Source organism: Paenibacillus sp. FSL R5-0701, from assembly GCF_037973995.1.
Classification (GTDB): Bacteria; Bacillota; Bacilli; order Paenibacillales; family Paenibacillaceae; genus Paenibacillus.
The window spans coordinates 115,344-346,029 of sequence record NZ_CP150230.1; the positions used below are offsets into that span (position 1 = coordinate 115,344).

183 protein-coding genes, 28 tRNA genes, 6 rRNA genes, 2 other RNA genes and 1 pseudogene (2 of these 220 only partly in view) are annotated in these 230,686 nt (G+C 47.3%); 181 read left to right on the top strand and 39 right to left on the bottom strand.

Going from position 1 to position 230,686, the window contains the following annotated elements; all coding sequences use genetic code 11:
* Positions 1 to 822 carry the beginning of a PBP1A family penicillin-binding protein gene (locus tag MKZ13_RS00550; RefSeq protein ID WP_339181067.1) on the bottom strand. The gene continues 1,257 nt to the left of window position 1, outside the view, so only the first 822 of its 2,079 coding nucleotides appear in the window; it begins with the start codon at positions 820 to 822; its stop codon lies beyond the left edge, outside the window.
* 412 nt (positions 823 to 1,234) lie between these two features.
* Between MKZ13_RS00550 and speE the strand changes: the two genes are divergently transcribed.
* Together speE and speB are read left to right on the top strand one after the other, a co-directional pair.
* The gene (speE, locus tag MKZ13_RS00555; protein ID WP_017691306.1) at positions 1,235 to 2,062 is read left to right on the top strand and encodes a polyamine aminopropyltransferase; all 828 of its coding nucleotides are present in this window, start codon (positions 1,235 to 1,237) and stop codon (positions 2,060 to 2,062) included.
* 16 nt (positions 2,063 to 2,078) lie between these two features.
* Entirely contained in the window at positions 2,079 to 2,948 is an 870-nt protein-coding gene (speB, locus tag MKZ13_RS00560; protein ID WP_237178613.1) for an agmatinase, read from the top strand.
* 308 nt (positions 2,949 to 3,256) lie between these two features.
* On the opposite strand, the gene MKZ13_RS00565 is transcribed toward speB, so the two are convergent.
* Positions 3,257 to 3,388 (bottom strand): hypothetical protein, encoded by a 132-nt coding sequence (locus tag MKZ13_RS00565; RefSeq protein ID WP_017691304.1) that lies wholly within the window; start codon positions 3,386 to 3,388, stop codon positions 3,257 to 3,259.
* 392 nt (positions 3,389 to 3,780) lie between these two features.
* Between MKZ13_RS00565 and MKZ13_RS00570 the strand changes: the two genes are divergently transcribed.
* The 5 genes from MKZ13_RS00570 (at position 3,781) to argS (ending at position 9,304) form a co-directional block, all read left to right on the top strand.
* Complete coding sequence (locus tag MKZ13_RS00570) at positions 3,781 to 4,968, top strand: hypothetical protein (RefSeq protein ID WP_339181071.1); 1,188 nt, start codon at positions 3,781 to 3,783, stop codon at positions 4,966 to 4,968.
* Positions 4,969 to 5,186: 218 nt separating this feature from the next.
* Positions 5,187 to 6,668 (top strand): alpha-N-arabinofuranosidase, encoded by a 1,482-nt coding sequence (locus MKZ13_RS00575; protein WP_339181074.1) that lies wholly within the window; start codon positions 5,187 to 5,189, stop codon positions 6,666 to 6,668.
* Positions 6,668 to 6,937, top strand: a complete 270-nt coding sequence (locus MKZ13_RS00580) for a DUF6171 family protein (protein ID WP_237178610.1) — start codon at positions 6,668 to 6,670, stop codon at positions 6,935 to 6,937. The genes MKZ13_RS00575 and MKZ13_RS00580 overlap by 1 nt, the downstream gene beginning before the upstream one ends.
* 265 nt (positions 6,938 to 7,202) lie before the next feature.
* Positions 7,203 to 7,628 carry a DUF1934 domain-containing protein gene (locus tag MKZ13_RS00585; RefSeq protein WP_017691299.1) on the top strand — a complete coding sequence of 142 codons (426 nt, stop codon included), beginning with the start codon at positions 7,203 to 7,205 and terminating at the stop codon, positions 7,626 to 7,628.
* Positions 7,625 to 9,304, top strand: coding sequence for an arginine--tRNA ligase (gene argS / locus MKZ13_RS00590; protein ID WP_221824822.1), 1,680 nt, complete (start codon positions 7,625 to 7,627; stop codon positions 9,302 to 9,304). Before MKZ13_RS00585 ends, argS begins: the two co-directional genes overlap by 4 nt.
* 288 nt (positions 9,305 to 9,592) lie before the next feature.
* Here argS and MKZ13_RS00595 read toward each other — a convergent pair whose 3' ends face one another.
* Complete coding sequence (locus MKZ13_RS00595; RefSeq protein ID WP_221824824.1) at positions 9,593 to 10,747, bottom strand: S8 family peptidase; 1,155 nt, start codon at positions 10,745 to 10,747, stop codon at positions 9,593 to 9,595.
* A 462-nt stretch (positions 10,748 to 11,209) separates the two neighbouring features.
* On the opposite strand from MKZ13_RS00595, the gene rpoE reads away from it, so the two are divergent.
* The 59 genes from rpoE (at position 11,210) to MKZ13_RS00890 (ending at position 67,520) form a co-directional block, all read left to right on the top strand.
* Positions 11,210 to 11,779, top strand: a complete 570-nt coding sequence (gene rpoE / locus MKZ13_RS00600; RefSeq protein ID WP_221824826.1) for a DNA-directed RNA polymerase subunit delta — start codon at positions 11,210 to 11,212, stop codon at positions 11,777 to 11,779.
* Between the two features lie 453 nt (positions 11,780 to 12,232).
* Positions 12,233 to 13,837, top strand: a complete 1,605-nt coding sequence (locus tag MKZ13_RS00605) for a CTP synthase (protein ID WP_076217010.1) — start codon at positions 12,233 to 12,235, stop codon at positions 13,835 to 13,837.
* Between the two features lie 230 nt (positions 13,838 to 14,067).
* Positions 14,068 to 14,454, top strand: a complete 387-nt coding sequence (locus MKZ13_RS00610) for a response regulator (RefSeq protein ID WP_017691292.1) — start codon at positions 14,068 to 14,070, stop codon at positions 14,452 to 14,454.
* Positions 14,455 to 14,714: 260 nt separating this feature from the next.
* Complete coding sequence (fba, locus tag MKZ13_RS00615) at positions 14,715 to 15,569, top strand: class II fructose-1,6-bisphosphate aldolase (protein WP_036607263.1); 855 nt, start codon at positions 14,715 to 14,717, stop codon at positions 15,567 to 15,569.
* A 147-nt stretch (positions 15,570 to 15,716) separates the two neighbouring features.
* Complete coding sequence (locus tag MKZ13_RS00620) at positions 15,717 to 16,970, top strand: UDP-N-acetylglucosamine 1-carboxyvinyltransferase (RefSeq protein WP_017691290.1); 1,254 nt, start codon at positions 15,717 to 15,719, stop codon at positions 16,968 to 16,970.
* A 464-nt stretch (positions 16,971 to 17,434) separates the two neighbouring features.
* Positions 17,435 to 18,760: a transcription termination factor Rho gene (gene rho / locus MKZ13_RS00625; protein WP_036607258.1), complete on the top strand. Its 1,326-nt coding sequence runs from the start codon at positions 17,435 to 17,437 to the stop codon at positions 18,758 to 18,760.
* A gap of 97 nt (positions 18,761 to 18,857) precedes the next feature.
* Positions 18,858 to 20,132, top strand: a complete 1,275-nt coding sequence (locus MKZ13_RS00630) for a radical SAM protein (protein ID WP_091039190.1) — start codon at positions 18,858 to 18,860, stop codon at positions 20,130 to 20,132.
* A gap of 102 nt (positions 20,133 to 20,234) precedes the next feature.
* Positions 20,235 to 20,432, top strand: a complete 198-nt coding sequence (gene rpmE / locus MKZ13_RS00635; protein WP_036607255.1) for a 50S ribosomal protein L31 — start codon at positions 20,235 to 20,237, stop codon at positions 20,430 to 20,432.
* A gap of 148 nt (positions 20,433 to 20,580) precedes the next feature.
* Positions 20,581 to 20,848: signal recognition particle sRNA large type (gene ffs / locus MKZ13_RS00640), an RNA gene on the top strand.
* Between the two features lie 172 nt (positions 20,849 to 21,020).
* A complete protein-coding gene (dnaX, locus tag MKZ13_RS00645; RefSeq protein ID WP_339181083.1) occupies positions 21,021 to 22,766 on the top strand; it encodes a DNA polymerase III subunit gamma/tau in 1,746 nt (581 codons plus the stop codon).
* Positions 22,767 to 22,807: 41 nt separating this feature from the next.
* Positions 22,808 to 23,119 (top strand): YbaB/EbfC family nucleoid-associated protein, encoded by a 312-nt coding sequence (locus MKZ13_RS00650; protein WP_036607248.1) that lies wholly within the window; start codon positions 22,808 to 22,810, stop codon positions 23,117 to 23,119.
* Positions 23,120 to 23,154: 35 nt separating this feature from the next.
* A complete protein-coding gene (gene recR / locus MKZ13_RS00655; protein WP_036607246.1) occupies positions 23,155 to 23,754 on the top strand; it encodes a recombination mediator RecR in 600 nt (199 codons plus the stop codon).
* Positions 23,755 to 23,934: 180 nt separating this feature from the next.
* Positions 23,935 to 24,210, top strand: a complete 276-nt coding sequence (locus MKZ13_RS00660) for a DUF2508 family protein (RefSeq protein ID WP_074092951.1) — start codon at positions 23,935 to 23,937, stop codon at positions 24,208 to 24,210.
* 32 nt (positions 24,211 to 24,242) lie between these two features.
* On the top strand, positions 24,243 to 24,512 hold the full coding sequence (locus tag MKZ13_RS00665) for a pro-sigmaK processing inhibitor BofA family protein (RefSeq protein WP_036607241.1): 270 nt from the start codon (positions 24,243 to 24,245) through the stop codon (positions 24,510 to 24,512).
* 348 nt (positions 24,513 to 24,860) lie between these two features.
* Positions 24,861 to 26,413: ribosomal RNA gene (locus MKZ13_RS00670) — 16S ribosomal RNA — on the top strand.
* Positions 26,414 to 26,569: 156 nt separating this feature from the next.
* Positions 26,570 to 26,686 (top strand): 5S ribosomal RNA (gene rrf / locus MKZ13_RS00675).
* A gap of 36 nt (positions 26,687 to 26,722) precedes the next feature.
* A tRNA-Ile gene (locus tag MKZ13_RS00680) sits at positions 26,723 to 26,799 on the top strand.
* Between the two features lie 22 nt (positions 26,800 to 26,821).
* A tRNA-Ala gene (locus MKZ13_RS00685) sits at positions 26,822 to 26,897 on the top strand.
* Positions 26,898 to 27,103: 206 nt separating this feature from the next.
* Positions 27,104 to 30,031 (top strand): 23S ribosomal RNA (locus MKZ13_RS00690).
* Together the 16S, 23S and 5S rRNA genes with 10 tRNA genes alongside form the textbook arrangement of a ribosomal RNA operon.
* Positions 30,032 to 30,112: 81 nt before the next feature.
* Positions 30,113 to 30,204: transfer RNA gene (locus MKZ13_RS00695), tRNA-Ser, on the top strand.
* Positions 30,205 to 30,247: 43 nt separating this feature from the next.
* Positions 30,248 to 30,324, top strand: a tRNA-Met gene (locus MKZ13_RS00700).
* Between the two features lie 9 nt (positions 30,325 to 30,333).
* Positions 30,334 to 30,409 (top strand) — tRNA-Val (locus tag MKZ13_RS00705).
* A gap of 5 nt (positions 30,410 to 30,414) precedes the next feature.
* Positions 30,415 to 30,490 (top strand) — tRNA-Thr (locus tag MKZ13_RS00710).
* 9 nt (positions 30,491 to 30,499) lie between these two features.
* Positions 30,500 to 30,577, top strand: a tRNA-Asp gene (locus MKZ13_RS00715).
* 21 nt (positions 30,578 to 30,598) lie between these two features.
* Positions 30,599 to 30,671 (top strand) — tRNA-Phe (locus tag MKZ13_RS00720).
* 12 nt (positions 30,672 to 30,683) lie between these two features.
* A tRNA-Tyr gene (locus tag MKZ13_RS00725) sits at positions 30,684 to 30,769 on the top strand.
* Positions 30,770 to 30,776: 7 nt separating this feature from the next.
* Positions 30,777 to 30,849, top strand: a tRNA-Lys gene (locus tag MKZ13_RS00730).
* A 119-nt stretch (positions 30,850 to 30,968) separates the two neighbouring features.
* A complete protein-coding gene (locus tag MKZ13_RS00735) occupies positions 30,969 to 32,186 on the top strand; it encodes a helix-turn-helix domain-containing protein (protein WP_339181087.1) in 1,218 nt (405 codons plus the stop codon).
* 103 nt (positions 32,187 to 32,289) lie between these two features.
* Positions 32,290 to 33,417: a sn-glycerol-3-phosphate ABC transporter ATP-binding protein UgpC gene (gene ugpC, locus MKZ13_RS00740; RefSeq protein ID WP_017691279.1), complete on the top strand. Its 1,128-nt coding sequence runs from the start codon at positions 32,290 to 32,292 to the stop codon at positions 33,415 to 33,417.
* A 418-nt stretch (positions 33,418 to 33,835) separates the two neighbouring features.
* Entirely contained in the window at positions 33,836 to 34,774 is a 939-nt protein-coding gene (gene hprK, locus MKZ13_RS00745) for an HPr(Ser) kinase/phosphatase (RefSeq protein WP_017691278.1), read from the top strand.
* Positions 34,775 to 34,895: 121 nt separating this feature from the next.
* On the top strand, positions 34,896 to 35,921 hold the full coding sequence (gene lgt / locus MKZ13_RS00750; protein WP_339181090.1) for a prolipoprotein diacylglyceryl transferase: 1,026 nt from the start codon (positions 34,896 to 34,898) through the stop codon (positions 35,919 to 35,921).
* A 6-nt stretch (positions 35,922 to 35,927) separates the two neighbouring features.
* Positions 35,928 to 36,584 carry a pyrophosphatase PpaX gene (ppaX, locus tag MKZ13_RS00755; RefSeq protein ID WP_017691276.1) on the top strand — a complete coding sequence of 219 codons (657 nt, stop codon included), beginning with the start codon at positions 35,928 to 35,930 and terminating at the stop codon, positions 36,582 to 36,584.
* Complete coding sequence (locus MKZ13_RS00760; protein ID WP_339181093.1) at positions 36,581 to 37,123, top strand: DapH/DapD/GlmU-related protein; 543 nt, start codon at positions 36,581 to 36,583, stop codon at positions 37,121 to 37,123. Before ppaX ends, MKZ13_RS00760 begins: the two co-directional genes overlap by 4 nt.
* A gap of 408 nt (positions 37,124 to 37,531) precedes the next feature.
* Positions 37,532 to 38,731, top strand: a complete 1,200-nt coding sequence (locus MKZ13_RS00765; RefSeq protein WP_339181096.1) for an ATP phosphoribosyltransferase regulatory subunit — start codon at positions 37,532 to 37,534, stop codon at positions 38,729 to 38,731.
* A gap of 1 nt (position 38,732) precedes the next feature.
* Positions 38,733 to 39,392: an ATP phosphoribosyltransferase gene (gene hisG, locus MKZ13_RS00770; protein ID WP_036674770.1), complete on the top strand. Its 660-nt coding sequence runs from the start codon at positions 38,733 to 38,735 to the stop codon at positions 39,390 to 39,392.
* Between the two features lie 133 nt (positions 39,393 to 39,525).
* Entirely contained in the window at positions 39,526 to 40,830 is a 1,305-nt protein-coding gene (gene hisD / locus MKZ13_RS00775) for a histidinol dehydrogenase (RefSeq protein ID WP_339181099.1), read from the top strand.
* Positions 40,823 to 41,452 (top strand): imidazoleglycerol-phosphate dehydratase HisB, encoded by a 630-nt coding sequence (hisB, locus tag MKZ13_RS00780; protein ID WP_260632859.1) that lies wholly within the window; start codon positions 40,823 to 40,825, stop codon positions 41,450 to 41,452. The genes hisD and hisB overlap by 8 nt, the downstream gene beginning before the upstream one ends.
* 3 nt (positions 41,453 to 41,455) lie before the next feature.
* Complete coding sequence (gene hisH, locus MKZ13_RS00785; protein WP_237178351.1) at positions 41,456 to 42,082, top strand: imidazole glycerol phosphate synthase subunit HisH; 627 nt, start codon at positions 41,456 to 41,458, stop codon at positions 42,080 to 42,082.
* Between the two features lie 62 nt (positions 42,083 to 42,144).
* The gene (hisA, locus tag MKZ13_RS00790; protein WP_339181104.1) at positions 42,145 to 42,879 is read left to right on the top strand and encodes a 1-(5-phosphoribosyl)-5-[(5-phosphoribosylamino)methylideneamino]imidazole-4-carboxamide isomerase; all 735 of its coding nucleotides are present in this window, start codon (positions 42,145 to 42,147) and stop codon (positions 42,877 to 42,879) included.
* Positions 42,880 to 42,909: 30 nt separating this feature from the next.
* Positions 42,910 to 43,671: an imidazole glycerol phosphate synthase subunit HisF gene (hisF, locus tag MKZ13_RS00795; RefSeq protein WP_221822472.1), complete on the top strand. Its 762-nt coding sequence runs from the start codon at positions 42,910 to 42,912 to the stop codon at positions 43,669 to 43,671.
* A gap of 1 nt (position 43,672) precedes the next feature.
* On the top strand, positions 43,673 to 44,398 hold the full coding sequence (hisIE, locus tag MKZ13_RS00800; protein ID WP_221822504.1) for a bifunctional phosphoribosyl-AMP cyclohydrolase/phosphoribosyl-ATP diphosphatase HisIE: 726 nt from the start codon (positions 43,673 to 43,675) through the stop codon (positions 44,396 to 44,398).
* A 12-nt stretch (positions 44,399 to 44,410) separates the two neighbouring features.
* Positions 44,411 to 45,235, top strand: a complete 825-nt coding sequence (hisJ, locus tag MKZ13_RS00805) for a histidinol-phosphatase HisJ (RefSeq protein WP_074092958.1) — start codon at positions 44,411 to 44,413, stop codon at positions 45,233 to 45,235.
* Between the two features lie 264 nt (positions 45,236 to 45,499).
* A complete protein-coding gene (locus tag MKZ13_RS00810) occupies positions 45,500 to 46,447 on the top strand; it encodes a ribose-phosphate pyrophosphokinase (protein WP_036616184.1) in 948 nt (315 codons plus the stop codon).
* A 255-nt stretch (positions 46,448 to 46,702) separates the two neighbouring features.
* The gene (locus MKZ13_RS00815; RefSeq protein ID WP_221822470.1) at positions 46,703 to 48,964 is read left to right on the top strand and encodes a helix-turn-helix domain-containing protein; all 2,262 of its coding nucleotides are present in this window, start codon (positions 46,703 to 46,705) and stop codon (positions 48,962 to 48,964) included.
* A 447-nt stretch (positions 48,965 to 49,411) separates the two neighbouring features.
* On the top strand, positions 49,412 to 51,001 hold the full coding sequence (locus MKZ13_RS00820; protein WP_221822465.1) for an extracellular solute-binding protein: 1,590 nt from the start codon (positions 49,412 to 49,414) through the stop codon (positions 50,999 to 51,001).
* Between the two features lie 123 nt (positions 51,002 to 51,124).
* Positions 51,125 to 52,024, top strand: coding sequence for an ABC transporter permease subunit (locus tag MKZ13_RS00825; protein WP_221822461.1), 900 nt, complete (start codon positions 51,125 to 51,127; stop codon positions 52,022 to 52,024).
* A 70-nt stretch (positions 52,025 to 52,094) separates the two neighbouring features.
* Entirely contained in the window at positions 52,095 to 52,967 is an 873-nt protein-coding gene (locus MKZ13_RS00830) for a carbohydrate ABC transporter permease (RefSeq protein WP_076216878.1), read from the top strand.
* 58 nt (positions 52,968 to 53,025) lie between these two features.
* Positions 53,026 to 53,976: a TIM barrel protein gene (locus tag MKZ13_RS00835; protein ID WP_339181113.1), complete on the top strand. Its 951-nt coding sequence runs from the start codon at positions 53,026 to 53,028 to the stop codon at positions 53,974 to 53,976.
* A 265-nt stretch (positions 53,977 to 54,241) separates the two neighbouring features.
* Complete coding sequence (locus MKZ13_RS00840) at positions 54,242 to 55,993, top strand: hypothetical protein (protein ID WP_339181116.1); 1,752 nt, start codon at positions 54,242 to 54,244, stop codon at positions 55,991 to 55,993.
* Positions 55,994 to 56,251: 258 nt separating this feature from the next.
* Positions 56,252 to 57,985 (top strand): tetratricopeptide repeat protein, encoded by a 1,734-nt coding sequence (locus MKZ13_RS00845; RefSeq protein WP_339181118.1) that lies wholly within the window; start codon positions 56,252 to 56,254, stop codon positions 57,983 to 57,985.
* Between the two features lie 173 nt (positions 57,986 to 58,158).
* Entirely contained in the window at positions 58,159 to 59,118 is a 960-nt protein-coding gene (gene trxB / locus MKZ13_RS00850; RefSeq protein ID WP_091012024.1) for a thioredoxin-disulfide reductase, read from the top strand.
* A 161-nt stretch (positions 59,119 to 59,279) separates the two neighbouring features.
* The gene (locus tag MKZ13_RS00855; protein WP_036616412.1) at positions 59,280 to 60,311 is read left to right on the top strand and encodes an AI-2E family transporter; all 1,032 of its coding nucleotides are present in this window, start codon (positions 59,280 to 59,282) and stop codon (positions 60,309 to 60,311) included.
* A gap of 444 nt (positions 60,312 to 60,755) precedes the next feature.
* Positions 60,756 to 61,706, top strand: coding sequence for an ROK family glucokinase (locus MKZ13_RS00860; protein WP_062837749.1), 951 nt, complete (start codon positions 60,756 to 60,758; stop codon positions 61,704 to 61,706).
* A gap of 51 nt (positions 61,707 to 61,757) precedes the next feature.
* Positions 61,758 to 62,657 (top strand): RNase adapter RapZ, encoded by a 900-nt coding sequence (gene rapZ, locus MKZ13_RS00865; RefSeq protein WP_017691251.1) that lies wholly within the window; start codon positions 61,758 to 61,760, stop codon positions 62,655 to 62,657.
* Between the two features lie 13 nt (positions 62,658 to 62,670).
* Positions 62,671 to 63,657 carry a YvcK family protein gene (locus tag MKZ13_RS00870; protein ID WP_017691250.1) on the top strand — a complete coding sequence of 329 codons (987 nt, stop codon included), beginning with the start codon at positions 62,671 to 62,673 and terminating at the stop codon, positions 63,655 to 63,657.
* Positions 63,658 to 63,663: 6 nt separating this feature from the next.
* Complete coding sequence (whiA, locus tag MKZ13_RS00875; protein WP_091038642.1) at positions 63,664 to 64,602, top strand: DNA-binding protein WhiA; 939 nt, start codon at positions 63,664 to 63,666, stop codon at positions 64,600 to 64,602.
* Positions 64,603 to 64,856: 254 nt separating this feature from the next.
* Positions 64,857 to 65,126, top strand: coding sequence for an HPr family phosphocarrier protein (locus MKZ13_RS00880; RefSeq protein WP_017691248.1), 270 nt, complete (start codon positions 64,857 to 64,859; stop codon positions 65,124 to 65,126).
* 156 nt (positions 65,127 to 65,282) lie between these two features.
* Positions 65,283 to 66,035 carry an SIMPL domain-containing protein gene (locus MKZ13_RS00885; protein WP_074092967.1) on the top strand — a complete coding sequence of 251 codons (753 nt, stop codon included), beginning with the start codon at positions 65,283 to 65,285 and terminating at the stop codon, positions 66,033 to 66,035.
* Between the two features lie 387 nt (positions 66,036 to 66,422).
* Complete coding sequence (locus MKZ13_RS00890) at positions 66,423 to 67,520, top strand: DUF4163 domain-containing protein (RefSeq protein WP_339181122.1); 1,098 nt, start codon at positions 66,423 to 66,425, stop codon at positions 67,518 to 67,520.
* Positions 67,521 to 67,696: 176 nt separating this feature from the next.
* On the opposite strand, the gene clpP is transcribed toward MKZ13_RS00890, so the two are convergent.
* Both clpP and MKZ13_RS00900 read right to left on the bottom strand, forming a co-directional pair.
* Positions 67,697 to 68,293, bottom strand: coding sequence for an ATP-dependent Clp endopeptidase proteolytic subunit ClpP (clpP, locus tag MKZ13_RS00895; protein ID WP_017691245.1), 597 nt, complete (start codon positions 68,291 to 68,293; stop codon positions 67,697 to 67,699).
* Positions 68,294 to 68,469: 176 nt separating this feature from the next.
* A tRNA-Arg gene (locus tag MKZ13_RS00900) sits at positions 68,470 to 68,544 on the bottom strand.
* 426 nt (positions 68,545 to 68,970) lie between these two features.
* On the opposite strand from MKZ13_RS00900, the gene MKZ13_RS00905 reads away from it, so the two are divergent.
* The 9 genes from MKZ13_RS00905 (at position 68,971) to smpB (ending at position 80,850) form a co-directional block, all read left to right on the top strand.
* Entirely contained in the window at positions 68,971 to 69,996 is a 1,026-nt protein-coding gene (locus MKZ13_RS00905) for a sugar-binding domain-containing protein (protein WP_339181125.1), read from the top strand.
* Between the two features lie 108 nt (positions 69,997 to 70,104).
* On the top strand, positions 70,105 to 71,112 hold the full coding sequence (gap, locus tag MKZ13_RS00910) for a type I glyceraldehyde-3-phosphate dehydrogenase (RefSeq protein ID WP_017691243.1): 1,008 nt from the start codon (positions 70,105 to 70,107) through the stop codon (positions 71,110 to 71,112).
* Positions 71,113 to 71,263: 151 nt separating this feature from the next.
* Positions 71,264 to 72,445, top strand: a complete 1,182-nt coding sequence (locus MKZ13_RS00915; RefSeq protein ID WP_036616219.1) for a phosphoglycerate kinase — start codon at positions 71,264 to 71,266, stop codon at positions 72,443 to 72,445.
* Between the two features lie 36 nt (positions 72,446 to 72,481).
* The gene (gene tpiA / locus MKZ13_RS00920) at positions 72,482 to 73,234 is read left to right on the top strand and encodes a triose-phosphate isomerase (protein ID WP_036616221.1); all 753 of its coding nucleotides are present in this window, start codon (positions 72,482 to 72,484) and stop codon (positions 73,232 to 73,234) included.
* Position 73,235: 1 nt separating this feature from the next.
* On the top strand, positions 73,236 to 74,780 hold the full coding sequence (gpmI, locus tag MKZ13_RS00925; RefSeq protein ID WP_047841461.1) for a 2,3-bisphosphoglycerate-independent phosphoglycerate mutase: 1,545 nt from the start codon (positions 73,236 to 73,238) through the stop codon (positions 74,778 to 74,780).
* A gap of 239 nt (positions 74,781 to 75,019) precedes the next feature.
* Entirely contained in the window at positions 75,020 to 76,306 is a 1,287-nt protein-coding gene (eno, locus tag MKZ13_RS00930) for a phosphopyruvate hydratase (RefSeq protein WP_062837741.1), read from the top strand.
* A 212-nt stretch (positions 76,307 to 76,518) separates the two neighbouring features.
* The gene (secG, locus tag MKZ13_RS00935; protein WP_062837740.1) at positions 76,519 to 76,752 is read left to right on the top strand and encodes a preprotein translocase subunit SecG; all 234 of its coding nucleotides are present in this window, start codon (positions 76,519 to 76,521) and stop codon (positions 76,750 to 76,752) included.
* 562 nt (positions 76,753 to 77,314) lie between these two features.
* Entirely contained in the window at positions 77,315 to 80,107 is a 2,793-nt protein-coding gene (rnr, locus tag MKZ13_RS00940; protein WP_339181129.1) for a ribonuclease R, read from the top strand.
* Positions 80,108 to 80,367: 260 nt separating this feature from the next.
* Positions 80,368 to 80,850, top strand: a complete 483-nt coding sequence (smpB, locus tag MKZ13_RS00945) for an SsrA-binding protein SmpB (protein WP_036674736.1) — start codon at positions 80,368 to 80,370, stop codon at positions 80,848 to 80,850.
* 338 nt (positions 80,851 to 81,188) lie between these two features.
* Here the strand turns inward: smpB and MKZ13_RS00950 are convergent, their stop codons facing one another.
* Positions 81,189 to 81,332, bottom strand: a complete 144-nt coding sequence (locus tag MKZ13_RS00950) for a hypothetical protein (protein WP_339181132.1) — start codon at positions 81,330 to 81,332, stop codon at positions 81,189 to 81,191.
* 115 nt (positions 81,333 to 81,447) lie between these two features.
* Here MKZ13_RS00950 and ssrA point away from each other — a divergent pair.
* From ssrA to MKZ13_RS00975, 5 genes are all read left to right on the top strand, one after another.
* Positions 81,448 to 81,812, top strand: a transfer-messenger RNA (tmRNA) gene (gene ssrA, locus MKZ13_RS00955).
* 86 nt (positions 81,813 to 81,898) lie between these two features.
* On the top strand, positions 81,899 to 82,096 hold the full coding sequence (locus MKZ13_RS00960) for a hypothetical protein (protein WP_339181135.1): 198 nt from the start codon (positions 81,899 to 81,901) through the stop codon (positions 82,094 to 82,096).
* Positions 82,089 to 82,661, top strand: a complete 573-nt coding sequence (locus MKZ13_RS00965) for a zeta toxin family protein (protein ID WP_339181138.1) — start codon at positions 82,089 to 82,091, stop codon at positions 82,659 to 82,661. Before MKZ13_RS00960 ends, MKZ13_RS00965 begins: the two co-directional genes overlap by 8 nt.
* A gap of 212 nt (positions 82,662 to 82,873) precedes the next feature.
* Positions 82,874 to 83,581 carry a uracil-DNA glycosylase gene (locus MKZ13_RS00970; protein WP_221822338.1) on the top strand — a complete coding sequence of 236 codons (708 nt, stop codon included), beginning with the start codon at positions 82,874 to 82,876 and terminating at the stop codon, positions 83,579 to 83,581.
* A gap of 106 nt (positions 83,582 to 83,687) precedes the next feature.
* Complete coding sequence (locus MKZ13_RS00975) at positions 83,688 to 84,050, top strand: hypothetical protein (protein WP_221822337.1); 363 nt, start codon at positions 83,688 to 83,690, stop codon at positions 84,048 to 84,050.
* Here MKZ13_RS00975 and MKZ13_RS00980 read toward each other — a convergent pair.
* Complete coding sequence (locus MKZ13_RS00980; protein ID WP_221822335.1) at positions 84,031 to 84,240, bottom strand: hypothetical protein; 210 nt, start codon at positions 84,238 to 84,240, stop codon at positions 84,031 to 84,033. The genes MKZ13_RS00975 and MKZ13_RS00980 overlap by 20 nt on opposite strands.
* 441 nt (positions 84,241 to 84,681) lie before the next feature.
* On the opposite strand from MKZ13_RS00980, the gene MKZ13_RS00985 reads away from it, so the two are divergent.
* From MKZ13_RS00985 to MKZ13_RS01030, 10 genes are all read left to right on the top strand, one after another.
* Positions 84,682 to 86,844, top strand: coding sequence for a sensor histidine kinase (locus tag MKZ13_RS00985; RefSeq protein WP_339181143.1), 2,163 nt, complete (start codon positions 84,682 to 84,684; stop codon positions 86,842 to 86,844).
* Positions 86,820 to 88,568 (top strand): response regulator, encoded by a 1,749-nt coding sequence (locus MKZ13_RS00990; protein ID WP_221822332.1) that lies wholly within the window; start codon positions 86,820 to 86,822, stop codon positions 88,566 to 88,568. The genes MKZ13_RS00985 and MKZ13_RS00990 overlap by 25 nt, the downstream gene beginning before the upstream one ends.
* A gap of 173 nt (positions 88,569 to 88,741) precedes the next feature.
* Complete coding sequence (locus MKZ13_RS00995; protein WP_221822329.1) at positions 88,742 to 90,055, top strand: extracellular solute-binding protein; 1,314 nt, start codon at positions 88,742 to 88,744, stop codon at positions 90,053 to 90,055.
* 146 nt (positions 90,056 to 90,201) lie between these two features.
* Complete coding sequence (locus tag MKZ13_RS01000) at positions 90,202 to 91,071, top strand: sugar ABC transporter permease (protein ID WP_076210184.1); 870 nt, start codon at positions 90,202 to 90,204, stop codon at positions 91,069 to 91,071.
* A gap of 15 nt (positions 91,072 to 91,086) precedes the next feature.
* Positions 91,087 to 91,962 (top strand): carbohydrate ABC transporter permease, encoded by an 876-nt coding sequence (locus MKZ13_RS01005; RefSeq protein WP_339181147.1) that lies wholly within the window; start codon positions 91,087 to 91,089, stop codon positions 91,960 to 91,962.
* A gap of 185 nt (positions 91,963 to 92,147) precedes the next feature.
* Positions 92,148 to 92,789, top strand: a complete 642-nt coding sequence (locus MKZ13_RS01010; RefSeq protein WP_339181150.1) for a polysaccharide deacetylase family protein — start codon at positions 92,148 to 92,150, stop codon at positions 92,787 to 92,789.
* A 148-nt stretch (positions 92,790 to 92,937) separates the two neighbouring features.
* On the top strand, positions 92,938 to 94,191 hold the full coding sequence (locus MKZ13_RS01015; protein WP_221822323.1) for a mechanosensitive ion channel domain-containing protein: 1,254 nt from the start codon (positions 92,938 to 92,940) through the stop codon (positions 94,189 to 94,191).
* Between the two features lie 309 nt (positions 94,192 to 94,500).
* Entirely contained in the window at positions 94,501 to 94,950 is a 450-nt protein-coding gene (locus MKZ13_RS01020) for a hypothetical protein (RefSeq protein WP_339181153.1), read from the top strand.
* A 182-nt stretch (positions 94,951 to 95,132) separates the two neighbouring features.
* Positions 95,133 to 96,377, top strand: a complete 1,245-nt coding sequence (locus tag MKZ13_RS01025) for a macrolide family glycosyltransferase (protein WP_339181155.1) — start codon at positions 95,133 to 95,135, stop codon at positions 96,375 to 96,377.
* A 165-nt stretch (positions 96,378 to 96,542) separates the two neighbouring features.
* Positions 96,543 to 97,397 (top strand): aldo/keto reductase, encoded by an 855-nt coding sequence (locus MKZ13_RS01030; RefSeq protein WP_339181158.1) that lies wholly within the window; start codon positions 96,543 to 96,545, stop codon positions 97,395 to 97,397.
* 192 nt (positions 97,398 to 97,589) lie between these two features.
* On the opposite strand, the gene MKZ13_RS01035 is transcribed toward MKZ13_RS01030, so the two are convergent.
* The gene (locus MKZ13_RS01035) at positions 97,590 to 100,760 is read right to left on the bottom strand and encodes an alpha-mannosidase (protein ID WP_339181160.1); all 3,171 of its coding nucleotides are present in this window, start codon (positions 100,758 to 100,760) and stop codon (positions 97,590 to 97,592) included.
* A gap of 199 nt (positions 100,761 to 100,959) precedes the next feature.
* Here MKZ13_RS01035 and MKZ13_RS01040 point away from each other — a divergent pair, with 199 nt between their 5' ends.
* Entirely contained in the window at positions 100,960 to 101,901 is a 942-nt protein-coding gene (locus MKZ13_RS01040; protein WP_221822314.1) for an AraC family transcriptional regulator, read from the top strand.
* A 123-nt stretch (positions 101,902 to 102,024) separates the two neighbouring features.
* On the opposite strand, the gene MKZ13_RS01045 is transcribed toward MKZ13_RS01040, so the two are convergent.
* From MKZ13_RS01045 to MKZ13_RS01075, 7 genes are all read right to left on the bottom strand, one after another.
* The gene (locus MKZ13_RS01045; protein ID WP_339181163.1) at positions 102,025 to 102,708 is read right to left on the bottom strand and encodes an ABC transporter ATP-binding protein; all 684 of its coding nucleotides are present in this window, start codon (positions 102,706 to 102,708) and stop codon (positions 102,025 to 102,027) included.
* Positions 102,708 to 103,829 (bottom strand): ABC transporter permease, encoded by a 1,122-nt coding sequence (locus MKZ13_RS01050; RefSeq protein WP_339181166.1) that lies wholly within the window; start codon positions 103,827 to 103,829, stop codon positions 102,708 to 102,710. The genes MKZ13_RS01045 and MKZ13_RS01050 overlap by 1 nt, the downstream gene beginning before the upstream one ends.
* Before the next feature lie 123 nt (positions 103,830 to 103,952).
* Positions 103,953 to 104,519, bottom strand: coding sequence for a TetR/AcrR family transcriptional regulator (locus MKZ13_RS01055; protein WP_221822311.1), 567 nt, complete (start codon positions 104,517 to 104,519; stop codon positions 103,953 to 103,955).
* Between the two features lie 333 nt (positions 104,520 to 104,852).
* The gene (gene pdxA / locus MKZ13_RS01060; protein ID WP_339181168.1) at positions 104,853 to 105,854 is read right to left on the bottom strand and encodes a 4-hydroxythreonine-4-phosphate dehydrogenase PdxA; all 1,002 of its coding nucleotides are present in this window, start codon (positions 105,852 to 105,854) and stop codon (positions 104,853 to 104,855) included.
* Entirely contained in the window at positions 105,851 to 107,146 is a 1,296-nt protein-coding gene (locus tag MKZ13_RS01065; RefSeq protein ID WP_339181171.1) for a four-carbon acid sugar kinase family protein, read from the bottom strand. The genes pdxA and MKZ13_RS01065 overlap by 4 nt, the downstream gene beginning before the upstream one ends.
* Before the next feature lie 95 nt (positions 107,147 to 107,241).
* Positions 107,242 to 108,228, bottom strand: coding sequence for a 2-keto-3-deoxygluconate permease (locus MKZ13_RS01070; protein ID WP_169482134.1), 987 nt, complete (start codon positions 108,226 to 108,228; stop codon positions 107,242 to 107,244).
* 166 nt (positions 108,229 to 108,394) lie between these two features.
* A complete protein-coding gene (locus MKZ13_RS01075) occupies positions 108,395 to 110,077 on the bottom strand; it encodes a PrpR N-terminal domain-containing protein (protein ID WP_339181175.1) in 1,683 nt (560 codons plus the stop codon).
* 227 nt (positions 110,078 to 110,304) lie between these two features.
* On the opposite strand from MKZ13_RS01075, the gene MKZ13_RS01080 reads away from it, so the two are divergent.
* The 25 genes from MKZ13_RS01080 (at position 110,305) to MKZ13_RS01200 (ending at position 143,040) form a co-directional block, all read left to right on the top strand.
* Positions 110,305 to 110,523, top strand: coding sequence for a hypothetical protein (locus MKZ13_RS01080; RefSeq protein ID WP_339181176.1), 219 nt, complete (start codon positions 110,305 to 110,307; stop codon positions 110,521 to 110,523).
* A gap of 294 nt (positions 110,524 to 110,817) precedes the next feature.
* On the top strand, positions 110,818 to 111,522 hold the full coding sequence (locus tag MKZ13_RS01085) for a PspA/IM30 family protein (protein WP_339181179.1): 705 nt from the start codon (positions 110,818 to 110,820) through the stop codon (positions 111,520 to 111,522).
* A 36-nt stretch (positions 111,523 to 111,558) separates the two neighbouring features.
* Positions 111,559 to 112,590: a hypothetical protein gene (locus MKZ13_RS01090; protein WP_047841485.1), complete on the top strand. Its 1,032-nt coding sequence runs from the start codon at positions 111,559 to 111,561 to the stop codon at positions 112,588 to 112,590.
* Positions 112,587 to 113,387, top strand: a complete 801-nt coding sequence (locus MKZ13_RS01095; RefSeq protein WP_339181181.1) for a TPM domain-containing protein — start codon at positions 112,587 to 112,589, stop codon at positions 113,385 to 113,387. The genes MKZ13_RS01090 and MKZ13_RS01095 overlap by 4 nt, the downstream gene beginning before the upstream one ends.
* A 77-nt stretch (positions 113,388 to 113,464) precedes the next feature.
* A complete protein-coding gene (locus tag MKZ13_RS01100; protein ID WP_339181184.1) occupies positions 113,465 to 114,508 on the top strand; it encodes an SPFH domain-containing protein in 1,044 nt (347 codons plus the stop codon).
* Positions 114,509 to 114,757: 249 nt separating this feature from the next.
* Positions 114,758 to 114,985, top strand: coding sequence for a DUF896 domain-containing protein (locus tag MKZ13_RS01105; RefSeq protein WP_221822498.1), 228 nt, complete (start codon positions 114,758 to 114,760; stop codon positions 114,983 to 114,985).
* A gap of 145 nt (positions 114,986 to 115,130) precedes the next feature.
* Positions 115,131 to 116,084, top strand: a complete 954-nt coding sequence (locus tag MKZ13_RS01110) for a ring-cleaving dioxygenase (RefSeq protein ID WP_339181187.1) — start codon at positions 115,131 to 115,133, stop codon at positions 116,082 to 116,084.
* 116 nt (positions 116,085 to 116,200) lie between these two features.
* The gene (locus MKZ13_RS01115) at positions 116,201 to 117,289 is read left to right on the top strand and encodes a low temperature requirement protein A (protein WP_076210224.1); all 1,089 of its coding nucleotides are present in this window, start codon (positions 116,201 to 116,203) and stop codon (positions 117,287 to 117,289) included.
* 266 nt (positions 117,290 to 117,555) lie between these two features.
* On the top strand, positions 117,556 to 120,339 hold the full coding sequence (locus MKZ13_RS01120; RefSeq protein ID WP_339181190.1) for a glycoside hydrolase family 3 C-terminal domain-containing protein: 2,784 nt from the start codon (positions 117,556 to 117,558) through the stop codon (positions 120,337 to 120,339).
* Between the two features lie 189 nt (positions 120,340 to 120,528).
* Positions 120,529 to 120,720, top strand: coding sequence for a hypothetical protein (locus tag MKZ13_RS01125; RefSeq protein ID WP_017691199.1), 192 nt, complete (start codon positions 120,529 to 120,531; stop codon positions 120,718 to 120,720).
* 330 nt (positions 120,721 to 121,050) lie between these two features.
* The gene (locus tag MKZ13_RS01130; protein ID WP_221822300.1) at positions 121,051 to 121,188 is read left to right on the top strand and encodes a hypothetical protein; all 138 of its coding nucleotides are present in this window, start codon (positions 121,051 to 121,053) and stop codon (positions 121,186 to 121,188) included.
* Positions 121,189 to 121,252: 64 nt separating this feature from the next.
* Complete coding sequence (locus tag MKZ13_RS01135) at positions 121,253 to 122,017, top strand: copper homeostasis protein CutC (RefSeq protein ID WP_339181193.1); 765 nt, start codon at positions 121,253 to 121,255, stop codon at positions 122,015 to 122,017.
* 30 nt (positions 122,018 to 122,047) lie between these two features.
* Complete coding sequence (locus MKZ13_RS01140) at positions 122,048 to 123,508, top strand: alpha-L-fucosidase (protein ID WP_339181195.1); 1,461 nt, start codon at positions 122,048 to 122,050, stop codon at positions 123,506 to 123,508.
* Between the two features lies 1 nt (position 123,509).
* A complete protein-coding gene (locus MKZ13_RS01145; RefSeq protein ID WP_339181199.1) occupies positions 123,510 to 125,291 on the top strand; it encodes a beta-galactosidase in 1,782 nt (593 codons plus the stop codon).
* Positions 125,292 to 125,395: 104 nt separating this feature from the next.
* Complete coding sequence (locus MKZ13_RS01150) at positions 125,396 to 126,262, top strand: sugar phosphate isomerase/epimerase (RefSeq protein WP_339181200.1); 867 nt, start codon at positions 125,396 to 125,398, stop codon at positions 126,260 to 126,262.
* Between the two features lie 253 nt (positions 126,263 to 126,515).
* Positions 126,516 to 127,574 (top strand): Gfo/Idh/MocA family oxidoreductase, encoded by a 1,059-nt coding sequence (locus MKZ13_RS01155; RefSeq protein ID WP_339181202.1) that lies wholly within the window; start codon positions 126,516 to 126,518, stop codon positions 127,572 to 127,574.
* Between the two features lie 370 nt (positions 127,575 to 127,944).
* Positions 127,945 to 129,357 carry an alpha-L-fucosidase gene (locus tag MKZ13_RS01160; RefSeq protein WP_339181203.1) on the top strand — a complete coding sequence of 471 codons (1,413 nt, stop codon included), beginning with the start codon at positions 127,945 to 127,947 and terminating at the stop codon, positions 129,355 to 129,357.
* 347 nt (positions 129,358 to 129,704) lie between these two features.
* A complete protein-coding gene (locus MKZ13_RS01165) occupies positions 129,705 to 130,649 on the top strand; it encodes an ABC transporter permease subunit (RefSeq protein ID WP_223868815.1) in 945 nt (314 codons plus the stop codon).
* Between the two features lie 15 nt (positions 130,650 to 130,664).
* Positions 130,665 to 131,573 (top strand): carbohydrate ABC transporter permease, encoded by a 909-nt coding sequence (locus tag MKZ13_RS01170; RefSeq protein ID WP_017691189.1) that lies wholly within the window; start codon positions 130,665 to 130,667, stop codon positions 131,571 to 131,573.
* Positions 131,574 to 131,702: 129 nt separating this feature from the next.
* Positions 131,703 to 133,340: an extracellular solute-binding protein gene (locus MKZ13_RS01175; protein WP_221822293.1), complete on the top strand. Its 1,638-nt coding sequence runs from the start codon at positions 131,703 to 131,705 to the stop codon at positions 133,338 to 133,340.
* A gap of 175 nt (positions 133,341 to 133,515) precedes the next feature.
* Entirely contained in the window at positions 133,516 to 135,735 is a 2,220-nt protein-coding gene (locus MKZ13_RS01180) for a helix-turn-helix domain-containing protein (protein ID WP_221822292.1), read from the top strand.
* Between the two features lie 50 nt (positions 135,736 to 135,785).
* On the top strand, positions 135,786 to 138,098 hold the full coding sequence (locus tag MKZ13_RS01185; protein ID WP_221822291.1) for a glycoside hydrolase family 3 N-terminal domain-containing protein: 2,313 nt from the start codon (positions 135,786 to 135,788) through the stop codon (positions 138,096 to 138,098).
* A complete protein-coding gene (locus tag MKZ13_RS01190) occupies positions 138,095 to 141,241 on the top strand; it encodes an alpha-mannosidase (protein ID WP_339181207.1) in 3,147 nt (1,048 codons plus the stop codon). The genes MKZ13_RS01185 and MKZ13_RS01190 overlap by 4 nt, the downstream gene beginning before the upstream one ends.
* A gap of 38 nt (positions 141,242 to 141,279) precedes the next feature.
* Positions 141,280 to 142,155, top strand: a complete 876-nt coding sequence (locus MKZ13_RS01195; protein ID WP_036674684.1) for a sugar phosphate isomerase/epimerase family protein — start codon at positions 141,280 to 141,282, stop codon at positions 142,153 to 142,155.
* A gap of 12 nt (positions 142,156 to 142,167) precedes the next feature.
* Positions 142,168 to 143,040: a sugar phosphate isomerase/epimerase gene (locus tag MKZ13_RS01200; RefSeq protein WP_221822285.1), complete on the top strand. Its 873-nt coding sequence runs from the start codon at positions 142,168 to 142,170 to the stop codon at positions 143,038 to 143,040.
* Between the two features lie 48 nt (positions 143,041 to 143,088).
* On the opposite strand, the gene MKZ13_RS01205 is transcribed toward MKZ13_RS01200, so the two are convergent.
* Together MKZ13_RS01205 and MKZ13_RS01210 are read right to left on the bottom strand one after the other, a co-directional pair.
* Entirely contained in the window at positions 143,089 to 143,850 is a 762-nt protein-coding gene (locus MKZ13_RS01205; protein WP_221822284.1) for a MerR family transcriptional regulator, read from the bottom strand.
* 16 nt (positions 143,851 to 143,866) lie between these two features.
* Positions 143,867 to 144,742 (bottom strand): CPBP family glutamic-type intramembrane protease, encoded by an 876-nt coding sequence (locus MKZ13_RS01210; protein ID WP_339181212.1) that lies wholly within the window; start codon positions 144,740 to 144,742, stop codon positions 143,867 to 143,869.
* 177 nt (positions 144,743 to 144,919) lie between these two features.
* Here MKZ13_RS01210 and MKZ13_RS01215 point away from each other — a divergent pair, with 177 nt between their 5' ends.
* The 3 genes from MKZ13_RS01215 (at position 144,920) to MKZ13_RS01225 (ending at position 146,384) form a co-directional block, all read left to right on the top strand.
* Positions 144,920 to 145,147, top strand: a complete 228-nt coding sequence (locus tag MKZ13_RS01215; RefSeq protein ID WP_017691180.1) for a hypothetical protein — start codon at positions 144,920 to 144,922, stop codon at positions 145,145 to 145,147.
* A 79-nt stretch (positions 145,148 to 145,226) separates the two neighbouring features.
* On the top strand, positions 145,227 to 145,787 hold the full coding sequence (locus MKZ13_RS01220) for a hypothetical protein (protein ID WP_339181214.1): 561 nt from the start codon (positions 145,227 to 145,229) through the stop codon (positions 145,785 to 145,787).
* Between the two features lie 168 nt (positions 145,788 to 145,955).
* Positions 145,956 to 146,384 (top strand): VOC family protein, encoded by a 429-nt coding sequence (locus MKZ13_RS01225; protein ID WP_221822277.1) that lies wholly within the window; start codon positions 145,956 to 145,958, stop codon positions 146,382 to 146,384.
* Between the two features lie 116 nt (positions 146,385 to 146,500).
* Here the strand turns inward: MKZ13_RS01225 and MKZ13_RS01230 are convergent, their stop codons facing one another.
* The gene (locus tag MKZ13_RS01230) at positions 146,501 to 147,355 is read right to left on the bottom strand and encodes a hypothetical protein (RefSeq protein ID WP_339181217.1); all 855 of its coding nucleotides are present in this window, start codon (positions 147,353 to 147,355) and stop codon (positions 146,501 to 146,503) included.
* Between the two features lie 220 nt (positions 147,356 to 147,575).
* Here MKZ13_RS01230 and ytxJ point away from each other — a divergent pair, with 220 nt between their 5' ends.
* From ytxJ to MKZ13_RS01275, 9 genes are all read left to right on the top strand, one after another.
* On the top strand, positions 147,576 to 148,115 hold the full coding sequence (gene ytxJ / locus MKZ13_RS01235) for a bacillithiol system redox-active protein YtxJ (RefSeq protein ID WP_339181218.1): 540 nt from the start codon (positions 147,576 to 147,578) through the stop codon (positions 148,113 to 148,115).
* 110 nt (positions 148,116 to 148,225) lie between these two features.
* Positions 148,226 to 148,984: a hypothetical protein gene (locus MKZ13_RS01240; protein ID WP_017691175.1), complete on the top strand. Its 759-nt coding sequence runs from the start codon at positions 148,226 to 148,228 to the stop codon at positions 148,982 to 148,984.
* A gap of 32 nt (positions 148,985 to 149,016) precedes the next feature.
* Positions 149,017 to 150,213 (top strand): XRE family transcriptional regulator, encoded by a 1,197-nt coding sequence (locus MKZ13_RS01245; protein WP_339181220.1) that lies wholly within the window; start codon positions 149,017 to 149,019, stop codon positions 150,211 to 150,213.
* A gap of 468 nt (positions 150,214 to 150,681) precedes the next feature.
* On the top strand, positions 150,682 to 152,355 hold the full coding sequence (kdpA, locus tag MKZ13_RS01250) for a potassium-transporting ATPase subunit KdpA (RefSeq protein ID WP_339185280.1): 1,674 nt from the start codon (positions 150,682 to 150,684) through the stop codon (positions 152,353 to 152,355).
* Positions 152,356 to 152,563: 208 nt separating this feature from the next.
* A complete protein-coding gene (kdpB, locus tag MKZ13_RS01255) occupies positions 152,564 to 154,564 on the top strand; it encodes a potassium-transporting ATPase subunit KdpB (protein WP_339185282.1) in 2,001 nt (666 codons plus the stop codon).
* A 61-nt stretch (positions 154,565 to 154,625) separates the two neighbouring features.
* Complete coding sequence (gene kdpC / locus MKZ13_RS01260; RefSeq protein WP_339181222.1) at positions 154,626 to 155,186, top strand: potassium-transporting ATPase subunit KdpC; 561 nt, start codon at positions 154,626 to 154,628, stop codon at positions 155,184 to 155,186.
* Between the two features lie 93 nt (positions 155,187 to 155,279).
* Positions 155,280 to 157,619: a histidine kinase gene (locus MKZ13_RS01265; RefSeq protein WP_339181224.1), complete on the top strand. Its 2,340-nt coding sequence runs from the start codon at positions 155,280 to 155,282 to the stop codon at positions 157,617 to 157,619.
* Positions 157,620 to 159,218 (top strand): ATP-binding protein, encoded by a 1,599-nt coding sequence (locus MKZ13_RS01270; protein WP_339181226.1) that lies wholly within the window; start codon positions 157,620 to 157,622, stop codon positions 159,216 to 159,218.
* Between the two features lies 1 nt (position 159,219).
* On the top strand, positions 159,220 to 159,921 hold the full coding sequence (locus tag MKZ13_RS01275; protein WP_339181228.1) for a response regulator: 702 nt from the start codon (positions 159,220 to 159,222) through the stop codon (positions 159,919 to 159,921).
* Positions 159,922 to 160,038: 117 nt separating this feature from the next.
* On the opposite strand, the gene MKZ13_RS01280 is transcribed toward MKZ13_RS01275, so the two are convergent.
* A complete protein-coding gene (locus MKZ13_RS01280) occupies positions 160,039 to 161,340 on the bottom strand; it encodes an alpha-glucosidase/alpha-galactosidase (RefSeq protein WP_036616368.1) in 1,302 nt (433 codons plus the stop codon).
* A 202-nt stretch (positions 161,341 to 161,542) separates the two neighbouring features.
* On the opposite strand from MKZ13_RS01280, the gene MKZ13_RS01285 reads away from it, so the two are divergent.
* Positions 161,543 to 162,370, top strand: a complete 828-nt coding sequence (locus tag MKZ13_RS01285; protein ID WP_339181232.1) for an AraC family transcriptional regulator — start codon at positions 161,543 to 161,545, stop codon at positions 162,368 to 162,370.
* A 610-nt stretch (positions 162,371 to 162,980) separates the two neighbouring features.
* Here MKZ13_RS01285 and MKZ13_RS01290 read toward each other — a convergent pair.
* The 7 genes from MKZ13_RS01290 to MKZ13_RS01320 form a co-directional block, all read right to left on the bottom strand.
* Positions 162,981 to 165,920, bottom strand: a complete 2,940-nt coding sequence (locus tag MKZ13_RS01290) for a DUF5704 domain-containing protein (RefSeq protein WP_339181235.1) — start codon at positions 165,918 to 165,920, stop codon at positions 162,981 to 162,983.
* 437 nt (positions 165,921 to 166,357) lie between these two features.
* Positions 166,358 to 167,635, bottom strand: a complete 1,278-nt coding sequence (locus tag MKZ13_RS01295; protein WP_339181237.1) for an S-layer homology domain-containing protein — start codon at positions 167,633 to 167,635, stop codon at positions 166,358 to 166,360.
* A 332-nt stretch (positions 167,636 to 167,967) separates the two neighbouring features.
* On the bottom strand, positions 167,968 to 168,297 hold the full coding sequence (csaA, locus tag MKZ13_RS01300; protein ID WP_339181240.1) for a chaperone CsaA: 330 nt from the start codon (positions 168,295 to 168,297) through the stop codon (positions 167,968 to 167,970).
* Between the two features lie 111 nt (positions 168,298 to 168,408).
* Positions 168,409 to 169,041: a uridine kinase gene (gene udk / locus MKZ13_RS01305; protein WP_036616377.1), complete on the bottom strand. Its 633-nt coding sequence runs from the start codon at positions 169,039 to 169,041 to the stop codon at positions 168,409 to 168,411.
* A 201-nt stretch (positions 169,042 to 169,242) separates the two neighbouring features.
* On the bottom strand, positions 169,243 to 169,824 hold the full coding sequence (locus MKZ13_RS01310; RefSeq protein ID WP_339181242.1) for a VanZ family protein: 582 nt from the start codon (positions 169,822 to 169,824) through the stop codon (positions 169,243 to 169,245).
* Between the two features lie 34 nt (positions 169,825 to 169,858).
* A complete protein-coding gene (locus MKZ13_RS01315) occupies positions 169,859 to 170,983 on the bottom strand; it encodes a DUF4179 domain-containing protein (protein ID WP_339181244.1) in 1,125 nt (374 codons plus the stop codon).
* Positions 170,967 to 171,503 (bottom strand): sigma-70 family RNA polymerase sigma factor, encoded by a 537-nt coding sequence (locus MKZ13_RS01320; protein ID WP_339181246.1) that lies wholly within the window; start codon positions 171,501 to 171,503, stop codon positions 170,967 to 170,969. Before MKZ13_RS01320 ends, MKZ13_RS01315 begins: the two co-directional genes overlap by 17 nt.
* Positions 171,504 to 171,831: 328 nt before the next feature.
* Here MKZ13_RS01320 and MKZ13_RS01325 point away from each other — a divergent pair, with 328 nt between their 5' ends.
* From MKZ13_RS01325 to MKZ13_RS01340, 4 genes are all read left to right on the top strand, one after another.
* The gene (locus MKZ13_RS01325; RefSeq protein WP_339181249.1) at positions 171,832 to 172,677 is read left to right on the top strand and encodes a PRD domain-containing protein; all 846 of its coding nucleotides are present in this window, start codon (positions 171,832 to 171,834) and stop codon (positions 172,675 to 172,677) included.
* Positions 172,678 to 172,816: 139 nt separating this feature from the next.
* Positions 172,817 to 174,745 carry a beta-glucoside-specific PTS transporter subunit IIABC gene (locus tag MKZ13_RS01330; protein ID WP_339181251.1) on the top strand — a complete coding sequence of 643 codons (1,929 nt, stop codon included), beginning with the start codon at positions 172,817 to 172,819 and terminating at the stop codon, positions 174,743 to 174,745.
* Between the two features lie 48 nt (positions 174,746 to 174,793).
* Entirely contained in the window at positions 174,794 to 176,251 is a 1,458-nt protein-coding gene (locus MKZ13_RS01335) for a family 1 glycosylhydrolase (protein WP_076210289.1), read from the top strand.
* Between the two features lie 15 nt (positions 176,252 to 176,266).
* Positions 176,267 to 177,217: a 2-keto-3-deoxygluconate permease gene (locus tag MKZ13_RS01340; RefSeq protein ID WP_339181254.1), complete on the top strand. Its 951-nt coding sequence runs from the start codon at positions 176,267 to 176,269 to the stop codon at positions 177,215 to 177,217.
* A gap of 104 nt (positions 177,218 to 177,321) precedes the next feature.
* Here the strand turns inward: MKZ13_RS01340 and MKZ13_RS01345 are convergent, their stop codons facing one another.
* Positions 177,322 to 178,005: a type 1 glutamine amidotransferase domain-containing protein gene (locus MKZ13_RS01345; RefSeq protein ID WP_339181256.1), complete on the bottom strand. Its 684-nt coding sequence runs from the start codon at positions 178,003 to 178,005 to the stop codon at positions 177,322 to 177,324.
* A 382-nt stretch (positions 178,006 to 178,387) separates the two neighbouring features.
* On the opposite strand from MKZ13_RS01345, the gene MKZ13_RS01350 reads away from it, so the two are divergent.
* Entirely contained in the window at positions 178,388 to 178,852 is a 465-nt protein-coding gene (locus MKZ13_RS01350) for a hypothetical protein (RefSeq protein WP_339181258.1), read from the top strand.
* A gap of 112 nt (positions 178,853 to 178,964) precedes the next feature.
* On the opposite strand, the gene MKZ13_RS01355 is transcribed toward MKZ13_RS01350, so the two are convergent.
* Entirely contained in the window at positions 178,965 to 181,985 is a 3,021-nt protein-coding gene (locus MKZ13_RS01355) for a DEAD/DEAH box helicase (RefSeq protein WP_339185284.1), read from the bottom strand.
* 5 nt (positions 181,986 to 181,990) lie between these two features.
* A complete protein-coding gene (locus MKZ13_RS01360; RefSeq protein WP_339181260.1) occupies positions 181,991 to 183,766 on the bottom strand; it encodes a hypothetical protein in 1,776 nt (591 codons plus the stop codon).
* Positions 183,767 to 184,049: 283 nt separating this feature from the next.
* Here MKZ13_RS01360 and MKZ13_RS01365 point away from each other — a divergent pair, with 283 nt between their 5' ends.
* Positions 184,050 to 184,868, top strand: a complete 819-nt coding sequence (locus tag MKZ13_RS01365; RefSeq protein ID WP_339181262.1) for an endonuclease/exonuclease/phosphatase family protein — start codon at positions 184,050 to 184,052, stop codon at positions 184,866 to 184,868.
* A gap of 166 nt (positions 184,869 to 185,034) precedes the next feature.
* Here MKZ13_RS01365 and MKZ13_RS01370 read toward each other — a convergent pair whose 3' ends face one another.
* On the bottom strand, positions 185,035 to 185,862 hold the full coding sequence (locus tag MKZ13_RS01370) for a methyl-accepting chemotaxis protein (protein ID WP_339181264.1): 828 nt from the start codon (positions 185,860 to 185,862) through the stop codon (positions 185,035 to 185,037).
* Between the two features lie 370 nt (positions 185,863 to 186,232).
* On the opposite strand from MKZ13_RS01370, the gene MKZ13_RS01375 reads away from it, so the two are divergent.
* The 34 genes from MKZ13_RS01375 (at position 186,233) to MKZ13_RS01540 (ending at position 212,422) form a co-directional block, all read left to right on the top strand.
* Positions 186,233 to 188,479, top strand: coding sequence for a glycoside hydrolase family 88 protein (locus MKZ13_RS01375; protein ID WP_339181267.1), 2,247 nt, complete (start codon positions 186,233 to 186,235; stop codon positions 188,477 to 188,479).
* Positions 188,480 to 188,811: 332 nt separating this feature from the next.
* Complete coding sequence (locus MKZ13_RS01380) at positions 188,812 to 190,152, top strand: ABC transporter substrate-binding protein (RefSeq protein ID WP_339181269.1); 1,341 nt, start codon at positions 188,812 to 188,814, stop codon at positions 190,150 to 190,152.
* A 47-nt stretch (positions 190,153 to 190,199) separates the two neighbouring features.
* Complete coding sequence (locus MKZ13_RS01385; protein ID WP_036616398.1) at positions 190,200 to 191,150, top strand: sugar ABC transporter permease; 951 nt, start codon at positions 190,200 to 190,202, stop codon at positions 191,148 to 191,150.
* Positions 191,147 to 191,995 carry a carbohydrate ABC transporter permease gene (locus tag MKZ13_RS01390; RefSeq protein ID WP_339181273.1) on the top strand — a complete coding sequence of 283 codons (849 nt, stop codon included), beginning with the start codon at positions 191,147 to 191,149 and terminating at the stop codon, positions 191,993 to 191,995. Before MKZ13_RS01385 ends, MKZ13_RS01390 begins: the two co-directional genes overlap by 4 nt.
* Positions 191,996 to 192,023: 28 nt before the next feature.
* Positions 192,024 to 193,907, top strand: a complete 1,884-nt coding sequence (locus MKZ13_RS01395; protein WP_339181276.1) for a sensor histidine kinase — start codon at positions 192,024 to 192,026, stop codon at positions 193,905 to 193,907.
* Positions 193,904 to 195,508, top strand: a complete 1,605-nt coding sequence (locus tag MKZ13_RS01400) for a response regulator (protein WP_339181279.1) — start codon at positions 193,904 to 193,906, stop codon at positions 195,506 to 195,508. The genes MKZ13_RS01395 and MKZ13_RS01400 overlap by 4 nt, the downstream gene beginning before the upstream one ends.
* 51 nt (positions 195,509 to 195,559) lie before the next feature.
* Positions 195,560 to 196,105, top strand: a complete 546-nt coding sequence (locus tag MKZ13_RS01405; RefSeq protein WP_339181281.1) for a GNAT family N-acetyltransferase — start codon at positions 195,560 to 195,562, stop codon at positions 196,103 to 196,105.
* A 627-nt stretch (positions 196,106 to 196,732) separates the two neighbouring features.
* Positions 196,733 to 198,285 (top strand): 16S ribosomal RNA (locus MKZ13_RS01410).
* Between the two features lie 310 nt (positions 198,286 to 198,595).
* Positions 198,596 to 201,523: ribosomal RNA gene (locus tag MKZ13_RS01415) — 23S ribosomal RNA — on the top strand.
* 74 nt (positions 201,524 to 201,597) lie between these two features.
* Positions 201,598 to 201,714, top strand: a 5S ribosomal RNA gene (gene rrf, locus MKZ13_RS01420).
* Between the two features lie 38 nt (positions 201,715 to 201,752).
* Positions 201,753 to 201,826, top strand: a tRNA-Ile gene (locus MKZ13_RS01425).
* Between the two features lie 34 nt (positions 201,827 to 201,860).
* Positions 201,861 to 201,936 (top strand) — tRNA-Ala (locus tag MKZ13_RS01430).
* A gap of 1 nt (position 201,937) precedes the next feature.
* Positions 201,938 to 202,013: transfer RNA gene (locus tag MKZ13_RS01435), tRNA-Asn, on the top strand.
* Positions 202,014 to 202,017: 4 nt separating this feature from the next.
* Positions 202,018 to 202,089, top strand: a tRNA-Glu gene (locus MKZ13_RS01440).
* 6 nt (positions 202,090 to 202,095) lie between these two features.
* Positions 202,096 to 202,171: transfer RNA gene (locus MKZ13_RS01445), tRNA-Val, on the top strand.
* Positions 202,172 to 202,188: 17 nt separating this feature from the next.
* A tRNA-Met gene (locus tag MKZ13_RS01450) sits at positions 202,189 to 202,262 on the top strand.
* 27 nt (positions 202,263 to 202,289) lie between these two features.
* A tRNA-Asp gene (locus MKZ13_RS01455) sits at positions 202,290 to 202,367 on the top strand.
* 16 nt (positions 202,368 to 202,383) lie between these two features.
* Positions 202,384 to 202,459: transfer RNA gene (locus MKZ13_RS01460), tRNA-Phe, on the top strand.
* Between the two features lie 20 nt (positions 202,460 to 202,479).
* Positions 202,480 to 202,555, top strand: a tRNA-Thr gene (locus MKZ13_RS01465).
* A gap of 9 nt (positions 202,556 to 202,564) precedes the next feature.
* Positions 202,565 to 202,650 (top strand) — tRNA-Tyr (locus MKZ13_RS01470).
* 10 nt (positions 202,651 to 202,660) lie between these two features.
* A tRNA-Lys gene (locus MKZ13_RS01475) sits at positions 202,661 to 202,736 on the top strand.
* Positions 202,737 to 202,742: 6 nt separating this feature from the next.
* A tRNA-Leu gene (locus tag MKZ13_RS01480) sits at positions 202,743 to 202,823 on the top strand.
* Between the two features lie 10 nt (positions 202,824 to 202,833).
* Positions 202,834 to 202,908 (top strand) — tRNA-Gly (locus tag MKZ13_RS01485).
* Positions 202,909 to 202,915: 7 nt separating this feature from the next.
* A tRNA-Arg gene (locus MKZ13_RS01490) sits at positions 202,916 to 202,992 on the top strand.
* A 17-nt stretch (positions 202,993 to 203,009) separates the two neighbouring features.
* A tRNA-Leu gene (locus MKZ13_RS01495) sits at positions 203,010 to 203,088 on the top strand.
* Between the two features lie 7 nt (positions 203,089 to 203,095).
* Positions 203,096 to 203,169 (top strand) — tRNA-Pro (locus MKZ13_RS01500).
* Between the two features lie 10 nt (positions 203,170 to 203,179).
* Positions 203,180 to 203,250, top strand: a tRNA-Gly gene (locus tag MKZ13_RS01505).
* Between the two features lie 392 nt (positions 203,251 to 203,642).
* The gene (gene iolD, locus MKZ13_RS01510) at positions 203,643 to 205,508 is read left to right on the top strand and encodes a 3D-(3,5/4)-trihydroxycyclohexane-1,2-dione acylhydrolase (decyclizing) (protein WP_339181283.1); all 1,866 of its coding nucleotides are present in this window, start codon (positions 203,643 to 203,645) and stop codon (positions 205,506 to 205,508) included.
* A gap of 53 nt (positions 205,509 to 205,561) precedes the next feature.
* Positions 205,562 to 206,464, top strand: a complete 903-nt coding sequence (gene iolE, locus MKZ13_RS01515) for a myo-inosose-2 dehydratase (protein ID WP_339181284.1) — start codon at positions 205,562 to 205,564, stop codon at positions 206,462 to 206,464.
* 199 nt (positions 206,465 to 206,663) lie between these two features.
* Positions 206,664 to 207,674: a 5-dehydro-2-deoxygluconokinase gene (gene iolC / locus MKZ13_RS01520; RefSeq protein WP_047841171.1), complete on the top strand. Its 1,011-nt coding sequence runs from the start codon at positions 206,664 to 206,666 to the stop codon at positions 207,672 to 207,674.
* A gap of 99 nt (positions 207,675 to 207,773) precedes the next feature.
* Positions 207,774 to 209,249, top strand: a complete 1,476-nt coding sequence (locus MKZ13_RS01525; protein ID WP_339181287.1) for a CoA-acylating methylmalonate-semialdehyde dehydrogenase — start codon at positions 207,774 to 207,776, stop codon at positions 209,247 to 209,249.
* A gap of 69 nt (positions 209,250 to 209,318) precedes the next feature.
* Positions 209,319 to 210,371, top strand: a complete 1,053-nt coding sequence (gene iolG, locus MKZ13_RS01530) for an inositol 2-dehydrogenase (RefSeq protein WP_339181288.1) — start codon at positions 209,319 to 209,321, stop codon at positions 210,369 to 210,371.
* 109 nt (positions 210,372 to 210,480) lie between these two features.
* Positions 210,481 to 211,287 carry a 5-deoxy-glucuronate isomerase gene (iolB, locus tag MKZ13_RS01535; RefSeq protein ID WP_221824325.1) on the top strand — a complete coding sequence of 269 codons (807 nt, stop codon included), beginning with the start codon at positions 210,481 to 210,483 and terminating at the stop codon, positions 211,285 to 211,287.
* Between the two features lie 127 nt (positions 211,288 to 211,414).
* Complete coding sequence (locus tag MKZ13_RS01540; RefSeq protein WP_339181291.1) at positions 211,415 to 212,422, top strand: LacI family DNA-binding transcriptional regulator; 1,008 nt, start codon at positions 211,415 to 211,417, stop codon at positions 212,420 to 212,422.
* A 175-nt stretch (positions 212,423 to 212,597) separates the two neighbouring features.
* Here the strand turns inward: MKZ13_RS01540 and MKZ13_RS01545 are convergent, their stop codons facing one another.
* Positions 212,598 to 214,574 carry a methyl-accepting chemotaxis protein gene (locus tag MKZ13_RS01545; RefSeq protein ID WP_339181293.1) on the bottom strand — a complete coding sequence of 659 codons (1,977 nt, stop codon included), beginning with the start codon at positions 214,572 to 214,574 and terminating at the stop codon, positions 212,598 to 212,600.
* Between the two features lie 181 nt (positions 214,575 to 214,755).
* Between MKZ13_RS01545 and MKZ13_RS01550 the strand changes: the two genes are divergently transcribed.
* Both MKZ13_RS01550 and MKZ13_RS01555 read left to right on the top strand, forming a co-directional pair.
* Entirely contained in the window at positions 214,756 to 215,283 is a 528-nt protein-coding gene (locus tag MKZ13_RS01550; RefSeq protein ID WP_339181295.1) for a hypothetical protein, read from the top strand.
* The gene (locus MKZ13_RS01555) at positions 215,280 to 215,786 is read left to right on the top strand and encodes a GNAT family N-acetyltransferase (RefSeq protein ID WP_339181298.1); all 507 of its coding nucleotides are present in this window, start codon (positions 215,280 to 215,282) and stop codon (positions 215,784 to 215,786) included. The genes MKZ13_RS01550 and MKZ13_RS01555 overlap by 4 nt, the downstream gene beginning before the upstream one ends.
* A gap of 149 nt (positions 215,787 to 215,935) precedes the next feature.
* Here MKZ13_RS01555 and MKZ13_RS01560 read toward each other — a convergent pair whose 3' ends face one another.
* From MKZ13_RS01560 to MKZ13_RS01570, 3 genes are all read right to left on the bottom strand, one after another.
* Complete coding sequence (locus tag MKZ13_RS01560; RefSeq protein WP_339181299.1) at positions 215,936 to 216,295, bottom strand: hypothetical protein; 360 nt, start codon at positions 216,293 to 216,295, stop codon at positions 215,936 to 215,938.
* Between the two features lie 260 nt (positions 216,296 to 216,555).
* The gene (locus MKZ13_RS01565; RefSeq protein WP_339181301.1) at positions 216,556 to 217,395 is read right to left on the bottom strand and encodes a DUF4261 domain-containing protein; all 840 of its coding nucleotides are present in this window, start codon (positions 217,393 to 217,395) and stop codon (positions 216,556 to 216,558) included.
* A 78-nt stretch (positions 217,396 to 217,473) separates the two neighbouring features.
* Positions 217,474 to 217,830 (bottom strand): DUF1304 domain-containing protein, encoded by a 357-nt coding sequence (locus tag MKZ13_RS01570; protein ID WP_036608019.1) that lies wholly within the window; start codon positions 217,828 to 217,830, stop codon positions 217,474 to 217,476.
* 229 nt (positions 217,831 to 218,059) lie between these two features.
* Here MKZ13_RS01570 and MKZ13_RS01575 point away from each other — a divergent pair, with 229 nt between their 5' ends.
* A complete protein-coding gene (locus MKZ13_RS01575) occupies positions 218,060 to 218,593 on the top strand; it encodes an MOSC domain-containing protein (protein ID WP_339181304.1) in 534 nt (177 codons plus the stop codon).
* 13 nt (positions 218,594 to 218,606) lie between these two features.
* On the opposite strand, the gene MKZ13_RS01580 is transcribed toward MKZ13_RS01575, so the two are convergent.
* Positions 218,607 to 219,446, bottom strand: a complete 840-nt coding sequence (locus tag MKZ13_RS01580) for a helix-turn-helix transcriptional regulator (RefSeq protein ID WP_221824309.1) — start codon at positions 219,444 to 219,446, stop codon at positions 218,607 to 218,609.
* A 26-nt stretch (positions 219,447 to 219,472) separates the two neighbouring features.
* On the bottom strand, positions 219,473 to 220,210 hold the full coding sequence (locus MKZ13_RS01585) for a WecB/TagA/CpsF family glycosyltransferase (RefSeq protein ID WP_339181306.1): 738 nt from the start codon (positions 220,208 to 220,210) through the stop codon (positions 219,473 to 219,475).
* Positions 220,211 to 220,467: 257 nt separating this feature from the next.
* On the opposite strand from MKZ13_RS01585, the gene MKZ13_RS01590 reads away from it, so the two are divergent.
* The 3 genes and pseudogenes from MKZ13_RS01590 (at position 220,468) to MKZ13_RS01600 (ending at position 223,975) form a co-directional block, all read left to right on the top strand.
* Positions 220,468 to 220,917, top strand: a complete 450-nt coding sequence (locus MKZ13_RS01590) for an SRPBCC family protein (RefSeq protein WP_017691129.1) — start codon at positions 220,468 to 220,470, stop codon at positions 220,915 to 220,917.
* A 177-nt stretch (positions 220,918 to 221,094) separates the two neighbouring features.
* A complete protein-coding gene (locus tag MKZ13_RS01595; RefSeq protein WP_339181308.1) occupies positions 221,095 to 222,624 on the top strand; it encodes a PAS domain-containing protein in 1,530 nt (509 codons plus the stop codon).
* Positions 222,625 to 222,794: 170 nt separating this feature from the next.
* A pseudogene (locus MKZ13_RS01600) lies at positions 222,795 to 223,975 on the top strand (IS3 family transposase).
* 100 nt (positions 223,976 to 224,075) lie between these two features.
* Here MKZ13_RS01600 and pyk read toward each other — a convergent pair.
* Positions 224,076 to 225,491, bottom strand: a complete 1,416-nt coding sequence (pyk, locus tag MKZ13_RS01605) for a pyruvate kinase (RefSeq protein WP_145326629.1) — start codon at positions 225,489 to 225,491, stop codon at positions 224,076 to 224,078.
* Positions 225,492 to 225,603: 112 nt separating this feature from the next.
* Between pyk and MKZ13_RS01610 the strand changes: the two genes are divergently transcribed.
* Positions 225,604 to 226,383, top strand: coding sequence for an AraC family transcriptional regulator (locus tag MKZ13_RS01610; protein ID WP_221824303.1), 780 nt, complete (start codon positions 225,604 to 225,606; stop codon positions 226,381 to 226,383).
* A 133-nt stretch (positions 226,384 to 226,516) separates the two neighbouring features.
* Here MKZ13_RS01610 and MKZ13_RS01615 read toward each other — a convergent pair whose 3' ends face one another.
* Positions 226,517 to 227,188 carry a phosphatase PAP2 family protein gene (locus MKZ13_RS01615; RefSeq protein WP_076329982.1) on the bottom strand — a complete coding sequence of 224 codons (672 nt, stop codon included), beginning with the start codon at positions 227,186 to 227,188 and terminating at the stop codon, positions 226,517 to 226,519.
* 305 nt (positions 227,189 to 227,493) lie between these two features.
* Between MKZ13_RS01615 and MKZ13_RS01620 the strand changes: the two genes are divergently transcribed.
* The 4 genes from MKZ13_RS01620 (at position 227,494) to MKZ13_RS01635 (ending at position 229,681) form a co-directional block, all read left to right on the top strand.
* A complete protein-coding gene (locus tag MKZ13_RS01620; RefSeq protein WP_339181311.1) occupies positions 227,494 to 228,282 on the top strand; it encodes a CPBP family intramembrane glutamic endopeptidase in 789 nt (262 codons plus the stop codon).
* Between the two features lie 150 nt (positions 228,283 to 228,432).
* Positions 228,433 to 228,669, top strand: coding sequence for a hypothetical protein (locus MKZ13_RS01625; RefSeq protein ID WP_036607962.1), 237 nt, complete (start codon positions 228,433 to 228,435; stop codon positions 228,667 to 228,669).
* 395 nt (positions 228,670 to 229,064) lie between these two features.
* Entirely contained in the window at positions 229,065 to 229,265 is a 201-nt protein-coding gene (locus MKZ13_RS01630) for a cold-shock protein (RefSeq protein WP_024633772.1), read from the top strand.
* A 188-nt stretch (positions 229,266 to 229,453) separates the two neighbouring features.
* Positions 229,454 to 229,681 carry a cold-shock protein gene (locus MKZ13_RS01635; RefSeq protein ID WP_017691121.1) on the top strand — a complete coding sequence of 76 codons (228 nt, stop codon included), beginning with the start codon at positions 229,454 to 229,456 and terminating at the stop codon, positions 229,679 to 229,681.
* A 242-nt stretch (positions 229,682 to 229,923) separates the two neighbouring features.
* On the opposite strand, the gene MKZ13_RS01640 is transcribed toward MKZ13_RS01635, so the two are convergent.
* Positions 229,924 to 230,271: a hypothetical protein gene (locus MKZ13_RS01640; protein WP_221824299.1), complete on the bottom strand. Its 348-nt coding sequence runs from the start codon at positions 230,269 to 230,271 to the stop codon at positions 229,924 to 229,926.
* Positions 230,272 to 230,435: 164 nt separating this feature from the next.
* Here MKZ13_RS01640 and MKZ13_RS01645 point away from each other — a divergent pair, with 164 nt between their 5' ends.
* A protein-coding gene (locus MKZ13_RS01645) for a class I SAM-dependent methyltransferase (RefSeq protein ID WP_339181314.1) crosses the window boundary here: on the top strand, positions 230,436 to 230,686 show its 5' end (the start). It continues 484 nt past the right edge of the window; only the first 251 of its 735 coding nucleotides appear in the window; its start codon is at positions 230,436 to 230,438; the stop codon falls past the right edge of the window.

Sequence of the window (230,686 nt, forward strand, 5' to 3'; positions counted from 1 at the left end):
ACGGAAATACGGGGCACTTTCCACCGTTTTACGCTCACTTTCCGGTTTGAACGAAAGCATTTTCTCATAGGCCTTATCGGCTTCAGCCTGGGTGATCTTGCCGATATCCGCCATGGCATTCAGCACAATCTTCTGCCGGTCTTTGGCATTCTTCATATGGTTATAGGGTGAATAGTAGGTAGGTCCTTTCGGGATTCCTGCCAGCATGGCGCTCTCTGCGAGATCCAGCTGTTTGGCTGATTTGCCAAAATACATTCGTGAAGCTGCTTCGATTCCGTACGCACCATGCCCATAATAGATTTCGTTCAAATACATCTGCAAAATTTCATCCTTGCTGTATTTCATCTCCAATTGCGCCGTGTACATGGCTTCCTTGGCTTTGCGAGTCCATGTTTTCTCATGAGACAGATACAGGTTACGCGCCAGCTGTTGAGTCAATGTACTCGCACCCTGCGACATCTGCATATGTTCGAGGTTAACGAGCACAGCCCGTCCCATCCCTTGGACGTCGAACCCGTAGTGATTATAGAATTTGCGGTCCTCTACAGCCAGAGTGGCATTGACCAGATCTGGAGCTATATCCTCCAGTTGAACGGGTACAGAGTCTTTGCCACCTGCGGAGAAGGTAGCGATGACTTCACCTTGACTGTCCAGTAATCTGGAATTCCGGTCAGAGTCTGCGAGGGGCAGGCTGGTTGCGTATAGATAGACTAATCCTGCAGCGGTAGCAAGTATAGCGAGCACGGCGAGCAGAGACAGGTTTTTAATGAATTTTCGTACAGGGAACCCGCGTTTGCGGGTCTTTTGATTTGGCTTGGTCATGGAACGGGCTCCTCTCTTTTCTTCCAGTATGGGACTTGATTGGCAGGGATATTCAATCGGGTGCATAAGCAAACAAAATGTAGCATTTTCGCCTTAAAAACCGTTTTGCAGTATAAACGTCAATCGCGTATAATGCAAAAGGGTAATGAAAAGGTAAGATTCGGCACAAGATACTAAAGCGCGTAAGGACGAACAGACGAATGGTCATTGATTCATTGATTAGTCAGACGCTCTGCACGCTCTGGTCAATTTAATCTATATAATGAAGTGAACCGCGGACCTTTCCCGCAGGCCAGCAATGATAACGCGATATGGCGCCGAACGCTGGACGTGCTTGGGCGAACCGATTATAGTGCACAGCGCTTGATCGGGTATGGCTGATCATTAACTTTACGGAAAGAAGGTAGAGATTATGGAATTGTGGTTTACGGAGAAACAGACCCCGGTATTCGGGATCACCGCGAAGATTAAGCAGACCTATGTTACAGAGAAAACGGATTTCCAAGATTTGGCCATGGTAGAGACCGAAGAATTCGGTAACATGTTGCTCCTTGATGGCATGGTGATGACGACTGTAAAAGACGAATTCGTATATCACGAAATGGCGGCACACCCTGCGCTGAACACTCACCCGAATCCGAAAAAAGTTCTGGTTGTCGGTGGCGGCGATGGCGGAGTCATTCGTGAAGTCATTAAACATGCTGCTGTAGAAAAAGCAGTTCTCGTCGAAATCGACGGTAAAGTTATTGAATACTCCAAAAAATATTTGCCTGAAATCGCCGGTAAGTTGGACGAGCCTAATGTTGAAGTGCTCGTAAACGACGGCTACATGCATATTATTGAACATAAAAATGAATACGACGTGATCATCGTAGACTCGACGGAGCCTGTAGGCCCGGCTGCGCCATTGTTTGAGCGTGGGTTCTATCAAGGCATCTACGAAGCATTGAAAGAAGACGGAATCTTCGTTGCCCAAACGGACAACCCTTGGTTCAAGGCCGATCTGATCCAGAAGGTGAACAAAGACGTCAAAGAAATCTTCCCGATCGTACATGTGTACGGCTGTAATATTCCAACCTATCCAAGTGGTTTGTGGACATTCACCATGGGTAGCAAGAAACATGACCCGCTCGAAGTGGATGAGACACAAATCCCGGAGATGGATACCAAGTATTACTCTCCGCGTCTGCACAAAGCAGCATTTGTACTTCCTAAATTCGTGGAAGATTTAACGAAATAAAAGGGGGAAATCATTAATGAAACTGGATCAAGCTTATTCAGGAAACGTATTTATTTGCAGCTCTGAGGATTATGAGAACTCCAAAGCGGTTATCTATGGTATGCCAATGGATTACACCGTCAGCTTCCGTCCGGGTTCCCGCTTCGGCCCATCTCATATCCGTCAGGCATCGGTTGGACTTGAAGAGTACAGCCCATATCTCGACAAAAGCATTGTAGACATGACATACTTTGACGCTGGAGACCTGCTCTTGCCTTTCGGTAACGCGGGACGCAGCCTTGAGGTAATTCATGAATACATCGGCAGTCTGCTCGCTGACGACAAATTCCCAGTGGGACTCGGTGGCGAGCATCTGGTAACTTGGCCAGTCATCCAACAGATGTACAAGAAATACCCGGATCTTATCCTGATTCATATTGATGCTCACGCTGACCTTCGTGAAAACTATGAAGGCGAGCCATTGTCCCACTCCACACCAGTGCGTAAAGCGGCTGAGTTGATGGGGGGCAAAAACATCTATCAGTTCGGTATCCGTTCCGGTTCCCGTGAGGAGTTCCAGTATGGTCGCGAGAACATCAACTTCTATCCATTTGAAGTGGCAGCTCCGATGAAGGAAGCTCTTCCGAAGATGGGTAATCGTCCGGTATACGTAACTATCGACATCGATGTGCTTGATCCGTCAGCAGCACCAGGAACAGGTACGGCAGAAGCGGGCGGCATTACGTCCAAGGAACTGCTGGAAGCCGTTCATATGATCGCAGGATCTGATGTGAATGTCGTTGGTTGTGACTTGGTTGAAGTTGCACCAATCTATGATCCAACACAACAGACACAGATTGTAGCTGCAAAGCTGATCCGTGAAATGCTGCTTGGATTCGTGAAATAATCACAGAATAATCGATAAGTATAACGCTCTCTGTCTGCGCGGGTTCAACTTTGCGCAGGGGAGGGCGTTTTGTATTGTTAACTTTTGTACAGAGCTGTGCTATACTGACTACATAAGTATTCAGTAGTATATTAATTGATATATTACATTCGTGAAGTATATGGTGATCGGGTTCGGTCATATACTAAAAAGAGCCTTTACCGCTGCCAACGGTAAAGACTCTTAGGACCCGAAAGGCTGTGGATTGCCACGGCGCGCATGAACTAAATAATGCTATTCAAGCAAAACCCACCGTCAGGCTTCCGACCTTATGAGGTGGGTTTTCGCTTGCTACGAAACTTTTTGCGCAACCAACGGTAAAGCTTTCGCCCACTCAGTACAATACTGAGGATCGCAGCAATCCATCGGATTACATCAAGCAACGCCACAAGTTTGACCAACGACGTCACCCCCTTTCGGGAAGCTGCGCCGTGGTCTGGAAAACATCCACCGATATTCAAAAGTCCATAACATTAATTATAGCACGTATGTTCCCTTGTCTCTACCATTTTTTGCTTGTGTTAGTATAGCTCGCATATGCAGGTTTCCTGCCTTGGCATGACTCCATCTTAATATTTATGCCTTTTCTTAAGTATCAGTTTTGTTATCCTTGGTATCAGGACATTTCCCATTTAACTTAGAGTACACAACGTTTAGTAATCAACCACCCTTGCCTACATGATCCAATCATGGGTAAAGGTGGTTTTTTTCTTGCGAAATTGTCATCGGGGTTAATCAGATTGTTACGTTAGAACCATCAAATTTGGGTAAAACCATAGAAGGAGGTGTTACGATGACAACCAAGAGTACAATGACATGGAAACGGATTGGTGCACTCGCATTATCGTTAACGCTGGCTTGGGGGATGGGTCCGGTACATACGCTATCAGGTGCTAACGCTGCATCCTCACAGGCATGTGGAAAGGGAGATCATGGACTATCTGCTACATTAAAAAAGGGTAGCGGTGTGGAAGAGCAACACCTGCAATTTACTGACATTGATTTTCTTAATGATACGACTGGACGAGCTGGGGGTGAAGGCTTCCTGATCGGTACTTCGAATGCAGGATGTACGTGGCAGTCCATATATACCGGGCAGTGGCAATTCACTCAGCTTGATTTTCCGAATAATGTGAACGGATATGCGCTGGCGCGAGTGAAGGATTCACCTGCAACCTATCTGATCCGTACCCATGATGGGGGATCGCACTGGACGCGGCTCGATACGCCGGGCATTCAATTCAAGCGAATTGATTTTCGCAATAAAGATGTAGGTTATGGTTACACCTATAATGGTGCATATCAGACGAAGGATGGCGGGGTAACCTGGAGTAAAATGAATACACCTGCCAACACGCGTGCAGCTGCCTTTGCAACAGAGAAACAAGGGTATGCCGTCGTGGTTGTACCTGGATCGGGATATCATCTGAAGCAAACGAGTGATGGCGGCAAGAACTGGACAACCTCTCTTCGAGTTGTCTCAGACACATGGAGCGGAGGGGATCTGTATGCACATGGCCAGCAAGTATGGGCCCTTTTGTATGGTGATGCAGGCATGTCCCAACAATCGTACTCCCTCTATGCGAGCGGTAATCAAGGCAAGAACTGGACCCAAGTATTTGCACAATCCACAGCAGGGGGAGGTCCTGCACCGGGTACAAACAGTACGGGCAAAGGAAACGGACCAGCCAACCCGGGTGGTCATCCCGGCAACATGGCGTTGATTGGTAATCAGACGGCGTATCTGTCTGCAGGTTCACCCGCAGCTGGCAAAGTGGGTATTGGACGTTCTTATGATACAGGTTCCACGTGGAAAAATATTGACCTGAAAGATCCGGGATACAGTTCCCGTATCTCGTTCCCATCGGCCAAGACGGGTTGGCTCGTAGTCACAAGTGATAACTCTCCTGTGATCTATCAGACTACAGATGGTGGAACGACGTGGACACAAAAAATGTTGTTGCCTTCAGAGCAGGATTAAGTAGTCTCTTATTCTGAAATAATAAACGGGCAAATCCAAATTAGAAATGTATAAAAATCAATTTGGTAAGTCTCTGTATGAATTTCTATAACAAACAAGCCTCTTCCTAATCAATTACACAGGAAGAGGCTTGTTTGTGTAGAAATAAAAACGGTTGAAACCTACTCTAAAACGAGTTATTGTAAGCGATAACAATACATTATATGGAGGTTGAAATCATGGTTGATGTTATTTTAAAGGCGGATTCTGATAAAGGATTAATAAATCGCAATATATATGGTCACTTTTCCGAACACTTGGGACGTTGTATTTATGAGGGGCTGTGGGTAGGAGAAGATTCACCTATTCCGAATACGGATGGGATTCGAAATGATGTATTAACGGCCTTGCAGAAGCTTAATATTCCAGTACTTCGCTGGCCAGGCGGTTGTTTTGCCGATGAATATCACTGGAAAGATGGTGTAGGTCCGAAGAGTGAGCGTGCTCGTATGATCAATACACACTGGGGCGGTGTGGAAGAGAACAATCACTTTGGTACACATGAATTCTTGAGATTATGTGAGTTGCTCGGCACGGAGCCATATATTAGTGGCAATCTGGGTAGCGGTACAGTGCAGGAGATGCAGGAATGGGTGGAGTACATCACATTTGACGGCGAATCCCCGATGGCGAACTGGCGTAAGAGTAATGGTAGGGAAGAACCGTGGAAAATGAAGTATTTTGGCGTGGGAAATGAGAACTGGGGATGCGGCGGCAATATGCGCCCTGAATATTATGCGGATGAATATCGCCGGTATGCTACATATGTACGTAACTATTCCGGAAACGAGATTTATAAAATCGCTTGCGGACCGAACGAAGGTAACTATGAATGGATGGAAGTCCTGATGCGGGAGGCTGCTCGCTTTATGGATGGAATCAGTCTTCATTATTACACTATCCCTACAGGAGAGTGGAATGATAAAGGCGCAGCTACAGGATTTGGTGAAGCTGAATGGTTTACCACCTTGAAAAAAACGCTCCATATGGATGAATTACTGGTGAAGCACTCCGAGATTATGGACAAATATGATCCAGAGGGCAGAGTCGGCATTATTGTGGATGAATGGGGTACGTGGTATAACGTTGAGCCGGGAACCAATCCAGGATTCCTATATCAACAGAACACGATGCGGGACGCTGTGCTTGCAGGTGTTAATCTGAATATTTTCAACCAACATAATAAACGGGTACACATGGCAAATCTTGCGCAGATCGTCAATGTGCTTCAATCGCTTGTGCTCACGGAAGGGGACAAAATGCTCCTGACCCCTACGTATCATGTATTTGATATGTATCAGGTTCATATGGATGCGCAGCGACTGGATTTGAATTATGAAAGCCCTGGGTATACCTTCGGAGAAGAAACCATTCCTCAGCTCAGCTTGTCAGCCTCCCGCAACAAGGATGGGGTCATTCACGTGACGGCTTGTAATCTTAGCCACACGGATGAGTTGGAAGTTGTATGCCAGCTGGACGCAGCTCAAGCCGCTAAAGTAACCGGGCAGATTCTGCACCATACTGATTTTGGTGCATTCAATACCTTTGAACAGCCGAACCGAGTTCAGCCTGTGGCGTGGGAAGGACTCACACTGGAGAATAACACCTTGCGTTTTGTCCTTCCACCAGCATCGGTTGGGGTCATCGCTGTCGAGGGTTAATGATGAAAAGGCAGGAACCTTGCAAGGGCTGTAATGATCAGTACGATGTGAAGATTAGCGATGCCAAAATGGCCAGACTTGTGGAGATTGCCTCGCGTTCGCGTCCGACGGTACAGGATGAGGAATATGAACGTCGGCTCTCCATCTGCTCTGCTTGTCCGGGATTGCAATATGGCACAACTTGTCGGCATTGTGGTTGTCTCGTACAGGTACGAGCGAAGCTGAGTGAGTCAACATGTCCTTTTCCTTATGAATCGCAATGGGCCTGATCGGATGAACGAATCTTATTATAATGAAGCAAAAGGGAGTTGCACTTTACAGGTGCGGCTCTTCTTTTTTGGCTTGATGAGGAAAAAACTCTGAATTTGGATTTGAATTGAGCGAGGGAACTGGATATAGTTATACAGTAGAGTGTAGGATAGCGAGCTATCCGGGAATATGAGCGCGTATAGCGACACAACAATACGGGAAGGGCTGTTCTCACCAGCCGTGCCTGATTTTGCGTCGCCTCGAATATAATGGAGGTTAACATTCATGTCGAACATGCGACCGGTACACATCCGGCTGCACAGCCGTTATGAAGGTGAAGATGTGCTGCAGGAAATGCAGGGTGAAGCTGTGTTAAAAGGGTCCGTTCTTTATGTTCGTTATGAAGAACCGCAGGTTGGACCTGAGGGAGGTACAACCCGTACAACATTGAAGTTGGGCGGACAATCCATCAAGATTATACGTCACGGTGAGGTGGAATCGGAGCAGACTTTTGAGTTGAATCGGAAGCTTCCTGGTTTCTACCGATCACCATACATGTCGTTTGCCCTGTCCACGCATACACAGAAGCTGGAACTTTCCATTCAGGGATTGAGCGCACGCGCAGCGTGGAGCTACGACTTTTACCGCTTTGATGAAGAATCCGGACATTTCGCGATTAGTTTGCATATACAGGAGGAACCAATTTCATGACACGTAATCCACTAGATACGATTAACGAACGGGTAAGCACGGCCATCGGCAACGCCATTGTGACGGCCGGAATTGTTACGCAGGAGGAATTGCCAGCCATCACATTGGAAGTGCCGCGCGAGAAAACACATGGGGACTTGGCAACCAATGCTGCCATGCAGCTGACCAAGATTGCCAAGCGCAATCCGCGTCAGATTGCTGAAGAGATCATTGCCAATCTGAATCTGGCAGAAGCCGGAATCGAGAAGGCTGAGATTGCTGGTCCAGGATTCATCAACTTCAAATTGGACAAGAGTTACCTTTACCCAGTACTTGCGCTTGTGCAGGAGCAGGGTGAAGACTACGGAAGAATTAACATCGGAGAAGGACGCAAAGTCGAGATGGAGTTTGTCAGTGCCAATCCGACAGGCAGTTTGCATCTGGGCCATGCCCGTGGAGCAGCTGTAGGTGATGCACTATGTAACATCCTTGACTACGCAGGATATGATGTAACCCGTGAATACTACATTAATGATGCAGGTAATCAGGTGTTTAATCTGGCTCGTTCCATTGAAGCTCGTTATCTGCAAGAGCTGGGTCAGGATGCTGAGATGCCTGAAGACGGTTATCACGGTGAAGATATCAAAGGATTCGCCAAGCAACTTGTTGCTGAAAAGGGTGACGAATTGCTGTCCATGCATCCGGGTGACCGTGCGGCTTATTTCCGTGACTTTGGCCTGGAGAAGGAACTGGACAAGATCAAACGTGACTTGAATCGCTTCCGTGTTAACTTTGACATCTGGTTCAGCGAAACTTCCCTGTATGACAACGGAGAAGTGCTGCGAGTACTTGATGAATTGCGTGACCGCAATGAGATCTATGAGCAAGATGGAGCAACTTGGTTGAAAACGATGCAGTACGGTGACGACAAAGAACGTGTATTGATCAAGAACGATGGCACGTATACTTATCTGACACCAGATATTGCTTATCACCGCGACAAATATGCTCGTGGATACGACACGATGATTAACATCTGGGGTGCCGATCACCATGGATATATTCCACGGATGAAAGCCGCGATGCAAGCACTGGGCAATGACCCTGAGAAACTGGTGGTCTTGATTGCACAGATGGTGAGCTTGTTCCAGAACGGTGAAAAAGTGAAGATGTCCAAACGGACAGGTAAAGCTGTAACGATGGAAGATCTGATGGATGAAGTCGGCATTGATGCCATCCGTTACTTCTTCACAATGCGCAGTATGGACTCCCATCTGGACTTTGACATGGACCTTGCGATTTCGACATCCAATGAGAATCCGGTATTCTACGTACAATATGCGCATGCCCGTGTATGCAGCGTATATCGTCAGGCTGAAGAACAGGGTATTGAGCTGTTGCCACTGGCACAGATTGACCTGTCCAAGCTGACAACAGAGCACGAGTATGACCTTCTCCGCAAAATGGGAGAGCTGCCTGAGGAAATCTCGGCAGCAGCAACAGGATATGCGCCTCATCGTATCATCCGTTATGTATACGAGCTGGCATCCCTGTTCCACAGCTACTACCGTGCAGAACGTGTCATTACGGAAGATGCGCAGCAAACTCAAGCACGTCTGGCACTGATCGGTGCTGTACGTACCGTTATCGCAACAGCGCTTCGTCTGGTAGGCGTGACCGCTCCTGACAAAATGTAAATTCCAGGCTCGCGGCCTATCCCGCTCTGCCTAAGGCAAAAAGTCTCCATGTCCACGTTGAGTGCCTTCAACGTGGTACATGGAGACTTTTTTTGTTGTGTACCCTGAGTTGAAGAAAACGGAATGCCTGACCCATCCAAGGCACACTAGCCTGCCCTGACATCATAGCAGGCGTAATCTAGGGTCTCAGCCGCTACGTAATACTCCCTCGTGCGTACTGCCTGGGCCGGGCTACTGCGTTTCGCCACGAGCCTCAATCAAGTTCTGCTGACGGCTGACAGAGCTGGCTCACTCACCGCCCTCTTGCATTAGCTTCAGGGCATCAATCTCACCACCGCGCACCTTGCTTTTTGCGGTGGTGGTCTTGCGGGCGCGCAGCGGGATCGTAGCACGTTTGACGAGTGTCTTGATTTCACTAGGGGATAACCCCGGATGTTTGGAGAGCAGCAAGGCGATAGCGCCACTCACATGGGACGTCGCCATGGATGTGCCGCTCATCTCGTGATGTTTGCCTTGTACCCAGGAGGAGACAATTTTATCACCGGGTGCATAGACATCCACATATGCGCCACGATTGCTGAAGGATGCAATACGTCTGTTTTTGTCAGTTGCCCCAACAGATATGGTCTGGGGATACCGTGCAGGGTAATCAATACTGCGGCGTTTGCCGTCATTTCCTGACGAAGCAACAATAACGATTCCAGCATGGTACGCACGATTGACAACGTCAAGAAGCGCCTTGCTGCGTGTTTTCATGCCAAAGCTCATATTGATGATATCGACCTTGTTGCGCACACACCAGTCGATGCCAAGTACAATATCGGATACATAAGCCGATCCGTTGTGGTCAAATGCTTTTACTGGATAGATCAGGGAGCGTGGCGCTACACCAATCATGCCTGCGGTACTGTTGGCAGCAGCGATAGTCCCTGCAATGTGGGTACCGTGTCCGTTATCATCATGAGGAAGCAGGCTGCGGTTTAACAGATTGATTCCGCGTGCCAGGGAATAACGAAGATCAGGATGGTGATAATCAGCACCTGTATCAATCACACCGATTTTAATCCGGTGTCCGGTAGAAACAGACCATACTTTGGGCGCCCGAATCTGCTTCACTCCCCAGGGTATGCCCTGGGCATTGCTTGGTTTGCTGTGGAGTGCGGTAGCATGGAGGGAGATGGGTACGTCTGCTTCAATTGTAATCTCATCCCCATAGCGGTATAGGTCCTCCGGGCGTTGGACTGGAGCGATAATGGAACGAGCCAGTCGCGAGGAACGGACAACCCCAAGATCGGTGAATTCATTCCGCATTCGGGACAATTCTACGAGACAGGCCTCGTACTGCTGCGGTTTGGCAAATCGGATCAAATATCGCCCTCCTTGTTCTGGTTCAGGGCGTCGCATTCCGTCAATCAATTGATGCAATAAACCAGTATAGTCCATAATGGGCAGCCCCCTTCGGGATGAACATGCTGAGGTATTCTATGAATGCGCTCATCCCGCCGCATGGGGAACTTGCCCTTTTTTTACAAAAACACATTCTCTTCGTGTCAAAACGGGCGCAGAGACATATGATGGATGGAGAGCTAGAGGGCTCTTGCGGGGAACCTGGTGAGGAGTAATCCTCCAAGGGTATACAGTCAGAAGGCGGAGGGGACTCCGTCTTTTTTATGATGGAGTTGTCTCTTTGGCAATAGAGGATATTTCTGTGGGATCGATGCCACTTCACGTTTAATATATGGACATATTGTTGCTGCTCTCCGCATTTGCGTCACATCCGTACATAAAAACTTGCTTTTTAACGCTAAATAGGTTTTACTTAGGTTTGTTAATGGATATGTTATACGTAACAGTCCAGTTCGTAGGGGTTAAAAAGTGAATTTTGTGTGAGAGGAAGTGTCTGCAGTGAGTACCTCGCTCAATTTGAAAATTGATAAAGAAAAGGTAAAAGAGATCCCTTTGGTGGACCTTGCCTTTATGGTGCTGAAAGCGGCTAATACGCCGTATTACTATCGTGACTTGATGAATGAGGTAGCGAAGCAGCGCGGAATGACTGATGAAGAAATCAACGAGTTTATCGCCCAGCTATATACCGAGATTAATATCGATGGCCGTTTTGCTTGCGTCGGTACAAGTCTGTGGGGCTTGAAGCGCTGGTATCCGGTAGCTGGAACAGAAGATTCCATGACGGGTGCGAAGCGTCCGCGTATCATCAACGATGAAGACGATGATCTGGAAGATGAAGACTTCGGTGAAGAAGACAGCTATAACAGTGATGAAGACTTCGACAGCACGGATAAAGAAGAAGAAGAAGAAGACGAAGAAGATGAAGACGAAGATGACATCTTTGACGAAGAAGACAGCGAAGAAGAAGTGCTGGTTGAAGATGATGATCTGGAAGATGAAGACCTCGAAGAAGACGAAGAAGAGTCCGAAAACGAGGATGAATTTGACGACGATTCTGATAATCGGTAGTCATTTTTGACGTCTATAATTTACCCGTTTCCCCGGAATAGTCAGCCTTGACAGCAGACGGGGTAACGGGTAAACTATTGCATGGGCTTATGAATGAGCGACAATATATTTATGTTTTTTATAGAAGGTGCCCCGTCCTGCGGGAGTACTTTTTTTTGTATTTTTAGAGGCATAATTTTGCAAAATGTTTTCAATTCCACATGCTCCCGGCCAACATTTCGTGGCCCGTTTTTGTATATCAAAAACACGAAATGGAATGAAGGCTACCGGAATGTTTGCACCATTTTTTGCTGTAAAACAATGTTTATTTAAACCGTCTTCGCAGAAAGAGCAGTTCGCAGATGCAGGGAATTTCTGCCATTGCTCTTTTTAACGATGATTACCTGGGAAACAGGTTACGATAACACCATATATCGCCTGAATTTCTGTACTTATATTAGGAGGGTAATAACAGTGACAAAGTATATTTTCGTGACGGGCGGAGTTGTGTCCTCCCTGGGCAAAGGGATTACGGCTGCTTCTCTGGGCAGATTGCTGAAAAACAGAGGGCTTAAGGTAACGATCCAGAAATTTGATCCATATATTAACATCGACCCAGGGACAATGAGTCCTTATCAGCATGGCGAGGTTTTTGTAACGGATGATGGCGCGGAAACGGATCTGGACCTTGGCCACTATGAACGTTTTATTGATATCAATCTCTCCAAAAACAGCAACGTCACGACTGGTAAAGTATACTCTTCCGTCATCAGCAAAGAGCGGCGCGGGGAATATCTGGGCGGAACGGTACAAGTTATCCCACACATTACGAACGAGATCAAAGAGCGGGTATTCCGCGCTGGGCGTGAAGCGGGTTCGGATGTGGTTATTACGGAAATTGGCGGAACAGTGGGCGACATTGAGAGTTTGCCTTTCCTGGAAGCTATCCGTCAGATCAAAAGTGATGTAGGTCGCGACAATGTGATGTATATCCACGTAACACTTATTCCTTATATCAAAGCAGCTGGTGAAGTGAAAACAAAACCAACGCAACATAGTGTTAAGGAATTACGAAGCATCGGTATTCAACCAAATGTGATTGTATGCCGTACAGAGTATGAATTGTCTAAAGACATGAAAGCCAAGATCGCTCTCTTCTGCGACATTGATGAGAATGCCGTGGTTGAATGTCGTGATGCAGACACGTTGTATCAAGTACCTCTGAACCTGCGTGAAGAAGGTTTGGATGAGATCGTGGTAAATCACCTGAAACTGACTACTCCTGCACCGGATATGAGCGAGTGGGAAGGACTGGTTGACCGGATCAACAAGTTGGAGCATACAGTTGAGATCGCTATTGTTGGTAAATATGTAGCGCTTCATGATGCATACCTGAGTGTTGTTGAGTCGTTGTCTCATGCAGGATTTGCATCCAATGCCGATGTGAAAATCCGCTGGGTTCCTTCTGAAGATATTACGGATGAGAATGTAGGCGACCTGTTGCATGGTATTGGCGGTATCCTTGTTCCTGGCGGATTCGGAGATCGTGGTATTGAAGGTAAAGTATCGGCAATCCGTTATGCTCGTGAGAAACAAATCCCGTTCTTCGGTATTTGCCTGGGTATGCAGGTTTCCGTTATTGAATATGCACGTTCCATCGTTGGTTTGAATGGCGCGAACAGTTCCGAGATTAATCCGGCCACGGAATTCCCGGTGATCGATCTGTTGCCTGAGCAAAAAGATATCGAGAATCTGGGTGGAACGATGCGTCTGGGTCTGTATCCTTGTAAGCTTCAAGAAGGTTCTTTGGCGATGGCTTGTTATGATGACGAACTGGTATATGAGAGACACCGTCACCGGTATGAGTTCAACAATGAATACCGTGAAACGATCGAAAAAGCAGGACTGGTTATCTCGGGTACATCTCCGGATGGACGTCTGGTTGAGATCGTTGAACTTCCAGGACACCCATGGTTCCTGGCGGTACAATTCCATCCGGAATTCACTTCCCGTCCAAACCGTCCGCAACCATTGTTCCGTGAGTTTGTAAAAGCTTCTCTGGAGAATGCGCAGAAGTAATACATGTTTTTAGTGTTAATGTAATAGATTATTGGGGATGTTCCTGGCAACCATAGCGGCTGCCGGAACATCCCTTTTTTTTGTATAAAGAGCAGGTGGAAATGCTTTTTGTCATTTTGTGAAGGTAGCAGGATTTTAATGGAAGAGGTAGAATACTTATCATGACGACTATGGGATAGTTATCCAGATTCGATGATGTGCATGCTTTCCTAATTCTAGGAGGTTACAGAGTGGAAGATAAAAAAGTTTTGATTGTTGATGACCAGAATGGTATTCGAATCCTGTTAATGGAAGTGTTCAGCAGTGAGGGGTATAATACGTTTCAAGCACCCAACGGCAAGGTTGCTCTGGAGATTGTGAATAATGACAAGCCTGACTTGGTATTGCTCGATATGAAGATTCCTGGGATGGACGGTCTTGAAATCCTGAAGCATATTAAAGAGATTGATCCGGGTATCAAGGTGATCATGATGACCGCTTATGGTGAACTGGACATGATTAAGGAAGCAACAGATCTCGGAGCGCTCATGCACTTTACGAAACCGTTTGATATCGATGAGATGCGAGTGGCTGTGAATATGCAACTTCGCAATGGTACTGCCAATAAATGCAGCTGAATCCTGTTGATACAGGATTTTTTTGCGTGTGGAGAACATAGAAGGTGCTTGGTGGGAGAATTGGGTATTTCACTCCTACATCCGGGGAATATTGGAAATGTGGAAGTTATAAAGCGGTGTCTATGAAAACTGTGCTGCAAAGCACAGCATTTTTGCAAATGCTTGTTTAGTATTTGACATGGGATGTGGTATAATAAGCCCGTATGTGATTTCGGCTAAAAACCATAGACACAACCCAAACCCCTAGGAGGATTGAAACCATGCCATTAGTATCTATGACAGACATGTTGAACAAAGCACTTGAAGGAAAATATGCAGTTGGTCAATACAACATCAATAACCTTGAGTGGACTCAAGCGATTCTTGGTGCTGCTGAAGAAGAGAAATCCCCAGTAATCTTGGGTGTATCCGAAGGCGCAGCACGTCACATTGGTGGCTTCTACACTGTAGTTAAAATGGTAGAAGGACTCATTCACGACATGAAAATCACCGTTCCAGTTGCAATTCACCTGGACCACGGTTCAAGCTTCGACAAGTGTAAAGAAGCGATCGATGCTGGATTCACATCCGTTATGATCGACGGTTCCCACCACTCTATCGATGAGAACATCGAAATGACTAAAAAAGTTGTTGAATATGCACACGCTAAAGGCGTTTCTGTAGAAGCTGAAGTAGGTACTGTAGGCGGACAAGAAGACGACGTTATCGGCGGCATTATGTATGCTGACCTGAACGAGTGTATCCGTATCGTTAAAGAAACAGGTATTGATACATTGGCACCAGCTCTTGGTTCCGTACACGGTCCTTACCATGGCGAGCCTAACCTGGGCTTCAAAGAAATGGAAGAAGTTCGTGACGCGGTACAAGTTCCACTCGTATTGCACGGTGGTACAGGTATTCCTAAACACGACATCGACAAAGCCATTTCCCTGGGTACATCCAAAATCAACGTAAACACAGAGAACCAAATTGCTTTTGCAAGAGTGGTTCGTGAAGTGCTTGCTGCTAAACCAGATGCTTACGATCCACGTACATTCATCGTACCAGGCCGTGAAGCAATCAAAGAAACCGTTAAAGGTAAAATCCGCGAGTTTGGTTCTAACAACAAAGCGTAATTTATCTTTACCAGTTCCATACTGTGAAATGGAAAAACACCGCCTAGCCGGTGTCTTTCCATTTTCACACCTTATTTCTACATCGGAAGCCAACAGCACGTATTGCCGTTCATCGGCTGCAAAACACGTAGGGGGACATTAAGCTTTATGGAAAAATTGATGATTAGTGGCGGACGTCCGTTACAGGGAACTGTAACTATAAGCGGCGCCAAGAACAGCGCCATTGCGCTTATTCCTGCAGCATTGCTTGCCGAGTCAGAAGTCGTGTTGGACAACCTGCCGCTTTTGAGTGACGTGGCGGTTTATGCAGAAATTTTGGAGGAACTCGGAGCACGTGTGACTTGGGAAGGCAGTCAGATGAAGATTGACCCTTCTGACATCAAATCCATTCCTATGCCGAATGGTCCCGTGAAGAAGCTTCGCGCTTCGTATTATATGATGGGTGCATTGCTAGGGCGTTTCAAAGAAGCGACCATAGGTTTACCAGGGGGCTGTAATTTTGAGCCTCGGCCAATTGATCAACATATCAAAGGTTTTGAAGCGCTTGGCGCAACAGTAACAAACGAACATGGCTCCATTCATTTGCATGCCAAAGAGCTGCGCGGAGCAAAAATCTATCTTGATGTAAGCAGTGTCGGCGCAACCATTAATATCATGCTGGCGGCTACTCGTGCCAAAGGCTCTACAATTATCGAAAACGCGGCTAAAGAGCCTGAGATTATAGATGTAGCAACACTTCTGAATTCCATGGGTGCCAGCATCAAGGGTGCAGGTACCGAAACGATCCGTATTGAAGGGGTCTCGGAGCTTAAAGGCTGCCGTCATTCCATCATTCCGGACCGTATCCAAGCAGGTACGTATATGATCGCTGCAGCGGCGACGCGCGGAGATGTTCTGATTGACAATGTGATTCCCAAACATCTGGAAGCTTTAACGGCAAAGCTGCTGGAAATGGGTGTTGGTATTGAGGAATTGGATGAAAGTATACGTGTCATTGGTAAACCAAGCTATAACCACGTTGACGTGAAGGCACTTGTATATCCTGGTTTTCCAACGGATCTACAGTCACCCATGACCAGTGTTTTGACACAGGCAACCGGTGTGAGCGTCCTGAGCGACTTTGTATACAGTAATCGGTTCAAGCATGTGCCTGAGTTAGTGCGGATGGGTGCAAAGATTCGAGTAGAAGGACGGTCAGCGATTATTGAAGGCAGTGCATTAAACGCAGCCAAAGTAAAAGCATCCGATCTTCGCGCTGGGGCAGCGCTGGTAATTGCAGGTCTCACTGTCAGTGAAGGTGTGACTGAAGTAACGGGGGTCGAATATATCGACCGCGGTTATGATCATCTGGTGACTAATCTGCGCCTGCTCGGTGCAGATGTATGGCGGGAAACTGATTAATAGGAAGCGTTATGCATAGTTCGGTCCTACACATGTTTTTTTAACTGAACTGCATATCTTTTTGTTGATTGGGTAAACCTGTTTTAATAGAGTTCTCAGTCTCTCCGGCATAAGACGAAATGTTTCTGTTTCCTTTACCGGAGGGTCTTTTTTTGAATTAAACTTCATATGGCTGTAAGAACATCATTTCTCATCCCCAACCCCCGGTTTTGTTTGAACTGCGCTCCACAGCCGGTCTATCCGGATTGATCGCCTCAATGCATCGTTCACTCAATAGCGGATCTTGCCGAATGTTGGCCAGCCCACCCGGAAACTTACACTCAAAGACAAGTATTTGCATTATAACGGTTACATTCCGTACAATGGACAGAAGAGATTGTGGCAGACGCTGCGCTCTATAGCCGGAACATCTAGCGAAACTATCCATTTCACACGGACTTATTAATTGAATAGGTGGTTATTATATGGATCTACAAATTTCCGATTTGGAAGAAATGAAACTAACGGACCTCTACAAACTGGCCAAAAAATATCAGATACCTTACTATGGTACGTTAAAAAAGAAAGAATTAATCTTTGCTATACTACGTGCACAAGCTGAACAGAGTGGCCTGATGTTCATGCAAGGCGTACTCGAGATTTTACCTGAAGGTTACGGATTCTTAAGACCTATCAACTACTTGCCAAGTACGGAAGACATCTACATCTCAGCTTCTCAGATTCGCAAGTTTGACCTCAGAACAGGTGACCTCGTATCAGGTAAGTGTAGAACGCCTAAGGAAAATGAGAGATACTTCGGTTTGTTGCAAGTCAACGCTGTAAATGGTGAGAATCCATCGGCGGCTGCAGAGCGACTTCACTTCCCGGCACTAACCCCACTGTATCCGCAGAAAAAACTGGTTCTCGAAACATCCCCCAACCATTTGTCCACACGCATTATGGATGTGCTCGCCCCGGTAGGATTGGGACAGCGCGGATTGATCGTAGCACCTCCCAAAGCGGGTAAAACGCTTCTCCTCAAAGAAATTGCCAACAGCATCTCAACTAACAATCCTGAAATTGAACTGTTTGTCCTGTTGATTGACGAACGTCCAGAGGAAGTAACGGATATGTCGCGTTCGGTAAAAGGGGAAGTTGTGGCTTCAACATTTGATGAACTGCCTGAGAATCATATTAAGGTGGCGGAATTGGTGCTTGAACGTGCGCTTCGTTTGGTTGAGGCCAAAAAGGATGTCGTTATCCTGCTGGATAGCATTACACGTCTTGCCCGTGCATATAACCTGGTTATTCCACCATCCGGTCGTACGCTTAGTGGTGGTATTGACCCAGCTGCATTCCATCGTCCGAAACGTTTCTTCGGTTCTGCCCGGAATGTGGAAGAAGGCGGAAGCTTGACCATCTTGGCAACGGCATTAATTGATACTGGATCACGTATGGATGACGTCATCTATGAAGAATTTAAGGGTACAGGTAATATGGAGCTTCATCTAGACCGTCGTCTGGCAGAGCGCCGCATATTCCCGGCAATCGACATTCGTCGTTCGGGTACACGTCGTGAAGAAGTGTTGCTTAGCAAGGAAGAGTTGGATACAATCTGGGCGATTCGTAAAAACATGAATGATTCCCATGACTTTGTTGAAGGATTCCTGAAAAAACTTCGTAACAGCAAGACAAATGCAGAGTTTTTGGCGGCATTTGATTCAGCTGGTAATAGTCCAACAAGCAATTCCGGGACAACAACAACCCGTCGTTCACCTAGACAGACAGCTACGTCAGGTACATCGACGTAATTGCCGTTTGACTAATCACTTTCTTTTTGCAGCATTGCTGTGAATGTTACAATACACTCGTCGTTAGGTTTAACCCATTAGATGTGAGGAGAACATCATGTATTTAGTATACGCAGATGAAAAAGGTAATGTATTTGATCATCCTTCCCTGTACGGGCTTGCCCGCAGTGGAGATATGATCGTTGAGATTATGGAAGACGAACTCATCCCTTTGCCAGAGGGTGCAACGTTGGTTGGACTCCCGAGCACCCGGCCCATTGGTATGGACCCGGATACCGGTGAGATGCTACCAATGCCAACGGACACACAGGCTGTAGGTGCGTTGCTTCCACAGGGATTCACTCGTTTGTGTCTCCCTGGTTATGTGAAGACGGATAAAGAGTATAAATTGCCGTTATTCGGTTATTCCGCAGTGGTTTGGAAGGATGGCGGTTTCTATGTCACGGCTGCGAAGTCGGATAGTCCTGACCAATGGAATCCTCTGAACTGTGATCGTGACGATGTGCGTTCCGGAGTTAAACGGTTGACGGAGCAATATCCTGAGAACCGTCTTTATACCCATCTATCCAACTGTGCGCTTGGATATGAATGCCTAACTTCATCAAACACGTTCCTGAATCGTTGGGAAGGTGGAGTGCCGGTATCCTATTCATGCAATGCGGGCTGTTTCGGGTGTATCTCCGAGCAACCGGATGATAGCGGATTTGTTTCTCCGCAGACACGTATGAACTTCCGACCACGTGTGGATGAGATTGTGGAGGTTATGCTGGAACACCTGAAGACGCCGGAGTCTATCATTAGTTTTGGACAAGGTTGTGAAGGGGAGCCTTCCACGCAGGCCAAGCTGATTATTGAAGCAATTCGCGAAGTGCGTTCCGTAACGGACATGGGATATATCAACATTAATACCAATGCTGGTCTGAATGATCACATTAGAGGTATTGTAGATGCTGGATTGGATCTGATGCGCGTAAGTACAATTAGTGCACTGGATGACCATTATAACGCCTACTATAAACCGCGTGGTTATACCTTAGCCAACGTTGAGAAGTCGATGAAGTACGCAGCGCAGCAGGGTGTATACACGTCCATTAACTATCTGATCTTCCCGGGCGTAACAGATCGTGAAGAAGAGATTGAGGCGATGATTGAGTTTGCGAGAAGAACCGATCTACGCTTGATTCAGATGCGTAATCTCAATATTGATCCAGAGAGCTATCTGGAATTAATTCCTCCTGCTCAAGGTGATATCTTGGGCATGAAGCAGATGATTGAGATTTTTGAAGACGAGCTGCCTGATGTTGTGATCGGATCGTATACCCATGTTCCACCCGCTGGAATGGCACGTCCAAAACGGTTGATTACCTCATAACAATAATGGATTGCAACAGGCACAAGGCCGTGTTATAATCTCAGAGTTGTGCCATTTACTCTGGGTCCGCTTGAGGCTCAGGGCGGAAAGAGGTGAAAGGTAATGAAAGAAGCAATTCATCCTAATTACACGATTGGTCAAGTATCTTGCGCTTGCGGGAATACTTTTGAGACAGGTTCGGTTAAAGACGGACTTCGTGTAGAGATTTGCTCCGCGTGCCACCCGTTCTTCACAGGTAAACAGAAGTTTATCGATGCTGGCGGCCGTGTTGATCGTTTCAAGAAGAAATACGGAATCTAATTGGACAATTCTTGGAGTTGTCTGCTAATTGCATCCAACACACCCCTGCTGATCTGGCAGGGGTTTTTATATATTTTATAGGTAAGCATGTTTGCTTACGAGTTCCTCTGGTTGCAATTTGGATAACCTTACGTTATACTATTTCTTACCGTGCTAGATGGGGAGGTAGCGGTGCCCTGTAACTCGCAATCCGCTATAGCGAGGTTGAATTCCTGCTAGAGGTTTTGCCGATGTGAGGTTTGGTCCCTAAACGTGGTGTTGACGGTTGGGTCCTCCGCAATGAGTACTCATGAACCTGGTCAGGTCCGGAAGGAAGCAGCCATAAGTGAGATCACTCTTGTGCCGGAGGGTTGCCTAGCCCGAGCTATTGTTCAGGGGTGCCACTTGGATCGCAAATATCGATAGCAGGTGCACGGCTTACCTTTTAAATGTAGAGACCTTTGCAGTAGTATGTATGCAGAGGTCTTTTTGATATGTCTTAATAAACCGCATGAATGAGTCAGATAAAGTTTGGATTCACCCTAGAATATAGTATAATAGGGGAACGACAAAGGACTCGAATGCGAAGTGGAAGGAAGGTAACGCATCATGGAGCATATCGCGTTATACCGGGCTTGGCGTCCCCAGTCGTTTCAAGATATGGTGGGGCAACAGCATATTATTCAGACCTTGCAGAACGCGATTCGTGAACAGCGGACTTCCCATGCCTACTTATTTAGCGGGCCCAGAGGAACGGGAAAGACAAGTGCCGCCAAGATTTTGGCCAAAGCTGTGAACTGCGAACGTGGGCCTGCGCCTGAACCTTGTAACGAGTGTGAAGCTTGCCGCAGAATTACGACTGGCGCTGTGATGGATGTGCAGGAGATTGATGCTGCATCCAATCGGGGCGTTGAAGAAATCCGTGATCTTCGGGAAAAGGTTAAATATGCGCCAACCGAGGTCCGGCAGAAAGTCTATATTATTGATGAAGTGCACATGCTGACAACGGAGGCATTCAATGCTTTGCTCAAAACATTGGAAGAGCCGCCACCACATGTGATGTTTATTTTGGCAACAACGGAACCGCACCGCCTTCCGGCTACCATTATATCGCGCTGTCAGCGATTTGATTTTCGCCGGGTATCCCTGGAAGAGCAGACAGCAAGACTTACACTGATCTGTGAACAGGAAGGCATGGAAGCTGACCAGGATGCGCTCCAATACATTGCCCGTTTATCGGACGGTGGAATGAGGGATGCACTTAGTGTACTGGATCAGATCTCTTCATTTACGGATGGACGGGTAACGTACCAGCAGGTCATGGACATGACGGGTGGGATTGCTTCAGAGCAATTTGCCAAACTGGCTGCTTCGCTGCTCAAGGGTGATGTTGGTCATATTTTGCAGATGATTGAAGGTTTCATGCATGAAGGAAAGAGTGCAGACAAGTGTATGGAGAATTTGCTGTATTATTTCCGTGATTTGCTTATGATTAAGATGGTACCTGATGCAGATAAACTGACGGACCGGGTACTTAATCCGGAATCTTTCCGTGATATGGCGGAGTCATTCACCAGGGAACAACTGTTCCACATGATTGACACCCTTAATCGGTACCAGAGTGAAATGAAATATGCAGTACAACCACAGACATTATTTGAAGTTGCATTGCTTAAACTGTGTAGTATTCCAGCTCAAGGTGAGGCTTCTATTCAGGTGGGAGCTTCAGCTCATGCAGCACCTGCCGATGGAGGAGAGATCAACCGCTTGAAGCAGCAGCTTGCTGAGTTGGAGAAGAAGTTGGATCGTGCACTGAAAAGTGGTTTGTCTGGTGGAGAAGGTGCATCGAGTGCTCCATCTCGTCCGGCAACAAGGGCCCCTGTATCGAGAGGCAACTCGCCCGCGAAGCTTCCTGCACAGTTGGATCAGTATGTTGTGCGCAAGGGAGCCCCTGAGTTCGCGGAGATCAGCAAAAAATGGAGTCAGATCCTGCAACGAGTGAAGGAAGAGAGGGTTACCGTTCACGCCTGGTTTGTGGATGGTGAGCCGGTATCATTGCTTGAAGATAATGTGTTGGTTGCTTTTAAAAACAACATTCACCGTGAAACAACGGAGAAGCAGGCTAACCGTGAAGTCATTGAGCGGGTGTTGTCGGAACAGCTTGGGCGTCCTGCACGATTGGTGACGATGATGCTCAAAGATTGGACCGGAGCAATGGAGGGAGCTTCTGAAGCGCCAAAGGAGGACTTTAAGCTTGAACCTGAGCATGAAGACGGCGGTTCAGGCAACAAACAGCCTTGGATTGATGAAGCCATCCAGCTCTTTGGTGAGGACCTTGTAGTGATCAAAGAATAATGCGCATAGCGCGATAACCATAACAAAGGAGATGAACAATTATGAACAACATGAACCAAATGATGAAACAAGTGAAGAAAATGCAGGAGCAAATGCTGAAAGCACAAGAGGAACTGGCGGACAAAACAGTCCAAGGTACTTCTGGTGGCGGTGTAGTGACGGCTGAAGTTAACGGACACAAGAAATTGCTTGCTATCACGATCAAACCTGAAGCGGTAGATCCGGAAGATGTTGAAATGTTGCAGGATCTCGTTATGACAGCTGTTAATGATGCAATGGCCAAAGCCGATGAGATTGCCAACAAGGATATGGGCAAGTTCACAGGCGGCATGAATATTCCGGGATTATTTTAATTAAAAATTGATCCTGTCAAAGGAGACACAATCGATTGTATTATCCCGAACCAATAGCCAAGCTGATTGATGCCTTCACCCGGTTGCCGGGTGTGGGTCCCAAGACAGCAGCGCGTTTAGCTTTTCATGTGCTTAACATGAAGGAAGATGACGTTATCGATTTTGCCAAAGCGCTCGTAAGTGTGAAACGTAATCTTCATTACTGTTCTGTATGTTGTAATATCACTGATACGGACCCATGTCGCATCTGTCAGGATAAGTCCAGGGATGTATCTGTAATCTGTGTAGTTCAGGATTCGAAAGATCTGGTGGCCATGGAGCGCACCAAGGAATTCGATGGGTACTATCATGTGTTACAGGGCGCGATTTCACCTATGGAGGGAATTGGCCCAGACGATATTCGTTTGAAGGAACTCTTGGTTCGATTAAGTGATGAACGTATAAAAGAGATCATATTGGCGACAAACCCCAATATTGAGGGGGAGGCTACAGCGATGTATATCTCCCGCTTGGTGCGTCCATTTGAGATCAGTGTGACCCGGATTGCGCATGGATTGCCTGTAGGTGGCGATCTTGAGTATGCGGATGAAGTGACCCTTTCCAAAGCGTTGGAAGGGCGCAGGGAGATGCGTTAGTGTGTTCAATTTACGCAGCGGACTTCCTTGGTAACTTCGGATGCTAAATAAGTTTCGATGTGCAAAGAGAGCCTTAGGGCTCTCTTTTTTTTATGAAGAAAATGAATGTCCGAGTTCTAAGTTTGTCCTTTCCCTGATAAGTATGAGAATATGCTGTGCTGATCAGGAGGGGGAGAGTTTATGTTTTTGTGGCGAAATACACGGAACTCGGTAGAGAAACACAACAGAATGTTGAAGGAACTTGAGGCGGATCAGATCTATGCAGATATTCAGATGGCTAAGCAGGAATGGGAACGGGCTATGAGACAGTTTGAAGATGCGCAGGGGCAGGATGAGATTGATTATGCCATTTATGTATTGGAGGCAGCTGAGCGGAAGTACCAGATCCACTTGAGAAGAGCAAAGCGAGCCAGAGCTAATGATGATGTTACATCACAACGGGGGATTAGTATGTAGACGCGTTTACATTAAACATGGAGGTGTAACATATGAAGAGTATCATACTGGGAAGTGTATTGGTTATATCATTACTGGGGCTTATCGTTATTTTATTCAGAAAGCGGATAGGGTTATCGTTTTTCACGTCATTTGGAATTCATCTGGTGTTGGCTGCAGTAGGGATATATATCGTGAATTATTCTGGCTGGATTACAGGAACCTACATCCCGCTGAACCCTGCAACGATAGGGACTGTAACTGTTTTGGGATTGCCAGGTGTGGGGCTATTATTAGGGTTAAAAATTTCTTTGTTCGGATAGTTGACTCGCAGGATATTTATATGGTACATTATATCTCGTTGCTTTGCTTGCTTGGTTAGATGCTTTAGATGAAATGAAGGAGTTCATTACGAACTTCGAAAAAGAATTTCAAAAAAACACTTGACCAAAACAAACGAAGTATGATATATTATAAAAGTCGCCGCTGAGAGAAAATGGTGACGAAAAAACGAGTTTGATCTTTGAAAACTGAACAACGAGTGAGTAAACATTTTGCTTGCAGAATGAACGCAAAAGTTGGAGACAAGCCTTGGCTTGAATCGACTGGAGCACAAATGAGATTTTTAATCTCGTCAGATTCAAAATGAGCTTATCGCTCTTTTCAATACTTTATTGGAGAGTTTGATCCTGGCTCAGGACGAACGCTGGCGGCATGCCTAATACATGCAAGTCGAGCGGAGTTGATAGGAAGCTTGCTTCCTTGATACTTAGCGGCGGACGGGTGAGTAACACGTAGGCAACCTGCCCTCAAGTTTGGGACAACTACCGGAAACGGTAGCTAATACCGAATAATTGTTTTCTTCGCCTGAAGGAAACTGGAAAGACGGAGCAATCTGTCACTTGGGGATGGGCCTGCGGCGCATTAGCTAGTTGGTGGGGTAACGGCTCACCAAGGCGACGATGCGTAGCCGACCTGAGAGGGTGATCGGCCACACTGGGACTGAGACACGGCCCAGACTCCTACGGGAGGCAGCAGTAGGGAATCTTCCGCAATGGGCGAAAGCCTGACGGAGCAATGCCGCGTGAGTGATGAAGGTTTTCGGATCGTAAAGCTCTGTTGCCAGGGAAGAACGCTTGGGAGAGTAACTGCTCTCAAGGTGACGGTACCTGAGAAGAAAGCCCCGGCTAACTACGTGCCAGCAGCCGCGGTAATACGTAGGGGGCAAGCGTTGTCCGGAATTATTGGGCGTAAAGCGCGCGCAGGCGGTCATTTAAGTCTGGTGTTTAATCCCGGGGCTCAACCCCGGATCGCACTGGAAACTGGGTGACTTGAGTGCAGAAGAGGAGAGTGGAATTCCACGTGTAGCGGTGAAATGCGTAGATATGTGGAGGAACACCAGTGGCGAAGGCGACTCTCTGGGCTGTAACTGACGCTGAGGCGCGAAAGCGTGGGGAGCAAACAGGATTAGATACCCTGGTAGTCCACGCCGTAAACGATGAGTGCTAGGTGTTAGGGGTTTCGATACCCTTGGTGCCGAAGTTAACACATTAAGCACTCCGCCTGGGGAGTACGGTCGCAAGACTGAAACTCAAAGGAATTGACGGGGACCCGCACAAGCAGTGGAGTATGTGGTTTAATTCGAAGCAACGCGAAGAACCTTACCAGGTCTTGACATCCCTCTGATCGGTACAGAGATGTATCTTTCCTTCGGGACAGAGGAGACAGGTGGTGCATGGTTGTCGTCAGCTCGTGTCGTGAGATGTTGGGTTAAGTCCCGCAACGAGCGCAACCCTTATATTTAGTTGCCAGCACTTCGGGTGGGCACTCTAGATAGACTGCCGGTGACAAACCGGAGGAAGGTGGGGATGACGTCAAATCATCATGCCCCTTATGACCTGGGCTACACACGTACTACAATGGCCGGTACAACGGGCTGCGAAATCGCGAGATGGAGCCAATCCCAACAAAGCCGGTCTCAGTTCGGATTGCAGGCTGCAACTCGCCTGCATGAAGTCGGAATTGCTAGTAATCGCGGATCAGCATGCCGCGGTGAATACGTTCCCGGGTCTTGTACACACCGCCCGTCACACCACGAGAGTTTATAACACCCGAAGTCGGTGGGGTAACCGCAAGGAGCCAGCCGCCGAAGGTGGGATAGATGATTGGGGTGAAGTCGTAACAAGGTAGCCGTATCGGAAGGTGCGGCTGGATCACCTCCTTTCTATGGAGAATCGTTTCCCGAGTGGAAACATTCAAATAAGTAGGTTCTTAGAACCTACAACAGCGATTCATTTTGGTCTATCACTTCGGTGTGGATGAAATGAAGAGCAAAGCAACTCACTCGTTGCTCAGTTTTGAGAGTTCAAACTCTCAAACGTTTGGTGGCGATAGCGAAGGGGTTCCACACGTTCCCATCCCGAACACGACCGTTAAGCCCTTCAGCGTCAATGGTACTTGGACCGCAGGGTCCTGGGAGAGTAGAACGCCGCCAAGCGTAACCCATTTTGGGTTCAAATAGTATATGTAATGTGGGCCCTTAGCTCAGTTGGTTAGAGCGCACCTCTGATAAGGGTGAGGCCGGTGGTTCGAGTCCACCAGGGCCCACCATCTATACCTTTAAACTTTATATGGGGCCATAGCTCAGCTGGGAGAGCGCCTGCCTTGCAAGCAGGAGGTCAGCGGTTCGATCCCGCTTGGCTCCACCAAAAATGTTTTACAAGTTTGTTCTTTGAAAACTAGATATCGAAACGAAACAAACGCGAATTAGAACATTCCTTTAAGCTGAACTTGTGCAAACAAGTCAAGTGTATAAAGGTAGTTAAATTGCTTTTGTGATGGTATCGGGTGAGAGCGACTTTTGGCTTTGCGCAAGCAAAACAAGGGAAGCGAGCGGCCGAAACCGGAACAAAATGGTTAAGCTACTAAGAGCACACGGAGGATGCCTAGGCGCTAGGAGCCGATGAAGGACGTGGCGAACAACGAAACTGCCTCGGGGAGCTGTAAGCAAGCTTTGATCCGGGGGTGTCCGAATGGGGAAACCCAGCTGGGGTAATTTCCAGTTACTCACAACTGAATACATAGGTTGTGTAGAGGCATACCAGGGGAACTGAAACATCTAAGTACCCTGAGGAAGAGAAAACAATAGTGATTCCGTCAGTAGCGGCGAGCGAACGCGGAGAAGCCCAAACCAGAGAGCTTGCTCTTTGGGGTTGTGGGACGTCTCACATGGAGTTACAAAGGAACCGGTTAAGCGAAGAGGTCTGGAAAGGCCCGCCAAAGAAGGTAAAAGCCCTGTAGTTGAAAGTCTGTTCCCTCCGAGACGGATCCCGAGTAGTGCGGGGCACGTGAAACCCCGTATGAATCCGGCAGGACCATCTGCCAAGGCTAAATACTTCCTAGCGACCGATAGTGAAGCAGTACCGTGAGGGAAAGGTGAAAAGCACCCCGGAAGGGGAGTGAAATAGAACCTGAAACCGTGTGCTTACAAAAAGTCAGAGCCCGTTTTAGGGGTGATGGCGTGCCTTTTGTAGAATGAACCGGCGAGTTACGTTCCCGTGCAAGGTTAAGGTGAAGAGCCGGAGCCGCAGCGAAAGCGAGTCTGAATAGGGCGACTTAGTACGTGGACGTAGACCCGAAACCGGGTGATCTACCCCTGTCCAGGGTGAAGGTGCGGTAACACGCACTGGAGGCCCGAACCCACGCATGTTGAAAAATGCGGGGATGAGGTGGGGGTAGCGGAGAAATTCCAATCGAACTCGGAGATAGCTGGTTCTCCCCGAAATAGCTTTAGGGCTAGCCTCGGAAAACAGAGTCGTGGAGGTAGAGCACTGATTGGGTGCGGGGCCCGCAAGGGTTACCAAGCTCAGTCAAACTCCGAATGCCATAGACTTACTTCCGGGAGTCAGACAGTGAGTGCTAAGATCCATTGTCAAAAGGGAAACAGCCCAGACCATCAGCTAAGGTCCCCAAGTGTGTGTTAAGTGGGAAAGGATGTGGAGTTGCACAGACAACCAGGATGTTGGCTTAGAAGCAGCCATCATTGAAAGAGTGCGTAATAGCTCACTGGTCGAGTGACTCTGCGCCGAAAATGTAACGGGGCTAAACACACCACCGAAGCTATGGCTTGATGCTTTGCATCAGGGGTAGGGGAGCGTTGTATAAGGGTTGAAGGTGTACCGTAAGGAGCGCTGGACATTATACAAGTGAGAATGCCGGTATGAGTAACGAAAAGATCAGTGAGAATCTGATCCGCCGAAAGCCTAAGGGTTCCTGAGGAAGGCTCGTCCGCTCAGGGTAAGTCGGGACCTAAGGCGAGGCCGAAAGGCGTAGTCGAAGGACAACAGGTCGAAATTCCTGTACCACCGTAAGCCGTTATGAGCAATGGGGGGACGCAGTAGGGTAGTGACGCGGACTGATGGATGTCCGTCTAAGCAGTGAGGCTGATGTGTAGGCAAATCCGCACATTGTAAGGCTGAGCTGTGATGGGGAGCGAAAATTATAGTAGCGAAGGTCATGATCTCACACTGCCAAGAAAAGCCTCTAGCCAGGTGATGGTGCCCGTACCGCAAACCGACACAGGTAGGCGAGAAGAGTATTCTAAGGCGCGCGGAAGAACTCTCGTTAAGGAACTCGGCAAAATGACCCCGTAACTTCGGGAGAAGGGGTGCCCCGGTAGTGTGAATAGCACGAGGGGGCCGCAGTGAAAAGGCCCAAGCGACTGTTTAGCAAAAACACAGGTCTGTGCGAAGCCGTAAGGCGAAGTATACGGGCTGACGCCTGCCCGGTGCTGGAAGGTTAAGGGGAGTGGTTAGGGAGTAATCCCGAAGCTGTGAACCGAAGCCCCAGTAAACGGCGGCCGTAACTATAACGGTCCTAAGGTAGCGAAATTCCTTGTCAGGTAAATTCTGACCCGCACGAATGGCGTAACGACTTGGGCGCTGTCTCAACGAGAGATCCGGTGAAATTTTAATACCTGTGAAGATGCAGGTTACCCGCGACAAGACGGAAAGACCCCATGGAGCTTTACTGCAGCTTGATATTGAATTTGGGTACGATCTGTACAGGATAGGTGGGAGCCTTTGAAGTGTGAGCGCCAGCTTGCATGGAGGCAACGTTGGGATACCACCCTGATCGTATCTAGGTTCTAACCTGGTACCGTAATCCGGTGCGGGGACAGTGTCAGGTGGGCAGTTTGACTGGGGCGGTCGCCTCCTAAAGAGTAACGGAGGCGCCCAAAGGTTCCCTCAGAATGGTTGGAAATCATTCGAAGAGTGCAAAGGCATAAGGGAGCTTGACTGCGAGACCTACAAGTCGAGCAGGGACGAAAGTCGGGCTTAGTGATCCGGTGGTACCGCATGGAAGGGCCATCGCTCAACGGATAAAAGCTACCCTGGGGATAACAGGCTTATCTCCCCCAAGAGTCCACATCGACGGGGAGGTTTGGCACCTCGATGTCGGCTCATCGCATCCTGGGGCTGAAGTAGGTCCCAAGGGTTGGGCTGTTCGCCCATTAAAGCGGTACGCGAGCTGGGTTCAGAACGTCGTGAGACAGTTCGGTCCCTATCTGTCGTGGGCGTAGGAAATTTGAGAGGAGCTGTCCTTAGTACGAGAGGACCGGGATGGACGTACCGCTGGTGTACCAGTTGTTCCGCCAGGAGCACCGCTGGGTAGCTATGTACGGACGGGATAAACGCTGAAAGCATCTAAGCGTGAAGCCCCCCTCAAGATGAGATTTCCCAGTATGTAAGACCCCTTGAAGACGACGAGGTAGATAGGCTGGGGGTGGAAGTGCAGCAATGCATGGAGCTGACCAGTACTAATCGGTCGAGGGCTTATCCAATAGCAAGTTGTAATTCGCATGTTTCGTTTCGAATCTAGTTTTCAGGGAGCAATCCTTGAATGATGTTGATGATTGTTATTCGGAGAGATACCCAAGTGGCTATAAGGGGACCCTCTGCTAAGGGGTTAGACTGCGTAAGCGGTGCGAGGGTTCGAATCCCTCTCTCTCCGCCATCTTTACCTAAAGGTGGACAAGCAATCAAGACACAATTAATATGGCGGTGTAGCTCAGCTGGCTAGAGCGTACGGTTCATACCCGTAAGGTCGGGGGTTCGATCCCCTCCGCCGCTACCATATTACCCAGGAGGCTTAGCTCAGCTGGGAGAGCATCTGCCTTACAAGCAGAGGGTCGGGGGTTCGATCCCCTCAGCCTCCACCATATACGCCGGTGTAGCTCAACTGGTAGAGCAACTGACTTGTAATCAGTAGGTTGGGGGTTCAAGTCCTCTCGCCGGCACCATTAATGCCTGGAACCGTGGTGTAGTTGGCCTAACATGCCTGCCTGTCACGCAGGAGATCGCGGGTTCGAATCCCGTCGGTTCCGCCATTAATCCTAAAAATTAAATATGGCTCGGTAGCTCAGTCGGTAGAGCAGAGGACTGAAAATCCTCGTGTCGGCGGTTCGATTCCGTCCCGAGCCACCTTTAATCCCTGGAGGATTAGCGAAGTGGCCAAACGCATCAGACTGTAAATCTGCTCCCGTACGGGTTCGGTGGTTCGAATCCATCATCCTCCACCAGTTTTATGAGTCATTAGCTCAGTTGGTAGAGCACCTGACTTTTAATCAGGGTGTCGAAGGTTCGAGCCCTTCATGACTCATCTTTAAAAAAAGAGTGATTAATCATTAATTTGATTAGTCGCTCTTTTTTGTTATGTGATTTTAACTCAATATGGATTTTTATTAATACTCGGCAAGATATGATAAACTAATAGAAAACATGCAGAGTGGTGACGTTCATTATATGAAGCTCATACCTGATCTAAAACAGCAAATTGAAGTCATTATAGGCACAAATTTGGACGAATATGAAATTACAATAGAAGAATGGATGCAATCTGTTGCCAATCTAGTTGGTAATCATGAAAATTTAGAGACCTTTGGTGATGAAGGTGAGCGTCAGGAGTTATCTGATCAATCTGCATCTCCAATTTCATCCGATGTGATCAGTTTAAATACGGGAAAGCGTATATTTTTTAAGGTTCGGATGAATGAGAAAGAAGAGAACGTTGTGTGTTGGGGATGCGCTGCAAGATCTATTACCTTGGAAACACGACAATTGATCGAGCTTGTAATCCGTACTAACACGGCTCTACCCGATGAGGTACAACCTGTTATATATGAGAATGATAGGGAGCAGTATTTGACTGAATTGGGTCTCTGGCTTAAAGAGCAGATCGAAGAACCAACCAAGCAGAAATCTGAAGCGGTCCCTGATCGCTTTGTAGTGGCAGCAGAGTTGAATACGGAGAAGATTCTGTTCTTGCTGCAAGGGGATACACCGGATGCACATCGTTTACGATCCAAGGAGCTCAACAAGTTGCTTGAGAGTTACTTTGGTGAAGAGATTGTCTTGATTCCTTTGGGGGAGCAAGAGTGGATTTTCATGGGTGATAAAGAAATTGTTACAGAAGAAGCCGAGGAAGATACAACGGAGGCCAAAAAGGATTCACTGAACGCTTTTTGTCTGGGGTTGCATGAATTGGTTGCCAGTGAGTGGGCTGGGGTGTTCCATCTGTCTGCATCTCTGCCATGCATTCCTGCGCAACAACTTGTATCGGTCACAACTCTTCTTAAAGAAAGTGTTCACTTGGGGAGAGCATTCCATGTTACGCAGCATATCCATCTCCCATGGGATCTTCACCTGGAGCGGTTGGTTGCGAGCATTCCAGATGAGCAGCGTACACGTTTTATACAGGAAACAGGCAAAGACACGTTAATCTTCAATGACAGTGAGACACTTGCTACGCTGGAGACTTTTTTTAGTCTGGACTGTAATGTCAGCGAGACCGCAAAACGACTTTTCATTCATCGTAATACGTTGGTATACCGTCTGGATAAGATCAAACAGGAGATTGGCTATGATGTGAGGCACTTCGAAAGTGCTGTTCTAGTGCAGTTTTTACTACTAATGTACAAAGTGACGAAAAAGCATTGATATTTTTGTGCAGTTTGCGAATAGTCAAACCTCATGTGTATAGGGTATTATAAAAATACAAATTGTATTCGATTACAAAATGATCTCTGAGGAGGCAACAATCATGGCTGGAGTACGTTTAGAGCATATTTTCAAAAAATACCCGGGTTCTGATAAAGCAACTGTAGTTGACATTAACCTGGACATTAAAGATAAAGAATTTCTGGTACTGGTAGGTCCGTCCGGTTGTGGTAAGTCAACAACACTTCGTATGATCGCAGGCCTTGAAGAAATTTCTGAAGGTAAACTCTATATCGGTGACCGTGTCGTTAATGATGTTGCACCTAAAGACCGCGATATCGCGATGGTATTCCAATCCTATGCCTTGTATCCGCATATGAGCGTATATCAAAACATGGCGTTTGGTTTGAAATTGCGTAAGGTTAAAAAAGATGAGATCGACAAACGTGTACGTGAAGCAGCTAAAATCCTGGATATCGAGCATTTGCTTGAGCGTAAACCTAAGGCATTGTCCGGTGGTCAACGTCAACGTGTCGCTTTGGGACGTGCGATTGTCCGTGATCCACAAGTGTTCTTGATGGATGAGCCTCTCTCCAACTTGGATGCCAAACTGCGTGGTCAAATGCGTGCAGAGATCACTAAACTTGCGAAACGTTTGGAAACAACTGTTATCTACGTAACGCATGACCAGATCGAAGCTATGACGATGGGTGATCGGATCGTTGTTATGAAGGATGGTATCATCCAACAAGCAGCTTCTCCGGAAGAGTTGTATAACCTGCCGGCTAACCTGTTCGTAGCTGGTTTCATCGGTTCCCCGACAATGAACTTTATTTCGGGTAAACTCGCTGAGCAAGGTACTAGCATGCATTTCATAGCTCCTGGTGTGGATGTTGAAATCCCGCAAGGTAAAGCACAAGTGTTGAAATCTAGAGGATACATTGGCAAAGAAGTGATTCTGGGTGTTCGTCCAGAAGACATTCACGAAGAGCCAGTATTCCTGGAAGCATCCCCGAACTCCGTATTCTCTACACACGTAGATGTTACAGAGAACCTGGGTCACGAAATGCTCCTCTACTTGAGCGGTGTTGGTAATGATACAACAATCGCACGTGTAGACGGACGTTCTAACACTCGTGATGGTTCCACAGTTAAAATGGCCATCGACATGAACAAAGTTCATATCTTTGACAAAGAGACTGAAGTGAACGTACTTCTTCAAGACAAATAATACTGGGATTCCTCGGTGACGATGGAACCTGACAGTTATTGCAATTATACATTGTAATGAGAGCCCCTTCCGTTATTGCTGGAAGGGGCTTTTTTTAAGATTATTGGAATTAAAAGTTTCGGCGGAGTTGAAGGATTAATAACCGCAAGAAAAACGGCCGCTAAACTGCGAATGTAGTATCCTAGAAGGTGCTTCGATCAGAAGACTTTTCTTACTAATGGTCGTCGGAGACTGCGATTGCATTCATCCCGGAATTCATTTAAGATTATTTGAAGGTCTGTCTTCATATATTTGAGAGAATCGACTGTTGGAAGGGTATGCGTCTGTACCCCATGTTGTGAATGCGCTAATAATGGAAATAACTGATACACGATCTGATGTACATAGAGGGACAGCTAATGCTGAAAGGAAGAGACAAATGGCGAAAAAAGTGAAAGTATCTGAACTCGTGCAGCAATTTCAGTTGGAGGTTGTTTCTGGATCTCACGGATTGAAAAGAGTCATTACGGTAGATGACCTGAACCGTCCTGGTCTGGAAATGGCCGGTTATTTTGAATATCATCCACAAGAACGGGTACAGCTGCTTGGAAGAACGGAGTTAGCTTTCTTTGCAATGTTACCTGAGCAAGAGCGGCGCGATCGTATGCAACGTCTTTGTACGGAAGAGACGCCTTGTATCGTTGTCACGCGTGGGTTGGAAGTTCCGCAAGAGCTGATTGATATCAGTGAAGAACAGAATCTGGCTGTACTTCGCAGCAATATGGCAACAACGATTCTATCCAGCCGGATTACCGGTTTCCTAGAGAAGAAACTGGCGCCAACAGCAACCATCCATGGTGTACTTTGTGATGTCTATGGTGTAGGTATGCTGATTACAGGTAGTAGCGGTATTGGTAAGAGTGAAACAGCACTTGAACTGGTGAAACGTGGACACCGATTGATTGCCGATGATGCGGTAGAGATCCGCCAAACGTCAGATTTTCAGCTGCACGGTACTGCACCAGAATTGATCCGCCACTTACTCGAAATTCGAGGTGTCGGTATTATCAACGTCATGACATTGTTCGGGGCTGGTGCGGTTCGGAATAACAAACGGATTACCTTGGTTGTACGTCTGGAAGCATGGCAGCAGGATAAACAATATGATCGTCTGGGTCTGGATGAAGAAACTACACGTATCATTGATACGGATGTACCTCTCGTTACGATTCCTGTTCGTCCGGGACGGAACTTGGCAGTTATTATTGAAGTGGCAGGTATGAACTATCGCCTGAAACAGATGGGTCTTAATGCTGCACTGCAGTTTACAAACAAGCTGACAGCAACCATCTCGGAAGATATGGAAGACATGGATTAAGAAATATTTTATACAAGGAAATGAAGATAAATGGTTGACATGTACTGCTTCTCTTAAGGCGCAGGGCATGCCAACCATTCGTCATGCGTGCGATTGATTGAATAAATAGGAGTGTGAATGAATGGATACATTATTACTGTTGAACCCGATTGCGTTCTCTATTGGAGCGTTAAAGGTTCACTGGTACGGGCTTATTCTTGGTGCCGCGGCACTTATAGGACTCCTGCTCGTGATCCGGGAGGGCAAACGATACAATATTCCACAGGAAGTGTTCATGGACATGGTCCTGCTGGGTGTGCCTTCTGCCATCATTGGTGCCCGCATCTACTATGTCGCATTTAAATGGGAAGATTATAGGGATAATTTCTGGGATGTCTTTAAAATATGGAATGGCGGTATTGCCATCTATGGTGCACTTATTGGTGCTATTATCTGTGCAGTTATTTTCTTCCGTCGTAAAGGATATAACTTCTGGCGTATGGCCGATATCTGTGCGCCTGGACTGCTCGTTGGACAGTTGATCGGGCGTTGGGGGAACTTTGTGAATCAGGAAGCCTACGGCGGTCCTGTAGAAGAATCATTTTTAAGAGACAAGCTTCATCTGCCGGACTTTATTGTGAATCAAATGAACGTAGAAGGCGTATTCCACCATCCTGCATTTTTGTATGAATCGATGTGGAGTCTCGTTGGTCTGGTCTTGCTGCTGGTTCTGCGTCGTCAGAAGTTTCTGCGTTCAGGTGAACTGTTCATGTCTTATTTCATCTGGTACTCTATCGGTCGCTTCTTCATTGAAGCTTTACGTACAGACAGTTTGGGCTTTCAGGCTCCGCAGTGGGTTGCTTCATTAGTGAACGGGCTGTGGTCTCCAATGACTGCAATGGGCTTTGAACAAGGATATCTTGATCCTGCTTACGGTAACGTAAGAATCTCGCAACTGCTCGCGATTGGCATCATTATTGTTGCTGTTGTATTCATTGTGGTGAGAAGAGTGACAGGTAAAGCAGATGTTCGTTATAGTGATCCGATTGTATCGTCCAAAGTTACCTCAGATGATATGGAGCATACGGGAACAGTTGCTGGCAAAGAGAACAAGATAACACCTCCAGCCAAAGATGAATCCAAGCAAGTTGATGATAAAAAGGAGTAATGCAACATGATTGACACGGTATTGTTTGATCTGGACGGAACGATTATTGATACCAATGAGTTGATTATCAGCTCATTCCAGCATGTCATGGGGGGATGGGAGCATTCAGCTCCATGGACACGGGAACAGATCATTCCACATATGGGTGGCACACTGGAGCAGCAAATGCGCACTTTCTCTGGCCAGGAGGAAGTCTCCGAGTACGTGAAAGGTTACCGTGCTTATAATGATATCCATCATGAAGCGATGGTTAGACCTTTTCCACATGTTATTGAGGTAGTAGAGGCGCTGCATCAGGCCGGCATTGTGATGGGTGTGGTCACAACCAAAATTCGCCCATCCACATTAAAGGTGCTAGAACGTTTTGATCTACTGAAATATATGAAGACAATTGTAACAGTGACCGATGTAACGAATCCAAAGCCGCACGCTGAACCTGTACTGAAAGCGATGACGGAACTGGGTGCAGATCCTGCTAAAACGCTGATGGTAGGTGACAGTCCAGTGGATATCCAATCGGCACAAAATGCGGGCGCTCTTTCGGCGGGGGTTGCATGGTCCCTTAAAGGGGAAACAATCCTGAACGGATATGGACCCGATCATATGTTGCACGACATGAGAGATTTGTTGAAACTCATCCGTATTGAAACGGGACGTTCATGAGAAAAGTAACCCGCTATCCGGTAGAGGACCAGAATGCACTTTGGCATATCTACAAGACAGTGAGTCCGTGGAAGGGCGTTCGTAATTTTATCTGGATCCAGTTGTCACGCTATTGTCCGATCCTATCGGTGAAGAACTGGATTTACCGCCGAATGCTCGGTATGAAGGTGGGAAAACACACGGCCTTTGGCCTGATGGTGATGGTCGATGTGTTTTTTCCGGAGAAAATAACGGTCGGCGAAAACTCGGTCATCGGTTACAACACAACGATTCTCGCTCATGAGTATCTCATTAAGGAGTACAGGCTCGGTGAGGTGAATATCGGCGAAAATGTACTGATTGGTGCTAACACAACGATTCTTCCCGGGGTAACCATAGGAGATGGAGCCGTTGTGGCTGCTGGAGCAGTCGTACATAAGGATGTTGCACCAGGAGCTTTTGTTGGAGGTAATCCACTTCGTGATTTATCCCGTGCGGCAGCTTCTACGGAAGAAACGGTCTTTAACACGGATGATTCTTCTCAGGGTAGTGTGCATTGAGTCAATAAAGTAATGAGCCAATAAAGTAAGTAAGGAATGAAGATGGGTTGAAGTAAAAAGCTGCTTATGGCAGCTTTTTTCGTATATAAATACCGATTGATAGGCGTAACGGTGTGTATATAAAACGATATGTCGTTCCATGGGCAATCAAGCTTTGGTATTGTTGACGGTAGTGCGGATTTCATGTTATCATATCCCATATCCTTTAGTTTGTTAGCACTTTACCATGTGAAAGTATTTCGAGGGAATTTAACGTGATAAAGGTTGAACTAAACCAATAGTTGAAGGTTTTTGCAACAATACGGTGATTCAGGATTACAAGATAGAATGGGGATTTACACTACATAAATCCTGTTGAAATAGAACGAGCACTACTCTTAAACTACTGACTCGGGGTGAATATTACCAATGTCCAAACCAAAAGGTTTTGAAAAACCGACCGGATTCCGCGACTATACACCACATGTAGTATCCAAGCTGCGGACGATTGAACGCAATGTACTGGAATGTATGGAACGCTGGGGTTACCGTCAGATCATCACACCAACGATTGAATATTACGACACGGTAGGTGTGGCAAGCTCTACATCAGATCGAAAATTGTTTAAATTGCTAAACAGCCGGGGAACCACGCTGGTGCTCAGATCGGATCTAACGGCTCCGATTGCACGCGTCGTTTCATCCATGCTCAAAGATGAGCAGTTGCCGCTGCGTTTATCCTATCATGCGAATGTATTCCGTTCTATTGAAGAGGAAGCTGGGCGTGAGGCTGAATTTTTCCAGACGGGCGTGGAGCTGGTTGGAGACGACTCACCTGAGGCGGATGCAGAAGTTGTTGCGTTAGCAATTGCCTCTTTGCAGGCAGCGGGTGTGTCTTCTTTTAAAATAGCGATGGGCCATATGGGATTCCTGAACGGATTACTGGAGGAAGTGATTCCAGGTCAGACCGCTGAGCAGGAGCAATTGAAGGAAGGTCTGCTCGGACGCGATTATGTCGGCTACCGCCAGTCCATTGAAGCATTGAATCTGGAGCCTAAGCTGAAAGAACAGCTCGAAGCGATCCTTCGTCTGCGTGGTGGCAAGGAAGTATGCACACATGCGGTAGAGCTAAGTTCAAGTGCTGAAGCAGCACAGTCAATTGCACATCTGTGTGCCGTATTCGAAGTATTGGAAGCGTACGGTGTATCCGATCATGTGCTGATTGATCTGACGATGATCGGTGATTTCTCCTATTATACGGGCATGACATTTGAAGGGTATGCAGCCGAACTGGGATCTCCGGTATGTAGCGGTGGACGGTATGATAATCTGTTACAACAGTTTGGTCGTTCATTGCCAGCTACAGGATTTGCACTGAAAACAAACCGGATTATTGATGGTGTTCATGGCATTACGATTGAAGAGAAAAAACCGGTACTTATCCAATATACCCCGAAACGTCGGGCTGAGGCACTAACAGAAGCGGCAAGATTACGCAGTATGGGACAAAATGTAGTGACACTCCTTCTTCCTGAAGACGGGGCTGGGGCAAGTGCCGTATCGGTTGAAGCAAGAACCGCTGAGGCTGAGCAGGTTATTACTTACGGATCTGAAGAAGGAGGACGCTGAGATGTCGGATATTCTGAAGGTGGCCATGCCGAAGGGCCGGATCTATAAAAAAGCCTCCAAATTGTTTCGTGAAGCGGGGCTGGATATTCCAGAAGACGTAGACGATACACGCAGATTGGTCATCGAAGTACCGGAAGCGGGAATGGAATTCATTATGGCTAAGCCAGTAGATGTTCCAACATATGTGGAGTACGGTGTTGCCGATATCGGAATTGTTGGTAAAGACGTGCTGCTGGAGGAAGATCGGGATGTGTACGAACTGTTGAATCTGGGAATCGCTCAGTGCCGTATGTCTGTGATCGGACTTCCAGACTGGAAGCCAGGCATCCAGCAACGTGTTGCAACGAAGTATCCAAGGATTGCTTCACAGTATTTCCGGGAGCAGGGACAGCAGGTCGAGGTGATCAAGCTGAATGGTTCCATTGAGCTGGCGCCTTTGATTGGTCTGGCAGACCGGATCGTCGATCTGGTGGAGACAGGTCAGACGCTGCGCGAGAACGGACTGGTGGAGATGACAGGCATTCTGGACATCACTAGCCGTCTTATCGCCAATCGGGTAAGTTATCGGATGAAAAATGCACGAATCCAGGCTTTGTGTGATGCACTTCAACAGGTCATTCCGGCATCGAATGAGATTTCTGCGGGAAGCTTTCGGGGATGAAGTACTGCGTTGGAAACATAGATGAGAAACATACAAAGCAGAAGCAGAAGCAAAATTAAGAGTAAGAGACAAAATAAAGAAGCAAATCGGCCACAAGAAGGCAGGTATTACAGAGGATGAGGAGGTTGTACGTATGAAAATTGTACCTGCACGGGAGTTTGATCTGAAGCGGGAAGTGGAGTATGGCACGCCGGAGCAAAATGAGACGGTACGGCGCATTGTCAGCGACATTCGCCGTGAGGGTGATGCGGCCCTGCTGCGTTACACAGAGCAGCTGGACCGCACAAAGCTGACGGCCGCGGATTTGCGCGTGCCGCAGGAAGAGCTGCAGGCGGCTTATGCAGCCGTGGAGCCATCCTTTGTGACGGCGATTCGGCAAGCCGCCGCCAACATTCGTGCGTTTCACGAGAAACAGAAACGCAACTCGTGGATGGATTGGCAGCCGGACGGCAGCCTGCTGGGCCAGGTCATCCGACCGCTGAAGCGGGTCGGCGTCTATGTACCTGGCGGCAAAGCAGCGTATCCATCGTCTGTGCTGATGAATGTGATTCCGGCACAGGTGGCAGGCGTGCCGGAGATCGTTCTTGTGACGCCGCCGTCTACGAACGGTGGCGAAGGTATTAACCCGTACATCCTCGTTGCTGCTGCGGAAGCAGGCGTGAGCGAGATGTACCGGGTTGGCGGCGCTCAAGCTATCGCCGCCCTGGCTTACGGCACGGAGAGTATTGCACCGGTCGACAAGATCTGTGGACCGGGCAATATTTACGTGGCGCTCGCGAAGCGCGAGGTGTACGGTGCGGTCGATATCGACAGTATCGCCGGGCCGAGTGAGATTGTGGTGCTCGCCGATGATACGGCGAATCCGGTGTATGTCGCCGCCGACCTGTTGTCGCAGGCGGAACATGACGAGATGGCATCGGCCATTCTCGTCACGAATTCGGCCACGCTGGCGGAAGCCGTGCAGGGCGAAGTGCAGCGGCAGCTTGAAGTGCTTCCGCGGCGGGATATCGCTGCTGCATCCGTGGAGCAGTATGGCGCTATTATTGTGGTTGATTCCATCGATGAGGGAATCGACGTGGTGAACCGGCTTGCACCGGAGCATCTGGAGATCATGGTGCAGGAGCCGATGGCTTACGCTGGCCGGATCGAAAATGCCGGTGCGATCTTCCTCGGCCCGTACAGCTCGGAGCCGGTAGGGGATTATTTTGCAGGACCCAATCACATTATACCGACCAATGGCACTGCGCGATTCAGTTCGCCAGTGGACGTGGATGATTTTATCAAGAAATCGAGTCTGATTTATTATAGTAAAGAAGCGCTGCTGAAGAACGGAGCGGCTATTATAGAGTTGGCCCGCCATGAGGGTCTTGAAGGGCATGCCCGTGCAATTGCTGTACGGTTAGAACAGGAAGGAAAGGCGGAATCGGACAATGGATAAGCAAAATAATGGTGTGGAACTTGAAACCAAAGGTGCAGTGCGCCAAGCAGAGGTTGACCGCAAAACAAATGAGACCAATATTCAATTGGCCTTTAATGTAGATGGAACAGGACAATCCACGATTGAAACGGATGTACCTTTCCTGAACCATATGCTGGATCTGTTCACAAAGCACGGGCAATTCGACCTGAACGTGCAGGCCCGTGGAGATATTGATATCGACGATCATCACACGGTTGAAGACATCGGGATCTGTCTGGGACAGACGTTGCGAGAAGCGTTGGGTGACAAACGCGGCATCAAGCGTTACGCCAGTGTTTTTGTGCCGATGGACGAGGCACTCGCTCAGGTCATTATTGATGTGAGCAACCGGCCTCACTTTGAATACCGTGCAGAATACCCTTCCCAACAGGTAGGCAGTTTCTCCACGGAACTGGTACATGAATTCCTGTGGAAATTGGCGCTGGAAGCTCGGATTACGTTACATGTCATTGTGCACTATGGTCAGAACACCCACCACATGATTGAAGCGATCTTTAAAGCATTGGGACGTGCACTGGATGAAGCAACGATGATTGATCCACGTGTAACAGGTGTGCCTTCCACGAAGGGAGTGCTGTAGACGATGGCGATTGCAATTGTCGATTACGGTATGGGTAACCTGCACAGCGTCGGCAAAGCGGTCGAACGTCTTGGCTACGAAGCGCTGGTCACGGGTGACCGGGAAGAGATTCTTGGCGCAGATGGTGTCATTCTGCCAGGCGTAGGTGCTTTTGGTGATGCGATGGTTCATCTGCGGGAGAGTGGACTGGATACGGTGGTGAAGGAAGCCGCTGCCGGGTCCAAGCCACTGCTCGGTATCTGTCTGGGCATGCAATTGTTGTTCAGCTCAAGTGAAGAGCATGGCGAGCATGAAGGACTGGATATTTTGCCAGGTAAAGTGGTGCGATTCGCACCAGGAGAGCTGAAGGTTCCTCATATGGGATGGAACCGTTTGGAATTCCTGCACGCGGAAAATCCGCTATTTACAGGGCTTGAGGCAGGTCACGTCTATTTTGTCCATTCCTATCATGCGCTTACTGAAAACAGGGACGATCTGCTGGCAGTAACGGATTACGGACATCCGGTGACAGCCATTGTAGGCAGAGGATCCAACTTTGGCATGCAATTCCACCCGGAGAAAAGTGGAGAGCTTGGTATGAAGCTGCTCGGCAACTTTTTGGCTCTGACAGGATCACCTGTACAAAGGTAAAATATCATCTCTTCTTAACTATAGAAAGCGTACAAATCTAATTCATATTCAGGAGGCCTTGTATGTCATCTTTTATCCTATATCCGGCGATTGATATCCGGGACGGCAAATGTGTAAGACTGGTGCAGGGAGATTATAATCAGGAGACCGTGTATAACGATGACCCGGTTCAAGTGGCTCTATCCTGGGAGAAGCAAGGCGGTACATACGTTCATCTGGTGGATCTGGATGGTGCGAAAGCAGGGCGCCCTGTTAACGATGAGCTGATCGGGCGGATTGCCTCGGCTGTGAACGTACCTGTTCAGGTGGGCGGCGGACTTCGTACGGTAGCTGATGTAGAACGTTTGCTGGGTCTGGGTGTTAGCCGGCTGATCATTGGAACAGCAGCGATTGAGGATCGTGCATTTACAGAGGAAGTACTGGGACGTTACGGTGACAAAGTGGCAATTGGCATCGACGCTCGTAATGGTTACGTGGCAACCCGCGGATGGCTTGAAACATCGGAAGTACAAGCAGAGGTACTCGCGAAGGAATTGGCGGCATATGGGGCAGAAACGTTTATCTTTACGGATATTTCCCGTGATGGCATGATGCAGGGTCCTAATGTGGAAGCGATTGTATCTCTAGCCAAGACAAGCGGACGGACGGTTATTGCTTCCGGCGGTGTGAGTGTAATGGATGATCTGCTTCGTCTGAGTCGCCACGCGGATGATGGTGTTGGTGGAGCAATCGTGGGTAAAGCACTGTATACGGGAAGCATCGATCTGTCTGAAGCAGTACGTGCGGTAAATAAGTAAGAGATATTCGGATAGAGAGGAAGAGGTAACATGCTGGCAAAAAGAATCATCCCCTGTCTGGACGTGAAGGACGGACGGGTCGTCAAAGGCGTCAACTTCGTTAATCTCCGCGATGCGGGTGATCCGGTAGAGCTGGCGGCACTATATGACCGCGAGGGCGCGGATGAATTGGTGTTTCTCGATATCTCCGCTTCAGTGGAAGGCCGCGAAACGATGGAAGAAGTCGTGCGGCAGACAGCGGGCGAGATTGCAATTCCCTTTACAGTAGGCGGTGGCATCTCCAAGGTAGAGGACATGAAGCGGATTCTCCGTGCGGGAGCGGATAAAATTGCAGTGAATACAGCCGCGGTACTTAATCCGCAGTTGATTGCCGATGGTGCACGTCGCTTTGGCTCGCAGTGTATCGTGGTAGCGATCGATGCCAAGTATAACGAAGCTTGGGGCGAGTGGGAAGTCTATACCCATGGTGGACGGAAACCCTCCGGGATCAAGGCACTGGAATGGGTTAAAAAGGCTGAGAGCTTGGGCGCGGGGGAGATTCTTCTCACCAGTATGGACGCGGACGGAACAAAAGACGGCTTTGATCTGAAGCTGACGGCAGCGGTATCCGAATCTGTGCGTATTCCAGTCATCGCATCGGGCGGTGCGGGCAAGGAATCTCATTTCTATGATGTATTTACCACAGGCAAAGCGGACGCAGGGCTGGCCGCAACGATTTTCCATTACAAAGAAATCGCCGTACCGGCGTTAAAACAACATTTGAGAGAACAAGGGGTGGAGATCCGTGACTAAAGTGAGCGATGAAATCAAGGAACAGCTATCCTTGGAGCAGGTTGTGGAACACATTCGTTGGAGTGACGGATTGGTTCCTGCCATTGTGCAGGATATGGATACTCGGGAAGTCTTAATGATGGCTTATATGAATCGCGAATCTCTGAAGTTGTCGCTAGAATCCGGTGAGACGTGGTTCTGGTCACGCTCGCGTCAGGAGTTGTGGCATAAAGGGGCAACATCTGGCAACGTGCAGACGATTACTTCCCTAAAATATGATTGTGACGGTGATACCTTGTTGGTTGAGGTGAAACCGAACGGTCCGGCTTGCCATACAGGGGCGGTAACTTGTTTCCATAATGAAATCATTGGTTTGCCAGAGAAATCGGCAGACAAGGCTTCGGATGAAGCGGGTGCGGCATCTGCTTCTGCAAGTTCCGGTTCCGAAAGTCGCTTTGAGGTATTGGCTGAACTGGAATCCGTTATTGCAGAGCGTGAACGTGAGCGTCCTGAGGGTGCATATACAACGTATCTCTTTGATAAAGGTGTAGACAAAATACTGAAAAAAATCGGTGAAGAAGCGTCCGAGACAATCATCGCCGCCAAAAATAAAGATAATGACGAGCTTCGTCTGGAAGTCAGTGACCTGATGTATCACCTGCTCGTCCTGTTACAAGAGCGCAAGCTGCCGCTGGACGACATTATGTCAGAGCTGAGCCGCCGTCATGAACGGCCTCGCCGCGATTAGGAGGCGAGTTTCGTGCGTATAGACTATCATACACACCATGAGCGGTGTGGACATGCCGTTGGCAAACTGGAAGAGTACGTGCAGCGTGGTGTGGAGATCGGACTCTCCCAGATTGGATTGTCCGATCACATGCCATTGTTGCATGTCGATCCGGCTCAATATTATCCGGAAATGGCGATGCCTATGGATGAACTGCCGCGTTACGTGGAGGAGTGTTTCTCCCTGAAAGAACGTTACCGCGGGCAGATTGACGTACGTGTTGGTCTGGAAGGTGACTATATTGAAGGCTGGGAAACAGAGATCCGTGCAATCATTGAGCGTTATCCATGGGATTATGTGATTGGCTCTGTTCATTTCCTCGGGGAATGGGACATTACGGATTTCCGCCAGACCCATCACTGGGAGGGCAAAGACATCCTTGAGGTATATCGTCAGTACTACGATGCCGTAAGCAAAGCAGCCGCCACGGGCATGTACGATATTATGGGTCATACGGATGTCATTAAACGGTTTGGTTTTGTTCCTTCAACAGAGCAGACAGAAGAACGTATCTCACTGGAGAACGCAGCGCTGCAGGCTATTGCCAAAAGTGGCTGCGCCATGGAGCTGAATGCCTCCGGGTTATCGAAGCCTTGTGCCGAGATGTTCCCTAGTCGCAGAATGCTGACGGAAGCCATTCGCTTGGGTATTCCATTAACCATGGGCTCTGATGCACATGACCCAATGAAGCTGGGCGATTATTTGCCTGAAGCTGAAGCACTTTTACATGAGTTGGGCTGTACGGAAGTCGCTGTTTTCGAAGGCCGTCATCGCTCGTTCATTCCTTTAAATGTATAAGCCATTAGAGTATAATGAGGGTAGGAAATAACCTTTTAGAGGTAGTTCAAAAAGTCCGCCTTTGATTACGAAGGATGCCTAATGGCATCTTCAGCATCGAAGCTGGAATTCAGCCGAAATGTCCGTTGCTCACGTAGTTTTGCCTACGCTCCGCTACTCCATTTCTAGCTTTATCCCATCTTCTCGGTACTGAAATCCGGTCTTTTTGAACAATCGCTTTTAGATAAGGGATTATATAGGGATTTCAACCCTCGGGAGGGCATTATGCAGCATTCGTTACGTATTTTTTCCGGTTCATCGAACCCTAAGCTGGCAGAACAGGTATGTGACAAGCTGGGTGTACAACTGGGCAAGATCAAGCTGTCCAGGTTCAAGAGCGGAGAAATATACGTTCATTATGAAGAAACGATCCGTAATTGTGATGTGTTTCTGGTACAGTCGTTGTCTCATCCGATCAATGAGCTGTTTGTCGAGTTGCTTGTGATGATTGATGCCGCAAAGAGGGCTTCCGCACGCACTGTGAACATCATTGTTCCTTATTATGGTTATGCTCGTCAAGAGCGTAAATCCGCTCCACGGGAACCAATCTCGGCCAAGATGGTAGCAGATGTATTAACGACAGCTGGCGCCAATCGAGTAGTAACAATCGATTTGCACGCAGCGGCCATTCAGGGATTCTTCAACATTCCGGTTGACCATATGACATCACTGGATCTAATTAGTGATTATTTGTTAAGCAAAGGAATTGAGAACCCTGTTGTAGTCTCCCCTGATGCGGGACGAGCATCGATGGCAGAGAAGCTGGCGAACCGTCTGGATTCTCCATTTGCCATTATGATCAAGAAACGTCCAAGCCATAATGAATCGGTGATTACCCATGTCATTGGTGATGTAGAAGGGCGGACACCTATTATTATTGAGGATCTGATCGACACCGGAACAACCATTCTGAATGTTGTGGAAGGGTTGAAGGAACGTGGCTCCAAAAATGTATATGTATGTGCAACACACGGATTGTTCTCCGATGGGGCAGTGAGTAAATTGAATCACCCGTCAATTGAAGAGGTGGTCGTTACGGACTCGATCGCACTGCCAGATGACCACCCCGAATGCTTCAAAGTGTTACCTGTTGCACCAATGCTGGCCCGCGCCGTACGCATTATTGTGGATGGTGGCTCTATGGCCACATTGTTTAAAGATTCTGGCATTTAGAGCATCGAGGATATAACGGTGTGCTGCCAGATGAACTGTCCCGTGTCTGAGTTGTTGTCTGCTCAGCACGGTTTTTTTTGTTTTGGCTCTTTGAATACAATTCTTGCTTTGCTGCTCAGAGGCTTGTGCTATAATAACATAAAATCAGTTATGATAGCGTTATCATATAGTATTCAGCCTCTAAGGCGAGATGGATGCTGAACAGTAGAACCACGGCTGAGAACATTGGCATCGTGGAGTGAGGAGTGGGGTCTATTGTCTCGTAATTGGTACTACCGGTTATTGTTTTCGTATTTCCCAATTTTTTTTCTTACGGTGACCATACTCATTTTCATCGCGTTTGTATTCATCAATGACATCTCTAAAGAAGAAACAAAAAAAGCAGACCGGATCTCCTCCAGTTATATGATCGACACAGTGGATCGCACAATCAGGGATATTGAACTATCCATTCTGGAGACGGTACAGAGTCAGCAGGCATACAAACTCTATTTTAATAACACAAACCTAACTAGCTCGGACACGGTGTATGCAATTGCGCAGAATTTACGTGAGCTATCCAATTCGTCCTCATGGATTCAGTCCATCTATCTATATGACAAGCGAAATGAACATGTTCTGACTGTAAGTGGTTCCAAAGAAGCAGAAAGTTACTCGGATAACGCATGGATTGATCAAATGGTTAACGGGTCTATAGGTTCGGGCTGGCAGCCGGTTCGGGAATTTGATGCGGATTCTGTCCAACGTACTCCTATTCGCGTATTAACCGTGAACAAGGACATGCCTTTGCCTTTTGGCTCGCAGGGCACATTGGTCATTAATATCAAGATGAGCAGCATTGAACAGAGTGTAGATAGTATGGTTAATGGTCAGCTCTCATTCCTGACGATTACGGATCGGGACGGTAAGGTTGTGTATAATGCACACTCGGACCAAGAGGGCTCGATAGACGGTCAGGAACTGAATAGGCTATCGCTAGAAAGACTGGGCTGGACAATATCCAGTGGAATTAAGGCCGGCAACTTATTTGGCTGGGTATCTGTTATATCTTATGTATGGGTAATCATTGCTATTGTGACTGTTATCTGTGCAATTGTATATATCGTGTACATTACTCGCCGTAACTATAAACCCATTCAGATCATCATGAACCGTATTGAGTCTCATCAGATTCGGGCGTTTGAACACTCAGGTGCTCGCACGGATGAGATGAAGATGATTGACGGTGTGCTTGAGAATCTGATTAATCATATGATGGATTATGACAAAAAAAGCAGGGAAAATGTACTCATGCAGCGCAGCAAGTTGTTCAATGCCCTGTTGCATGGTGAACACATGGAAAATGCAGCAGAGCAATTAAAAGAGCTCTCACCACTGAATGAAGTGCGTGACTCGTCGCGTTTTGTCGTTGTTGTTGGAGAGATTAACCGTTATGAGAAGGGATTTCAGGAGAGATACACGAGAGGCGAACAAAATACGCTGAAGTTTGCCTTGATGAACGTTTTGCAAGAGCTGTCACGTAATACGGGAGTCCAATGCTGGACGGAATGGATTAGTGTAGATCGAATTGCAATCCTTTTTGTGTTCAAAGAACAGAATGATAACAACATGGATATGTCTGGGCAGATTCTTGTTGTAGCTGAGGAATGCAAATCTTGGGTAGAACAAAATCTACGCATTTCCTTAAGCTTTGGCATTGGACCTATCGCTCAGGGAATCGGTACAATACGAGATTCCTATGCAGCTGCAGAAGCGGTAATGCAGCGTAAACTGTTGATGAATGGAGATGTCGGCCAAGCCGACTGCGGTGAAACACAGCATCCTTTGCTGGATACCTATACCTATCTGCAGATGATTGCGGACTTTGTTAAGCGATTCCGGATGTCGAGTGGACAGTGGCGGGAACAGTTGGAGGAGATCTTTACGGCATTTGAACAGAACAAACTGCCGGATGATGAGATTCGTTCTCTGATTCAGGCCATGTTACAGATGCTTAGCCGAGAAGTGGCCATGATGTCGGAAGGACTCCAGGAAGAGCTGTCCGAAGAAAACATCAACAGATGGTTGAGTGCTGTGGAAGAGGCAGTGACGCTTACCGATGTGAAAAGTCTTTTGTTTGATGGTCTGACGGACTTGTTCAGAACGTATGTAGCGGTAACGGAAACCAAGAGTTACAAAGCCATGGTTAATGAAATGAAAAATTATATCGAAGAACAGTTTGCAAATCCTGATCTTTCATTGAAACATCTGAGCGATCGATTCCAGATTACGGGCAAACATGCGAGTTATTTGTTCAAGACAGAATTCAACATGAAGTTTGTTGATTTTGTTACAGAGCTGCGCATGAAGGAGACGGAGCAGCTTCTGCTCAATACCGATTACTCTTTGCAGGATATTGCCCTGAAGGTTGGGTATGCAAATGGAATTACGTTGGGACGTGTATTTAAGCGGGTAACGGGTATTACACCAGGAGATTATCGTCGTTTGAAACGTGAACATCGAGAACCCGAAGAGTAACGCAAAAGTGAACATATTCTGAGAATTGTACATCAGGATAACACAGGGTGAATTTCATGCAGTCACTTTCCACTTAGGAGAGAGGTTTGCAGAGGTTCGCCCTGTTTTCGTTGAACAGTTCTCTGCTGCCCGAGATCGGATGCAACTGTTTTCGCAGGATAGCAAGCTAATATTCCTGTTTTTTTCCCGTTTACGAATATAGGCAGTGTGTGAAAATGGTTTATCCGACTTGGGACAGGCATTTCCAGGTCGTGAGGCGTTGAGAGCAATTACAGCCTAGAGCGGCACAGCTTCGGGAAAATAATCAGTCTGAGAAAATGGGCTTAATGCATAAACTAAATTCCGTTTGTAAGCGCTTCCGAAATTGGTTTATTGCTAGAGTTCGGAAAGATGTGGAATACTCGGAGCAAGCCTTAACATTCACGCAAAGTAAAAGGGGATGACAAAATGATTGGAAAAGCAACCAAGGGGAGTAAGAAGAAATGGATGGGTCTGGCACTTACGATGGTAATGGGAGTGTCCTTACTTGCAGGGTGCTCGTCTGCATCAGAAAAAGAATCAGCAGAAGGCGGGGCAACAACTAATGGTGAGCGTGTTACTTTGAAAGTGGAGGTTTTCGATCGTGGTAACAGTCCTTCTCCACATACGATCACGAACAACTATTTAACTAAATTTGTTCAAGAGAAATTCGGCGATCCGAATAACATTGATGTGCAATTCGTACCTGTTCAACGTTCAGAAGAAACAACCAAGCTCAACGTGTTAATGGCCAGCCCAAGCGACGTTCCAGATATAGTGTTTGTATACGACTCCAGTGTGTTCTACCGTTATGCTCAGCAAGGTGGTCTAACTGAAGTAGGTGAATTGCTTAATGAACATGCACCTAACTTAAAAGAATATCTCGGCGAAGACCTGTTGAGATTCGGTCAGCTTGAAGGTCAGCAATTCGCTATTCCGGGTAAACGTGCCATTACTTCCCGCTACAATTCTTATATTCGTCAGGATTGGCTAGACAAAGTCGGCATGAAGGCTCCAACGACAACGGATGAGCTGTACGAAACGCTGAAAGCATTCAAAGAGAAAGATCCGGGCAATCTGGGCAGCAAAAACATCCCAATGGGTATGGCACTTGCCCCAGCGCAGTACGAAACATTGATTTACTCCTTTATCAAACCCGTACAAGATGGGCTTACGTACAGTCAGCGTTACGAACTACCATTGCATGATGGCTTCAAAGATGCGATGCAGTTCCTTAACAAACTTTACAATGAAGGTCTGATCAGCAAAGACTTCAGTCTGGATGAAGAAAAAACGCAATTGGTCAAAGACTTCCAGAACGGTAATATTGGCTACATGTCTGAGGACGTAGGTCAGATTCTGTATGCAGATGGTATGCTTGATAATTTGCAAAAGAATGTACCGGATAGCAAAGTTGTAGCAGTTGACGCTTACACCAATTCGAATGTGGACAACAAACACATCAAATCACGTTATGGCAGCAATGGTATGTACATCATGATTCCGAAAAGCAGTAAACGTTCGGTTGAAGCAGTGAAATACCTAGACTGGATGGCTTCTGGAACGAACTTGCTGGAGATGAACACTGGTGTCGAAGGTGAAAATTACGATATGGTTGATGGTGTTCCAGTTGTTAAAGATGATGCACCACAGGATGTCAAAGATCGTATCTACAACGGTGGTGACATGGCCATTATTGCCAACGGTAAAGTTGTTGGAGATCAGGCAGCCAATGAAGCCGCATGGATTGCAGGCTTCCCAGAACGTAACCAAGAGCTGATGAGACAGTCCATTGATATCGCTAATACGGATACGATTGGCCCGGTTATCTTCAGCAAACCAATTGAATCAGAATCTAAATATGGTACAGCGCTAAATGATAAGTTGAAAGTGCTTATTGTGAAAACTGCGATGGCTAAACCGGCAGACTTCGAAGCTGTATATGAAAAAGAAATGAATGATTTCATGTCACTCGGTGGAACAGAACTGAAGAAAGAACTTGAAGCAGCACTTCAGTAAGCGTTAAACAGATTCATCTTGTGATTACTAAATCAATATGTAATTTACCGCATAACTTTGGAAGGAACGTGTGCCGCCAGTATGGCGGCACAGCCGTTTCTCTGTTGATAGGAGGAAACCGACTTGACCATCACATACTTGAAAAGGTATTGGCAATTATATGCGCTCATCTCACTGCCTCTGATCTACTTCTTGATCTTTCGTTACGGCCCAATGTACGGGGTTCAGATCGCTTTTAAGGATTTCAACTTGTTTCAGGGCATCAACGGGAGTGAGTGGATCGGTTTCGATGCTTTCCGTGAAGTATTTGGAATGAGGGACTTCTACACCACATTGCGAAACACCTTCATGCTAAATTTCCTCGACCTGCTTGTTTCGTTCCCTGCTCCAATTTTATTGGCCATCATGCTCTATGAAGTTCGATTCAAATGGTTCAAAAAAATATCGCAAACGATTCTGTACATTCCTCACTTTATCTCCTGGGTTATCATCGGGGGAATTGTATACCAATTGTTCGGTAATCAATCCGGTATGGTTAACGGTGTACTGGAGAGTATGGGCTTTAATTCGATACCATTTTTGACAGAGAAAAATCCATGGCTTGTGACGTACCTATTCACAGGTGTCTGGCAAAGTGCAGGGTGGGGAACCATTCTATATCTGGCCGCATTAACCGGCGTCAACAAGGAATTGTTTGAAGCAGCTGAGATCGATGGAGCATCGCGGCTGAAGAGAATCTGGCACATAACGCTGCCAAGTATCAAACCAACCATCGTGACCTTGCTCATTCTTAATCTCGGACATATGGTCAGCATTGGCTTTGATCGACCTTATATTATCGGTAACACAGCGGTACGTGAATATTCAGATGTACTTAGTACCTTTGTATACAGGGTCGGCCTTGAATCAGGACAATACACGCTTGCAACTGTCGTAGGACTATTCCAGGCTGTTGTAGGGCTAATCTTTGTACTTGGCTCTAACTATATTTCAAAAAAGGCAACCGGCGAAGGCATTTTATAAGTTATCAAAGCATGAAAGATACGCCAATCGGCTTGTATGTATAGACCATCAGTAAAGGAGCTGTGCGCATATGAGTGAACGCACCTCAAATCGGATTTTTGATATCGTTAATATCTCCTTTATCAGTTTGTTTGTTATATTCTGTCTGGCTCCATTTTTGCACACCATTGCGATATCTCTAAGTTCTAACCGGGCTATTACTTCGGGAGAAGTGACCATTTTTCCTAAAGAATTTAACTGGGATGCGTATATTCAAGTATTCTCTGATCAATCTATGCTCTACTCATTGGGCTTTACGTCTGTGTTGACAGTGGCAACTACAGTGTTGTGTATGTTATTCACACTTGCTGCTGCATACCCGCTAACCAAGAAAAAATTAAAAGGGCGCAAGCTCTTTATGTATGTCATCATCATTACGATGTTTTTCAGCGGCGGGATGATCCCCGAGTATTTGCTCATTCGTGATCTAAACATGCTTAATTCAGTCTGGGCACTGATCTTGCCGGGACTGGTTAGTCCATTTAACCTCATTATCCTGATCTCATTTTTCAGAGGCATACCTGAAAGTCTGGAAGAATCAGCAGAAATTGACGGCAGCTCGCATGTACACACGCTATTCAAAATCATACTGCCATTATCCATGCCTGTACTTGCCACATTAGCGCTATTCTATGCGGTTGGTCGCTGGAATGGATTCCAAGATTCACTTTTGTATATTAATGATCCCAAGTTGTATCCACTACAACTGAAGCTCTTCCAAATGGTTCAAAACAATATGGTGAGTGAGCTTACATTAATGGAAGGTGCTAACCGCACACCACTGACTCCGGAAAGTCTCAAGGCAGCAACAGTGGTATTCGCAACTGTACCGATTCTGCTCGTCTATCCGTGGCTGCAAAAGTATTTTGTCAGTGGTGCGATGCTTGGCGCGGTAAAAGGTTGAGTTAAGGCTGGTGCAAGAGTTATAGCCATTTCGCCAGAGGGAAGGAGAAGGAAAACAGATGCAGCACATAGATAAGGGTATATATTCGTTCTCCACATGCTGGAATATCCGAAAACATGATGTCGGGGAAGCCATGATTCGGGAGATTGCCGAACTTGGCTTTCGCCAGGTCGAACTCAACTATAACGTAACGAAGGAAATGCTCACGACGATTGAGCCCATGATTGAACGCGGAGACATCGGTATCTCCAGTGTCCATAATACGTTTCCACATGACCCTGATCCCGATTATGGTACGGATTCAGTCCTGCTTGGATTCAAGGATGAGGTTAAACGTCAGCGCGCAATAGAGTTACTTGTTGAGTCGGCAGAATGTGCCCATCGTTATGGTGCTAAAGCTGTAGTCGTACACCCTGGGGAAGTACCTTTTCCTGAGGATATCAGCAAAGATCTTGGAAAGCTCTATCACGAGGAAGGGCCGGATTCCCCGAAGTATCAAAGCAAATGGGCAGAACTGATGGAACGGCGGGAGGCACTCAGCTCCGGTTATGTACAAAAGATTATTGTTAGCCTGGATGAGGTCTGTAATCGAGCTGCAGCCAAAGGTCTGGATGTTCGTTTCGGAATCGAGACAAGATCCAGACCACAACAGATTCCTACCCTGGACGAAGCGAAGACCATCATCACGGCCCTTAAAGGGGCTCCAGTTGGTATCTGGTACGATACCGGTCATGCCATCATGATGGATCGACTGGGCCTCTATGACAGTGTAGGGGAAATGCAGGGCCTGATGGATGATATCGTTGGTGTTCATATTCATGAGACACTGGGTCTCTCTGACCACTGGTGCCCTTATGTACACAGTAAAGACATGAATTTCTATGATGCCTATCTGCCTATGATTCGCCGGGCACAGGTGAAGGTATACGAGTTAAAGTCTGCCTGTAAGCCAGAAGAGATCCACGAGAGTCATGACTTGCTTATGAAGAAGCTTGGATTGGCAGAGTAGCAGAACAGGAGCCTTGAAGTTAGGAACATTCTGCGTGTTAAAAAACGTGTGTTGAACGGCGGTTTTCTCGGTGATGAAAATCACATGAAGTTTGGTGAAACAAGGACGGAATTCTAGCGACTTTTGTAAAAATATGATAAATACAGACGAGAAAAAATGAACTCACGTTACGGGCGGTATGGGAAGCAGCTCCCGGTCTGAATCGAAGAGCTGAAGCAACATACTTTGCACATCGGGAGAATGCATTGGTATGGAGGGACTGCACATGTACAAACAACTGGTGGACAGTAATGACAGAGCGGTAGAAAGAGGCATAACCCGGCAAATGCTTGATCCGGAAAGCCGTTACTATGGAGGGACAATTGATCCCTTCACAGGTGTTGCCTGGGTCAACCATACGACAGGAACGCCCACGGATATGTGTTACTGGGGAGCTGCGATCTCCAATCCGGACTCCGTCTATTACCGGGATGAGGCATTGTTAAATCGACTGCTGTTAGCTACGGAATATGTACTTCGCTTCCAGCATGAAGACGGCTCAATATCACCTGGCTGGACCAATTACCATTCCCCTCCGGATACTGCATTTGTCGTTGTAGGGTATTCGCAGTTGTATCAGCTTCTTCTGCAACAGGAATGGGAGCCGCTGCAACCTGTATTGGACAATATGAGGCTGTTTCTGGAACGGACAATCCCAACCATGCTAACGGGAGGCTGTCATACGCCAAATCATCGCTGGGTGCTATGCGCGGCGCTTGGTTTCCTGCATGAACTATTTGATCTGGAGGAAGCTGTGCAGCGCGCAGAGCAGTGGATGGATGAAGGCATGGATATTACACCCGATGGAGAGTGGACGGAGCGGAGCAATGGGATATACAGCGCTGTTAGCGACATCATGTTAATTCATGCAGCGCGTCTGCTCAATCGTCCTGAACTGCTTGAACCGGTGAGGCTCAATCTTCGCATGATGGTGTACCTTGTGCATCCTACAGGTGAGATTGTTACGGACTATTCAGGTCGACAGGATCTGGGCAGTGTTCATGATCTGTCACCTTACTATCTGCCGTATGCCATTCTGGCGCGGTTGGACGGTGATCCACTCTTTGCTGGCATGGCAGCCTGGGCGGGAGATACATTAACAGATCCGGGAGTTTGCTCAGTGAATACGCTCATTCGGTTGATGCTTGAGCCTGAGCTTCAGCAGACAATTGAGGCACCTGATGCATTACCTGAACAGTATGAGGTCATGCTGAATGAACATTTTCTCCGGGGAGAATATCTGGAGCAGATGGATTTGGTAGGACATCACGGACGTATCTCTCACAGTCGGATGCATACGGATTTTGGTGCTCCGGTAGCTCGAATTCGGGATGGCGCTACTAGTGTGACTGTGATGACAGAAGTTCCTTCTTTCTTCGCACTTCGTCATGGCAAGGTGCGCCTGCTGGCTGTGCAACTGGCTTCTTACTTTAATCCAGGGTATGTACCTATGCAGCAAATGACGAGGTTGTCCGAAGGGTATCGACTAACTGGTGAGCAGAAAAAAGGTTACTACGGCCCAATCCCTGCAAACCTGCTGCCAGAATCGGCTGCATCAGCCATCAGTCCATGGTACTTGTTACCTCATCAGAGTCGTCAGCTTACTCATGAGCAGACCTTCCGTGTAGGAGCAGAATTACTGCCAACGGAAAACGGATGGAGCATGCATCTATCTGGACAGGAACCGGCGGACATCATGATGCAGTTATCCTTTGTATTCGGAAGCGAAGGTGAGCTGATCTGTGAAGACTCGATTGAAACGAGTGAGGGTCATTATTTGTGGAAAGGCGGTACATTACGCTATACCTGCGGAGAAGACTGGCTGGAGATCACCGGGGGCGAACTGGGTCATCTGGCGGCAACGGTACGTGAGGCAAAACTGCCGGACAAGTGTAAGGTTGTGCTGGTCAATTTCATGACGCCTTTTTATAAGACCCTTCATATTTCACTTTCACCTTCGATGGCGTTGAAAAATTAAAGCGATTGAGACTCTATTCTTCGGATGTTAACAAAGTCTATCGTTTTAGTTGATCTAATGCAGTTTCAATTGATGTAGTTACCTGAGTATTATCTGTTTACAAAAAATAAAGATGGCATTTCATCCGTGTATGATGGAATGTCGTCTTTATTTGCATTTTTTTCATAAACGACATGAAACTACATATTGAGAAGTGGGCCTTAAGATGTGGTATACTGAAGAGTATGAATGAAATGCAAAGAGGAGGTGCCTTGGAAGATGAAGGGCAAGCTAGTGCGGGCTGAGGGACACCTTGCCAATATTATACCGATTCACTTGGATGCTTCTTTCTTCTTTGAAAGAGCTGTCCGCTCGCTGGACCGAAATCATGTCGACAAGGCATTAAAATATTTTCGCAAAGCTGTTGAATACGAACCGGAAAATCCGGTAAATCATTGCAATATGGCGGGTATATTATCGGAGAAGGGGGATTACGAAGCCTCCAATGCCATTCTGGCTAACGTGCTGGAAGTGGTAGATCCGTCAATGACGGAATGCTATTTTTATATGGCGAACAATTATGCAAATATGGATCGGTTTGAGGAAGCCGAGCAAGCACTTGTTACCTATCTGGAGGAGGACACCCAAGGCCAGTTCATGACGGAAGCCGAAGAGATGATGGAGCTTCTGTACTATGAGCTGGATCGTCCGACCAAACTGAATCGAATCAAATCACGCAAAGGTGTAGTGGAGCACGATCAGGCACGGGAACTGCTGGAAGAAGGAAAATTTGCACAGGCTGCTGAATTGCTTGAAGGCATGTCTTCTGATTATCCTGATTACTTGGCTGCCCGTAACAATCTGGCACTCGCCTACTATTATATGGGTCTGTTTCCCAAAGCAAAAGAGACCATTGCCGAAGTGCTTGAACAGGAACCAGGTAATCTGCATGCACTCTGTAATCTGGCCATTTTCCATCAAAATGAGAACCGGGCTGATCAAGTGCTGCTTCTGATCAAAAAATTGCGGGTCATCGTGCCATTCCAGCACGAACAAGTCTACAAACTGGCGACAACAATGGGAATTCTGGGCCAACACGATACGGCTTATGTTCACTTCCGGCGTTTGCTCAAGGACGAAGAGACAGCTGCTGATCCGGCACTTGCTCACTATGCAGCCGTGGCGGCTTATAATACAGAACGGTACGATGCTGCTGAGCGTTTATGGCATCATGTGTCCAAGCTTGATCCGGGTTCCGAAGTATCCCGGTATTATCTGTCAGGTCTTGAGGCTGTAAGACAAGGCGAGCAAGAGCCAGAGAAGCTGAGTTATCACTATCATCTGCCATTTGATGAGCAGTTCAGACAGTGGGAGAACTATGGTAGTGGCATACCTGAAGAAATGAAAAATGATCCACTGATTCGCTCATCTTTCTTCTGGGCATTGCGTCATGGTGATCGGGCAACCAAGCTACAGGTAATTCATGCGCTTGGGATGATCGGTGACTATGAGGTGCAACAGGCTCTGCAATCCTTTATTGAAGAGCCAGGAGAAGAACAGGATCTGCTTGAGGCAGCACAAGCTGTACTGAACGGATTGAAATCGGCTGAACAAGAGGATCGGAATTCTCAGGTGGTTCGTCCCTTTTCTCCTGTAGCCTTGAAGTCTATTGGGAAGGTTCAATCCACTTCAGAGCAATCGGACAATGGATCAACCTCCCATTGGCAGGCTGTTGTTGAACGTGCGTTACAGATGTCTGAAGCCAAGGCTGAGTTGCAGCAAGAGATGGAACGGCTCTGGACGGATTATGTATCCCGGGTACATCCGGAGGTTCCAGGTACGAAGCAGATTGAGGGTTGGGCTGCAGGACTGGAATATTTGGCAGCGAAGAATCACAGACGGCCCGTTACCTATCAAAGCATTGCTGAGCGGTATGGGATATCGGCATCAACGGTTAGCAAGTATGCTAAACAGATTCATTCGGTTTGTAACAGCAAGCCACCACTTGTATAGAAAAAGTTCGCTTTAACTCGTTTTCAGAAAGACATCATCAGGTGAAGGATACAACAACCGGGAAAACGGGTAAACTTAACGAATGGGCCTCGTAAACGCCTGTAGGATATCATCTTGGCAAGTTCATCGCTAGTACAACACATTCTCACCTTAATTAAGGAGGCTGTATCTATATGTCTAAATACAGAACGATTGTGATCGGAACGGGACCTGCGGGTCTGACAGCAGCGATATATCTGGCTCGTGCTAATCTGAAACCACTGGTTATCGAAGGTCTTCAGCCGGGTGGTCAATTGACGACGACAACGGAAGTTGAGAATTTCCCCGGTTTCCCGCAAGGTATCATGGGTCCGGAACTGATGGACAACATGCGTAAGCAAGCTGAACGTTTTGGAGCAGAATTCAAAAACGGTTGGGTAGAAGAGGTTGATTTCAGCAAACCACCCTTCAAGGTAAAAGTTGGAGGAATTGGTGAACTGGAAGCTGAATCGATCATTATCTCCACAGGTGCTTCCGCTCGTTATCTCGGTATTCCGGGTGAGCAGGAAAATGTGGGACGTGGTGTAAGTACATGCGCGACATGTGACGGCTTCTTCTTCCGAGGCAAAAAAATCGTGGTCGTGGGCGGCGGAGACTCCGCGATGGAGGAGGCGAGTTTCCTGACTCGTTTTGCAACAGACGTGACATTGGTTCACCGCCGGGATGAATTGCGTGCATCCAAGATTATGCAGGATCGGGCTCGCAGCAATGAAAAGGTGAAGTGGGCGCTGAACCGTACTCCACTCGAGGTCGTACCAGAAGCTTTGGGTGTCAAAGGACTGAAGGTGCGCAACAACGAGACGGGGCAGGAAGAGTTGCTCGAAGCAGATGGCGTATTCGTTGCCATTGGTCACACACCGAATACAGGATTCCTTGGGAATGCGATCACACTGGACGAACATGGCTATGTTGTCGTTAAACCGGGAACAACGGAGACCAATATTCCGGGTGTATTCGCCTGTGGTGATGTTCAAGATACGAAGTATCGTCAAGCTATTACAGCTGCAGGATCAGGATGTATGGCCGCGATGGATTGTGAGAAGTTCCTTGAAGGAAGCATTGTTCATGATTGGAGCGAAACGTTGGATAAATAAGCATTACATGCTTGAGGTTAGGCATATGTTAGGAATAAGAGACAACGGGAAGTCTCATGAATGAGAGAAGCCGGAGGGCTTCTCTTTTTTTGAAACTACAGTGGGCATGAGTTCGTATACATATAGGGCATATTAGCTGTGAGGTGAAGATTTTGGGGGAAATGATAAAAGATTGGTTACAGAATGCGACAGTGAGACGGTTTTTGATCTTGCTCTTGTTCTGTTTAATTTTGTTCAGTATGGGGAGTATGCTGCACATGATTCTGCTGTTGTTCCTGGTGACATATGTCATGAACAGGTTACAGCATTTCATTACAGGTGGTCTGAATCGATTGTTTCCGATCAATTATAAAGTTGTGGTCATCCTGCTCTATATGATTGTGATCGCAGTCATTGTGCTTGGCATATCCAGATATTCACCACGGATCGTGGATCAGGTCGTTCAGTTGACCAACGAGATTATGAAATTTCTGGATAGTGCAGACGGTGATAATTTTGCATCCAAAATTGCGGGTTATCTTCAATCCTTCGATATTAAAAATTACACCAATGATGCATTGAAATATATTTTCGCTTTGAGCAAATGGCTGGAGTTTATTCTGCTTGTCATCATTCTAAGTCTGTTCTTCTTGTTACAGAAGCAGGAGATATCCAAGTTCACGTCCAAGTTCAAAACAAGTAAAATTGGATGGTTCTACAATGAAGTGGCTTATCTGGGAGACAAATTCGTGTCTTCTTTTGGTAAAGTCATTGAGGCACAGCTTCTTATTGCGGTGTTTAATACGGTGCTGACGATACTTGGCTTATGGATTCTGGGCTTCCCGTATCTGTTCGCTCTGACTATTCTGGTGTTCATGCTCAGTCTGGTTCCCGTTGCGGGAGTTATCATCTCACTTGTACCGCTCTGTCTGATCGGGTATCAGATGGGTGGACTGAAATTAAGCATTATTGTAATTATCATGATTATTGTTATTCATGCTTTGGAGACGTACTTCCTGAATCCAAAACTGATGGCACACAAGACCAAATTGCCAATGTTCTACACCTTTATCGTACTAATTCTGTCGCAACACTTCCTGGGGATCTGGGGACTGATCATTGGTATTCCGATCTTTGTCTTCCTGCTCGATATTCTGGATGTGAACAAGATGGAGAAGACAGAAGAGCCGGTACGTGTGGAAACGAAGTTATAACGCAGAAAAATCAACTGAGTTTAACCCCAATTCTACAACTTCAGAATTTTCATAAAAGTAAGGGTGCCTTCTATATGTAGAAGGCACTTTTTTGTTGGCAATACCGTCATTAGATAACTTTCTGCATGAGAATGACAGGTGGCGGGTGCATAAGACGAGTCACCACTATGAGGGGACGATGTTGATCTTTTATGAATGGAACGAGTGAAGATGCAATATCATGAGTTGAGGCTTCCTCTGTTATGGAGGAAGGAATAAAGTGTGCGTTTATAAATGAAGGTAATGAGGATGTATACGTATTCAAAAATGCTATGTGATGTGGTTCACAACCCTGGTGAAGCATGATGTATACAAGCTCTTATCGTCTTGACCCAGGCGTATCCTTCAATTATAGTTGGTACGTAGGACTTAAACTATTTTAGATAGATAAAGGTGGCTTGCAGCATGTCTGAGAAAATCTACGTTGGGGTCGATCTCGGCGGAACAGCAATCAAGGTCGGTATATGCGATGAACAAGGTCAGCTAATGCATACGTATGAAGGACCGACTGAAGTGGATAAGGGCGTAGACACGGTCATCGCCAACATCGAGAAGTATGTCCGACATATCGTAGCCGAATCACCGTACAGCTGGGAACAGCTTGAGGGTGTAGGTGCTGGAGTGGCCGGTTTCACGAATGTACGCGAGGGAATTATCGTTCATGCCCCTAACATCGGATTTCGGAATGTGGCCATTCGTTCGATTCTGGAAGAACGTCTGGGCAAGCCAATCAAAATAGATAACGATGCAAACGTGGCTGCACTGGGTGAAGTATGGGCAGGTGCTGGCAAAGGCGTAGACAACTGCGTATGTTATACACTCGGTACGGGTGTTGGCGGAGGCTTGATCTTGAATGGCAACATTTATCAGGGTTTCTCGGGTATGGCGGGAGAACTGGGTCATATCAGTGTTGTACCTGATCTGGAGGCCATCAAGTGCGGTTGTGGTAAAATGGGATGTGTAGAAACCGTATCGTCTGCAACGGGTATTATCCGTATGGCAAAGGATGCAGTAGAACGTGGTGATCATACGTCACTGGCTCTCGTCGACAAGATTGCAGCCAAAGAAGTATTTGATGCTGCCAAGGCAGGCGATGAAGTGGCACAGCGCATTGTGAATCGTGCGGCCTTCTACCTGGGCAAGTCCATGGCTACTGTAGCGGCTGTCATTAACCCGGAGATGTTCATCATTGGTGGTGGCGTATCCAAAGCAGGTAATTTCTTGTTCGATGAAATCCGTACCGTATTTGCTAAGTTGACACCGGAACCACTCCAAGAAGGGGTTCAGATTCTGGAAGCTACACTTGGTAATAATGCAGGTATTGTAGGTGCAGCAGGTCTTCTCTTGCGTTCCTAGTGACCTCGTAACAATATATGAAGACAGCAATATGATAAGGAGGGGACATTTATGCTTGAAGGTGAAGGCTCACCAGGCACAGGCGCCACGCTCATTATCATTACGGGCATGTCCGGAGCAGGTAAAACCATTGCAGTACAAAGCCTGGAGGATCTGGGTTTCTTCTGTGTGGATAATCTGCCGCCGGTATTGATTCCGAAATTTGCGGAACTAATTGAACAGTCAAACGGCAAGATTGGTAAGGTTGCATTGGTTATCGATCTGCGCGGGCGTGAATTCTTTACGGCTCTGTCCGAGTCTTTGAACTATATTAAAGATCATTTTACCATTCATTGCGAAATTTTATTCCTGGATGCTACAGATTCTGTACTTGTTCAGCGTTACAAAGAAAGCAGGCGCAGACATCCACTGGCTCCTGAGGGCATGCCGCTGGACGGCATCCGACTGGAACGCAAGATGTTGGAGGAACTCAAAAACTCTGCGACTCAGGTACTGAATACAAGCACAATGAAACCTGCTCAACTGAAAGAACGCATCATATCCCGCTTTTCTCATCTGGAAAGCCAAATGCTGTCGGTGAATATTACGTCGTTTGGATTCAAATATGGCATTCCGATTGATGCTGATCTGGTGTTTGATGTACGTTTTTTACCGAATCCGCATTATATTGATCATTTGCGACCGAATACGGGACAGAATAGTGATGTGTACGAATATGTTATGAAGTGGCCAGAGACACAGGCGTTTCTGACCAAGCTGCTGGATATGCTGCATTTCCTGATTCCGCAATACCGGAAGGAAGGCAAAAGCCAGGTTATTATTGGAATCGGCTGTACCGGAGGCAAGCATCGTTCGGTAGCAATATCGGAATATTTGGGCAAGATGTTGGGAAGCAGCGAGACAGAAGCTGTTACCGTGAGCCATCGCGACGCTGACCGGGACCGTCATTGAAGAGGGTGAAGGGATGAAAGAGGCCGGACCACGAAGAGAACGTCCGAGAATCGTTGTAATGGGCGGCGGAACCGGATTATCCGTGATGTTGCGCGGTTTGAAAGAAAAGCCGCTGGATATCACGGCCATCGTCACAGTTGCAGATGACGGTGGAAGTTCAGGCATCCTGCGCAATGAGCTACAGATGCCGCCTCCGGGCGACATTCGCAACGTGCTTACGGCACTGGCTGATGTAGAACCATTGCTTTCAGATATGTTGAAGTACCGTTTCAATACAGGCGCGGGGCTTGCAGGCCACAGCTTGGGAAATTTGATTTTGGCTGCAATGACGGATATTTCGGGCGACTTTGTGACCGCAGTGCGGGAGCTTAGCCGCGTGTTTGCCGTTCGAGGTGAGGTATTGCCAGCTGCAGGCCAGGCCGTTGTGTTGCATGCGGAGATGGAAGATGGGACAATTATTACAGGTGAGTCCAAAATCCCTGAGGCGGGTGGACGCATCAAACGTGTTTTCCTTGAACCGGATCACGTGGAGCCGTTGCCAGAGGCAGTAGAGGCCATTCGTCAAGCTGACGCTATTCTGATCGGGCCAGGCAGCCTCTATACAAGCATCCTTCCCAATCTGCTCGTACCTAAGCTGGCTGAGGCTGTGGTAGAGGCTGATGCGGTGAAGATGTTTATCTGTAATGTTATGACACAGCCGGGAGAAACTGATAACTATACGGTAAGTGACCACCTTAAGGCGGTACACGAGCATATAGGTCATCAGCTCTTCGACTATGTTATCGTAAATAATGGTGATATTCCGCTGCAAGTACAGAATAAGTATGCGGAAAAAGGAGCAAAACCGGTTGTACTGGATATGAATGTACTCGAAAGTGCCGGCTATCAGGTGGTTGCAGATACTCTTGTTCTGTTCAAAACCTATCTGCGTCATGATGCCGACAAGTTAAGTCATCACATCTACCAACTGGTACAAAATTGGATGTTACGGAAGAGGTGAAGTCCCATGTCGTTTGCAGCACAGACCAAAAAAGAGTTAACCATGATCGAGAGCGAACCGTGCTGCGAAAAGGCGGAACTTTCAGCCCTCATCCGTATGCTTGGTGCAGTGCAGTTATCGAATAAAAAAGTGATCTTGGATATTTCGACGGAGAATGCCGCCATTGCAAGACGGGCATACTCTCTGCTTAAAAAGCATTTTCAAGTGCATACGGAATTACTGGTCCGCAAAAAAATGCGGCTGAAAAAGAACAATGTATATATTGTTCGTATTCCAACCATGGTACAGGAGATTCTCAACAGTCTTCATATTGTATCGGAAGGTTTTCTGTTTACGCCAGGAATTAATACGGAGTTGTTTCAGCAGAACTGTTGTAAACGGGCCTATCTTCGCGGTGCATTTTTGGCCGGTGGATCGGTTAATAATCCGGAAGGCTCCTCGTACCATCTGGAGATTGCGTCCATGTATGAAGAGCACTGTCAGGCACTCGTTGACCTGGCCAATGAATTTCATCTGAATGCCCGGTGTATAGAACGAAAAAAAGGATTCATCCTATACATTAAGGAAGGCGAGAAAATCATTGAGCTGCTCAGCATCATTGGTGCTCATCAGGCCTTGTTCAAGTTTGAAGATGTACGAATTATGCGAGACATGCGTAACTCCGTTAACCGGATTGTCAATTGTGAGACCGCCAACCTGAATAAAACCATTGGAGCGGCAGTAAGACAAATCGATAATATCCGGTTGTTACAAAAGGAAGTTGGTCTGGAGTCATTGCCTGAGAAGCTTCGTGAAGTGGCGGAGGTACGACTGGCTCATCCAGATATCAATTTGAAGGAAGTGGGCGAACTCCTTAAAGGTACAGTTAGCAAGTCAGGAGTGAACCATCGGCTTCGTAAAATTGATGAGCTGGCTGAGAAAGTGCGCACAGAACGTTATGGTTAAGACGGAGTAGGGTAAAGTAACAAGGTCGGCTGTTTCTGCTGAACAGAAAGGTCGGGAAAGTCAACCGTTAAGGATCTAGGGGACTTACTTAGGACATTGGATGCGCTGTGCAAAAGATGAAATAGGGCAAGATAATGTCCGTCAAAGCACCCTGAGTTTTTTCTTCTAGTGTCCTGCACGGGTTAATGGTATAATGTTGTTTAAATATAATTGTGTATTTAATGTCCAGATTTCATAATAGGGGGTAAGTTTCCATGACAAAGCACCCGGTAGTTGTCCGTTTGAAAACGGGTCTCCATGCCAGACCTGCGGCACTGTTCGTTCAAGAAGCGAATAAGTACTCGTCTGAAGTGTTCGTCGAGAAGGACGACAAAAAAGTTAATGCAAAAAGTATCATGGGGATCATGAGCCTTGCAATTAGCACAGGTACGGAAATCCAGATTAGTGCAGAAGGCGCGGATGCCGAACAGGCTGTAAACGCTTTAGTTAGTCTGGTAAGCAAGGAAGAGCTCGAAAACCAATAAGATATGATCAATCCAATGAAGAAGTCCCGAAAGGGGCTTTTTTGCGTTTTTCACGTTTATGCTATCGTCAAGTGCAACATTATGGAATATGTCCCGTCTGTTAAGGTATCAAATCGTTTAAAGTTTGAGATGTTAACACATAAGGAGGCTATCGTGATGGGTAAACAATGGATGAAACCGTTTGGTGCGGTGCTGGTGGCAAGTACGTTGCTTGTTGGAGGAACGGCATGGGTTGCACCAGGTAACTATGCTTACGCTGCAGAGGTTCAGGGAGTACAACAGAATGTGATTAATGTTGTGGGGAAAGGTGAGATTCAAGTGAAGCCTGATATCGCGTATCTGTCCATTGGTGTGAACAGTACTGCAGAGACAGCTGCATCTGCTCAAAAAGCGAATGCTGCCAAAGTTCAAAAGGTATCCAACTTGCTGAAGAATACGTGGAAGATCAGTGCAGACGACATTCAAACGAGTCAGTTCTCTGTACAACCCAACTATACGTATAGCGAAAAAGACGGACAACAAATTAAAGGATATACAGCGCATCATACGCTGACTGTCACATATCGTGAGATGGACAAGATCGGCGAGTTGCTCGATGCTGCTTCGGGTGCGGGTGCCAACAATATTGAAAATGTGCGCTTTACTGTAGAAAACCCGGAAAGTTATGAGTCCCAAGTGATTGAGAAGGCTGTTGCCAATGCAGATGTGAAAGCTGGCGCCATTGCAAAAGCAGTTAAACGTCAACTGGGTGCTGTTCTTTCCGTAAGCCAAGGTGATGCCAATGTGCCTGTGTTCTATGCAAGTGAGGCATTAATGTCCAAAGCACAAGATACAGCAGGTGGCACTGAGATTGAAACAGGCCAGGTTAAAGTAAGCACAATCCTGAATATCACGTATGAAATGAAATAAACAAGAGGCAACTAGGATTGTAAGCTCAAGTAACCTTTTCAAGTGTCATTTGAAGGGTACAACGAAATAATGACAAAGACTTTGTCCTGTGGACAGAGTCTTTTTTTGTTGGAAAGGCAAACTTTGATGAAGTTAGATAGGAGGGTACCTTTTTGAAGCAACATGAAATGCTGTATATTGGTATCTTTTTTGTATAGTTGTTCGTGACAAAAAGGTCATATCCCCATATATTTTCCGCCTGATATTCATCAACATTGTAACTCGAGCTGTAAACCTTTCCGAAATCGGGTTAATTATAATAGAGAGGTGAGCGTATGAGATATGCGATCAGGTCATGAGTACATACGCAATGATCCCTAATTGTGAATTCAGAGAGGAGTTTTATATATGACATCATGGAAAAAATGGACAAGTGCATTGCTTGCGGCAGGAATTATTGTAGGTAGCGGTTCGGTGTGGCAGGACAGCTCGGTTCAGGCAGCATCGGTATCCTCTAAAGTGACAACCCCAGCTGAGGTAACTCTGAAATCGGGTGGGAAAACACTGACTCAAAAAGGACTTCTTCAAGGTGGCTCAACTTGGGTATCTCTTACGGCAGTTAAAGATGTGGCAGGTGGAACGCTGAAATATGATGCCAAAACCAAAGAGTACGCTTTGACAGCAGCCAATAACACGATGACGATCAGCCTATCGGATGGCGAACCGAGTGTTCGAATTAACAACTATTATCCTCAAGTGGACGCAAAGCTGATCAACGGCAGATTGTATATTCCATTCTCAGCAATGAGAGATTATCTGGGTGTACAGGGGAACTGGGATGGCAAAACCAAAACGTTGACACTCAGCAAGGTGAAACAAAATAACGTAAAAATTAAAGCGGCAACAGTTAATGTCACTGTGAAAAATGCCGAAGTAGATGTTCAATATCCGCAGGTGAGTGGACTTGCCAGCAAAGAAGCTGAAGCGGCGATTAACAAAGTGCTGAAAGATGAAGTGGATGCTTATGTAGCTGACTTCAAGAAACAGACATCTGAATTCGGCGGTGCAACAGCCAACCGTCCATATGCATTTGAGAGCTCCTATGTAGTGACGTACAACGAAAAAGGTGTGCTGGGGCTCATTACACAACGATACGAAGATTATGCTGGCGCCCATGGTATGACATACCGTACGGGCCACACCTTTGCACTGGACACAGGTAAGGAGCTTACGTTAGATGATGTGCTGCAAAATAATAAAACCATGCGCGAGACGTTGAGTAAAAAAGTGGGTGAACAACTGAAAGCCCGCGGTGGATACCTCGATGGGTATAAAGGGTTAAATAAAGATCAAGATTTCTATGTGACACCAACGGGTGTAGTTGTGTTCTTCCAGTTGTATGAATATACGGCATACGCAGAGGGATTTCCTGAAATGCCATTTACGTACAAAGAGCTTCTCCCTAAAGGCACAGAACCTTTCAGTAATGTATCTAAAACCAAATAAAGAAATCATTATTATGCACTCTTAAGTTATCTTCCTTATTCCTTATAAAATGAAAAAAAGAAGCCCTCATCATGATCATGATGAGGGCTTCTTCTCGTATAGACAACACAATTATATGTTGCTGATTACGTTAGGTGTTGATTATGTTAACGCATAGACCGTGGTCTACGTCACACTTAGATGCCTTGTGATCCTACGTTTTCGATAACTTTATCAATGATACCGTAATCGGCGGCTTCAGCAGCACTCATGAAGTAGTCACGATCTGTATCTTTCTCAATCCGCTCCAGCGGTTGACCTGAACGCTCAGAGATGATGCGGTTCAAGGTATCACGCATTTTCAGGATGCGGCGAGCACGAATTTCGATGTCAGAAGCCTGACCTTGTGCACCACCAAGTGGTTGGTGAATCATAATCTCACTGTTTGGTAATGCAAAACGTTTACCTTTTGCACCGGCATTCAACAAGAATGCACCCATGGAAGCCGCCATACCTACACAGATGGTAGATACATCCGGTTTGATGAATTGCATTGTATCGTAAATCGCCATACCGGCTGTAATCGATCCGCCTGGGCTGTTGATGTATAAGTGAATGTCTTTCTCCGGATCTTCCGCAGCCAGGAACAACATCTGTGCCATAATGGCATTAGCCACTACGTCATTAACATCGCTACCAAGGAAAATAATACGATCCTTCAGCAATCTGGAGTAGATGTCGTAGGCGCGCTCACCCCGGTTGCTCTGTTCAACGACCATTGGAATAAAACTCACGTGAAAAACCTCCTTGGAATGTAAATGTTATTGGTGTTTATACTTAAACTGTTACCGTATTACCCACATAATAAACAATTCCAAACAAAAAGTCAAAGAAAGTCAAACTAACTTGCAAAAAAAAGAAACCTTTCCGGTTTCATTGGTTAAATGGGTTATGAGCTGTTAAATAAAAATGGCGCGCCCGCCAAGAATCGAACTTGGATCTCAGGCTTCGGAGGCCTACGTCATATCCATTGGACCACGGGCGCACATTATGTGACAGCAATAATGATTATAGCTCATGAAATATTTAATTGCAAGCAGTTCGTTGTGGTATTGGTTTGGATTAACCTAAAAATGATCATGATGAAGAAGAGTGGATAAAGAGTGCATTTAAGTAAATGCTATTAGAGGTTTTGGACATGCCGTATGAAATGTGATTCTGAGCGATATGTAGACTGGATTCATTTGTTTCTTCTATATATGGTATGCGTGAGCTAGTCCTAGATCATGGAAGTCTAAGATTGTGAAAATAGGCGCGTACAAACGCTGAATGCGTGTCGAAATAACACGTTGAAACACTTGCATGTCACGTCAGTTTTAGGTAGAATAGACGTGGGACTTAAAAAGTTAACCCGGGACGTTTTAGGGCCACAAAAGAGAGCTTAGAACGAGAACTTGCGGGAGTGGAAAGCATGCGAACGATTTTAGAAATACAAAAGCAGCTTCTGCCTGATCTCATGGATATCTTGAAAAAGAGGTATACGATTCTGCAACAGATCATGTTATCGGATGTGATTGGACGGAGAACGTTAGCTAATTCCATGCAGATGACCGAGCGGGTTCTGAGGGCTGAGACCGATCTGTTAAAGGCTCAGGGACTTATTGAAATTGACAGTGCAGGAATGAAGATCAGCGAGGCAGGGTATGATTTGCTGCAGCAGTTAGAGCCCGTAGCCAAAGAGTTGTTCGGATTATCTGAGCTGGAAGAGCGCATCAAGCAAGCCTACGGTCTGCAAAAGGTAGTTGTGGTTCCTGGTGATTCGGACGTTTCTCCATTTGCCAAAAGGGAACTGGGCAGAGCCGGAGCGAAGGCTCTCGGCAATATCATGAGTGACAACGACGTTGTCGCCGTTACTGGCGGATCAACAACGGCCGAAGTCGCAGAGCAACTGACTCCGCCAACATCGCTCAAAGGTGTTTGGTTCGTACCGGCACGCGGTGGACTTGGAGAAAGCCTTGAAATTCAGGCAAATACGATCGCATCCACAATGGCAAAACGGGTAGGAGCGCAATACAAACTCCTGCATGTACCGGATTTGCTTAGTGATCATGCCTATGAATCATTAATCCAGGACCCCAGTGTTCAGGAGATTCTGCAGCTGATTCGGAAATCGCGGATTGTTATTCATGGAATTGGTGATGCCGTAGAGATGGCGACAAGACGTAAACTTGCGACGGAGATTATAGATGAACTTCAGGAGCAAGGAGCCGTATCTGAATCTTTCGGTTATTACTTTAATGATCAGGGTAAGGTGGTACATACCATGCTTACACTGGGTATGCGACTTCAGGATATTGAACGAACCGATGTTGTGATTGGAATTGCAGGTGGCAAAAGCAAAGCTGCTGCTATACATTCCGTGTTACGATTTGGTCAGGAAGATATTCTGATTATTGATGAGGCTGCTGCCAAAGTCATCGTTGCTGAAATGGAATAAGTGTTTGCTTTGCATTACAATTATTGTTGTCTTGACGGACTTCACCGTCTGTCTTGAATATATAAGTTTCATAAAAAAAATTAATCAAAACTTGGGAGGAACTTACTCATGATTAAAGTAGGTATTAACGGTTTTGGACGTATTGGACGCTTGGCATTCCGCCGTATTCAAAATGTAGCAGGCATCGAGGTAGTAGCAATCAACGACTTGACTGACGCTAAAATGCTCGCTCATTTGCTCAAATATGATACAACTCAAGGTCGCTTCGATGGCGATGTTGAAGTACACGATGGCTTCTTCAAAGTGAACGGCAAAGAAGTTAAAGTATTGGCTAACCGTAACCCGGAAGAACTTCCTTGGGGCGACCTGGGCGTAGATATCGTTCTGGAATGTACTGGTTTCTTCACAACTAAAGAAGCAGCTGAGAAACACTTGAAAGGTGGAGCTAAGAAAGTTGTTATCTCCGCACCAGCTACTGGCGACATGAAAACCATCGTTTACAACGTAAACCATGAAATCCTCGACGGTACTGAAACTGTAATCTCCGGCGCATCTTGCACAACAAACTGCCTGGCACCTATGGCAAAAACATTGCAAGACAAATTCGGAATCGTTCAAGGTTTGATGACTACAATTCACGCTTACACTGGCGACCAAAACACGTTGGATGCTCCACACCCTAAAGGTGACTTCCGTCGTGCTCGCGCAGCAGCTGAAAACATCATCCCTAACACAACTGGTGCTGCTAAAGCAATCGGTCTGGTAATCCCAGAACTGCAAGGCATCCTTGATGGTGCAGCTCAACGTGTACCAGTAGCTACTGGTTCCCTGACTGAGCTCGTAACTGTTCTGAACAAAAAAGTAACTGCTGAAGAAGTTAACGCAGCTATGCAAGAAGCTTCCGATCCAGAAACTTTCGGATACACAGAAGACGAAATCGTATCTTCCGATATCCAAGGAATCACTTTCGGTTCCCTGTTTGATGCAACTCAAACTAAAGTTCTGACTGTTGGCGACCAACAATTGGTTAAAACTGTAGCTTGGTATGACAATGAAATGTCCTACACTGCACAATTGGTTCGCACTTTGGAGCACTTTGCAAAAATGATTAAGTAATATCTGCAATAACATAGAGCGGAAACAGATGCTATATTGTTTCCGCTCTTTATATATCTACATTTTGCAAATTTCTCAAAAACACCAGGATTGACGAGGGATTTTAGCTCTTGATTGGTCCACCAAATACATGGGTGCGGAGGAAATACAGATGAACAAAAAAAGTGTACGCGATATCGAATTGACAGGAAAACGGGCTTTTGTCCGTGTAGATTTCAATGTGCCGCTCGAAGATGGTAAAATTACAGATGACAAACGTATTCGTGCAACGCTTCCTACAATCAACTTCTTGATTGAAAAAGGCGCTAAAGTCATTTTGGCAAGCCACATGGGTCGTCCTAACGGCGAAGTGGTTGAATCTTTGCGTTTGACTCCAGCAGCTGAGCGTTTGTCTGAATTGCTTGGTAAAACAGTTGTTAAAGCTGACGGTTCTGTTGGTGACGCTGTTAAAGCTCAAATCGCTGAACTGAACAACGGCGACGTATTGTTGCTTGAAAACGTTCGTTTCCACGCAGGCGAAGAGAAAAACGATCCGGAACTGGCAAAACAATTTGCTGAACTGGCTGACGTTTTCGTTAATGATGCGTTTGGCGCGGCTCACAGAGCACACGCTTCGACTGAAGGAATCGCTCACTTGCTTCCAGCAGTGTCCGGTTTGTTGATGGAGAAAGAACTTGAAGTGTTGGGTAAAGCAATCTCCAACCCTGAGCGTCCTTTCACAGCTATCATTGGTGGATCCAAAGTTAAGGACAAAATCGATGTAATCGACAACCTGCTGAACATTGCAGACAACGTAATCATCGGTGGCGGTCTGACTTACACGTTCTTCAAAGCACAAGGACATGAAATTGGACAATCCTTGCTGGATGATTCCAAACTTGATGTTGCTCTCGGTTTTATCGAAAAAGCGAAAAAATTGGGCAAAAACTTCTACCTGCCGGTAGATATCGTAGTGTCTGACGATTTCAGTGCAAAAGCAAACACACAAATCGTTGACATCGATGGTATCCCAGCAGATTGGGAAGGTATCGACATCGGTCCTAAAACACGCGAGATCTATGCTGATGTAATCAAAAACTCCAAATTGGTTGTGTGGAACGGACCAATGGGCGTATTTGAAATCGAGCCATTCTCCCACGGTACTCGTGCAGTAGCGGAAGCTTGCGCTGAGACAGAAGCTTACACTGTAATTGGTGGCGGTGACTCCGCAGCAGCAGCTGAGAAGTTCAAATTGGCTGACAAGATGAACCACATCTCTACAGGTGGCGGTGCATCGCTCGAGTTCATGGAAGGTAAAGTACTTCCAGGCGTAGTGGCATTGAACGACAAGTAAGTTTTAGTAGTCTATAGCATGAAGGAGTTGAAACCCATGAGAACACCGATTATCGCAGGTAACTGGAAAATGTTCAAAACGGTTTCCGAGTCCAATGACTTCATTCAGGAAGTTAAAGGAAAAGCGGAAGTTGAAGGCGTAGAAACTGTAATCTGCGCACCGTTTACAAATCTGCCATCCCTGGTAGAAGCGGTTAAAGGTACAAACATCAAAATTGGTGCACAAAATCTTCACTTTGAAGATAACGGTGCATTCACAGGTGAAATCAGCGGCGTGATGCTGAAAGACCTGGGTGTGGATTATGTCATTATTGGTCACTCGGAGCGCCGTCAATATTTTGCGGAAACCGATGAGACTGTTAATAAAAAGTTGCATGCAGCATTCCGTCACGGATTGACTCCAATCTTCTGCCTTGGTGAGACGCTTGAAGAGCGTGAAGCGAACCAAACAAAAGACGTATGCAAAGTGCAAACAGTAGCTGCTTTTGCAGGTCTGTCTGCAGAGCAAGCGGCACAAGTTGTTATCGCTTATGAGCCAATCTGGGCGATTGGTACAGGCAAATCCTCCACTTCCCAAGATGCGAATGAAGTTATTGCTTACATTCGTACGCTGGTGAAGGATCTGTACAACGAGACGGTTGCGAATGCAGTTCGTATTCAATACGGCGGCAGTGTTAAACCAGAGAACGTAACAGAATACCTCGGACAAAGCGACATCGACGGCGCACTTGTTGGCGGTGCCAGCTTGCAGCCGGCTTCGTTCATCGCGCTTGTTGAGGGGGCGAAGTAAGATGACAGCTCCAAAACCTGTAGCACTGATCATCATGGATGGCTTTGGTCTGCGTAATACGGTGGAAGGCAATGCGGTAGCGCAAGCCAAGAAACCGAACTATGACCGTTTCATGAGCCAATTCCCACATACAACGCTCACTGCTTGCGGTGAAGCTGTAGGTTTGCCAGAAGGGCAAATGGGAAATTCCGAGGTAGGTCACCTGAACATTGGTGCCGGCCGGATCGTATACCAGGATTTGACCCGTATCTCCAAATCCATTCGTGACGGCGAGTTCTACGACAATGAAACACTTGTCAAAGCTGTTCGCGAAGCGAAACAAAGCGGTAAAAAGCTTCATCTCTACGGTTTGTTGTCCGATGGCGGCGTACATAGTCACATCGACCACCTGTTTGCTATGCTGGATCTGGCCAAAAAAGAAGAAATGAACGATGTATATATTCATGCCTTCATGGATGGCCGTGATGTTATGCCAGACAGTGGTAAAGACTTCATGCAGAAGCTGATCGCTAAGATTGAAGAAGTCGGAGTAGGTAAAATCGCAACGGTTCAAGGTCGCTATTACGCGATGGACCGTGACAAACGTTGGGAACGGGTTGAGAAATCATACCGCGCCATCGTTTATGGAGATGGACCAAAATACACTGACCCACTCAAAGCGGTTGAAGAATCGTATGAGAAGTCCGTATTTGATGAATTCGTTGAACCAACGGTTATCGTCAAAGCGGATGGTGAGCCGGTAGGTTTGGTAGAGAGCGGCGATTCCGTTATCTTCCTCAACTTCCGTCCTGACCGTGCGATCCAGTTGTCGCAAGTATTCACCAACCAGGATTTCCGCGGTTTCGATCGTGGTCCGAAGTTCCCTGTGGGCTTGCACTTTGTATGCTTGACTTTGTTCAGCGAGACGGTTGAAGGTTATGTGGCTTATTCGCCGAAGAACCTCGACAACACCCTGGGTGAAGTTCTGGTACAGAATAATAAAAAACAACTGCGTATTGCAGAAACTGAGAAATACCCGCACGTTACCTTCTTCTTCAGCGGCGGTCGTGATGTGGAGCTTCCGGGCGAAACTCGCGTACTGATCAACTCACCAAAAGTTGCAACGTATGATCTGCAACCAGAGATGAGCGCGTATGAAGTGGCTGACGCATGTGTTCGTGAGATCGAAGCAGACAAACATGACGCCATCATTCTGAACTTTGCTAACCCTGACATGGTTGGACACTCCGGCATGCTGGAGCCTACCATCAAAGCGGTTGAAGTAACAGATGAGTGTATGGGCCGTGTTGTGGATGCAGTACTTGCCAAAGGTGGCGTTGTACTGATCACGGCGGATCATGGTAACGCGGATATGGTCTTCGATGAGAAAGGACGTCCGTTCACAGCTCATACAACGAACCCAGTTCCATTCATCGTTACGGATGCCAATGTAACCCTGCGTGAAGGCGGAATCCTGGCTGATATCGCGCCAACGATCCTTGACCTGATGCAATTGCCTAAACCGGCTGAGATGACAGGTACATCCGTCATCGCTACCCGTAAATAAGTTACGAAACAAGATATATAATTGGGCGGTTTGGCGTTTGCACATTGAACGAAGGCAGCAGAAATAGTCTGAAGAAGCAACGCGTTCGCCTTTATCACATGATTTCAACTTATGAAAATAAGTTCAAAGAAATCAGGGGATAACAGCGATCAGAAGACGATTCTGCTGACGTAGTGAAAAAGGGCAAACACAAGTTGGTCCAAAAAATTAAATCCCAACTATAAAGGAGATTATCACAAATGACTATTATTTCTGACGTGTACGCTCGCGAAGTCCTCGACTCCCGCGGTAACCCTACAGTAGAAGTTGAAGTATACCTGGAGTCCGGCGCAATCGGACGCGCAATCGTTCCATCTGGTGCATCCACTGGTGCCCATGAAGCCGTTGAGCTTCGCGATGGCGACAAATCCCGTTACCTCGGTAAAGGTGTTCTGCAAGCTGTTAAAAACGTAAACGAAACAATCGCTCCAGAAGTTATCGGTATGGATGCATTGGATCAACTGGGTATCGACAAATTGATGATCACTTTGGATGGTACGCCAAACAAAGGTAAACTGGGTGCTAACGCAATCCTGGCTGTATCCATGGCAGTAGCTCGCGCAGCTGCTGACGCTCTGGACCTGCCATTGTACGTATACCTGGGCGGATTCAACGCTAAAGCATTGCCAGTTCCAATGATGAACATCATCAACGGTGGTGAGCATGCTGACAACAACATCGACGTTCAAGAGTTCATGGTTCTTCCAGTTGGAGCACCAAGCTTCAAAGAAGCTCTTCGCGTAGGTGCAGAGATCTTCCACAACCTGAAATCCGTATTGAGCTCCAAAGGCTTGAACACAGCTGTAGGTGACGAAGGTGGTTTCGCACCGAACCTTGGTTCAAACGAAGAAGCAATCACTACAATCATCGAAGCAATTGAAAAGGCTGGTTACAAACCAGGCGTTGACGTATTCCTGGGTATGGACGTTGCTTCCACTGAGTTCTACAAAGATGGTAAGTACACACTTGCTGGTGAAGGTAAATCTTACACTTCCGCTGAGTATGTTGACCTTCTGGCTTCATGGGTTGAGAAATACCCAATCATCACAATCGAAGACGGTATGTCTGAAGATGACTGGGATGGTTGGAAATTGCTCACTGAGAAATTGGGCGACAAAGTACAACTCGTTGGTGATGACCTGTTCGTAACAAACACTGAGCGTCTGGGCAGAGGTATCGACGAAGGTATCGGTAACTCCATCCTGATCAAAGTTAACCAAATCGGTACATTGACTGAAACATTTGATGCAATCGAAATGGCTAAACGCGCAGGATACACAGCTGTAATCTCCCACCGTTCCGGTGAGTCCGAAGACAGCACAATCGCTGATATCGCTGTTGCAACTAACGCTGGTCAAATCAAAACGGGTGCTCCTTCCCGTACAGACCGTATTGCGAAGTACAACCAATTGCTCCGCATTGAGGATCAACTGGGTGAACTGGCTCAATACAATGGTCTTAAAGGATTCTACAACCTTAAAAAATAAGCTGGATCTACAGCTTTTACGGGCAAGCCGGGTAACCGGCTTGTCTTTTTTATTAAGACGGAGTAATGATATAACGTAAGGATCACGCAGATGGTGAAATTTAGGGCATTGTATAAACTGTACTACTTGTAGTACAACCATAGCTATGTTACAATTAAAGTAACTGTTTTTATGGTGAGATGTTATGCCCACATGGGTAGGAGGTGGAAAGAATGGATATTGCTTTGAAATTGCTGCTCGTTGTTTTCTCGATCGGTCTAATCACTGTAGTATTGCTGCAGCACGGGAAAAGCGCTGGTTTGGCGGGTGCCATCTCCGGTGGTGCGGAACATCTTTTCGGTAAAACGAAAGCGCGCGGATTGGATCTCTTCCTGCAACGTGCAACGGTGGTACTGGGTGCAGGATTTATGATTTTGTCTATTATTGTTACGGTGGTTTCCAAGTAAGATTCGGAACTGCTGTTCAATGAATAGCTTAAGCTAATGGCTTAATTGAGGAACCTTCGTTTCGTGAAGAAACGGGGGTTTTTTAATAAATTCCTACGCGTCCAAACTTTTCCAACAATCTAATCTATAGACTCCATGATTTTCGGTCTTCTTCTCACTTCTGTTTCGGTTTTCCTTCCTTAATATGCAATACACCCCTATCATGTATGGTATGTCCCTCGCTTATTCGTTACGCGAACTCACTCCCTATAATGAATGTCATGTGTACAGAAAATTTTCGCATGTCGTCCTTTTCCAGATGCGCACAGCACGTGTATCGCATAAAATGTCTGTAGAGATACGTGAAAGCGCGATTTTAGTGGAGCGCTTGGCAAACTGTGGTTTTTTTGCGAGGTACGGATGGGCCGGATTGAATTCGTGTATACTAGGGTATGAGATAGTATGGTTGCACTACTACGCTCTTTACAACAGTGATATTGCATTGCATGAAAATGGTAATAATTCCGATACATAAAGAGATGAGATTGCTTACACTTTTATGTTTCCCGAGGTGAATATATTAATGATAACAGAACAACAATTGCTCGACTTCATGCGGGAAACCGCTTATAAACCCATGACTTATCAGGAGTTGGAACAGCACTTCGCTATTGAAGATGCAGCTGATTTCAAAGCCTTTTTGATTATGCTTAATACGCTGGAGGAATCCGGTAAAGTTTTGCTGACCCGTAACAATCGCTATGGCATGCCAGAGCGCATGGATTTGGTACGCGGACGTTTACAGGCTCACGCCAAAGGCTTTGCTTTCCTTATCCCCGAGGATCGGGAGCACCCGGATGTGTACATTCATGCCAATGATATGAAAAGTGCGATGAATGGTGACACGGTACTGGTTAAAGTCACGTCTCAAGGACCTTCTGGCGGTCGCCTGGAGGGTGAGATCGTTCGCATTGTTACTCGTGCTGTAACACAAGTCGTTGGTGTGTTCCAAAGCCATGAAGTGTACGGATTTGTCATTCCGGATGACAAACGGATTAATCGCGATATTTTCATCCCGCGTACCAACTTTGCTGGGGCGGTTGATGGACAGAAGGTCGTAGCAAAGATCGTCAGCTATCCGGAGGGTCGTGCGGCGGCCGAGGGTGAAGTGATCGAGATTCTCGGTCATAAGGATGAGCCGGGTATTGATATTTTGTCCGTCATTCGCAAGCATCAGTTGCCTGAAGCCTTCCCCGATGAAGTGGTAGAAGAAGCGGAGAAAGCACCAGACTCCATCACGGATGAAGAGATCGTACAACAGGGTCGCCGTGATCTGCGCGGACTTAACATTGTCACGATTGATGGCGAAGATGCCAAGGATCTGGATGATGCTGTTAACGTAGAGAAGCTGCCTAACGGTAACTATCGTCTGGGTGTTCATATTGCTGACGTTGGCTATTATGTGCAGGAGAATTCCAAGCTTGATCAGGAAGCTTACAACCGTGGATGCAGTGTGTATCTGGTGGATCGGGTTATTCCGATGTTACCACAGCGTTTGTCCAACGGGATCTGTAGTTTGAACCCGCAGGTAGACCGCCTGACACTGTCATGTGAAATGGAGTTTAACGACCAGATGAAGGTTGTGAAACATGACATTTTCACAAGTGTAATCAAAACCAAAGAGCGGATGACGTATTCCAATGTCCGTAAAATCCTTGAAGGTGAAGAGCCGGAATTGCTCGAGCGTTATAAGGATCTGGTAGATGATTTCCATCTGATGAAAGAGATTGCTTTGAAGTTGCGTGCGATGCGTATGCGCCGTGGTGCGGTTGACTTTGATTTTGAAGAATCGAAAATCATTGTGGACGCAGAGTGCAAACCGGTAGATATCGTAAAACGGGAGCGTTCGATTGCAGAGCAAATCATTGAGGAATTCATGTTGGCAGCGAACGAAACAGTGGCAGAGCATTTCCACTGGTTGAAGGTTCCGTTCATTTATCGTGTACACGAAGACCCGGATCAGGAGAAACTGCAAAATTTCCTCGCCTTTGCGGCGAATTTTGGACACCAGGTCAAAGGACGTGGCAATGCGATTCATCCACGGGCGCTTCAATCGTTGCTTGAGGATATCAAAGAAACGAAAGAACAAACCGTGATTAGTACAATGATGCTCCGTTCGATGAAACAGGCGAAGTATGATTCTGAAATGTCAGGTCACTTTGGCCTCGCGGCAGAATTCTATAGTCACTTTACGTCTCCAATTCGTCGATATCCCGACCTCGTCATTCACCGGGTGATTCGCGAAGTCATTGAAAATAATGGTGCTTTGCCGGAGAATCGTCAGGAATATTTGGCAGCACGTATGTCCGATATTGCGCAACAGTCTTCGGAACGTGAACGTGTGGCGGTAGAAGCTGAGCGGGATACGGAGAAAATGAAAAAAGCCGAGTACATGCTCGACAAAGTAGGCGAAGAGTTCGAAGGTATGATCAGCAGTGTGACCAGCTTTGGTATGTTCATTGAACTGGAGAACACGGTTGAAGGTCTGATTCGCTTGAGTGCGCTCACGGACGATTATTACCATTTTGACGATCAGCATATGGCTCTGATTGGTGAACGTACCTCGAAAGTCTTCCGCATCGGTGATGAAGTGAAGATTCGTGTGGCACGTGTAAGCATGGAAGAGTATACGATTGATTTTGAAATGGTGGATATGAAACCTCGCGGTGAACGTCTTGGCGGCTTCGGTGGCGGACGTGGCGGTAAAGGTGGACGTCCTAGTAGCGGCGGCGGACGCGGCGGTGCCAAGGGTGGACCGGGTGGTTTCAGCGGTTCACGTGACGGCAAAGGAGGCTCATCTGCTGCTGGAGCCAACCGTGGTGCCAGATCAACGGAAGAGAGCAGCAAAGGTGGACGTGGCGGTCGCGGTGGAGCAGCGAGTGCAGGTGCGGGCGCAGGCTCATCCGGTGGCTACGCAGGCAAAGGCGGCAAACCTAAAGGTGAGCGTCGTGCGGGTGATGCTGGTGGATCAACTGGCCGGGGCAAAGGCGCGTTGAGCTTTGGTTTTGGCTCAGGTAAAGGCGGATATAGCTCTACATCGGGTGGATCGGATAGTAGTTCAACCGGTGGACAAGGAAGTGGCCTGAACAGCGGCAGCGGTCGCGGTGAAGGAAGCTTTAAGTCCGGCAAGGGCGGCGGTAAAGGTGGCAAAGGCGGAAGTGGACGCAAAAACACTTCGCCGAGCGGCGTATTTATTGGAGAGAATGCAACTCCTGGTGGCGCTCAGGAAGGTGGAGCACCACGACGCAAGCGGAAGAAGAGCAAAGGTGCAGCTGGTAACGGTACGGCAGCTTTTGTACGGAAAAAGAAAAAATAAAGCTAACGTAACTTGGAGAAATGGATTACAATTCGTTCCTCCAGGTTAAGCGTTGGAGAAAATAGTCACTTCAGCCGGTGTGTTGTTTCGCACAGTCTGAAAGTGGTGTAATGAGGAGGGGCGGCAGAGGTCGCCTCTTTCTTGATTTTAACAGCCGTACTTGCTACAATTAAGGTCTGGCACGTGGTACCTTGGTGCAACATTGGGTGCGTTGCTATAGAGCATGGTACCGGCTTATTTTACGGAGAAGGAGTGAGGACATGGGCAAGAATGATGGACAGAGTAAAGTGCTTGCACAGAATAAAAAGGCTTCCCATGACTACTTCATTGAAGATACGTATGAAGCGGGCATGGTGCTTACCGGAACGGAGATCAAATCTCTTCGTAACGGCCGTGCGAATATTGGTGACGCATTTGCCACGATTCGAAACGGTGAGATTCATATTCACAATATGCATATTAGTCCTTTTGAACAAGGGAACCGAAATAATCCACTCGATCCGACACGTACACGCAAGTTGTTGATGCATAAAGTGCAGATTCACAAGCTGCTCGGGCTGTCGAAACAGGATGGGTACAGCATTGTGCCGCTGAAAATCTATATCCGCAATGGTTACGCAAAGCTCTTGCTCGGACTGGGTAAAGGTAAGAAGCAATACGACAAACGTGAAACTGCCGCGAAGCGCGATGCTCAACGTGATATCCAACGGGTACTGCGCGAGAAGCAGAAGGTTGCACGTTAAGTGGAACGATGTGCGTGAAAAGCCTTACTTTAGGTGTATAAGTTAGTTTTTGTGATGGAGCTAGGAAGATTGATGTATGAGTTAAGGAGTCCCAAGGTTTGCCCTGCAATGGGCAAAATTGAGGCTTTTTTATTATTAGTAGAAAGGGGATGTGATGTGAATAGCTGAAGTGTGCAGTGGGCTGATTTTTATTGATGTGTGACTAAGAAAACTGCTAGGAGCATGGAGCTTAGTGCGGTGATGAATCTAAATTATCAGCTGTTGCGTAAGTTGACTGAATCGTGGGTAAGATACTTAGGTGCCGTTGTTCGTGATCCGATCTGGGTAAATGGTAAACTTTACTTCCGATTGGTGACGCGGTATAATATGTAGACGATTGAGCCTGTTATATTGGATAACTTTGTATCTGTGCTCAGCCTGTTGGAACGTTTTCCAACAATCTGTACTATATCGGCTTGCTGCTCTATGTTATGATTACTCATGTAGCAGACAGGAATGCCGAGTTTGAAAGAAGCATCTTTTTACCTTGGAGGAAAAAAGATGTGCAGCACCTTTGCTCCGTATTCACGGATTAATCCTGGAGCCCTTCTTCATTGAGGGGGCGTTTATGGATTCGACGGGGATAGTTCGAGCATGGGTAGCGGGTAGTGGGGACGCGTCCGCTTTATCAACGCTAAAGCCTATTAAACGGCAAACAACAAACAAACTACGCTTTCGCAGCCTAAGAAACTGTGTGCGTGCTTCTACCCTGCATCGCCCATGTGACAGGGATAGGGGCTAACAAGTAGTGGGATACGCTGTCACATCTCCGCCTGGGGTGTGCTGAAGAAGACAATCAGGCTGACCCAACGTATAGCCGGTTACGGGGCGATACTCGGGTGACATCAAAACTGTGACTACACCCGTAGAAGCTTATGTGCCGTTATCTTCGGACAGGGGTTCGACTCCCCTCGCCTCCATTAGAGTCAAAAGCCATCAACCAGTGTTCTGGTTGGTGGTTTTTTAGTTTATGATATAATAAACAGAAATTTAGATTGGGGGACTCAAGATGTTTGAAAATCGAGAACAGCTCCAAGAAATTTTGAAAAAGGCAATTCAACATGCACGGAAACAAGCTAAAGAATCAGGTGCCTCTATTTATTATATAAAGAACAACAAACGCGTTCGTGAGGATGCTGAAGGAAATAAATTTGAAATTATATTTGATGCTACTGGGAAACGCCAGGAGTTTGAGTATCATGAGTGAAATCAGACCAGTTATGACTGTGTTTGCTGGAACCAATGGAGCAGGGAAAAGTACACTCAGTATGCAAATGAGAGAGTGGCTTGGTGAACTGGTTGATCCGGATCAAATTGCAAGAGAGTTGAAGCCAGAGAATCCGCGCAGTGCTGACCTGTCTGCTGGCAGGGAAGCTGTGAAAAAAATCCGATCTCTCATTAAAAGTGGTATGAACTTCGCTATTGAAACGACATTGTCCGGATCATTTGTTTTAAAACATATGGAAATAGCAAAACAAAATAGATACGAAATTGTCGTATACTATATCGGTCTTGAGGATGTTCAAATGCATATAGATCGTGTAGCCTCTCGTGTTGAACAAGGTGGACATTGGATTGCAGAAGAAGACATTCGTTATCGATATGGTGAGTCATTGAAGAACCTTAAACCGGCTCTAGCCATCGCAGATCGGGTTATCCTCATTGATAATACATACGAGCCTTTAATTGTTGCTGAAATCATACAGGGTGATTTGATCTACTGCGCTGAATCCATACCTGCATGGTCTAATCTTGTTCTTGTGGGTTACTGATACTCGGGTGACATCAAAACTGTGACTACACCCGTAGAAGTTTATGTGCCGTTATCTTCAGACAGGGGTTCGACTCCCCTCGCCTCCATTAGAGTCAAAAGCCATCAACCAGCGGTCTGGTTGGTGGTTTTTCTGTTTATGCTATAATATTTGTAAAATAAGCTGATGTAAGCCCGATATACTCTGTAATCTCCCAAAGGAGGCAAAAAAGCATGAGCGAAACGCAGCAACAGATCCGCGAGTTTGTTGCAGGGGTACAAGCATACGTCTCGCCAGTAAATGTGATTAATCCTTGGAAAGATTATGTGAAAGGCTATGATATCGGCCCCGAAGCGGTGAAGATTCGTTCTGAACATTTGGTCAGGTATTTGGGGCCACGAATGTCCAAGGCTCGGTACATTTTTATTGCTGAAGCTGTGGGATATCAAGGGGCGAGGTTCTCCGGCGTACCCTTGACGTCCGAGCGAATGGTTACCGGGAATCACTCGCTGGTGAATCACCAGATGATTTTTGCAGGTGAGCCGGGTGTCCGAACTAGCCTGCCCAATATCGCCAAACCTAACCGGAGTCAGGCACTGTATGGATTCGCAGAACCGACAGCATCCATCATATGGGGCGAAGTGTTATCCAGTTCAAGGTGGAAACCAACGGACTTTATATTTTGGAACATCTATCCCTTTCATCCTTATCAATCTTCTGAAAACAGGATGACGAATCGAACGCCGACTTTGGCAGAGTTGGAGGATGGTTTGCCGTTTGCCAGACAGCTTATGCAACTGAATCCTGATGCTCAGATCGTGGCTATTGGCAGGAAGTCAGCAGACACGTTAAGCTCCCATTTCATTAAACATCACCATGTTCCTCATCCTGCAAATGGAAGGGCAGTACAATTCCAAAAAGCAGTAAGGTCAATTATCTAACCCATTTGGAACTGGAGAAATAAAGGCTGACACATGCATTCTTATCGTTCAAGTGCTCACACATAACGTAATGCCTATTCTATAAAGATTGGTTGGTGAAGCCTAAATGAGTGAAAAATACTGGCTTGTGGTGCAATATCCGCTGAAGAGCGCGCAGGGTAGCAAACGAGATCATTGGTTGAAGGAAAAGGTGATGGAATATCTGGAAACCGTTCTGACCCAGGCGGAGTTGGGAGAGGTGGATGGATGTGACCTGGGCAGCCGTGTGGCTGATCCGAAGGAATATGTAATGAACATTTTCTGTGTGGTCACGGACGAGGATCGGAGCATAGCGCTAGTTAAAAAAGTGCTGAGAGAGAGTCGGTTGGATTACACCCGCATCCAAATCGCTACAATGCCATATGGCACAGAAGGAAGCTACACGCTGAAGTATGCCTCCAAAAAAGGCGTTACCGTATTCTCGCTTTGATCACGATTCGCTGATTCATATCATAACGAACTCTGTACTTGTCCTGCCCGAGGGCAGTTTGCCCCCAACATTTGCCCCACTTAAATTCATCATATGAGAAAACGATAATTGGACTTCCCAACCTTATCCACTCGATCAACACACTGCCAGTAGTAAGAATGATGCCCGTAGATATCGTAATCTTGCTCAAAAGTATGCCATATCAAGGTAGACGTTTATCATCGTCTTTTGTGTATTCAGATCCTCCGCCTCTCCCACATCACTCTCCATCTGGCACAAACCACAACTTATTATCTGTACCTCCAACATTTTATAAGGCAGTACTCCTTGCGGCTCCAATTACGGGGCCTCACCCACAGCGTTCACAGCAATCGTCTTTCCAAAGCCTCATTCTACTTCACTCAGTCAAGCCATCCGTATGCGATAAAAAGAGTTGAGCCTCCTCCATGCACAGTTCTATAATATACAATTGTATAAAATCCGAGAGAGTGGTGGATATCACAATAGGTCATCCGATCACATCGGATAAACCCATCACACATCGGAACCAAGGGAGGGTCACAGTGAAACACAGAGCAAAAGATACAACAACAGATGCAGGAGCAACAACAGAAGGAGATGAAAAATAGAAGTGAAAGCAACAGCTCAATCAGATGTTGAGACCGATGCAGAAGTAAACGCAAATACAAAAGCAAACACCAGTGCAATGAAGAAGAATTGGACTCCCCGTTTCAAAGAGTATATTCAACGCAAGCCCAAGACACTCGCTTTTAAAATCCCATTTGCCTACTTTATCATTATTCTGCTAACGGTGGCGTTCAGTGCGTTGGTACTGAGTCGTATCTCGGAAAATGATACGCAGCGAAAGATCAATGAAGCATCATTGCAGACAATTACATCTATTGAGACCAACGTTAATCTGATGATTGAGAACGTGAACAATTATTCGAAAATGATTTTCTCCGATCCCAACTTGCAGAACCTGCTGCGGCAGGGCAATGTGTACTCCAATTTACAAACACAGTCCAAGGTCAGCGCGTATTTGACTAATCTTATGCAAGCGGTTCCAATTATCGATTCAGTATATATTTACGATAATTCGGGGCACCGATTCTCGGTTGGTACACAGGAATGGCCCACGTTTATGGAAGCGAATGTGAAGGAAGCGCCTTGGTACGAACAGGCACTGAAACATAACGGAAGATATCTGCTCAGGCTGAATGGTGGCAACAACGACAGCGGAGTCTCGGCAACGGGGGAGAATGATCGGCAAGAGGTGGTCTCGTTTATTCGCCTCATTCGAGATTTGGATGATACGTCTCCACTTGGATTTCTGGTCATGAACATCAAGGGAAAATCCATTGCTCAAGCCTATGCCAACCTGTCTGCACCGGATTCATTTCAGGTGGCCATCCTGGATGAGCATCAGCGGGTGATCGCAACGAACGTAACCGATGGAAAGAAGGCCGTGCCTACTGTATCCGACTCATCCATGTCTGCCGCTTCTGGACAGGAAGGGATGCACGAGATATTAGAGGCCAATCAGGCCAAGTTAAAACAAACATTTCAAGAGCAATCTTCCGGCTTCATCACCTTGCAATCGGGTGGTCAGGAATATGCTGTGACCTATCGTTCGGCTGGTGATGATCAGTGGAAATTCATCAGCATGAGCCCATACCGGGATACGGATACCCGTAATAAATCCATGGTGCTGCTTGCGTTGATTCTACTGGCAGTGAACGGAACGGTCTTTTTCGTCAGTTCATTCATCATCTCGCGCAGCGTCATTAAGCCGATTCATAAGCTGCTTCGTTCCATGCAAAAAGCGCCAAGTGGCAACTTCCGCAAAGTGACGGTTGAGCTGAACAGTTACGAGTTCGCACAGCTATATGGAGGATACAACCAGATGATTGAGCAGATTGAGCAGATGCTGAAACGCATCATTCAGGAGCAGCAGACGATCCGCCGAGCAGAACTGAATACACTTCAGGCGCAGATCAAGCCGCATTTTCTATATAACACACTTGATTCCATTACCTCCCTGGCGATGTCCGGCATGAACGATAAGGTATGTGAGCTGTTAGAAGCGCTTGGAAGTTACTATCGGCTGAGTGTCAGCAAAGGGCGCGAACTGATTACGCTGCACGAGGAGGTTGAGATTGTACGCAATTATCTGACGATCCAGCAGGTGCGATATCCCGGTGTATTTGAGGTGCAGTACGATATCGATTCAGACTGTGAACGAGTGATGATTCCCAAGCTTGTACTCCAGCCGCTGGTGGAAAATTCTCTTTATCATGGTATTCGTCCCAAAGGCAGCCCAGGCACGATACGTATTCAAGCTCGTCGATCCAAAGAGGGAGTACTTCTAACGATCACTGACGACGGAGTCGGCATGTCCGAGGAAGAAGTACAACAGGTTCAACGCACAGAAATGAACAGGTCTAATCGCTCGAACTCATCTAACCCATCTAACCCATCTAACCCATCTAACCCATCTAACCCATCTAACCCATCTAACCCATCTAACCCATCTAACCCATCTAACCCATCTAACCCATCTAACCCATCTAACCCATCTAACTCTTCTAACTCTTCTGATACTTCTAATCCTACCTATAACGCTAAATACAATCCAAGCTTTGGCTTATGGGGGACGATGGAGCGGCTTCGGATTTTTTATGACAGAGAAGATGGACTTAAGCTGCAGAGCGAGGTTGGAAAAGGAACCACCATTATCATAACGATCCCGAAGGGAGCCGATGAATCATGGAATTCACTGTGGAACCATTAAAGGTATTGATTGTGGATGATGAGTACCTCATCCGAAATCTGCTGCGCATGCGTATCGATTGGGAGCAGCAAGGCATGAGCATCATTGGTGAGGCCTCCGATGCTGAAGAGGCTTTGAATCAGGTTGAGCTGTTGCGTCCAGACATTGTGTTCACGGACATATACATGCCCAAGATGGACGGCATTGAACTGAGCGGCATCCTCATGGAGCGTTACCCAAACATAAAAATCGTGGTAGTGACGGGACATGATGAATTTGAATATGCTCGTCAGAGTGTGAAGCTGGGCATATCCGATTTTATTTTGAAACCCATCCGTGCTTCTGAATTATTACAGGTTACGACGAAGCTACGAGTGGCAATCGAGCAGGAGATGGGGCGTGAGTACGAGCTGATGAAGCTGCGGGAGGAGATGAAGCAGAGCTTGCCTTATCTCAGGGAGAGGTTTGTAAATCAATGGTTAAGTAACGTGATACCTGAGGATGAACTACAAGAGAAGGCGCGTTTCTTCGGTATTCCTATCTCGTCTGGTGAACCAGGATCACGCATCGCAGTAATGGAGGTGGAGGTTGCTGTACCGCAAGCTAAGATAGCTGCACCAGAGGTATATCCACATCTGTCCGAATCATATCACCAAACACACCAAGCACAACGAGGGCCTCAACAACAACACGGTCAGTCCCAATTAAGCCAGCATCAGACAGAAGGTCATCCACATACTGCCGAGGAAATACATATTCTGCTGCGAATGGTAGGCATGAAGCAGGTGCAGGCATTTTATCCGCAGGATTCGCAAACCATTATCGTCATGGACCCACATAACCGGATAGTTGTACTCTCGCTTGGTGCGGATACGGAATTTGCCGTTCAGGTACAGCAGCTTCAGGAAGAACTTCAACATACACTTAAGCTCGAAGGGTGTGAAGTTGATGTGACCGTAGGGATTGGGCAATGGCAATCAGGATGGGGAAGGGCCTGTGTGGGATACCGGGAAGCTTGTCGTGCACTCGATTATCAGGCGTTTGTGGGGAAAAATCAGGTTATTTGCTTCGAGGATCTGGTCATCGAAGGCGGAAAAAGGCGGTACCACTCGGATGCTCAGCTGCTCCAACAACTGCAATTTTACGTCAGTGTTGGTGCGGGGGAAGAAGCCGTATTGTTGCTGGAGCGTATGCTGTCTGTGCCGTTCTCGGACGTTTCACAGTTTCGGATGGCTGCCATGGATGTGGTTACGGAGTGCCAGCGTGCTGCCATAGAGCAGCAACTTGAGGGAGAACACGCATTGAACAAAGAGGCCGTTGCGGCCATTTTTACAGCAGGTCATCTGCCTGAACTAAAAAGCATGCTGGAGCAGCATGTCCGCACGGTATCGGATGCCATACAAGCTAAGCGACAGGCCAAAGAAGGCAATCTGATCGACCGGGTGATGGCTTATCTTGAAGAGAACATGGGCAATGCGGAAGTGGGGCTTTCCAGCACCGCGGCTGCTTTTTACGTAAGTTCGGGCCATCTGGGGCGGCTGATGAAAAAAGAGACCGGGCAGACGTTTGTGGAATATATGACGCAGCTTCGTATGAGAAAGGCCGAAACGTTGCTGAAGCAGACCGATTTAAAGGGGTATGAGATCGGGCAACAGGTAGGCATCCCGGACCCACATTATTTCAGCGTCTTGTTTAAAAAACATATCGGTCGGTCCATGAACGAATATCGGAATGTAAAAACCTGAAAAACGAGATGTAAACCCGGGAGTGTAGAGAAGGTGTGAGCGCACCCTCACTTCCGATTTCACATATGCTCGAATATTACAAATCGATGCCTGTTTTCTAAATGGAGAACAACGCACGGTTCGCCTAAAATATGGGCTAGAACCAACTAAAACACATAGGGAGGTCCATAGAGATGAAAGCGCTATTAAAAAAATCAGCAAGTCTAATTCTGACTCTGGGAATTGTAAGCAGTCTGGCGGCATGTTCATCCGGTTCGTCCGGTGGTACACAGGGGGAGAGCGATGGCAAGATTAAGCTGACGCTATGGGATCAATCGGTCGGCAATACCGATCCTTCGGCCAAACTGCTGCCCGAGATTGTTGAGAAATGGAACAGCGAGCATCCGGACATCCAGGTTGAACGTACGGGCACGACAGGAGAACAGTACAAAACCAAAGTCAAAACATCGATTGCAGCTGGTGAAGCGCCAGACCTGTTCTACGGCATGGGTGGTGGCAGCTTTATGCAGCCATATATTAAATCCGGCAATGTACTGGAAATCTCAAGTTACCTGACGGACGATATCAAAGAACGAATGGGTCCGGGTATGGCTGAGGCGATCAATATGGACGGCAAAATCTACACATTGCCCGTGTACACACATATCGCCAACCTTTACGTGAATACGGAACTGTTCGAGCAGGCGGGTGCCAAGATTCCGACCACCTATAACGAACTGCTGGATGCAGTCTCCAAGCTGAAAGCGGCGGGGATCACCCCGGCTGTGATTGGGGAAAAGGACCGCTGGCCGGGCATGTACTGGTACGACGTTATTGCGATGCGTCAGGCAGGCAATGCTGCGGTGATGGAAGCCTTTAAAGATCCGTCGAAATGGGATTCGCCCGACTTTGTAGCCGCCGCGACCAAAATGCAGCAGCTTGCGCAAGCAGGGGCGTTCAACAGCAGTATGTTCAGCATGAGCTATGACGAGATGCTTGGGGCATTTAATGCAGGCAACGGGGCAATGATGTTCCAGGCCAACTGGGTAAATGCAGGAATTGAGGACCCGTCCTCCGCAGTCAAAGGCAAAGTGAAAGTGATTCCATTCCCGGTATTTGAAGATGGCAAAGGCACAAGTACCGAAATCTTCGGCGGAGCCGTCGATGGTTTCTACATCAACCAGAATACCAAACATTCGAAGGAAGCCGTGGAATTCCTCATGTATTTGAGCGAGCAACTTGGTACACAAGGTTTCCTGGCTGGAGCGGGTCTGCCAAGCTGGAAAACAGATGCACTCGACACGTCCAGCCTGTCCTCCCTTGATCTGTCTGCGGCAGATATTATGAAAACGGCGACCTCATTCATTGCGTGGTGGGATAACATTCTGCCAGCGGAGTCTGCCGAAGCGCACAAAAACCTGATTGCCCAGCTGCTTGCCGGCGATGTAACACCGGAGGAGTTCTGCAAACAGATGGCACAGCTCAAACCAACAGAGCTGAGCCTGTAGGTCGCGCAGGTTAATATGTGCGCAACCGTAATCCTTACATGTGTACGCTCGTGAGCTTGCCAAGCTGAAGCCTGTTAACAATGAAGATGAACCCAAACAAGGCGTGGTCCGGAATATCCGGTCACGCCTTTGAGAGGAGAACAACAATGAACTCTGTATTTTCCAATAAAGGCACGATAGCTGTCTTTGTACTGCCCACCCTGATTCTGTTCTGTGGCATTGTGCTCATTCCAATCTTTGTCTCCAGTTATTACAGTCTGCTGGACTGGAACGGCGTAGGCAGGGGTACATTTATTGGTCTGGACAACTATGTAGAGATGTTTAAGGATACCCGTGTGCTGAATTCGATCAAGAACTCCCTGTTATTCGCGGGTGCTTCGGTGTTCATTCAACTGCCGATCTCGCTGGTGCTCGCACTAATTCTGGCGTCCAATGTCAAGGGGGAAGGTTTCTACCGGACCGTGTATTTTATCCCGGTGTTGATCTCAACGGTGGTTATTGCCCAGTTGTGGTCAAAAATCTACAATGCCGATTACGGCCTGCTGAATGTGCTGCTGCAAAGTATCGGCTTATCCAGCCTGGCACAGGACTGGCTGGGGCAGAAGGACACCGCGCTGGCGGCATCGTTTATTCCGACCTTGTGGCAGTACGTAGGGTATCACATGCTGCTGATGTATGCAGGAGCGAAGTCCGTGTCTCAGGATGTGCTCGAAGCTGCTCGAATGGATGGTGCTTCCCGTATTCGCACGGCGTGGTCCATTATGATCCCGCTGATGAAACCCATTCTGAAGGTAAGCCTTGTTTTTTCGGTCATCGGCGCATTCAAGGTGTTTGACCTGATCTATGTGCTGACTGGAGGCGGGCCGTTCTACACCACTGAAGTGCCGAGCACGCTGATGTACGCTACCATTTTTGATACGTTCCGGTACGGATATGGCAGTGCGATCTCGGTCTTTATCATTGTGGAGTGTCTGGTGTGTACGATCCTCATTAATTCATTGTTCAAAACGGAGTAGAGGGAGGCAAAAGGCATGAGTACCGTAGAAGTCATGTTGCAAAAAAATCCCAAGCGGAGGTCCATCTCCGGACCGATCGGGAAAGTGTTCCTGCAAGCGTTTCTGATCCTCGTTGCGATTGTGCAGATCTACCCGCTCATCTGGCTGGCGCTGTTTTCCCTGAAGGATAACAGTGAGATCTTTAGCGGTGATGTGGCCGGGTTGCCCAAAGCGTTTCTGTGGAGCAACTACACCAAAGCAATGTCCGACGGCCATGTGCTGACCTATTTTATGAATAGTGTGCTGGTTACTGCGGCCTCCATTGTCTTGGTACTGATCCTGTCCTCCATGACGGGATACGCAATCACGAGAATGAACTGGAAGCTCAGCGGGTTGACGATGACGATCATTTTGCTGGGCATGATGGTGCCGATTCATGCGGCACTGCTGCCATTGTTTATTATTTTGAAGAATCTGAGCCTGCTCAACAGCTACTGGTCTCTGATCATTCCCTATGTGGCATTTGGCATTCCGATGGCTGTATTCATTCTGGGCAGTTTTTTCAAAGGTATCCCAAGAGAGATGGAGGAGTCGGCGGTTATTGACGGCTGCGGCATATACCGGACGTTTTTCTCTATTATTCTGCCTCTGGTAACCCCGGCTATATCAACGGTAGCCATCTTCACATTTCTGTCCTGCTGGAATGAGCTGATGTTTGCGGTCACGTTTATCAATAACACGGCTTACCAGACGTTGACGGTGGGTATGATGTCGATGGTGGGAACGTACATTACGCAATGGGGTATCATTGGTGCGGGACTGATGATTACGACGGTGCCAACGGTGGTCATCTATTTGCTGCTGAACAAACAGGTGCAGAAGAGTATGATTGCAGGTGCGATCAAAGGTTAGCTGGAGGCTGGACTGGAGAGCATGGCAGTAGAAGGATCGATGCTTGCTCGCTGTACTCTCTTTCTGGTGGATATCGGCTTGATTCAGGATTTCGCAAGGTGTGATCTCTAGACTAGACCGGAGCCTGTGGTCATGGAATAATAAGGGAGTATGTAGCAGGCAGTTGCAGAGAGGGGTCATTATTTATGGTCAATATCGCGATGGTAGAGCAGGAGTCAGTTCGGGAGAAGGTTGTGGCGTTCACGTTTGATGATGGGCCACACCCGGTGTATACACCTCAAGTGCTTGAGATATTCCGGCGTGCCGGTGGGCAGGCGACGTTTTTCATGATTGGCCAAGAGATGGAGAACCACCCGGAGATTGCGGCGGAGGTGCACCGTGAAGGGCATGAGATCGCCAACCATACGTACACGCATCCGGATCTGACCAAGTTGACGCTGGAGGAAGCCGGTGAGGAGCTGCAACGCGCAGAAAATCTTGTTCAAAAAGTTACGGGGCAACCTGCCCGCAGCTTCCGCCCGCCGTATTTTGGCGTAAACGATGATATATTGTCTCTGGCGGCGGAGCGTGGATATCGCACGATTGGTGCGGTGAACGGTGATGCCAGGGATTGGGACAATCCCGGTGTTGAGCACATTCTGGAGCACACCCGGTCTGCGGTGAAACCTGGCAGCGTGCTTATATTCCATGACGGGTACGGGGATCGTTCCCAGACGGTGGAGGCGGTTCGTGTGCTGGTGGAGGAACTGGCCACGGAAGGGTACCGTATGGTGACGGTGAGTGAGCTGTTAGACATTTCTAGTGAGCATGATGCAAAGACGACATAATCAAGTGGGCCCATCATTCTTTGAATGACAGGGTCCTTTTTTAATATATATAATGCATAGGAAGAACGGAGCGGGAGATCAAACTTTGCTTGCCCTCTCAAACTACTTTATAATAATAGGCTAAACTAGATTATGTCAGGAGGAAACAATGGACTTTATCAGAAATCAACTAGAAGAACTCGGCATGAGTGGACCCTCCATTGGTTATCTTTCAAACATCATTATGATTATTTTTATAGCAGTGATCTCGATATTGGCAAATGTGATTGCTAAGCGAGTGGTACTGAAGACGGTTCATCGTATCGTAAGTAACAACCGTTTCAAGTGGGGCCATATTGTGGTTCAAAAAAATTTATTTCAGAAACTGTCGCATCTTGTACCAGCCATTATAATCTATTATTCTGCTTATATTTTCTCGCCCTATCAGGCCATAATTGAAAAATCAGCAATGACCTACATGATTGTCATCATGATTACGGTTCTGAATGCTCTGCTGAATGTGTTCGATGATATCTATCGTACCTATGAGGTGTCGAAGATTCGCCCAATCAAGAGTTACATTCAGGTAGCCAAGATTGTCCTGTTCATTATCGGGGGCATTATCGTCATCTCCAGCCTGATCGGACAGAACCCGCTCATTATCCTCAGTGGACTGGGGGCGTTATCGGCAGTATTAATGCTGGTATTCAAAGACTCGATCTTGGGCCTCGTGGCTGGTGTACAGCTATCGTCGAACGATATGGTGCGTGTTGGTGACTGGATCGAGATGCCAAAGTATAATGCGGACGGTGACGTCATCGACATTACTTTGAATACGGTAAAGGTTATGAATTTTGATAAAACGATTACGATGATTCCAAGCTACGCCCTCATTTCGGATTCGTTCCGTAACTGGAGAGGGATGCAGGTGTCCGGTGGCAGAAGGATTAAGCGGAGTATCTATATTGATATCAGCAGTATCCGTTTTTGTACGGAAGAGATGGTGGCTGAATTTGAGAAAATCCACTACCTGACTGATTATGTCACGGCGAAATTGAAAGAAATTCAGGCTTACAACATGGAGCACCAGGTGAATACCGAAAGCAACGTGAATGGCAGACAACTGACAAACGTCGGTGTATTCCGGGAATATATCCATCAATATTTGAGGAATCATCCAAAAATCAATAAAGATATGACGATGATTGTGCGACAATTAGCACCGGAAGATCGCGGGCTGCCTCTGGAAATCTATGCATTCAGCAATGATATCAACTGGGGTGTATATGAGAACGTTCAGGCGGATATCTTTGACCATATCTTCGCGGTGGCGTCAACATTTGGACTACGGGCCTTCCAGAATCCAACCGGACATGACATTGTGCAGCTGAAAGAGGATAAGCAATATGCGCGAGAGTATTAAGAAGATTTATCAAAATAGATGTGACGGCCACCATATTGGTGGTCTTTTTTACGTTTGGATGCACCTCCAATTCGGCCATGGGTGAGAACACGTCACAGTTCTGGAATCGTGTTCAAATGCAGTTAGAAAAACAGAGATACTGTAAATATAAGTGGACAATACATATATTTTTCATTATATTATAATTAATTCCATATTTTGAAAGGGGTGATTTGGAGCTTTTTCTGATCAGGTGTGTCTATGAACTAGGGAAAAGCATGGAGTCTCTTTGGCGTGCTAACTTTTCAAAAGAAATGGAGGGAGAATGAAATGAAGAAAACATTGTATTCTGTTATTATGATGACGCTTTTATCAGGATCGATTGTGGGTACGGCCTTGGCGGATAATTACGAGTCGAATGACACTTTGAGCAGCGCGTATAAAATCCCAACGCAAACGGTGGCCACTCCCTACGGTCCGGCATACTGGGGTGGAAGTGCTTGGTCTTATCTATCTTCCCCGACAGATGTAGACTACTTTACATTCAGAGGGCATGGCAAATCAGACGTGCTTGGTTCTCCTTCCGGCTATGATTACGATTTGTACGCCTATGACAGTGCTGGAAATTTGGTTGCTTCTTCTACGAATACGTCAGGAGCGGATACCGTTCTTGTCGACTACAATAATGTATATTTTAAAGTGGTAAGCAAAGATGGACGATACAGCGATACCGATGCTTACAGCGTAACCTTTTATAAAAGGGATGTCTGGGTGCCGTGACCAGCTCGTGAGAGTAAAACAACGTTAGGTATCATAGACTTTAATGCTTCCGTCTCATGAATAGGAACTCTACCGCCTCAATGAGGTAGTAGAGTTTTATTTATTCAAGCCAATGGTCTGGAAGAATGGGTTACCATATCCCCCACTTGAGTTCATTGGAAAATTTAATGGAGGTGAGTGCCGTGGCACGTGTATTAGTTGTGATGATCCCTGCAGAAGGCCATATCAATCCGTCGCTTGGATTAATCAAGGAACTGGTAGAGAACGGTGATGAAGTGGTCTACTGTTGTACCGAAAAATACCGGACGAAGATTGAAGCGTTAGGCGCACAATTTAAGGCCTACTCCTTCAACGAGGCAACCCTGCTCAACAACCCTGGTATGAAGCCATTTGAACTCAAGCATCCTTACCAATTTTTATATATGATATTGAATAAAGTGATTCAACGCTTTATACCAGATGTTCTGAATCTGATCGAACATGAAACCTACGATTATATCATTTTTGACTCCATCATAGGCTGGGGAGGACAAATTCTAGGTGAGAAGCTAGGTATACCAACGGTATGCTCAACCAGCACCTTTGTTTTTGTGGAGCCTCTTGGATCAGACAATCAACTGAAAGATGATACGGAGGAGGTCAAGGAGTTATATAACAGCATCGTGGAAATGTCCCAGCAAATAGCTTCCCAGTTCGATGTGGCTGTACCTTCCCTGGCGGAACTTTCAGGGCATTCAGGACAACTGAAGATTGTGTATACAAGTCGTTATTTTCAACCCATGGGGGACAAGCTGGACGACAGCTTTGTGTTCACTGGCCCGTCCATTATTCCTCGTAAGGATGCGCCAGCTTTTGCAAATGAATCTCTGCATGCTCTTTATAAGCAGGTCGTTTATATTTCGATGGGAACCATTTTAAATAAAGATCTCGATTTTTATAAGCTTTGCTTTACGGCCTTTCGTAATTTGCCTGTGCAGTTTATATTATCTTCTGGGAAGGATACCGATATAGAGCCTATTGCTGATCTCATTCCTGACAATTTCATCATAAGACCCTATGTCCCTCAACTGGAAGTGTTGCAGTGTGTAGATGCTTTTCTGACACATGCAGGCATGAACAGTACCAGCGAAGCTTTGTATTACAATGTACCATTAATCATGCTCCCGTTAACATCGGATCAGCCGCGTGTAGCAGGTCGGGTAGAGGAGTTGGGAGCAGGTGTCATCGTGGACAAAAATAACCTTACACCCGATGTGCTTAGAAACGCAGTATTAGAAGTGCTCGGCAATGCCTCCTACAGGGAACAGGCAGGGGTTATTGGGAAAACGTTACGCGATGCTGGCGGGTATAAGCAGGCTGCTATGGCCATTAAGAACTTTATAGGCAATCAACCGTTATCGGCCACGCCCATCTCTTCGTTTGAATGAAAAGGAGACTGCCTTTCCTGAGAGCAAGACGAGAAAGCCGTCACCCGACTAAAACGGAGTGTTAACTTCCAATTGATTCAAGCGCGTATGGAGGGGTAGATAAACGGAGAGGGGCATTATTTTTACCATAATGTTCGTATACCTTTCACAAAGGAGAGTTCCCACATGAATCATACAATCCCTGAATACACATTGAACGATGGCTTGAAAGTACCTGCAATTGGATTTGGTACCTATAGTTTAAAAGGTGAAGAAGGTGTTAAATCAATCGCGTCCGCAATGGATGCGGGTTATCGATTAATTGATACGGCGTATAACTATGAGAATGAGGCAACGGTGGGCAGAGCAATCAAACAAAGCTCCATCGTCAGAGAAGATCTACTCATTTCCTCGAAGTTGCCGGGGCGTTATCACGCTCATGATAAAGCACTTGTGGCGATCCAGGAATCCCTGTACAGAGCGGATCTGGATTATTACGACCTGTATCTGATTCACTGGCCCAATCCGAAGAAGGACATGTATGTCGAGGCATGGCAAGCGCTGATCGAAGCCAAAAAACGTGGATATATCCGATCCATTGGAGTTAGCAACTTCCTGCCTGAACACAATGAACGGCTGATTAAGGAAACGGGGATAGCGCCGAGTCTGAATCAGATTGAGCTGCATCCATTCTTCGACCAAGCCGATCAGCGGGAACAGGATACGAAGCATGGCATCGTGAACGAATCCTGGAGTCCGATTGGACGTGGCAATGATGCCGTACAGGATATTCTGAAGGATGAGAATATTCTTCGGATCGCGGAAACGCATGGCAAAACGCCAACCCAGATCATTCTGCGCTGGCATGTTCAGCTGGGTTCCATTCCAATTCCGAAAGCCGGCTCCTTGCAGCATCAGCAGGAAAATATCGATATATTCGATTTTGAGTTGAGCACAGAAGAGATGCAGCTCATCTCTGCATTTAATCGTCCGGATGGACGGTTGTGGGATCAGGACCCAAGCGAGTACGAAGAATTTTAAAGATATCAAAAACCCCTGTGAATAAACATGGTAAAGCCTGCAGGCTCTATCGATGATATTCCGGGGGTGTTTTGGTGTGCAGAGGAATAGAGGACATGGTAAAAAAGAAAAAGAGTGCCATTGTCAGTAATGACAAGAAGCACTCATAATATGAACGGTTACGGCAACATATTTACTTGTGAAATGTGCCCGCTACGCTTTCGAAATCCGGAAAGTTAGAATCTCATACGGTTTGATATCAAAAGTAATTCGACCATTTTCCACGGCGCATTCTACTTCGTTGTTCTCGAGCAAATCACAAGCGTACGCCGTAGCACCTGCTCCTTCAGGCAATTGCAGGGAAGCACGGCTGCGACGGCCGTGTGCTTCATAGAGACGGATGATCATATCATCGTTGTTCTCGGCTTTTTTGATAACCTCCAGCACGACATTATCCTGATCGACCGATGCAAGTGACCATGTTCCCGGCAAGGTACCGGTTTGCGGACTTACTTCACGGGCAACCAGCGGACGGTTGAGATCATAAGCGGCTTGGATGACACGTCCCTCACGGAAGTCGCCCTGATGCGGATAGAGCGCGTAGGTGAATACGTGCTGCTCTTTGTCGGCATTTTCATTCGGGTACGTTGCGCTCTTGATCAGCGACAGTCGCATCACCGAGTTATGAATGTCATATCCATATTTGCAGTCGTTCAGCAGAGCAGCACCGTACCCGTTCTCCGCCAGATCGGCCCACTTCTGCCCGCATACTTCAAACCGGGCTTGATCCCAGCTCGTATTACGGTGGGTAGCACGCTCAACGTTGCCGTACTGGATTTCGTAGACTGCCTTCTCACTCCAGATATCGAGCGGGAAGGCGGCTTTCAGCAGCAAATGCTCCTGCTTCCAATTCACAAACGTACGGAAATCAATCCGGCGTGTATGCGCGTAGAAGATGATTGTTTGCTCAATGACCGAATCTAGGAACTGTCGCTTCACTTGAAGCACGGAACGTACCGGCCCGCTTTCAACCCACTCCAGCGACTGCAGGTCGTTAATCTCCCACATATGCTGTTCATAATAATCGTCAATGTTCCATGCCTCGTATTCCGCAGGTCGATCCTCGAACACTTGCAGCACGTTACCACGCTTGCCAGACTGAAGCAGCTCACGGCCCTCCAGCTTGTCCCATACGGATGTGAATTCGGCACTTTCATTCAGGTGAATATCGTACCAAGGTGTATGGATGTGGCGCCGATCTGCTTCCCACTGTGCAACCGAAACTCCCGCGACAAGCTCGTCTGTTAGATCTGGTGTGATTCGGAAAGATTTATACCCGGATGCAGGCACGTTCTCTGCAAGGAACACGAGGCCTCCCTCGGGAGTCCGCTGGCTTGGTACAGGGTGATCTCCATCGTAGACGGTTACCTTTCTCGCAAAAGCAGGCAGCTCAACCACATCCGTCCGTACAAATCCGGTCGTGTTAAATACCGCAATGGCTTCCCCATCAGATGTAATTCGGCTTGTGATGCCGTTAAGTGCACTGTCTTTTAGCTCATCTGTGACACGCAGTACTTCTTCATATTGCTCTTTGGAATCCACATATACCTGCTCAATGGAGCTGCCCGGGAGAATATCATGGAACTGGTTCAGCATCGTCAGCTTCCATGCCTGCTCCAGCGCATCGGTTGGATAGGCCGCCTGTACATTCGCCTGACGATGAATCATGGCATACAGCTCGGCATCGGCCAGTGCAAATTCGCTATGACGGTTGTACCGTTTGTTGCGCGCCATGGACGTGTAGGTACCCCGGTGATACTCCAGATACAGTTCACCCGACCAGCGGGGAACAGAAGGAACATCAGCCAGATTTTGCTCCAGCTTCTCAAAAAACTCGCGTACAAAAGTACGTTTCACCGCGGGTACACCCGGCAATCCAACATCAAGCCGTCTGCCATGCTCCAGCATCTCTTCAGTTGGTCCACCGCCGCCATCTCCAAATCCGAAACATTGCAGGACATCTGCATTGATGTTTTTGTTCTGGTATCGCTGCCACGTGCCTTTCACTTGCGAAGCATTAAATCGTCCATTATAGGTCGTTTCGAAGCGGCGCTGCCTGAAATCAGGATGTTTGTCATAGTCTGTTGCTGTGATGAAATGGGTCAGGACTTCTGATCCGTCGATTCCTCGCCAGTACATCGTGTCGTTTGGAATCTGGTTTGTATCATTCCAGGCAATTTTGGTTGTCATAAAATAATCAATGCCGCTCTTGCGCATAATCTGCGGCATCGCTGCACTATAACCAAATACATCCGGCAACCAGAGCACACGGTTCTCCACACCGAACTCTTCCTTGAAGAAACGTTTCCCATATATAATCTGACGGATCATGGATTCACCCGAGATCAGGTTACAATCGGCTTCCAGCCACATTGAACCTTCCGCTTCCCAGCGGCCTTCGGCCACCTTTTCTTTGATTTTTTCATATAGGGACGGGTAGTCTGCTTTCAGGTATGCATACAGCTGGGGCTGAGAAGACATGAACGTGTATTCTGGAAACTTGTCCATTAGATACAATACACTCGCGAAGCTGCGAATGACCTTCTCGCGAGTCTGATCCAACGTCCACAGCCATGCCACATCGATATGCGTGTGTCCGATACAGTGCACGGTAGGGATGTGATCACCGGCAGGGCGGATATCACCATAGACATGATCTTGCAGATATAGGCGGGCTTCCAGTACCGACGCATGGAATTCTGAGCTGTTTTCCTGGCGCAAATCCAGCAGATTCACGGCTTTATTCAGATGTTCGACCAACTTCAGCCGCTCCAGATCATCCTCACGCAGCAGATCCGCAGCATCCAGCGCAGCCTTGAGATCATAATACAAATCGGAGACTTGCTGATGATGCTCGGCGATATATACATTTAGAAAAACATCCGCGGCAGACGTACTGCAATACGCATATAATGCCAACTCAAACTCTTCGCCCTTCACCGCGGATGAAGTCAAGTCAATCTCCGTATGGTTAACATCCAGACCGCAGATCAATTCCCCATTGAGGAATGCTAAGAATTGCGGATTGTCATAATTCCAGATGTCGTCAGCACCGGTGACGATGGCACACACGACCTTTTTTCCTTCCATTTGATCCGGGATTCGAATGCGGGTTTTAAAGCAGCTGTGTACATCTTTGCCACCCCAGCCATCACCCTTACGGAATACGTTCCAGGAGGAAGGGTCCTCATGCACCAGTTCCCAGGAGTGGTAACCACTTTCTTTATGATAAAGCTCAGGGATATATGTCTTTGAGGTTAGTCGTGCACGTTCCAAGTGTTTCACAATGGTATGGATTCGAGTATACAAGGAATTCATTTTCATGTTGGTTTCCCACCTTGGTTTGTAGTAAGTACAGGCTGTAGTCGTTGTTGGAGTGATAATACTGCAAGCGCTAACATATCAACTCTATCATAACAAAAGAGAAATGGGCGAAACTATGTATTGTATGCTGAAAATAACGTCTTTTTATTGCATTTCATGCTAAAATAAAATCATTAGAATCAGGATAGGGGGCATGTCCATGACACCATCGGTTTTGGCATACGAGCAAGGATATGCGATCCATGTGAACCAGCCTGGAGATTCACTTTTTTATCATCTGGATTATGACGAGCGCTCCCATGAACTGAATATGGAATTTCAGCATTTCCATGATTTCTATGAAATCTGTATCCTTCTCGATCGCACGGCTGCGCACATCATTGAAGGCAGTTTATATGAGATCCAGCCTCTGGATATCGTTCTGTTGCGGCCTTCATTGCTGCATAAAACGCAATATCCGAAGGGTGCTCCGCCGAAACGATTGATGATCACCTTTGCCATGCCACGTAATACACCTGGTCTTGAGAGCGGTTACACAGAGCTGTTTTCGATTTTTAATAAACCGGTCCCGATATTCCGATTTACAGAAGAAAGACGCAAGGAAGTCCTCGCGCCGATCAATGATATTTTTGCTATATCGCAGCAGCCTTCTGTCCTTCAATCGGTTATGATTCATAGCAAGTTCGTGGAGTTTCTCTGTGCTCTTCATCGTTACTCACCAGAGAACGGGTATGTGCGTGAAGAGACTGGATCAACGATGTCCAGGCGCATGTATGCCATTGCCTCTTATATTCACAGCCATTATCAACAGGATTTATCTTTGGACGAGGTATCCAGGCGTTTTTATGTAAGTGCCCATCACTTGTCTCGCCAATTCAATAAGGTTACCGGCTTCACCTTCACGGAGTATGTGCAGATGACCCGTATTCGGAATGCCCAGCAATTGCTGCTGAATTCGAGTGAGAAAATCACAGATATTGCTGCACAGTGTGGGTTCACAAGCTTTTCCCAGTTCAATCGCATCTTCAACAAACAGAACGGAATGTCACCAAGTGCATATCGCCGAAGCAGACATTCGCAGAGAGAGCGTGAAGTTATGCTTGTGGGTGAGAGACCCGAACCACTTGGGAGCCTAGAGTGAGAGGGACGAGGAAAGTGATGGACAGACCTAAAATCTACTTAACATGTTACTCTTTTCTGAATAGAAGCTTTTTATAAAAGAAAGAATAGAGAAGAGAAATGGTATATTGTTTGGTCCATATATTCATGATTCTGCCAGGGATAATCCTCCATTACTCATCCGATATACTTTATCGCAATATTCAAGCATGCGCTCATCATGGGTAACCATAATGGCTGCTTTTTGGCGTGATTTCACCTCGTGTGCAATTAGACTGACCACTTCATGTGCTCGTTTGGTATCTAAACTTGCTGTCGGTTCATCCGCCAAAATGATGTTGGGATTATTCATTAAAGCACGAGCTATTGCTGTCCGTTGCTTCTCACCACCTGATAGCTCTTCTGGGAAACTGTTCAACTTCAAACCCAGACCCAGTTCCTCTAACAGCTTAGAGGCAAATTCCTTATCCTGCCTTCCAACCTTGCCAGACATTCTTTTTACCACGAGCAATTGATCAAGAACATTTAAATAGGGAACCAAATTCGAAGATTGCATAATAAACCCAATTTCTTGTAACCTAATATTAGACAGTTCTTTCTCAGTAAGTGCAGAGATGTTATTCCCATTTAGTTGAACCTCTCCTTCAGAGGCTTTAAGCATGGCTCCAGCAATAGATAAGAACGTACTTTTACCAGAACCGGAAGGTCCAACCACAGCAACAAATTCTCCCGGCTCTACTGATATGGATACATGATCGAGTGCAGTGATTTGATTGTTTCCTTCGGCATAATACATGGTGACTTCATTCATGTGCAATCCCTTAACCATTATTCAACCCTCCCGAGCGCCTTGAGCGGATCAATCTTTGTAATTTTACGAACAGAAACCATCGAACTTAACATAGCGATAATGAGCAGGATAACAGAATACGTGACAACAAGACTGGTTTCCAGCTTGAATGGCATACCTTTTGGCATGATCGCTGCTGTCCCATAGGTCAGCAAGATTCCAATAACAATGCTAGTCAGTGAAAGTACAAACACTTGCGAGATAATGGTTTTCCCCAAGAATCGGTTACTGGCACCGATCGCTTTCATAATGCCGAACTGATTGGTCTTTTGCATCGTGATGACATAAAAGAATACCCCAAGCACAAATGCGGAGATCGCAAGCAAAAATGCAAGCATCATTAGTATTGTACCGTTCTCTTCTTTGTACCCTGGCATACCTTGAACGGCTGCCGCTCGGGTAACCGTATCCGTACCTGATAGCATGTTATTAATTACATTTGGCTCGATATCCTTGCCTTGTAACATGATCGCATTCACGGGTCCTGTAACTCCTTTATCCGAACCTGGAGCCGCGAAGGTAATCTTCCGCCATTCATCCATTGGAGTAAATACGGATGCGACGTGGTTATAGGTCTGATTCTCCACATATCCGATAATTGTCAATGATTCAGTCGTTCCATCCAGTTGAAACGTGTCCCCAATTTGATAGCCCTCATCTTTCATGGTTGAATTCACCACGACACCCGTAGGGTTCTCGGAAGACAGGCTTTCACCTTCTACAATAGCTGGTTCCAAAAAGCTTCCTGGGTCAATTCCTATAATCGCTATATCTACCTTATCTTCATTCTTGGTGTTATTCTCTTTCAGTGCCGTTGCCATCGTACTTCCCATGGGTGCAGCAGCATCCACATTTGGCAGCTTTTCTGCCTCAGCAACCAATTGATCTGACAGCAGCGACTTGCTCATTGAAGACTGTGACCCTTCTTCAAAGATGACATAATCAGCCTTCATGGTCTTGAATGTTGAGGCAGCTAGCGTAGATAATCCATTCCCCAGACCGGATAAAATAAAGACTAACCAAGCCATTAGTACGAAAATAATAATAATCATTAGGAATTTTATTTTACTATGCATTAATTCCTTCATAGCTAAAAACATGATCTGTTCAACTCCTTCTTTCGTTTTTATTGACACATGTGTCAAATTAGAGGTGTGGCAACGTGGTTTGTATAATTAAACGATATAAATGACACATGTGTCAAATTTAATCCAAGAATAAAGTTAGCTCTTGGCTCCTCCGATCCACATTTGGAAGAGCAGCTTTCCCCAATCAGGCGTAGGGATATTTAGCATATTAGGCGTATTAATTAAGTTGAAGAAAACACCAATAAGTACAGGTAGAGGAATATCTTGTCGCAGGGCTTGATCCTGCTGAGCGCGTTCAAACAAGCGTGATAATTGAATTTTAAGAGTCATATGTGCTTTCTCAATAAATTCAATATCTCTCGCTGCTGCGGAAGAATTAGTCGTATTAATTTTACTGGCATCTCCCAAAAGTTGATGGAGCGTAGATTCTTCTGCGTAAATGAGGAGCAATTGTTCGAGAGCATCCATTGGATCTGTCTCATCAATGGCTAATGAATTCTCTAATACGGTTGATATGGAGCGCTTCATACAAGCAGCAACAATCTCTTCTTTATTAGCGTAATATTGATATATCGTGCTCCGGGCTCCAGACAGATGCTGTGAGAGTAGCTTGAGATGAAAACCGTCGTAGCCATGCTCAAGTATTAATTTTTTTGTTGTGTCCAGTAGCTCTGTCTCAGTAAAAGATTGTTTTCTTCCCATAAAATCTCTTCCTTTTTATCGTTTAAAATCTATGTGTAAATTTCAGGCGATCGATGAGTGTTGTTAATGAAGAAGTACTGCGCTTCTTTAGTTTACTATGACCAGTTTAGCATATGTTTGATAGGCATCCTACAAAACAGACCAGCTGTCTTAATAATGGGTGTTAATCCAATTGAAAAATCCGGTATACCAGCGATTGGGAAGGTCATATTGTAATCGGGTTGCTCAAGCCAATCACTTTTCGCTTAATTATAAACTTGGGGACCATATACAAAGAAGACAAACCCTCTAAGTTACAGAGGGTTTGCCTTCTCCTTCTATATAAAGCTACTCTTAAAATTGATCCTTTGGTGCCAGCTCAATAGCAGAGCGGATGGCAGCCAGCATGCTTTTATCATCGGCGATATTTTTGCCGGCGATATCAAATGCCGTACCGTGGTCAACGGATGTACGGATGATGCCACCTTTCAGGCCAACGGTGATGTTCACGCCTTCCTCGATGCCCATTACCTTGATCGGCGCATGGCCTTGGTCGTGGTAGCAGGCTACAACGATATCGAAGTCACCGCGACCAGCGCGGAAGAAGAGTGTGTCCGCCGGCAGTGGACCAACGACGTTAATGCCTTCCTGCTGCGCACGCTCAATGCCGGGCTGCAGTTTCTCTTCTTCTTCACCGTTACCGAACAAGCCGTTCTCTCCGGCATGAGGGTTGATTCCGCATACGGCAACACGCGGATTCTCAAAGCCTGCTTTTTTCAACGTATCATGAGCAAGCTTCACGACGGTGTAGGTTCTTTCCGGGTTAATACTCGCAATGGCATCGATCAGACCCATGTGTGTTGTCAGGTGAATAACGCGCAGATTTGGCGTGGTCAGCATCATCGAGAAGTCCTGCGTATCCGTCAGGTCAGCCAGAATCTCGGTGTGCCCCGGATACAGGTGCCCGCCCTGATGCAGAGCTTCTTTGTTCAAAGGCGCGGTGCAGATGGAGTGAATCTGCTGTTTTTTAGCAAGATCAATGGCTTTGGCGAGAAACTGGAATGCGGCATCCCCAGCCACGGCAGATACTTTACCATATTCCAGATCCGCAGGAACGAGGTTCAGATCAATCACATCCACAGTACCGAATTCATACTTGGCCTCGGAAGGCTCCTCAATCGCATTAACGTTCAGACTTGAGCCGATGACTGGCAACACACGCTTCAGAATCTTCGCATCACCGATAACGAGTGGATTGCACTGATCGTACATCTCTTGATGACCCAGTGCTTTCATAATAATCTCCGGTCCAATACCTGCTGCGTCGCCCATCGTAATTCCAATTGTAGGTTTCATACGAGAATACCCCCTTTTAATTTTTGAATCGCATGGATAAAGACATCCGGTTTACCGAATCCGCCTGCTTTGGTAATCACATGCAGATCATCAATCCCTATAAACTTGGAGATCGGCACGCCGATTTCAAGCTCATCCAGCAGCTCGAAGCCGCTAATATTCCATTTCAGGCAGATTTGTTTTGCCGTATCGCCGCCAGTCATGGATACCCCTTTGAACAGTCCCTCTTCCAGCAGTCTGGCACAGATCTCACCCATCCCAAGTACAATCTCGTTGCTGACTTCCGTGTGATTGAGACCACGAACTTCGCCCGTTGCCCGTGCCAGTTCGATATCCACTTGTTCAGCGGTGGAGTAGAGGACAACATCTTGTCCTTCCAGCGCTTTGTCTCGGACCTCGTTATAGACACGTTCCATCTCTTCCGCGCGGTCTGCGGTTGCGGATACCGCTTTGAAGGAATGGAAGGAGACTGACGCCACGCGGGAGTTGCGCATCAATCGATGCAGCTGCTCGCGGGAGTTTTTGTTCACGCTGCCAACCACCGTTAGGATTGGACCGGAATTCTCCGGGATATCAAGTGACGCAGCTCTGGATTCCAACTCGTAATGTGCGGGGAGGTAATTGGCAATGCCCGCCGAACCTGCCCAAGTAAAGGTATACTCCAACTCGCGAGTCATCTGCAGAATCAGTTCCAGATGTCTTTCTTCGGTGGAGTCCACCATTACATACGGGATATTATTTGTTTTCAACTGCTCTAGCTTGGTGCGAATATGATTCTGCCCGGCTTCCAGATCGGCGACGGTGATCTCGCCAACTTCGTACTTGGTCTGTTGTTTCAACAAGTCCGGAAGGTAGGAAATTGTTACAGGTGTCTTCGGATCATGGGCAATTTCAGTATCTGCCAGCGGAACGCCGTTCAGGTAATGAATTCCTTCCAATATCGTCCGGTTATTTTTTGGATAACCCGGGGCAATCATCATAAAGTCCGGCTTTACGACATCATATACAGCATCAATCTCGATGCCGATATTACCGCGCATGGTGGAGTCCATTTTTTTGAAAATCGTCTCAAATCCGTTGTTCGTCAACAATTCAGCAGCCTGATATACACGGTCATACGCTTCCTGCGAGGATATGGAACGACTATCTGTATCAAAGACGACGGCATCGTAACGTGTAAGAGGGCCTTCATCCATATTAAAAAGAACACTGGTCTTCAAGCCATGACGGGCAAGCTGCACCCCGCTGTCATTGGCACCGGTCAAATCATCTGCAATAATGGCTAATTTCATGCAGTCATCCCTCCTTGTAAGCACAATTTAATAAAAAGTCCGTTCAGATCATCCATTAAGCACAGATTAAGCACATTAAATCAGGTGATACTCATTTATGTGGTTGGTCGTTGATTGTATTTCTCGACTCCACCTGATTTCTCCAGTCGTTTGGAGAGGAACCCGATGAAGATTGGCAACAGGATGGCTGTTGTTACAACGCTCGCCGCAATTTGCACTGTAGCAATCTCGGCAATTGGGCCAAATGAAGCATTAGCAGCCACGATGGCAGCAGGTGTACCTACGGCATTCCCAGCTGTTGAACCTTCGGAAGCACCAACGATGGGATTCCAGCCAATAGCTTTGAACAATAGAAATCCAATTCCACCTGTGAGAAGAACGGTCAGAACGCCAAGCATGATTCCACCAAGTCCACCTTGGATGATCGACGAGAAGTTGATTCCCATACCCAGTGAGAAGGCGAAGAACGGAACAAGTTTGTCGCTGCCTTTGTGCAGCCACTCCGCAAGATTGCGGTCCAGATTACCAATAATGACACCAACGATGAGCGGAAGCAATACAGCAACGAATGCCATAGGAGAGAACATGCCGTTGGCAAAACCCATCGCACCGAAGATGGAGAGCGCTACCATGGTTAGGAATGGACCATCGCTGAGTGCGAGGAACGGATAGGCTGCTTTGTCATCTTCTTTGCCGTATTGACCAGCGAGTGCAATGTACAAACCACCGTTCGAGTTGGTCATTGCTGCAATAATGGCCAGTGGGGCAAGACCCAGGAATAATCCACTTGAGTCAGCAAATAGAATGGCAACGAGACCGAGTGCTGCACCGATCGCCCACTTGACGACCAGCAAAGTAACGCCCTTGCCGACGGATGAGCCCGCTGTTTTGAACGTAATCTGTGTACCCGCAATCAACAGGAACAGCGCGATCAACGTACTGGAACTGTTAACGAAGAGAGCTTCCGTGAATCCACCGATGCGCAGGGCATTCGGGAAGAATGTATTGATGGTTGCACCAAGTAACAGGGGAACGACCATCATACCGCCAGGGATGCGATCTAAAGTTGCTTTAATGTTCATAGTAGTAGCTCCTTATGAAGTAATCGTTTTTATGAAGCGCTTGCAGGGATTATATTATCCCATATCGTTTAATATAGCAACAATAAATTATTGTAAATTTTAAATACTAGGGTAAGTGTTTAAAAATGCAACACATAGAAGCGATAAAAAAGACGCAAACTTAAATTTAATCTTTAAGTTTACGCCATAATGTGGCCCGGTTAATCCCCAGACGCTCTGCTGCCTTCGATTGATTGTTATTTTCCTCCTGAAGCACGAACTGAATAACTTCTTTCTCAATCTCCTTCAGCGTACCGTTCAACTTCATTGGGCTTGAAGAAGGTTGCTGATCCAGCAAGCGGGACAAGGTAGCCGTGGTAATTACATAATCCTGTTCATTGAGTGCAGCCTGCTTGATCAGGTGTTTCAACTGGTTGACGTTCATATTCGTGATCTGATCCCGGATCAGCTGGAGTGCATCTTCTTTTATCCTCACCGCAGTAGTTCCGTATTTCTGGTAGTAATCTGTAAGGAAGTGCTGCATCAGTGGGGCCAGATCCTCTGGTCTATCCGCAAGATTTGGCATCATGATTGTATTGAGCTCAAGATCAAGTGACCACTGCGGGTTTAATATCTGTTCCCCGAGTATAAACACCCCTATCTGGTTTTGAAGGCAACTCTGGATAAAGGCGAGCAACTCCGGATCTTCCATACGTGTTTCCATGTGGTTAATCTCTACATTTCTAACCTTGGCGAGTGGTATCTTGTGCAAATGACCGGGCGGAACTTGCGTGAGATCCATCTGTAATAACAGTCCGCCACCGGAGTACATCTGATGAATATGTTTGACCAGAAAAGATTTACCGGAATCCGCTTCACCCTGCAAATAGATCGGTTCATGATTCTCGTAGAGTGCCCGAATGTTCTGTAATACCGCCTGCATAGCAGGGGATTCGGCAACGATAGGCTCCATCGATGCGTCCGTGAACGTTGTTATGCCGAATTGTGCAAAGGCATAGGGTTGTCCTTTTTCCAGCATATATACCTTGTAGCTCTTGTTGTTCAGAGTTGTTTCATAGGCGTTAACCGTGAGCTGGTAATCGTCCACCATGAACACATTTTGGATCTGGGATTGATGGAATTCCAGACTGGTGTTGGTCAGATATATGTGATTATCGGTCAGCGGATTTTTCTCAAAATCGGTCAGATTCTCGAATACAACTTCATTCCGTTCATTTAAAATAAGTAAATTGGGATGTTCCCGTGTAACCAGGTCATTCAGGATGATCGATATCGCATGATTTTTGCTCAAATAACGGTAGACCAGCTGTGCATCCTCCATCGCTCTAAGGATGGATTCCTGGCCCGATTGGATTAACAATCCCTCCAGACCATAGGTCTTCGCGGTGTTGACGGTGATCACATCTCCGACAATCTGTCGGTACCCGGATGCTTTCAACTCCAGGAGCAATCGTGCCACATCTTCCGAGCTATGTATGGTATAGACCTTGAGGGGCAGATCCATCAGATCAATAATCGATTGTGCACCAGAGGTGATGTTGGAGAAGCCAACAATGGCTGTCTGGCCGTTAAACTGGCTTGCCAGGGTAAGTGAACGAATCATATCATAGCCCGATAACTGCACATCAATGACGGGAATGGTCACTGCTTTTTTAATCAATTGGGCGGTTCCGCCGCGGCTGATGATAATCTCTGCACCGTTTTTCTCAGCTTGGGTTGCTAATTCCACACCGTTCGCCAAGTCGCCCACGTCCGTCTGAATGGTTAACTGGGGAAAGCGAGGAATGCACTCTTGTATAATAGGAATCATCGATTCGTAGGGAGCAATAAAGTGAACTCGTGTACGCATATTTTTCCTGCCTTTATAGAAAACTTTGATCCCCTTATTATAGCCAACTTGCGAAGGAATGGCACCTATGGGGGAACCAACACTGTCACATCTGTAAAATGCCTGTGTGATATGCCGCGATAACTCTCCGAGTGGAATGTGATGAAGTACACTGAATCGAATTGTTATCTATTTCAAAATTAATAGATAATTCACATGATAAGTGTGGAGAAGCGAGGAGATTTCATATGGGAGACATTCATAAAGTAGCTGAGCCGGATCACATCATTAAGGATGTTGTCGGGAAGTTCCCGTGCAGGGTGCTCTGGAGTGAGGGCCGTCCATGTCTGGAGTATCAGAGGGAAGAGGATGTGGCTCTAGTCTCAGAATACGTCCGCATTACGTACAACGTTGAACTATTGGATGTGTTTTTCACAGCGGTGGAGAGCCTTCCGGTTGAGCCATAGATTAGGTAGGGATTTGTAGAGTGCGAGAAAAGGATTAAAACCCATAATACCGATCCAGATCCAATCGCAGATGAAAGTATGCAATTCATTAACGAACTGTGATTGAGTAAGATTGATACTGATAATTATGGATCATAAGGCGACACTATAAGTGCTCGTCTTTTCTTATATTGCGTTGTTATAGTACGACTTTGAATCGTAGTAACTCCAGTTGCCCTCGTGAAATGTGAAACGTATGTGGGCGTATTCATGTATTATAGTATACATATGAACTTTTCGGAGGAGGAACAAGTAATGGGAATCTTATCGAGGTTTAGAGACGTGATGAAGGCGAATGTGAACCACGTGTTGTCGCGGGCGGAAGACCCGGAGAAGAGTGTGAATGAATATATGCGCAGCCTGAGCAGTGATCTGGGTCAGGTGAAGGCTGAAACGGCAGCGGTGCTGTCTGATGAGAGCCGGGCGAAGCGAGTATTGGATGAGTGTAACGCCGAGGTCAAGAAGTTACAGCGGTATGCGGAAAAATCGGCGGAGTCGGGAGACGAAGACAAGGCGCGTGGTTTTCTGGAGAAGAAAGTGAAGTTGGCTGACAAATTGAACGAATTACAAGCCGCCTATGAACGTGCTTCTGCCAAAGCCAAGATGATGAAGCATATGAACGATAAATTGGTTGCAGATCTGGGGCAATTGGAGGCGCGGCATGCAGAACTGAAAGGTCGCATGGCAGATGCAAAGGCACAGCAACAGGCTAATGAACGGAATGCATCTGCGGGCAGAGCTGATCCTGCATTGAAGGCCATGGAAGACAAGGCGAATCAGGCGCTGAACGAAGCAGAGGCTTTGGCAGAACTTCGTGCTGGGACACAGGAAGATGATTTGGACGAATTAATTGCCCAGTTGGAGAGGGACATGAACGCAGATGCGGGTAATAATGAGAATGCGTCGCCAAGTGCAGAGGAAGAACTCGCAGCGATTCAGGAGAAGCTGAAGAATAAATAATACGTTACACTATTTCGTTAACATTGAGGTGAGCAGATGCCGGTTATTGAATATAAATGTCCAAACTGCGGCAGTGGCATGATCTTTGACAGTGTGTCAGGTGCATTATCCTGTCCAAGCTGCGGCCGTCAAGACAACATAGAGCAGATCCCCGATCCCTTGAAGAGACAAGTATTCACCGAAAATGAGGTCAAGGAATACCACTGTAACAGCTGTGGAGCTGACATCGTGACGGAGCCGGAGACTAGTGCGACGACATGCAGTTTCTGCGGTGCAGCGGTTGTACTCAGTGATCGGCTGACGGGCAATCTGGCCCCCGCGATGGTCATTCCCTTTTCGATCAACAAGGATCAAGCCAAGCAGGCTTTCAAAAAGTGGTGCAAAAATGGCCTCTTAACGCCAAGTGGCTTCATGTCCGCTGATCGGATTCAAAGCATTACCGGCATGTACGTGCCGTTCTGGTTGTATGAGTTACATAACAAAATCGAAGTGCATGGTCGTGGCACCAAGGTCAGATCCTACACCCAGGGCGACTACCATTACACCGAAACACAGCATTTCGATATATACCGCCGAATTCGGCTGAATTACGTGAACCTGCCCATCGATGCATCGGAGAAAATGAAGGATGAACTGATGGATAAGCTCGAGCCTTTTCCATATAATCAGTTGAAATTGTTCAAGACCCCGTATCTGGCAGGGTACATTGCGGAAAAATACAGTTATACAGACGAGGAACTTTTTCCAAGAGCCAAGGATAAAACGAGATCTTACATTGATTCTTATATTGCTTCAACCGTATCTGGTTATAGCAGTGTGAGCTACACGGACAAACAGATTGATACCACGCTCAAAAATGCAGACTATGTGCTGCTCCCGGTGTGGATGGTCAACTATGACTACAATCGGGCACAGTATACCTTTGCCATGAATGGTCAGACAGGTAAAGTGGTCGGCAAACCACCGATCAGCAAAGCCAAAGTGGCAGGATGGTTCGCAGGAGTCTCTGCGGTCTCGTTGTTGTCACTGAAGCTGGTTTCCTGGATGATGGGAGGTGGATTCTTATGAGAAAAAGAACCCCTCTGGCCGTGATGGCTGCGCTCATTTTACTTATGATAACCCTTGTCGCTCCGTTGATTCCCATGTCATCGGCATCCGCAGCGGAGAGCAAAAATCTCATCTACGATGAGGCCAACCTGCTGAGTGAGCAGGAGAAAAGTGAATTGAATCTACTTGCGAATCAGTATGGCGCGGAACGGCAGACAGACTTTGTTATCTATACCTCCAATAACGAGGAGCAAAAAAGTGAAATACTGCTTACCGAAGACTTTTATGACGATCAGGGATTTGGTTACGATAAAACGCATGGCAACGCAGTTATTCTTACAATAGACATGTACAATCGGAAGATGTATCTGGCTAGTTTTTACAAAGGGGAAGAGTACATCGATAATGGCAGAGCTGATAAAATTACGGCCAAAATTGCCCCAGATGTATCGGATGGAAATTATAGATTGGCTTTTGAAAAATATTTGGAGCTCTCCTACGAATATATGGATCTTAAACCCGGGGTAAACCCGGATAATATCCTCTTCAATACGTGGTTTCAACTTGCTGTATCCGTGGCAATCGGAGGAATTGTAGTTGGTATCATGACCCATCGTTCTGGCGGGCGAGTTACTGTCAATCGTGCAACGTATGAGGATTCCAGTAATTCTAGTGTAATTGATCGTCAGGATCGGTACATTCGTACAACGGTCACCAAACGCAAGATTGAGAAGAACAATAACAATGGTGGCGGAGGCGGCGGTGGAGGAACCACCCGAGGTGGCCATTCCCATAGTGGTAGCAGCCGATCGTTCTAGCATCACGGACACTCGCAATAACTTAACGCAGGCATGATGGCACACAATGCTTACTAATAGAAGGGATGGGAATTAGTATGGGATTTTTCAGAAATCAATTTTCGAATGTGGTGGAATGGGAAGAGTTCAGAGATGACATGATATTTTGGAAGTGGAGTAACCGGGAGATCAAGAAGGGGAGTAAATTGATCATCCGTTCGGGTCAGGACGCTATTTTCCTGAATAACGGTAAAGTGGAAGGCATTTTCGAGGACGAAGGATCATTTAATATCGATTCCGAGATCATTCCGTTTCTTTCTACATTAAAAGGATTCAAATTCGGATTCAACAGCGGCATGCGGGTCGAAGTCTTGTTTGTAAATACAAAAGAGTTCACCGTGCGCTGGGGCACGCAAAGTCCGGTGTTGATTCCAACACCACAGCTCCCGGGCGGGATGCCGATTCGGGCCAACGGTACATTTAATTTTAAAGTAAGTGACTACGTGACCTTGATTGATAAGATTGCAGGCATCAAACAAAGTTATCTGGTGGAGGATGTCAAAATCCGAATCACTTCTGTGCTGGATCAGCTTCTAATGAAGTGGATTAGCCGTGAAGGGAAGGATATGTTCAACCTGCAGGCCAATGCATCGGATATTGCCAAAGGGATTCAGGAAGATCTGGATATGCAGATGATGGACATCGGAATTGGAATTACCGGTTTCCAGGTGATGAGCTTCAATTATCCAAAAGAGATTCAGGATATGATTACAAAGACCGCTTCGCATGAGATGATTGGTAATCTGCAAAAGTATCAGCAGGTCAGCATGACAGACGGCATCTCATCCGGTAAAGTACAAGGCGGCGGTGCAGCTTCCGATATGGCGGGTATGATGATGGGCATGAACATGGCCAATGAAATGATGAAGAACATGAACCAGAACCAAGGCCAGAATCAGAACAACAATGCCAATTCGTCTTCGAATCAGAATGCTGATCAGAAGCCAGCGGGAAATAGCAATGGTGATTCAGGGAACTCTTCATCTACAGAAGGCAACAAGAAACCAAACTTCTGCCCGAACTGTGGAGCCAAAAATGAAGGAGCCAACTTCTGTCCGAATTGTGGTCAAAAGCTGGGCTAATTAAATCAATACATGTAGGGCTAGGTTGTAGTAAGTGAATTACTGCGGAGCTAGCCCTTTTTTGTTTGGATTCATAGTTAAAGCAAAATGGCGTAGAGCAGAGGAACGGATTCAATTATTTTAGTTTGTATAAAAGTGTTGACAACCGATCACAAATCATTTATCTTTAACTTAAGATATTTAATTTAAATATAAATAGCAACCAGAACAAAATATCTTTAATCCATTACACGAGGAGAGATCAAGATGATGATCCCAACATTGACCAGAATAAATGAACTTTCAAGAAAAGCCAAAGAGGGCGGATTGACGGAGATGGAGAAAGAGGAACAGGTTCGTCTTCGCCAGGAATATCTGCAAACTTTTCGCGGTTCGGTCAACGACATTCTGCTGAATGCAACCATCTATGATCCAAACGGCGATGACGTGACTCCTGATAAATTGAAACAAAAACAGGCCAATCAAAATAAAAACTAGAATATAATTCGCTAGATCATATATCTTAATTTAAAGATAATACAAACTTACTATAAATCAATTAACTGACTCATTTAACTAACTCAACTATCTTTAACACCTACTCAATTCAAAACATGCTTACCAAACCAAGGAGGAATTAATCATGACTATTCAAACAGCAGGTATTCACCATATTACAGCATTCGCAGGAGATCCACAGGCCAACGTTGATTTTTATGCCGGAGTTCTGGGACTTCGTCTCGTGAAAAAAACAATCAACTTCGATGCACCTGATGTATATCATCTGTATTTTGGCGATGAACACGGAAGCCCAGGTACCATCATTACCTTCTTCCCATCGGCTGGATCACCACGGGGCAAAATTGGCGGAGGTCAGGTCGGCATCACATCCTATGTCATTCCTCCTGGGTCGATCGGCTTCTGGCAGAATCGGCTGGAACAGTATAACATTGAGGTAACCAAAACAAGTCGCTTCAATGAAGACCTGCTTCAATTCGAAGATGGCGAAGGCCTGCGGCTTGAGCTTGTTGAACGGGAAGAGGGAGCAACCAGCACTTGGGCGCACGAAGGCATTCCAACAGATAAAGCAATCAAAGGCTTCGGTGGTGCTGTCCTGTTCAGTGTTAACCCGCAAAGAACGATGGATGCTCTTGAGAAAATCATGGGATTTGTCAGAGTGAGTGAAAATGAAGAGTATGCTCGTTTCCGGTCCAGTGGGGATATCGGTAATGTCGTAGATGTTCCAGTGACCCGTATGGCTCTGGGTATGAGTGGAGCAGGAACCGTGCACCATATTGCATGGCGCGCCAAAGACGATGAGGAGCATGCACAGTGGAGCGAAGCTGTACGTGATTACGGGTACCAACCGACTCCAGTGCGGGATCGTCAGTACTTTAACGCAATCTACTTCAGAGAAGCTGGCGGCATTCTGTTTGAAATTGCTACAGATCCTCCGGGTTTTGCCAAAGATGAACCTGCTGATTCGCTTGGACAAAAATTGATGTTGCCTGAGTGGTTCGAGAAATACCGCCCTCAAATTGAGGACAATCTGCAACCGATCGAGGTAAGAACACTCGTTCCTGCTACAGTACAATGAAGTAAGGTAGATGGCGCTCAGAGTTTTTCCTCTGGGCGCGTCACCAGGTCAGCGGGAAGGTAACTGAGTTAGCAACAGGCGTTGTATTATGAGAAAAACCAAAGGAGCAACGAAGGATGATGGAGAAAAAGGTTACCTGGCTGGAGCTGTTTTACGATCTGCTCTTTGTAGCAGCGGTCGCCAAAGCGGGTCATGTCTTGTTGCATGCCGAACATGGAGTAATTACGTTTGAATATTTAATGAAGTTTGTGCTTATTTTTATCCCTGTTTGGTGGGCATGGGTCGGTCAGACCTTGTTTATTAACCGCTATGGTCAAGACATCCTGATCCATCGAATATTCCTCATCCTTCAGCTTCTGTCGGTTATGGTCATGACGGCGAGCCTCTCTACTCATTTTGACCAATACTACCTGTCCTTCTTCGTTGGATATATCGGTTCACGGGCATTTACGGCGATTCAGTATCTGACGGTTCACAAGTCGAAAAGCGAGCATCAACAGCAAGCCGCTCGTTACTTGGGTATCTGTTTCCTCATTGGGATCTTGATCTCATCAGGTTCATTGTTCTTCGATTCCTGGTTACGCTACTTGATTTTGTATGTGGGGATTGCCGTGGATATTGTACTTCCGTTGATTGGACGTAAAAACTTGGTGAAAGTGCCCGTTCAGACCCATCACTTGTTGGAACGTTTCGCACTCTTTACACTTATCCTGCTTGGTGAATCGGTGGTAAGCATTATCGCTGTGCTGCAAGCCGATCATTGGGATATGAAATCCATCCTGTTTGCCGCCTTTACGTCCATCTTTGTCATTGCGATGTGGTGGCAGTACTTCGACAACGTGGAGAAAAAGGTCAGCAAAGAGATTCAGACTGCCGGGCAAGCGATCATATACGGCCATCTGTTCATCTACATCTCCATGAGCATGATCGCTGCTTCAATTCAGCTGTTATATCAGAATCAGTTAAACTATGTGTTCATGCTAGGGTTTGTGTTTGGATCAACGCTGCTATATTTCTTGTCGACCTCACTTGTGTTCCACCGTTACAGACACGCACATCTACGACTCCGGCCACGTCATCTGGCAGTGATGGTAGGGTTGCTGGTGGCATTTGTCCTTGTTGATCTGATCTATCGGGTTCCGGGTTATGTCATCATGGGCGAAGAGATGTTATTCTTCCTGGTGTATGCGAAACTTACAACTTGATATAAGTACTATAAAATCAAGAAAAGTCACGGACAACAGGCGTCCGTGGCTTTTTATTATGCCGCTAATCCTGGACATTTTTTAATAATATAAATAAAGCACAAATCTAATTTAATTTCTTCGATAGAATCTGTTAATATGAGACTATGTACAAGTGAATCTACCAGATCATAGAATATCTTTTTATAAAATGAGCGCACGTTTTGTTAGTTCATTTTATATATAGCGATTCGCAGATATGGGGATGACAATCAGGAGGGAAATCATTGAGCACACATCAAATCGGAGTTCCATTGGAAGGGTTTGCAGAGTTTAGTCGTACGGTTGCCGCTGAAGGAGCTGTTTTACTCAGAAATGAAGGCCAAGTGCTTCCACTTCGTGAAAACGAAAACGTTTCAGTTTTTGGACGAATTCAAGTCAATTATTATCGCAGCGGCACAGGTTCAGGCGGTAGTGTTCATGTGGCCTACACAACGAATCTATTGGATGGTCTGCGCAGCAAAAAGAATATAACGGTCAATGAAGAGCTGGCAGCTGTCTATGAGAAGTGGATTGAGGAAAATCCATTTGATGATGGCGGAAAAGTATGGGCGGCTGAGCCATGGAATCAGAAAGAAATGCCTTTGACGGATGAACTGGTTGCACAGGCTAGAAGCAAATCCAGCAAAGCCATTATCGTGATTGGACGTACAGCAGGAGAAGACCAGGATAATGTGGATGCGCCAGGAAGTTACCAACTGACAGAAGATGAGAAAGCGATGCTGAAGCAAGTTACTTCGCAGTTTGAACACACAATCGTTGTGTTGAATGTCTCAAATATCATCGACATGAGCTGGTTAAACGAAACGTATCTACATCCGATCCAAGGCGTAATATACTCCTGGCATGGCGGTATGGAGGGTGGTAATGCGATTGCCGATGTGCTGGCGGGGGACGTTACACCAAGCGGTAAACTGACAGATACGATTGCATATTCCATCGAGGATTACCCTTCGACCAGCAACTACGGCAATGAGTTCAAGAACCTGTATCAGGAAGATATCTATGTAGGTTATCGTTATTTCGAAACGTTTCGACCTGAGCGCGTTCAGTTTGAATTCGGTTACGGCCTGTCTTATACGACGTTTTTGGCCCAGCACGAAGAAGCAAAATCCGTGTCCAAAGACGGCGAAACCTACATTGAAGTTCGTGTCAATTTGACCAACTCAGGTACAACATATGCGGGCAAAGAGGTTGTGCAAGTTTATTATGAGGCACCACAAGGCAAACTGGGACAACCGGTGAAGGCTTTGGTGGCTTTTGGAAAAACAGGATTGTTGCAGCCGGGCGAGTCAGAACTTCTGACGATCAGCTTCCCGATCCATGCCATGGCATCTTACGATGATGCAGGCGTTACAGGTCATGCTTCCGCGTACGTATTGGAAGAAGGCACATACCGACTGCATGTAGGAACCAGTGTGAAACAAGTGCAGCATATCAGCATTGATGGGCAGGATGGCTATGTGATCGAATCCCTTCAATTGGTGGAGCAACTGCAAGAAGCGATGGCCCCAACTGAAGATTTTACACGGATGAAACCAGGTGCGCGCAAGGAAGATGGATCTTATGAACTGACTTATGCAGAAGTACCGAAACGTAAGATATCCATGGCGAACCGGATTGAGCAGAATCTCCCGCAAACGCTGGAGCAGACGGGTAACCAGGGCCACAAGCTGAGTGACGTTAAGGCTGGCAAAGTGAGTCTTGAAACCTTCATCGCTCAACTGAGTGATCAGGATCTGGCGGCGATTGTCCGTGGTGAAGGCATGAGCAGTCCGCTCGTTACTTCGGGGACGGCATCTGCATTTGGTGGTGTCAGCGACAGCTTGTTTAACTACGGTATTCCGGTAGCATGTACGGCAGATGGCCCGTCTGGTATTCGTATGGATAGTGGAGAGAAGGCAACACAGGTATCCATCGGTACGTTGCTTGCGGCGACATGGAACAAGGATCTTGTTGAAGAGTTGTATGTGATGGAAGGACAGGAATTGCTGAGAAATCAGGTAGATACCCTACTCGGACCTGGACTCAATATCCGCCGGAGCCCGCTCAATGGCCGGAACTTTGAGTACTTCTCTGAAGATCCACTGATCTCGGGTGTATTTGCCGCAGCATGTACGAAAGGTATCATGAAGGGTGGTTCCAATGCCACACTGAAACACTTTGCCTGCAACAATCAGGAGAAACACCGCAGTAAAGTAGATGCTGTTGTCTCCGAACGTGCACTGCGTGAAATTTACCTGAAAGGGTTCGAAATCGCTGTAAAAGAAGGCGGAGCGAACTCCATCATGACTTCCTACAACCCGGTTAACGGGCACTGGGCGGCATCCAATTACGACTTGAACACCACGATTTTGCGCGGAGAATGGAATTTTGAGGGTATCGTAATGACCGACTGGTGGGCGATTATGAATGATGTGACCGAGGGTGGAGAGGCTGATCGCAAATACACCAACTGGATGATTCGTGCGCAGAATGATCTCTACATGGTTGTACCGAACTACGGCGCAGAGATTAATGGCTGGGACGATAACACGATTGAATCTTTGGAAAATGGAACACTTACGCGCGGAGAACTGCAACGTTCCGCGATTAACATCTGCAAGTTCATCATGAATGCACCGGTGTCCGGCAGAAAACACGAGATCGTGGAGAACGTCGCTTCATTCCAAGCGAATGCCTCCCTATCTGCTGCACAAGCTCAGGATCTGGTTGAGAACGCACAGGTGAAACCTGCGGTAGCTGAACCGGTCTACATGAAAGTGGACGAGGCCGGCCATTACCGGATTATCGTACAGATCATGTCCCCTGAGCCGGAACTCGCTCAAAGTGCATGTAACCTGCTCCTGAATGACCAGTTGGTAACCACCATTCAAACGAATGGTACGGAAGGCAAATGGATCAGACAGAAACTTGTCAAAGTAGATCTTGAAGCAGGACTGTATGAATTGAAACTGGACTTCACGAAACCAGGGCTCCAGATTGACTGGATCGAATTCAAGCAGGTGTAGAAGATAATCGGAAATATCAGGTGACAAGAGCGATCGAAAGGTTGTTCTGTCATTCAAAATAGAATACGTTGGCATATGACAAAGGACACTGTACTCGGGTGTCCTTTGTTGTAACACAGAATAGCTACTGTTATGATAGTGTTATGAGATTCGTAGTTCTGAACAATGGGGTCAGGGGTGTTGCGAGGAATGAGAAATTATAATTTTTTGAGTCCAATCCTGCTGGTTGTGGTTGCTCTGATTGTGAGAGGCCTGGTGACTAACCTGGGAGTTCTTTTCGGATTATCACAAGAAGTGGCGAGTAATATTGCCATGATAGCCATGATTATTGCTGCACTGATCATGTTTAATCGAATGACGAAGGCTCGGCGTAGAAAATAGAAAAAGCTCGGATAACCAGGAGGTTATCCAAAACACGAAGACACCCTCCGGGTGTCTTTTTTTTGTATTGACGTTCTGATCCTAACGTTTTAGACTATTGCTAATAAATAATAACACTATAAATAACAAAAATAACAAAATTCATTAGATAAAGTGATGAAATCCGTTGCGCTCTCTATTTGCTAGCCCATTCCGGTCCCCAAAGGAGAATCCAATCATGAAGATCATTGCCGACAAATCATATATCGTTCAGGAAGGTCAGCCTATTCGGATTGCGTTCCGGGAAGCTGACCGTCGCCCTAATGATGAAGAAGGACCGCAGGAGCGCTGATGATGCGTTCAGTCGGTCCTTATGTCATGAAGCAGGCTGTGTGCAGTTCGAGTGATGTCTATCAATACTGGTTAACGTTGCGAGGGTTGGGTGAGAATACGGGATTGCAATCTCGGAAGTATCTACTTACGACATAATGTCCTGCTGATGATCACCTTAATACGCTGTAATATTCAACGATGAAGTGAAGGGAGCTACATTATGGAAAGACAGCCTGTATTGGAAGTCATTGCTGTGAATGTGGAAGATGCCAAGGCAGCTGAGGAGGGAGGGGCTGATCGGATTGAGCTGGTGTCTGCGATGTCCGAAGGAGGGCTTACCCCCAGTTATGGTGTCATGAAGCAAGTACTGTCTCAAGTCTCCATCCCAGTGTATGTCATGATCCGTCCGCATAGCCGCTCGTTCCGCTATAGCGCAGATGACATCCACGCCATGACCAGGGATGTACGCGTGGCGAGGGAACTTGGAGCCGCTGGCATCGTGATCGGCGCTCTTACAGGAGCTGGTGAAGTCGACCTCATATCTTTGCAATTATGTATGGCCGAAACTCAGGGTTTGGGCGTTACGTTTCATCGTGCAATTGATGTGAGCACAAGCCTGACTGAGGCGCTCAAGACCATTAACACATTGGGCAATGTGGAGCGTGTGCTTACATCGGGAGGAAAACGGACAGCGCCTGAAGCGATGCTAGAACTGAAACAACTCCAGCAATTGGGGCAAACCTTGAACATCGCTGTCATGGCAGGGTCGGGGGTCACCATAGAGCGGATTCAAAAGCTAGTGAGTCAGACGGGTATCACGGAAATCCATATGGGATCAGGCGTGAGGTACAAAGGCAGCTTTAATTATCCCATTGATCCACATTTGGTTGCAGAAGCCAAGCAGAAGTTATTGCTTGCATCACAGCCGTTCATGGACAGTAGTGCACTGAGTGGCGGTACGAGCAAGGGTGGTCCAATGATATAGGGATGCGCTAAATAAAAGGAGTGATACGCCATGAATTATGAACTGCAACCAGCCGAATGGATTAAGTCCGCAGCACAGGTCAGCCCATCCGAACGCCAGCTGAGATGGCAGGAGATGGAGTTCTACGCGTTTATTCATTTTACGGTAAATACATTTACGGATCAGGAATGGGGCACTGGGGAGGAAGACCCGTCGATTTTCAATCCTTCTGAACTGAGCGCAACGCAATGGGTGCAGGCGTGCAAGGCTGCGGGGATGAAGGGGCTAATTTTGACGTGTAAGCATCATGATGGGTTTTGTTTGTGGCCGAGTCAGTTTACAGCGCATACGGTCGCGGCTAGTCCATGGAGGAACGGTACGGGGGATTTGGTTCGGGAAGTTTCCGATGCCTGCCGTGAGGGCGGATTGAAGTTTGGCGTGTACCTGTCTCCTTGGGATCGTCATGAAGCCACTTATGGAGATTCCGAGAGGTATAACGAGTTTTTTCTCCAACAGTTACGCGAGCTGCTTACGAATTATGGCGACATCTTCTGTGTATGGTTTGATGGTGCATGTGGGGAGGGTCCGAATGGCAAAAGGCAGGTCTATGACTGGGACGCCTATTATGCGCTTATTCGTGAACTTCAGCCTGAGGCTGTCATCTCAGTATGTGGCCCGGATGTTCGCTGGTGCGGCAATGAGGCGGGGCATACACGGGAATCGGAATGGAGCGTTGTGCCAGCGCATATGCAGGATAATGAGAAGATTCAGGAGCAATCACAACAGGTGGATGATGGTGAGTTTGCCACAAGGATCAATACGCAGGACAGTGATTTGGGAAGCCGAGAGGTTATTCGTTTCCAAAGTGAGCCACTGATCTGGTACCCTGCCGAGGTGAATACCTCGATTCGCCCAGGATGGTTCTATCATGCCAGTGAAGATGATCAGGTCAAAACATTGGAAGAATTGCTCACCGTCTATTACGGCACAGTGGGGGGCAACGCTACCTTTTTACTCAATCTGCCACCGGATACGCGTGGTCTCATTCACGAAACGGATGTCGAGCGACTACAGGAATTGGGAGATTCGCTGCGCACCATTTTTCAGGAAAATTTCGCCTTGCAGGCGCTGGTAAAAGCATCGGAGACGATGGATGAACAACATGCCGTATCGGAAGTGCTGACGGAACGACGGGATACGTATTGGTGTCCTCACGAAGGAACGGAACAGGCCTGGATCGAGCTGGATTTGCAGGAAGAAAGATCATTTGACCGGGTGGTGCTGATGGAATATATCCAGACAGGCCAACGGATTGAGCGTTTTACACTGGAGTCACTGAGGGCAGATGGTGGTTGGGAAGAGTTCTACAAGGGGACGGTGGTGGGGTATAAGCGAATATGTTGTTTCCCACAGGTCACATCGAGAAAGATGCGATTTTGCATTCATGAATCCAGATGGTACCCTACGTTGTCCGGGTTAGGCATATATCTGAGCGAGCGGGGAGGGTTGTAAAATGGCGGTGCTGACGTATAAAGGTTCACAATTTATGTATGATGGCGAGCCCATTCGGATTTTGTCGGGTGCCATCCATTATTTCAGAGTGGTCCTCGACTATTGGGAGGATCGGTTACTCAAGCTGAAAGTCTGCGGTTTCAATACAGTGGAAACGTATGTGCCATGGAATGTTCATGAGCCACAGCAGGGGCAGTATTGTTTTGAAGGCATGGCTGATCTGGAACGATTTATTCGCACTGCGGGAGATGTGGGTCTGCATGTGATTGTTCGCCCAAGTCCCTATATATGTGCCGAGTGGGAGTTTGGCGGATTACCTGCCTGGCTGCTTGCCGATGATGAAATTCGTCTGCGGTGTAATGATGCCAAATTTCTGGCGAATGTGGATCGTTATTATGATGTGCTTTTGCCCAAATTAAAACCCCTTCTTAGCACTAATGGCGGGCCGATCATCGCGATGCAGATTGAAAATGAGTACGGCAGCTTCGGGAATGATGCGAGTTACCTGCGATATTTACGTGATGGCATGGTGGAGCGCGGTATGGATGTGTTGTTATTTACCTCGGACGGACCGACAGACCACATGCTGCAAGCGGGATCAGTCCCGGGGCATCTGGCTACAGTCAATTTTGGATCAGGTACGGAGGGAGCGTTCGCCAAGCTGCGTGAATATCAGGCGGACGAACCTTTAATGTGCATGGAGTATTGGAACGGCTGGTTCGATCACTGGGGTGAGTCGCATCATACCCGAGAAGCCGCAGATGTGGCTGGTGTGTTTGAGGAGATGCTTCGAGCAGGAGCTTCGGTTAACTTTTATATGTTCCAGGGTGGAACGAACTTCGGATTTTACAACGGGGCGAACTGTCAGCAGAAGGACCAATACGAACCAACGATTACAAGTTACGACTACGATTCACTACTCAGTGAATCCGGGGAGCCGACAGCGAAATTCCATGCGGTGCGTGATCTAATTGCTCGGTATAGCAATGAGGATCTGGGTGAGCTTGTGCTGCCAGAACCGAAGGGAACCATCGCCTATGGGCGAGTGGGGATGACTCAGCAGGCATCATTACTGGCGCAGATGGACCAGATATCAGTCCCGGTGCAACGCACGAATCCAGAACCGATGGAGAAGCTGGGTCAGGATTATGGATTTATTTGTTATCAAACCCGGATATCCGGCCCAAGGGAGCGACAGGAACTGGTGGTCCAGGAGGTGCGTGACCGTGCGCTTGTGTTTGTTGATGGGCAATTTCAAGGTGTGTTCGAACGGGGAAATACGGAATTATCGATTTCCTTTGAAGTGCCGCCAGAGGGCGCAGATCTATTGATCCTTGTTGAAAATATGGGGCGAATCAACTATGGCCCGTACCTGAGAGATCCGAAGGGAATCACCGAGGGTGTGCGACATGGCTTTCAATTTTTATATGATTGGACGATTCATTGTCTGCCATTAACCGATCTGTCGGATTTAAAATTCAGCGATGTGATTAGCGAAGCAATTAACGAAACAATTAATGAAGCACAGGGGCCTGCTTTTTATAGGGGGAATTTTCATATCAAGGATGTAAGAGATACTTTTCTGCGTCTGGATAGCTGGACCAAGGGGGTTGTATTTGTAAACGGATTCAATCTGGGACGCTACTGGAATAAAGGACCGCAAAAAACGTTGTATGTACCTGCTCCGCTCCTTCACGAAGGTGAGAATGAAATCATGGTATTCGAGCTTCATCAGACGGCTGATCTGGCCGTAACGTTTGTGGATACACCGGATTTGGGCTAGAAAAGGAAAATAGGTGAGCCAAACGATTATTGAGAATTGTCGTGTCCGCCGGAAAAAGGTATACGTTGGGTAAGGACATCGACTACATGAGAGGATGATGAAGAATGAAAGTTGGACTCAGCACCTACAGTCTGCAACAAGCATTGGATCGCAAAGAATTGACCGTACCGGATGCCATTCGTTGGATCGCCGATCAGGGTGGTGAACATGTGGAGATTGTCCCGATGGGATTCAGTCTGATCGATAATCCGGAATTAATTGATGAGATTAAAGCTGTGGCAAAAGAGGTCGGGATCGACATTTCGAATTATGCCATCGGCGCTAACTTTGCTGTGCAGGAGGACGCTGAAGCGTTGGAGCAAGAGATCCAAAATGTGATGCGACATGTGGATGTGGCAGCAGCGCTCGGTGTGAAGCTAATGCGTCATGACGTGGCTTTCCGCCCTGCAACAGAAGGAACCGTAGCCCAGTTCGAGATCGACCTGCCGGTACTGGTGAAGGCTTGTCAGCGGATAGCCGATTATGCAGCGGATTTTGGAATCACAACAAGCGTGGAGAACCATGGGTACTATGTGCAGTCGAGTGAGCGCATTCAGCGTTTGTTACACGAGACGGCGCGAAGTAACTTCAAGACCACACTGGATGTTGGCAATTTCCTCTGTGTGGATGAAGATCCGGTGAGTGCCGTAAAAAATAACATTCCGTATGCGTCGATCGTGCACGCCAAAGACTTCTACTGGAGACCTTCCTACCGGAATCCGGGTGAAGGCTGGTTCCAAACCTCGCATGGCAATTACCTGCGCGGCGCCATTGTGGGCCATGGCGATATCGACATGCCTGAGGTATTCCGTGTGTTGAAACAATCCGGGTATGACGGATATATCTCGGTAGAATTTGAAGGCATGGAAGATTGCAAAACGGCCTCACGCATTGCCATGGATAACGTCCGCCGCCTATGGGAAGAGGCATAGGGCTGAGTAGTTGTTTTAAATGAATAAAATTGAATCAAATTCTAAAGAAGGCGTGAGTAACAGAGGGGAAGCTTGGAACTGTAGGAGCGTTAGTGACCGCCTTTGTCTGCGGATTTCAACCGCTAGAGCGGTCAATAAAAAAAATTTGCAGACAACAGCGGCCGAAAGTCCAAGCATTCACCGTCGTTACGGTAAGCCGAATATTATAATTTCCTGAGTCAATTCATATGAAAACGATGGAGGAATCAGCACTATGTCCAAATTGAAAGTCGCCGTTATCGGTGCCGGATCCATATCCGATTGCCATTTGCAAGCCTATGCCAGTAACCCGGACGTTGAAATATACGCTATCTGTGACCTGAATGCAGAACGTGCCGCAGAAGTGGCGAAGCAATATAATGCCCCTCACGTGTTTACCGATTACAAGAAATTGCTCGCCCTGCCTGAGATTCATTCCGTCAGCATCTGCACATGGAACGACTCGCATGCCGAGATTAGCATTGCTGCTCTCGACGCGGGCAAAAACGTATTATGTGAGAAACCACTCTGCCAAACGGTGGAGGATGCGCTCGAAGTAGAGAAGGCCGTTCATCGCAGCGGAAAGCTGCTGCAGGTCGGTTTTGTTCGCCGCTATAGCGACAATGCACAGATTCTGAAGAAGTTTATCGACGAGGGTGAACTGGGCGAGATCTATTATGCCAAAGCCTCCAGTCTGCGTCGTCTGGGCAATCCGGGTGGCTGGTTCTCGGATATCAACCGCTCCGGCGGCGGCCCGCTGATCGATATCGGGGTGCATGTGATCGATATCTGCTGGTATCTGATGGGCAGACCGAAGGTAAAGTCCGTCTCCGCTAACGTCTCTAACCGGTTGGGGAACCGCTCGAACATTAACAATCTGTCGTTCTACAAAGCAGCGGACTATGATGCAAATCAGAACACTGTTGAAGACATGGCGAATGCCCTGATTCGTTTTGAGAACGGCGCTAGCCTGCTCGTGGATGTCAGCTTTACACTTCATGCCAAAGCGGATGAGACCTCGGTCAAACTATATGGCGACAAAGGCGGTGCCGAGTTGGAGCCGGAGATTTCGATCATCGGTGAGAAATTCAATACTATTTTGAACATGACGCCGCAGGTAGATTTCAAATCTTTCGACTTTATGGGATCATTCCGCAATGAAATTAACCATTTTATCGACAGCACGCAGGGACGCAAAGAAACACTTAGCCCAGTCGAAGACGGCGTCGAGGTAATGAAGATGCTCTGCGCCATCTACGAATCAGCACGCCAAGGCCGCGAAATCATGCTGTAAAAGGAGCATTGCAATACGGAGATATTGACTACGTCCCCGAATAGTTACACGAACCGTTTACGCCAAAACGGAAGGTACAGAACCAATCCGAAGCAGCATAGCTAAAAGTTTCGGAAGATCCTACCACACTAAAAATGACAGGATTTAGATGTCCTTCTTAGTTGAATTAAACGTTTACACGATAACGGAGAGGGCAGAAGAAATCTGAAGAAGCGAAGCGCTCGCCTTTATCCCCGGATTTTCCCTCCAGGGAAATAATCATAAAATCTGGGGGTAACAGCGATCGGAAGATTATTCTGACCGCGCAGTGGCCGAGTGTAAACCTATGTGTTCAGCGTTTGACAATGAAATCCTAAGGAGATGAAACAGGATGAGCGAAACCAAAGAAACCGTACTGGAGCAGGAAGAACAGATCGTGGAAGCCGGCGTGCACAATTTTAGCAAAGAGGATGAATGGATCAAACCGGAAGATCCGCTGCTGAATGAGCGGCTGGAGTGGTTCAAGGATCAGAAGCTGGGGTTGATGATGCACTGGGGGCCGTATTCCCAGCTTGGTCTCGTAGAGTCTTGGGCGCTGAGCGACGAGGATGGCGATTGGTCGCGCGATGACATCGACTGGACGGATGACATGGAAGACTTCAAGCGGGAATATTTCGATCTGAACAAAACTTTCAATCCGATTCGTTTCCAGCCCGAGGAATGGGCACAGATGGCGGCAGATAGCGGGTTTAAATACTTCCTGTTCACCACCAAGCACCATGACGGTTTCTGCATGTGGGATACCAAGACGACGGATTACCGGATTACGGGCAAGGACACGCCTTTTCATACCCATAAGTATGCGGACATCTGTCGAGCGCTGTTTGACGCTTTTCGGGCCAAAGGACTGGGTATCTCAGCGTACTTCTCCAAAGCGGACTGGCATACCCCTTATTACTGGGCACCGGGCATGGAGCGTGGACGTCATATGTGGCGCGGCCCGTCGTATGATCCCCATAAGTATCCGTGGCTGTGGGAGAAATTCGTGGAGTTCACACATGAGCAGATCATGGAGCTGCTGACGAATTACGGGCGAATCGAATGTCTGTGGCTGGATGCTGGATGGGTGCGCGAAGGTCGTCATGGTCAGGATATCAGGCTGGGAGAAGTCGTGGAACGGGCGCGTCAGACCACACAACCTTGGCTTCTGTCTGCAGATCGCACCGTGGGTGGGCCGTATGAGAATATCGTTACCCCCGAGCAGACCATACCGGAACATCCGATGAACATTCCATGGGAGAGCTGTATTACCGTGGGGAACTCCTTTGCCTTCGGATTCGATGATCAGTATAAAACGGGAAGACAGCTGGCACATATTCTACTCGAAGTTGTATCCAAAGGTGGTAACCTGGCGCTGAATGTAGGACCACAACCCGATGGGCGTCTGCCAAAAGGGGCAATTCGAGGCATCAAGGGCCTCGGTGAATGGTTGGGTACTCATGGAGAAGGCGTCTATGGAACCCGGATCTGCGGGCCATATTTTACGAAAGATTGGGCTTTCACACAGAAAGAAGAGATCAACACCGTATATGCCTTCCGTATATACCGAAACGAGAATGAGACCGTACAACCACAGTTGGTCATTCCTTATCTGGAAAAGGTAGAGCGGATCGAACTTGTCGGTAGCGATGACGTACTTTCGTATCGGCAGACGGAAGACGGACTTCTCGTGGAACTGTCCCAATCCGCTGCAACCAGTGGTACACCCATCACACATACGTTCAGGCTAGTCACAAGCGCATAGAACGCCATGTCAATTCCGGGGGAGATATAACCACCTCCGGGATTTTTATATTCATACATAAGGGACACAATTCCCAATAGAAACGGCTCGCAATCGCTTGTCACACAAGGGTTTGTGGAATAAAGAGAAGTCGGAGAAAATTGCAAATTGATAAAAGTTTATCGGGCGATGTACTATCAAATCAAGAAAGCGCTACCTGATATGAATGTTTACATCATCTATGTTGAACAAGGAACTAAGAACAGAAAAAAGGATGTTTAAGGGATGTAAATGTAATGTATTATTACACTTGAGGTGTAGAAGGAGTGACGCATATGAGTCGAGCTACGGAAAGCATACCCGCCAAGATGGAACTCCAACAGAGGAAACATGTGGAGCCCAAGCGGCAGCATCCATTCATCAAAAGCCTCAAGAAACACTGGGAGCTCTACCTGCTCGTGTTGCCCCCGGTGTTGTATCTGTTGATCTTCAAGTACATCCCTATGGTGGGTGTCCAGATCGCCTTCAAGGACTTCAGTGTAGTCAAAGGAATCTGGGGAAGCCCGTGGGTCGGATTCAAACACTTTGAGGCCTTCTTCCAATCTCCAAACTTCTGGCTTTTAATCAAAAACACGATAGGTATCAGCTTTTATTCCTTAATCGCCGGTTTCCCTATTCCCATCTTGCTGGCGCTGGCGCTGAATGAGATTCGAACGGGTTACTTCAAGAAGACCGTGCAGATGGTCACCTACGCTCCGCATTTTATCTCCACGGTTGTTATGGTATCCATTATCATTCTAATGCTCTCCCCGCATGTGGGCGTAGTAGACAAGCTGTTCACACTGCTCGGCTTCCCGATGACCAACTTCATGGGCATCCCGGAATACTTCAAATCGATCTATGTCTGGTCCGGAGTATGGCAGGGCATGGGATATTCATCAATCATATACATTGCCGCCCTTGCTGGTGTTGATCCATCTCTCTATGAAGCAGCAAAGATGGACGGCGCATCAAGGCTTCGTAAAATATGGCACATCGACCTCCCATCGCTCGTTCCAGTCACCGTTATCATGCTGATTCTGAGTCTGGGCAGCATTATGGGCGTGGGCTTTGAGAAAATATACCTGATGCAGAATCCGCTCAACACAAGCGCTTCGGAGGTCATCTCCACGTATGTGTACAAGGTGGGTCTGATCGGAGCGAATTTCAGTTTCTCCTCGGCAGTAGGGTTCTTCAACTCCATTATCAACCTGATCCTGCTGGTTATCGTCAACGGCATATCGCGCAAAGTTTCCCAGAACAGCTTGTGGTAAAGGAGGAGCTTATCCATGTTCAACCTGATTAATCGTAACCGGATCAAGGACCCGCTCGGTGACCGCATTTTCATGACATTCAACTACATCTTTCTGTTCGCCATACTGCTAACGGTGTTTTACCCGCTTTTGTATATCATCAGTTCTTCGTTTAGCTCTTCACGAGCCGTGACATCCGGTCAGGTGTGGCTGTTCCCGGTAGACTTTAACATCAAGGCGTACATCTCCATTTTCAAAAGCCAACAGCTTATGCTCGGTTTCTATAACACGATCATTTACACCGTGGTGGGTACGTTCATTAACGTAGTGCTGACCGTCATGCTGGCATATCCTTTGTCACGCAAATCGTTCTATGGACGAGGGGCCATCATTATTTTCATGATGATTACGATGTTTTTTGATGGTGGTCTGATTCCCACCTACCTCTTGATGAAGGACTTGCACCTGCTCGATACACGCTGGGCGATGTGGCTGCCCGGGGCGCTCGCGGTGTTCCAAGTCATCGTGGCAAGGACTTTCTTCCAATCTTCCATCCCGGAAGAGCTTGGCGAGGCCGCGGAAATGGACGGTTGCCGGGATATTCGGTATCTGATCAGCGTGGTTCTTCCCTTATCGAAGCCTATTCTAGCGGTCATGACACTGATGTATGCCGTAGGTCACTGGAATGCGTACTTTGATGCACTGATCTACCTGCGTTCCGAGAAGTTGTTCCCTTTGCAATACGTGCTTCGCAATCTGCTTATCCTGAACGCGGCTGATCCGGCGATGCTTGCCAATACCAGCCAACAGATGCGGGACCAAGGGTTCGAGCAGGTGTTGAAATATGCACTGATTGTTGTCGCGAGCATTCCAATTCTGATCATGTATCCATTTGTACAGAAGCATTTTGTGAAAGGGGTCATGGTTGGTTCCCTCAAAGGTTAATCCTAGTGAGTTAAGCCCGGTTGCCTTTTGAAAGGAGGTGGAAGGAACACGCCGGCTTCCGGGAGCGATTTTATACACGTGCAGTACAAGTCAATAATTTGCCGTTATGAACAAAAAGGAGGAGTCAGATTGAGAAAATCTTGGATTTCGATGTTGTTTCTGGTCTTTGCTTCGATGGCTTTGTTGTCCGCATGCAGTTCATCCGAGGAATCGGGTGGAAGTAGCGACGGTAGCGGGGAGAGCGGTGGTCCTGTAACCATGACCCTCTTTGCTCCGCAAGGCAAAGCGTCCATGGAAGAGAATGAATTCACCCAATTTATCGAAGACAAGTTCGACGTTACCCTAAAATGGGATCTGGCCCCAACAGACGCTTTGCAGGATCGCAGACAATTGCTGCTGGCTAGTGGTGATTATCCGGAAGTATTTCTTCACGGCAAGTTCACCACCTCAGACCTTCAAACCTATGGAAAACAGGGCGTGTTCCTTCCGCTACAAGATCTAATTCAGAAGTATGGTCCGAATCTGACCAAGATTATGGAAGAGAAACCTTACTTCAAAGAAGCCATCACGGCACCGGACGGCAACATTTATGCGCTGCCTATCTTCAATGAATGTTACCACTGTACGTATGCACAGAAATACTGGATCAACACGGAGTGGCTTGATAATTTGGGCCTGAAAATGCCAACCACAACTGATGAACTGTATACCGTTCTGAAGGCGTTTAAGACACAAGATCCAAACGGTAACGGGAAAGCGGACGAGATTCCACTTACAGGCGCACCGAACAAGTATGTATGGAATGGCAACATTGATGCCTACCTGATGAATAGTTTTATATACAATGATAACGACAAATACCTGATCGTGAACGATGGCAAGGTGAGTTTTGCCGCCAATCAGGAAGGCTGGAAGAAAGGGCTGGAGTACATGAACAAGCTCTATGCAGATGGCCTGATTGACCCGGCTTCCTTTACACAGAACGATCAGGCGATAGGACAGCTGGGGAACAAGGAAGGCGACGAAGTGGTCGGCTCCATTACAACAGCGCTGGTCAGTTATCTCGTGAATACTTATGACAAAGACATCACCCGTCACCAACACTGGGAGATCGTTCCTCCATTGAAAGGACCAGATGGAGTGCATACGACAGGCGCTACACAGAGCGTAGGTGAGTTTGAGTTTGCCATCACCAACAAAGCGACAGAAGCACAACAAATTGCCGCCATCAAAATTGTAGACTACATGTTCAGTGAGGAAGGTGCGCTGTACGCGGAGTATGGCCCAACCGAAGGCAAGGGCTGGAAGAAGGCAGATGCCGATGAGAAAAACATCAATGGCGAGCCGGCCAAATACAGCTACTACAACCTGCCTGAGCGTGATCCAAACGTTGTTGTGAACGAGAGTTGGTCACAGATCGGAGCCCATGACTTGTCCAACACGTTCCGTAATCTGTTTGCCGAAGGACAGAACCCTTTAGAGGCAGAGGGTTATGGTACACGTCTGGCTCAAGCTACCAATGTGTATGAACCTTATGCACCCAAAGAAGTATACCCTGCGAACGTATTTATTCGTCCAGAGGATACCGAATCAGCAGCACAACTGACTACAGCCATTAAGGATTATGTGCAGACGAATATGGCACAGTTCATTATTGGCAGCAAGAGCATTGATAAGGAATGGGATTCGTATGTCAAAGGCTTTGATGGTCTCGGACTGAGTAATTACCTTGAGATCTACCAGCGTGCCATTGAGAAAAATCAATAATAGAAGGATTCAATATAGAGGCTGTCCCGTCTGTCACCCGTGACCGGGACGGTCTTCTCCTATGACAACCCCACGTCATCCGATATAATGTACTGAATATTTATGGGAAATTAGCGATCAGCACAGGTGTTTGTCGTCATTCAGCATGAACAGTAACGGTGGGGGGATCTCGGAGATGAACAACAATTGGTTTAGGCGTTTGCTGTTATCGTATCTGCCTGTTTTCTTTATTGTGACGACCATTCTATTTTTTATTTTCTTCCAGGTATTCAATGAACAGAACCGTAGGGAAGCACTCAAGGCCAATGAATTCCTAGCATCACAGGTAACGCAATATCTGGACAACTCCTTGCGTTCCATTGATTTCAAGGTACTGCGTGAGATTTTGACCAACCCTAACTTGAAGAATTATTTCTCGGTATCTGGCAGCGAAGATGTGTATGCCGGCATTCAGGCGGTCCAGGTGGTTGATGAATTGAAAATAGAGTATCCGCTGATTGATTCGATTTATCTCGTTCGATACGGGGATGGCACGGTCTTCAGTAACGGGAAGGCTGTTCCGATTGAAGAGTTCCCGGATGCAGACTTTATTGCAGATAGCCGGTCAAGGGATGAACAGAAGTGGGCAGGAGCACGAGCGTTCAAGGCTTTTCCTTCACAAGCGACGGAGCAGGTGATTACGATTGTGCGAAGTGTAGGAAACGGCAAAGGACTTGTGGTGACAAATGTGGACCTGAGTACCCTGAGAAAATCCATTATGCAGATGTATGATCCGGAATTTACGTTTGTGAACATCTTCAACCGTTCGGGCGGCAATCTGTGGGATAGCAGCATGCCAGGAGGGGTCGCAGCTTCTACTAAAACCACGTCGGGAGAAGTCTTCTCCGAATTTACGTCGAGTTATAGTGGTTGGAAGGTGCAGACAGGTCTCAACAATGGAAAAATCGTCAAGTGGACTCTGCAATTTTATAATATCTGGTTTGCCTTTGCGATAGTGGTTGTGTTGATCGGTGTGGTGTGGGTGATCTATGTGACCCGTAGAAATTACAAGCCGATTCAGCAGATTGTCACGTTAATTCAGACCGTCTCTTCACAGAAACAATCTGGACTGAACTATGGCAAGGAGAATGAGTTCCGATTCATCCATACAACACTGGAACGCATGATTGATCAGACGAGACAATATCAGGAGGAGCATGAAGAGAATCTGATTTTGCAGAAAAAAATGTTTTTTCAGGAGTTGCTGGAGGGCACACGAGACTTTACGAGCACGGAGCTGACAGCGGAGATGAAGAAGTTCAAACTGCCTGAGCTGGAGCATCGTTGGGCCGTCATGGTAATTGAAATGGATCGGTATGATACATTTGTGACGGAGTATCATCATCAGGACCAATCCCTCCTGAAATTTGTGTTATCCAGTATTCTGCAAGAGAGTGCACGCCATGAAGGGACGGAAGTATGGGCTGAATGGATCTCCGATCAGCGTCTGTACGCCATCCTCTGGATTCCGGAAATGGAACAAGCTGAGGAGACAGAACATCGATTGCTTGCTGGTTATCTGGACAGAATCGATCAGTATCTGAACTTCACCGTGACCATTGGTGTTGGTCGGGTTGCTGTCGATATTCGGGGGCTGAGAGCTTCATTGAAAGAAGCCGTGCACGCGCTGGAGTACAAGGCTGTACTGGGGATAAATCGTATCATTCCGTGTAGCGATGTGCCGAATTCGACCAATGATGTGTATGAGTTCCTGAAAACCATCTCACTGTTGGTACAGGCGATGCGTTTATCGGACGATGTCTGGGAAAAGCATTTTGAAAGACTCTTTGAACAAATCAGTGAGTCCGTTCTATCCCGGCAGGAGATTATGAATACGATCCAACTGTTATTTCAACATTACAATCGGGAATTCGCCGAACTTCCACGGGAGTATCAGGAGTCATGGGCTGCTATATTCACCCCACTTCTCCCAAGGCTTGAAGGCTGGGAGACGTTAGACGATCTGCGTAAGCTGTGTTGGGAAGGGTTCAGGGAACTGGCGCTGCAGATGCAGACGCTGCATTGTTCCCGAAAACACAGATCACATATTCTGGAGATTCGCAAATACATCGAAGAGCATTACAACAATCCTGATCTGTCACTGAACTACCTTAGTGATCTATTCGATATTAATCCGAAGTATCTGAGCAAGCTTTTCAAGGATGAGATTGGGGAGAAGTTTGTGGATCTGCTCATTAGTCATCGTATCGAAAAAGCCAAGCTGCTCATGCAGGAGACCGATAAGGCTATTCAGGAGATCAGTGAGGAAGTGGGATACACAAACTATAATTCCTTCAACCGGGCTTTCAAGAACGTGGTGGGTGTGGCACCAAGTGACTACCGCAAAGCCATGTGATGTAAGTGCACCCGCCTAACTAATTCCGAACGCATAAGGAGAATGTGCATATGGACTATAAAGATGCTTCGCTTCCCATTCAGGAGCGGGTTCAGGATCTGATCGGACGGATGACAACGGAAGAGAAGATTGGACAACTCATTCAGCCGATGGGATGGAAGACGTATGATAAAGCAGCTGATGGTACAGTACAGGTGACGGAAGAGTTCAAAGCGGACATGGAACAGGGCGGTGTTGGTTCTCTGTATGGTGTGCTTCGGGCCGATCCATGGACGGAAGTGACACTTGAAACGGGGCTTACTCCACGGCAGGGAGCCGTTGCCACGAATGTCATTCAGCAGTATGCCATGGAGCATTCCCGGCTGGGCATTCCCATTTTGTTCGGAGAAGAATGTTCCCACGGGCATATGGCGATCGGGGCAACAGTTTTTCCGGTACCGTTAATGGTGGGCAGCACATGGAATATGGAGTTATACCGCAAGATGTGTGAAGCCATAGCTGTGGAGACCCGGAGCCAGGGGGGAGCGGCAACGTATTCCCCGGTGCTTGATGTCGTACGTGACCCGAGATGGGGACGGACGGAGGAATGTTTTGCCGAAGATCCATACCTAATCGGTGAATTTGCAGTAGAAGCGATGAAGGGACTACAGGGTGATCGCCTCGATTCCAACCAGACGATTGTCGCGACACTCAAGCATTTTGCGGCTTATGGCAGCTCGGAGGGTGGGCGTAATGCAGCACCTGTGCATATGGGATTACGTGAATTACATGAAATAGATCTGTTGCCGTTCAAAAAAGCAGTGGAAGCCGGGGCTTGCTCCGTGATGACCGCCTATAACGAGATTGATGGCGTACCTTGCACATCCAGTACGTATCTGCTGAATAACCTTCTGCGTGAGCAGTGGGGTTTTGATGGGTTTGTGATTACTGATTTTGGTGCCATTCAGATGCTGGTCCATGGACATAACACCGCTGAGAACGGGGAGCAGGCTGTAGCACAGTCCCTTCAGGCAGGGGTAGACATGGAGATGTCCGGGTACATGTATCGCAAACATCTCGCTCAGGCGTTGGAGCAGGGACTGATCGAAGAGAAGGATCTGGACTTGGCTGTGTGGCGGGTGCTGGAGATGAAATTCAGACTTGGGTTATTTGAACAACCTTTCGTTGATCCAGAGTTTGCAGAGCGGGTTATCGGATGTGAAGACCACAATCAGCTGGCGAGGGAAGTTGCACAAGAGGGGATTGTTTTACTGAAAAATGAGGGGGATACCCTTCCGCTTGCCAAAACAGGTACGAAGCTAGCTGTTATTGGTCCGAACGCGAACCATATCTATAACCAGCTTGGGGACTATACCTCGCCACAGCCGAGAGAACAGATTGTCACCGTACTGGATGGTATTACGCGCAAGCTTGGCGCGGATTCGGGCCAGGTGCTGTACGCACCTGGCTGCCGGATTAAAGGCGATTCCAGAGAGGGCTTTGCACAAGCGCTCGCCTGTGCAGAACAGGCGGATGTCATCGTGATGGTGATGGGTGGTTCCAGCGCCCGCGATTTTGGTGAAGGTACGATCGATTTGCGGACAGGTGCTTCAGTGGTGACCGATGATCCATGGAACGACATGGAGTGTGGTGAGGGCATTGACCGGGCTTCCCTGAATCTCATGGGTGTTCAATTGGAGATGGTACAGGAGGTACATAAGTTGGGGAAACCCGTTATCGTCGTGTATATTAACGGCCGCCCCATTGCTGAACCTTGGATTGATGAGCATGTCCATGCGATTGTGGAAGCGTGGTACCCCGGGCAGGAAGGCGGTAACGCGATTGCAGATATTTTGTTTGGCGATGTGAATCCATCGGGTCGCCTTACGGTTTCCATTCCCAAGCATGTTGGACAACTTCCGGTCTATTATCATGCCAAACGCACTCGTGGCAAGCGGTATCTGGAGATGGATCTGGCGCCGCAGTATCCGTTTGGATATGGACTGAGCTACACCGAATTCAAATACGAGAATGTAAGAGTAATACCAGACGTAATTGGGCCAGAAGATGAAGCGCAGGTGATGGTTGAAGTCACCAATACCGGAGCGGTATCGGGAAGCGAGGTTGTACAGTTGTACATCACGGATATGTCGGCTTCGGTCACCCGGGCTGAAATGTCACTTAAGGGTTTTCGTAAAATCCATCTGGAGCCAGGACAGACTCATACCGTTACGTTCCCTGTGCAAAAAGAACATCTCGCACTGATCGACTCCCGTCTCCAGTCTGTCGTAGAACCGGGTGAATTCAGGCTCATGGTTGGCCGTAATTCCACAGATTGGACCGCTTGCAGTCTGCAGATCCAGAAGGTGGGGGTGGAGGTATGATTCGAATTCAGCGATTCATCGAAGATCTGAAACAGCGGCAATGGCTGGATACGATCGAGCTTCCAGTGTGGGAGATGCAGAGGGCCAGATACATTCGGCCAGGGGAATACGAGTACGAGCAGGCACATGAAAATAAAGATGAGCAGGCAAACAAGGCCATGCAAAACTTGAATCCGCTGAACAGCGTACACGGAACGACGTATTTTCTGCGCAAACGTGTGGAGATTCCGGCGGAATGGCAAGATCAGGCTATTGGTCTGATCTTCGATGCCGGAGGAGAAGGGCTGTTGAAGGTGAATGGCATGCCTTATCATGGACTGGATCGGAATCACTGGTTCGTACCCCTTCCGAGGAGTCGTGTTGGCAATACACCGCAGTTGGAGATTGAACTCTATGATCCGATTCCAGAGCCGCATGATCCACTCAACCGACAAGCTGTTATTCAGCCGCCTATTCAGGGCATTCGGGCAGCATTGGTTCATATTAATCAGCCACTGCAGAGCCTGATGTACAGCGTTACGGTACTCGCCGAGTCGCTCCGGGCATATAACGAGAAGGAGCCCAAGCGGATGGCACTTGTTCAGGCCATTCATCAGGTGATGGATGACATGTACAATGACCCGGAACGCTGGAGTGATGCAGCCTGGATACAGAACTTCGAATATGGGTTAGCACAGTCGGTACAGCAGGAAGACCCGGAGGAATATCGAAGTGGCTTCATGCATCTGGTTGGACAATCCCACATTGATATTGCCTGGCTGTGGCCTGTACGTGAGACGGTTCGCAAGTCCAGTCGCACGTTTTCGACCATGTGTACCTTGATGGACACGTACCCGGATTTTGTGTATTCCCAGAGCCAGCCGCAGTTGTATGCCTTCGTGAAGGATCATTACCCGGAGTTGTACGAGCGAGTTAAAGCCCGTATTGCCGAAGGCCGCTGGGAGTTGGTTGGAGGCATGTGGGTGGAGCCGGATCTGAATATTCCGAGTGGTGAGTCATTGGTTCGGCAAATTCTGTATGGGCAGAACTTCTACCAGGCGGAGTTTGGCAAACGCTCCAACATTGAGTGGCTGCCAGATACCTTTGGTTACTGTGCTTCCTTGCCGCAGATGCTGAAGCTCGCCAATATTCCTTATTTTATGACCACCAAGCTGAATTGGAATGATACCAATGCGTTTCCGTATGACCTCTTCGACTGGGTAGGCATAGATGGCACTTCCGTGCTGGCATATCTGAATCATGGGGTGAATGAACATACGCGTCCCAAAGATGTGGATGAACATTGGCAATCATTTAAACAAAAGGATGTACACCCTGAGCAAATGTTGCTTTACGGACATGGCGATGGTGGTGGCGGCGTGACGAATGAGATGGTGGAGTTTGCGGAGCGATCCCATTTGATGGTTGGACAGCCAATCAGCAAATTCAGCACAGCAGGGGCTTTTTTTGAAGATATATCGTTAAACAACCCGACGTTGCCAAAATGGCACGGGGACTTGTACCTGGAACTGCATCGCGGAACCTATACGACCCATGCAAGGAACAAACGTAGTAACCGAAAAGCAGAGGTATTGTACCGGGAAGCGGAGATCTGGGGGCAATTTGCCGGGGCTTACGCCGTACAAAAGAAGAATGATCTGGATGAAGGCTGGAAGTTGATTATGCTCAACCAATTCCATGACATTATTCCGGGAACGTCGATTCCAGAAGTTTACGTAACGTCCACTGAGGAGTACACAAAGGTATTTGCATTAGGTACATCCGCACTGCGGGAAACGCTGGATACCCTTGCGGAGAACATTGCAACAGATGAAGTGGATGGTCTGCCCTACATTATATTCAACAGCCTCGGCTGGGAACGTGGAGAAAATATCACCATTACAGGGGATGCTCACCTCGCCAGGATGGCAGCATTCGATCGTGAAGGTAACCGTCTGGCCTGTGATCTCGAACAAAAGGAAGACAAGTATACACTGCTCGTGCATGTTCCGTCGATTCCTGCTTTTGGGTATACAACGATATGGCTACGAGAGGCACCGGATGTTATCCTTCCATTAAGGGAAGAAGAACTTTTCCCTTCCACGTGGGAAACGGAATTTTACACGCTTGAGTTCAATGACTTGGGAGAGATTACCCGATGGTATGACAAAACGGTAGGACGCGACTGGCTGAAGCCCGGTGATCGGGCGAATGAGTGGCAGTTTTTCCATGACAAACCGACGTACTGGGATGCATGGGATATCGATCCACGGTTTGAATCCCAGCGCGCAGGTGAAGTGCAGTTGATCTCCAGAGAGGTTGTACAGCACGGGGCTACGCGAGATGTACTGCGTTTTGTCTGGAAGCTGAATCAATCGGAGATCAGTCAGGATATCATTTTGCATCGTTACCAGCGGCGTGTTGATTTCCATACAAAAGTGAACTGGAATGAGAGCCATAAGCTGCTCAAGGTGGCATTTCCGGTGGATCTGGTGGCAGCCAAAGCAGCCTATGAAATCCCGTTTGGAGCGCTGGAGCGTCCAACTCATAACAACACCAGCTGGGAGCAGGCGCAGTTCGAGGTCTGCGGGCATCGCTGGGCGGATATCTCGGAGAGCAACAGTGGTGTGAGTTTGCTGAATGATTGCAAGTACGGGTATGACATCAAGGATCGGATGATCCGCCTGTCCCTGCTTCGTGCCCCGAAATGGCCGGATGAATATGCCGATCAAGGCGATCATGAATTCACGTATTCGATCCTGCCCCACCAGGGAGATTGGCGACAAGCTGCCGTCGTTCGCCGGGCGATGGAGCTGAATCATCCGGTGGAGGTTGTGACAGCGAATCCGTCTTCGGGTCACTTGCCAGCTGAACACGCTTGGGTTCAGTTCCACAGTGAGCATGTCATTCTGGATGCAATTAAGGCTGCGGAAGACGGCTCGGGAACGGTGCTGCGTTTCTACGAATCATCAGGAGGTCGGGAAACGGTGCAGGTTCAGTGGGCTGAAAAGGAAATCAAAGCGTCCATCATTAATCTGCTGGAGGATGAGATCCATCCGTTGGCTTGTCCGAACGGCACATTCGAACTGACCTTTAAACCGTATGAGATCAAGTCGGTGAAACTTGTTGATATCAGTAATGAGTCGAACCTTACATTTACATGAGAATGTAGAGTTAATCATTCAATCACGGGAGGTATGACATGAAATTAACGAATAAGATTGGTGTCATCGTGGATAGCTTTGGCGTAGGTGTACGGGAAGGGTTGAACAAAGCCAAAGACGTAGGTGCAGAAGGTGTGCAGATCTATGCCGTCAAGGGAGAGATGGACCCCGAAAATTTGTCGCCTGCGGCTCGCAAAGAGTTAAAGAGTTATATCGATTCTCTGGGTCTCGACATTTCAGCATTGGTCGGTGATCTGGGAGGACATGGGTTTCAGGTCAAGGAAGATAATCCTTGGAAAGTGGAGAAGTCGAAGCGGATCGTGGATCTCGCTTTGGATCTGGGCACCAACATCGTCACAACACATATCGGCATTGTTCCACATGACCCTTCATCGGAAGTTTATGCTACGCTGCATGCTGCTTGTGAGGAACTGGGCCAATACGCCAAGAGTGTTGGTGCGTACTTTGCCATTGAGACAGGACCGGAAACGGCTGCTGACTTAAAAGGATTCCTGGATACGCTGTCGACCAACGGAGTATCGGTGAATTTTGATCCGGCGAATATGGTGATGGTGACCGGAGATGATCCGGCGCGGGGCGTTCATCTGCTCAAGGATTACATCGTACATACCCATGTGAAGGATGGTGTGCGGCTGAAGGAAGTTGACCCACGAGACGTATACGGAGCGGTCGGTTATGCCCCTATGGATCACGATAAAATTGCCGAGATGGTCTCTTCCGGAACATTCTTCCGTGAGGTGCCTCTGGGCGAGGGTGGCGTTGATTTTGACGGATACTTTGCAGCGCTTCAGGAGATTGGATACACCGGTTATCTGACGATTGAACGTGAGGTTGGTCATCAGCCGGAGCAGGACATTCGCAAGGCGGTTCAATTTATCCAACAATATCGATAGGGAGCTGAGCAGATGAAAGTGGGCCTGAGCACGTATAGTTTGTTGAACGATTTGAATTCGGGTGAGATGACGGTGCTGGATGTGATCGACTGGATTGCGGCGAACGGCGGCGAGCATATGGAGATGGTTCCTTACGGTTATACCGTGGAGGATAATCACGATCTAGCGGATGCGATTCGGGAACGGGCAGCGTCTGCGGGTATTGAACTGTCCAACTACTCGATGCCAGCGAATTTCGTGCAGGAGACGGAAGAGGCGTTTGCAGAAGAGATGGCTCGGGTCAAAAGACATGTGGATGTCGTTCACCGGATGGGTGTAAAACATATGCGTCATGACGTCACGGCGTTTACCCTGCCGAAAGAGAAGATGACCATTGCCTGGTTCGAGGAACATCTGCCGCTGATGGTGCGGGGAAGCCAGATTATTGCGGATTATGCTGCGCAGTTTGGTATCACCACTACCATTGAAAATCACGGCTTCAGTGTACAGGCGAGTGATCGGGTGCAGCGTGTTCTGCATGCTGTAGATCGTCCGAACTTCAAAACAACACTCGATATTGGCAACTTCATGTGCGTGGATGAGAATCCGATTATCGGTGTCATGAAAAATCTGCCGTACGCTTCTCTGGTCCACTTCAAAGATTTCTACTTCCGTCCTTATGATGAGCATCCGGGTGAGGGTGAATGGTTCACCACAGCCTACGGCAACTTCCTGCGTGGGGCCATCGTTGGACAAGGTGACATTCCAATTCGTAAAATTGTAAAGCTGATCAAAGACTTCGGTTATGATGGTCACATTACGGTGGAGTTCGAAGGCATGGAGGAATGTAAGTCCGCATCCAAAATCGCCATGGACAACCTGCGTCGCTTCTGGGAAGAGGCGTAACGAAGCATAAAGAAGGAATGGATCAAGGGCCACTTTTCGAAGTGGCCCTTATTGTTGATCATCAGGATTCTGGACTGCCCATCGATCCAGGATCATTTCGATGTAACGCATGGTTTCCGTTGTCATACCATATACACGAGCTGACTGATCATCCTCTGGGGCGATATAATCCCAATATTTTTCTGCCAATTCTGCATTCCCTTGAAAAGCCCTTTCAGCATAATCAGAGATTCGGATGGCCAGTAACCGTGAGGCTTCGGAATCCGGAGGTTCCATCTTGCATGTATGAATTTCTTTAAGAATATCGGCCCATTCCAGGGATATTGAATTGTTCTGATTATTCAGAGGTAACGATTCCATTTCTTCATGTGTAAAAACATCTTGACGGAACTTGCCCGGAGGCTGATCCAGTTCACGGATGAAACCCAACATTTCATCCAGACTGATTGTACCGGATGCTCTGATGGCATATAGGGTTGAAAAAAGAAGATGCTCGACCTTGCTTAATCTCTCCTGCTGTTCCTTAACGACGGCCAATTGTTGTTCCAACGTATTATTCCATAAAGTAAGGGTACTCTCTGGTTCAGAGCGAGCAGCATCCTGATCGAGGAATTCTCCAATCTCATTCAATTTAAAATGCATTTTCTTCAGAATGGTAATCTGCTGAAGCCGTAAAATATCCTTTTCACCATATAAGCGATACTGATTGTTCTCATTACGGGCCGGTCGCAGTAAACCCAGCTTCTCATAATAATGCAGTGTTCGGATGGACACTCCGGTATGTTTGGATAGTTGTCCAACGGTATACAACAGGCAGATCCCTCCCTCATGATTTCTGTATTCTCCACCAGCGCCATGCATTGAGCACCGCCAGAATGATCCCACCGACGAAGATTATCATCATATACAAAATAAATATTTCGGCCAACCCGTTATCTTGCGCGGTATAGTTTAACAATGCGGGTCTATCACCTGGCATAACAACGAATCTGGCTACTTCCAGGTAAGCGACATGAAATCCGATGGAGGCCCATAAAGATCCGGTCAAACTGCGCAGAAGCTGTAACGTAATACCATAGGTCAAGAGCAAGATCATATAATCCAAGGTTATCCGGCTTCCGGCATCCATACCGACGAGCTCTTGCAATAGGCTGACACTCATCGGAACCAGCAGAAAGAGTATGATTTGAGTTACATAAGCGAAAAACACAGGAAGTCGCAGTCTGAAGCGTAATCCATCATAGACCATGCCTCGCATGGATAGTTCCTCTGGCAAAGCCTCATACAAGAAAGCAATACAACTATTAAGTACGACAGCAAGCAAGAACTCAGCTGAGAAGTGCCACTCCGTAATCGTAATCCAGTTGTTCATACTGGCTATCGCCAACCCGATGAAGGCCAGAGAAGTGGCAAATAATGCGCCAGAGAGCAAGTGAACTATGCTTTTTCCTGTCAGAGGAAGAAGAATGGACTTCATATGGAAGTGTCTTCGAATGATGAACAGTGCGGGTAAGACGATACTAATAATGACAACAGCTTGGGTGAGATGAACCATCCAATCAGCAGCACCAATAGTGCCGACAAGCTCCCCTGCGAGTGTAGCAAAAAACAAACCCAATGTCATCGTTAACCAACTCATTCCAATAATGGCTATTCCACTGCTGCGTCGTTTCTTGGTTACATGTTCAGGTGACATACTCATGCTAATCCCCTCCTGAAGCCAGTATAAACCCTCGAGTTAACGTCAGGGTCAAGCAGGGAATATGCCTATCAGAATATGGTTCTGCGCAAGGATTAAGTTACGAGCAGCACAAGTGTGGTATACTGGATATATTCAGCCTGATAATAACTGGCTATGGATAGGAGATGTCACTGATCTATGCAGGTATTCGAGGACTGGAATCAGAAAGTAAAGAGGACGTTTAATGCTACGAACCCAGAGGTAGTGTTGACGGTATCGGAAGCTGGAAGTTTGCTTGGTTTGACCAAAGACCAGATGAAACTGTACGTGGACAAGAACAAACTAACGAAGGTCCCGATCATGAGAAGTGTTCACCGATACCTCTTATTGAAAAGTGAAATAGATAACATCGTTCAAGCTCGATAATTTCATAGGATTGAACACAACCATTTTACCGATAGGATTCGGGAGAGTGGTCTTTTTTTTATCGGAAAGGGGACAGAATGTGCTGAATAAAGTGTCAGGTTGGTTCTATCAGCGGGTGAATTGGAAATGGGTTGTAGCTGCGGTTGTTGTTTTTGCCTGTTTTATTGCATTCATTCTGCCCTGGCAGGCGGCAAAGTCGGAGGAGGCCACAGGTGGTGGGCAGTCCCCGGATTCATCGTTTCTGTACACGGCGGATGATCTTTATCAGATGGCTGAGCAGTATGGAGAAGCAGGGCGAAGCGCCTATATTCAGGCACGGTTCACATTTGACCTCATATGGCCCTTGGCCTATCTGTCCCTCTTGGTTGTTCTGTTATCGATACTCTATCGCGTGCTTCCGATAAAGAGTCGCTGGCGTTGGGTGAATCTGATTCCGGTCTTAGGTTGGGCTATGGACATGCTTGAAAATATAGGTGCGTCCCTGATCATGTATCGTTATCCTGAACGTACACCTGTGCTTGCTGAACTCACTCCGATATGTACCCTGTTGAAATGGTGTCTGATCTATGCCAGTTTTGCAGCACTGGTTCCGGGTGTCTTGATCACGGTTCTCTACTATATACGCAGGCGCAAGAAGTAGTGGAGAGAGGGATGGATTAAGAATATGTTGGTAACCCTAATCGTGTAAAGGTCCGCAGAGATGAGTGTAGAAATATACGCTTGTCAAAGGACAACCTGTTCATATATACTCATGTCGCAAGTGGCGTGAATCGTATAAATTACATGAGCCCAAGGAGATGAAGAACGCATGTCGATCAGCTTGAATGTGTATCTGGTAACAGACGGTAATGGACGTGAAGCGGTAGAATTTTATCAAAAGGCATTTGGAGCCGAAGTGCTGGCGTTACAAACATTTGGCGACGGTCCATCTGACCCGAATCACCCGATCCCGCCAGAAGCGAAAGACCGTATTATGCATGCTTCTTTGCAGATTGGCAGCTCGGTATTAATGTTGTCTGATACGTTTCCAGGCATGCCGCACACTGTAGGTAATCATATTACGGTTACAGTGAACACGGATACGGCGGAAGAAGCCAAAGCGATTTTCAACCAACTGCAAGATGGTGGCGAAGTGAAAATGCCGATACAAGAAACGTTCTGGAGTCCAGCCTACGGTTCGGTTGTCGATAAGTTTGGCGTACAGTTTCAGATCAGTGCTACGCCGGGACAAGCTTAAGAGTGTACTCTTCGCTAATATAAACTTCAAATGGCAAAAACCTCCGCGGTCTGCTTTGAGCAGTTGTGGAGGTTTTTTTTGCTTTTTTGTAATGAATCGTGATTAATCTTCCTTGATTAATCTTCCTTCTGAATCTTGGAAGGATTGTTGATTTTATAGGGAACCGGGTTACGTGTCAGCTTCTTCTTGATAATTTTTGCTTCAAACGTAATGACATCTCCCACTTCCAGTTCCTGTTTCTTAACGGTGGCACTATGGCTTGACCAGGCTTCCCCAACATCGATGACGTCTGGCTCCGTAATGGTAACTGCTTCATATATGATGACTTCATCGTCATTGTCCGAGAAGTGATTCGGTACGGTGGTAAACTCTTTGACAACGGCACTCATCTTCACTTTGCCTTCGGGCAGATCAATCTTGACGCTCTTAGCTTTGCTCGCTGTTTTGGCTTTGGGTTTGGCTTCACTGGCTGCCCCAGACTGAGGTCCAACATACTCTTCTACTAACCCATCCGGATCACCCTTCAGCCCAGAGGAGAATTCATCTGTGTCCGTATCGTCCGAATCATCCAGATCCACCGGCATTTCATCCGGGTTTACCAGGGTATCTGGAGTTGGTGTAACATCAGCAGCGACTGGTGCAACTGTATCCGAAGTTGTCGATTCTGTGCTTCGATCTGACCCGGCATTACTTATGCTTCTGGCGCTGTAACTGGAAGCTTGCATTTCCTTCAGATAAGACGGGTGAATACAATGCTTTTGCCCATTATCCAGTTGAATAACAGCTGCCATGTGATCCACATATCCAATGATAGTGCACGGCATGTTTAATCCGTTTCCTTTATAATAGAACGTTTTGAGTTTGGTTGCTTTACCGGAAAGCAAGCCCCACTCCTGACATTTCTCAATCAGCTCGTCTTCGTTATCCAGCGCAATAAAATCCTGCGGTTCAATCATAAATGCGTATGTCATATGGAATTTCCGCCCTTCCAATCCATTCTTCATGTTCATCGTTTCCAAATTACAACCAGTGTATCACAAATGAGCATTTTGCATAAATCCAATCACTGAAATCTGTACCCGGAGATGAAGATTATTAACGATTGCTCACAGAGGCCTATGCTATAATTTGATCAGAATATAGGGTGGGAAGGTTGCCTTGATATACATATTTCAGGAAGGGAAGATCTGCATGAAGAAAAAAGTAAATCATCAAGCCGTATGGCTTGCTATAGGAATGGCTATGGGAGTCAGTATTGGTACGGCTACGCAGCAGCTTGGACTCGGGATTGCTTTTGGCTTGGCGCTTGGCATTGTGATTGGTTCGGTGGTTAGCAAACGTGCAGGGTCAGACTCGGAACATATGCTCAGCGAACATGTCCGTGAATTGCACAAAACGGATGACTGGGAAGATGCACTTCATCGCTCGCAGGCTCATCCGGTCCTTATCCTGAAACACAGCACAACTTGTCCGACCAGTGCGAGAGCGTACAGAGAGTTTATGGCGTTTGTAGGCACCCATGCATCAGATCCCAAACAGCCTATGGATTACCGCATCGTCAAAGTGATTGAAAATCGCTCGTTGTCCCGCCATATTGCGGAAGAGACAGAGGTTCACCATGAGTCACCCCAGGTACTTCTGCTCGATCAGGGACTAGTCGTCAAGCATACCTCTCATGGCAAAATCACAAAAAAGAGATTACTGCAGTGGGCACAGAACCCATTTGGATGAAGTGTATGAGATAGGTTTACTTTAAAAATATCAAAAAAAATCATATCTTTGCACACGAACTTCGATTAAAATATAACTTGTCTTCATATTTATGAATCGGAGTGATCTATATGGAACAATATAAGTTCAAGTCGGAACATAGTCAGATGCTTGTTGATGCTATTGTTGAAGGATACCGCGAATATATTGATCACCGTAAAGATCGGAAGAGAAACATGAAGATTAGTTCAGCCTTTGCCTGGACAAAGGGAAATTTTATTGAGAGCAAAATCGCAGATTATTGTGGTGAACAAGGATTCACTCACAAGAAATCCAAAGCAGGTTTAACATGGGATTATCTCCAGTTCACACATGAAGAATCAAAAGTTCTGTTTCTGATAAAGAACGCAGCCTACTTTAATGAGAATAGTTTTTCCAGTGCCAAGCTACCTACGGGCGTTGACAACAAAGGTGCTTTCCGTACCTATTTACACGATCTCTCCAAGATTAATAACGATCTGGAATTTTCTTTGATTCAACCACGCCGTAATGAACATGGTGAGTTGGAGAGGGTTGAGCAACTTTCTTTTCCAATCTCAGAGAGTCAGGTCAGCCGTGTGAAAGAAGAACTTGAACATCTTGCATCTACATATAATGAGTTTCATATACTCACTTATGCTATTGATGATGCATACCAAATTTCGAAGGTTCAGCATTATCTGCCTAATCCGCATGATAATATTGCTTATTTTATAGAAGATTTATCGGACCTCATCTCTGGTGCTGAACTGGATGATAGTGAACGGGAGGCGCTTACGCCTGATGTGGAAGATATCGTTGATCCGGCAGCTTATGATATTGAAATTTTGGAAGGAGAACAGCGGGGGTGATTCCCTGTGTCGTTCAGTAAGGAGGGAGCAGCATGTTCGTTGGTGAAAATTTGACCAATTTGCGGATCATGCATGGGTATTCGAGAAAACAGCTCTCCGAACAATTAGGTGTGACAGAACAAGCAGTCTGGCAATATGAAAATGCGTATACCTCTCCGAAGGTGCCAATTGTGAATGAGTTGAAACGCATTTTCAGTGTGAAAAGTAAGTATTTTTATACGAAAGATATGCTTACACAGCGTAATAACGCAGCCAACATTGATGTTATGAACATTGCCTATCGTTCGAAAGTGATGAATGTGATATCCAAGACACAGACAGAAGCAAAGCATGTAGAATATCTGGACACGTTCATTAATTATATTACCGCTCAGATCAGCCTTCCCACACTGAATATTATCCAATTGCGGGAAGAGGCAATTGAGTATATGAACCATACAGACGATGATCGTACGACTCAGATCCATTATGTTGCCCATCTTGCGAGACAACGGCTGAATATGGAGCCATCCACGAATGAGAACCTGATGTTCCGGATCGAAAAAAGTGGTGTATATGTTTTTGAAAAAGCGATTGGTGAAGAAATTGATGCGTACAGCCTTTGGACACGAAATGATCGTCCGTTTATCATACTGGGCAACATCAAACGTTCTGCGGTTCGTAGGAATTTCGATATTGCACATGAGCTTGGTCATTTGTTGCTTCATTATCGTCTTGAATTTGTCAATCTGGACCGAAAAGAACACAAATTGATTGAAAATGAAGCTAATCTGTTTGCGGGTGCATTTTTATTGCCCGAAGAAGAGTTTTCATCGGACATGAATGATATCACTTATAAGACGAATCCCGATCAATATCTTGACTTGAAAAATAAATGGAAGACTTCCCTACAAGTGCTGGGATACAGAGCAGCACATCTAGGAATGATGGAAGCTAAAGATCATCGTAATTTCTATGCGGCGATGCACCGAAGAGGATATCTGGAAAAGGAGCCTTTCGACAGGGAGATTCCACTTCAAAAGCCGATGCGAATTAAAACCATTATTGACCTGCTTTCCAATAAAGGTCTTGTGGATATTCGTTATATGATTGAGGAGGATTGGAAAGCGGAAACTTCCTTCTTTCATCATATGACAGGAATAAACACCGACTTTTTTAACAAGTACATGACGAAGAAGCCACAAACTAGTATTCAAAATGTTAGGGAAATGCCTACACGCAGTTCTTGAAATGACGGGTAGGTAATAGATTGACACGTAATGGAGTGCTCCGTATAAAAATGATGATAGACCCGTTCTTTTCAGCCCATTGCTGAGGAGATCGGGTCTTTTTTACGCTTTTTTTACACCTGTGGAGGTATTTCTTTACCCCTTTTTTACAGCGTTTCGTATTACGATTTTACATGTAGCAGGTGCAGAGAACGGTAGAGAGAGGGAGGAAGGGTGCATGGTAAATGATGCCACGATGATTGGATTGGTGGTGCTGCTGTTTGGGGTATTTTGGGGATTCTTGAAATTCTGCGAGAAGGCTTGAGGGTAGAGAGGGGGAAGCCAGATGATTGTCATCGGCATGATTGTGCTCGCACTGGTGATTTATCTCGGTTATGTGCTGGTGAAGCCGGAGAAATTCTGATGCTGGCGATGTGCGTAATACGGGAACAAGGGAACGTCGAATAGGGAGGAAATGCGGATATGGGTATCGGTGTAGTGCAAGTAGCAGTGACGCTACTGATCATCCTGCTGTTGGTTAAACCGGTGGGGAAATATGTAGTGAACGTGTTCGATGGACAGCGAACGGGGCTGGATCGGGTTTTTGGCGGGCCGGAACGACTGCTCTATCGCGTGATGGGAGTACGCGAGAACGAATCCATGGGGTGGAAAAAGTACCTTACGGCGGTTCTCCTCTCCAACTTTGTAATGTTGGTATTGATGTTTCTGGTGCTGCGGCTGCAAAAGTATTTGCCACTTAACCCGGATGGGATCGGCAATATGCCAGCGGCGCAAGCATTTAATACGGCGGTATCCTTTATGACCAACACGAACTGGCAGTCTTATACGGGCGAGAACGCCCTGTCGTATCTGTCACAGATGCTGGCCGTGACGTTCCCGATGTTTACGTCCGCAGCGACCGGATTCGCGGTGGCTATTGCGTTCATTCGCGGGCTGATAGGCCGCCGGGATGAACTGGGAAATTTTTACGTCGACCTTGTACGGTCGATTACACGTATTTTTTTACCGCTGAGCTTCATCGTGGCTCTGTTCCTCGTGTTCCAGGGTGTGCCTCAGACGCTTGCGGGAGCGGTGAACGCAACCACGCTGGAAGGCGCGCAGCAGACCATTTCACGTGGACTGGTCGCCTCACTGGAGTCGATCAAACACATTGGCACCAACGGTGGTGGCTGGTTTGGAACCAATGCTGCACATCCATTCGAGAATCCGACGGCCCTGAGCAATCTGGTGCATATCGTCTGTATGATGCTGTTACCCACTGCACTGGTATACGCCTTCGGCTTGATGGTCAATAACCGGAAGCAGGGTTGGGCATTGTTCGCAGCGATGAGTTTTCTTTTCCTTGTGATGTTGACCACCGTATTTGTCTCCGAATATCGCGGTGTACCTGCGCTGGATGCAGTGGGTCTTCAAGGCAATATGGAGGGGAAAGAGGTCAGATTCGGCATACCCGAATCGGCTTTATTCACGGCAGTCACGACAGCGGCTACAACAGGTTCGGTCAACAATATGCACGAGTCGCTCACTCCACTTGGAGGCATGGTATCACTGGCTCAGATGATGCTCAATAACGTGTTTGGTGGCAAAGGAGTAGGGCTAATCAACGGACTGTTGTATGTGATTCTGGCTGTGTTTATCTGTGGATTAATGGTGGGACGAACACCTGAGTTTCTGGGCAAAAAAATCGAGGGGAAAGAGGTAAAGCTCGCATCCATTGCGTTGCTCATTCATCCTTTGATTATTCTTGCGCCAACGGCACTCGCGCTTATGCGGCCTGAAGCCATTGTATCCATCTCGAACGGGGGCATGCATGGCCTGACTGAAGTTCTCTATGCTTTTGCCTCAGGTGCAGCCAATAATGGATCGGCCTTTGCCGGACTAAATGCCAATACAGACTTTTACAACATCGTAATTGGTATCGTTATGCTGCTGGGAAGGTACGTTTCGATGATCGCCATGCTGGCCATAGCGGGTTCACTCGCTACGAAACGGGTTGTACCGGTAACTACAGGTACGCTGCGTACACACACGCCTTTATTTGCTGGCATCTTGGTCATGATGATCGTTGTTGTCGGCGCGCTTACGTTCTTCCCGTCGCTTGCTCTTGGACCGATTGCAGAGCATCTGGCGATGATTCAATGAGGGTTATAACAGGGACAGACAGAGGAATTGGGCGCAAGGACGTAACGCATGGAGGTGGCAGTGCACGATGAATGCAGTTGAACGAAAGAAGGAACAGACGATGCAACACATGGATACAGAAATGTTCAGATCGAAGGGCAATGAGCCGGGCAACAATCGCGGTAATATTCAACGTGATCCTGGATCGAAACGGTCGTTAAGCAAGGATATGATACTTCAGGCTTCACTGGATGCGTTCAAAAAGCTAAATCCGGTGGTCATGATCAAAAATCCGGTCATGTTTATTGTCGAGGTAGGTACATTCATTACGCTCTTATTATGCATTAATCCCGATCTATTCGCCGCATCCGAGGCTGGACGCGGGTACAACATCGCCGTGTTTTTCATTTTGCTGTTCACACTGCTGTTCGCTAACTTCGCGGAGGCACTTGCAGAAGGCAGAGGTAAGGCGCAGGCGGATACGTTACGCAAGACGAAGTCGGACACCTTGGCCAATCTGGTGCAGAAGGATGGAACAATCCGGCAAGTGTCTTCGACCCAGTTGAAAAAAGGCGATATGGTCCGCGTGGAAGTCAGTGAACTGATCCCAACGGACGGTGAAATTACAGAAGGTTTGGCCTCCATTGATGAATCGGCCATTACGGGAGAATCCGCACCGGTTATCAAGGAGGCAGGAGGCGATTTCTCCTCGGTTACCGGGGGTACCCGCGTCGTGTCCGATTATATCGTCATGCGTGTTCAGACCGATCCGGGTGAGTCATTCCTTGACCGGATGATCTCTCTGGTTGAGGGTGCACAGCGCCAGAAAACACCCAATGAAATTGCGCTGACAACCCTGCTCGCCGTATTAACCTTGATCTTTCTGATCGTCATTCTGACAATGGTTCCGATGGCGAGTTACCTGGGTATTCGACTGGATCTGGCGACTCTGATTGCACTGCTCGTCTGCCTGATCCCAACCACAATTGGTGGATTACTGTCTGCCATTGGTATTGCCGGGATGGACCGTGTTACGCAGTTCAATGTGCTCGCCATGTCGGGTAAAGCGGTAGAAGCGGCCGGGGATATCGATACGTTGATTTTGGACAAAACGGGGACGATCACATACGGAAACCGCATGGCATCTGAATTCATTCCAGTTCAGGGCATTACTTCGTCAGAGATGACGCAAGCTGCTTTACAGGCTTCTGTGTGGGATGAGACCCCGGAGGGACGCTCTGTTGTGGAATTGGCAGGTAAACAAGGTCAGAGCTGGTCTGAGACGGAGTATGCGAATGCGGAAAATGTGGAATTCACAGCAGAGACTCGGATGTCCGGTCTCAATCTGAGTAACGGTATGAAGATTCGTAAAGGTGCCGTGGATGCGATCAAACGTTATATTGCTTCCGAAGGAGGTCGCATACCCGATGATCTGGATGAGATTGCAAATCGTATTGCGAAGGCTGGAGGCACGCCGCTTGCTGTGGCTATCGATGAACGAATCTATGGTGTGATCTATCTGAAAGACACTGTGAAGCCAGGGCTGAAAGAGAAGTTCGCTGAGATGCGCGCCATGGGCATCAAGACCATTATGTGTACAGGCGACAATCCACTGACCGCAGCGACCATAGCGCTGGAAGCGGGCGTGGATGATTTTATTGCCGAAGCGAAGCCCGAGGACAAGATTGCGGCGATCAAAAAAGAGCAGCAGGAGGGCAAACTCGTCGCTATGACGGGCGATGGTACGAATGATGCTCCTGCTCTGGCGCAGGCCGATGTGGGCCTGGCGATGAATTCGGGCACCATGGCGGCCAAAGAAGCGGCTAATATGATTGACCTGGATTCCGACCCGACCAAGCTATTGTCGGTCGTCTCCATTGGCAAACAGTTGCTGATTACACGCGGCGCGCTCACAACCTTTTCGATATCCAATGATATCGCGAAGTATTTTGCCATCATTCCAGCCATGTTCATCCTCGCTATGCCGCAGCTTCAGGCTCTGAACATTATGAATCTGGCTTCACCGCAGTCTGCGATCCTTTCGGCGCTGATCTTCAACGCTATTATTATTCCACTGCTTATTCCCATTGCGATGAAAGGGGTTAAGTACCGGGCGATGTCAGCCGAAAGGCTGCTCGGGCGCAATGTGTTTATCTATGGCGTAGGCGGTGTGATTGTACCTTTTATCGGCATTAAGCTGATTGACTTGGTTCTGTCAGGAATTCTTTAACGAGATAACAACGCTTATCAACATTATTCTTTTATCCTAATGAATTCAGGAAGTGATCTGTATGAACATGTTCTTGCCCGCTATACGGTTATCCGTCGTGCTTATGCTGATATGCGGCCTAATCTACCCGCTCGTAACGACTGGCGTAGCCCAGCTTCTCTTTCCTGCGCAGGCGAATGGAAGTCTGATTACGCAAGATGAGAAAATCATCGGCTCGTCACTGCTGGCACAGGAAATCCAATCGCCGGGGCTGTTCCAGCCCCGGGCATCGAATGCCAGTTATGACCCAACGGCTTCAGCCGGTTCGAATCGCGCCGTAGCTTCAGAGGAGTATATCGGCGAGATGAAGGAAAAGATTGCTCAGCTTAGACAGGGAAACCCGGGACTGCAGCAGATCCCCGCTGATCTCGTGACGGGTTCAGGTTCCGGACTTGACCCGGATCTGTCTCCTGAAGCTGCTGAGGTGCAGATCCCGCGCATTAGCGAAGCTACGGGAATTAGTGAACAGCAGCTTATGCAAATTGTAAATGAGCATACGGAAGGCCGTCAGATGGGGATATTCGGGGAGCCGCGTGTGAATGTAACGGCTCTGAATCTGGCGCTGACAGCAGAACTAAAATAAAGGACGAATGTAATTAGCCTGCTCACGATATATCGGGAGGGGCTTTCTCCATTTTTTCATCGTATTTTTAAAGGAAAGGGGGGAGATGGACGGATGGAAGACAGCTTCAAGCGCAAATCACCGGAAGAGATGCTGAAGATGATTACGAAGCTGCAGCAGGGTACGCTCAAAATCTACATCGGCCCAGTCAGCGGATCGGGCAAAACGTATCACATGTTACGAGAAGGGAATACGTTGCGTGAGCAGGGCATTGATGTGGTCAGCTGCGCCGTCTCGACGATGCGCAGACCGGAAACGGTGGAGCAGCTTGGCGCACTCGAACGAATTCCAAGCATTCACTGGGTGCGCCGGAGTGATGATGTAGAGATGAAGGATCTGAACTTGGATGCACTATTAGCGCGTAATCCGGAGGTTGTGCTGGTGGATGGTTTGGCACATCGCAACAGAGAAGGCGCTCGCTATGCTACCCGGCTGGAGGACATTCAGTTCTTGCTCCGAAACAACATCAGTGTCATGACAACGGTGAATGTGTATGAGCTGGAAGGCTATACAGAGCTGGCACGGCAACTTACGGGGATCGCAGCAGAATATACGGTACCTGCCGATACATTGGAGCTTGCGGATGAAGTGAAGTTGATTGATGTCACGCCGGAAACCATACTGAGCCGTCTGGCAGAAGGTCATCTGAAGGGGCATGAGGGAGAAGCTCTGTTCCGTCAAGGCAATCTGGGTATTCTGCGCGAACTGGCCCTGAGATTGGTTGCGGAAGGGGTGAATGAATCCCTGCGTGAGCATCGAGAGGAGATGGGAATTACCGTCACAACAGGCATCATGGAACGGATTCTGGTGTCTACACAATATCACTGGAATGGCTCCATCTATATCTGGCGTGGGCAACAGATTGCCAAACGGCTGAATGGTGATTTGTGCGCCGTTGTTTTCCGGAATATGAAGCAGCCATTAACCAAGGAGGCAACCGTATTTCGGCGCAATATGATGAAGCTGGTAGAGAAGTTTGGCGGCCATATGGAGGAGTTGTCTATATTACACCGTCGCAACATCCCATCTACGCTGGCGCGTTACGCAATGGAGCACCAGATTACCCGCATTGTGATGGGACACTCCCGGCGTACACGCTGGCAGGAACTGTGGCAAGGGCCCGTTGTTAACTCGCTGCTGCGCAGATTACGTGGTGTCGACCTGTTTCTGGTTGCTGATCGAGCGGCCCGGGAGGGTGAACGTGTGGTTCCGGCTAAAGTTAACGATGTGGAGTCACTGACATACCGCAGACTAAGCGAGCAGGAAATGAAGGAACAGATTGGTCAGATTCAGCGCGGCACATTCAAAATATATATCGGAGCCGCACCAGGTGTAGGCAAAACCTACATGATGCTGCGGGAAGGCAATGACTTGCTCCGCAAGGGCATCGATGTGCAGATCGGCTTGCTGGAGACACATGGGCGGGCGGAAACTGTGGAGCAGATGGGCCACCTGTCTGTGATCCCTCGCGCGAAGCGCGTTTATCAGGGAACTTGTCTGGAAGAGATGGACACGGAAGCCATTCTGCATCTTTGCCCAGAAGTGGTGCTTGTGGATGAACTGGCGCATACGAATGTACCCGGGAGTGTTCGGCAAAAGCGTTATGAGGATGTTCTGCTCCTGCTGAATGCAGGCATCTCGGTGATTACCACAATGAACGTACAGCACCTCGAAAGTCTGAATGATGCCGTTGAACATATTACAGGTGTTCGTGTCCGCGAGACCGTACCCGATCGGATCATTCAGATGGCGGATGAGGTACAGTTGATTGATGTGGCACCCCAGGCCTTGCGGCAGCGCATGAGGGAGGGTAAAATCTATGCAACTGCCAAGGTCGAGCAAGCCCTTGCGAATTTCTTCAAAATCGGTAATCTGATTGCCTTGCGAGAACTTGCTCTGCGTGAACTGGCGGACGATGTCGATGAACGGCTTGAAGCACAGCAGGCCAAAATTGCACTTCGAGGACCTTGGCGCAGACAGGAAGCAGTCTTTGTATGTGTAAGCAGTGATCGTCATGCCGAGCGGCTGATCCGACGTGGATTCCGCATGGCTTTTCGTCTAAAAGCCATCTGGCATGTACACCATATCCACATCGGTGAGTCCATGAGTGACGAAGTAAAATGCCATCTGGAATCCTTGGAACAACTGACGATTCGGCTTGGCGGTCAATTTCACATCCACCACAGTCCAAAGCTGCGGGATGTACCTGGGATTTTGGCAAGAAAGGCATCGGAGGCGAGAGCAACCCAGCTGGTAGTCGGGCAGGCAAGAAGGGTGTGGTGGCTGAATGGCCACCGCGGCTCAGGTTCGGTGGTCAACCGACTAGTACACTTGTCGCGACATCTGGATGTATTAATCGTTGCAGATTATGATTATGAACTGAGCGGGATGTGAATGATTTTGTCTGAACGAATAAAAAAAGAAACGCCGGCAGCCCATGGGAAAAGGGTTCCGGCATATGCATATGTATGGGTGACCCTCGGGGTGACGCTGCTAACTTTGCTGTTTCATGCCATCGGCATGAGTGGTGATCTGGTTAATGTTGGGCTTGTATACCTGTTTCCCGTCTTGGTGAGTGCCGTGTACTGGGGAATGGGACCAGCTGTATATGCTGCGAGTATTAGCGTCATTATGTTTGACTTCTTTTTTGTACCGCCATATCTGAGCTTCACGGTTGAGGATTTGAGATATCTCATCTCCTTTGTTGTGTATCTTGCGGTGGCAATCCTGACAGCCAGTCTTGCAGGTCGATTGCGACAACAGCTGGAGATGGTAAAAGCACGTGAAGCTACGACTAACTCCCTGTACGCATTGAGTCGTCAGATGACAGCCATTACGGATCTGAATACGTTGCTGGTTAATATTGCAACCCAAGTATCGCTTACCCTGGGTAAGCCGGCCGCTGTGTATCTTCCAGATAAACAGGGTGATCTGCTGGTTACAAGCTCTTCCGCATCAGAAGGAGATAAGGATGGGTGGGGGAATGGGGAGTCGGAGATTGCCATTGCCAAATGGGTATATCTTCACGGACAAATCGCCGGCAAGGGATCATCCACTTTGCGGGAATCTACCGGACTTTACGTGCCGCTACGCACAGAGGAGCAGATTCATGGCGTGCTCGCCGTGAGCATGGACGCTGGTGAGGTTCATGAGCAGCAAGAAGAGCTTCGTCTGTTGGAGGCATGCGGCGGACTGGCCGCAGGTGCCATTGCCCGAGTGAAGCTGGCGGAAGAGGCAAGATTGGCGCAGATCACTGCCGAATCAGAGCGCATACGCACAGCGTTGCTGGATTCTGTCTCTCATGAATTGCGTACGCCCCTAACCGCCATTATCGGCTCGGCTACGGGATTGTTGGAGAATGATACTCTTTTTACACCCGAGGATCGGAGAGAATTAACAGGCAACATTCGGGATGGAGCATTGCGCATGAATCGTCTCGTCACGAATCTGCTGGGTATGGTTCGGCTGGAGAGCGGTATGTTGCAACTGAACCGGAAATGGTGTGACGTGGAAGATATAATCAGCGTTGTACTGACACAGGTTCGGGAATTCAGTCTCCATCGTAACATTCAAGTTGAACTTCCTGATGATCCGGTGTTCATTTACGGAGATGAAGTATTGCTGGAGCAGGTACTGGTCAATATCGTCAGCAACGCCATCAAATATTCGCCTGATGAGAGCCGGATTGTCATCACTGTGACGAGTGACAAGAGTCCAAGTCAATTGACGATCATGGTGGCTGATCAAGGTATCGGTATACCGGAAGCGGAAAGAATACGTATATTTGATAAGTTCTATCGCTCAGAGTCGACTCAGCATGTCACCGGGACGGGGCTTGGTCTGGCAATATGCAAAGGCATTGTGGAGGTCCATGGAGGTACCATAGTAGCAGAGTCGAATTCGGGCGGAGGAACGAGAATACGCATAGATATCCCTATGGAGGCTCACGGACCGCGCTTTCCCTATTCAGAACAAGGAGAGGTTGAAGAATAACATGAACGTACCACTAGGGGCTCGCATACTGGTGATCGATGATGAGCCGCAGATTCGCAAATTGCTCAAGGTCACCCTTCAGGCACACCAATTCGAACTCAACGAGTGTGGGGATGGCGAAGAGGGTGTTATTCAGGCCAGTATTGTCCATCCGGATCTGATTATCCTTGATCTTGGTTTGCCGGGCATGTCCGGTATGGAGGTCCTTCGCCGGATTCGCGAATGGTCACAGGTACCGATTATTGTGCTGACAGCGAAGGATCAGGAGGGAGACAAAATTACCGCGTTGGATGGTGGTGCAGATGATTATGTAACCAAACCATTCGGGATGGGTGAGTTGGTCGCCCGTATTCGGGTGGCGCTGCGTCATGTAGCCAAAACGACAGATGAGCCCATATTGCGCTTCGGATCACTTACGATTGATCTGGCCCAAAGGCAGGTCGAACTGGAGGGAACTTTGGTCAAATTAACCCCAACGGAATATGAGATGCTGAAGGTGCTTGCCTCCAATGCAGGGAAGATCATCACCCAGCGTCAGCTTTTGCAGCAAGTATGGGGAGGGCATCATCATGAGTCCGACAGCCATTATCTTCGGGTATATGTGGGACATCTGCGTAAAAAATTAAATGAAGATCCAACGAATCCACGATATATTCAGACGGAGCCTGGCATTGGTTATCGCTTTTTGCTCCCTGCCGAATAAGGTTTAAGGGGGCGAGACATTTCTGATAAATGATTTGATGCGCCATTATGCAGATGAGCGCCATGGAACGAACAAAGCACCGTCCCCTTTAACAGCAAAGGAAACGGTGCTTTTATATTATGACGTGTATTTTGGCAACCAGTCGCCGTGAGCCTCAATCAACTCATCACACATGGCTACGATGTCATCGATAGACAGTTCTGCAGCTGTGTGTGGATCAAGCATGGCGGCATGATAGATATGTTCTTTTTTGCCAGTGATTGCCGCTTCAATCGTCAGCAGTTGCGTGTTGATGTTTGTCCGGTTTAGTGCCGCGAGTTGTGGAGGCAGATCCCCAATGTACGTAGGGCTGATTCCTGATCCATCGACCAAACAAGGTACCTCAACACAAGCCTCGCGAGGCAGGTTGGTGATCAGTCCGTTGTTCATAACGTTTCCGCCAATCTTGTACGGGTTATTCGTCTCCATCGCTTCGATAATATGCGATGCGTATTCACGGCTGCGGGTATGTTCAATATTTTCGCTGGCAAACAGTTTGGTACGCATCTCTTTCCAGCCTTCAATCTGGTTCACACAGCGGCGTGGGTACTCATCCAGTGGAATGTTGAAGCGTTCGATTAGCTCCGGGTAATTCCGTTTGATGAAGTAAGGGTGGTACTCAGCATTGTGCTCGGAGGACTCCGTTACATAATAGCCAAAACGCTGCATCAGCTCAAAACGAACCATGTCGTCATGCTGTTCCTTCTGTTTTTCCTTCGCCAGACGTTTGATCTCGGGGTACAGATCCTGCCCGTCTTTGGTAACTTCGAGCAGCCACGCCATGTGGTTGATGCCTGCAATTTTGGCTACGACACCCGTCTGATCGATCCCCAGTGCATCAAAAAGATGCGGTACACATACCTGCACGCTATGACACAATCCTACGGTTTTGATCCCACCATGTACGTTCATGACGTTAGTAAGCACGGCCATTGGGTTGGTATAGTTCAGGAACCATGCATCCGGACATACTTCCTGCATATCCCGGGCAAAATCCAGCATGACCGGAATCGTCCGCAAGTTACGGAAAATTCCGCCGATACCGAGTGTGTCTGCAATCGTTTGACGCAGTCCGTATTTCTTCGGAATCTCGAAGTCCGTAATGGTACATGGATCATATCCACCGACCTGGATGGCGTTGATGACATATTTGGCCCCGCGCAGCGCTTCTTTGCGGTCATGATATACGTTCACGACGCAACGACTTCCGAGTGAACGGGCCAGACTGGTCAACAAACGCTCTGAATCACTCAAGCGTTCAGCATCGATATCGAACAATGCCAGCTCAAAATCTTGCAGTGCTTCGGTCATCATGACATCACCCAATACATTTTTAACAAAGACGGTGCTGCCTGCACCGAGGAACGTAATTTTATTCATTTAAGTTTAGCCTCCCTGAAAAATGTTGTACCCCAACTATAGGCCGATTCGGCACATATAACTATGGCTCAAACCCTTTCAAACATGTCATAATCCCATTTTTGTTCCCGCTTTCAACTAATATGGAAGCAATTTAGCTGTTATAATATAAATAGTCTTAATGAAGAGATAAGCGGAACGAAGTCAGGATGGAGGGCGAAAAATGAGTCGCATTGAGATGAATGTGGTTCCCGCAGGCTGGACACAGATGGAGCTGATTTTGTTGTTTTTCGGGTGGGAGGCATGTGATCCTGCGCATTATTGGGGACCAGGTGTACGTGATTCTTACATTGTGCACTACATCCATGAAGGACGGGGGATTGTGTACATGGGGGACCAAGAATACAAGTTGACTCAGGGACAGGGTTTTGTCATACTTCCGGACACGCTTATTCATTATGAGGCAGACCCAAAGGATCCCTGGACGTATTCGTGGTTTGGATTCAAAGGTGTGCAAGCCAAGGCATTCATGCAACGTGCCCGATTGAGCCCGGAGCATCCAGTGTATGATGCCCGTGATACGACTACAATGGAACACTTGTATACGGAGATGGTTCAGGCTTCCATGCGTCCGGGAGGCGATGTGTTGAACCAGAGTCTCTTGTACCGCTTGATAGCGGAGTTGATCTCATCGTCACCGGTAGAGGAAGAGGAGGGACAGCTTCTTTCGAACAAAGAAGAGTACATCAGGCAGGCAGTTCAGTTTATGGAGAACAGGTACAGCCAGCGGACCTCCATTCTGGATATTGCCCACGCCGTGGGGCTGGATCGCACGTATCTGTCGGGATTGTTCAAAGAGCGATATGGCATGTCGCTACAGTCCTTTTTCCTGGAATACCGTATGAATCGGGCAGCCGAACTTCTTCAGAATCCAGGGCTGTCGGTCAGTGAAGTGGCACATTCGGTTGGTTATACAGACCCATTACTGTTTTCCAAGATGTTCAAGCGAGTGACGGGGGTGTCTCCAAAGGGTTCGAGAAATCGAGATTAGACGCATCTAGTGTTTCAAATTTAAAAGAAAAGTTTTGATCATTATTCGTCATCCCGCCATACTGATACAGAAGTGTAATTGAATATGTGGAACTTGGTGCTTTGCCCGTCAGGGTGGAAGCTTAATAGGGAAGTCCGGTGTAATATTCCTGACGTTCCTGCTAACCTACCTGTCTCCTGGAGAAACTTTGTCAGGATAACACGGATGTGCTGGTTTTCTTTATAGTCTAAGTAAGGTTATAAAATGAGAATGATGCAAGAAGGGTTACCTCAGAAGTCCATAGATGACTTTCAGGGTAACCCTTTTGTTGTATAACAGGTATGTTGTTTGTAGTTGGAACGTGATAAAGCAATAGCTTGTGAATGCTTCATCGTATGTCGTTCAGCGCACCTATGCATTCAGTACACCATAGTTTTGCGCAGGTTGTATAATACTTAATCTGGCACTTCATGGCTATTCCATCATACAATTATTGATTGCTTCATTGGGTGATTATAGCTTTACAGATATTCAGTCTTATTTTGGAGAGGTACTCCGCATATAGACTCTTCGGTCCATATGCAGTTGGCTACATCTGCTTAGCCAGTCGTACTGACATGAGAGATTTAAACTAATGTGGTACCTGGGATTGAAAATCGTTCCGGCTGGACTGATCAGCATGGTAAAAGACAATATCGCCATCCTTCAGGGGCCAGGTTCTGCCTTGACTGTCTGTTGGCGTTTTGTTGAAACCTTCCATCTGCCATTGATTCATCAGAGGTGCGTGAATATATTGCAGATGGGGTGCCTCTGTATTTCCATTCCGCAGGCTCTCCATGTTGAAGTTAACCACAATATAACCATTCTTTAGAAAAACATTCGATTTCTCATCCAGCTGATTTTGTCGAGCAAGGGGTTCAAGATCCGTTCCTTTAGGTACGGCATATACATCGGCAGGTAAGCTGTACTCCCCGTACCAGCGCTGGATTGCTGCATTGGCCCGGTCCACGTTGACCCCGGAAGGAATGTCCGTTTTGGGTCCAATGAGTGTCCGAATTGGAGCAGACAGGATCATCCAGTCATAACGACCTACCCATGTTTTTTGATGAGAAGTCTGATCGACCAGGCGAACCATATGTTCCGCCAACGTACGCTGGTTGCGTTCTTCCGTTGACAGTTCATAAGTATACTGATAACGCGCTGTATCGCCTAACTCTGTGCCGGGTACATTTCGTAGCCGGGAGTTCAGGACAACAAATCGTTTCTCCAGATCCTGTGCCGATCCGATACGGATCAGGCGTTCCTGACCGCGATGGTAGTACAGATCCACTTCTTGTCGGGAGGACCCGTCTTTACTCACAAAAGCAAAAGTGGGTGTAATTCGAATACCATCCTGTTTGCCAAACATATTGCCTTTGGTCTTCAGATCGAACTTGAAATGGTACCCCGTCTTCACAGTTGCGTTAGCGAATCCCTGCACCGGATGGCTTCCTGGTCGGATGGGCAATACAAATGGAGCCAGGTTACCTCGCGGATCACCATCAATGCTATTCATCCCGGTCCAGTAGCTATAGCCCGTTGGTTCGGGACTACCCAATCGCTTGCGAAATACATTTTCCCAATTGTAATCGGAGATATCAGTGACGTGAAAATCATATAACCTTCCGATGACATCTACTGGTACGGTGTCCGCTGCAACATGATGTGCCAGATTGGTATTGGCATCCTGCTGCTCAGTAAAGTTTGCAGGTGCATTCTCTGCAATATTGCGGAATACAATGTGATATTTGCCTTCGTCTACCCATACAGGGAGATAGAATGTGGTGTCCAGTTGATTGACCGGAATATCAACCCATGTCTTGGCAGGAATAAACTGACTCCGGTCAGCGTTGTAGACATCAAACGGGAATTGCACCTGTTTGATTCGAAAATATTTGGCATAGTCCCGATTTCCATAACCGGGATAACTCGCTGCGTCCAAGTGCTGTCCCGATGTGGGAATTCGCACAATGAATGGACGTTCCAGAATGAGTGCAGCACTGGTTGGGTCTGGTACGGTTTTCTGATTATGCGGCTGATCATCTGATACCCAGGCGTAGTTGACGACAGGGGTATGTACCGTGACCGTGTTGATGCCGTTAATCGGTAATATTTTATTGGCGCCGCCATTCACGTTACCTGGTAGCAAATCATAATAGATTTCACCAGAGCTTGTGGTATTTGCTTTATTCAGCAGGGAATTGCTGATCATATTACCCGGTTTGTACAGCACATCACGCCCAATCGTCGTTGGATTAGGAATGTTGGATGGTGTTGGCCCATCTTTGGTTGCTTCCACATCATTCATAATGGTTGTGTTGTTGAATTTCACCAAATCATTCTTCACTTTATTCTGAGGTGTGTTGGATTCAGCCATTCCTTTTAACCGTGATGTATCATCAGGCACACTGGGAGGTTGGTTCAAACCACCTGTTAATTTGGGTGGAGTATATGAGATTGAAGTGGTTTGCCCTGGTTGTACATGGCTTTCTACGGATTCATCATTTTTAGACTCCAGTGTTGGTGGTGTATATCCTGTTGGATTCATTGTAACGGTCTCACCGGACAAAGCGTAATTATTCATGGTTGCTTTAGCGATCTTGTATACTTCCAGATTGTTAATTTTCCAGTAGGAGTAGTCTCTTGTGATCTGGAAGTTGTATGGCTTGGGTACCGTGTCGTTCGCGGGTACAGGTGGCCCTGGAGTACAACCATCATCATCACATTCCTCTGGTCCAGGTACTGTCCACTCTCTGTCGTACGAGATTGTGACATTACAGTTGTATGTAACTTTACCGCTCATTTTCGCCCAAGCTTGTTTAAACAGATAATTGTCAGCAAAGGCATTTGTGTAGAGTGACTCGGAAGTAGGGATTCCTCTTAACACATTGAATGTCTCATTATCTCTGTTATCTGACTTGATAACACCGTTGGTATTTGGATCGAGATCATTCATGCTCATAATGGTTCCAGCAGAAGGTGGTCCAATCGTTGGTGTGCAACCTCCACCGCCTCCGTTACCGTCGCCTTCGCCAGTACCTGGGCTCTCTTCAACACCGATGTTTGTTGTGGTAGTTAGCTCAAAATCATCCTTTTCCCACAATACGGTAATGGTTGTGGTTCCTCTGCTGACTGCTTGAACTACTCCGGAGTTACTAACGGTAGCAACACCAGGATTGGATGATTCCCATGTCGTTGTACCACCGCTGCCAGTGTTAACATTGGTCTCCGCTCCAAAGTTTCCATCTCCAGTTTTCGTCTTGACCGTAGCATTAAGTTGTTTGGACTGGTTCAAGCTAATTTGTCCACCAGCGGTTAGGTTGATCTCTTTGGTTATTTCAGCTACAGCACCCCAGTATAAATCTGTGTTGAATTGATAGTCAGCATTCCATTTGGATGGGGAATATTCTTCCGTTTTGATAGGTGAAATAGCACCACCAATTTGAGTGGTGAATTTTGTGTTACGACCTGTAAAAGATTCAACAGAAACTAAAATGGGCAACCCAGGCTCATAGTAAGCTGTATTATCCATGTAGTGAGGTTCGTTAGATTTATCAGCTATTTCCGCAGAAGAATGTGATTCACCTACTTTATCAAAGTACTCAGTCGGAATATAAACATCTTTATTCAAATCAAGATCGACACAGATTGTTGAAGATACCGGAAGATTTTTGGTAGGGTCGTTTTCTAGCTCGATGTTATTGCAATGGCCATCAACCTTCCATTTTAGATTATCAATTTGGTAAATATATACACCTATATTAGTTTTCTTTTTCCCTTCAACAGGGATAACCTTTTTTTGTGACTTCGCAGGTGTAGAAGGCTCCATATGGTATGTGTTTAATTCAGGTTTAATTCCAGGCCCTCCACCTGCAGAGACTTGAGTTACTGATGATACAAGTACTACGAGTGATAACACGAACAACATCATTTTTTTAATAGCTTTTTTCCTCGTCAAATTTAATCCCTCTAATCTGTGGCTATTACGCTGTAAGCGGGTCCTTCTTTGGTCACAAGACTCACAGCAGAAATCAGCTCTTTATCAAAATGTAGAAGTCCTCTGCTCCAGTAGACTGGATTATTAACAGCGAATACACCTCTAGTTTTTGTGAAATCATTAATTACAGGCCCAGCATATGCTGCAAAGGCTTTTGAATTTGGAGAGTTCATGGGATTAATCGTTGCCGAATTAAGTAAACTTCCGGCTTGAAGTGTATTCATAGTAGTACTTTTCACGCTCAATTCAAGCTCTGCAAAAGAATAATAAGCTCCTCTTACGAGGGTGTATCCTTCATCTACAAAAACAGGGTAAAAAATACTTCTTTCCGCATCCTTCGCATAGGTATTAACAATAATCCAATTTTTTATCTTGAGATCGGCATATTTAGTATCTGTAATAATATTTTTATTGCGAACTTTCGAGAAGTCGTCTGTAACCTCACTGTAGTCCATGTTGGGTGAAAATTTTTTCTCTGGTGTTTTCTGATACTTAGGCGCAATAATATTCAAATTCGTCCCCGTCAAGCCCACCGCCCGCAGCTCATTCAGACCCTGAAAATCGGCAGGTTTTGTCTTGGCAACGGCTGCATAACGGGCGATCAATACAGCTACTTCCGCTCGAGTGGTGGTACGATCGACACCAAATGTTTTATCGTTTGCTACACTCATCAGCCCTGTTCCCAGGGAAACGGCTACTGCATTTTTTTGAGCGCTTGCGAGTTTACCTGTGAAATATTCCTTTGCGGGCACAACGGTGTTCGTCACATCAGAGAGTGCTTGTTTGTAATCAGGATCAACCACGGTTAGCCCTTGCGTCAGCCAAGTAGCCATTTCGCCTCGTTGAAGAGCGCCTTGTGCATCCAATTTTCCCTTGTAAGTAGAAGGGCTGATAAAACCTTTTGCTATAGCAGTAGAGACACCACTTTTTGCCCACTCGGGTATGTCTGTGAAATTGTTTTGTTCTTGTGTTGTTGCATTAGGCTGGTCGGATAAACGTCCCAGGATACTTGCCATTTCAGCTTTGGTGACCGGTGAGCTTGGTTTAAATGTCCCGTCGGCATACCCCTTGAAATAACCTTGTTCCACGGCCGAATTAATTGCTGAAGATGCCCAGTGTGTAGAAGGAACATCCTTGAATGTAGTTGCAGCTTGAGCGGCTTCTACAGAACTCCCAACGCCTCCAAAACCTACGATACCCCCTGTTAATAAAGCTAATGCCGTTACGCCGGAAATCAACATTTTTTTCATGAATTTTACTCCTCTCAATTGTGAATTTCTCTCCTTGATATGTACTTTTCAGGCTACTAGATACTAAATTTGTAATAATAATCAATATTCTACCATGTATAACTAGGCTGTTGGTATGATTTATCAATATATTTCCTCCTCTCCACCCAACTGTTACTAATTCTCAAGACCTATATTTCCTCAAAAAAAACAAAAAAAGGCCACGAATCCGCAGATTCATAGCCTTATGCTTTAAGGTCTCCAACATATGTAGTTGCATCAATAATCAATAAATCAAGAATACTCGATTTCCAAACATTTGAAAAGCCCTATTCTTCTTACTCAAAATAAAGTCAGGCTATCGGTGTTCCATTAGGCAATGGGCTATCCGGTGTGAGTAAGACAACATCGCCTTCACCAGGCACGCCGCCAAGCACAAGTACTTCAGAGACAAAACCGGCAATACGCCGGGGTGGGAAATTAACTACAGCAACGACCTGTTTGCCGATGATCATGTCAGGGGTATAGCGCTGGGTGATCTGAGCACTGGAACGTTTCAGGCCAAGTGGTCCGAAGTCGATCGTCATTTTAATAGCGGGTATGCGAGCCTTGGGGAAGGGTTCGGCTTCCACCACGGTACCAACCCGGATGTCATGCTGCATGTATTCTTCAAAAGTAGCCACAGGGGTAGACCTCCTTTCAACTATTGGGGACTATTATAAATGAAAAATCATCAAAAAATCCAGATTACGCTGTTTCGTAACCTGGATTTCTGTTGTGTTGCTTTGAAAAAATTAAGCGCCGTTCCAATTCTCTCCGGTGAGGTATTTCTCAGTGAGGATGGATAACATCTGAATACCTACTTCATTATGTCCGCCTTCTGGAATAATGATATCGGCATACTTTTTGGATGGCTCGATAAAAGCATCATGCATCGGTTTTACCGTTTCAAGATATTGTTTGTACACGGATTGAATCGTGCGTCCGCGCTCTTCAATATCCCGCAGTACTCTACGTAGAATCCGCACATCGGAATCAGTATCAACAAATACTTTGATGTCCATCAGACTGCGAAGATGTTCATCAATCAGCACATGCAGTCCTTCTACAATGACAATATGGTTCGGTGCCAGTTCAACCGTCTCATTGGCAGCACGGTTATCTATGGTGAAGTCATATACGGGAGCATACGCCGCTTGGCCTTTTTTCAACAAGGTGAGATGCTCAATCAACAGATCATTATCGAATGCAAACGGGTGATCGTAATTGGTGAGTCGGCGTTGCTCAGGTGTGAGCTGCGACTGGTCTTTGTAATAATTGTCTTGGGATATAAACGTAACTTTAGCTGATCCCAGACGGTCTATGACGGAGCGAGCTACCGTCGTTTTACCGGAGCCGGTTCCTCCGGCGATACCAATAATGAGCATGGTTGTTCCATAAGCCTCCCTAAAATGGCAGCATGATGAATGGATAAAAGCGCATCAGAAATCCTTCGTTCATGGCCTTTATCCACATGTCTGTCTCTGAATACACAATTCCTTCATTGTACCATAGCACTCGACTTTTTTCATCTTGGTGTATGGACCATGTTTTGCCTTCAAGGGGCGTTATGCATGCTCATATTCATTTTACTGCATATTTTTGGATGATACTCCCTGTGGTGACTCCCATAGGGCCATTAGTCGCTGGCCGATGGAACTTTTGGTGAACAGATTCAGGATGACATAACCAAGTACACTTCCTGTTGTATTGGCTATTATATCGTTCAGATCGGTACTGCGAGCGTTGCCCAAGGATACTCGGAGCATGAGTTGTGTTATTTCAATGAGGATACTTAGAGCCAATCCCGCTAATGCTGCTGTTCGCATCGAATGAATCCAAGGCTTTAAGAAAGGAAGCATGAACCCCAGTGGCATAAACAGAACAATGTTAAGGAGAAAGCTTGGTGCATCCGCGGTCAGGAGCGGAATCCATTGAATGCTTTGATACCATGGCGTTTGATTGGCATAGATTCCGATGTTCACGTCGATAGGGAAAAATACAAAATGCATAACGCCCAACATATATATGGCAAATGCAAGCATCGACACATAATGCCTGACCGTGTACCTGGTTTTGCTCACCCTGGTATGGAGCATCAGGGCGAGCAGGAACAGAATGAATAACGGACCAAGTACGATGAGAGATGAGATTGAATATTGGATGGACATGGAATGGCTCCTTCGATAAGGCAATGATATTAGGCTATTGAAGTTGAATCTTCATTTCCATTCCCTTGATGAATTGTTTATCTTTAACCTCTTCAGCGAAGTCATCCTTGATCTCAAAAGGTTTCACTATCAGATATTTTATATTCTTGGCAGTTGTGGCATATATGCGTTCGGATGTTAATTGGGTTCCTTTATAGGTACCCTCGCCGCTGAGTGAGCTCAGTTGCCGCCCTTGATCATCATAGACGGCATATCCGATGTGACTCAGCTGTTCCTGCTCTTTTGCCGTAAGAGTATGCTTATCATTCAAACTGATAACAGTAGTTAGGCGAGTGGTGACAGGGGTAACCTCAGCTTCCGTAACAGCGGCCGTATACAGATCGTTGGTCATGGCTGTGTTAGGCAGAACCCGATGAATGTTATCTGTTGATTTGGTAAATGGAACCGTCAGCTCGAACTCATGATCAATACCCTGCAATGTCAATTGAACTTTGGCGTCGAACTGATCTGGCCAATGTGCCGTTCCCTGATCGGAGGAAATGACCTGCTCAAAGAGCAGTGTATCTGGCTGCGTTTCTCCTACCGAACTATAGAACAGTCCGCTATTCGGACGGGTCCCGTCCACTTTTAGAAAGACATTCTCAATTCCGCTGCTCAGTTTCACGATGTCCTTGCCATTGTCATATTCGCCTTGATTCAGATTAGGCGCAGTGAAATGAACCAGAAACGCAGCACGTGTACCATCATATACCGCTTCAAGCACTTCGAGCTTCACATCCTGGTAAGCAACCTTGCTGTTAACAGGGGTAGTCAAGCCTTCGTTGCCCGCCGTTCGCAGACCCATATCAGCTTCTATAGAGCTGAAGAGGCTGCCCACGAGTGGAATATTGCGCAAGGAGGCAGCCATGGCCGGTGATACAAAGCCGGATGCAAATACGGTAACGCCCAACACTCCGGCTGCGATCGTCGCGGCTGCAGCCTTGTGCCATCGCTTGTTCCGGCGACTGGAGCGCAAAGTCTGTTCCGTTTTCAATGTGTCTGGTGACGTCGGCAGAGATTCCAGTGTGGCATCAATCCGGTTACGAACAAGTTCAGACATCAGAGGACGCTCCTTTGCTTGGTTCTTTAATTCCTGATCGATATTAAACGGGTTTGACATGTAAGTTTACCTCCCGAAAATTTTTGAATTTCTGATATAACTCCTGCCTTGCCCGAGTAAGTCTCATTTTCACTGCACTTTCGGAAATATTCAGGGCATCGGCGACTTGACGCAGGGACAGGTCTTCAAAATAATGCAAAACGACAACAATTCGTTTCGATTCCTCCAGATGGTCTACCGCTTCTCGCATATCGACCTCATCGTAGGGACTGGAATGCTCCCGCTTATCTGAAGGTACTTCTGCATAAGCGGTGGAGAGAGCGCGGCGGGACAGCATCGTGTTGCATTCATTGATGAGGATACGAAACAGCCAGGTTTTGAAATACCGGGGTTCCCGGAGTGTACGCACCGATTTGTATGCGTTCAGAATTGTCTCCTGAATGGCATCGGCCACGTCCTCCTCTTTTCGCAGCATGGATTTTGCCGTATTGTACAAAGAGTTTTCAATGTCTCGAATAAGCCGGATAAAGGCTTCACGATCTCCTTGGATGGCCTGGTTAACGAGATCGGTTGAACCCATGGATAACAGCTCCTTTCGTATTGGAGGGATGAAGCCAGCACTTGGCTGGTTTTTATATGAATTAGACTGGCGGGTAGGGCATATGGTCACATTTTCTTTTTATAGTTTTAAAAAAGGGCGTTGTTATATATGACGTATCGGGTCTCTACGTTCCCTTCAATGAGAAGAGAGGCTGATTTTTCCTAAGATTGGATGATTGACTTTTTCAAAAACAGCACTATAATAAACTTATATTCATAACACGGACTGTTACTGGGGAAACCAGGCATGACCGAATTCGATTGCTTTACTGTAATCGCTTTCGGTCTTTTTTTATTTTTGTTGGGGGGTGAGAACATTGAAGGTTATCAAGAAAGTAAACAATAACGTGGCCATCGCTATTAATGAACATAACGAAGAGGTTTTTGTCGTAGGCAAGGGTGTAGGATTTCTGAAAACCCCTTATGAGCTGACGGAGACGGACTTGGTGGAGAAAATTTTTGTGGCACCAAAGAACATCCGTATGTATGACCTGCTGAACAGTATTCCGATTGAGGATATTTATCTCGCGGAGGAAGTCATCAAGTTGGGCAGTCAGATTCTGAATAAAACATTTAACCCGAATCTGCTTCTCACCCTGTCCGACCATATCAGTTTTGCATTAACCCGAACCAGAGAAGGCATCCGTATCAAAAATCCGCTGGAATGGGAAGTGCGGACACTCTATCCGGACGAGACCCGGGTGGGGGAGGCTGCGCTGAAGCTGATTCAGGAAAAAACGGATATTGCTCTGCCAACAGCCGAAACAACACTGATTGCTCTGCATTTTGTTAATGCACAGGTGGGATCGGGAGAGATGACGGATACCACCAAGGTGACCATAGTTACGGGCGAGATTCTGTCTGTGATCAAATATGCTCTCAAAATTGACTTTCAGGAGGATTCCATCCATTTCATGCGCTTTGCCACACATATCCGGTATTTCATTCTTAGGCAGATGAGCGGTAAATCGCTCAAAGACGAGAATGAATCGCTGTTCCTGATGGTGAAGGAGAAGTTTCCGAAGGAACTCGCTTGTGTGGAGAAGATTGCTGACTTCCTGAAAAATAATTACGGCTGGACCTGTTCGGATGATGAAAAATTATATCTGATCTTGCATATCCAACGATTGATTTCGAATGAACCAACGGAATGAACCTAATGAAGGAACTAACCGAATAATCCATATTGGACTGTTACTGATTCGATCAGGCATGACCAAGCGTAGGGAATGACGATTCCCCGGCTTGGTCATTTTTTATATATCCAATTTACTCATGTAGAGGAGAAGGGTCATGAACAACAAAGACTTGGCTAAAAACGTACTTGATCTCGTTGGCGGCGAGCAAAATATATCGGGTCTGACACACTGTGCAACCCGTTTGAGATTCGTATTGAAGGATGATAACAAAGCAGACCTCAAAGCGCTGGATCAGCTTGAAGGCGTGCTCAAGGCACAAAATTCCGGTGGACAGGTTCAGGTTGTTATCGGTGCCAAAGTAGACGCGGTATACAGTGAAGTGAAGAATTTAACTTCTGACCATATTGGCGAGCTTACGGAGTCTACAGACAGTGGACCGAAAAAGAGACGTAACCCCATCAACGTAGTGCTTGAAACTATCGCAGGTATATTCACGCCTGTCCTGCCAGCACTTGTTGGTTGCGGGATGATTAAATGTTTGGCCACCGTTATAACTGCCATGGGTTACCTGGAAGGCTCCGGCTTCCTCACGATCATTAACATGATCGGGGACTGTATTTTCTATTTCATGCCATTCTTCCTGGCTGTTAGTGCAGCAAATCGTTTCAAAACTAATCCCTATTTGGCGGTAGCTCTTGCTGCGGGACTAATGCATCCAACCATTTTGAATGCTGCGGCTCAGATTGCTGAGACGGGTGTAAACAGTATTGATTTTCTCGGTATGCCGATTCTATTGATGAAATATTCCTCTTCCGTCATTCCCATCATTCTGGCGGTTTGGATTATGAGTTATGTGTATCCAATCGTCAATCGAGTGATTCCCAAGTTTCTGCAGGTCCTGCTTACCCCAATGATTGTTTTGTTCATTATGATTCCAGTGGAACTGATCGTGCTTGGCCCAGTAGGATCATATATCGGTGACTGGTTGACCAACGGCATTAACTCATTGTTCTCAACCGCAGGTGTTCTTGCTGGTGCGATTCTTGGATTTTTCAAACCGATCATGGTCATGTTTGGTATGCACTATGCCATTATGCCGATTCAGGTTCAACAAGTGGCTACACTGGGTGCAACCGTGCTGTTACCAACGGCACTGGCAGCAAATTTGGCTCAGGCTGGAGCAGCCTTCGGTGTGTTTGTCCTAACCAAGAGTAAAACGATGAAATCAGCGGCTGCTTCGAGTGGATTCACCGCTTTGTTCGGGATTACTGAGCCGGCGATCTATGGTGTAACGCTGAAATACAAACGTCCGTTTTTCGCAGGTTGTCTAGCAGGCGGATTAGTCGGTGGATTCTACAGTTTGGTGCATACAACAGCGAATGCAATTTCACTTCCAGGTGTATTGGCCATTGGCACGTATTCATCGGATCGTTACATGTATGTCGTTATTGGTTGTATTGCCGCAGTTGTACTCGGGTTTGTGTTCACGCTGTTAGCGGGCATTAAGGAAGATACTGAAGGAAGTAAATCGAAGCAGCAAGCTACGGATAAAGTAAACCGCAATCAGCCAGCCGTTGCCACAGAGGTGACTCCAGCATCCGTATCATCACAGACATCCACATCTTCGGACATGCTTATCGTTAGTCCAATGACAGGGGAGATCAAACCGATCTCTGAGGTAGAAGATCAGGCATTTGCCCAAGAGTTAATGGGTAAAGGGATTGCGATTGTTCCGACAGATGGCAAGGTATACGCTCCATTTGACGGAGTAGTCGAAGCACTTTATCGCACCAAACATGCCATCGGATTGAAAGCTGCGAATGGTGTCGAGATCCTGATTCATATCGGGGTGGATACCGTCAGTCTGAAAGGGAAGTATTTTAACGCCCATATCGAACAGGGGCAGACAATCAAGGCCGGCGATTTATTGGTGGAGTTTGATCCAGAAGGCATTACGTCAGCAGGCTATAACACGATTACATCCATTGTGGTAACCAACATGCAACAGTATGGAGACGTACTGACCACAGCGACCAACGGCCCGATTCGGGAGAGCGAAGCGCTAATGAAGCTGATCCCTTAAAACTTGAAATAAGACCTTAATAATACGTAATAACAGGAGGAAACTAAAATGACAAATTCCAATTTTCCAAAAGATTTTTTATGGGGCGGTGCACTATCTGCCTGTCAGGCCGAGGGAGCTTATAATGTGGATGGCAAGAGCCTGACCATTCCAGAAGTGATGAAGTTTAACGAGAAGAACGACCGCAAAGTGACCAAGCAGATCAGAGTGAATTGGGAGATGATTGAAGAGGCCAGGAATGACCCGGATACCGTGAAATATCCAAAGCGCCGGGGAATCGATTTTTATCATTCTTTCCGTGAGGATATCGCCTTGTTTGCCGAGATGGGCTTCAAAGTATTTCGTTATTCCATTTCATGGGCCCGAGTATTTCCGGGTGGCGACGATGCCGCTCCGAACGAAAAGGCACTAGAGTTCTATGATCAGGTGATTGATGAATGTCTAAAACAGGGTATGGAGCCCCTGATTACCATCAGCCACTTTGATACACCAATTGTACTGATGGACAAGTTCGGAGGATGGTATAACCGCAAGCTGATTGATCTGTATGTGAACTATTGTGATGTGCTGTTCAATCGCTACAAGGGCAAAGTGAAATATTGGGTGACATTCAACGAGATCAACATGAGCGTGAAAGCATCGGCCAAAACGCTGGGAATCATTGATTATGATGCTCCAAATTATGAAGAAATGCTGTTCCAGGGGCTGCATCATCAATTTGTAGCTGCGTCCAGAGCAACCAAGATGGCTCATGAGATTGATCCGAATAACCAGATCGGAAGTATGGTGGCTTATTTCACAACGTATCCTTACACTTGCAAGCCGGAGGATGCGCTTCAGATGCAGCAGGATGATCAGATGAAAAATCAGTTCTATCTCGATGTGCTCAATAAAGGCGAGTACCCTTACTATAGTAAAACGTATTTCAAAAACAAGGAGATCCAGTTGCACATCGAGGATGGCGATCTGGATAGCATTCAAGCACATACGGCTGATTTCGTGGGGATGTCGTATTACAACTCGATGATTTCCAGCAGTGATACAGAGCAGCTCGAACTAACGGCAGGCAATGTACACAGTGTATATAAAAACCCGCATCTGCCCGCTAACGAGTGGGGTTGGCAGATTGATCCGATTGGCCTGCGTTATACGCTGAATCTCGTCTATGATCGGTATCAAAAGCCTGTCTTTATTCTGGAGAACAGCTCAGGCTTCTACGACAAGCTGAACGAAGACGGAACGATCAACGATCCATACCGGATTGATTTCCTGAGCAAACATATCGAACAGATGGGACTCGCCATTGCGGATGGGGTCGAGGTGTTGGGATACACGATGTGGGGACCAATCGACATGATCAGTTCAGGGACATCTGAGATGAGCAAACGGTACGGATTTATCTATGTGGATCAGGACGACTATGGCAATGGTACGCTCGAAAGATATCGTAAGGATTCCTTCTTCTGGTATCAGAATGTGATCCGTACCAACGGAGCAGAACTGTAACAGAGCATGAACATTATGGGTCGTATCAAAAAAATACCCGGCGGCTTGCTGATTGTTCCTATGCTGGCCGCCGCGGTCATCAACACGGTGTTTCCATCGTTTTTTCAGATCGGAGATCCAACAACAGCGCTGTTCACATCGAAAGGTACCATGGTGCTGATCGGTATGATTTTACTGATATCAGGAACACAGCTTAACTTGTCACAGCTTCTGGTGACTTTGAAGAGAGCAGGGGTGCTCTGTATTTCACGTATCCTCATCAGCTGCCTGTTCGGCTGGGCGTTTGTACACTTTTTTGGCATAAGTGGGTTCGGGGGTGTTTCTGCGGTAGCCTTCATTGCCGTTCTGACCAGTTGTAATCCGGGATTATATCTGGCCTTGATGAACACGTACGGAGATGATGTGGATCGTGCTGCGTTTGGCATTCTGAATCTAATCGCCGTACCGATTATTCCGGTTATGATATTGAATTCGGCAAGCGGTGTCGGTATCGATTACCTCAGTGTACTTGCTACGCTAGTACCTTTCTTGATCGGGATACTGCTTGGTAACCTGGACAGAAATATACAGAAGATGTTCGCTCCGGGAACACTGATTCTGCTGCCTTTCCTAGGTACAAGCTTTGGGTCCAATATTGATCTGCGCATTGCATTTCAGTCCAGTCTGTCCGGTTTGCTGGTCACGGTGTTATTTTTGCTGATCTGCATGCTGCCGCTCATTGGAATCGATCGCACGATATTAAGACGGCCCGGTTACGCAGCGGCTGCGACATGTTCGGTTGCTGGATTGTCCATGGTGGTGCCTTCGATGGCTGCCGAATTCAATCCGGTGTATGCGCCATATGTGGACACAGCTATCGCTCAGATTGCGTTTGCCGTGATCCTGACGTCGGTGACCGTGCCTTATATCGTGAAGCGTTTGGCGGGAGGAACAGCGACGGAAGCTTCTGCTTCGACAAATCACTAGAAAAAAACAGCATGTGTTCTGTCAGATTATGACGGATCACGTGCTGTTTTGCTTTGTACATCTATATGATCTCCTGGGGGAGGAGAAGGATCAATCGGTTTATTTTACAGACCCAGCAGTTGTTTAACACTTTCAGCTACAGCTTTGCTGGATTGCGGATTCTGTCCTGTGACCACGCGGCCATCTGTTGTGACATAGGAACTGAAGGCAGCAGCTTTATCATATTGTGCAGCGCGTTCTCTCAAAGCATCTTCCAGCAGGAAAGGAACATACTCGGTTTGTTGAGCCAATGTTTCTTCTTCATTCGTGAAGCCGGAAACGGTTTTGTCGTTGATCAAGAGTAGGCCGTTGGACAGCTTCACATTCAGCAGGGCTGTAACCCCGTGGCACACGCCGGATACAACGCCACCTTTTTCATAGATATCACGAGAAAGCTCTTGAAGTTCGGCATTGTCCGGGAAATCCCACATCGTACCGTGACCCCCTGTGAAGTAGATTGCATCGTAGTCACTCGCGTTTACTTCGCCAGGTTTCAACGTATTTTTCAATTGGTTCATGAACGTTTCGTTCTCGAAATAGGCTTTGGTGCTCTCATCCAGAGAGTCGCCCAGACTTTTCGGATCAAGTGGTACGCTCCCACCTTTAGGGCTAACCAGATCGATCTGAACATTGTCATTATGGTCAAACTCTTCAATAAAGTGAGTTGCTTCGCTCAGCCACAAGCCAGTAGGCTCGTCCTTTGTTGCGTACTTATCTACATTTGTTAGAACAACCAGAATCTTTTTCATATAAAAACCTCCCGTAAAATATATAACATCAATTTATATTAAATATCACAAAATTAAATTGTGTAAAATCTATTATCGAATATAACATAACCTTTTTCTAAAGTAAAATCATGAACGTATCGTCGATCTCCAATGTGACTTTCAAGCGTAGGAGTAAAGAACAAACTAGTAGTAGTAAATATGCCGTAAAAATATAGTTTTACTTATTATGCCCTGCTTAATTTACTCAAATTGTAAGCCGAGGTAGGCATGTGTAAGGCGAATCTTAATTAATTCAAATTTGAAGTTAATTTGATTGAACAACTAGTTCTTTTGATTTAGAATGGCGGAAGATGCCAACGAAAAACTGGTACATATTACATATATACTTGGGGGAACATTCATGAAACGTTCAGGCAAATTTTTCGCTTCAACAGTAGTTGCTGCTGTTGCTGCAGTATCCATCGTCTCTTCAGCTTCAGCGAGCACAGTTTCAGTCTCCAACATTTCTGGCATAACACCTGTCAACATCAGCAGTATGGATATCGAAACGGCTTTGATGATGGTTCAGAGCGAACGCACCAAATTGCTGGATGCGCAATTGCAAACGCAAATTCAGGAAGTTCAGAACCGTAATCAACTGATCGCGGAGTTGAACTCTCAATTGCAGGTAGCCCAGCAAAACGGGGATGAAGCAGCTGTTCAAAAGCTGAAAGGCCAAATTGATGCTGCGGGCAACTCGCAACAGATGGACATGCTTCGTCTGCAGTCCATGTCCAACAAGCGCAATGAAGCGTTTGATTTAATGACAAACTTTGTCAAAAAAATGCAGGATTCAAGATCATCCATCATCGGTAACATGCGTTAAGAACGGATGATTAACTGCAACAACACAAAAAGAGCGAAGCCGGAATTTAAATTCCGAAACTTCGCTCTTTTTGTATTTCTCTTTTTCTATGATATATCTCATCTAATCCAAGTTAGCCCGACCAGTCACGACGCCGAGTGAACAGATCCTGCAACTCATCCGTCGACAATTCGGTAATCCAGTTCTCGGAGCTTGTGATGATGTTATCGCTGAGCTGCTGTTTACTCTCCAACATCTCGTCGATCCGCTCCTCCAATGTGCCAAGAGAGATGAACTTATGCACCTGAACATCCTTCGTCTGACCCATCCGATAAGCCCGGTCGGTAGCTTGGTTCTCAACAGCCGGGTTCCACCAGCGGTCAAAATGGAACACATGATTGGCTGCGGTCAGATTCAATCCCACGCCGCCTGCCTTGATGGACAGAATGAAGACGGATGGTTGCTTATCCTCAGGCAATGTACGGGACTGGAATTCCTCAATCATGCGATCTCGCGCCGTTTTGGACGTACCCCCGTGCAGGTACAATACAGGCTCCTGCAACTCCTGACGTAGTACTTGTTGCAGCATCTGTCCCATACCAATGTATTGGGTGAAAATCAGGCATCGTTCGCCCTCGTCCCGTAATTCACGGACAAGCTCCATCAGTCGTTCCAGCTTTGCGGAGCGGCTGATCAGCATCGCCATATCCTGCGGGCTGTACACATCATAAGCAGATGTCAGTGCACCGTCTTCGGGTAGCTCCTCCGGCAAAGCTTCCTTTGTCAGCAGCAGCGGGTGGTCACACAATTGCTTAAGCTGAGTTAGGGCTGAGAGGATCGCACCTTTGCGCTTGATACCTTCCAATTCTTTCATTTTATCCATCAGGGCCTGCACGGATTGGTCATATAATGCACTTTGTTCGCCCGTAAGGTGAATATAGGTTTTCATCTCGTTTTTGTCCGGCAGATCGAGTTGGATATTGGGATCTTTTTTCTTGCGGCGCAACATGAATGGTTTCACCAATTGCTGCAGATCCTGCATCCGCTGCTCATCTTTGTCTTTTTCGATAGCACTGATGAAGCGAGTCTGGAATGCCCGGGCGTTGCCCAGATATCCTGGATTGATAAAGTCATAGATCGACCACAGCTCGGACAACCGATTCTCGATCGGCGTACCTGTCATGGCAATGCGGTGTTTCGCCGGGAAACTGCGGACAGCCAGCGACTGTTTGGTCTGAGCATTCTTGATATTCTGTGCTTCATCGAGACAGATGCATGACCACGTATAGGTTTGTAACATCTCCTGATCCAGTGTAGCCGTAGCAAAGGACGTGATAATAATATCCACCTGCTCGGTCTGCTCCCGGAATTCTTCTCCACTTAATCGGCGTGCGCCATAATGTAGACTGACATTAATGGAGGGTGCGAAGCGGCTAATTTCCTTTTGCCAGTTGCCCAGTACGGAGGTTGGGCAGATCAGAAGTACCGGGGCTTGTCCCGGCTTACGTGGTTCATGATCCTTGATGTGTAACAGATACGTGATGAATTGAATGGTTTTTCCGAGACCCATATCATCGGCAAGACATGCCCCAAGTCCGAATCTGCGCAGGAAACCAAGCCATGCAAAACCTTCCTTCTGATACGATCGCAGCTCGGCATGAAGCCCTGTCGGAATGGGCAGGGAAGGTGCGCCGCCTTGTCCGCCCCCGAGTTGTGCAATAACCCGGTTCAGGTGCTCATTCAGTTCTACTTCCAGCCGAATGTTCTGATCATCCTGTGGTTGCTGCTCTTCCTCAGTTTGTTGTCCTTCCTTCCATTTCTGGTTGCGATATTCCCGTTGCTCATTGTGCAGCAGATGCAGGTGCAGAATATCCTGGAATGAGAGTCCCTGTTCCCGATCTACACCGCCCATGGCACGACGTATCTGTTCCAGCAGGTCGGGGTCGAGAGGAACCCATTCTCCACGGAAGCGAACCAGTCGTTCATTACGGGCAACAAGGTCGGCGAACTCATCTTCGCTGAGGTCCGTGTCACCGATAGCAATGCGCCAGTCAAAATGAATTATCGAGTCCAGTCCAAAGAACGACTGTCCCCGCTCACTGCCTTCCTCAGGCTGCACCTTGGCGCGAAGCTTTGGTTTCTTCTTACGGGCTGCTTCCCACCAACCAGGCAGCAGAACTTGCCAGCCCGCTGCGAGCAACCTGCCGCTATCCTGCGTCAGGAACTGCCAGGCTTCCTGATCTCCCAAAGGATCACTCAGCACATCGCGTCTACCGCTAATGGAACTTCCGAGACGCGGCAGATGTGCGCGAAGCTGATCCAGCCATCCGGCAGAGCGGTCCAGAACGAAGGGGGTCCATACCTCGGGCCATTCCCCTTCAAGCCTGCCGCGCGAATCCAGCATGACGGGTACCAATACAGCGGCATCAAGCTTATTCTGTAATACCAGTCGCAGACGCCAAGATGGCTCATCCTCATCCGGCTCCTGCAATTGCAGCATGGGCCTGAATGGTGCAGCATCCGCTTTCCAGCCAATGGATACGAGCCAGGACTGGGCGTCCATTCCGGCTGTCTTAGGGAGAGTGCCGCGCTCTGGGAACAACTGCGGGAATTCACGCCGCAGATCGGTTGCCGCTTCCTCCGAACTGTACCAGCGCTGGAATACAAAGGCGGAGTAGGCCGCCCCGAGTCCTTCGGCATAACTCTCGTCCGTCTGCTGAATCGCCTTGGTAAGCGATGCTCGATCCTGCTTCTTCAAGCTATCCGGGTCCCAGGTCCACTGAAGCTGTCCTGCACGGTAGGCCTCGAAGCTAGGTACGTATTTGCGTTTTTCGATAGAAGATGCGAGTGCGGGAGCTAGTCGAATCAGATGTTCCGCCTGTTCGTCCCATTTCCATTCAATATGAAGCAGGGTATGCATCTCTGCAAAGAAGGGAATCACTTCTTCCGCTGGCAGAACAACCAGCTCAATCTCTTCAATCTGCCGAACTTCTAATTCGGTGCCGTAGAAGGAAGGCACATGCCAGGCGAACAATCGCTGCTTAAGCGACTGTCCGGATACAAAGTGGTGCGTGTTGAGTGCTCCATAAAACAAAGCATCGCCATATCCGGTTAAAGCGACGTGAACCTCAATCGTTTCAGTGTAAGGATGAATTAAGCTCATGAGATCAGTTTACCTTTCCGAAGCTCTTCCTGCAGGGCGCGCAGCCGACTGTTACGAACAGCGAGTGTTGTGATAAATTGCTCCCAGTGCGCTTCTTGCTTCAATTTCTTATAGATTTTGGACAGACGTTTCAGCAGCTTCACGGCTGCTTTGTATCCGTCCCTGTTTTTGTGTCCGATATAACGCTCCACTGCCTGATGATAGAAGGGGAGCAGTAGCTCAGGTGCATCTTTTTCGATCGGTTGCAGCATCGCTACGCGGAATTCGAGAGGTTCCGTTCCCGTACTCAGCTGAAAATCAATCCATCTGCGCCACTGTCCACGCGAATGCATAGCATCCTCGTAGGCGGGGCGGGAGTGGGGAAGCATACTGACAAGCGTGTCCCACATGCGGTTCTCTGTATCGGGCAGATGTTGAATAGCCGTGTCCCACAGATGCATGTAATCATTCAAAGGTGTATTACGCCGATTCGACAGCAAGGGACCAAGTTGTACCAACCAATCCCCAAGCCGCTTCCATTCGGCCGAGTCTGCGAGTACATGGAGAAAATGCAACAGTTGTTCTGGCGGGAAACCGTAGGTTGAGCTTCCATGGATGAGTCGCTGCCATGCCTGATCATCTTGCCCTACATGGAAGTGCATCCAGCTCTGCGCTAGTACTAGCGGCAGGGGCAGTGTTACGGCTTTGCCTGGTCTATCACTACTACTTCCATTATTTTGAGCGCTACCCAAGACACTCCCACCTGACTGTGAAGGTGGCGAAGCGGCGGTTATATTGCGCTCTATATCATCTAAGATGGCCTGTTCCGACACTAACATGTCCCGCGACCCTTGAAGCTCAGGTACAATCCAGTTCAACCAAAGTTGTCGATAGATCGGGGTGAAGAACATCATGCTGGCTGTCTCAGGCATCATCTGTTTGCGTAAATAAGCTGAGGTTTCGGCCAGTCTGCTCCAAAGTTGTTCAAGCTTGTTTCCCTTTAGACCCGAGAGGTCTAGTGGATGGTTAAAGATCCGCTCAATGTCTTTCAGAAGTGCATCCACCGCGAGCTGGGCAGGGTAACTCAAGTACACGGGGGTATGCGTGATGGAGTTACGGGCCGGCGGCACGCAGAATCGGATGAGGTGCAGCTGTACATGTAGTTCAAAAAGTTGGTCCATTGCAGCGTTCAGTCTTGGCTTAATGGCATATAGCTCGTCCGTTGCTTCCTGTACGTAGGACGTGCTTGCTGTGCCAGTACCCAGCCGTCTCAGACAGGAGTGGAATAGCTCGTGCCATTCCGAGATTTCGAGATCAGCAAGCTCTGTTGCACGTTCCTTGATCTGGCTGTATTGGTTGTCCGGAATGTCCGTATCCTGCTGTTTATCGGCATCTGTATAGCTGGATAGTCCTGCGGACATGGCACCGACGGGTTTGGTCGTTTGTTTGAGCGCAGTACTGGAGTGCGCATTCACAATCGCATGCACAGGTCGCTCCAGTTGCTCGGCATAACTCATTAATACAGCCGTCATATGTTTGCATACGGAACTCACCGGGCAGGTACAATGACTTGTAGTCAGGGACTGCATGCTTAGTGTGACCTCGTACTCTTCCGATCCTTGTACAACGGCCGAGATCCCTTGTTGTTCGGAATAGGTTAATGGTCCGACACGTTTCTGTTTATAATATTGGAATCCGCGCATGATCGTCAGGTTATTAAAATGCTCCGCAACCTGCCTGATCAACTGTTGCCACTGCGCATCATCCATCCTCATGTTATTCGGTATGTTCATCATTCCATCTCCTGGGGTAAACATAGGTTCAGTAGTCACCACGTCTATGACGTGATGTTGTAAATTTGTTGTATCCATCATATCAGTTATGAGCCAATCCGTGCATGGGGTATGAAGAATTTGAAGTTATTTTAGACCAACTGGAATCAGGATGAACACGTCGGTTCTGCTGGCGGACGGAATGCATGATTACACCATATTGTGTATGCTTATGGTATGTATTCCTTTCAGGAACGATGCAGGCCGGGGAAACGGCCATATTACACACAACAGGAGAGAGCATATGAAAATACTTACGTTAAACACACACGCCTGGGCGGAAGAGGATCAACTGAACAAGATCAGTCAGCTGGCTGATTTTATTAATACACATCAATTCGATGTGATCTCCATGCAGGAGGTCAACCAATCGATGCAGGAAGTCGCGCTTTCTGAAGAAGAACTGAAGATGTATTATGTTACTGAATCCGACGCTGTGATTAAAAAAGACAACTATGCCTACGTCCTGCTTCAGCAGCTGACAGAGCAATATTACTGGACGTGGATTCCCGCTCATGTTGGGTTCCAAAAGTACGATGAAGGACTGGCGATCCTTAGCCGGACGCCGATTAAGCAGGCTTTTGGGGAATACGTGTCCCACATGCGGGATTATAACAACTATCGTACACGCAAGATTGTGGGAATCCAGACGGTCGTCCAAGGTGAAGCAACCTGGTTTGTGAACGGACATTATAACTGGTGGGATGATGCGCAGGAACCTTTCAAGGGACAGTGGGAGTTAACGGAGAGCAAGCTTGCCCCCTACATGGATCAGCCGTTATATATAATGGGTGATTTCAATAATGTCGCGGAAGTGCGTGATGAAGGTTATGATTATATGATGAGCAAAGGCTGGAATGACCTGTACACCACAGCATTGCAAAAGGATGAAGGAGCAACTGTGGTGAAGGCCATTGCCGGCTGGGCAGATAACAAACGCGATCTTCGGATCGACTATATTTTCTCCAATCGTCCGATTCAGGCTAAATCTTCTACCGTGGTCTTGAACGGTAAAAACGGGCCGGTCGTGTCCGACCATTTTGGTGTCGCTGTAGAGATATAACAGCCGTGTGACCATAAACTATAAAGGTGATATCACCGCAAATACGAAACAAAGCCTCCGCTGACTTCCTGTTAAGGGAAGTTGCCGGAGGCTTTTCACATTCTAAATCATTTTCTGTGTCTATGTACATATCATATCATTCATTCTTTCTTTCTGCTGTGGACTGTTACTCGAGCGACAGCATCTGATGTACAAACTTTTTCAGATTCGCGCTTGTCTCGCTAAGTTGTTCGATACTTTCCATGAACTCGGTAACAAGCTTGGCCTGATCCACTGTTGCGGTTGTAATCTGACTGATCTCCTGCTCCATATGTTTCATGGAATCTTGCACGCTGCCTAGGGATGATTCGATATCAGCCGCTGCTTGTTTCGTATGATCGGACAGCTTGCGTACTTCACTGGCAACCACACCGAAGCCAGCTCCCTGATCGCCCACACGGGCTGCCTCTATCATGGCGTTGAGTCCAAGCAGGTTGGTTTGTTCCGATACTTCACGAATGACGTTTGTTACTTTACCTACACTGACCGAGTTCTCTGAAGCTTTTTTGGAGTTACGTAGAATCTCTTCCGAGGTTGCGGAGAGTTCTTCGGAATGTGCAGCAATCTGCTGAATGCCACCAACGAGAGCATTAATGGTTGTTTCATTTTCACGAATCAGATTTTCCAATGTCATATGGCTATCCAGCGCGTAGTTTACACCCAATATACCCACAACCTGATCGTTCTCTTTAATAGGGATTAGAATGGAATCAAAAGGTCTACCCTGCAGATCACCAGGCATACGTGCCACGGTACGGGAATCTCTGTTAGTCAGCATTTTGAAATGTTTATAATCATCATGCAGCTCATCCCCAACCTTCACGCCAATCTCCAGACTTTTTGCCTCGGAAAAATACAATACTTTCTCATGATCATTAATGGATATGGATATGTCGTCACGGAACATTTGGCTAACAAAAGGCATAGCATTTACCAGAGATTCAAGAGTATTCAATGTGCATCTTTCCTTCCCGATACAAAAAGTGGAATTTTTCAATCTAGTATTTATATCGGTAACGTTTTCTTGTTTTTAAACCATTGTTTAAATTTAAGTTAACCTAGAGAGAAAAGGCGACTAAATCCAATATAATTGTAAGCGTAATCAAAAATCTGTAGCCACCACAGAACATGTCAGTTATACTGGGATTATTATTCGGCTATTCAGAAGATAACCAAGGGACATACCTATTTCCCGGTAAGGGGATTACCCACCTAGGTTAAGCGCTATACTTTATTACTGCATATTAGTTTAGTGCTCTAGTGTGGATGGTATGAATGCTATGATATAAGAATTTATTTCAACAGAAGAAGGATGTGTGCCATCGATGACGACCTATTTCAGTGAACCGCAGAGCATGTATTACCGATTTGGAGAAGATCAGGATCAGGTGTTGAAGGTACTAGCCGAGAGGTATATTGGAGCCAATGCGCAGGCTGATTTTGTATATCGGGTATTCCAGAAGTCTGGTATTTTGCAAAATGAAAAAGGGCTTTATGATCTGAATTTAGGTAAACGCTTTCCTGATGCACCTAAAGACCATATATCCTACGCAGCTGCATTGGTTTGGGGGGACGAGGACCGGAATCTGGACGTGTTGGTCCGCTGTTATGGGCCTGTTCGTTTCTATTTCAATGAGCAGTTGGTCTATCGCTCTACCGTAATGGATGAGATTAGTCCAGACGCAACGGTGAAGCTCAGCATCGATATCAAGCCTGGTTGGAACACCATTTGGCTGGAGATGAAAAACACCCCTGCCGGATTTGGCTGCCAATTTGGGTCAGATGAAGGAAAAGTGCGCATTTTGAATGTATTTGCTCCATTCCAGGAGAGACAGGGACAAGCGGGGTGGGTGTTCTCCCAACCGAACCGGGCTGCGAGTAAGCAACCAGACCTGCTTGGAAAAGAAACAGATTACAGCTTGAACTGGCTGCCTGAGACAGGCTGGTCTGATGAAGATAAAACCAAGCCAGCTTTCGAACGAATATTCGGAAATCATCCTGGAAAACATGCTTATGCTTGGACCCATCTGAACAATAACGATTCAACCGGGAATGCGGTGCGATTGTCAGGTCAATCTTCCGGTTCTCTGAGTATATGGATTAGTGGCAAGCCTGTGGCGCAAGTGAAGGAAGCGGGTCCGTTCGAGGTGGATGTACCAGCCTCTTTTGGGCGGAGTGACCTGATTGTCCGAAGTGAATGCAATGATACGGCGGCGGGACCTTGGCATTTTAATTTGAACGCAACCGTGTCGGGCAAGCCGCTCTCACTGGAACTTCCTCAGCGTGTGCACGGTGCTAATGGAGAGTCTTGGTTATATGTTGGACCTTTTGAATTGGAGGTTGAACCGGACTTGGCGGATCTGACTCGAACGGACCGAGTGTATCAAACGGGGCAAGGACAGACATATTGGCGCTTGGATCGACCGGATGCTTGGATCAGACCTTATTATGAGAACGCGATGTTAAGCAACAAATGGACAGTGGGCAGTGTGACTAATTATGGTCGCTGGGATTATCCATTGGGTGTCACTGTATATGGTCTATTACGGACTGGGCGTTATTTGCAGAGACCAGACATTACATGTTATGCGGCTGAGCATGTGCAGGCATGTACCCAGATGTATGAGTACTCATTATGGGATCGGGAGCAGTATGGTTTCCCGGCAGTCAATCAACAATTGGTCATGCTGAAAATGCTGGATAACTGCGGTTCTTTTGGTTCAGCCATGCTGGAAGCGTATTCCGAGTGTCATGAACCAACGTTTCTTCCGATTGCTGAACGGATCGCCGATTTCATGCTTTCCCGTTTGGAACGACAGGAGGATGGGGCATTTTATCGCACATGCGTAGGGGAGTATGCCGAGAATACCATGTGGGCAGATGATCTCTACATGAGTACGCCGTTTCTCGTTCGTTATGCACGGGTGACAGGCAACTCGGCCGCATTGGATGAAGCCGCCAGACAATTTTCACTGTATCGGAAGTATCTGTTTATGCCTGAGTTCAAGATCATGTCCCATGTGTATGATTTCAAATACGAACAGGCAACGCAGATTCCATGGGGACGGGGAAATGGCTGGACACTGTTTTCCTTGACGGAGGTATTGGAAGCTTTGCCGGCAGAGCATCCCGAGCGTCCAGCCTTAATAGATTTCTTCAATGAGCTGTGTGAAGGGTACGCAGCGCTTCAAGGGGAAAGCGGGTTGTGGCATCAGGTGTTGAATGTTCCGCAGACGTATGAAGAAGCCTCCTGCACGGCGATGTTTGCCTATGGTTTTGCGAGAGGTGTGCGTTTTGGCTGGTTCAAAGACCCTGAAGTTTATGTCGCAGCTGCCGAGTGGGCTTGGAAGGGACTCATCTGCAAAGCAATCGATCGTCAAGGGAATGTGCATGGTGTGTGCAGCGGTTCGAGATATGCGTTTACGGCAGAGTATTATGATCAGGACTTGCGTACCGTCACCAATGACAATCACGGAATAGGCATTATGATGCTGGCAGGAACTGAAGTGGCAAAAATGAAGAAACATCTGGCTGAGCACAGAGTGTCTTCACCTGCAGTCTCACATTCCTGACAGACTCGCAGGAAACACATTTTTATAGCTGAACATCGAGCTTTTCCGACCATTCAATGGCCCGTAGAAAGAAATGCCGTGATTTGAATTCATACTTTCGTTCCATATCAACCCGCTATCTTCTTCTTACGTATCATGCATGTATACCCGTAATCATACCGATACGGGAACGGAACCGCCGGGAATATCATTCCTGGTGGTTTTTGATTCCTGTAACTCCTTACTTTTTTGACAGGAAAGCTTACTTTTGTTTATGTCATGTGCAGCAATGGACCGATACAATAGGTTATGTAAGCGATTCCATAAATGCAAGAAGGGGAGGAAATTCATTTATGATGATTACAAAAAAGTGGGTAACCCTGTTCTGCCTGTCCCTGTTATTGTTCGCTACAGCCTGTTCTGGAGGGGCCACCGATACACCATCTTCTTCTGGAGAAGCAAGTGGAAGTGAAGGAGATTCATCAGGCAAGATTGAACTGCGCATGACCTGGTGGGGATCACAGACTAGACATGATCTGACGACCAAAGTCATCCAATTGTTTGAAGAGAAACATCCGGGAATCACCATTAAACCTGAATATTCCGGTTGGGACGGTTACTTTGACAAGTTGACTACACAGGTAGCTGGTTCGAATGCACCTGATATCATCCAGATGGATTACGCCTTTCTGACTGACTTTGCCCGGCGTGGGGCCTTGCTTGACCTGACCCCGTTTGCAGAGAGCAAAGAGCTGCGGACAGAGGACCATGATCAGAGCATGATTACAGCCGGATCAATTGACGATAAATTATATGCGATTACCCTCGGAGTTAACGCACCGGGTGTCATCTATGATGCCACCGTATTTCAGGAATTAGGAATCGAAGAACCACAAGAGAGCTGGACATGGAAGGATTTTGGGGATATTGCGACTAAGATCGCCGCAGCCAAAGGTGAGGGGTTCTATGGATCTGCAGACATTTCCGGTACAACGAACATGTTTGAAGTGTTTATCCGGCAATCCGGAAAAGGATTGTTCGATGGTGGCACAATGACAGCTACCAGCGAGGAGCTTCAGCAATGGTTCGATATGTGGAGCGCACTACGCGAGAATGGTGGAGTGACCACAGCGGAGATAACGGCATCCACAACCAATGCGCTGGAGACACGCCCGATCTCGCTGGGTACAGCTGCGATGGATTTTGCATGGTCTAATCAATTGCTGACATTCCAGCAGGTGAACAAAAACCAGGATCATAAGCTTGGCATACAGGTTCTTCCGCATGGTGTAGGTGAAAAGCAAATCGGTGAATATCTGAAGCCAGGCCAGTTCCTCTCCGGTTATGGCAAAACCAAACATCCAAAGGAAGTTGCCATGTTCATTGATTTCATGGTCAATGATCCAGAAGCAACCGCTATTCTTGGTTCTGAACGTGGGGTACCGGTCAATTCCAGTATTCGTGAACAGATGCAACCTACGCTGCCGGAAGCAGAGCAAGTCATTTTCCAATTTATCGATACGGTATCGAAGAACTCCAGCGAGATTGACCCGCCATACCCGCAAGGATTTGCTGAAGTGGACACAAGTTTCAAGAGCGCAAGCGAGCAGATCGCCTTCGGTCAAGGCAGTACTCCAGATGTCATTGCCCAGTTTATTGAAGGAGCCAAGGCTACGCTTGGATCGAGTCAATAATAATTGAAACTGTCTCAGACTTCTAATTCTGCGGGGAGGTTGCGAAGATGACGACATCACAGGTCAGTCAAGCCCGAATCGAGCGTGTAACTACCCGGCGGGTGAAACGGAGATATGCCCACAATGGAGCAGCGCTTCTGTTCCTCGCCCCATGGCTTGTCGGATTGTTATTTCTAACCCTTGGTCCCATGCTGGTATCGTTATACATCTCGTTCACTGATTACAGTATCCTGGCCGCCCCTTCCTGGGTCGGTCTGGATAACTACACCACGATGTTTACATCGGATAAACTGTTTACCCAGTCGCTCAAAGTCACCTTCACGTATGTCGCTGTATCCGTACCGGTCAAGTTGATCTTTGCGCTGCTGGTAGCCATGTTGCTCAACAAAGGGATTCGAGGACTCGGTATTTACCGGACGGTGTATTACATCCCGACATTGCTTGGGGGTAGCGTGGCGATTGCGATGTTGTGGCGTAAAATGCTGGGTGGGGATGGGCTGCTCAATAGTGTCCTTGCCATGGTAGGTATTAAAGCTCCCGATTGGGTTGCGAATCCGAAGTATGCCCTGTACTCCATCGTCCTGTTATCCGTATGGCAGTTTGGATCGTCGATGATTATTTTTCTGGCTGGCCTGAAGCAGATTCCACCCGAGTATGATGAAGCCTCAGCGGTAGATGGTGCAGGTCCTCTTCGGAGATTCTTCTATATAACGTTGCCGATTCTGTCACCTGTCATCTTCTTCAATCTCGTGATGCAGCTGATTACATCGTTTCAATCGTTCACACAGGCTTTTGTTATCAGTAACGGTAGCGGAGGGCCAGTGAATTCAACCTTAATGTACTCTCTGTATCTGTACAAAAAAGGATTCTCATTCTTTCAGATGGGCTACGCTTCCGCGATGGCCTGGGTGCTGGTCATCCTGATTGGCGTATTTACATTGCTCGTATTCCGCAGCAGCAAGCTGTGGGTGCACTATGAGGATGGTGGGAAATCATGATTGGACAACGGAACTCTACAGCATGGGTCGTCGGCAAACATGTGTTGATCTCAGGCATCGCCTTTATCATGCTCTACCCGATCCTCTGGATGCTGGGCAGCTCATTCAAACCGGGACATATGATCTTTACAGAGACCTGGTTCTGGCCACAGGAATGGAATTGGCAAAATTATATGAATGGCTGGTCGGGAATTCAGGGTAATCCGTTCTCCCGGTTCCTAACTAACTCTGTCGTTCTATCGCTTGGAGCTGTGCTGGGGAATGTGATTTCCTGCTCTATGGCGGCGTATGCGTTCGCCCGACTGAATTTTCGTTTCAAAGCTATCTGTTTCGGCCTGATGCTCATGACAATCATGCTGCCCCATCATGTGACGCTGATCCCGCAGTATATCCTTTTCAACCACCTGGAGTGGGTGAATACGTATCTGCCGCTTGTCGTGCCCAAATGGTTGGCGACTGACGCCTTCTTCATTTTCCTCATGGTACAGTTCTTCCGGGGATTGCCTAAAGAGTTGGATGAGGCGGCCACCATCGATGGATGCGGTCCTGTGAAAATATACACCAAAATCATCATTCCACTTGCTTTCCCAGCGCTGGTTACCACGATGATCTTTACGTTCTTGTGGACATGGGACGACTTCTTCAGTCAGTTGATCTACCTGAGTGACGTGAGCAAATACACCGTGCCACTGGGTCTGCGTTTGTTCCTTGATTCCAGCTCTCAATCCGATTGGGGTCCGATGTTTGCCATGTCGGTGTTGTCGTTGGTGCCATGTTTCATTGTATTTATCGTGTGTCAAAAGTACTTCGTGGAAGGAATCGCGACCTCTGGGCTCAAAGGGTAATTCCAAGACGAAACGAGTTGATTTTTCCATGAGGAAAGGAAGATGGTCTTCATTTATTAATCAAAAGCTGCAACAAAGCAAGCTCTCCACGTTGATGGTGACTTGCTTTATTGCGTTTAACCTTCTGCTCGTCTCGGTTGTGGTCTGGCTGGCATATCAGTCTTTCTCCACGGTCACATTTGCCGAGATTAGCAAAGCACGTCTGGCACTTCTGAACGAAAGCACACGTCGGGGATTTGATTTTATCACAGGGGTAACTGGAACCGCTTATGCCTTGGCAAGCAATCGGGAACTGTCCAGTCTGCTCGAAACGGCTGATACGGGCAGGCTTGCACAGATTCACCAGCGGAGAGAGGTCTCTCGAATTCTGGAACATACCATGGTCGTGAGTGAAGGCATCACTTCCATTGAACTGTATACGGATGCCTTTAATGAAGTGACAGTGACTATGGCTGATCGCATATTTCCGGTGGACACCATCGCACATGACTCTTGGTTTGCTACGCTGGAAAAGGCTGATGCGGCTTGGGTTCCGCTGCGTGAGAACGAATCAGGCCAATCCCTGGTCGGATACGCCCAACGGATTTTCGACAGTCGTGGAGGGACGGTTGCCTATGTGCTCATTCGACTGAGCAGAGCGGACATCGTACGCAGGTTTGCCGATGTACCCATGGTGCTTGATGGAAAAGTCCTGTTGGTAGATACCGCTGGTAATGTCGTAATGCAGATGGGGAGAGTTGATCCAGCAGGGGAGAAGGAACGAGCGGATAGAAGAAATGAAGCGAGTACAGTACAGGAACCGGGTGGAGCTGTAAATTCATCTTCTTCTATTATAGATAGTGCATGGATTCAGGAACATGTCCAACCTGGTGCAGACGGATACGAAGTGGTTTCCGGCCAACCCGGAGGTGCTCAATTGGTGCTGTACTCCAGGCCGGCCATGCTTCAGTGGCGCCTTGTACAGACTATTCCGGTATATACACTGTTATCTCCGCTCAGACAAGCGGGCTGGCAGATCCTTGGCATCGCCGTACTTGGACTATTATGCTCGGCTGTGCTGGCGTACCTGTTTGTAAGGCAGATCATCCGGCCTTTACGACAATTGATCAAGCGAATGAGACAACTGGAGAAAGGGGACTTCGATACCCGGGTCCAACTCTCATTTACGGAGGAATATGCCCACTTGGCTTATGGCTTTAATCATATGGCTTCACAGCTCACGACGCTGATGGAACAGGTGAAGGATGAGAGCCGGGCCAAGCGTGAAGCCCAGACGGGCTTGCTTGAGGCCCAGATCAAACCCCATTTTTTATACAATACCCTCGACATGATCCACTGGCGCGCACTTGATTACGAAGCCAAGGATATCAGTCGCATGATTGTACAGCTCAGTAAGCTGTTACGGATCGGACTGAGTGGAGGGAGACTGTTTATACGGGTTCGTGATGAGTTGGAACATGCCCGTTGCTACGTTAACATCCAGTCAGAGCGGCTACCGTTCTCCATTCAATATCAGGAGCAGATCGATCCGCATATGCGCGGTTGTTACATTCCCAAAATCATTTTGCAGCCCTTCATCGAAAATGCCGTTATGCACGGGCACCCTGAAGAAGGCACACCTGAAGAAGGCACACTTCGAATTCAGGTGTATATGCGCGAAGAGGTTGGCCCGCATGAGGATATCGTCATTCGTATCACGGATAATGGGCGGGGTTTGCCGGAGGGGTGGAAACTCGAAGAGACGTGTGGCATCGGCGTACGGAATGTACATCAGCGCATTCAGCTTTATTGTGGGAAGAGATATGGTGTTCAACTGAGCGATAGAGAGTCAGGTGGCGTGGAAGTGACCATTACGCTCCCGCGTATTGAGACCGACGAGCAATTAAATCTATGGCTGGACGGTGAAAAATGATGAAGACCATTATGCTTGTTGATGACGATCCTCATATTGTAAAGGCATTAACAGATCATATCGATTGGCCTTCTCTGGGCCTCAGCATTGCAGGCACTGCTTCCAATGGCTTGGATGCGCTGGAGCTGTTTCACCGCATGCATCCAGATGTCGTTATGACTGACGTCTACCTGCCGGGGATGACTGGGCTTGAGATCACACAGACGTTACGACGTGATCATCCCCACCTGCCGATCATCATTCTTAGTGGATATGACGAATTCGAGAACGCCCGGGCAGCCATGCGCTGGGGTGTGAATCACTTTTTGCTGAAGCCGGCAGAGGTTGAGGAGATTGAGTCTGTGCTGCGGGAGGTGCTACTGGAACAAGATGTGCGAGAGCGGCATGAGCGGCTGGAGCAGACATACAAGCAGGAGGTCGGACGGGTACTTCCGTATTTGCGCAAACAATTTCTTCACGAACTGCTGACTACGCGATATCGGGCTGACGAGCTGCCTAAAGAACGCATGGACTATATAGGTATTCATATGTCCTCACAGACACGCGCCATTAGTCTGCAACTGAATCGCCCCGTATTTTTGACACGAATGAAAGAACGGGATTGGCAGCTTCTCCGCTATGGGGCGGCCGATATTATTCAGGAGACGGTGAAGGAGCAAGCGGCGCACCTAAATGGTCAGGTAGAGATTGTTGATTATTCGGATCAGGTATTTGTGTTGCTTCTATTAGGAGATAAAGATTATCTGGAGGAATGTCTGCCACTTGTAGAGCGCATGATCGATCAGATCTTTACGTATCTGAAAATTGAAGTGAGTGCTGGAATCGGAAGAGCCAAGAGTCACCCATGTGAGGTGATAGATTCCTATCTTGAGAGCAGGGAAGCGGTGGAAACAGCAGAGTTTCAAGGTGGGAGTCGTATCTACCATTATGAAGCATCAAAGGAAACAGAACCAAGTGTGACCGATTATTCATTATTGCTTCGTCAATGGAATGAGGCTTGGGCGGATATTCGACCTGACCTGGCGGAAGAGGTATGGCATCATATTTGCCTTTTGCTGAAAGAGGGGAAATGTGTTGGGATACAGGATGTACAGGTTGTGGCCGTCAGTCTGTTTGACACATTGATGCATAGCTGGAACCGACTTCATCCTATGCTAACGCCGCCGCTGGCGATGAGTGACTTTCTGCGTGAAATTCAATCGAAATATGCTTTGCATGATCTGGTAAACTGGATGGATCGTATTATCTGCGACTGGTTGGAACAGATACGCAAGGAGATGGGCGAGAAGAAAAGCAATAAACTTATCGAGCAGGTGAAACAGTATGTAGAGCTTCATTTCGCCGAAGAGATTAGTTTTGAAGCGATAGCCAAGGGGCTGTTTGTACATCCGAAGTATCTGAGTCAACTTTTCAAAAGGGTGACCGGTGAGAATTTCGTCAGTTATTTGAACGGGTACCGGATTCAGAGAGCGTTGGAACTGTTGCAGTCGGGACATTACATGGTATATGAGGTGAGCGAGATGACGGGGTTCCGGAATGCGACGTATTTCAGCCAGGTGTTCAAAATGCTTACGGGCAAGAGTCCGTCTGAGGTGGGGTAGGGCGATACAGGTACAGTAATTATACAGAGCGGAAGAGGAGATATGGTTCTTATGATGATCGATCGGCAGGAATATAACATTAAAGGCTTATCTTACTCCATTAGATCAGCAGAGGAAAAGGATGCTGAGGCCTTGTCTTTACTACGTGTACAAATCGATGGGGAAACCGAGAACATGGATCGTGAAGAGGGTGAGGCGTATATCGACGCAGCCGGGTTTAGGCAGATCATCCATTTGGACACTGAGAAGTCACGGAATCTGTTCCTTGTTGCTGTAGTGGCGGGCGAGATTGTGGGATACTCCCGATGTGAAGGTACAGAGTTGAAGCGCTTTTGCCATAAAGTTGAGTTCGGCGTGTGTGTAGCCCGAGAGTTCTGGGGACATGGGATTGGTAAGAACCTGCTGGAGAAGTCGATAGAATGGGCAGACCAGACTGGTGTAGAGAAGATTGCGTTGAACGTGCTGGCATCCAACGATAAGGCGATCGAGTTATATCAAAAGAGAGGCTTCGGGATCGAAGGCATTTTGAAAAGGGATCGGCGACACACGGATGGACAGTATCACGACACGATAGTGATGGGCAGGTTCAGAGACTAATAGTATAAAAAGTGAAAGTAAAATCTATATAAGCCCACAGGATATGGAGTTCTATTGTTAGATTTGATACCGACATAATAGATAGCAGCGTTATTTAGTAGAAGTATTATGTTTCTTATCTTATAGAACGAATGTAATGATGCTGAAGGAGACTGTTTACAACCTATATTGAGATAGATTAGACCAGTGAGTGTATATAGGGTATAGTAAAAGGATATTGCCATTGGAAAAAGAGATTATAAAGAAATTGAACTAGATATATAGTTGGCTTGGTAATGGGATATTTTACAAGTGGTAATTGTATTGTACATATGATATATTCTATATCCGGCCAAAAAACACGAGAAACAAAGTGTTGCAGGTGAAACAAATAAGCTTCGAAAGAAACTTAAAAAAAGAGCTTGCTAAGTTGGTTCGGAAGTGTTAAGATATAAAAGTTGCTGAGGAGAACAACGCTCGGTAACAAAATAAGTTTGATCTTTGAAAACTGAACAACGAGTGAGTAAACATTCTGCTTGCAGAATGAACGCGAAAGTTGAGACAAGCCTTGGCTTGAATTGACTGGAGCACAAATGAGATTTTTAATCTCGTCAGATTCAAAATGAGCTTATCGCTCTTTTCAATACTTTATTGGAGAGTTTGATCCTGGCTCAGGACGAACGCTGGCGGCATGCCTAATACATGCAAGTCGAGCGGAGTTGATAGGAAGCTTGCTTCCTTGATACTTAGCGGCGGACGGGTGAGTAACACGTAGGCAACCTGCCCTCAAGTTTGGGACAACTACCGGAAACGGTAGCTAATACCGAATAGTTGTTTTCTTCGCCTGAAGGAAACTGGAAAGACGGAGCAATCTGTCACTTGGGGATGGGCCTGCGGCGCATTAGCTAGTTGGTGGGGTAACGGCTCACCAAGGCGACGATGCGTAGCCGACCTGAGAGGGTGATCGGCCACACTGGGACTGAGACACGGCCCAGACTCCTACGGGAGGCAGCAGTAGGGAATCTTCCGCAATGGGCGAAAGCCTGACGGAGCAATGCCGCGTGAGTGATGAAGGTTTTCGGATCGTAAAGCTCTGTTGCCAGGGAAGAACGCTTGGGAGAGTAACTGCTCTCAAGGTGACGGTACCTGAGAAGAAAGCCCCGGCTAACTACGTGCCAGCAGCCGCGGTAATACGTAGGGGGCAAGCGTTGTCCGGAATTATTGGGCGTAAAGCGCGCGCAGGCGGTCATTTAAGTCTGGTGTTTAATCCCGGGGCTCAACCCCGGATCGCACTGGAAACTGGGTGACTTGAGTGCAGAAGAGGAGAGTGGAATTCCACGTGTAGCGGTGAAATGCGTAGATATGTGGAGGAACACCAGTGGCGAAGGCGACTCTCTGGGCTGTAACTGACGCTGAGGCGCGAAAGCGTGGGGAGCAAACAGGATTAGATACCCTGGTAGTCCACGCCGTAAACGATGAGTGCTAGGTGTTAGGGGTTTCGATACCCTTGGTGCCGAAGTTAACACATTAAGCACTCCGCCTGGGGAGTACGGTCGCAAGACTGAAACTCAAAGGAATTGACGGGGACCCGCACAAGCAGTGGAGTATGTGGTTTAATTCGAAGCAACGCGAAGAACCTTACCAGGTCTTGACATCCCTCTGATCGATGCAGAGATGTATCTTTCCTTCGGGACAGAGGAGACAGGTGGTGCATGGTTGTCGTCAGCTCGTGTCGTGAGATGTTGGGTTAAGTCCCGCAACGAGCGCAACCCTTATATTTAGTTGCCAGCACTTCGGGTGGGCACTCTAGATAGACTGCCGGTGACAAACCGGAGGAAGGTGGGGATGACGTCAAATCATCATGCCCCTTATGACCTGGGCTACACACGTACTACAATGGCCGGTACAACGGGCTGCGAAATCGCGAGATGGAGCCAATCCCAACAAAGCCGGTCTCAGTTCGGATTGCAGGCTGCAACTCGCCTGCATGAAGTCGGAATTGCTAGTAATCGCGGATCAGCATGCCGCGGTGAATACGTTCCCGGGTCTTGTACACACCGCCCGTCACACCACGAGAGTTTATAACACCCGAAGTCGGTGGGGTAACCGCAAGGAGCCAGCCGCCGAAGGTGGGATAGATGATTGGGGTGAAGTCGTAACAAGGTAGCCGTATCGGAAGGTGCGGCTGGATCACCTCCTTTCTATGGAGAATCGTTTCCCGAGTGGAAACATTCAAATACGCAGCTTAGCTGCAAAACACTCACTCGTTGCTCAGTTTTGAGAGCTCAAACTCTCAAACAGCTTGCTTTTGCATGGAGCTTGTTCTTTGAAAACTAGATATCGAAACGAAACAAACGCGAATTAGAACATTCCTTTTTAGCTGAACTTGTGTTAAACAAGTTTAAATAAAAACGGTAGTTAAATTGCTTTTGTGATGGTATTGAATGGGAGTGACTTTTGGCTTTGCGCAAGCAAAACAAGGGAAGCGAGCAGTCAAAACCGGAACAAAATGGTTAAGCTACTAAGAGCACACGGAGGATGCCTAGGCGCTAGGAGCCGATGAAGGACGTGGCGAACAACGAAACTGCCTCGGGGAGCTGTAAGCAAGCTTTGATCCGGGGGTGTCCGAATGGGGAAACCCAGCTGGGGTAATTTCCAGTTACTCATAACTGAATACATAGGTTATGTAGAGGCATACCAGGGGAACTGAAACATCTAAGTACCCTGAGGAAGAGAAAACAATAGTGATTCCGTCAGTAGCGGCGAGCGAACGCGGAGAAGCCCAAACCAAAGAGCTTGCTCTTTGGGGTTGTGGGACGTCTCACATGGAGTTACAAAGGAACCGGTTAAGCGAAGAGGTCTGGAAAGGCCCGCCAAAGAAGGTAAAAGCCCTGTAGTTGAAAGTCTGTTCCCTCCGAGACGGATCCCGAGTAGTGCGGGGCACGTGAAACCCCGTATGAATCCGGCAGGACCATCTGCCAAGGCTAAATACTTCCTAGCGACCGATAGTGAAGCAGTACCGTGAGGGAAAGGTGAAAAGCACCCCGGAAGGGGAGTGAAATAGAACCTGAAACCGTGTGCTTACAAAAAGTCAGAGCCCGTTTTAGGGGTGATGGCGTGCCTTTTGTAGAATGAACCGGCGAGTTACGTTCCCGTGCAAGGTTAAGGTGAAGAGCCGGAGCCGCAGCGAAAGCGAGTCTGAATAGGGCGACTTAGTACGTGGACGTAGACCCGAAACCGGGTGATCTACCCCTGTCCAGGGTGAAGGTGCGGTAACACGCACTGGAGGCCCGAACCCACGCATGTTGAAAAATGCGGGGATGAGGTGGGGGTAGCGGAGAAATTCCAATCGAACTCGGAGATAGCTGGTTCTCCCCGAAATAGCTTTAGGGCTAGCCTCGGAAAACAGAGTCGTGGAGGTAGAGCACTGATTGGGTGCGGGGCCCGCAAGGGTTACCAAGCTCAGTCAAACTCCGAATGCCATAGACTTACTTCCGGGAGTCAGACAGTGAGTGCTAAGATCCATTGTCAAAAGGGAAACAGCCCAGACCATCAGCTAAGGTCCCCAAGTGTGTGTTAAGTGGGAAAGGATGTGGAGTTGCACAGACAACCAGGATGTTGGCTTAGAAGCAGCCATCATTGAAAGAGTGCGTAATAGCTCACTGGTCGAGTGACTCTGCGCCGAAAATGTAACGGGGCTAAACACACCACCGAAGCTATGGCTTGATGCTTTGCATCAGGGGTAGGGGAGCGTTGTATAAGGGTTGAAGGTGTACCGTAAGGAGCGCTGGACATTATACAAGTGAGAATGCCGGTATGAGTAACGAAAAGATCAGTGAGAATCTGATCCGCCGAAAGCCTAAGGGTTCCTGAGGAAGGCTCGTCCGCTCAGGGTAAGTCGGGACCTAAGGCGAGGCCGAAAGGCGTAGTCGAAGGACAACAGGTCGAAATTCCTGTACCACCGTAAGCCGTTATGAGCAATGGGGGGACGCAGTAGGGTAGTGACGCGGACTGATGGATGTCCGTCTAAGCAGTGAGGCTGATGTGTAGGCAAATCCGCACATTGTAAGGCTGAGCTGTGATGGGGAGCGAAAATTGTAGTAGCGAAGGTCATGATCTCACACTGCCAAGAAAAGCCTCTAGCCAGGTGATGGTGCCCGTACCGCAAACCGACACAGGTAGGCGAGAAGAGTATTCTAAGGCGCGCGGAAGAACTCTCGTTAAGGAACTCGGCAAAATGACCCCGTAACTTCGGGAGAAGGGGTGCCCCGGTAGTGTGAATAGCACGAGGGGGCCGCAGTGAAAAGGCCCAAGCGACTGTTTAGCAAAAACACAGGTCTGTGCGAAGCCGTAAGGCGAAGTATACGGGCTGACGCCTGCCCGGTGCTGGAAGGTTAAGGGGAGTGGTTAGGGAGTAATCCCGAAGCTGTGAACCGAAGCCCCAGTAAACGGCGGCCGTAACTATAACGGTCCTAAGGTAGCGAAATTCCTTGTCAGGTAAATTCTGACCCGCACGAATGGCGTAACGACTTGGGCGCTGTCTCAACGAGAGATCCGGTGAAATTTTAATACCTGTGAAGATGCAGGTTACCCGCGACAAGACGGAAAGACCCCATGGAGCTTTACTGCAGCTTGATATTGAATTTGGGTACGATCTGTACAGGATAGGTGGGAGCCTTTGAAGCATGAGCGCCAGCTTGTGTGGAGGCAACGTTGGGATACCACCCTGATCGTATCTAGGTTCTAACCTGGTACCGTAATCCGGTGCGGGGACAGTGTCAGGTGGGCAGTTTGACTGGGGCGGTCGCCTCCTAAAGAGTAACGGAGGCGCCCAAAGGTTCCCTCAGAATGGTTGGAAATCATTCGAAGAGTGCAAAGGCATAAGGGAGCTTGACTGCGAGACCTACAAGTCGAGCAGGGACGAAAGTCGGGCTTAGTGATCCGGTGGTACCGCATGGAAGGGCCATCGCTCAACGGATAAAAGCTACCCTGGGGATAACAGGCTTATCTCCCCCAAGAGTCCACATCGACGGGGAGGTTTGGCACCTCGATGTCGGCTCATCGCATCCTGGGGCTGAAGTAGGTCCCAAGGGTTGGGCTGTTCGCCCATTAAAGCGGTACGCGAGCTGGGTTCAGAACGTCGTGAGACAGTTCGGTCCCTATCTGTCGTGGGCGTAGGAAATTTGAGAGGAGCTGTCCTTAGTACGAGAGGACCGGGATGGACGTACCGCTGGTGTACCAGTTGTTCCGCCAGGAGCACCGCTGGGTAGCTATGTACGGACGGGATAAACGCTGAAAGCATCTAAGCGTGAAGCCCCCCTCAAGATGAGATTTCCCAGTATGTAAGACCCCTTGAAGACGACGAGGTAGATAGGCTGGGGGTGGAAGTGCAGCAATGCATGGAGCTGACCAGTACTAATCGGTCGAGGGCTTATCCAATAGCAAGTGATAATTCGCATGTTTCGTTTCGAATCTAGTTTTCAGAGAACGATCTCTGAAATGTAAGCTACGCGTTTGGTGGCGATGGCGGAGGGGTTCCACACGTACCCATCCCGAACACGACCGTTAAGCCCTCTAGCGCCGATGGTACTTGGACCGCAGGGTCCTGGGAGAGTAGGATGCCGCCAAGCGAAACCCCATTGGGGTATTTTTTTTCGAAAATTGATAAGGGCCCTTAGCTCAGTTGGTTAGAGCGCACCTCTGATAAGGGTGAGGCCGGTGGTTCGAGTCCACCAGGGCCCATAGCAAGACCACAACAAGAAATACACCAGAGTATGGGGCCATAGCTCAGCTGGGAGAGCGCCTGCCTTGCAAGCAGGAGGTCAGCGGTTCGATCCCGCTTGGCTCCACCATTCCCTGATAGCTCAGTTGGTAGAGCACTCGACTGTTAATCGAGTTGTCACAGGTTCGAGCCCTGTTCGGGGAGCCAGTAAGGCCCGTTGGTCAAGGGGTTAAGACACCTCCCTTTCACGGAGGTAACAGGGGTTCGAATCCCCTACGGGTCATAATATGGAGGCTTAGCTCAGCTGGGAGAGCATCTGCCTTACAAGCAGAGGGTCGGGGGTTCGATCCCCTCAGCCTCCACCATATAAACTTTATAACGACGCGGGGTGGAGCAGCCCGGTAGCTCGTCGGGCTCATAACCCGAAGGCCGCAGGTTCAAATCCTGCCCCCGCAATTATACTTTCCTTTGAGAAAGTGATCTGGAACCGTGGTGTAGTTGGCCTAACATGCCTGCCTGTCACGCAGGAGATCGCGGGTTCGAATCCCGTCGGTTCCGCCATTTTTTAATGTAGTAAGGCTCGGTAGCTCAGTCGGTAGAGCAGAGGACTGAAAATCCTCGTGTCGGCGGTTCGATTCCGTCCCGAGCCACCATTTATAACACTATGTAATACGCCGGTGTAGCTCAACTGGTAGAGCAACTGACTTGTAATCAGTAGGTTGGGGGTTCAAGTCCTCTCGCCGGCACCATGTAATCCTGGAGGATTAGCGAAGCGGCCAAACGCATCAGACTGTAAATCTGCTCCCGTACGGGTTCGGTGGTTCGAATCCATCATCCTCCACCAGTTTTTCTATGAGTCATTAGCTCAGTTGGTAGAGCACCTGACTTTTAATCAGGGTGTCGAAGGTTCGAGCCCTTCATGACTCACCATTATATGCGCGTGTGGCGGAATTGGCAGACGCACTAGACTTAGGATCTAGCGTCTTTGACGTGGGGGTTCAAGTCCCTCCACGCGCATCCCTTATTTGCGGAAGTGGCTCAGCGGTAGAGCATCGCCTTGCCAAGGCGAGGGTCGCGGGTTCGATTCCCGTCTTCCGCTCCAATATTTTGCGCCCTTAGCTCAGCTGGATAGAGCGTTTGACTACGAATCAAAAGGCCGGGAGTTCGAATCTCTCAGGGCGCGCCATTATAACTTCATATTTTGCCGGCGTGGCGGAATGGCAGACGCGCTCGACTCAAAATCGAGTGGGAAACCGTGGAGGTTCGAGTCCTCTCGCCGGTATAGATAACGGGATGTAGCTCAGCTTGGTAGAGCACCTGGTTTGGGACCAGGGGGTCGCATGTTCAAATCGTGTCATCCCGATTGTTGTTATGCGGGTGTAGTTCAATGGTAGAACTTTAGCCTTCCAAGCTAATAGCGTGGGTTCGATTCCCATCACCCGCTTAAATATTGATAAGAAAGAGATGGTATTCACCGTCTCTTTCTTTTTTTTGCATTCACAGGCATATTGATCATAATTGTATACAAAGATCACGGATTATATGGCTGATTAGCATGTACCAGCATGTATCCCATCCTCATGATATATTTCCCCCCCTTTTAAGTCTGTTCTTAGTCATTATGGAAGTGTTCAAACAGAGAAGGTCTAGTGCATGTTCGAACACAAGAATATCTTTCCTTTACCGCATTTCATAAAAACGCTTACAAAAATAGCTTGCGTAAATCATTAACCTGTAATACCATATCAATTAAGCGCTTAACCTTTAGGGGTAAGGCGCTTAAACTTAACGTAGATTAAGCGCTTAACCCGTAAAGGAAAGGACGGCGATCAATTCATGAAAACAATTCGACTGACGATGGCTCAGGCACTGCTTCGATACCTGGATCAGCAATATATCTCGGTTGACGGGGTGGAAACCAAGTTTGTGAAGGGAATCATCGGTATTTTTGGACATGGCAATGTAACAGGCATTGGAGAAGCGCTAGAGCGCAGCCCGGGAAGCCTGACGTATATGCAAGGCAAGAACGAACAAGGCATGGTGCATACGGCAGCGGCTTATGCCAAGCAGAAGAATCGTAGACAGATCTATGCATGTACAACATCGATTGGACCTGGTGCTTTGAATATGATTACAGCCGCAGCTACTGCAACGGTGAACCGGATTCCGGTTTTATTGCTTCCTGGAGATAACTTTGCTACACGGGAACCGGACCCGGTACTTCAGCAGTTGGAAGTGAGCAGTGATTATACAATCTCAGCCACTGATCCATTCAAAGCCGTCAGCAAGTACTGGGATCGCATTGTTCGTCCCGAACAGTTGATGATTGCTGTTACACAGGCCATGCGTGTGCTAACCGATCCAGCAGAGACGGGAGCAGTAACGCTCGCACTGCCGCAGGATGTGCAGGCAGAGGCATACGATTATCCAGAATCGTTCTTTGCCCGCAAAGTACATTATCTGGATCGTCGCCCCCCGGTACAGGCAGCCATTGAGCGGGCAACGGAGCAGATTGCCCGAGGCAGTAAGCCGCTGCTCGTTGCAGGCGGCGGTGTGTTGTACTCTGAGGCGTCCGCCCAGCTCGTGGAGTTCGCCGAGGCATTTGGTATTCCGATCGCCGAGACGCAGGCGGGCAAAAGCGCAGTTTCTTGGGACCACACACTGAATGTGGGGGCCATCGGGGTTACCGGCTCTCTGGCAGCCAATAGGCTGGCGAGAGAAGCGGATGTGGTGATCGGCGTCGGTACTCGTTTCTCCGATTTTACGACGGCGTCCCGCTCTGCTTTTCAACATCCAGAAGTGTCATTCATCAACATTAACCTGAACGGCATGGATGCCGCCAAGTTAGGCGGGGAAGCCATTCTGGCAGATGCACGCGAAGGATTGCAGGCTTTGCAGAAGGAATTGCAGGAAAGACAATACCGATGTGCATATGGCGCATCCGAAATCGCTGATCTCCGGGCTGAGTGGAATGCAGAAGTGGATCGGCTGTATGCAGCTCAACATGAAGCAGGGCTGGCACAGACTACAGCAGTTGGTATCGTTAACCGGACCATTGATCCATCCTCCGTTATTGTGTGTGCGGCGGGCAGTCTGCCAGGTGATCTGCATCGTCTGTGGCGTGCGGCTGAACCAAAGACGTATCACATGGAGTATGGGTTCTCCTGTATGGGGTACGAGGTAAGTGGAGCGTTCGGAGCAGCACTTGCGGAGCCGGATCGGGAAGTGTATGCCATGGTCGGTGATGGCAGTTATCTGATGCTGCATTCGGAGTTTGTGACCAGTCTGCAGGAACAGAAGAAGATGACTGTTCTATTATTCAACAACAATGGATTCCAGTGTATTCATAATTTGCAGCGGGAACATGGTAGTGACGGATTCGGCAATGAGTTCCGTTATCGGGAATCCGAGAGTGGACGACTGACCGGGGATTACATGCCAATGGACTTTGCTGCACACGCCCGAAGTATGGGAGCCAAATCCTATAGAGCGGAGACAGCAGAACAGCTGGAACAGGCACTCCGAGATGCGAAGAACGAAACAGTGAGTACGTTGATTGAGATTCCGGTCGTGCCTGGAACCAACGCAGGTGGATACGAGTCATGGTGGAATGTGGGTGTACCTGAGGTATCTGCCGAAGAGAAGGTAGTTCATGCTCATCACACCATGCAAGCCAACCGTGCCAAAGCAAGACCGATTTAATCCGGTTTAATATAGTGAACAACAATGTTGAACGACAAAGGAGACGTGGAGCAATGAGCAAGCTGCCATTCCAGCTTGGGATTCATCCCATCAATTGGGTCGGTGAAGATGTGAAGGAGCATGGTGATGCGACAACGTGTGCACAGATTCTGGATGACATTCAGCGTCTTGGGCTGACAGGTACAGAAATGGGACGTAAATATCCGACCGACCCTGCTATATTGCGTGAGGAATTGAGTAAAAGGAATATCAAGCTGGTCTCCCAGTGGAAATCGGTACTTCTCTCCGATCCGGCGTATCGTCAGTCGGAGCTGGACAGTTATCGCAGACATGCGGAATTTCTGCAATCCATGGGCAGTAAGGTGATTAGTACGGCGGAGGTAGGTGGGTCACTTCATTTTGATCCAAGACGGACACCGAATGAAAAAGAAGTCCTCAGACTCAGCGAATCTGAATGGCATATCCTCGCTGAAGGGTTGAACGAAGCAGGAGCTATTGCCCGCGAACACGGATTGAAGCTCACATACCATCATCATGGAGGCACAGTGGTAGAGCAACCGGATGAGATTGATCGACTGATGGAGCTGACCGATCCTTCTCTCGTCTATCTGCTCTATGACACAGGTCATGCCTACTATGGCGGAGCTGATCCGTTTGAACTGCTACGTAAACATTATGATCGGATCGCTTATATCCATCTGAAAGATATCCGCCCGCATGTGCTGGATGAAGCACGCGCGGAGCAGTCTGACTTTGTCGGCTGTATTCGTAGAGGGGTGTTCACTGTACCAGGGGATGGATGCATTGATTTTGCCCCAATTCTGCAAGAACTGATCACACGAGGGTACGATGGCTGGGCGATGCTTGAAGGAGAGCAGGACCCTGCGATTCATAACCCATATGAGTATGCGAAGCGATCTTTGAACTATATGGAGTCGTTATATCAACACAGCTGATTCGTTTAGCATTGCAGCGGTCAGATGCCGCACCTATGAAGCGAAAAAGGAAGAAGGCCAGCAAGAGTATAACGTTACGATTGGGAAATAAAACTGACTTACTCTAGCCGTTTACGAGTTCTTACGATGGAATGAGTAACTAGTCTAGATATCGATATACAACATGGAAAATCCCACTATAGAAAGGGGCTCACATGCAATGACTTACGTATCCTTTCCGGTATCCAGGAAGAAGGATTTCACCGCGATTGGCCGCTTGTGTATCGATTTGAACGCTAATGAGATCAATCGCCCGATGGAAGAGACGATGACGTTCACGAAGTATGTTGGCGGCTCTCCGGCCAATATTACGATTGGCATGTCCAGACTGGGTATGGAGACGGCTTTTATCGGTAAGATCGCGGGTGACCAGATGGGTCGATTCATCCAGAGTTATTTGGAGAAGAACGGCATCGACACATCAAATGTAGTTACAGATGACACCGGAGCAGTGACAGGGCTTGCTTTTACCGAAATTAAAAGCCCAACCGATTGCAGTATCCTGATGTACCGGGACAATGTAGCGGATCTGTTATTACAGGCGCAAGAGGTACAAGAGCAGTTGATTGCTGACTCCAAAGTGCTGCTAATCTCAGGCACAGCCCTCGCGCAGAGTCCATCCCGTGAAGCTGTATTACAGGCACTAACGTATGCGAAAAAACATGGCACCGTTATTGTGTTTGATCTGGACTATCGCCCATACACATGGACATCGGACGAAGAGACAGCGGTCTATTACAACCTTGCAGCCGAGAAATGCGATATCATCCTCGGCACACGTGAAGAGTTCGACATGATGGAGACATTCGACCACAATCCGGATCATAGCGATCAGGTGACTGCACAGAAATGGTTTGATTTCTCAGCGAATATTGTAGTAATCAAACACGGCAAGGAAGGGTCCATTGCTTATACGCGTGAAGGGCTTTCCCATCGTGCGGACAGCTATCCGGCAAAAGTGGTCAAAACGTTCGGCGCAGGCGACTCTTACGCAGCTGGGTTCCTGTATGGATTGATGCAGGGCTGGACAATTGAGCGCAGTATGGCGTATGGCAGTGGCGCAGCAAGTATCGTTATTTCAAGCCACAGCTGTTCGGATGCAATGCCAACGGTGGAACAGGTGAACGACTACATTGAACGTTGCAATCGGGGCGAGATCACCGTGTCCTGAAGCACCTTGCAATACTTTGAATAACACACTCATACAGATCAACATCAATGATATAAGTTCAACATAAGGGATCACACATAAGCGAAGGGAGACAGGGCTATGGGAAAAGGAATTTCTGAAGCGTCTGCAACAGCGACAATGGTACAAAACTGGATCGGAGGTGCCTGGGTAACCCCAGCGTCAACTCGCACGGAGCCAGTGGTGAATCCGGCTACGGAAGAGGTTATTGCACATGTGCCACTGTCCGAACAAGCGGACGTGGATCTGGCGGTTCAGACAGCACGAGAAGCGTTCAAATCCTGGAGCAGCACACCGGTTCCACGCCGTGCACGTATTCTGTTCCGCTACCAGCAGTTGCTGGTTGAACATTGGGAAGAGCTCGCTCGCCTGGTGACACTGGAGAACGGTAAAAGTTATGCCGAAGCGTACGGCGAGGTATTACGTGGCATTGAATGCGTCGAGTTCGCGGCAGGTGCCCCGAATCTGATGATGGGCAAACAACTGCCTGACATCGCTACAGGGCTGGAGTCGGGCATGTATCGCTACCCGATCGGTGTTATTGGGGGAATTACCCCTTTCAATTTCCCGATGATGGTGCCGTGCTGGATGTTCCCGCTGGCTATTGCGTGCGGTAACACCTTTGTCCTGAAGCCGTCCGAGCGTACACCGCTACTGGCAGGCCGCTTGGCAGAGCTGTTCAAGGAAGCAGGGCTTCCGGACGGCGTGCTCAACATTGTTCACGGTGCGCATGATGTCGTGAACGGGTTGCTGGAACATAAGGATGTTCAAGCGATCTCCTTTGTCGGCTCACAACCTGTAGCTGAATACGTCTACACCACTGCATCCAAGCATGGCAAACGGGTACAGGCACTGGCTGGTGCCAAAAACCACTCCATCGTTATGCCGGACGCCGATCTCGATCTGACGGTGAAAGAGATTACGAGTGCAGCTTTTGGTTCAGCAGGGGAACGTTGCATGGCATGTGCGGTTGTTGTGGCTGTGGGTGATGTGGCTGACGAACTGGTACAAAAGCTGGTGGAAGCAGCAGACCGCATTATCATTGGTAACGGTATGGATGAGGGCGTGTTCCTCGGACCTGTCATCCGTGGACCACATAAAGAGCGTACACTCAGTTACATTGAAGCCGGAGAGCAGGAAGGCGCGGCTTTGATCCGGGATGGACGCAAAGATCAGGCAACAAGTGAATCCGGTTATTTTGTAGGGCCCACGGTATTCGACCAAGTTGAGAGCAATATGAAAATCTGGCAGGATGAGATCTTTGCTCCAGTACTCTCGGTAGCAAGAGTGTCTACGCTGGAGGAAGCCGTTGAGCTGGCGAACCGTTCCGACTTTGCCAACGGTGCGTGTCTGTTCACCCGCAGCGGGGCGAGTATGCGTCAATTCCGTGAAACGATTGATGCGGGCATGTTGGGGATTAACCTGGGCGTACCTGCGCCAATGGCATTCTTCCCGTTTTCTGGCTGGAAGAAGTCCTTCTACGGTGATCTTCACGCCAATGGCACGGATGGTGTTGAATTCTACACTCGCAAGAAGATGGTAACGGCGCGCTGGTAACAACCAGAGCATCACTCGGGCTAAGGGGAACGCCCAGCTCATATGGACGCACATAGGGAGGATAACGGAATGGGCAAGGACAAAGTAAGAATTGGCATCATCGGTGCGGGACGGATCGGCAAAATTCATGCAGACAATCTCCTGCGCAACCCGCATGCCGAGATTGTGGGAATCAGTGACTTGTTTGCAGGTCCTGAATTGGAGGCTTGGGCCTCCGACCGTGGCATCTCTGTTGTAACAACGGATAGCAGCCAGTTGATCTCGATGCCTAATGTAGACGCGGTACTGATCTGTTCTTCAACAGATACACATGTGCCGCTGATCGAACAGGCCGCTCAGGCGGGCAAACACATCTTCTGCGAGAAACCGGTTAGCATGGATCTGGCACAGACCCAAGCGGCTGTAGCGGCAGTTCAGAAGGCTGGCGTGAAGCTGCAAATTGGATTTAACCGCCGCTTCGATCACAACTTCAGACGGATACGTGCACATGTGCAGGATGGTACGATTGGTGATCCGCATATTATCAAAATTACTTCTCGTGACCCGAGTCCACCGCCTGCGGAGTATATCCGGGTATCTGGCGGGATCTTCATGGACATGATGATCCACGATTTTGACATGGCACGGTATCTCTCCGGGAGTGAAGTGGAAGAAGTGTACGCTCAGGGCAACGTGCTGATCAATCCGGTCTTTGCAGAGCATGGTGACGTGGATACAGCGATTGTAACGATGACGTTTGCCAATGGAGCGATTGGTGTCATTGATAACAGTCGTCAGGCTGTATACGGGTATGACCAGCGTGTTGAAGTGTTTGGCTCGATGGGCAGCGCCGCAGCGGCGAATGATCATCCGAATACGGCTGAGATCAGTACAGCGGCCGGGCTCATGCGCGACAAACCGTTACACTTTTTCCTGGAACGCTACAATGAAGCATATGTACAGGAGACAGCTCTCTTTATCGATGCAATCCTCCATGATACACCAGTTATTGTAGATGGCCACGATGCAGTACAGGCAGAACGCATTGCACTGGCAGCAAAAATGTCCATGGAGTGGGGAAGACCTGTGAAGCTGAGTGAAGTCTCTGGGGTGTCACTGGAATCACAAACAGCAACGCCATAGGTGGATGATTAAAGTCACTTTTTCTAATAGAGGGCATGAATAGTCCAGGTTTTTGTTTTTATAAGTATCAAGTTGTTGTGGACGATTACAGAAAGGAGTGGATGGCAAGATGTCAGAACGTATTGTGAAACCCGTGGTCAACCCGGAGGGAGACGGTACACTTATAAACGTAACACCGGAGTCGGCTGGGTGGGAATATGTTGGCTTTCAGGTAGCGAAGCTGGCAGAGGGGGAGACACTAACCCGTGAGAGCGGTGATCAGGAACTCTGTGTGGTGCTTCTCAGTGGTTTCGCCAATGTAAGTACCCGGGAGCACACATGGGATAACATCGGGAAAAGAATGAGTGTTTTCGAGAAAATACCTCCGTACTCGGTCTACGTCTCAACTTCCGATCAAGTGCAGATCACAGCACGTACCGAACTGGAAGTCGCTATATGTGTTGCACCCGGTAAAGGCACGTATCCAGCTCGTCTCATTGCACCCGAAGATGTAGGGGTAGAGGCGAGAGGGTATGGCAATCTGGAACGCCAGATTCACAACATTTTGCCAGAACAGAAGGAAGCAGACAGTTTGCTCGTTGTTGAGGTGTTTACACCAGATGGGCACTGGTCCAGTTACCCGCCACATAAGCATGATCGGGATGCACTCCCGGATGAATCTTTGCTGGAAGAAACGTATTATTTCCGTGTGCAGCCTGAGCAGGGGTTTGCCATTCAGCGCATATACACGGATGATCGTTCTGTGGATGAGACGCTAGCAGTGAAGAACGGAGAAGTGGTGCTTGTTCCGGACGGATATCATCCGGTAGGCGCTCCTCCGGGGTATGAGGTCTACTATCTGAACGTGATGGCTGGACCAACCCGGACCTGGAAATTCCATAACGATCCTGACCATGAGTGGTTGATGAAAAAGTAAAACAGTTCATGCTACGCACATTGTGCTGGCTTCAAGTTGCGTATGCAGACTTCCCCCTGCATAATGAGAAGAGAACAATTATCTATGTATAACGAAATTTATATATAGCACAGATGGGGAAAAAACAATGAAAGCAACCATATACGATATAGCACGCGAGGCGGGTGTATCCATTGCAACCGTCTCGCAGGTCATTAATGGCAAAGGCAAGATCAGTGAGAAGCGGCGCGCCGAGATTATGGAGATCATGGAACGCCTTCACTATCAACCCAGTGCGATCGCAGCTGCACTTACAGGTAAGCAGACGTATACATTGGGACTGCTCGTACCGGACATCTCAAACCCGTATTTCGCAGAACTCGCCAGAGCGGTGGAGGATCGAAGCCGTCAATTGGGTTACAGCGTGGTCATCTGCAGTACGGATAATAAGGACGAGCGAGTAGAGCGTTATCTGAATCTGCTCCAGCAAAAAAGGGTCGATGGCATGATGATCGGAACCGGAATCGATAATGCCGAAATTTTGTCACCCCTCTTGCAGCAGTCCATCCCTGTCGCTTTGATTGCTCGCCATTTGCCCTCACTGTCGGTGCATACAGTCACCATTGACGACTTGCTTGGCGGCACGCTCGCAGCGCAGCATCTGCTTGAACTTGGGCATACTCGTGTAGCAGTGCTGTCGGAACCGTCCAAAGTCAGCAGTAGTCAGGAACGTGTGCGTGGATTCCGCGAAACATTGAATAAGGCAGGTCATACGCTGGAACCGAATCAGATCAGAGAATCGGCGGCTGACCTGAGCTCGGCCAAAAAAGAGGCGCTACTGCTGCTCGGTGAGAAGGATCACCCGACAGGTTTGTTCTGTTGTAATGACATCCAGGCCATCGGTGCTCTTCAGGCTGCCAAAGAACTGGGGCTACGCGTGCCAGAGGATGTGTCCATTATCGGATTTGATAATACGATTCTGGCTTCGGTGACGAGTCCGCCGCTTACAACCGTTGCCCAGCCAATTGAAGAACTGGGACATCGCGCTGTAGATCTGTTAATTGAAGAATTAAAGGATAAGCGTAAAGAACCGCAGAAGATTGTCCTGAAGCCTGAGCTGGTTATCCGAGAATCAGCAGGTCATGTATTGAGCTGAAAACAATTAGGTTTCTGGTATAACCTGATCAGTTGTGATGCCAAGCCTACGTGTGTCATATTCATGGCTCGGGATAAGGTTTATCGTTTTGCCTCATTCCAAATCGGTGATAAAGCAATATAACCAAGTAACAAACAAGCCGCATTCACCTTATGGGAGAACGCGGCTTGTTGATTTATATCTTGAACTTTTTCACTTCTTCAGCGAGCGTATTAGCTTGTTGAGCCAGTTCATTGGAGCGTTCCGAGATACTCGTAATATAATTGAACTGTTCTTGCGTTGAAGAGGCAACCTCTTCGGTGGAAGCGGCGCTCTGTTCGGACATGGCCGCAACACTGGAGATCACTTCAGCAATCTTGCCAGAACTGTTATCCAATTCGGTTGTTGCAGACGATACTTGTTGAAGCTGAGTGTCAATGCCTTCAATAGATTGCTTGATTCGCATAAATGAGTCGCGCATCTCATGTACGGCAGCAACCTGTTGCTCAATACCATGTTCAGCAGAATCGACCTCGCTCACGCTTTGGTGGCTAGCCGCCTGGATTTCATTCAGCAACACGATGATGTCCTGAGAAGAGCCGGCGGATTGTTCAGCCAGTTTGCGCACTTCCTCGGCAACCACCGCAAATCCACGTCCATGTTCACCCGCTCTGGCGGCTTCAATCGAAGCGTTCAGTGCGAGCAGGTTAGTCTGGGAGGCAATACCTTGAATCATGCTGACGATGCTTTCAATCTTCTGTGATTTGTCTGCGAGTAGATTGATTGATTCACCCACACGGTCAATCGATTGGCGGTTACCATCCGAAAGCTCCACCTGATGATCTACCGCTTGTAGCCCAGCTAGCATGGCTTCTCCTGCCTCACGCATCATCGTTACGGACTGCTCGACACTGCGATTGATACCACCAACACTATCACTCATCTCAGACAGACGGCTTGAGCCATCATACACGGATTCAGCCTGTGTACTGGAACCTTGAGCGAGTTCATCAGTGGCAATGGAGATCTGCTCAGCGATGCGTTTGGTTTTATCTGTATGCTCCTGCATCTCACCCGAGATACTTTGTACGCGATCAGCAGAAGCCGTTACTTGCCTGAACAGCGAGCTAAGCTGATCGGACATCTGATTGAATGCCATACCTAGTTCAGCGAATTCATCTTTGCCTTTGATCTGCACCTTTCCTGTAAAATCACCACTCGACATTTGGCGGGAGGTCTCATGGAGATTTCTCAGTGGCTTGATGAAGAGTGTTGCGATCCAATAGGCACCTGCCAGTACAACCAATAATGTAATGGCGATAATGAGAATGTAGTTATTGCGCAATTCATAATAGTCCGCATAGGCGAGTTTCTCAGATATGACTGATCCGATAATCCAACCAGTACTTGGAATTTGTTTGAAGTAGAGGAGCAGATTTTCTCCGTTATATTGGAATGATCTTTGTCCTGAAGGATGCGTTTTCATCTCTGCAAGCAACGGTCCCAATTGATCGTTGTCTGCGGCTGAAGTACTTGCAAGATCAGCCTCGGGATGAGCTAAAATAACTCCCTTTTTGTCGAGCATAAAAGTGTAGCCTAGTCCATCCAGGTTAATTTGGTTGACTGTATCGGTTAACTTGGAAAGTAGAATATCAGAAGCAACCACTCCCCGTATTGCACCGTTTTCTGTCTTTACTGGCATGGCTATAGACACCGTAAATTGTTTGGATTTGTTGTCGATGTAAGGGTCAGTAAAAATCAGCTTGTCTGCTTGTAGAGCCTCTTTATACCAAGAACGATCCCTGGGATCATAATCTTTATCTGGGACGAAGTCAGAACCATTTATAAACTGTCCTTCCTTATTTCCGTAAAATATGTCCTCTAAGTTGTTAGGGTTGGTGCCCTTATACATGATGGACAGATAATCTTCATTAAGATCAGAAGATGAAACAGCCTCCTGAATTACAAGGCCTAGTGTTTCCACTAATTTCTCGTTTCCGTGTAACCAGCCGTCCAACTGAAATGTTGCGGTAGATATTAATCCTTCTAGTTTGTTGTTCACACTCTGAGAAGCTTGGTTTTCCGTTTGAACCAAACCAAGTGGTGCGAGCGCGCCAGCTGTAAGCAGAACAGTGACGAAGAAGGCTAACATCAATTTGAGTTTTAACTTCATACTTTTCCCCCTAGATGTCATGAATGTGTTAGTATGTTTGAAGCTTATTATATATATCGTCAAATAATATTTAATCCTTAGGCGAGACCAAATACTAAAATGTGGAAGAATAACGAACACAAAACGAGTTTTATTTGATATATAATATGTAAGGTCTCAATTTCTAGGGGGAGGTTAGACTGTGAAAAATAGAATCAAGATGATTATAGGTACCGTCACGATTATTGTTGTCGTAGCTATTGCAGTGCGTATGTATACCTCTGGTCAATATACTAAGTATATCCCCAGCAAACATACGACGTTTCGAGCAGAGGTTACAGATCATATGAGCATGCTGGATCGATTGGATCGACTGACAATTAGGAAGATTTCAAGTGCAGGTCCGTATAATGAAGATAATGAAGTGACGATTACAGATCCCAATGAGATTAGAGACATGCTGAAGCTATTAAAGGATATTCGACTTAAAAGAGTACGGGAATTCGACGTTTCCGAAAGGAATCCATATTATTATGAATGGCGACTTACCATTAATAAAGAAGGTCGCTTTACCGATGGATTTGAACTGACGTTTTATAATGAAAAGTCTATCTCCATCTACAATGAGGCGAAAACGAGAGACGAACTTGAAGACTACGAGATTACCAATGAGTTTAATCTGAATGAGATGGACCGCCTTTTTGGAAAGCTGAAGGAGGAGCAAACATGAACAAGACCAACTATCATGTGCGTTCGATTGAGGAACAGGATATCCCCTTTCTGTGGGAGATGTTATACGCATCCCTGCATACACGAGAAGGTGATGAACCTCTCCAACTCGAAAGTATACATACGCCTGAGCTATCCAAATACGTTGAAGACTGGGGAAGAGAAGGGGATTTCGGGTATGTTGCGGTAGACCAGCAGGGCAAGAGACTAGGTTCAATAACATTACGATTCTATGCGGATCAGAATGCGGGATACGGTTATGTGAATGCAGCTACGCCAGAGATGGGAATGGCTGTAACGGAAGATGCACGTGGGAAAGGAGTAGGTACCTTACTGCTTCAGACCGCATTAGATGAGGTTGAACGGCGGGGAATTGAAGCAGTCTCGCTTAGTGTTGACCCGGATAACCAAGCGATTCGCTTATATAAGCGGTTAGGATTCGTGGAGGAGTCCCTAAATGGTACATCGGTAACGATGGTGCGTGTAAGTAAACTTGAATCTTAAATGATGAGCGTTCGGATCACTGGCATAACTGAGTAAGCAAAGTGGAACTGCAAAAGAAAAGGCACTTCCTCATGGGGAACGCCTCTTTCTGTGTGCCATGTACAGCATCGGTATCTCTCTTATTATACTTAGTCCGTATCACTTCAATATTATTTCAACAAAAATGCCAAAGCCTCATCATACGTTTCCCATTGAAATTCAGTTTGGTGCGCCGATTCTTTGGAAATCCGATTCAATTGCATTTTGGCGATTGCACCACCTACCGCTACACTGGCTCGCTTCATCCCCCACTGTGTCAGTAATTTCTGATGCTCCACAATTTTTTCTTTGGTATCCTGAGGGAAAGCCTTCATATTCCGCATATCTACTAGCACATCAAACGAATTTCCCAATTGTTCCGCTATTCTCTTGATTTCTGTATTCGCTTGTTCGACATGTTCAGGAGAAACAATACCTTCCCAGATAATTTCAATAATAGGTTTAGTTGAATCCAAACGTCTAACAGACATGTAGGCAACTCCTCGATAATAAAATAATATGTAATATATGAGACTATAAGCCTATTAATTATACCTTTTTATAGCGAGAATGAAAACTGAATTCATAATATAGTGGTTCTTATGGACTACTTATTCCTAGGGAAGTTAAATTCAGGGATTGTTATCACATCGTCATTGGGAGTATGGCTGGATAGCTAAAAGCCATCCAGAGGATGAACTCCAGATGGCTTCTATGATTGTAACATGATAAATTGAAATTCCTGCGTAAGTTAGAAGCCAATCTTCAAACTGTTGCCTTCCGTAGTTGCACCTTTGGAAAGGGAAATGCTCAGCTTTTGTTCTTCCGAGAAACCAAGTGTTTCCCCGTCATGCAGTGTGACGTCGTTCTCAACCACATACGTTGTGGTTATGAACATCATCTCAAATACATCGCTTAAAGACTCAGACGATTGCATAATCTCCATCTCTTCTTTACCAAAGTTACGTAGTCCGTAAGTGTAAGCTGAAGCGCCTTCGGCATTTTGGAATAATCCGATGAAAATCCAGAGCGAGACGGGCAACTCATCATCTTTGATCCCACGACTGGTTTCGACATACTGACTGGCTTCAACAACAAGTGGGGCCATGTATATGGCCAACGCGTGATCCAACTGTAATAAGGCACTTGCTGTTTGAGTGAACAGAACATGTCCATCAATAGCATTTGTTGCGTTCAGAACAGAGACAATAATCTGAGACTGGTGCCGTGAGGTAACTTGCTCCGCTTCTCGCCAAAGGATGTTTAGCTTGGCATTCTCCTCAACTTCACGGTCAGGTACAGGCGCGGCAATGTGAGCACATACCACCTGCATCTCATTCACCTCAAAAAAGAGATTGCCCTCCTCCGGCCGTTCTTCAATCTCGATATCCCATTCGTTCTTCATGTTCCTGATGAAAAGGTCAAAATCACAATCGTCACGCTCCAGCAGGACAAAACCCACGATGGTTTCACTGTAATTCGTCGATTCCACAGCACCACCTGCAGGTACCTTCTCCTTTTTGCGCCGCCGAAGCTTGTCAAACAATCCCATGACATGTTCTCCTTCCAATTCCAGAACGATTCTGGTCATTGTACACTGCTATCTATTCACTACCTTACCATAAAGGATTTAAACATGAATCGAAGCAATGCACCTATCGACAGGAAATTAGAGGAACAGGACCAGCAACAACGCAATGATCGCAGGCAAACCTTGTTTGATAATGATCGACCGTGAAGAAGTAGCCCCTCCATAGAGAGCTGCGATAATCACACACGCCAGGAAGAAAATCTGAATATGCTGTCCAACGGCAGCATCCGGATATACGAGTCCCCAGATCAGACCTGCCGCAAGAAATCCATTGTAAAGACCTTGATTGGCCGCGAGGGATTTGGTGGATTTGGCGAATTCCGGCGTGAGATTAAAGGTTTTCATTGTGCGTGGACGAGTCCACATAAACATCTCCATCACCATGATATAGAAGTGTTCGACAGCTACAAGAGCTACAAAAATGATACTAATCAAAGGAAACACCTTGCTTTCTGATATGTAATTTATTTACTTGTCCATCCTAGTATAAATGTTTGCAACAAGAACGGAAAGAGCAAATTTAATTTGTAACAATTTAATTGCGTATTATTAAAATTATTTATCGTTTTCCAAGGTAAGCATACGCCGATTGTCGACAATCCATTCATTGGGTAATAATGAACAATAAAGAAGTAATATTGCTCAGGAAAGGGAGGAGATTACTATGGGAACAGTTCAATTCGTCATGTTGGCTGATGATCCATCCACATTTGTGACCCGAGTTGTACCTTTTATAGACATTGAGCTTGCAGGAATTCCGGGTGACCGTCATTATGGTCTGCTTCGTCCGGCGGACTCACGTCAGAAAATCTACAAGCGTGGCACACCGATTGCGAATCGCCGCCAGCTCAGTATTGTGTCTGAGGAAGAATGTGCTCTTATTGCTGAGAAAATGAACATTCCTGAAGTGCGTCCAGAGTGGCTTGGTGCCAATATACTGGTTCGTGGCATTGATCGATTGACGGAACTGCCTGCTGGAACGCGGCTCCTATTTCCAAACGGGACAGGGTTAATATGCGAAGGGGAGAACCTTCCCTGTGTACATCCGGGGAAAATGATTGAACAATTCTACGAGCAGGACGGTTTGCGCAAAAAATTCGTGCCTGCGGCTCGCAAAAAACGTGGGATTGTGTGCTCGGTTGAACGGGAAGGTGTAATCCATACGGGGGATACCATAGAAGTCATTCGCCTGTCCTGATTCTCAGGACAGGTTAATTTATTAGCCCTCGGCGCTCACCATTCAGATGTCTAGAGTGTAAGTACTCCTCTGGTGTACTGCCAATAATGGACTTGAAATCTCGGATAAAATGGGATTGATCATGATATCCAAGGTCCTGAGATAGCTTAATCAGGTCACAGTGAAGACCGCGGTCCATCCATTCTGCAGCATTTTGCAGACGATACAACTTGATTACCGTTTTGGGTCCGATGCCCACATACTGATTGAACAGGCGTTGAAGCTTTCGGGTATGCATATTCCAATAAGAAGACAGATCATCCACTCTCAGCATCTCTCGGTTCTGTTCGATCTGTTGCACAATATCATGAACCATTCTCGCTTGAGCATCTTCAGCAGGAAGATGTGCACACAATAGCTGGTCGATGTAACTGGTTTTATCCGCATCATCCCCCGACCCAAGAAGTCGGTCTTCCAAGGATTCCGCTGTGACGTCCAGAATATTGGATACATTCATCGGCTGTCCGTACAAGGATGAGACAGGAGCCCGGAGGAAGGGATAGAATCCTCCTGGTTTGAACTTCACGCCAAACACACGACCTTTTCCGCTCACAAGATAGGAGAATTTACGTCCCGATGGTCCGAAGAAAAACGTATTGTTCCGTTCCACAACCAGATTGACACAAGGGTTAGGCACGACATGTTGGGGATACGGTTCAGATCCAGTCAGATCCCACGATACGATCCAGTAATGTTTAACAAAAGGGCGAAGTGCTTCGGAAGGAGCATGGCGTGTCAGTTGATATTTATGGTCACCTTCATTCAGATTCAACAGGCCCATGCTTGGTCTGTCTCCTTGTTCTACCTGTTTCATCTGGACACCCCCCTGCTCATCTCACATTATTTAGGTTCTCTGAACAACAATGCCCGCACAGCAAAACGGGGTAAAATGAGTTGCCTGCGCCATCTCGAAGGTTGACTGAGGAGGCGATAGAGCCATTCCAGGTTAAGCTTCTGCCATATCGCAGGGGCACGTTTGGTTTTGCCAGCCATGATATCGAGACTGCCTCCTACACCTATGGCTACACGAGCGTTCAACTGGTGGCGATATTTGTTAATCCAGTGTTCCGCATGGGGGGCGCCCAGAGCTACGATAAGAAAGTCTGGTTGAGAAGTACAAATCTCTTCCACAATCTGTTGTTCCTCATCTGCCTGGAAATAACCATGGTGTCTGCCTTTTAAGATAACTCCGGGGTAACGCTGTGCTATGACTTTTACTGCCTGTTCACTTACACTTTCCTCTGCTCCCAGCATGTAGAATGACCAGTGTTCTCGATCACCTTCCTCCAATAAACGAAACAGCAGATCACAACCGGTTACCCGTTCAGTTAATTGTCCGCCCCGAAAACGGGATACCATCACAATGCCGGCACCGTCAGCCGTGACCAACCCGGCTTGATCGACAACCTCGCGAAGAGAGGCATTCTTTTGACAGGACATGACAATCTCGGGATTGCCTGTGATGACATGGAATAGTTCATTGCTTTCCTGATCTACAACTTCACCAAGGATTGCAACCGTTTGATTCATCGTTATATTGGGAAAAGGGATGCCCATAATATTCGTTGATTGGCTCATATCTCATTTCCTTTCTGATTCTGTCTCATCACCTTGAACAGTCCTGTTATTTCATTCCAGTTTAGTATATCTGATCTTCTGGGAAAGCACTATATGGGCGCAATTCGTTTGGATTAGGGTATAACATTCCCGAAAACATAAAGAGCTTATATTTTACCTGTTGTCGCGTTTTTACAATACGGCCTTTGGGGTATAACGATAGGATAGGAGTGCGAGCTTGACAGATCGCGTATCCAATACATAAAGGGAGTGAGTCCATGGAACTGAAATATGAATTCTATATCAATGCAGGACTGGAAGAGGTGTGGAATGCTCTAATATCACCAGACGGCACACGGAACAGTTTTTTCGGCAGTGAACTTCGTACCAATTTCCAACCAGGTCAGCCGTTTGCTTATGTAGGGCCAGGTAATGATGGTGCGGAGACGGTCCATGTGTATGGAGATATATTGGAATTTGAACCGCTGTCCAGACTTAGCTATCAGGAGCATCCCGGACCGTCGTACCATGCGAATCATGCCGAGCTTCAATCCAGAGTGGTCTTCCAGTTGGAAACGGTTGGTGAGTGTACGAAGCTGACGCTGATTAATGATCAGTTTACAGATAACCATCCTTCCATTGCGAATGCACAGAGCAGCTGGTGGATGATTCTAAGTAGCATCAAAACTTGGGTGGAGACGGGTAAAACACTGAATTTTGGCTGGTAGCTGGTAAGAGGCAGTCATTTAAGATTTATTTTTCATAAAAATAAAGGCATTTAATATAAGAACCAGTGCTGATTCAGTGCTGGTTCTTGTTTTTATACAAAATTAAGACCATTGCTCTACACTTAATGTCTGATAATGTCGAAATATATATCATATGAGCTAAGAGGAGAAATGAGCATGTTTCGTAAACGTACTGAATCGACCAAACACCTTCGTATAGATGCGCATCAGAATTTACTGGAGTATAGTCGTAAACTGGTAGCAAACGCAGAAAAGGGCGACTATGACGCATGGATCGAAGATGGCATTGAGTTTCAGGATACCGATGAAATAGCTAGTAATATCAAAAAAGCAGTACATATGATGAAAGCTCAAAACGAAGACGTGGAAATGCGCCTTAGAATGCTGAATCAGGCGATGCATGTGGGATTATGGGAATCTGAAATTGTTGCTGGTGATCCACTGGATAACAACAATATCGTCGCATTTTCGAATGAATTCCGCCAAATGTTAGGCTTCCATAATGCCAAGGATTATCCCAATTCATTTGCAAGCTGGGCGAAATCGATATATCCGGATGACAGACCCCAACTGGTACAGGAGATTATGAAACATGTGAATGACATAAGAGCAACAACTGCCTATAACGCCATCAGCCGTATGATTACTAAAAGTGGAGAAATTCGCTGGTTCCGATGCCTTGGACAAGTCATCCGAAATCAGGCTGGAGTTCCGGTCAAACTTCTGGGTATCATGTTTGATATTCATGAGGAGAAGAGCAAGTCGGATGAGCTGGAAGCACTCGTCACCCGATATGATCTGGTTAACCGTGCCTTGGTGGAGGCACCGTGGGATATGACTGTTGTGGCTGGAGATGTAGTTAATCCAAATAACGAATTTTGGTGGTCACCCCAGTTCCGTAAAGAATTAGGGTTTAAAGACGAGCAGGATTTCCCGAATGTGTTCAGCAGCTGGAGCAGCCGACTTCATCCGGAAGACCATGATCGGACGATCAACGAATTTGCCAGACATATGAACGATTACAGTGGTCGTACACCGTACGATCTGGATTATCGTCTGCAGCGTAAAGACGGGGAGTATCGGTGGTATCACGCGGGTGGGGAGACCATTAGGGATCAGGATGGAGTACCACTCCGTGTAGCTGGAACCATTCGAGACGTCACCCATGAGAAGAATAAGGAACAGATCGTGGAAGCCATGAATCTGAAAACAAAACAATTGTCAGAGTCCATTGGCGAGATGGTACGTGGAATCAACTCGATTACCGATCAGGCACAGGATCTGGTTACTGCACAGGAGTTATCTGCCGATGCAGCTATTCAAGTGAAGAGCAGTGCAGATGATACGAAGAATATTACGGTGTTTATTCGAGAGATTGCCAGTCAGACCAACCTGCTCGGATTGAATGCAGCAATTGAAGCTGCACGAGCGGGAGAGCTGGGACTGGGGTTTGGCGTCGTTGCTGGTGAAGTGCGGAAGCTGGCTGATCATAGCTCGGAGGCCACAGTAAATATTGAAGACAGCATGCAGAAGATGAAAACACTGATTGATCAGATTCTTGAGCATATCGGTAATATGTCCACGTTAACGCAAAATCAGGCTGCTCTGACACAGCAGGTGAATGCATCAATGGATGAGATCAATACCATGTCTCAGGATCTGGTTAATTATTCTCGGAATTTATAAGCTCAAAGCCGTTTGTTTTAACATCATGATGGTGGGCTTATAGCTATAGTATCAACAAAAAAACCACCGGGGCATTTTTGCTCTCGTGGTATTATCCCCTTTAAGTAGACATTTGAAAAAGCCTTCATGTTATCATGAGGGTTCAAGTGACACTTGGAGGGGATATTTTTATGGCAAAAAAAGGACAAACATTTCAGACGTATACCGAAGAATTTAAATTGAATGCGGTTAGATCCTATGTCGAAGGGTCTTCAAGTTATAAAGTGGTAGCTGAACGCGAAGGAATTCGAAACTGTTCACAACTGAAGGTGTGGGTGAAAAAGTGGAAAAACGGGGAATCGTTCGATGAGCGAAAAAACAATGTTCCGAATCCAATGAAAGGACGTCCCCGTACTGCCTTTAGCAGTGTAGAAGAAGAACGTGACTACCTTCAAGCACAGGTGGATTATTTAAAAAAGCGGTATCCAAATCTAGTAAAGGAGAAGCGCTGAGCCAACGGGAGAACTACGATATCATAGACGAATTGCGCTGCTCGCATAGCATTACACGCCTATTATCGATTACAGGAATACCCCGTTCCAGTTATTACAAATGGCGAGCAACACAGCCGCAGCGAGACGCAAGACAAGACCGTGATCGTGAGATCAAAGAACACATGATGGCTATTCATTTTGCAAACCGAGAGTTTGGTTATCCTCGCATGACAACGGCGCTCTGGGAGGCTGGTCTGAACGTTAATCACAAGAAAGTATGGCGAATCATGCGGGAACTATCGATCCAATCGGTCATTCGTAAGAAGCGGAAGAAGTCCAGCTATACGCCATCTGTGATTTATCCGAATCGCCTGAAGCGCAAATTTCATGCCACAGCCCCCCAGCAAAAAATGGTGACGGATATTACTTATATTTCGGATGGAAACACATTCGTTTATCTGTCTGTCATTCAAGACTTGTTCAACAACGAAATTGTAGCTTGGCAATTATCTAAACGGAACGATGTTCAGCTCGTATTGGATACGGTGGAACAATGGACACAAAAAAGAGACGTTTCGGAAGCCGTGCTCCATTCGGATCAAGGCTTCCAATACACGTCTCAGGCGTACAACACACGATTAGAAGCATTCGGCGTGAAGGGCAGCCACTCTCGCAAAGCAACCTGCCTGGATAACGCATGCATCGAATCCTTCTTTTCGCATCTCAAGACAGAGAAGCTGTACCTTAACCAGTGTAATTCAGAAGCAGAGATTCGACAAGCCGTGGAAGATTACATGTACCATTACAACTACCGACGATTTCAAGCCAAACTCAAACAGCGCGCACCGATTGAATATCGATGCGCGCTGGCAGCATAGCTTTTTTCATCTGTCTACTTGACAGGGGTATGACCACTCGGTGGTTTTTTTGTGTTTTAATTTAAAGCTACATTGGATAGCTACATTTTCATCCGCTCAATTATACTTGTTGAACTTTAATCAGGTTCGTATTACCGGATTGGCCAATTGGAACACCAGCGGACAATACAATAATGTCACCTTTTTCGATGTAACCTGTTTTGATTGCGTTGCGTGTAGCAGACTCGAACATTTCATCCGTTGTGGTTACTTTGTCGCCCATAACCGGAATGACACCGGAGAGCAGGCAGATTTTCGCCAATACTTCTTCATGTTGTGTAACTGCGATGATTGGTGCTTTTGGACGATACTTGGAGATCATACGCGCTGTGAATCCACTCTCAGTCGAAGTGATGATTGCTTTTGCATTCAGTACGAGGGAAGAACTTACAGCACCCTGACTGATAACTTCAGTAATATCAGCGATCTGTTGAGCCGATTTTTGTGCGAATTGCTCTTTGTAATCGATCATCGTTTCAGCACGGCGAGCAACAGCAGCCATCGTGCGCACGGATTGTACCGGATATTTACCAGCAGCTGATTCACCGGACAACATCACAACGTCAGCACCTTGAAGTACAGCGTTCGCCACGTCACTAACTTCGGAACGAGTAGGGCGTGGGTTCACTTGCATGGACTCCAGCATGTGTGTAGCTACGATAACCGGTTTGCCAGCGCGGTTACATTTATCGATCATTTCTTTTTGCATCATAGGCACGTCTTCGATCGGTACTTCAACCCCGAGATCACCACGAGCTACCATGATACCGTCAGATGCTTCAATGATATCATCCAGGTTCGTCATACCTTCCTGGTTTTCGATTTTGGAGATGATCTGTACGTGTTCTACACCGCGTTCTTTCAGAATGCTGCGGATTTCACGGATGTCGTCGCCTTTACGAACAAAGGATGCTGCGATAATTTCGATATCGTTTTCGATGCCGAATCCGATGTGCATAACGTCACGCTCAGTTACACCTGGCAGTGTCGTTTTAATTCCTGGCAAGTTAACCCCTTTGCGTGGTTTCAGAATGCCGCCACTGATAATTTTACAATGGATATCGGATCCTTCTACGGACAGTACAGTCAGATCCACAAGGCCATCATCGATGAGGATACGATCGCCAGGTTTTACAACGAGGTTCAGTTCCGGATAGTTAACTGAGATACGCTCAGCGTCACCGAGAATTTCTTCGGTAGTCAGGATCAGTTCTTTGCCAGCTTGCAGGTGGCAGGATGCTTCTTTCAGTTTGCCGATACGTACTTCCGGTCCTTTGATGTCCATCATGATCGGTATATAGGTGTTCAGTTCGGAAGCTGCTTTACGGATATTGTTAATCCGTGTAACGTGATCTTCCAGTTCGCCATGAGCCATGTTCAGACGGGCAACGGTCATACCTTCCTGAATCATTACTTTCAACAATTCGATTGAGTCACAAGCAGGTCCCATGGTACAAATAATTTTTGTTTTTAACATGCTAATTTCCTCCTCATATTTAAGCTTATATGTGTATTGTAGCGTTTTCTGTCGAAACAGGGTATGAACTATAGTACAATGATTAGAGTATAGTCCAGTAATGAGGTGTGTTATGGTTACTCCACTTGAAGTACGACACATTAATGGTGTTGGTTGGTACGAAGAAGCTGTGCAAACTCAAGAGACTTGGCGGCTTAGCTTGGTTACATATGGGAAATGTGTATATTGGGTGAACGGTGATAAACAGATCATGGAAAAGGGTGAATTGCTACTCATTCCAGGTGGTGTCCCGTATTACGGCAAGAGTATTCCTACGGTTACGCACACACAGATTGTGATTCAACTGCAACGTGACCATACGGAAGGTTTACCTGCACTGGAGCGGTATGAGGCTTTGCGGCATAAACCTGGATGTTATGAACTGATTCACCAACGTATGAGCGCTATCCATCAGCAGTGGCAGGAGCGTCCATCTTATTATGTCATGATGAGCCAAGCCTTATTGATGGAAGTGTTGATTTATATGAACAGAGAGCTTGATCGGGGAGTCATCCCGCCGGAGAGACATAATCATGCTGAACGGATGAAGCGATACATTGAGCGGCATTATCGGGAGAGAGTGACGAAGGAAGAACTCGGGGATGAGATTGGTAAGACCCCCAATTATGCTGCTGCATTATTCAAAAGCATGACGAATCAGACCATCAGCCAGTATGTCCATGATCAACGAATGAAAAGAGCGATATATCTGCTCACCGAGTCGCAACTCTCCATCCAGGAAATTGCCGAATTTCTCGGCTACCGGGATCTGTCTTATTTTTACCGCATATTCAAACGTATAACCGGAAGTCCACCGTCTGACCTTCTTCATGAACGTCCACCTATAGTATGAAACGCGTAGTCCAACCCAAATAAAGTTCTTCTATATAAGTAGGTTTAATTAAATGAGTACAAAAAAAGAGGGCCTATGCCCTCTTTTGCTGTATAGCAGGATCATCATCCGCCTGTTACATATATAAATGTCGTTATACATGACTGCTTGGATTAGAAGCTGTGAGTGGCTGCTTGCCTTTTTTTCGTGCCTGCCCAAGACGAAGAGCAAAGACATGTACAGTCCAATACGCGGCCTCAGCAAACAAAATGCCTCCAGCGATGTCCAGCAAGGAATGCTGTTTTACAAACACCGTTGAAGCAATAATCAACCACAGCCATACCGACCAAGAAATCCGAGCCAAAGGTTTAAAGTTCAAGTGTCTGTTGATCACAATAAACAGCAAATAGCTGGTCAGAACATGAACACTTGGGAAACAGTTGAAGGGCGCATCATTGGTATAGATAAACTGTACTAACACGCTGCTCAGATCAGTTCCGCCGATCTCCGGGCGCGGGACATGGGTAGGGAACACCGCAAAACAGACATTGGCAGCCATGACACCAACATTATAGGTAATCAACGTACGCCAGAATAGCGACTTGTTCGTCAGACCCAAATAGAGAAATCCAAGATACAGAATGGGCATCCAGCTAATGTACGGATAAATAAATTCTTTGAGAAAAGGAATCTGTGTGTCAATCCAAGCATAATTGTAGAACACATCACTTCCGGTGTTGCTGCCTAAAAAAACGTAAATGGAGCCTTGGAGCGGTATGCACAGAATAGCAAGTAAATGCCCCCAGCGCTGAAAGAATGCTTTCATAGTATCCCCCTGATTTCATTATGCATTGTGAAACTATCGTTAATGGGTACTTCATAGATATATGACGTTGAAGAGTCGCAACACCCCTGCAGCTTTGAACTCTTGTAATACTATAATGGACAGATAAAGGTATAAGCCATACCTGATTTTAGGGGAAAAGAAGTCAGGAGAAGTCTCTTTTTTGTTACTTTTATAGTTTTATCCATAATAGGAATATTCAATATGCGGATGATGTGATACAACTATATTGGCATATAAGTTCTTATGACAACGGAAAACAAAAATGAAACGAGGCAGGTAAATGTATGATTAATCCGCAACCCAAGCCAAAACATTCCTTTTCCGAGCGCAAACCTGTGCTCACCGTTGTGATTATTGAGCTGCTTCTCCTGTTAGCCGTATTTGCTGCAGGGGCCATTGCAACGATAAAACAACTGGACTACACTTCCCCTGTACTCATTTCCTTTACACCCATCGCAATGGTTCTGATGATCTATCTGACGTTAAGGCGCAAGTGGGGAGAGACTGGCTTCCGATCTTTGCGAAGTATCCCAGCTGACCATGCAAAGTATTATATTCCACTACTCCTTGTACTGGGTACACTTGCCCTGAAAGGGTTTGGGGAGCTGAGCTTGTCACGGGTAGCTTTTTTCATCTTTTTTACCTTGCTCGTAGCTTTTGTAGAGGAAACGATCTATCGTGGACTTATTTTCAAAACATTGCTTCAAAAAAGTGCAGCGGCCGCAGTTGTGACCTCCAGCATCTTGTTTTCGATTACACATCTGCTGAACGCATTGTCTGGTAAGGATATAGCAGATACGATCATGCAATTGATCTATGCGCTGCTCTTGGGAGCTGTACTTGCATTATTGATGCTGAAGAACGGAAATATCGTACCGCTTATATTGTTTCATTTCATACATAATCTGATTCAATTTCTAGGGAATGATCTGGAGGACACAGGGACACTTCCTTACGATCTGTTTATACTTACAGTACTGATTGCTTACTGTGCATGGTTAGTGTGGAGCAATCGAACACATTCGTCCATTCCTTCTAAAGGGAATGAGCAAGCGAATACGGTTGTTCATTAATGGTATTGGGGGTATTGCTTGAAGGTAGTTATCATACAGTTTCCCGTCAGCAGTTGGATCATGGTATACTTCAGTCTGGCGGGAAGACAGATATGTTCATGATACGAGGTCTGCCTATCCGTACATTAGGTTTAAACAGTAGGTGATATAGTGGAGAAGACAGCACAAGGTGTAGCAGAATGGATGGTACAGGAGATTAAATTCACAGGAACACTTCATCAGGAAGCTGCCATAGAATATGTGAAGACCCATTTTGGCGAAGAGTTTGTTTTTGTGAACGAGAACGGCAATACATCATTGTCCAAAGAAGTGAAGAAAGCTTTCCGAAAGCTTCATCGTGGTCAGATCGCCTGGGATCGGGATGCATTTATGTGGGCATGGACATAGTGTGTTATACTGGAGTAAGATGATTCGTTGGCTGTGTTGGATATGCATGTCAGATTATTATATAAAAAATGTATAAGATGGATTAGATCTGCATATCCTTTCATAAGACCGTACACAAGCGACCAGGCACATAAGCGTGATAAACCCTGGCCCCACGCGTGTTAATAACATGTATTTCCAAAGCTGTTTGAAAAGAAAATACAAAGATTTGCTTTTTGACTGAAATGGAGTTATAATAAAAACAAGTTGTAGAGAGTGGAAAACCTAATTCATATATTGTAAAGGGCGATCACTTATAGGTTTATGACTGGTACCTTTTTCAATGTGTGAATTTTTATTTGCTTGCTGCAAAGAACAAAGGAACATGTTAATCTTTATTTGGAGGTGTAATTCACATGCAAAACGGAACAGTAAAATGGTTCAACGCTGATAAAGGCTTCGGTTTCATCGAAGTTGAAGGCGGAGAAGATGTATTCGTACACTTCAGCGCTATTACAGGCGAAGGCTTCAAAACGCTGGACGAAGGTCAACGCGTGCAATTTAAAATTGTACAAGGAAACCGTGGTCCTCAAGCAGAAGAAGTTGTAAAACTGTAATTAAAGCATAGCTGCCTTTAACATGTTATAATGGTAAAGGCAGCTTCTTTTTTTTGATCAGTTATATAAAATTCGGCCCATTAGTTGTCGAGGCAGGAGTTCGGTGGAACGTGAAACTTCCGCTAAGTGTAGGCTTCTGTGAAATAACGTCGGTTAGATGTTTTTCCATAACAAAGGGGGTAGAAGTCATGTATAATCGCAAAAAACCGTTGGAAGAGATTCCACAAGCTGATGCGGCAATCTGGGAATGTACGAGTGATACGTGCAAAGGATGGATGCGGGACAATTTTGCGTTTGATAACGTACCTACTTGTCCGATATGTGCTTCTGAGATGGTCAGCACGACTAGGATGCTACCATTGCTTGAGAATTCGAATAGTAATCTGAAAACGATGCCTAAAGGAAATCGGATTTAACATAGCTTACCCGCCTCTAACGAGGTGTTTTTTTTTAAGATCAAATAGACACCCTGTGCGAAGGTAAGGGTATTAAATATGAAGTTCCCGGCATTCGTTTTAGCGAATGCCTTTTTTGTATCATTTTCAACAGAAACTATAGTGTAATTGACGTGAATCGTATGAAAAAGATAAAGACCCTTTTGCTATAAGCAAAAAGGGTCTTTGTTATGACTACAATTTTACCACGATCAGATTGGAATTTAGATGAACAGGAATGGCAGCAGAAACAATGTTGCTACCAGAGCCAGATCGATTCCCGCTCCATAGCCGTAACCCCCACCGTATCCTCCGTAACCATATGGACCATAGGCCGAAGATTTAACTTTCTTTTTCGCAACAGCGTTTTTCTTGCTGCTTTTTACCAGTTGCTGTTTGGATTTGACTGAACACAGCCGTGGTCCCTCGAAACATCCGTTCAAATAAACTTTGCCATCACGACATTGACTAAGCGTACCATACATATGCTTACCGTCGTTCATAACGAGACAAACGGAACGTCCAACGTGCGGAGAAACCGTTTCTTCACATACCGGGTTAATTCTGTACATGCAAATCCTCCTCATTAGATGCGGTTGCCGCTTGAATTCAACGGTTTGTATATCATAGTAAAAAGAAGAGCAATTGGTATGGACGAGTACCCGGAAAATCGAATGGGGAGGAGCCGTTTTTGAATCTGCTCCATACACTGGGAGGAGTGAGGAGGGGATGTCGCGTGGATTATCATGACATGCTGGCTCGGTTAGGGGAGGGAAGTGCCCATCCTGGAGGATTTTTGGCAACGCTGAAGTTGCTGGATAGCTTATCTCTGCCTGTGGGTGGTCATATTCTTGAGATAGGGTGCGGCACTGGGAGAACTGCGTGTTACCTGGCTAAAAGTGGATATCGGGTAACGGCGATTGATCTTCATCGCAATATGCTGGATAAGGCAGTTCGGCGAGCGAGACGAGAACGGGTGGATGTTCA

Coding starts and splice junctions, on each gene's coding strand:
- MKZ13_RS00765 (WP_339181096.1), top strand. CDS start 37,532: ATGTCCAAACCAAAAGGTTTTGAAAAACCGACCGGATTCCGCGACTAT.
- MKZ13_RS00855 (WP_036616412.1), top strand. CDS start 59,280: ATGATAAAAGATTGGTTACAGAATGCGACAGTGAGACGGTTTTTGATC.
- MKZ13_RS01360 (WP_339181260.1), bottom strand. CDS start 183,766: ATGAACATACCGAATAACATGAGGATGGATGATGCGCAGTGGCAACAG.
- MKZ13_RS01105 (WP_221822498.1), top strand. CDS start 114,758: ATGATCCCAACATTGACCAGAATAAATGAACTTTCAAGAAAAGCCAAA.
- MKZ13_RS01215 (WP_017691180.1), top strand. CDS start 144,920: ATGCAGGTATTCGAGGACTGGAATCAGAAAGTAAAGAGGACGTTTAAT.
- MKZ13_RS01140 (WP_339181195.1), top strand. CDS start 122,048: ATGAATTATGAACTGCAACCAGCCGAATGGATTAAGTCCGCAGCACAG.
- MKZ13_RS00960 (WP_339181135.1), top strand. CDS start 81,899: ATGTTTGAAAATCGAGAACAGCTCCAAGAAATTTTGAAAAAGGCAATT.
- MKZ13_RS01330 (WP_339181251.1), top strand. CDS start 172,817: ATGAACAACAAAGACTTGGCTAAAAACGTACTTGATCTCGTTGGCGGC.
- MKZ13_RS00840 (WP_339181116.1), top strand. CDS start 54,242: ATGTACAAACAACTGGTGGACAGTAATGACAGAGCGGTAGAAAGAGGC.
- iolE (WP_339181284.1), top strand. CDS start 205,562: ATGAGCAAGCTGCCATTCCAGCTTGGGATTCATCCCATCAATTGGGTC.
- argS (WP_221824822.1), top strand. CDS start 7,625: ATGACACGTAATCCACTAGATACGATTAACGAACGGGTAAGCACGGCC.
- MKZ13_RS01050 (WP_339181166.1), bottom strand. CDS start 103,829: ATGTTTTTAGCTATGAAGGAATTAATGCATAGTAAAATAAAATTCCTA.
- fba (WP_036607263.1), top strand. CDS start 14,715: ATGCCATTAGTATCTATGACAGACATGTTGAACAAAGCACTTGAAGGA.
- MKZ13_RS01110 (WP_339181187.1), top strand. CDS start 115,131: ATGACTATTCAAACAGCAGGTATTCACCATATTACAGCATTCGCAGGA.
- MKZ13_RS01575 (WP_339181304.1), top strand. CDS start 218,060: ATGGGAACAGTTCAATTCGTCATGTTGGCTGATGATCCATCCACATTT.
- MKZ13_RS01075 (WP_339181175.1), bottom strand. CDS start 110,077: ATGCGTACACGAGTTCACTTTATTGCTCCCTACGAATCGATGATTCCT.
- lgt (WP_339181090.1), top strand. CDS start 34,896: ATGGATACATTATTACTGTTGAACCCGATTGCGTTCTCTATTGGAGCG.
- MKZ13_RS00810 (WP_036616184.1), top strand. CDS start 45,500: ATGCAGCATTCGTTACGTATTTTTTCCGGTTCATCGAACCCTAAGCTG.
- hprK (WP_017691278.1), top strand. CDS start 33,836: ATGGCGAAAAAAGTGAAAGTATCTGAACTCGTGCAGCAATTTCAGTTG.
- MKZ13_RS01335 (WP_076210289.1), top strand. CDS start 174,794: ATGACAAATTCCAATTTTCCAAAAGATTTTTTATGGGGCGGTGCACTA.
- MKZ13_RS01020 (WP_339181153.1), top strand. CDS start 94,501: ATGAAGAAAACATTGTATTCTGTTATTATGATGACGCTTTTATCAGGA.
- ytxJ (WP_339181218.1), top strand. CDS start 147,576: ATGAAGAAAAAAGTAAATCATCAAGCCGTATGGCTTGCTATAGGAATG.
- speB (WP_237178613.1), top strand. CDS start 2,079: ATGAAACTGGATCAAGCTTATTCAGGAAACGTATTTATTTGCAGCTCT.
- MKZ13_RS01040 (WP_221822314.1), top strand. CDS start 100,960: ATGACACCATCGGTTTTGGCATACGAGCAAGGATATGCGATCCATGTG.
- MKZ13_RS01270 (WP_339181226.1), top strand. CDS start 157,620: ATGATTTTGTCTGAACGAATAAAAAAAGAAACGCCGGCAGCCCATGGG.
- hisD (WP_339181099.1), top strand. CDS start 39,526: ATGAAAATTGTACCTGCACGGGAGTTTGATCTGAAGCGGGAAGTGGAG.
- MKZ13_RS01565 (WP_339181301.1), bottom strand. CDS start 217,395: ATGACCAGAATCGTTCTGGAATTGGAAGGAGAACATGTCATGGGATTG.
- MKZ13_RS00665 (WP_036607241.1), top strand. CDS start 24,243: ATGAAGAGTATCATACTGGGAAGTGTATTGGTTATATCATTACTGGGG.
- MKZ13_RS01035 (WP_339181160.1), bottom strand. CDS start 100,760: ATGAAAATGAATTCCTTGTATACTCGAATCCATACCATTGTGAAACAC.
- MKZ13_RS01525 (WP_339181287.1), top strand. CDS start 207,774: ATGGGAAAAGGAATTTCTGAAGCGTCTGCAACAGCGACAATGGTACAA.
- MKZ13_RS01320 (WP_339181246.1), bottom strand. CDS start 171,503: ATGGGTTCAACCGATCTCGTTAACCAGGCCATCCAAGGAGATCGTGAA.
- rapZ (WP_017691251.1), top strand. CDS start 61,758: ATGCTTGAAGGTGAAGGCTCACCAGGCACAGGCGCCACGCTCATTATC.
- MKZ13_RS00650 (WP_036607248.1), top strand. CDS start 22,808: ATGAACAACATGAACCAAATGATGAAACAAGTGAAGAAAATGCAGGAG.
- MKZ13_RS01545 (WP_339181293.1), bottom strand. CDS start 214,574: ATGAAGTTAAAACTCAAATTGATGTTAGCCTTCTTCGTCACTGTTCTG.
- MKZ13_RS01190 (WP_339181207.1), top strand. CDS start 138,095: ATGATTCGAATTCAGCGATTCATCGAAGATCTGAAACAGCGGCAATGG.
- MKZ13_RS01150 (WP_339181200.1), top strand. CDS start 125,396: ATGAAAGTTGGACTCAGCACCTACAGTCTGCAACAAGCATTGGATCGC.
- MKZ13_RS00630 (WP_091039190.1), top strand. CDS start 18,858: ATGTATTTAGTATACGCAGATGAAAAAGGTAATGTATTTGATCATCCT.
- trxB (WP_091012024.1), top strand. CDS start 58,159: ATGTCTAAATACAGAACGATTGTGATCGGAACGGGACCTGCGGGTCTG.
- MKZ13_RS01585 (WP_339181306.1), bottom strand. CDS start 220,210: ATGAGCCAATCAACGAATATTATGGGCATCCCTTTTCCCAATATAACG.
- MKZ13_RS00585 (WP_017691299.1), top strand. CDS start 7,203: ATGTCGAACATGCGACCGGTACACATCCGGCTGCACAGCCGTTATGAA.
- iolB (WP_221824325.1), top strand. CDS start 210,481: ATGTCAGAACGTATTGTGAAACCCGTGGTCAACCCGGAGGGAGACGGT.
- ugpC (WP_017691279.1), top strand. CDS start 32,290: ATGGCTGGAGTACGTTTAGAGCATATTTTCAAAAAATACCCGGGTTCT.
- MKZ13_RS01285 (WP_339181232.1), top strand. CDS start 161,543: ATGAGTCGCATTGAGATGAATGTGGTTCCCGCAGGCTGGACACAGATG.
- hisH (WP_237178351.1), top strand. CDS start 41,456: ATGGCGATTGCAATTGTCGATTACGGTATGGGTAACCTGCACAGCGTC.
- MKZ13_RS00990 (WP_221822332.1), top strand. CDS start 86,820: ATGGAATTCACTGTGGAACCATTAAAGGTATTGATTGTGGATGATGAG.
- whiA (WP_091038642.1), top strand. CDS start 63,664: ATGTCGTTTGCAGCACAGACCAAAAAAGAGTTAACCATGATCGAGAGC.
- MKZ13_RS01090 (WP_047841485.1), top strand. CDS start 111,559: ATGCCGGTTATTGAATATAAATGTCCAAACTGCGGCAGTGGCATGATC.
- MKZ13_RS01030 (WP_339181158.1), top strand. CDS start 96,543: ATGAATCATACAATCCCTGAATACACATTGAACGATGGCTTGAAAGTA.
- iolD (WP_339181283.1), top strand. CDS start 203,643: ATGAAAACAATTCGACTGACGATGGCTCAGGCACTGCTTCGATACCTG.
- gpmI (WP_047841461.1), top strand. CDS start 73,236: ATGACAGCTCCAAAACCTGTAGCACTGATCATCATGGATGGCTTTGGT.
- MKZ13_RS00760 (WP_339181093.1), top strand. CDS start 36,581: ATGAGAAAAGTAACCCGCTATCCGGTAGAGGACCAGAATGCACTTTGG.
- hisA (WP_339181104.1), top strand. CDS start 42,145: ATGTCATCTTTTATCCTATATCCGGCGATTGATATCCGGGACGGCAAA.
- MKZ13_RS01630 (WP_024633772.1), top strand. CDS start 229,065: ATGCAAAACGGAACAGTAAAATGGTTCAACGCTGATAAAGGCTTCGGT.
- MKZ13_RS01380 (WP_339181269.1), top strand. CDS start 188,812: ATGATGATTACAAAAAAGTGGGTAACCCTGTTCTGCCTGTCCCTGTTA.
- MKZ13_RS01340 (WP_339181254.1), top strand. CDS start 176,267: ATGGGTCGTATCAAAAAAATACCCGGCGGCTTGCTGATTGTTCCTATG.
- iolG (WP_339181288.1), top strand. CDS start 209,319: ATGGGCAAGGACAAAGTAAGAATTGGCATCATCGGTGCGGGACGGATC.
- MKZ13_RS00835 (WP_339181113.1), top strand. CDS start 53,026: ATGCAGCACATAGATAAGGGTATATATTCGTTCTCCACATGCTGGAAT.
- MKZ13_RS01405 (WP_339181281.1), top strand. CDS start 195,560: ATGATGATCGATCGGCAGGAATATAACATTAAAGGCTTATCTTACTCC.
- MKZ13_RS01610 (WP_221824303.1), top strand. CDS start 225,604: ATGGTTACTCCACTTGAAGTACGACACATTAATGGTGTTGGTTGGTAC.
- MKZ13_RS01080 (WP_339181176.1), top strand. CDS start 110,305: ATGGGAGACATTCATAAAGTAGCTGAGCCGGATCACATCATTAAGGAT.
- ppaX (WP_017691276.1), top strand. CDS start 35,928: ATGATTGACACGGTATTGTTTGATCTGGACGGAACGATTATTGATACC.
- MKZ13_RS01345 (WP_339181256.1), bottom strand. CDS start 178,005: ATGAAAAAGATTCTGGTTGTTCTAACAAATGTAGATAAGTACGCAACA.
- MKZ13_RS01540 (WP_339181291.1), top strand. CDS start 211,415: ATGAAAGCAACCATATACGATATAGCACGCGAGGCGGGTGTATCCATT.
- MKZ13_RS01065 (WP_339181171.1), bottom strand. CDS start 107,146: ATGAAATTAGCCATTATTGCAGATGATTTGACCGGTGCCAATGACAGC.
- MKZ13_RS01225 (WP_221822277.1), top strand. CDS start 145,956: ATGTCGATCAGCTTGAATGTGTATCTGGTAACAGACGGTAATGGACGT.
- smpB (WP_036674736.1), top strand. CDS start 80,368: ATGGGCAAGAATGATGGACAGAGTAAAGTGCTTGCACAGAATAAAAAG.
- MKZ13_RS01070 (WP_169482134.1), bottom strand. CDS start 108,228: ATGAACATTAAAGCAACTTTAGATCGCATCCCTGGCGGTATGATGGTC.
- MKZ13_RS01265 (WP_339181224.1), top strand. CDS start 155,280: ATGGAAGACAGCTTCAAGCGCAAATCACCGGAAGAGATGCTGAAGATG.
- MKZ13_RS00570 (WP_339181071.1), top strand. CDS start 3,781: ATGACAACCAAGAGTACAATGACATGGAAACGGATTGGTGCACTCGCA.
- MKZ13_RS01180 (WP_221822292.1), top strand. CDS start 133,516: ATGAACAACAATTGGTTTAGGCGTTTGCTGTTATCGTATCTGCCTGTT.
- rho (WP_036607258.1), top strand. CDS start 17,435: ATGGATCTACAAATTTCCGATTTGGAAGAAATGAAACTAACGGACCTC.
- MKZ13_RS00620 (WP_017691290.1), top strand. CDS start 15,717: ATGGAAAAATTGATGATTAGTGGCGGACGTCCGTTACAGGGAACTGTA.
- secG (WP_062837740.1), top strand. CDS start 76,519: ATGGATATTGCTTTGAAATTGCTGCTCGTTGTTTTCTCGATCGGTCTA.
- MKZ13_RS00870 (WP_017691250.1), top strand. CDS start 62,671: ATGAAAGAGGCCGGACCACGAAGAGAACGTCCGAGAATCGTTGTAATG.
- kdpC (WP_339181222.1), top strand. CDS start 154,626: ATGAACATGTTCTTGCCCGCTATACGGTTATCCGTCGTGCTTATGCTG.
- MKZ13_RS01200 (WP_221822285.1), top strand. CDS start 142,168: ATGAAAGTGGGCCTGAGCACGTATAGTTTGTTGAACGATTTGAATTCG.
- hisF (WP_221822472.1), top strand. CDS start 42,910: ATGCTGGCAAAAAGAATCATCCCCTGTCTGGACGTGAAGGACGGACGG.
- MKZ13_RS01010 (WP_339181150.1), top strand. CDS start 92,148: ATGGTCAATATCGCGATGGTAGAGCAGGAGTCAGTTCGGGAGAAGGTT.
- MKZ13_RS01125 (WP_017691199.1), top strand. CDS start 120,529: ATGAGAAATTATAATTTTTTGAGTCCAATCCTGCTGGTTGTGGTTGCT.
- dnaX (WP_339181083.1), top strand. CDS start 21,021: ATGGAGCATATCGCGTTATACCGGGCTTGGCGTCCCCAGTCGTTTCAA.
- MKZ13_RS01615 (WP_076329982.1), bottom strand. CDS start 227,188: ATGAAAGCATTCTTTCAGCGCTGGGGGCATTTACTTGCTATTCTGTGC.
- MKZ13_RS01155 (WP_339181202.1), top strand. CDS start 126,516: ATGTCCAAATTGAAAGTCGCCGTTATCGGTGCCGGATCCATATCCGAT.
- MKZ13_RS01240 (WP_017691175.1), top strand. CDS start 148,226: ATGGAACAATATAAGTTCAAGTCGGAACATAGTCAGATGCTTGTTGAT.
- MKZ13_RS01130 (WP_221822300.1), top strand. CDS start 121,051: ATGATGCGTTCAGTCGGTCCTTATGTCATGAAGCAGGCTGTGTGCAGT.
- MKZ13_RS01230 (WP_339181217.1), bottom strand. CDS start 147,355: ATGACATACGCATTTATGATTGAACCGCAGGATTTTATTGCGCTGGAT.
- MKZ13_RS01000 (WP_076210184.1), top strand. CDS start 90,202: ATGAACTCTGTATTTTCCAATAAAGGCACGATAGCTGTCTTTGTACTG.
- MKZ13_RS01290 (WP_339181235.1), bottom strand. CDS start 165,920: ATGGATAATACAGCTTACTATGAGCCTGGGTTGCCCATTTTAGTTTCT.
- gap (WP_017691243.1), top strand. CDS start 70,105: ATGATTAAAGTAGGTATTAACGGTTTTGGACGTATTGGACGCTTGGCA.
- MKZ13_RS00860 (WP_062837749.1), top strand. CDS start 60,756: ATGTCTGAGAAAATCTACGTTGGGGTCGATCTCGGCGGAACAGCAATC.
- MKZ13_RS01210 (WP_339181212.1), bottom strand. CDS start 144,742: ATGAGTATGTCACCTGAACATGTAACCAAGAAACGACGCAGCAGTGGA.
- MKZ13_RS01160 (WP_339181203.1), top strand. CDS start 127,945: ATGAGCGAAACCAAAGAAACCGTACTGGAGCAGGAAGAACAGATCGTG.
- MKZ13_RS00915 (WP_036616219.1), top strand. CDS start 71,264: ATGAACAAAAAAAGTGTACGCGATATCGAATTGACAGGAAAACGGGCT.
- MKZ13_RS00820 (WP_221822465.1), top strand. CDS start 49,412: ATGATTGGAAAAGCAACCAAGGGGAGTAAGAAGAAATGGATGGGTCTG.
- eno (WP_062837741.1), top strand. CDS start 75,020: ATGACTATTATTTCTGACGTGTACGCTCGCGAAGTCCTCGACTCCCGC.
- pyk (WP_145326629.1), bottom strand. CDS start 225,491: ATGTTAAAAACAAAAATTATTTGTACCATGGGACCTGCTTGTGACTCA.
- rpmE (WP_036607255.1), top strand. CDS start 20,235: ATGAAAGAAGCAATTCATCCTAATTACACGATTGGTCAAGTATCTTGC.
- udk (WP_036616377.1), bottom strand. CDS start 169,041: ATGCTCATTATTGGTATCGCCGGAGGAACCGGCTCCGGTAAAACGACG.
- MKZ13_RS01275 (WP_339181228.1), top strand. CDS start 159,220: ATGAACGTACCACTAGGGGCTCGCATACTGGTGATCGATGATGAGCCG.
- iolC (WP_047841171.1), top strand. CDS start 206,664: ATGACTTACGTATCCTTTCCGGTATCCAGGAAGAAGGATTTCACCGCG.
- MKZ13_RS01635 (WP_017691121.1), top strand. CDS start 229,454: ATGTATAATCGCAAAAAACCGTTGGAAGAGATTCCACAAGCTGATGCG.
- kdpB (WP_339185282.1), top strand. CDS start 152,564: ATGATACTTCAGGCTTCACTGGATGCGTTCAAAAAGCTAAATCCGGTG.
- MKZ13_RS01015 (WP_221822323.1), top strand. CDS start 92,938: ATGGACTTTATCAGAAATCAACTAGAAGAACTCGGCATGAGTGGACCC.
- hisB (WP_260632859.1), top strand. CDS start 40,823: ATGGATAAGCAAAATAATGGTGTGGAACTTGAAACCAAAGGTGCAGTG.
- MKZ13_RS01135 (WP_339181193.1), top strand. CDS start 121,253: ATGGAAAGACAGCCTGTATTGGAAGTCATTGCTGTGAATGTGGAAGAT.
- MKZ13_RS00975 (WP_221822337.1), top strand. CDS start 83,688: ATGAGTGAAAAATACTGGCTTGTGGTGCAATATCCGCTGAAGAGCGCG.
- MKZ13_RS01185 (WP_221822291.1), top strand. CDS start 135,786: ATGGACTATAAAGATGCTTCGCTTCCCATTCAGGAGCGGGTTCAGGAT.
- MKZ13_RS01395 (WP_339181276.1), top strand. CDS start 192,024: ATGAGGAAAGGAAGATGGTCTTCATTTATTAATCAAAAGCTGCAACAA.
- MKZ13_RS01580 (WP_221824309.1), bottom strand. CDS start 219,446: ATGAAACAGGTAGAACAAGGAGACAGACCAAGCATGGGCCTGTTGAAT.
- MKZ13_RS01555 (WP_339181298.1), top strand. CDS start 215,280: ATGAACAAGACCAACTATCATGTGCGTTCGATTGAGGAACAGGATATC.
- MKZ13_RS00845 (WP_339181118.1), top strand. CDS start 56,252: ATGAAGGGCAAGCTAGTGCGGGCTGAGGGACACCTTGCCAATATTATA.
- MKZ13_RS01375 (WP_339181267.1), top strand. CDS start 186,233: ATGACGACCTATTTCAGTGAACCGCAGAGCATGTATTACCGATTTGGA.
- MKZ13_RS01100 (WP_339181184.1), top strand. CDS start 113,465: ATGGGATTTTTCAGAAATCAATTTTCGAATGTGGTGGAATGGGAAGAG.
- speE (WP_017691306.1), top strand. CDS start 1,235: ATGGAATTGTGGTTTACGGAGAAACAGACCCCGGTATTCGGGATCACC.
- MKZ13_RS00880 (WP_017691248.1), top strand. CDS start 64,857: ATGACAAAGCACCCGGTAGTTGTCCGTTTGAAAACGGGTCTCCATGCC.
- pdxA (WP_339181168.1), bottom strand. CDS start 105,854: ATGAAACCTACAATTGGAATTACGATGGGCGACGCAGCAGGTATTGGA.
- MKZ13_RS01365 (WP_339181262.1), top strand. CDS start 184,050: ATGAAAATACTTACGTTAAACACACACGCCTGGGCGGAAGAGGATCAA.
- MKZ13_RS01590 (WP_017691129.1), top strand. CDS start 220,468: ATGGAACTGAAATATGAATTCTATATCAATGCAGGACTGGAAGAGGTG.
- MKZ13_RS01560 (WP_339181299.1), bottom strand. CDS start 216,295: ATGTCTGTTAGACGTTTGGATTCAACTAAACCTATTATTGAAATTATC.
- MKZ13_RS01005 (WP_339181147.1), top strand. CDS start 91,087: ATGAGTACCGTAGAAGTCATGTTGCAAAAAAATCCCAAGCGGAGGTCC.
- MKZ13_RS01170 (WP_017691189.1), top strand. CDS start 130,665: ATGTTCAACCTGATTAATCGTAACCGGATCAAGGACCCGCTCGGTGAC.
- MKZ13_RS01295 (WP_339181237.1), bottom strand. CDS start 167,635: ATGAAAAAAATGTTGATTTCCGGCGTAACGGCATTAGCTTTATTAACA.
- MKZ13_RS01085 (WP_339181179.1), top strand. CDS start 110,818: ATGGGAATCTTATCGAGGTTTAGAGACGTGATGAAGGCGAATGTGAAC.
- tpiA (WP_036616221.1), top strand. CDS start 72,482: ATGAGAACACCGATTATCGCAGGTAACTGGAAAATGTTCAAAACGGTT.
- MKZ13_RS00885 (WP_074092967.1), top strand. CDS start 65,283: ATGGGTAAACAATGGATGAAACCGTTTGGTGCGGTGCTGGTGGCAAGT.
- MKZ13_RS01390 (WP_339181273.1), top strand. CDS start 191,147: ATGATTGGACAACGGAACTCTACAGCATGGGTCGTCGGCAAACATGTG.
- MKZ13_RS01165 (WP_223868815.1), top strand. CDS start 129,705: ATGGAACTCCAACAGAGGAAACATGTGGAGCCCAAGCGGCAGCATCCA.
- MKZ13_RS00580 (WP_237178610.1), top strand. CDS start 6,668: ATGATGAAAAGGCAGGAACCTTGCAAGGGCTGTAATGATCAGTACGAT.
- MKZ13_RS01115 (WP_076210224.1), top strand. CDS start 116,201: ATGATGGAGAAAAAGGTTACCTGGCTGGAGCTGTTTTACGATCTGCTC.
- rnr (WP_339181129.1), top strand. CDS start 77,315: ATGATAACAGAACAACAATTGCTCGACTTCATGCGGGAAACCGCTTAT.
- MKZ13_RS01595 (WP_339181308.1), top strand. CDS start 221,095: ATGTTTCGTAAACGTACTGAATCGACCAAACACCTTCGTATAGATGCG.
- MKZ13_RS00890 (WP_339181122.1), top strand. CDS start 66,423: ATGACATCATGGAAAAAATGGACAAGTGCATTGCTTGCGGCAGGAATT.
- MKZ13_RS01280 (WP_036616368.1), bottom strand. CDS start 161,340: ATGAATAAAATTACGTTCCTCGGTGCAGGCAGCACCGTCTTTGTTAAA.
- MKZ13_RS00660 (WP_074092951.1), top strand. CDS start 23,935: ATGTTTTTGTGGCGAAATACACGGAACTCGGTAGAGAAACACAACAGA.
- MKZ13_RS00905 (WP_339181125.1), top strand. CDS start 68,971: ATGCGAACGATTTTAGAAATACAAAAGCAGCTTCTGCCTGATCTCATG.
- MKZ13_RS00970 (WP_221822338.1), top strand. CDS start 82,874: ATGAGCGAAACGCAGCAACAGATCCGCGAGTTTGTTGCAGGGGTACAA.
- MKZ13_RS01640 (WP_221824299.1), bottom strand. CDS start 230,271: ATGTACAGAATTAACCCGGTATGTGAAGAAACGGTTTCTCCGCACGTT.
- MKZ13_RS01385 (WP_036616398.1), top strand. CDS start 190,200: ATGACGACATCACAGGTCAGTCAAGCCCGAATCGAGCGTGTAACTACC.
- MKZ13_RS01400 (WP_339181279.1), top strand. CDS start 193,904: ATGATGAAGACCATTATGCTTGTTGATGACGATCCTCATATTGTAAAG.
- MKZ13_RS01310 (WP_339181242.1), bottom strand. CDS start 169,824: ATGTCCATCCAATATTCAATCTCATCTCTCATCGTACTTGGTCCGTTA.
- MKZ13_RS01315 (WP_339181244.1), bottom strand. CDS start 170,983: ATGTCAAACCCGTTTAATATCGATCAGGAATTAAAGAACCAAGCAAAG.
- hisG (WP_036674770.1), top strand. CDS start 38,733: ATGTCGGATATTCTGAAGGTGGCCATGCCGAAGGGCCGGATCTATAAA.
- MKZ13_RS00995 (WP_221822329.1), top strand. CDS start 88,742: ATGAAAGCGCTATTAAAAAAATCAGCAAGTCTAATTCTGACTCTGGGA.
- MKZ13_RS00575 (WP_339181074.1), top strand. CDS start 5,187: ATGGTTGATGTTATTTTAAAGGCGGATTCTGATAAAGGATTAATAAAT.
- MKZ13_RS01350 (WP_339181258.1), top strand. CDS start 178,388: ATGAAACGTTCAGGCAAATTTTTCGCTTCAACAGTAGTTGCTGCTGTT.
- MKZ13_RS00595 (WP_221824824.1), bottom strand. CDS start 10,747: ATGGACTATACTGGTTTATTGCATCAATTGATTGACGGAATGCGACGC.
- MKZ13_RS01095 (WP_339181181.1), top strand. CDS start 112,587: ATGAGAAAAAGAACCCCTCTGGCCGTGATGGCTGCGCTCATTTTACTT.
- MKZ13_RS01055 (WP_221822311.1), bottom strand. CDS start 104,519: ATGGGAAGAAAACAATCTTTTACTGAGACAGAGCTACTGGACACAACA.
- MKZ13_RS01620 (WP_339181311.1), top strand. CDS start 227,494: ATGATTAATCCGCAACCCAAGCCAAAACATTCCTTTTCCGAGCGCAAA.
- MKZ13_RS00830 (WP_076216878.1), top strand. CDS start 52,095: ATGAGTGAACGCACCTCAAATCGGATTTTTGATATCGTTAATATCTCC.
- MKZ13_RS01195 (WP_036674684.1), top strand. CDS start 141,280: ATGAAATTAACGAATAAGATTGGTGTCATCGTGGATAGCTTTGGCGTA.
- MKZ13_RS01245 (WP_339181220.1), top strand. CDS start 149,017: ATGTTCGTTGGTGAAAATTTGACCAATTTGCGGATCATGCATGGGTAT.
- MKZ13_RS01045 (WP_339181163.1), bottom strand. CDS start 102,708: ATGGTTAAGGGATTGCACATGAATGAAGTCACCATGTATTATGCCGAA.
- MKZ13_RS00735 (WP_339181087.1), top strand. CDS start 30,969: ATGCAGAGTGGTGACGTTCATTATATGAAGCTCATACCTGATCTAAAA.
- MKZ13_RS00950 (WP_339181132.1), bottom strand. CDS start 81,332: ATGAGTAATCATAACATAGAGCAGCAAGCCGATATAGTACAGATTGTT.
- MKZ13_RS00965 (WP_339181138.1), top strand. CDS start 82,089: ATGAGTGAAATCAGACCAGTTATGACTGTGTTTGCTGGAACCAATGGA.
- MKZ13_RS01145 (WP_339181199.1), top strand. CDS start 123,510: ATGGCGGTGCTGACGTATAAAGGTTCACAATTTATGTATGATGGCGAG.